Here is a 230,686-nt window from a genome sequence, read left to right as displayed (position 1 = left end):
CATTACAAAAGTTTTTGGGCAGCTTATGATGTGCCAAGACATCTTTGGCATTTTTCAAAAACGGCAATTGAAAAACTTTTTGCAAAGCAAAAAATGAAGTTGATCAAATGTAAACCGATGTGGTTTGATAGTTTTTATGTGGCACTTTTATCGGAAAAATATAAAAATGGAAAAATGAACTTCATTAAAGGATTTGTAATTGGTTTTATTTCCAATTTGTACGGAATTTTCAAAAAAGAGTTTTCATCACACATTTACATTCTTAAAAACAACTAAAACTTATTTTAAGGCCGTTTTAGACGGTTTAAGCCGTTTAAAGACCTAAATACCTGTGAAAAAAATAATATTTCGTTAAATCGTATTTATTTAATTCGTTTTTAATCGAGTTTTATTATCGATTTTTTAAGTTCTGATAAGTTTTGTTTATAGCTGAAAAAACACACAAATTTGGTACTTCGGATGGAATTATTATTTTTACCAAAAATTTAAAAAATATATTATACAAATATTCAAAATGAAAAAAGCTCTTTTAATTTTAGGTTTTGCAGTTGCAATGATTTCTTGTAACAAAGGCGAACAAAAAACAGATTCATTCAAGACAGGTTATATCGACACTGCAGTTTTAATGGAAAAATATGACAAGTTCAAAGATGAAGATGAAAAGTTTAAAGTGAAATCACAAGAGATGGGTCGTCCACTTGAAGCTAAGTTAAAAGATTTCCAATATGAAGCGCAAAATTTCCAACGTAATGCTCAAATTAAAGGAATGGATTGGGCACAACGTAAAGGTGCTGAATTACAACAAAGGGAGCAACAATTGCAAATGGAGCAAAATGCTTTATTGCAACAAATTCAAATTGAAAGCGATAGTATCCGTAGTGGAATTATCAAATCGATGAAAGACTTCATCAAAGACTACGGAAAAAAACAAGGTTTTGATTATATCTATGGAACGGGTGATGCTGCAACAGTTTTATATGCTAAAGATGCTTATGATGTAACAGAAGATGTTTTGAAATTATTAAACGAAGATTTTAACAAATCAAAAGATAAAGTAGTTGAAACTGAGGTTAAAGAAGAAGCTCCGGCTAAAGAAGAAGAAAAAAAGTAATTGATTTATACTTATGAAAAGCTCCGTTTATCGGGGCTTTTTTTATTGATTTTCATTTCGTTTATTTGTGTAAACTATTTGCCCAATGGAATTTATCGCTGCCGAAGCTCAATATACCCTACGATTTATCAATCAAACGCAAAAGTCAATTTTTTTGACAGGCAAGGCGGGAACGGGAAAGACTACTCTTTTAAAAGAAATTATTGCTACTACACATAAGAATACGGTGGTTGTTGCACCTACAGGTATTGCTGCTTTAAATGCTGGTGGCGTCACAATACATTCACTATTCCAACTCCCTTTTGCTGCTTTTTTACCTGATAATAAAGATGTTGCTAGTTTTTTTGGCAGTGTTAAATATGAAAGTAGAGCTTCGTTAACACGTCATTTTAAAATGAATGCCACCAAGCAATCGATTATTCGCAATATGGAGCTTCTTGTAATAGATGAAGTTTCGATGTTACGTGCAGATGTGCTTGACGCTATGGATTTTATGTTGCGAAAAGTACGTAGACTAGAGCGACCATTTGGAGGTGTTCAAGTTTTATTTATAGGAGATTTACTACAATTACCACCTGTAGTTAAAAATGAAGAATGGCAGGTTTTGCGTAAATATTACCAAGGAATGTTTTTTTTTCATTCTCATGTTATTCAGCAAAATCCCCCACTCTACATTGAATTAGAAAAAATATTTCGTCAAAGTGACACTGAATTTATTGGTTTGTTGAATAATCTGCGTCAAAATAAAATTACGGCTGAAGATGTTTCCATTCTCAATGAATACGTTCAACCTGAATTTGACTTGAAAAAGAACAAAGGTTTTATTACACTTACCACGCATAATGCCAAGGCAAACGCCATTAATGAACAATCGCTTAAAGATTTAAAGGGAAAATCATATTCTTACTATCCGGAAATCGTTGGCGATTTTCCAGAAAAAATTTATCCTTTGGACGAACAACTAGAGCTCAAAGTTGGAGCTCAAATTATGTTTGTAAAAAACGATTTGAATTTTGAAAAGCAGTATTTTAATGGTAAAATGGGGATTATCAAATCGTTATCTGATAATGAAATTTTAGTTTCCTTTCCTGAAGAAAACAAAACCATTGAAGTAGAAAAATATGAATGGCAAAATATCAAGTATACGGTTAACCCTAATACAAAAGAAATTGAAGAAGAAGTAATCGGAACATTTGTGCACTACCCCATCAAATTAGCTTGGGCTATCACGGTGCATAAAAGCCAAGGACTAACCTTTGACAAAGCAGCGCTTGATGTGTCGCAAGTTTTTGCGCCCGGGCAGGCCTATGTAGCACTTTCACGTTTGCGTTCTTTAAAAGGGCTTATTTTGCTTTCAAAGCTCAATATGAATGGTATTTCGAGCGATGAAGATGTTTTGCAATATGCAAATCATAAAGCCACTGAACATACTTTAAAAGAATCATTGGCTTTAGAAACTAAAAATTTCTTATTGTTATCGTTGTTTAAAGCATTCGATTTCAAAGAATTAATTCAAGAATGGCGCAATTTATTTTATAGTTTTAAAGCGGAAGCGCCAAAATCTCCAAAATCGAAACATCAAGGTTGGGCGCAGTTGCAATATGAGAAAATGGAAGTTTTAAATATTCCTGGGCAAAAATTTCAGTCTCAATTGTACAAACTATTCAATGTGGAAAATTTCAATATTGATTTTATTGCGCAACGTTGCGATGCCGCTTATGATTATTTCTTTAAGATTTTAGATCAAGTTGTGGAGGATTTATTGCTGAAAATTGAAGAGATAAAACGTACCAAAAAAGTAAAAGCATTTTATGATGAATTAATGCTATTGGAAGAAATGCAGATAATGGCGGTTTTACAGCTTAAAAAAGTAAAGCAACTGCTTAGAATTGTTGCAGAAGGAAACGAAATTTCCAAAAAGAATTTAATCACACAAGACGCTAGTGTATACAAAATTAACAAATTGGTTGTGGTAGCTGAACGTTTCAGGACTGAATTTGCTGCACTAATTGCAGATGAAACGGACTCTTCGTACTATGAGAATACTAAAGATAAAAAGGAGAAGAAGGAAAAGAAATCAACTATTGAAGAGACTTTGATACTTTGGAAACAAGACCTAACGATTTACGAAATTGCCCAAAAACGGAAACTTACACCACAAACAATTTTTAATCACTTTGCAAGATTGATCCAAGCTGAAGAAGTACGCTTGTCGGATCTTTTATCAGAAGAAAAAGTTTGGGCTTTAACGAAAGCTTTTGAAAATTATAAAGACGAAAGTTTGGGAGAATTAAAAGAAAAGCACGGCGATGCCTTTTCGTGGGATGAGTTACGATTGTATAAGGCTAGTTTGAAATAAAAATAGATAAGATTTCATAAATTGATTTTATAAAAAAAGGGAGTAACATCTACTCCCCATTTTTCTTTTTTTATCTTATGTTTAGCTCAAAAGGTAAACCGCCATTACAGCAGGAATAAAATAAATGACAATAGTACGTGCACCATCATAATCTTTTGCAATGCGCTGACCGAATAATAAGAATATCAGAGTAATAGAAGATAAAACTGCTCCGTATAATCCTACTTCACTTGAAGGACTACCGAAAAGTTCAATAATACCCGATACACATAAAACACCAGAAAAAATTTCTAAAATTAAAATAGTGAATAATGCTAGTGGTACTTGGTTGGCTAGAATAGATTGCGAAAAGTGACTTTTAAGCCATTCAACATTTCCTTTCCAATCTTTAATTTTATCATATCCAGATTGTAAAAAAGTTACTGCCAAAAGCGCTAAGATTAAAATTGGGGTTGCTTGTGCCATCATAATTATTGATTTTTATGTATTAATCGTGTTAGTTTTATAGATAAATCGGTTAAAATTATTTTACTGTTTCCATTACGTTCGATGTGATAAATTGCACTTTCAAGTTCAGCATATATATCGGCAATATTACCACCATCAACATAGGGCGCAAATTTATGCAATTCAAATTTAGCTTCTTTTGTTTCTAAAAAGACCAAGCTATCCGCTTGATAGTTGGCTAATAAAGCTTGTCGGAAAAATTGAATGCAGTAATGTAAAAATTGCTTTTGTACTTCTCTTCCCAATGATGCAATTGTTTCACTCCAAGTAATTAAATCCTGAATAGCTGCTGCATTACCTTTTGCACGGAATGCACTTCTCACCCATTGGACAAACCAAGCTTCGAAAGGATATTCATCAGCATCATTATGCAAAAGGTGAAGTGCTTTATTGTAATTCCCTTCACTTTGATGCGCAATTTTTTTCGCTGTATTGGGTTCGCAGTTTTCACGTGAAACCAAACCGTCAGCAATTACAGCTTCACTTAATCCAATGAAATTAATATTTTGGCAACGCGATGAAATGGTTTGAAGAATATCATCGGGTTGTTCTGTTATTAGGATAAATATTGTCTTTTCTGGTGGTTCTTCTAAAAGTTTTAATAATTTGTTGGCTGCTGCAGTATTCATTTTATCGGCCATCCAAATAATCATTATTTTGTAACCTCCTTCATAGGCTTTAAGGGATAAAGCTTTATTTATTTCAGTAGCTTCATCCACTCCTATTTGACCTTGCTTTTTTTCAACACCAATTTTTCGGTACCAATCAAATAAACTCCCATAAGGTGTTTCGTGAAGAAATTCACGCCAAGAAGGTAAAAAATTTGCACTAACTGGATGTGATTTTACACTGTCATTTGTAGCTACAGGAAAAACAAAATGCAAATCGGGATGCGAGAAATTTTCAAACTTTAAATTACAAGCAGCATTACCCGAATTATTTTCAATCGAATTTTTACATAGTAGGTATTGCGCATAAGCAATTGCTAATGCTAACATACCGCTCCCTTCTGGGCCTGTAAAAAGTTGTGCATGTGGAATGCGCTGAGCATCAGCACTCTTAATCAAGTGATTTTTAATATGTTCCTGACCTAAAATTTCTTTGAAAAGCATAAAACAAAGATATAATACTTATTTTAAAAAAACTGTGCTTTTTTATTTGTTAAAATTTATTTGTTTTTTTCTATGGTCAAGCGATAAATTATTATAATTTAGCCGACAATTTGACAAAAAGGTACGGGTTTTAGTATTAAACCAATCAGGTTAGATTTTTCTTAAAATTTAACATTTAATTATTAACAATATCTTTATATTAATTTGATAAATAGAAGTTAAAGAAGTAAGAACTTTGCGCAACATTCCGCAAGGCCTGAAAACAGTGAGTTTTGTAAAAAACAAATTAAAACCGATGAAATGCAAATTTATTTGTTTAAATTTACATTCAAAATATTTTGTTAAAAACAAAAAATATTGTAGTTTGGTTTTTAAAATAGATATACTAATACAATAGATTATGAGAAAACTTTACATTTTTGCTTTTATTTTAACGCTATCATTTTGTGGGTCTAGCGATGCTGTAGCCCAGAAAGGAGACAAACCTCAGGTTGTGATCAACATCAGAGGGATTAGTAAATACCACGATTTGAAAGAATTAAAAGGTATGACTAAAGGTCAGTTGATACCGTTATATGTTGAACGCGTTAAAATTTTGTTTAGTGTGATTCAATATTTTGGTGTTTCTAATAAATCAGGGGTAACTTTCACTGATTTAGGAATCCCTACTTCAAAAGAAAATATAAAAGCACTCGACTCAGAAATCGAAAACCGAACACTTTTTTTGAATAATAATGAAGATTTTTTAAAGGCTATTTTACCATATTCTGATACAGATAATATAATAAAATCGATCCTTTTTTATGAGGAAGTACTGAAGCTTGTTCATACTATTGGGGTTGAGTAAACCTTAAATTAATACATTATGAAAAAAAACCTTTTATTAGTAGCGGTTTTTCTTGTTGGCTTTGCGAGTCAGGCTCAACAAGAATTAGGTATTGTTGGAAGTAGTAATTGGTTGAATGGATGGTCTACCTTTAATCCAGTCCACAAGGACTATCCTAAGACTACCAAAATTTTGAGCGGTAAAATTTCTTCGGATCTTACATTGTCGAATCTAGAAACTTACAATTTAATTGGTGAGGTACATGTTACCAATAATGCAACATTAACAATTCAGCCTGGTACAATTATTAGAGCAAGTTCTGATGAGTACAGTAGTTTAATAATTACTAAGGGTTCAAAAATCATTGCTCAAGGTGATGTTGTTAATCCAATTGTATTTACATCGGATAAACCAGTTAATGAGCGTAAGCCTGGTGATTGGGGAGGAATCTATATTTTAGGAGGAGCGCCATTGAATACTTATGGTAATATTGCTAAAATAGAAAGTGAAATACCTGCCAATTTTAAAAATTGTGGTGGAGATCTTGTAGAGGATAATTCAGGTGTTTTAAAAAATGTACGCATTGAATTTGCAGGAAAAGGAAAAACGCGTTATGAAACCAATAGTGCATTATCGTTAGTTGCAGTAGGAAGTCAAACGGTTTTAGAATCGATTCAGATTAGTGTTTCAAACGGAAATTCATTCAAAGTTATAGGAGGAAATGTTAAAGCAACTAAGTTGGTTTCATATCGTTCTAAAAACAGTGATTACGAATTTTCTCAAGGAGCTAATGCGAATGTTGAAAATGGTTTAGCTATTCGCTACCCTTTCTTCTCTGCTAATTCTGATTTTAGAGCTGTTACCGTAAGGCCTTATGAGAATTTTGATTTGACAGATTTTTCTAAGCCTTCTACAAATGTGAACTTAGTATACTTTACAATCTTAAATGAAAGTGAGTCAAACCAAAGTGCTAATGGATTGATTAAAGAAGCCGTATTTGTTCATAACAAGTGCAATATGTTGCTGAAAAACAGTGTGATATCTGGTTTTGATTCGGCTTTATTGTTGGATGATGAAATTGATATTACAGATGCTAATTTGAATAAAATCAAATTACAACGTGTATTCATCAATAACTGTAAGAAAAATATAATAACCGAAAAAGGTGGTGTTTTGAATGACGATTTAGAATTTTACTATGCATCAAAAGCTTTTGGAAATGTATATTCAAAAACAAATAGCGAAGAGTTGTTTGTAGATGCTGTAAGTTTAAAATCACCAGATTTCAGAATCAAAATTGGAAGTATAAATTAAAAAATTACTGCTATTAACCACTATATTATTTTTAAATTAACCAAACCCAAATCAAAAAATAATAATGTTGGTAAAGCAATTATTAACCTATTTTACAGTACTATTATTTTGCTCGATAAACACTGTTTTCGGGCAGAGCATAGCTATCTCTAAACCGACACTAGGATTTTCATTCTTATGTCAGAGTGTTAATGTTAATACCAACCATTCAATATCTTTTACGGTTTCACCTATTGCTAATTTACAAGCTAGCAATCAGTTTTCCTTAGAAATGTCTGATGATGACTTTTCTACAAACATTATTCCAATTAGCCCTGTTACAGTTACGCAAGGAGGTACTGCTTCTCAATTCTTCATGAATTTCACTTTGCCTACTACTACTTATGGGGCAAATTATAAATTACGAGTAAAAAGTTCAGCTCCAGCTGCTACAAGCATCAAAACTGATCCTTTTGATGCTTATTATATGTTACACAACCAAGAAATTAATTTGAATATTCCTAATGGTGTAGATAATGTAACCTACTGTACAGGTTCTAGTTATACACTTTTTATCTACGATTCTGGTAATTCAAATTCCCCTCTTTTTTATCCATCGTTAAATTACACTTGGCGCAAAATTCAAGGTACGGGCGATGTTGTTGTAGGGTCTGGTCCTACCCTAACTGTTAATCAACCTGGACAATATTTTGTAGAAACGAATTATGGGGTGTGTACGCCTTCGTCCCAATCTAAATCACGTTTAGTAACAGTATCTCAAGCTTCAGCAGGAGCAGTTACAATCTCAGCGACACCTCAAACTACTACTATTTGTGAGGGTACGCCTGTTACACTTTCTTTAGACATATCCAATCCTACGGGATATACTATACAATGGTTTTTAAACCAAAATCCTATTAATGGTGCTACTGCAGCTACATTACAAGCTGTTTCAGCTGGTTCTTATAAAGCGACAGTTGACAATGGATCTTGCGTAATCGAAACTAACCCATTTGTACTTAATGCGGAATCTTTTAATGTAAATTTAAACATAACTTCACCTTACGAGTTGACTTATGGAGAAACAATAGCAGTTGAAGTAACTACAGATGCTAATTCACCTACCTATGAATGGTTTTTGGGAGCATCGCTTTTATCGGAATCAACAAACACCATTTCAATCTCAGAATCTGGACAATACATGGTAAGGGTAACACAAAATTCGGGTTGCATAACCTCTGTTGAAGTACCTTTTATTATACAAGAACCTAGTGTGGATAAAATTACAAATGTTATCAGTCCTAACGGAGATGGAATTAACGATAAATTTAAATTACCAAATGAACTTATTAATAGTAATAACGTAAAATTGGAGATTTTAAATGCATCAGGAAAATCAGTTTTATCAACAGATAATTATCAGAATAATTGGCCAGAAAGTGCGGATGATATATTAAAGTCAAGTGCCTTCTTTTTTTATGTGGTAACAAAAGATGATAAAGTGGTCAAACAAGGTGTTTTAACGATTATTAGATAAATTTTTCATTATATTGAAAGCAAAACTTTACATTTTATTTTTTACGATTTTATGTTTTAATAGTATTTTTTCCCAAGAAAATGCTCATACGGGTATTGATGTATCGTTGCGTAATTCAATAAAATTAAATCGCTTTCTTATTAACCCTGCTTTTAGTTATGCACGCGAAAAAGCACCCAGTATTACAGTATCGAATAAACATCAGTCTGTAGAATTTGAAAATGCTCCTGTTTTATATTTTGCGAATTACCAAGGTAAGATTGCTAATGAAACACGTTTTGCTATTGGAATCTACAACCAGTCCATAGGTGTTCTGACTAACACTGGTGGAATTATAAATTTTTCACACAACTTACCATTCGATGATTACTCCAATTTAACTTTTGGTTTAAATACTTACATTTATTCTAGTAAGTTTGATTTATCACGTTCTATAACTGAATCACCAGAACCCCTACTTTTTAATCAAGATAAATCCAATATAATTTCATTTCGTCCTGGATTGAATTATAATTTTGGAGGTTTTGATGTGGGTGTAGTTGCCACAAATTATATAGCTTATAATTTAACAACAAGTCAATCTGCAAAAGATATTGTTGGTAGAGGATTCCTAGGATATGCTATGTATACTAAGGAATTGTATAGTTATTATAATATTCTTGATGGTGCTAATTTTTCTTCAATGGTTCAAGTTGAAAACACTAGTGAAACAACTGGTTTTTCAGGTATGTTATTACTTGATCAGCCCGATTTAGGTTGGGTACAAGGGGGGTATAATAGTTTATATGGTATTAATGCCGGTGTTGGTTTTAATATTACCGAAAAATTTGAAATAGGTTATTCTTATAATATGGGGATAGCCAATACTGCTTTATTTGGATCAAGTCATGAATTTTCATTGAGTTATTCATTTACTGATTATGAAGAAACTTATAATCATTGGAAACAAGCTAAAAAAGTAAACAAGAAAAAACCTGTAAGTACAAAACCTAAGACAGCACCAGCAAAAGCAAAACCTGTTGTTAAAAAAGTAGAGCCTGTTAAAGATGATTTAGCCCAAGAAGAAGCGGATAGATTGGCTAAAGCGAAAGCGGATGCAGATCGTTTAGCAAGAGAACAAGCAGAGGCAGACAGATTAGCGAGAGAAAAAGCAGAAGCGGATAGATTGGCTAAAGCGAAAGCGGATGCAGATCGTTTAGCAAGAGAACAAGCAGAGGCAGACAGATTAGCAAAAGAAAAGGCAGAAGCGGATAGATTGGCTAAAGCGAAAGCGGATGCAGATCGTTTAGTAAGAGAACAAGCAGAGGCAGACAGATTAGTGAGAGAACAAGCAGAGGCAGACAGATTAGCGAGAGAAAAAGCAGAAGCGGATAGATTGGCTAAAGCGAAAGCGGATGCAGATCGTTTAGCAAGAGAACAAGCAGAGGCAGACAGATTAGCGAGAGAAAAGGCAGAAGCGGAAAGATTGGCTAAAGCGAAAGCGGATGCAGATCGTTTAGCAAGAGAACAAGCAGAGGCAGACAGATTAGCGAGAGAAAAGGCAGAAGCGGATAGATTGGCTAAAGAGAAAGCAGATGCAGATCGTTTAGCAAAAGAGAGCGCAAGTATGAAGGTTGAAGATAAAATTGCTAAAATGGAAGCAGATCTTAATGTTTCAAATAGTTTATTGGATACTTATAAAAACGAAATCGCTAAGAAAACGAAGAATTCAGATGCTCAAATTCAGAAGCTAGAGGACATTGTTAAAGAGCAAGATTTAGATTTAAAAGCGTATTTATCAGAAGGCGATCCAAACGCAGAAACACAAACAAGAAAATTCGTTAGTACCACTCAAGTAAATGCTCAGATTGCAGAGGTTAAAGCTGAAATTAGTGAGAATAAAAAAGTGTTTAATGACTTAATTATCGAAATTGAGGCGTCGAACAAAGACAGAATCAATGAACTTAAAGCGCAAGGAATTGATGCTGAGAGTTTGAAAATGTTGAATAAATATTATCAAGACGTAATTGATAATTTGAAAGTAAAACGTCAAGAGTATATCAATTTAGAACGTATTGCTGATGAGAAAATGATTCAGATTAAAGAAGAGAAAGAGGCAGAACGTTTACGAAGAATTAAGAAAGCAGAATACGATAGTGAACAACAACGTATCTTAAATGACCAAATGTCATTAGAAAATATTAAAAATAGCAGTAACAAGGCTCAAAACCAAGGTGCTGTGTTAAATCAAACAGATAATAATACTGAGGATGTTTCAGGTGATACAAACAATATACCGATTATCAGCAAATTGAACGGTGTTGCTTCAGGATATTACTTAGTATTAGACACATTCAAGGATACAAAAGAAAGAGATGCATATATCGCACAAGTTGTAGTTTCAGGTGGTTCAAATGTTAAGTTATTTTATAACATTCATAATGCAACATATTATGTTTACATCAACCATTTTGATAGTCTATCTTCTGCTATGAATGCCTTAGGGGCAAAAGGTTCTACATCGTATAACAAGAATATGTTTATTGTAAAAGTAGAGTAATAACAAAAAATTAAAACTATTGCTATAGTAAAAATAATACCCAAACCTAAACAATTATGAAACAAAAAGCTACCTTAAAAAGACTTCTCATGCTAGTCATGTTGATGACAGTCTGGTTCAGCGGTCAGTCGCAGAACTATGTTCCTTTTGGTGTGCAATATAACACTACCGTAAAAGGGGATATGTTGCAAATTGGGAATAATGTCATGAATCGTGATAGCGGTTCGAATGGACCAAATGTTCCCTACAATGGAACAGATGTGAATGACAACTTGAACATGCAATACATCGATATTGATAGTGATGCAACAACGTTTAATTCATCCAGTGCGGATTTGACAATTCCATCAACTAATGTTGGATGTTATAAGATACAATATGCTATGTTGTATTGGGCAGGTGTTTATAATGGTGATGATGTAGATGATGAAGTCAATCGAAATAAGTTGAATGAAGTTAAATTTAAAGTTCCTGGTGGCGCTTATGTAACTTTAACAGGTACACTTATATATGATTCATTTCCAACTAGTGTTTCGGGAAGTAATAGACCGGGATATGCCGCTTATTATGATGTTACAACAATATTAAATGGTTTAACTGATGCAAATGGAACCTACACCGTTGCAAATGTTCAATCAGGATTAGGCAATAGAACATCCGGAGGATGGTCATTATTTATAGTATATGAGGACCCTGCAGCAAGTGCAAAAAATATAACTCTTTTTGACGGTTTTAGTGGAATTCAAGGTACAAATACAATGGATATACCAATGTCAGGTTTTACCACTATACCCGTAGGTCCTGTAAGAGCTAAGTTGGCTTTTGCGGCACTAGAGGGAGATTATGGGATATCTGGAGATCGTTTGCGTATTAATGGAACAGATATAACGATTCCTACGAGACCGGCGGATAACTTTTTTAATAGTACAATTAATGATATTAATGGTGCTTTTACAACAAGAGTACCGAATTCTGGAAATACTTTAGGGTATGATTCTGGCGTTTTAAATATATTGAACCCTGGTAACACAGTTATTGGAAACAACCAAACTTCTGCAACGGTTCAATTGCAAACGTCTGGTGATGCATATGTATACTTCATGAATGCTTTTGCGATTGAGGTTATTCAACCACAAATTAATTTGATTAAAAATGTTAAGGATTTAGCAGACGCCGATATTGGAAACAGTACTGTTAATTTAGGTCAAGAAATTTATTATGAGTTAGACTTCCAAAACATCGGAAATGACGATGCAATTAATTTTACGATTACTGATGTTTTACCTACAAACGTTACTTTTTTACCAGCTGATTTAGTTTTACCACCTGGTGTTACTTATACTTTTGATGCGGCGACTAATACCTTGGTATTTACAATTCCAAACAGTTTAGTAACTGAAGGTGGGGCTTTATACCAAATTCGTATAAAGGTAAAAGTTGTAGAATCTTGTGAAGATATTAAAGATGCTTGTTCAAATGAGATTCAAAATTTGGCTTATAAAACGTATAGTAGTTTAAACTCAGGAAATGTCGTAGAGAGCCAAGCGCCTAGTGCTTCCTCTATTGATACTTGTATGTTTTTGGAGCCAGGGACAACGAATTTTATAGTTGATATTGATGACTGTGTTTTTGAGGAAGATATTGTTTTATGTGGTAGTAATGTTACATTGACAGGTTCAAACGGGTATACTTCATATCAATGGCATAATGGTTCGCCACCAACTGCTGCAAATGCTATCCCAGGCGCAACCAGTCAAACATTCACAGCTGCAGTAACTGGAACTTTTGTTCTTGTTGAAACTGCACCAGCTCCTTGTTTATCAATTGTAGAAACATTCAATGTTGTAAATTTCAATTCTGTAACCATTCCAAATCCATTGATTCCACATGCGGATACTGTAGTTACATGTCCAAATGATGGTCAGGACTTATGTAAATTCTATTTATGTGGTGGTGAAAAACGTTTAATAAAAACAACAAGTGTAAATGCTTCAATAATCATTTGGGAAAAATTAGACGAGTCTAGTTGTGCCGCTGTAACAGATACCGACTGTCCAAATACTAATACATCATGTACATGGAATCAAGTAGGTAGTGGTGTAAACTATAACGCAGGAAATTCAGGACAATATCGTATGAGAGTTGTCTATCAAAACGGATGTTTTAGAACATTTTATTTTAATGTTTATAAAAATGAGTTCACCCCTACTTTCACTTCAACGGATATCATTTGTACAACAAATGGAACTATAACAATTAATGGTGTTCCAGCTGGATATGAATTTAGTATTGTAAGTGATGCGGGACCATGGCAGCCAAGTAATGTTTTCAATGTTAGTACAGCAGGAGTATATACAGTTTACGTTAAACCTATTGGTGATAGTGTTGGGGCATGTATTTACGAATTGGAAAACATTCAAGTTTTAGAGCGTCAATTTGATGTTGATACAACGGTTACTCAACCATTGTGTTATGACGATAAGGGTAGTATTCGTATCCAAGTAAATAATGTTGAGCCACAATATACTTATGAATTATATCAAGGTTCAACATTAGTAAACGCTGTAGGACCAATTAATGGAAATGATTATACATTCCCAAATTTAAATCCAGGTACTTACACTGTAAATGTTTCTACATCTGATGGATGTGCTTATACCGAAACGATAACAATTGTTAATCCTCCGTTGTTAACACTTACTGGAGCCGTAACAATTCCTTTAATGTGTACGGATGGCGAAATTACAGCTTACCCTTCTGGAGGAACGCCTCCCTATACATATACGATTTCTGGAACAGCAGGTTTCCAAGCGGTACCTGAATTTACAATAACAACACCAGGGACTTATACTTTGACTGTAACGGATAATAACAACTGTACAGCTACAACGGATGTTGTTATCGATCAATTAACACCTCCTACTTATACAGTAGACGTAACAAACATTTTATGTTTTGGTGACGCTTCTGGACAGATAGTAGTAAATGTGTCCAATACAAACGGATTCATATTACAATATAGTATTGATAATGGAACAACATATGGTAGTAATCCTGTTTTCTCAAACTTGACGGCTGGCACTTATAATGTTTTAGTTCAATATTCACTTAATGGAGTTGTTTGTACAGATACTGTTCAACCAGTAACTATAACAGAGCCAGCACAAGCTTTATCTGCAACAGCCGAAGTCACTGAACTTGCAGGGTGTGGTCCTAATGGAGAAGGTAAAGTACATATTATAAACCCTCAAGGAGGAACTGCACCTTACCAATATAGCTTTGATAATGGTGTAACATATTCTTCAACAAATGAAGCATATTTACAGCCAGGTTCTTATACGCTTTATGTACAAGATGCTAATGGATGTGTTTATCCAATGCCAATTACAATTGACCCTGCACCATTAGATCCAACAATTACTATTGCAGCTCCATCTTATAATTGTGATGGAACAGCAACTGTTTCGGTAGCAGTAGATAGCAACGGTAGCTCATTTACATACACATATTTAATGGATGGTGTAGCCAATACAAATGTTCCGACAAATGAATTTGTAAATGTTGCTTGTGGTAATCATACTATTACTATTCAATATCAAAGTACAGGCTCATTCCCATTAGCATGTACGACTCAAGTAGAATACCCAATATATGTAGACTGTAATCAAGAGTTTACTGCTCAAATTACAAGTTCAAGTAATGTAACATGTAATGGTATTGCAGACGGTCAAATTACTATTGCAACACAAAATTTTGATGCTACAAATGGTTTCTATTATTCAATTGATAATGGAGTAACTTGGGTTAACGCATTAACTTCTCCAGTAATCATTACGGGATTAGTGGCTAATACATACAATGTGTTAGTGCAATACGATTTATCTGCTACTCCATGTGCATTTACTTTCACTCAAGTTATAACTGAGCCGACACCTTTAGTTGGAAATGCTACATTAACAAGCCCTGCTACTTGTATTACAGGCGGTACTATAACAGCTACAGCATCTGGAGGGACACCAAATTATCAATTCCAATTGGAAGATAATTTAGGAAACGTATTAGTAGCGTATCAATCGAATGGGGTATTCTCAAATTTAACAGCTGGAGATTATATTGTAGTTGTTAGAGATGCTTTAGGATGTACGGATCCTATTGATGCGGCCATTACTATTGCAACTCCTACTCCACCTACAGCTACGGTTGATGCATCATCAGATTTATGTTATGATGGAAATAATGCAGCAACAATTGTTATCTCTGCTTCATCAGGAGTAGCGCCATATCAATATAGTATCAATGGAGGAGCTTATCAATCAAGTAATATTTTCTCCGGCTTAACACCTGGAAATTATAATATAACGGTAGTTGATGCTTACGGTTGTAGCGTTGCTGTGCCAACAGTAACTATTGCGCCACAATTGTTAGCGACTATTAGTTTAGCAAGTAATTTGAACTGTACTACTTCACCAGATGCTGTTATCAATGGTACAGTTACTGGAGGTACAGCGCCATACACTTATCAGGTGGCTATTGATGGCGGAGCTTTATCGGCACCAGTTTCAATTACAGGAACTACTTTTACATATACGACTCCTAACCCAGGATCTTTCCAATTTACAATTACAGACGCTATAGGATGTACGTATACAAATTCAGCAATAACGGTTAATCCATTACCAGTTTTAAATGCTCCTGTTTTAGCAATTACAAACCAAATTTTATGCAATGGTGATGAAAATGGAGCCATTTCGGTTTCAAATTCTGGGGGATTGCCACCATACACAACAAATGTTTACAATACTACTACCGGTACAGACTATGGAACACAAACCTCTGGTCTTGCTGCAGGAGATTATATTGTAACGATTACAGATGCAAATGCATGTACTGCAACAGCAAATATTACACTTACACAACCAGATCCAGTAACGTTTGATATTACGAAAACAGATATTCAGTGTGGGGCTGCAGGTACTGAGCCAGGCGCTATTGATGTAATTAACGTTTCGGGTGGTACACAACCATATGTTTATACACTTTCAAATAGTGAAGGTTATATTGCGTCATATGCTACAACAACAAATGAAGACCATTCGTTTACAATTTTAAACTTTGGAGTATATATTATCACAGTAGTAGATGCTAATGGCTGTACTTTAGTAAATGATAATATCTTTATTGCTTCTCCACCAAATAGTTTGAATATTGATTTGACTATTGCGACAACAGATTGTACGGCAGGTGGTACAGCAGTAGTGTCATTAAATCCATCTGTTGCTGGAGGACCTTACTATTTTGCAATTTACCAAGGAGCTCCTTACCCAACTTATCCGAGTGCAGCTTATCAACCAGCTGATACAGCAGGAGGTTTGTCATCTACTTTTACTGGATTAACACCAGGGGTTGTATATAGTTTTATCGTTTACGATGCTACAACCAATTGTTATTTCTTTGAAATGGCAAGTGGACCTATCCCTACTTTATCTACAATCATTTCTACAATTACACCTAACAATGTAACATGTACAGGATCGGATGATGGAAGTGTTTCGTTTACAATTTCTGGATATTCAGGAACAAGTGTTACTTATCAAATTTACTCTGGTCTAAGTAATACACCAGTTGGTTCAGCTGCTACTTTAACAGGTTTAACTGGAGCACCAGCAACAGTTTCAAATTTCGGAGCACTACCTCCAGGAATTTACTATGTATTGTTTACTGAGAATGATGGACCATACGCTATGTGTACACAAACTTCAGATACATTTACAATTTTAGAATCACCAGTACTATTGTCTTTAACGGCTAACGTGACTAAGAACGACAACTGTAATGTTAATGCAGGTCAAATTTCTGTAATTGGTGCAAACGGAACGGCTCCGTACCAATATCAATTAGTGCCTGCTGGAGGAACGGCTCCAACTCAAGCTACTTGGGCTGGTCAAACATCAAGTGTGTTTAATGTTGAAGGAGGAGATTACGATGTTTATATATTGGATGCTTATGGATGTATCCAAACAGTACCAGTTACTTTACCAACAGATACTACACCAGCCATCACTTTAGCTATTGATGGTACAACAACTTGTAATAATAACGAAGGTAACTTCGCAATGGTAATTACAAGAGATAATACAGTAGGAGTAGCTCCATTTACTTACAGTATAGATGGTGCAGCATTTAATACCTATGCTGAAGACGCGTCTTATTCGTTTGTGATTTCAGGATTGAATTCTGGTACCCATACGGTAACAGTTCAAGATGCAAATGGATGTACCGATACACAAACAATAACGATTGATCCACCATTAAATGGAACTGCAACGGTTACTTTTGCAGCAGCTCAAAATTGTGGGGTAAGTGATGGAATCATTACTATAAATGCAGCAGGTGGAACAGGTAATTATTCTTACAGCATTACGCCGAATACAGCGCCTATTACTTTAGCAGGTAATGTGTTCTCTAATGTTCCTGCGGGATCATATGTTGTAACAATCACTGATACTACAACAAACTGTACTTTCGATGTAAATGTTACAATAACAGCTCCTCAACCGCCAGTTTTCAATAGCGTTGTAAATGACGTTACTTGTAATTTGGGTACTGATGGAGTGATTACAATTAACTTGACAGCTTCAAATATTGATCCTATTTATACTTATGAGATTACAGCACCTATAGTTGTAGCACCACAAACATCAAATGTGTTTACGGGTCTAGCAGCTGGTACATACACTGTAATGGTTACTTCTGGTAGAGGATGTACAACAACAGCCGATGTTGTGGTTAACGAAGCTCCAGCAATTGTTGTCCCAGCTCCTACAGTAACAGAATTTGCTTGTACATCTGGAAACGCAATGAATAATGCTATAATTGTTGTTAATGGTGTTACAGGAGGTTCAGGTACTTATATCAATTATGAATTCATTCAAGGAGGTGTAGTATTACAATCGGGTAATAATAATACTTATGTAGAATCTAATACTCAAGGTGGTACTTACACAATCAATGTATACGATAACAATGGATGTTTAGGATCAACAACTGCAGTAATCAATCCGTTTATTGCAATTTCACTTCCAAGTGCAGCCGTAACAGTTACAACACCTATAACGTGTACAAATGATGAAGCTATTACTATTAATGTTACTACAACAGGCGGTACACCAGCTTCATTAAATTATACCGTTACTGGATTAAATGGCAACCCATACAATGTTACACAAACAAGTCCTGACTTTACAGGATTAACGGTTGGCAATTACAGTGTCATAGTTGAAAACCCTACGACGGGATGTATTGCACAAACGGTTCACTATGTGTTGAATCCAAATACATTTACTATTAGTGCTACTGTGGTGAATAATGTAACATGTTTTGGTGGAACAGACGGAACAGTAGAATTTACATTTATTGATTTAGACTTAACACCTACAGATGATGCAGGACCTTTCACGTATGATATTGTTGATGCAACAGGAGCAATAGTTGCTTCGGGTACTAGTCCATCAGCAGGACCGTTTAGTGTGGGTAACTTACCAAGTGGAATCTATGAGATTCAAGCAACTTTGACGGCTAGTCCTTTCTGTCCTGCAACAATTGTATTCAGTATAGCACAACCAAGTGCAGCTCTAGCAATTAGTACTTCAAGCACGCCAATTACGTGTGTTGCGACAAGTGATGATGGCTCTATTTCAGCTGTGGGAACTAACGGTTGGGGAGCTCCATATGAATATCAATTAGAATTAGGCGGAAGTGTTGTTTCAGCTTGGTCTTCTACATCTACGTTTACAGGATTAACGGCAGGAACATATACTGTAAGTGTTCGTGATAATGTTGGATGTGTGGTTAGTGAAGATGTTACATTAACTATCCCAGCACCTATTTCGGCTACTTTAAGTGCTTCTACAACAAGTTTACCATGTTTAGGAGATACTAGTGCCACAATTACAGTAACAAATGTTTCTGGAGGTCAAGGAAGTGGTTATTTATTTGTATTAACTAATACAGTAACAGGTTTAAGTACTGCTCCACAACAAAGTAATGTTTTTGCAAATTTAGGCGCAGGTACTTACGAAGTAACGATTACAGATTCTTTCACCTGTACATTTACAACAACTTCTGTTACTATTACAGAACCCGCTACAAATGCAACAGGTGACTTAACAATGACATCAACACCAACATGTTTAGTTGATGCTGTTATTACATTAACTGCTACAGGTGGTACAGCTCCATATCAATATAGTACTTCTCCATCAGGACCATTTGCTCCACTTTCTGGAGGTTCAATGTCATTTAATGTTACAGCAGGTACTTATCAATATTACATTACAGACGCAAATAACTGTGTGGTTGCTGCTTCAAATCAAATCATTGTTGAACCAGTTAATCCAGTTGTAGTGACTGTTGATACAGCTAATGCATTTATTAGTTGTAATGGAGGTACTGCTACAGTGTATGCAAGTGCTGAATATGGATTAGGAAATTATGCGTATCAATTACTTCCAGTAACTGCCGGTGTTGTACAAACATCTCCAGGTATTTTTGAAAATGTACCGGCAGGAACATATACGGTTGAAGTAACAAGTGGTGATTGTGAGGGTACTTCCGTATCATTTACAATTACAGAGCCTACACCGATTACCTATACTGCAACGTCAACAGATTTAACATGTTATGACTCGGTTAACGGTTCCATTACAGTAGTAGCGACAGGAGGAACAGGATTAATCCAATATTCTATATCATCTGCACCAAATGAATCAGTAAATTCTGGAACATTTATCAACTTATTACCAGGTGACTATACCGTTTATGTTCAAGATCAGGCGGGATGTACAATTCCTCCTATTGAGTTTACAATTCTTCAGCCAGATCCGATTGAATTGGATGGATTGAATATTCAAAGTGAGGTATGTTTTGGTGATGGTGGTACGATTTCATTCTCTGTCATCGGTGGAACTACAACAACAACTGACAGTAATGGGAACCCAATGAATATAGGTTATACAGCAACAGACGGAACTACAACTTTATCATCTTTAACAGGAGATTTCACATTTACAGGTTTACCAAGTGGTGATAATGTATTCATGATTTCTGATGCAAATGGATGTACACTTGATTTCTTACAAACACTTGATCCAGGTGTTGACGTTCAAGAAGATTTTGATATTAATTACAACTGTATTGATAATGCACCAGGAAATGAAGTGATTATTTCAGTTAATAATTCAGTTCCATTATCAGAATTTACATTTAGCTTAGATGGAAACACTTCTCAAGTTTCTAATATCTTTACTAATGTTAGCCCAGGAGCGCATACGGTTACAGTAGAACACCAAAATGGCTGTGTGAAAGAATTAACTTTCAATATCGTGAGCTATACTTCTCCAGTTTTAAGTTTAGCAGAGACAGGTCTTAACCAATTCACTGCAACAACTGTTGGAGGTGCTGGAGGGTATCAATATTATGTAGATAATGTTGCTATGGGATCAACGAATGTATTCTTAATTAACCATACAGGTACTTATGTTGTGATGGTAGAAGATGCAAACGGTTGTCAGGATGTACAAACAATCTTTATGACATTCTACGATGTAGAAATTCCAAATTACTTTACACCAGATGGTGATGGTAATAATGATGGATGGAGTCCAAGATATACCGACAATTATCCAAACATGGTGTCTTATATCTTTGATCGTTACGGCCGTAAAATTATGACGTTAAAACCAGGACAAAGTTGGGATGGTACATACAACAATAACTTACTACCTACAGGTGATTATTGGTACGTTGTTAAATTGAACGGTGAGGATGATACTAGAGAGTTTGTGGGTAACTTCACACTTTACAGATAACCCAAGAATAAGTGAATAATACACACCCCCAAGTAATTAAGAGCTTGGGGGATATTTAAAAAATGCATACAATGAAAAAATATACATTTCTTTTTTTACTCCTTAACGTTATTGCTTTAAAAGTACATGCCCAAGAGTTGATGATTCCAGCGCAAACTCAGTATTTAGCGGACAACCCTTTTCTTATATCACCTTCATTTGCAGGTATTGGCGATAATGCTAGAGTGCGTTTAAATGGACTGGCACAATGGGTAGGTATCAAAGACGCTCCTTTAAATCAATCGCTAGCTGGTGACTTTAGAATTGCCGATCGAAGTGGTGTTGGGGTTTATTTTTACAACGATAAAAATGGTAATACACGTCAGTATGGAGCAAAATTCTCTTTTGCGCAGCACTTAATTTTAGATTATAATACAGAACAATACCTTTCGCTGGGGCTTTCGTTTAACATGAACCACTTCAGAATTCAAACGGAAAACTTTACTAGTCAGAACGACCCTTCTGTAGACGATAATCGCGCAACAGATAACTACAATTTTGATATTGGTTTTTTATACCGTTACAAAGATTTCTATTTCAGTGCGAGTGCTGTTAACTTCTTGAAAAAGGATTTGGATAAATTTAATGCTATTGAGCCAGACTTATTATTGAACTATCAGTTTTATTTGGGAACAATTTTACGAACAGGGAATAAAGATTATGAATTGGAACCTTCTGCTTTAGTGCAGTATTTCAGTAGTGACGGTCGTTCTACAACTGATTTAAACTTAAAATTCAGATATCTTAGTTTTGAAGATTATTATTGGATGGGTGTAACCGCACGTTTTTTAAACGAGCAATCGTTTAATCCAGTAACGGTAGGACCAATGGTGGGGCTTAAAAAAAGCAATTTTTACGTAGCGTATTCGTATCAAGTTACTACTAATGAGATAATTGGTTACAATTCAGGTACACATATGATTACAATTGGATTAGATTTCTTACAAAACTTAAGTAATTGTCCTTGTACTCAGAACCGTATAGTTTACTAAATGAATAATTATAACATTTTTTTGTATTCGATTTAAAACACAAAATTTTATATTTGCCGAACATAAAATTTTAACAAACGAATGAAAACACTTCAAAATTTTAATTTCGAAAATAAAAAAGCGTTAATTAGAGTAGATTTTAACGTACCATTAGATGATAATTTTAAAGTTACGGATGCAACCCGTATAGAAGCGGCAAAACCTACAATAGACGCTATTTTAGCGCAAGGAGGAAGTGTTATTTTAATGAGTCACTTGGGACGTCCAAAAGGAGTCGAACCTAAATACTCTTTAGGTCATATCGTTTATAAAATTGAAGAGGTACTAGGAGTAAAAGTTCAGTTTGTAGAAAATTGTGTTGGTGAAGCTGCTGAAGCTGCTGCTGCAAATTTAAAAGCTGGAGAAGTACTATTATTGGAAAATTTACGTTTTCATGCTGAAGAAGAAAAAGGTGATGTTGCTTTTGCTGAACAATTGGCAAAATTAGGTGACATTTATGTTAACGATGCTTTCGGAACGGCTCATAGAGCACATGCATCGACTGCTATTATTGCTCAATTTTTTGCAGATAGTAAATGTTTTGGAACTTTATTAGCAAAAGAAATTGTAAGCATCAATAAAGTGCTTAGTGATTCTGAAAAGCCTGTTACAGCAATTTTAGGTGGCAGTAAAGTTTCTTCAAAGATTACTATTATTGAGAATATTTTAGATAAAGTAAACCACATGATTATTGGTGGAGGTATGACGTTTACTTTTATCAAGGCATTAGGTGGTGCTATTGGAAATTCAATTTGTGAAGATGACAAATTAGAATTAGCTATTGAAATATTGAAAAAAGCTAAAGAAAAAGGTGTTCAAATTCACTTGCCTGTTGATGTAGTTGCTGCAGATGCATTTGCTGCAGATGCAAACACTCAAATTGTTGATGTGAAACAAATTCCTGACGGATGGCAAGGTTTGGATGTAGGACCGAAAACTTTAGATATTGTAGAACGTATTATCCTTGATTCAAAAACAATTTTATGGAACGGACCATTAGGTGTTTTTGAAATGGAAGCTTTTGCAAATGGAACAGTAAAACTAGGTGATTATATTGCAGAGTCTACTAAAAATGGCGCGTTCTCTCTTGTAGGAGGTGGTGATAGTGTAGCGGCTGTAAAACAGTTTGGTTTTGAAGATAAAATGAGCTATGTTTCAACTGGTGGTGGCGCTATGTTGGAAATGCTTGAAGGTAGAACGTTACCTGGTATTGCGGCAATTTTGGATTAATCCAAAATTGCTTTCGCTTTCCCCCCCAAATCCCTTTTTTTAAATTAAATGTTGAATGAATATGAAAAGATGTAAACTGATTATTGCTTTATTGTTGACTGCCTCTGTTGGTTTTGCACAAGAAGCAGAATTAAATGAACCTCAATTAGTACTTCCAAAAGTTTCGTACTTAGACTCTTTGAAAACCACTTTTGTGAATCACAATACTAGTACTTGTATTGACGAGCGTTGGTTAGCTGAACTTACCAATGATGAGCTGTTTGAAACTATGGTTACCGATGTTTCTGAAACCAATATTGATTCGACTGTAACATTTGATTTATCTACTGATTTGCTTAAGGAGCGCTTGGTAGCTTTAGACGCAAAGACTCCTTTTCATGTGGAGTATACGCCAGCATTAGAAAATGTAATCAAAGCATTTTTGAAAAAACGTAAAACTTCGCTTGAGCGTTTAATGGCTATTTCAGAATATTATTTCCCAATGTTTGAAGAACATTTGGCTAAATACGATGTTCCGTTGGAAATTAAATATTTGGCCATAGTAGAATCGGCGTTGAATCCTAAGGCGCGTTCAAGAGTTGGAGCTACAGGTTTATGGCAGTTTATGTATCCTACAGGTAAGCAATTTAACCTTGAAGTGAATTCGTATGTAGACGAACGTTACGATCCAATAAAAGCGACAGAAGCAGCTTGTCAATATTTATCAAGTTTATACGATATTTTTGGCGATTGGAGTTTGGTTTTAGCATCGTATAATGCAGGTCCTGGTAATGTATCGAAAGCAATTCGCCGTTCTGGTGGTAGTCAAAACTATTGGAACATACGTCATAATTTGCCACGTGAAACCGCTAACTATGTTCCTGCATTTTTAGCAACGATGTATATTTTCGAATACAAAAACGATCATAACTTCCAACCCAATAAAACGAATATTACCTATTTTGAGACGGATACAATTGCAGTTAAAAAGGAAATCACTTTCCAGCAAATTTCTGATTTAATGGATATTCCAGTAGAGCAAATTGAATTTTTAAATCCTATTTACAAGTTAAATCGTATTCCTTATATTGCAGATAAACCACATTTTTTACGTTTACCTAAAAATAAATTAGGAATGTTTCTTTCAAATGAGGACAAAGTTTATGCTTATGTAGATCATTTGAATGCTAAGAAAGAAAACATACAAACTACAGCTATAGCAAGTGCACCAACATCTAATCTGATTTATCATAAAATCAGACGTGGAGAAAGCATTGGTGTGATTGCTGATAAGTACCATACTTCTGTTGCTAATCTAAAACGTTGGAATGGTTTACGTAGTAATACTATCCAAGCAGGAAAAACTTTAAAAATTTATGCAAGTGGTTATTCAGGAGGTTCCTCTTCGCGCAACACTAGTAATAGCGGGGTTTATACAGTACGTTCGGGTGATTCGTTGTATACTATCGCAAAGAAATTTCCTGGGGTTTCAGCGGATGATTTAAAAAAATGGAACGGTATTAGTGGTAACTCAATTAGACCCGGAATGAAATTAAAAACAAACGGATAAAAATTGTTACCATGAAAAAAATATTGCTGTTATTATGTAGTGCGTTAATTATGTTTTCTTGTCAGGAAACAGCGTCAGATAAACAAGCGATTCTTACAGAGTCTAATGGAAAAATTAATAATGTTTCCATAATCATTGATGAATCGTTATGGGCAGGTGAAATTGGCGATACGCTTCGCAAAAAATTTGCAGCACCAGTTGACGGTCTTCCGCAAGAAGAACCGTTATTTAGCCTTAATCAATATCCAACCAAAATATTTGAAGGATTTGTTCGTAACAGCCGTAATGTAATTATTGTTGAGAAATCAAACAAGACAGGTTTTAGCTCAAGAGCAAATCTGTATGCAAAACCACAGTTGGTATTTTCAATAGTGGGGCGTAACAATGAAGAAATCCTTAGTTTAATAGAGGCTAAAGCAACTGAAATTACCAACGCGATTAAGCAAGGTGAAATTAAAGAAAACCAATTACGCATCAAAAAAGCTTTGACAAGTGATGCAAAAGTACGTGATGCATTTGGTGTGAGTTTAAAAATTGGCTTTGGTTACAAGTACGATATGGTAAAAGACGGTTTCCTATGGATTCGTAAGGAATTTACATCAGGCTACAACAGCATTTTAGTGTATGAAGTTCCGATTAACAAAATTGAAAATGACAGTTCGGTTATCGGGAATATTATTGCCATGCGCGATTCTATTGGTAAGGCTAATATTCACGGAACTTTACCCAATACTTGGATGATTACCGAAGAAGCCTATGCGCCTTACCTATTTGATACTACAATTGAAGGCCGTAAGACCTATTTGACAAAAGGAACTTGGGAATTGAAAAATGATTTTATGGCGGGTCCTTTTGTAAACTACGCTATCAAGGATACTAAAAACAATCGTTTCTTGGTATTGGAAGGATTCACTTATAATCCATCAAAGTCAAAACGTGATTTGGTTTTTGAATTGGAAGCGATTATTCAATCGGTAAAATTTTTAAAATAATTAATATAAGTTCTCTGCAAAGGGAACTTTCTTTTTTATATGGCATTAGAATTTAAAATAAAGCGTTTTAACGAGCTTTCTACTTTCGAACTATATTCGTTGTTGCAATTGCGTTCTGAAGTGTTTGTGGTGGAGCAAAATTGCGTTTATCAAGATGTTGATGGTAAAGATGAGAAAGCTTTACACGTTTTGGGTTATTTTAACGGTGATTTGGCCGCTTATGCTCGTGTTTTTGACAAAGGTTACTATTTTGATGAAGCTTCAATTGGCAGGGTAGTGGTAAGTCCAAAATACCGTGATAAAAAGTTTGGACATGACTTAATGCACGTTTCCATTCAGGCGGTCAGTGAATTTTATAAGCAAACGGAGATTACAATTTCGGCCCAACAGTATTTGAAAAAGTTTTACGAATCGCATGGTTTTGATCAAACCTCTGACATGTATTTGGAAGATGACATCCCACACATTCAAATGAAAAGGCGTTAAATAGTTCCATTCAACGCCTATCAAACAAAACAAATTAACACAAATAATTTAAAGTTTATAGCTGATTCCAAACAATATCATCCTTGGTAAAATGTAGGTGGTGTTATTGGATATCATAAAGTCTGAGAAGCTATTGTTTACTTTTACGCCATTGTTTAGATAGTTTTGAGCCGTTAGTTCAAAACGAAACGGGTTATTCTTTTTGTTGTAGCTTACTGATGCATTTGCTATGCGATAATCGGTTTTTTGATTGTTGCTATTTTCATTAAACGTTACTTCATAATCGGTTTTAAAAGTGAAATTTTTCAAGAAATTTACATCCAAATCAAATGAAATGCGGTCATTGGTAAAACTTGATTTTGTAAGCCCAGAAAACTGACTAAAATCTTTATTGTATCCTATACTTGCACTTGGCCATTTTTTGGAAGCCGTGCGCAAGGTTAAACCAAAAGACTGATTGTTGCGGTCGTTTGCCGTAGTAACTCCGTTTAAAGTTTGGATGTAATGAAACCAACTGACACTGGTATTAAATCGTAAACGGAAACGGTATATTTTTTTACTAATGCTTCCACTAGCACGCCAGTTTGTTTCTGGGTTATCTGTAATTATTGGGGTAGAAAATTGATTGATGTCTTCGAGCGCGATAACATTTCTGATGGTTCGCACTTTTTAATTAAAACTAAGATTACCAAAAATCATCAAACCACGATACATACTATTTTTCATGTAGTGTAGAGTTGCTACATGAAAGCGCTCGTTTTGTAACAGTGCATTTCCTTTGTAAACCGAATTATAGCTCTGCAAGGTATAACGCTCCATTAATTTTGTGACATCTGGAAAATCATTGCTGATTTTATAGTTGAATTTTATGTTTTCCGATTGGTTGAATTCATACTCACTATTCCATCTTGGCTCAAAATAGGTTCTGTTTAAAGTGTAATCGGAACTTATTTGTTGGGTTTTCATATGATAGAAATGCGTGTATAAAGCGGGTTTATTGACCCATTTCCCTATTTTAAACTTGTATTCCAATCCTACATAAAAATCGTTTAAAATGTATTGTAAATCATTTCCAAATCCATTTTCTGCAAAGTCATTTACTGTACCATCAGTTAAAAACTGTTTTTCCGCGATGGTCAAATCTGTGGTGCCCAAGTTGTTCCCTACATTGGTATACAAATGGTTGAAATTGTTCAATATCCAATAATGCTTAAAGAGCGCGTCAACACTATTGTTTTTGATTTTTTTCAATTGTTGGATATTGTAAAAAGTATCGTTTTCCAGCGGAACCAATCCAGCTAAAAATTCAGTGTCCGTAAGCCAAGTATTTTGCGGTTTGTTGTTGTCGTAACTTTGGTTCACCACAAAAGTAGTAGTGTGATTTTGGTTTTTATATTGTTTGTGCCATTCTAGGTATTGCTTGATTTGCGCATTATCGGCATTGTTAAAGGTTTCAAACGTACTGCTTTGTCCGTCGCGCACTGAAAGCAGTTGATTCATGCGGTCATTGGTGCTGGCTTGGTATTGAGCATTGTAGAACCAGCGGGATTGTGAACTAGGAGAATAGTTCAATTTGATGTTTCCAATGCCCAAAAGCGATTTGTTTGCTCCCTTATTGGTTTTGTCTTCAAAGGTAAAGGCGCTGTTTTGCAGGTATTCGTTTTTACTTTCGGTTAAGGTTGCGGAAAATAGTTTTGATACAATTCCATAGCCTTCTAGGTCCATTTTTGAATTGATTTCTTGGCGAAAATTAAAAGCGCCTAATTGCGATTTATTTTCTACAACATCGTTTGTATTGTTGCTAAAATTGTACAAATTGGTTAGTGATTTTCTGCCCGAAATAAAACTACTCACACCCCCTTGAAAGCGCATCATGTCTTGAAACGAAAAGGTGCGTTTACCGATGTTGTTACAATCACCGATTACACTAATATTGGTTTTTGGTGTGTAATAAAATAGCGCGCTATGGGCCAGATAGAAACCATTATCATTGGCCACTTCTGCACCCGCTTCAATATCACCAAAGAGGAACTTCTTTTTATCTTCTTTTAGTTTGATATTCATGGCGAGGTCCTCACTATCCGATACTTTTTTCATAAAACCCACTTCGTTGAAGTTATCAATAACTTCTACTTTGTCTACCGCATCGGCAGGTATGTTTTCGACGCCTAGTTTTGTACCACCTCCAAAAAAAGATTTATTTTCTACTAAAAATTTGGTCACTTTTTTTCCTTGTACCGTAACGCCACCATCTTTATCCACTTCAACACCTGGGAGTTTTTCAAGTTGTTCTTTAAGCTTGCGTTCGTTACCATTGGTAAAGGCTTTTACATCGTAAATAAGCGTGTCTTTTTTTACAACTACGGGTTGGTATTCATAATTGATTACAATTTCTTTGAGTTCTTGCCCGGTTTCTTTGAGCTTGAAAATATGTTCGCGAATTGCAAAATTAGCTTCCAAGTTGAACACGGCTTCTTGATAGCCCAAATAGGAAACTTTTACCTCGTAAGGGGTATCTTTTTCCAGTTCCAGTTTGTACCGACCCAAGTGATCGGCTATGGAAAATTTTAAGCCTGCATTTTCAACCAATGGTTTGGCAATTACATTGGCATTTTGCAAAGGTTTGCCAATGCTATCTTGCACCACGCCGGTAAGGGTTTGGGAGAATGAGATAATTGAGATAAATGATGTGATTAAAAGAAAGATCTTCTTCAAAATGTATTATCAGTTTTGATTAATTAAATCATTCATTGTTTTATTAAAAATCTTTGTCATTTCTTCCTCTGAAATTTTTTCTTCTTTTGGAAAGTCAATTTTATTTACTTCATCTAGTTGTTTAATTTTTTTTAGATAAAATTTTACAGCTGTATTTTTTTTATAAGCTTCAAAAACAAGACCTGGTAAACCAAAATATATATCTGGACCAAATGGATATGGGAATTGTGGACAAAACCAGGCTACTAATTCAATGACTCCTTTACCTCTAAAATCATCAAAAGGGAAATCGGCTTCTGCTTTGTAACATATGAATCCGTTTATTTCTTTTGATTCATTAGTAATATTCCATTTATAAGAGTCTATTTTCTTTTCAACGAAATAAGTATCTCCTAATAACTCTGTTTTGTGAATAGTTAAATTTTTATTTAAATCAAAGAAATGGATACCACTTCCACCTCCGGCGCTAATTGCTCTAGGGTTAATATTTGGGGAATCTAGTTTTTCGATGTAATTAAATCTTGCACAACTATAGTTAATAATTAATTCATATTCTAGAAATTTAAATGAATTCATAGTATTGATAACATTATTTTTAATGTTTACATCTGTTATTTTGTTTAAATCGTCATTTGAAAATGAGTTCATTTTACCGTAAATGATACTATAGTTTTGAGATTGAACCAAAAAACTTATTGATAGAAGTAATAGTGCTAAGAGTCTTTTTTGCATTTAATAGGGTGAATTTTCTAGTAATTTTTCATTATATTTTTCTTCATCAACTGTTCTCATTTTTGGAAATGAAATATTTAAATTGTGCTTAAATAATTCAATTTTTTTGGCCACTAATTTATTGCCGTTTTGTTCTATTTCTAAAATTAATCCTGGCAAATTTTGAAAGCCGTTTGGCCCATACGAAAAAGGGATTTGTGGTGTATACCAAGCAATTGCAGAACGAATTCCAGAATTTCCTGATCGTGTTTGATACTCCCATTCGCAAGTTGCTTTATAGCAAGTATATCCATTTATATTTTTGGTCTCTTTAGCAAGTTGCCAGCTTTGTTTATTAGTAATCTCAATTTTTAAATTTTCTTTTAATTTATATAGTTTTTGAGAAGATCCATCATAATAAAAGTCATTAATTAAAACGGTTGCCTTTTGCAAAACTCTTATTTTTTGTTCAAAATCAGATAGGGTTTTTTCATCATCATTAAAAATATATCCCTTAGAGTTAGCTTTTAAAATAAAATTTTGTTTATGGTTGTTGATTATATTAACTACTTGCCTTGCTTTTTCATTCATTTCCCCAGTAGTTTGAATTTGTTTTGGCAATAGTTCATAGTGAACAATAATTGATTGACTTTGTAAAAAATTATATACAAACAAAACTGTAATTAGTAATAATCTCATAATTTTTTATATTAAAAAGGGCTTTTCAGCCCTTAAATTTTAATAACTTTCAGCTGGTAATCCCGAATAATAAATATTGTAGTTTGCATATATATACAGACTGCATAAAAACCATTAATAATTTCTTGTTGCTCTGTAAAAGTGTATTCACAATTTCATTGTTCTACTGCAGCAGCTAAAAAAGACAAAACTGCATCCATATAAATATCCATTTTTTCAACTGTTTCCTTTTTGCAAGTAACAAATAAAAGTAAGTTTTGTATTACATGTTTTCTGTATTATTTGTTAAAGTTTGAGTTTGTATATGGTGCTTGAAATCAATATTTTGAATCTTAATTTGTTAAATTAATGTTGTTTTTTTATAAATGAAATATTTTTTATGCAAGTCTATAAACGTTGTTTTTGCAATTAAAAAAAATTTCTCAATAAGACTCTTTAACTTTTCTATCTCGATTTTTAATTTCATCATCCGTTAAATTTTCTCCTTCTTTTGGCTCCTTAATTTTAATTTCTTTTGCATGGAAGTCAATTTTTTCTACTACATATCCTGTTTCTTTTTCATGCAATTCTAAAATTAAACCTGGTAAGCCAGAGTATCGTATTGGCCCCAGTGGGATCGGAATTTCTGGACAATACCAAGCGACTACCGGCCATTCAAATTCTCTACCATTCCATTTTTGAATGTAGGTATAGGTGGCTTTATAACAGGTATAACCTTCTATTGTTTTGGTTTCATTTGTTAAGTTCCAGTTGGCAAAACTAGCTTTCCTTTTTTTTAAAAGCGTTGCAAAGGAATATTGTAATTGTTCAACCAAAGTATCTTTTGTTCGGTTGATATAAAAGTAATCCAATCCATAAAATAAACCTGTAACATACTTTTTAGTATTTTTATTTTCATTATCTGATATCATATTATCGGCTAAGTAAAACATTGATTCGTCTTGATTGAAATCGAGTTTAAAACGAAGCATTTGTGCCATCATTTCTCGGTCAAGCTCTAGTTGATACCACATTCTGTCTTTTACTTTTAATTCTTCAGTTGCTTGTTTCTCCGAAAAAAAGGATTTGTAAGTGATACTACCCGAGGTTTGACTGTATGCTGTAAGACAGCAAAAAAAGATGAGAGTTATTAGGGGTTTCATTTTTTGAGACTTGGTTTAATAAGGTAACGTTTGCTAGATTATAAGACTATTTACTGTAGCGTTGCTGTATCATTTTGTGGTAGAATGCTTCGTCTATTTTTTTACCTTCTTTTGGAATTTTTATCGTTGGAGCATGGTTTGTAAAATCCATTTGGTATACCCCATATACTACATTGCGTTCTTGAAATTCTAGTATCATTCCAGGTAAGCCACCATAACCAAAGGGCCCAAATGAAGCTGGAATTTGCGGACAGTACCACGCAATTAATGGGATAGGAATTGTTTTGTTGCCACTTTTCATTTCATATTCCGATTCGGCTTTATAGCACTCAAAACCCGCTATTATCTTAGTTTCAGCACCCAATTTCCAGTTTACCAATCGGTTTTTTAGAATAATGAGTTTACCAAATTGAGCATCGTTTCTGTAATTCTGTGTTACTGAATCTCCGGCTTTAGTGTAGTAATAGGAATCGAAATTGTAATTCATATCGGTTATGCGTTGAAAATTAGCTGCTTCTAGTGTGAAGTTTAACTGGTGTTTTTGGGCTTCAATATCCTTTTTGTAATTGTCTTGCATTTCCTTTGGTAACGATTTGAACCAATCGTCGTAACCTACAGTTGCTTTGTAGTATAAGGTACCCGTATTGTTATTTTGCGCAAAAACATTTACAACAAAAAGTGTTGCCAAAAGAAACAATTGTTTTTTCATGCTAGGAGGTATGTGTTTATCTAAAACGCAAACAAAATTACTTTTAGTATTACTTTTCTTATTTTTTATTTAAAGAAAGTGTTGTGTACAAAGCACTAAATTTTGGTAATTACTAGTTCCACTCTACGGTCAAATTGTGATCCTTTTCCAAGAGGTTGACTGTTACCAAAACCTTTGTACGTCATTCGAGTTTTATTAATTTTTTTGAAACTTAGGTATTTGTAAACAGCCATTGCTCTGTTTTTAGAGAGTTCGCGTTTTTTGGTTTTATTGTCTATTGCCTCTTTGTGAAAGGTTGGCGTGCAGCATACATGTCCTTGAATTTCAAATTCAATATTTTTGTATCGCATGAGCAATTTTGCCATTCGGTCAAGTTCTTTTTTAGCGGCATAAGTAAGTTGGCTGCTACCGCGATCAAAAAGCAATTTTTCCAAATAAATACGGTCGCCTACAACTGGATTTTTGGGAATAGTATTGTATACTCCAGGAATTTTTAAATCGGCTACCGTAACGGGTTTATAATTGACTACTACGTCCACACGGCGGTTTTTGGAACGTACCTCCGGAATATTATCCAGTAAATCGTCATCGATCAATACTCGGCCCTTACCCTCAATGGTAATTATAATTTTGTTTTTGATGCCCTTTTCAATCAGTTTGTTTTTAACGGTATTCGCTCTGTTATTGGACAGTTTGAAATTATAAGCATCTTTACCACGATCATCGCAATACCCAAAGATCTCTATAGATTCTACTTTCGTGGTGTCTAATTTTTGGACAAAGGCAATCACATCCGTTGCTTGGTCTTCTCTTAAATTGTATTTGTCAAACTCAAAATATATGGAATGCACTTCCTCTTCTTGAGCGTTGGCAAAAAAGGACATAAGTAAGATTAAACAAGCTAATAGTAACCGCATGTAGTTTTATTTTAACAGTGCTTTGTAGGCTGTTGCATCGTTTAAAATAGTTTTGGCACGTTTGATTTCGGTATTGTTTTGTGTATAAAAAGTATACAAGCCTTCGCGGTATTGATTGCGGATAATCAACTCTTCTTGTAAAAGCTTTACTATTTCATTTTTGTATTTTGAAACCTCTGCTTCTTCACTTTTTACTAAGGCCGCATGCAATTGTTCGTAAGCCGTGTTGATGTCGTCTTGAATTTGTTCCTTTTTAGCTTTTTCTAAGACATTTTTAAGCGCCAATTCAGTCTCGGTATCCAAACTGTACTTGTCTTGCTTGATGAAGGTTTTAAAGTTGTTGAAATCGCTTTCAGAAACAGTAGTTGTATTTGGGTTTTTATAATACAATTGAGTTGCAAAGTCGAAAATGGCATCATTTTTAATCAATGCATCGGTTATTGTACTGGTTTTAGTTTCTTCAATTGCGATGTCAGGTGAAATTCCACCACCATCATAAACCGTTCTGCCGCCTTTGGTTTGGAAAGCAGTAAATTCGTTTTTATCTTTTTTAATAGCTTTTCCGTTCTTGTCCTTACGGGAATAATCTAATGCTTGAATACAACGACCAGAAGGGGTGTAGTATCTGGAAATGGTTACTTTTACTTGCGTTCCGTATGATAAATTAAGAGGACGTTGTACCAAACCTTTTCCGAAACTGCGACTTCCTAAAATCACTGCACGGTCCAAATCTTGTAAAGCTCCTGAAACAATTTCTGAAGCCGATGCACTTTTTCCGTTCACAATAACCGCTAATGGAATTTCCAAATCCAAAGGTTCAAATCGGGTTCTGTAGGTATTGTTGTGTTTTTCGTTTTTCGATTTTGTGGTAACGATTACTTCTCCTTTTGGCACAAATAAATTACAGATATTAACAGCTTCGTGTAATAGACCTCCAGGATTATTGCGTAAGTCTAAAACAATTTTTGTAGCCCCTTGATTTTTTAAGTCTAAAAGTGCTGCTTTAGTTTCCGAACTTGCTTTTTCTGTGAATTTTGTTAGTACTATGTAGCCAACTTGATTGTCTAATAAGGCGTAGTAGGGAACTGCTTTTATTTCTACTTCATTTAAAACGATTGCAGTAGAAGCCGTTTTACCTTGACGCATGTATTTGATATTTACCGAAGTATTTTTCGTTCCTTTTAACAATTGTGAAGCATCTTCTTTGTATTCTTTTAAATTGATATCATCAATTTGAATAATTTCGTCTCCAGCTTTTAAACCCGCTTTGTCGGCAGGAAAACCTTTGTAAATCTCACGCAAGTATACTCGACCTTCACGGCGTTGCACTAAAGCTCCAATACCCGTGTATTCACCAGTATTATTGATTTTAAATTTTAAAACATCTTGTTCGTTAAAGAATACAGTATAGGGATCAAGTTCGGCCAACATGTTTTTTATGGCAACATCCATTAACTCACCAGGGTTGGTTTCGTCTACATAGTTTTGATTCACCGTTTTGAACATGGCGGTAAAGATTTCAATCTGTTTGGCAATTTCAAAGAAATCGTTACGAAAACTTACACCAACAAATAAAAAGCCTGCAGCCAATGCAGTTAGGATGTATTTTTTTTGGAAAAGATGATTCATTTTTAGCACAATTTTTTCTTATTCAGCAAGAGTCTAAAGGTAGACCATGGCTAAATTAAGGATAAATGCTTAAATATTTCATTTAACAGGTATAAAAAAGGTTCTGAAAATGTTTTAATGTGATGATAAGAACAGTGAAAAAGAAACGAATTTAATTAAAACCCTTGGAATCGGTAGTTAAGATTCAACATGAATTGGCTTCGTTTTCCAAAAACACCCAATTCCGTTCTTACAATCCAATTTTTATTGAATTGGTATTGTGCACCAAATATTAAGTTAAAAGGAGCCGCAACTTCTTTGTCTAATTTATAGTCAATAGTTGCTTCTCCAGGATCGATACCGTTTGAAATATCTTCCAATTTATTAATGATTTGATTGGCAACAACTCTCTGGGCTAGAGGCAAACCATCAGCCCATTCCCTAAGATCGGCAATTTTACTTCCATCGCCAAAATTTGGGAAAACATCTTGTATTGCAATACTTCCCTCAGTGTCGTTTTGAATGGATTGATAAAACGTGCCTACCCATACCGAAAGCGTTCGTGTTGGTTTTATGGGGTCCATGAAAGTATGTCCTACACGTAAACTACTGTTAAAAGCGGGTATAGGTTCTACAACCACATCAACATCTGCAAAATTATAATTGTTATCCCAAGCAATCCAAACTGGACCAATGGCCCCGGCTAAAGTTGCACCAACACCAAATGAACTAGCGTCAAATCTCTGAGTGGTTTCAATGCTGATTGGATTGAGTAATGTTACTTCGGTTTGCGTTGTACCACCTCCCATAATGGCATAAACATTTAAAAAAGGTAAGATCCATAAATCAGGTCTTACGGTATAAGCGTTTGTAGTTGCAATGGTAGGTCCAAAATTGATGTAATTGCTAAGGTCAACTTTGTCTCCTCCATTGAAACCAATTGAGGTTCTTTTGATGTTGATTTCTTGTTTTTGTGTAAAAAACACTGCACTAATGCCCCATGGATAAGGCACATCATATCCTCTTTTATACGCTTTTTTGCCTAAAATGGGAAAAGTATGATTGTAATCCATGGTTTTAATACTGTCATAGTAGGCTTGATAGGCTGGATTGTTTGACTTCCCGTAACCTTGTGCATTTGAAAAATTTGTAAAAATTAACGAAACGGATACGATTAAAATTATTCTTTTCAGCATAGTCTTAATTTTTTGATTTACTTTTTCCTGCTCCTATTGGAATTCCGGCATATACGTAAAATACATTGTTACGTTGTTTTGGGTATCCGTCTTTTGCAATATTAAGTAACCCTGCGTAATATCTTACCCCAAGATTGATACCTGTGCCTTTCATTAATTTATAGCCAAGTCCGCCAGTTACTCCCAAATCAAAGAGATGGTATTGGTCTTTTACATCGCTTTCTAAAGTGATTTCTTTGCCACTTTCATTAGTTGTTTTAAACAAATCTTTTGCTTTATATCGTAATCCTATTTGAGGACCTGCCTCAAAGTATATTTGTTTGTAAAATTTGTACTTCGCATAGATAGGAATGTTGAAATAGTTTATTTTTCGGGTTGCAGTAGCTTCTGAAAAAAGAGGGTTGACATCTTGTTCGTTCAAATTGTAGGCTATTCCTTTTGCACCGAGATTTGATTTTACAATAACGCCTGTATGAAGAAATAAATTTTCTTTCATTTTGATGTCAAAATAGAAACCCAAATGCATGGAAGAATAATTTTTAGAATCGGGCATTCCGGCTAATTCGGAAACGGCTAAACCTCCATCTAATCCAAATTCCACTTTTCCTGAATTTAGTTTGTCACCGAGTAGTAAAGAAATTAAAATCTGTCCATGACAAAGTTGTAATCCAAATATAAAAACCACAACACTTACGAGTAGATTTTTTCGCATAGGAATATAGATTAGTGGATAAATGTAAGTTAATCCTTAAGCATCTATCCTAACAAAAATATAAAAATAAAGTATTAAAACCGAATCTTAGGCGTTGATTGTCATATTTATACGACAGGATGAGGTATGTGATAGCTTTTTTTGTTAAAAAGTCTGTAAATTTTAAATGATTGGCAATAAGGAGTTTTGTCTTTCTAAGTTATTTTTGAATTTCGGTAATAAATTTCTTAAACAGCTGTATGGTTTTCTCGTTAATTTCTGTGTAGGATAGTCGTTCTTTGGTTTGATAAAAAAACATTATGGCATAGTTCTTTTCGGTTCCCTCCAAGAGAACGTCTTTGTTCAAACGATAGCATTCGCGTAGTACACGTTTAAAGCGATTACGGTCTACTGCTTTTTTAAAGTATTTTTTAGAAACGGAAACCCCAAACTTAATTTTTTCGCTTTCATCTGGATTTTCAACATAAACCAAACGCAACGGATATTTGGAAACCGATTTGCCTTCGGAAAATAGCAATTCAATAGTAGTTTTGCTTTTTAATTTTTCGTGTTTGGGATACGTGAATTTCATTGGAGCAAAGGTATAAAAAAAGGCGAACCATTAAGATTCGCCTCTTTAAAATTTATTGTGAAACGCTTATGGTTTCTCGTAAACGTTATTGTCAAGGTTAACATCGGCCATTAAACCACTTGGATCAATCACAACCGCTTTAGCGCCTTTTTTAGCAATTTCAAAGGTGAAAGTAGGGTATGCCCAATCCCAACCTTTTAAAACGGTTCTTTCTAAAGCGTATGGATTTGGTTTTTCCCAACGCATTAACGTATTTGGTATATAAAAGGTTTCTTGAGAACCATCTTCATAAACTACCAAAAGGTCAATAGGCATTGGCATTCTACCAATACGCTCCAAAGTAATTTGTGTTTTATCGTTTGTTTCTGTTACCGTTTTAACGGCATAGTCGATAGTGTTTGTCGTTTGTGTCCAATCTACCAAGTACCAATCTAAATTTGCTCCAGAAACTTTTTCAGCAGAACGTTTGATGTCGTTTGGTGTTGGATGCGTTAATTTATAGTCAGCATAGTAGCGTTTTAAGGTTTTCATCAAATTATCAGCTCCAATGATGTAGCCCAATTGTGCTAAGAAAACTTCTCCTTTACTGTAGGCATTGATACCATATGACATGTTGTAATCATAACGATCAGCATGTGTTGAAAGGGGCTGTTCTTTTCCGCTGTTTGCTAAATATCGGTAGTTAGCATAAGCGCTCTCAAAAGGATTTTCGTCTTTGCTATTTTTAGATGGTAATACTTCTTGCATTGCCAAATCTGAAATGAAAGAAGTAAACCCTTCATCCATCCATTCGTGTTTTGATTCGTTTGATGCTAATACAAACTGAAACCAAGAATGTGCAAACTCATGTGCAGTTACACCTACAAGGCTAGCAAAACTTCGATTACCTGTAATTAAGGTACACATGCCGTATTCCATTCCGCCGTCACCACCTTGAATTACAGAATATTGTTTGTAAGGATATGGTCCTACGTGCGTATTGAAATAGTTTAAAAGTTCAGCCGTTTTTGGTTGTAGGTTCTTCCAGTTTTCCAAGTTCTCCTTTTTGTTTTTATACAAGAAGTGTAATTCCACATCATTTGGACCTAGAATCATGTCGTGGATGTATTCATTGTCTGCTGCCCAAGTAAAATCGTGAACATTTGGCGCAACGAAATGCCAAGTAAGTGTTTTAGTTTTTTTTGGATATTTTACTTCAACTCCTGTGTCTTGGTAACCGTGTCCAATTTCATTTTTGTTCTGTAAGTATCCTGTTCCTCCAACAGTATAATCTTTGTCAATCGTGATTTTTACATCAAAATTTCCCCATACTCCGTGGAATTCTCTTCCAATGTAAGGGTCAGCGTGCCATCCTTCGAAATCGTATTCGGCCATTTTTGGGTACCATTGCGTCATTGATAACGCTACACCTTCTTCTGAATTTCTTCCAGATCGACGTACTTGTAAAGGTACTTGACCATCGAAATCAAGCGTGAAATTAACCGTTTGTTTTGGTAAAATAGGTTGGTTTAAAGTAACTTCTAAAACCGTTCCCACCACTTTTGTTTGTGCATTAATACCATTTTGTTTGAAATTGGTAATTTTTAAATAACCGATTTCATCTGGTTTAAGTGTGCTAATGCGACTTTCTTTAACTTCTTTGTCCGCTTTTTTGAAGGTTTTTACCATCCTTTTGTCTGGATCGGCTATGGCTTGCAAACGGGCATCCATTTCACTACCCGGTTGGAAAGCATTTGGATACAAGTGGTAGAATACTTTGCGTAAAGTATCAGAAGAGTTGTTAGTATAGGCTAGTTCCTGTTTCCCTTTGTATTGGAAATCTTTAACATTCATGTCAACTTCCATTTTATAGTCAACATGCTGTTGCCAGTATCCTGGATTTGGATTGTTTTGACTGAATCCTAAAACTGAAAAAAAGGAAAATAAAAGTATTTTTTTCATCGTTTGTTAAAATTAAAAAAACCACAAAGGCACTATAAAGTGTTCTTTGTGGTTTGGAATATTTATTTGTTTAAGACACAATTATTTTGACATTTTATCTGCCATGATAATTGCATTGTAAGCATTTACAATTTTACCTGTTTTAGAAACATCTGTAAAGTTAGCAGTGTGTTGATCTTCACCAACTTTTACATTGTTTTTAACTAATAAACCACTTTCCATGATGATTTGCTTAACTTGAGAAGCAGAAAGTTTTGGATAGTATGAACGGATTAAAGCCGCTACACCAGCAACGTTTGGCGATGCCATTGAAGTACCTTGTAAGTACTCGTAAGTTTGGTTTGGAGTAGTAGCGTAAATTTTCATACCTGGAGCAAATACGTCAACATTCTTTTTACCGTAGTTTGAGAATGGAGCTACCATATCGCTACCATATTTTACGTTTAATGCACCTACAATTAATACATTGTTTGAAATTTCTGGAGCACCATCATATGAATCTGATGGGTATTTGTTTTCTACATCTAAATCTTTAGAATCATTACCAGCAGCAAAAATCACTAATACATCTTTAGAAGCAGCATATTTTAATGCATCTTGAACCCATTCTTTGTGTGGAGAATAATATTTACCAAAAGAACCGTTGATTACTTTTGCTCCGTTGTCAACTGCATAACGAATACCTAATGCGATATCTTTATCATACTCGTCTCCGTTTGGTACCGCTCTCACCGCCATGATTTTAACATCTTTAGCAACACCGTCTCCACCTTTACCGTTACCTCTCACCTGAGCTACGATACCTGCAACGTGAGTACCATGTTTAGCATCTTCTGGGTTTGGTCCAATTACGTTGTTGTTTCCGTATTTAGTGTCTGTTAAATCGTCAACATTGTCACCTACTACTTTTCTAGCATCAAAATTAACATTCAAGTTGTAGTTTAATTGATCGTACACGTAGTCTGCTCCTTTTTTAATTCTAGCGTCAAATGCTTCTTTTGATTGACCAGCTAAAATTTGCGAAAACATTGCTTTATATTGTGAAAGCGAAGCGTCAGTAGTTTCAATTCCTTTAACATCTTCTAAAGTAAAGTTGTCTTTTTTCAAGTAATCTTTAATCGCTTTGTCAGCAGCAACAATCATATCGATTTGTTGTTTAGTTTGCATTACCCCAGCAATTTCTTCATCTAATTGTGCTTTTGCTTTTGCATAATCTGGAGCACTTGGTCCTTGTGCAACGATACGCGTCATTTCTAATCTTTCATTGTTACTGTCTCCAAGAAAGTTCCACCCATGCATATCATCGATATAACCGTTGTTGTCATCATCGATACCATTTCCTGCAATTTCTTTTGGATTGTTCCAAACCATTCCTTGTAAGTCTTCATGACGGATATCAACTCCAGAATCAACAATTCCAACAATTACAGTTGTACTTTTTTTACCTTTCAATAGCTCAGCATATGCCTTATCAACGCTCATTCCCGGTACTGTGTCTTTTGCTAAGTCTAAATGACTCCATCTTTCTAAATCTTTTTCAGCTAAAGGCGTTACTTTTAGTGGTTGATTGTCAATGTTTTCAATTGGTGTAGAAACCATTTGTTTGGCCCCACCACAACTCGCTAAAGCTAATGCTAAAGTAGCAGATAAGTAAAAAGGTTTTAAAGTTCTCATTTATTTGTGTTTATGTTTTTTAATAATTTTTCATTTGACAAAAATCCGTTTAAAATGTTACAACATTATATAGTCTTAACACTATTTTAAGATTTCGTCACAAGTGAATACGTCTTTTAGGCGTACTCCTTTTTCCGTATGTTCTACAGTTATAATTTGATTGTGTGCATCGTGTTCCAACCATAAATAGTAGTTGTTGTCTGCTGCAGCATTTAGGAATTTTTCTTTTTCCCCCATTGTTAAAAGCGGACGCGTATCATATCCCATAACATATGGTAAAGGAATATGTCCTGCTGTTGCTAATAAATCGGCACAGAAAACAATTGTTTTTCCGTTATAATTGATGTGTGGTAACATTTGCTTTTCGGTATGACCATCCGCAAAAAAGATGTCAAATCCCATTTCTTTGGAAAAACCAAAGTCTCCTTCTGGACGATTTATAAAATGCAATTGTCCACTTTCTTGCATTGGAATGATGTTTTCATGCAGGAAAGAAGCTTTTTCTCTAGGGTTTGGTTTTGTTGCCCATTCCCAATGGTTCTCATTAGTCCAAAATTTCGCATTTTTAAAAGCTACTTCATATGCTGTCCTATTTTTATTCCAATTGACACTTCCGCCACAATGGTCAAAATGTAAGTGTGTCATAAAAACATCGGTGATATCATCTCGATGAAATCCTACATTTGCTAAAGATTTGTCTAATGAATGATCACCCCATAGTGAATAATAACCAAAAAACTTTTCCGATTGTTTATTACCCATACCAGTGTCAATAAGCGTTAATCGGTTTCCATCTTCAATAAGTAAGCAACGTGCAGCAATATCAATCAAGTTATTGTTGTCTGCTGGATTGGTTTTGTTCCAAATGGTTTTCGGAACTACGCCAAACATAGCACCACCATCGAGCTTAAAATTTCCGGCTTCTATAGGATGTAATTTCATTTGAAAAAATTTGTTTGCCAAATTACAAAAAAAGTAGCATTTAGAAATTGTGTGCAACAATAAATTCTAATTATTGTATGATAAGTTATAAAAATGTTAGCGGGTATGGAAAAAAGAGTTAAAAGGCTTATCTTTGCAGTTAATTTAGACAAAATCAAAATAGTAAATGATAAAAGTATCGGATACAGCAAGTAAAAAGATCGTCGAAATGATGCAGGAAGACGGTTTTAATGCTGCAAATGACTATGTGCGTGTTGGTGTCAAAAGTGGTGGTTGCTCTGGCTTGTCTTATGAATTAAAATTTGACAAAGAGGTTGGAGAAAACGACAAAATTTTTGAAGACAACAATGTGAGAATTGCAGTGGAAAAGAAAAGTTTTCTTTATCTAGCTGGAACTGTTTTAGAGTTCTCAGGAGGATTAAATGGAAAAGGTTTTGTATTTAACAACCCAAATGCAAATAGAACTTGTGGTTGCGGAGAGTCATTTTCGCTATAACTAAAAAAATATTATGTCAAAGTACACAGAAGACGATTTAAAAGTCGAATTAGAAAATAAAGAATACGAATACGGATTTTACACCGAACTGGACTCGGAAACGTTTCCTGTGGGGTTAAACGAAGAAATTGTTCGCGCTATTTCATTAAAGAAAGGCGAGCCAGAATGGATGACGGAATGGCGTTTAGAAGCTTTCCGTGCATGGCAGGAAATGGTTGAGCCTGAGTGGGCAAATGTACACTATACAAAGCCAGATTTTCAGGCGATATCATATTATTCTGCGCCAAAGAAGGCAGATCCAAATAAAACGTTAGATGATGTTGATCCAGAATTATTAGCTATGTATGAAAAGCTTGGTATTTCTGTAGACGAGCAGAAAAAAATAAACAATGTTGCTATTGATATTGTTGTTGATTCTGTTTCGGTAGCAACTACTTTTAAAAAGACATTGGCTGAGAAAGGTATCATTTTTATGAGTATTTCGGAAGCTATTAAGGAACATCCAGAATTGGTACGTAAGTACATAGGAACAGTGGTTCCACAGAAAGATAACTTTTACGCGGCTTTAAATTCGGCTGTTTTTTCTGATGGGAGTTTCTGTTATATTCCAAAAGGTGTAAAATGTCCGATGGAACTTTCAACTTATTTCCGTATCAATCAAGGTGGAACAGGTCAGTTTGAAAGAACATTGGTAATTGCTGATGAAGGAAGTTATGTGTCGTATTTAGAAGGGTGTACAGCACCAAGTCGCGATGAAAATCAATTACACGCTGCTGTTGTAGAATTAATCGCTTTAGATGATGCAGAGATTAAATATTCTACTGTACAAAACTGGTATCCAGGAAATAAAGAAGGTAAAGGAGGAGTGTACAACTTTGTAACCAAAAGAGGTTTGTGTGAGAAAAATGCAAAGATATCTTGGACGCAAGTTGAAACAGGTTCCGCAGTTACTTGGAAATACCCTTCATGTATATTGAAAGGTGATAACTCAATTGGTGAATTTTATTCGATTGCCGTTACTAATAATTTCCAACAAGCCGATACTGGAACAAAGATGATTCACTTGGGTAAAAATACCAAGTCAACGATTATTTCTAAAGGTATTTCTGCTGGAAAATCACAAAACAGTTATAGAGGTTTAGTGCAAATTTCTTCAAGAGCTGAAAATGCACGTAACTTTTCACAATGTGATTCTTTATTAATGGGTAATGAGTGTGGTGCTCATACTTTCCCTTATATTGAAAGTAAAAATACTTCGGCTAAAATTGAGCACGAAGCAACAACCTCTAAAATTGGTGAAGACCAGGTATTCTACTGTAATCAAAGAGGTATTCCAACAGAGAAAGCTATTGCTTTAATTGTTAACGGTTTCAGTAAAGAAGTTTTGAACAAGTTACCAATGGAGTTTGCTGTGGAAGCTCAAAAATTATTGGAAATCTCTTTAGAAGGTTCCGTAGGATAATCAATCATAATTCAGAATATAAAATACATTCATACAATGTTATCAATAAAAAATTTACACGCTTCAGTAGAAGATAAAGACATATTAAAAGGAATCAACCTTGAAATTAAAGCAGGTGAAGTACATGCGATTATGGGGCCTAACGGTGCTGGTAAATCGACTTTGTCTTCAATTATTGCAGGAAACGAAAATTATGAAGTTTCTGAGGGTGAAATCTTTTTAGACGGAGAAGATTTATCAGAATTAGCGCCTGAAGAAAGAGCACACAAAGGAGTTTTCTTATCATTCCAATATCCAGTAGAAATTCCTGGAGTTTCGGTTACAAACTTCATTAAAACGGCAATTAATGAGAAACGTAAAGCTAATAATGAGCCTGAAATGCCAGCTAATGAAATGTTGAAAATGATTCGTGAGAAATCAGAATTATTAGAAATGGATCGTAAGTTTTTATCACGTTCTTTAAACGAAGGGTTTTCGGGAGGTGAAAAGAAACGTAATGAAATTTTCCAAATGGCAATGTTGGAACCAAAAATTGCCATCTTAGATGAGACAGATTCTGGTTTGGATATCGATGCTTTACGTATCGTTGCAAACGGAGTTAACAAGTTGAAAAATGAAAATAATGCGGTTTTAGTGATTACACACTATCAACGTTTATTAGATTACATCGTTCCAGATTTTGTTCACGTATTAATGGATGGAAAGATTGTGAAATCAGGAACAGCTGCTTTAGCATTAGAGCTTGAAGAAAGAGGATACGACTGGATTAAACAAGAACAAGAAGCATAATATGGAGTTGAAAGAAAAAATGTTGGCTTCCTTCATGGCTTTTGAAGAAAAGTTTCAAGGAAATGAAGATTTGCATGAAGTTCGAAGTCAAGCCATAAAAAATTTCGAAGATAAAGGGTTTCCTACGAAGAAAGAAGAAGCATGGAAATACACGTCTTTAAACGCAGTTTTAAAGAATGATTTTTCAGTTTTCCCAAAGCAAGAGAACGCTATTGAGTTTAAAGAAGTAAAAAAATATTTCTTACACGAGATAGATACTTTTAAAGTGGTATTTATTGATGGTGTTTTCAGTTCGTTTTTGTCATCTACAACTCATGACGGACTGGATGTTTGTTTGATGTCATCGGCATTAACAAAGCCAAAATACAAAATGGTGATTGATACTTATTTCAATCAAATTGCGAGTAAGGAAGAGACTTTAACATCGTTAAATACGGCTTTTTCACACGAAGGGGCTTATATCAATATTCCAAAGAGTAAAGTGGTGGATAAACCTATAGAGATTATTTATTTCTCTACAGGAAATGAAGCGGCTTTAATGGTTCAACCAAGAAATTTGGTTATTGTAGGTGAAAATGCACATGTGCAAATTGTTGAGCGTCACCAAAGTTTGAATTCAAATCCTGTATTGACAAATTCAGTAACTGAGATTTTTGCTCAAAAGCGTGCTATTGTAGATTATTACAAAGTACAAAATGATGTGCAGACCGCAAACATGATTGATAATACTTACATTGCGCAAAAGCAAGAGAGTAGAGTTTCAGTACATACGTTCTCATTCGGAGGAAATATAACACGTAACAACTTGAATTTCTACCACCAAGGGGAGCGCATTGATTCAACATTAAAAGGTATTACTATTATTGGAGACAAACAACATGTTGATCATTATACCTTGGTGAATCACGCTACTCCAAATTGTGAGAGCCATCAGAATTACAAAACCATTCTTGATGGTAATGCAACTGGAGTTTTCAATGGTAAAATATTTGTTGAAAAAGAGGCACAAAAAACAGATGCGTTCCAACAAAACAACAATATTTTATTGAGTGATAAAGCTACTATTAATGCGAAACCACAATTGGAAATTTTTGCTGATGATGTAAAATGTTCACACGGTTGTACAATAGGTCAATTAGATGAAAATGCAATGTTCTACATGCAACAACGTGGAATTCCTAAGAAAGAAGCAAAAGCGTTGTTAATGTATGCTTTTACAAGTGAAGTTACTGCAAGTATTAAAATACCAGAATTAAAAGTTAAAATAGCCAGACTTATTGCTAATAAGTTGGGGGTAAATATGGGCTTTGATTTGTAGTCATAAAAAAGAGGAGGACTTTAAAATCCTCCTTTTTATTTTTATAATAATGTCGATTAGGTATGAATTATTGGATCAGCGCTGCCATCTGGGTCACCGTTCACGGTACCATCAGTACTTGGATTTCCTAAAAGCAAAACTCCTGCTGCATGAGGTGCCGCCATTGATGTACCACTTATAGTATTATATCCTCCGTCTTTCCATGTTGATTGAATGGAAACACCAGGAGCACAATAGTCAACTGGAGTACCATAATTTGAAAAGCCAGCAAAATTATCGTTAACATCCATTGCCGAAATTGTATAAATGTTGTTTCCATTTGCACGTGCTGGCGAATGATTATTAGCATCATCAGACTCGTTTCCGGCTGCTAATACAAATTTCACTCCTCCTGATGTTGCATTTATTACAGCATTGTCAAGAGTTTGCGAAATACCTCCGCCTAAACTCATATTAGCAACATCGTTTGCTGCTCCATTGTTTCTTACGTATTCTACACCAGCAATAACACCAGAGATGCTTCCGCTGCCTCTTCTGTCCAATACTCTAACGGCAACAACAGTGCTTCCTGGAGCAACTCCAACGGTTCCTATATTGTTGTCAATTGCAGCAATAGTTCCTGCAACATGTGTCCCATGTCCGTTTTGGTCATCTGGGCTAGTATTGGATGGCGAACCTGTTAAGAACGATACACTTCTTGTAACATCAACATTTAAATCTGGGTGATCTAAATCAATTCCAGAATCGATAACCCATGCAGTACGTGTTGAGGTTGTGTTTCCACCTCCAACTCTTGTGGTTCCATAAGGTATTACTTGTCCAGAAGTACTGCCTCCACCACCTCCAGGTTTACCCGAAGGAGGAGCATAAGTTATCATTTGATCTTGTTCGATGTAGGCTACATTTGGATCTAACTTTAATTCAGCAAGTTGTTGTTCGTTTAATTTTACAGCAAATCCTTTAACTGTTTTGCTGTAATAATGACTTACATTCTGATTGCCCACTTTGTATCTACCCAATACATTTGAGGTTTTGTTAATAACGTCACTTTTTTCTGTAGCTCTATTTAGAATGTTGGAAAAAACATTGTCTTTATAAACCACTATATAGGAACCTTCAATAGGAACAGTCCTAAACGTCTCCCTGTTTAGTGTGTTTTGATTAACTACTGCATTGGTGTCATTTTGTAAAACATTTTCAGTTGTGTCATCTGAGCAACTACAAGCTAAAATTAATGTAGAAAAGGCAATTGCAAGGTTAGATTTTTTCATATTCTTCATGTTTATTTATATAAAAATATAAATTTTTATTAACTATTTTTAACAATTGAATTGTTTATTTGTTATTATAGTAACTAAAATATTAAAATGTTAAGAAAAATATTATAAGTATTCCTTTTCTAAAGGAATGTATAAGTGTGTTTTTTAACCTTTATTTATTCTTATTATAAACAATCAAATTGTAAATTTGCAACATGATTGACATTCAAAAAGTAAGAGCCGATTTTCCTATACTTTCACAAAAAGTGAATGGGAAACCTTTAGTATATTTTGACAATGGTGCTACTGCACAAAAACCGCAAGTAGTAATTGATGCTATTTCAAAATATTATAATGAAATAAACGCTAATATTCATCGTGGTGTACACACTTTAAGTCAACTAGCTACAGATGCTTATGAAGCTTCAAGAAATACAATTCAGCAGCATTTAAATGCTAAACATAACCATGAAATTATTTTTACATCTGGAACTACTTTCGGAATTAATTTAGTGGCTAATGGTTTTGCAAGTTTGTTAAATGCTAATGATGAAGTTATGGTTTCTGCATTGGAACACCATAGTAACATAGTGCCTTGGCAGTTTTTATGTGAAAAAACAGGTGCGAAGTTGGTTGTAATACCAATGAACGAAAAAGGGGAATTAGAAATGTCTGCTTTTGATAGTTTACTTTCAGAAAAAACGAAAGTTGTTACAGTAAACCATATTTCAAATGCATTAGGAACGGTAAATCCTATTGAATATATTATTGAAAAAGCGCATCAAGTAGGAGCTGCTGTTTTAATTGATGGGGCGCAAGCTACACCGCATTTACGTCCAGATGTTCAAGCTTTAGATTGTGATTTTTATGTGTTTTCAGGACATAAGGTTTGTGGACCAACGGGTGTTGGGGTTTTATATGGTAAAGAAGAGTGGTTGCGAAAATTGCCACCCTATCAAGGCGGAGGTGAAATGATTGCTGAGGTTACTTTTGAAAAAACAACATATGCAGATTTGCCGCATAAATTCGAAGCGGGAACACCAAACATTGCTGGCGGAATCGTCCTTGGTACAGCGTTGGATTATATGAACGGAATAGGTTTCGACAATATAGCGGCATATGAACAAGAATTATTAGAATACGGAACCAAACGATTATTAGAATTAGATGGCGTAACTATTTATGGAACTGGAGATAAGAAAGCATCTGTAATTTCATTCAATTTGGAAGGAATTCACCCATATGATATTGGCACGATTATCGATAAGTTAGGTATAGCAGTACGAACAGGACATCACTGTGCACAACCAATTATGAATTTCTTTGGAATTCCTGGAACAATACGAGCAAGTTTTGCTTTTTATAATACTATGGAAGAGATTGATATATTTGTAGAAGCGGTTAAAAAAGCGCAAATGATGTTATCTTAAAATTTAAAATTTATGAAAACAATTACCTACTTAGCCATACTGTTGTTTACCATCACGGGCTGTAAATGTCACAAGACAACAATTGAAAATGCTGGTACAACAGCTGAAACTATGAAATTACAACAAAATCTACCAGAGCTGGTATATGAGTCTTTAACTAGAGGTTTTTACCAAAAGATAACGATTGAACAAGGTAAATTTTTGGTGCAAGATGCTAGTGATGCAAAACCAAAAGAAGTTGCTTTAACTGATACCGATATTGAAGCACTTTACAAAGCTTACGCAGCTATTGATGTAAAACAGTTGAGTGCTTTAAAGGCACCAACGGAAAAGCGTTTTTACGATGGAGCACCAATCACTTATCTAGCAATCACTTCAGGTGGTGAAGAATATAAAACACCTGATTTTGATGGTGGATATCCTCCAGCTTACATAGAAAACTTAGTGAATACAATATTAAAAATCGAAGCAAAAAAGCAATAAAAAATGACGATACAAGCCATACAAGATGAAATAGTAGATGAGTTTTCAATGTTTGATGATTGGATGCAACGTTATGAGTACATCATTGAACTTGGAAAATCGTTACCTTTAATAGCGGAAGAATATAAAACAGAAGACAATATTATCAAAGGTTGTCAATCAAAAGTATGGGTTCATGGTGAGAATCAAGAGGGCAACATTGTTTTCACTGCGGATAGTGATGCCATTTTAACAAAAGGAATCATTGCGATTTTGATACGCGTATTTTCCAATCAATCACCACAAGCTATTTTGGATGCCAATACTGATTTTATTGATGAAATTGGTTTAAAAGAGCATTTGTCTCCAACACGTGCAAACGGTTTGGTGTCAATGATAAAACAAATAAAAATGTACGCTTTAGCTTTTCAAGCAAAGCAATAATTAAATAAAAGATATGGAAGAATTTAACGATACAATAAACCTAGGCGAAAGCGTAGTGAAAGTTTTAAAAGGAATTTATGACCCTGAAATTCCTGTGGATATCTATGAGTTAGGATTAATCTACGATGTTATGATTAATGAGGATAACGATGTTAAAGTCTTAATGACTTTGACTTCGCCGAATTGTCCTGTAGCTGAAACATTGCCAATGGAAGTAGAAGAGAAAATCAAATCTATTGATGCTGTTAAATCTTGTGAAGTAGAAATCACATTCGATCCGCCATGGAGTAAAGATTTAATGAGTGAAGAGGCAAAATTAGAACTTGGAATGCTTTAATAAAAAAGCAATTGCTTTGATATGGACGAGATTGTAAATAAAGTTGCGAACAGCAAACTTGAAGTTTTCGATTTAGAGGATTACTTTCCAAAAGCACCCATTGTAGAATTGGATATTTCGCAATGGTTGTTAGAAGGTTTTATTTTAAAAGAGAAAGATTTTAGAGAAACATTAAAGAACTACGAATGGCAGCAATTTTCAGGACAAAATGTAGCGCTTTTCTGCGTTACAGATGCTATTTTGCCTGCATGGACGTATAGTTTAGTGGCAACTTATTTAGCGCCTTTTGCAAATGCAATTGTTCAAGGTGATAAAAAAGCAATGTTGTTATCGCTCTATCAAAAGGAACTTTCTAAAATTGATTTTCAATTTTACGCAGATAAACCTGTAATTTTAAAAGGATGTTCCAATAAACCCGTTCCAAATGAGGTTTATGTTTTAGCTATCCAAGAATTACAAAAAGTAGGCAGAAGTGTTATGTTTGGTGAGGCATGTTCGGCTGTTCCTTTGTACAAAAAGGGTAAATAATCGATAAAAAGTACATTTTAAAGAATCGCGTTTTGTGTTCTTAGCAGATTCTACTATTTTTAGGAATTAGATATTTTAAATATAGAGGTATGAAGAAAGTATTATGGATTTCATTGTTTGTTAGTTCAATTGGTTTTGCACAAGAGACTGTTGTTGATTCTACAAAACATTGGACAAAAAAGGGTGTTTTTACATTATTAGCCAATCAATCATCGTTTAGCAATTGGCAAGCGGGTGGAGACAATAACTTTGCTGGTAACGTCAACATTAATTATGACTTTAATTATAAAAATGGTGACTGGAACTGGGATAACAAATTAATTGTTGCTTACGGTTTAACCAAAATTAAAGGAGAGGATGCTCAAAAGACAGATGATAGAATAGAGTTTAACTCATTACTGGGTAAAAAGGCTTCAGGGTACTGGTTTTATTCTGCTTTCTTCAATTTTAAAACGCAAATGGACTCTGGTTTTGATCCAGATGATAGAACCATGAAAATCTCGCATTTCTTTTCGCCAGCTTATTTTCAAGCAGGTCCTGGTATGTTGTGGAAAAAGAGTGATAACTTGAAAGTTAATATCGCTCCAGCAACTTCAAAAATCATTGTTGTTGATGATCATTTTACAGCCTTTGATTCTTCATTTGGTGTTGAGCAAGGTGAGACATTACGTTATGAGCTTGGAGCTGCTATAAATGGGTATTACAAGTTTAATATCATGCAAAATGTTTCTGTTGAAAATATTTTAAATTTGTATTCTAATTACCTTGAAGATCCACAAAACGTAGATTTGGATTATCAATTGAATATTGTGATGAAAATCAACAAGTATTTGTCAACGAATTTTGCTTTCCAAACGATTTATGACGATAACGCCTTTAGAGGTTTTCAGACGCGTCAAGTTATTGGTTTAGGATTTAATGCTAATTTTTAATTCGGTTTTATATAGAACTAAAAAAAGACCTCTTTCAAAGAGGTCTTTTTTTATTCATTATCAACAGCATCTTTATAATCCGGATATAAAAACTTGTTATATGGGAATCGTGTGACGTGAATTTCACGTACTGCTTCGTATACTTTTTCACGAAATTCTTCAAAATTCAATTTATCAGTTGCGGAGATAAACAATGCATTATTTTCACCCATTTTACTCATCCATGTGCTTTTCCATTCGTCAAGTGTATAATGTTTGGATTCTTTTTCTATTTCCAAATTGTCTTCATCAAAATAAACGGGCTTATACGCATCTATTTTGTTGAAAACCATAATAGTTGGCTTGTCATCACTTTTGATTTCTTTTAAAATGTCATTTACAGAAGCAATGTGATCTTCAAAATCAGGATGCGAAATGTCGACTACATGCAATAATAAATCGGCCTCTCTTACTTCATCTAAGGTGCTTTTAAATGATTCAACTAGCTGAGTTGGAAGTTTTCTTATAAAACCCACCGTGTCGCTTAAAAGAAACGGTAAATTTTTAATTACGGTTTTACGAACAGTGGTGTCTAATGTTGCGAATAGTTTATTTTCGACAAAAACATCACTCTTTCCAATAGCGTTCATTAGTGTTGATTTCCCCACATTGGTATAACCTACTAAAGCAACACGAACCATAGCGCCACGGTTGCCTCTTTGAATGGCCATTTGTTTGTCAATGGTTTTTATTTTGTCTTTTAGCAAGGCAATTCTATCGCGAACAATACGTCTATCCGTTTCAATTTCCGTTTCCCCCGGACCACGCATACCAATACCTCCTCGTTGACGTTCTAAGTGGGTCCACATACCAGTTAATCGTGGTAATAAATATTGATATTGGGCAAGTTCAACCTGAGTTCGTGCGTAAGAAGTTTGAGCACGTTGGGCAAAAATATCCAAGATTAGATTGGTACGGTCTAATACTTTACAATCATCACCAAACTCACGGTTGATGTTTTTTTGTTGTGAAGGCGATAATTCATCGTCAAAAATAACCGTTGAAATTTCGTTTTCTTTCACAAAACATTTAATTTCTTCCAGCTTTCCTGAGCCTACAAACGTTTTAGGATTGGGCTTGTCCATTTTTTGCCAAAAGCGTTTGATTACTTCTCCTCCAGCTGTAAAGGTCAAAAATTCCAATTCGTCAAGATATTCTCTTAGCTTTTCTTCGTCTTGATTTTGGGTTACAATACCTACAACAACTGTTTTTTCAAAAATATGATTGTCTTTTTCTAACATAGTCTTTCTTTATCATTACAAAAGTACAATTATTTGCTATAAAAAAACGCCCTAGTTATAGGGCGTTTTTGGGTTTGTTAAAGTTACGGATTAATTACTCTTTTATTAGTATAGTAAAATCAGTTTCTCCAGTAGTTTCATTAGGTTGTGCAACTTCCATCATATTAGATGTCAATTGAATAATTGTAAGCGGTTGTTCCACAACTATAGTTTCATTGTTCACTACTTGTTCGTATTGTAAAGAAATGTTGTTGACACCATAACTGTAACTTCCATTTATTTGATCACTAGTACAGTTGTCGTTTTCTGTGTAGAAGGTGTTTAATTCAAAACTTTCAGCAGTAAACAAAATATTGTCATTGCCACATTCGTTTACATAATCTTCGTATATAACAAAGTTTTCTTCACCAATATTTTCAATATGACCAACTTGAGAGATGTTCCACTTTCCAATTAGTGGATTTTGAATTTGATCTATTTGTGTAGTGTCATTGTCTTCACAACTTACCAAAGTAAAGATGCATAAAACGTATACAGTCTTAAAAATTATCTTTTTCATTTGCTACTGATTTTATTGTGCAAAAACTTTTACATCATCAACTTGAAATGCACCGTCTAAAGTTGTATTTGTACCTGAACCTCTAAATTTGAACGCAACATATACCGTTCCGTTGTAAGCTGAAATATCCACTGATGAACTTAAAAATTCATACCAAGAAGTAGCCATTGTTGGTAAGTTTGGTGTTGACAAGGTTGTCCAAGTAGCCCCTAAAACATTTGTTCCATCATAATCAGTAGAAATTAAAACTTCTAAACTATTGTCTGGAGAGTCCACATCAAGGTGATGTTGTGCTACTTTAAATTGTAATTGTTTGTTGCTGAATGTCGCTAAATCAATAGCTGGAGTAACTAACCAAACCACATTTAAGGCTTGAGCGTTAAATGCGCTAAACTCTGCATAACCATTTCCGCTGAATGTTTTTTCTCTCCATACCCAAGAGCCGCTTTCCGCAAAATTTGTCCAACCCGGAATATCTAAATTTGTATTGTTAGTAGCCGATTGAAAGTCTTCGCTAAATACAGCTTCGATTCTGTTACCATCAAGTATAACATCGCTTTCATAACGTGCCATAAATTGATAATCACTGTTGTATTTTGTTAATACACCTCTCACTTTACCATTTCCTGAGGCAACTGCGTGGTGTGCAAATGAAGCAAAACTACTTGTTCTAAAGATTACTGTATTTCCAGCAGCATCTTCTAGATAATGATTGGTTGCTCCTCCAATATCATTTGTAGGGTCATAATAATTTTTACCCAATGCTGCAGATGTAAATTGTACCCCATCTAATTCTACCAATTTGTTTAAATTGTTGTCATTTAATAACTCAGCTATTGTAAGACTTTGGATTAATTCTTCTTCGTTTAGAATTGTACAAGAAGGGAATAATATGCTTCTAACATCAGTTGCTGGAATTCTACCAACCTCAACAGAACCATCTGTGTCAAGGTAGATACCACCGATACGCATACCGCCATATTTAACATCTGTGTATAAGTTTTTCATTTTAATTAAAACTTTTCTTCCTGGTTCAAAGTTGACAAATGTTGAGGTTGCATCAACTGGTATGCTAAAAGCATCTGAACCATCTAAAGTTTGCATCGAAATTGATTTGTAAAAATTTCCATCGCGATCGCTTGAAGTAACATACGCTTCTATAACTTCATCTTCCGTGTATTGTGTTACTGTTGCGCTAGCAGGGATGTCTGAAACTTCTTTCGTTTTTATTAGAGAAGTTTCGATACAGTCTAAATTTGGTGTAGAATAACTATCGTCGTTCACGCAAGAGATAAATGCTAAGGCACTTAAAACTGTTAAAAAAGCTGGTTTTAAAATTGAGTTTTTCATATCGTTGTGAGCTGTTTTTTAAAAATTAAAATAAAAGTTTACAAAGTAGTTTCTTCCGTAAGCGTAGAAATATTTAGCACCAAAACTTGGTGTTCCATTTGCTGCATCCTGATTGTACTCACGGTAATTTGCATTTCTAGCTTGTTCGTATCCGCCTGTTTTATAGCGTAAATCAAAAACGTTATTGATAGAAGCGAAGAAGCCAAAGGTGTTACGGTTTTTACTACTTACTCTCCAAGATTTTCCTCCTTGTAGATTCAATAAGTAGATATCATCAAATTGCTCTTGTTTTAATAGCTCTCGAGTTCTTTCTTCTGTAATTTCAGGGAAAGGTGAACCGTTTGCACTCGCTGGGTTTCTCAAGAAACTGTTTGTTCTTAGAATTGGTGAAATATCCAAATACGAACCGCCTAGGTAGTTATAGTTGGCTCCAATCCACCAAAAATGAGGATCACGGTATTCGATTCCAATTGAAGCTGCTTGTTGCGGCATTCCTGGTTGTTTGTAATCTTTTAAATGTGTTTGACCATAGTCGATTGCTGGGTAAACATTATTGGCATTAGCCAAACGATCACTAACTAGGTTTACATTCGGATTGTTGGTATAGATATACTGACCATACGAACCGGAAGCCATAACTTTAATGGTTGAAGTTAATTGGTATTCCATACCCAACTCAAGTCCAGCATTTTGTTTATCAAGACCAGTAACTACTTCATTAACGAAACCATTTGTGTCTTGCGAACCATTTCCTAGGTCTTCAAAAGTACCTTCTGCAAAGAAAAAGCCAACTTCCGTTGCATTTTTTATTTTAGAATAAAATGCCGTTAACCTTGATTTGAATTTTGGTGCACGAATGATATAACTAAGGTCTCCACCTGCAACAATTTGACTCTCTAAATTAGGGATGGAAAAATTGTTCAATCTTGCATTTGGAAATGCGTTACGTAAAGTAGGAGCTACAGACATGTAAACTGCATTTACATCCAACATGTGTCTACCGGTGAACTTATAAGTTGCGCCTCCTTTGAATCCGAAATTATCAAAAGCAACTTTTTCACTTTTTCCAAAAGAGCTTGTTGGGTAATAACCATTTCGGTATAAACCTTCTCTTTGATATTCTGATCTTGTGAATGATTGTGATAAATAGAAATCTATTTTATTATAATTGAACTTAAACTGCGTAAATGCATCAATTACATTAGCATACAGTTTATAATTGTAACCGTATTTGTCACCTACACCAACTGTTCTGTATGGATTGTTTAAATCGGTTTGTTGTTGACTACTGTTGTTTCCGAAATTATCAATATCAACAAAATAAGCTCCACCCAAAAGATCTCTTAAGTATTGATAATTATGTGATCTTAGATTTTTGTAGTTTACTGCAGCATTCATGTTAATATGATCCGATAGTGTCGCTTTTAAAATGGAGTTGGCTGTCCATTGTGTGTCACTTGTGCGGTCTTCGTACCACACATATTTACTTTGACTTGGTGCTCTACCAATTTCGACATTGTTTTCATCAATAATAGGAGTTGTATTGGCACGGTACATGTTATTCCAATCCAATTGTTGATTTTGGTAAAATGGTGCGTTAGCAGCTAAAGCATAATTTGGCATAAATACACCTCCTAAACCTCCCGGTAGATATTGTTCAGGTGCATTTTGACTTACATAAGCGGGGTCGTTTTCATAATAATTTATGAAATAACTAGGTAAGTTTCTGTAATATGTTGGATCTGGATTTGAAACCCCTTGAAAATCAATTCTAGTGTTTCCTATATAACCTGTTTGTACTGCGACATTTGTATTTAATGATACTTTCTCATTGATTTTCCAATAATGGGATAGCATATTTATAGGTTCTTCTACATTTTTATCACGTGAATTTCTTTTCTTTCCATCTTGCCAACCCCAATAGGAATTGTAGTTTTCGCCCATAAGGTCAATAACTTCTTGTGTGTTTGGAGAGTTTTTACCCCTACTGTTTTGGGCATATATAGAAGTAAAATTTAAGCTGTGTTTTTCGTTAATTTTTTTCTCAACAGATGCAAACAGCGAGTTTGCACTATAATCGGTTCCGTCAAAATAACCTTCTTCTGCCCATCGTCTCGAACCTGACACTACAAAAGCCCATCCTTTTTTGTTAAATCCAGAAGCATGAGTAACCATAGCTCGCCAACTGTAATTTGTATTAGCTCCTGAAAAAGTTAAACGTGTACCAGTGCGGTAGTGAGAAGCTCTTGTGTTGATTTCTTGAGTTCCCAATATCCCACCAAAAGTATAGTCTGAAGGCGCTGTACCCATGGTGAACTCTTGGTTTCTAGTGGCATCGTTTAATCCACCCCAATTGCTCCATTGTGGTCGACCATCGTAAATTTTATTCATGGCCACACCATTAATCATAGTAGTTCCATATTCATTGTCTAATCCGCGAACTCTAAAGCGTGCTTGACCCCAGTTGAATGCTGCCGCTTGTTGATAAGTATCGCGGGAAGCCTGTAATAATCCAGAAGTACTTTCGGAGCCAGTGTTTTCATCACCTAAATCTCCTTCAGTGATGGTTACTAGACTTAATTGTAGTTCTGAGGTAATATCTTCTTCTAGAAAAATAGTTCCCAAATCTATTGTTTCTCCTTGAGAGGGTTCCAAGGTAAAATTTTGGGTTTTGTAGCCAGAATAGCTAATGATTAAGGTTGATTCAATTGTAGGTAAGCTTTTAAATTCAAAATTACCTTGAGCATTTGTCACTACGGATATACTTGAGCTTTTTATTGTCGCTTCAACATTCTGGAGTGGTTTTTGACTTTTAGAATCAACTACTTTTCCTTTTAACGCGGGATTTTGTTGTGCATGCATAACAAATACAAATACGCAAAAAAGGGCATGAAGTAATAGTTTTTTCATAAACAAGATTGAAATTAATATTAATTTAAAAGTTAAGAAATTAAAACTTAACAGTATACAAAGGTATAATTTTTGTTATAATTATATAACTTTGCTATCTTGTTTGTGATAAATTTGATACTAACATAACATTGATTTTATGAAAATGAAACAAACGCTACTATTTATTGTGGTTTTTTTGACTTTAAATCTAGCCATTGGTCAGAATAAAAAATTCAAACTGCATACGGTAGCTTTTTATAACCTTGAAAACTTATTTGATACAATTAAGGATCCTATTAATTACGATGAGGAATACACTCCAGTCAAAGGATGGACATCTAAAAATTACAAAAAAAAGTTAGAAAATTTAAGTAAAGTGATAGCCGAACTAGGTATTAGTGATGTTCAGAAAAATACTCCTGTACTTATAGGTGTTTGTGAAGTTGAAAACAGAGGAGTATTAGAAGATTTAATAAAAGAATCTAAAATGGTTGATTTAGGCTATAATATTATCCATTTTGATTCTCCGGATAGAAGAGGTATTGATGTTGCCCTATTATACCAAGGGAAATATTTTACCCCAACAAGCTACACGAACATACCTTTGTATATTTACAAAGATATGTTGGATACCAAAAAAGGTAAACCGGAATCAAACGAGGACGATGATGAAGATAAATCTTTTGCAAATGATGGTTCAAAAAGAGTCTACACGCGTGATCAATTGTTGGTTACTGGTCTTTTAGATGGTGAAGAAATCAGTGTCATTGTAAATCACTGGCCATCGCGTTCAGGTGGAGAGAAGAGGAGTAGTCCCTATCGTGAAGCAGCAGGTAAATTGAACCGAAAAATCATTGATTCTCTCTATAAGATTAATCCTAATGCAAAAATTATTACCATGGGTGATTTAAATGATGACCCTGTTAATAAAAGTGTAAAAAAAGAGATTGGTACAGTTGAAAAAAGAGAAGACATTCAAGCTTATGGCATGTATAATCCTATGGAAAAAATGTACAAAAATGGAGAAGGAACTCTAGGATATAGAGATGCTTGGAATCTGTTTGATCAAATAATAGTGTCCGAACCGTTTGTCCGTAAAGAGTATAGTACTTGGACTTATTTCAAAACGGGACGATTTATAAAACCCTATTTAATCGAAAGTGAAGGTAGGTGGAAAGGTTATCCGAAACGAAATTCAAATGGAGTTCCGGGTTATAGTGATCATCTCCCGGTTTATATTTATTTGGTTAAAGAAGCGCAGTAGCGCATTAAGTTATAAAAAGGCTAGTTTTGATTTTATTCAAACTAGCCTTTTTCTTTTTTAGTAACTTTACAATTAAAATATATAAAAATGAGTATTGCAAAACCATTCAATTTGTCAAAGTGGATAGAGGATAATCGCAGTTTGTTGAAACCTCCAGTTGGCAATAAAAATTTATATGTAGATTCTGGTGATTATATCGTTATGATTGTTGCTGGACCAAATGCTCGAAAAGATTACCACTTTAATGAAACCGAAGAATTGTTTTACCAATTAGAAGGTGAAATTGTAGTTTATATTCAAGAAGATGGCCAGAAAAAAGCGATGGAACTAAAAGCGGGTGACATGTATTTGCATCCTGCAAAAATTCCACATTCTCCAGTGCGTAAGGAAAATTCTATTGGTTTAGTTATTGAGCGAAAGCGTGCAGGAAAAGGTTTTACAGATGGCTTGTTATGGTATTGTGATACCTGTAATGAGAAATTACACGAAGTTTATTTTGAATTACATAATATTGAAAAAGATTTCTTACCCCATTTCAAAGATTTTTATACTTCACATGACAAAAGAACATGTAAAAAGTGCGGTACTGTAATGGAATCCGACAAACGTTTTTTAGCTGATAGTGATAAATAACTAATTCATAATCTTGTGTTTTCAAGATTCGGTTTAAATTGATACATTTGTGTTTTTAACAAAAATAAGTAAAAAAGTTATAATGTCAACAATAGCGGAACAGTTCAAAATGCAAGAAGCATTAGAGATTTTAGGTATAAAACCTATTAACGATGGGTCATCAACAGGAAGTGAGTGGTTTTCTAATGGTGAACTTATTGAAAGTTATTCACCTGTAGACGGACAATTAATTGGTAAAGTCCGTACTACTACTAAAGAAGATTACGAGCGTGTAATGGAAAAGGCTACAACTGCTTTTAAAACTTTTAGAGCAATGCCTGCTCCACAACGTGGAGAAATTGTACGTCAATTTGGAAATAAATTAAGGGAGTTAAAAGAGCCACTAGGAAAATTGGTTTCTTATGAAATGGGGAAATCACTTCAAGAAGGTTATGGTGAGGTTCAAGAAATGATTGACATCTGTGACTTTGCCGTTGGCTTGTCACGTCAGTTGAACGGTCAAGTGATTCCTTCGGAGCGTCCTGGACACGTTATGCGTGAGCAATGGCATCCAATTGGGGTAGTAGGAATTATTTCTGCATTTAATTTTCCCGTTGCTGTTTGGTCGTGGAATACAGCTTTAGCATGGATTTGTGGAGATGTTTGCGTTTGGAAGGCTTCAGAAAAAGCACCTTTGTGTTCGGTAGCTTGTCAAAATATAATTGCTGATATTTTAAAAGCTAATGGTTTGCCAGAAGGTATTTCATGTATCGTTAATGGTGATTATAGAGTAGGTGAAATGATTACTTCAGATACTCGTATACCGCTTGTTTCGGCTACAGGATCGACTCGAATGGGTAGAATTGTTGGGGCTAAAGTTGCAGAACGATTTGGTAAATCGTTATTGGAATTAGGCGGAAATAACGCTATCATCATTACACCTACAGCCGATTTAAAAGTGGTGGTTCCGGGTGCGGTATTTGGTGCTGTAGGAACTTGTGGTCAACGTTGTACGTCTACACGTCGTTTAATTATCCATGAATCGGTTTATGATAAAGTACGCGATGCTATTGTAGGAGCGTATGGTCAAATTAAATTAGGTAATCCATTAGATGAGAAAAATCATGTTGGACCACTTATCGATACCGATGCAGTTAATACTTATTTAGCGGCTATTGAAAAAGCGAAAGCTGAGGGGGGAAAAGTATTGGTTGAAGGTGGTGTTTTAACTGGAGAAGGTTACGAAAGCGGATGTTATGTGAAACCAGCCATTATTGAGGCTGAAAATCATTTTGAAATTGTACAACACGAAACATTTGCTCCGATTTTATATTTGATGAAGTATAATGGTGAAGTTGAAAATGCAATTGATATTCAAAATGGAGTTGCGCAAGGATTATCCTCTTCAATTATGACCAATAGCATGAAAGAAGCGGAGAAGTTCTTGTCTTTTGCAGGTTCTGATTGTGGCATTGCCAATGTTAATATTGGAACTTCAGGAGCAGAAATTGGGGGTGCTTTTGGGGGTGAAAAAGAAACAGGTGGCGGACGTGAGTCGGGATCAGATGCTTGGAAAGTGTATATGAGACGACAAACCAATACCGTTAATTATTCGGATCAATTGCCTTTAGCACAAGGAATCAAATTTGATTTGTAATATTATTTAGATATAAAAAATCCCGCGTATAGCGGGATTTTTTATTCTATCAGCAACTTGAAATTATTGTTTGATAATTTTAGTGCTAACTTTTTTATCATTAGAAGTAATTTCAACAATGTAAGCTCCTTGAGCTAAGTTTGAAATATCAACTTGAGTAGAATTGTTATGCGCTACTTGTGAAAATAAAACTTGTTGTCCTAATGCGTTGTATATCGCTACACTGTCAATGTTTTCAATGAAATCAATGTTTAAAACTGCGTTAGCTGGGTTTGGATAAACCCTAATGTTTTCTTCATTGAAAAGGTCAGAAGACAAGTTTGAAGTTTGCACAACTTGTATATCATCTATGTAAATACCTCTGCTGCTTCCACCTAAACCGTGTTTGAATGCAATGTGTGAATCAGTTCCAGTAGGAATATTTACTGTATAAAGTGCCATGGCATTTGTTAAAGTAATTGGAGATATTACTGTAAAAGTTGTAACATCCAAGGGATCGCTCATCGTACCAACTTCTACTACATAGTTGTTAAACGTTCCTCTAGCGTAGAAGCTAACACTATTTAAACCATTTGATAAGTTTTGAGTGTTTGGCGAAGCTAAAATATAAGAACCTGTTAAGTCACTTGCGTTCATTAATAAATATGAGTTCGGCGCAGAATTCATATAGCTGCTATTTGAAGAACTATATACATATCCTGATCCCGGACCATTTGCTTCAATATAATACCAACATGAAGGACTGTTTGGGTTTAACTGATTTCCAACTGTAGTATTGTCAAAATTTTCAGAATATGGGATGCTAAATGCATCACAAGGTGTTGTGAAATTTACTGCGAGGCTCCAATTACTGAAGTTTGTGATAGAACATTCAGATTTAACATAAACTTCATATGCTGTATTTGATGTTAAGTTTGATAAGTACAATGGGTTGTCTGTTGTTTGGATTCCTGTTGTTGTTGGTGTTCCTGTACCTTGTGGTTGAACAACATATTGGAAATCATATACAGATGGAATATCGTCCCATTCTACAGTCGCTGTATTTGCTGTAATGTTAGAAACTACTATGTTTGTAGGAGGAAAACACGTAGGGGTTTCGTCGAAACGAATATCATCAATAGCAATATCACCTGTATAGCTAGATCCTCTTAAAGCTCTGAAACGTATTTTAATAACGCCATTATAATTACTTAAATCTACAATTTTTAATGCCCAAGGATCTGTTTCAGCAATTTGTTGTTGACCAATAATTGTATCGATATCATTTATCCAATTCGTACCGTTAAATATGTCAATGTGTAATTCACCTATAGTAGCACCATACATATGGTAGTAAAACTGTAAAGTTGGTGAAGTAAGTGAGTTAATATTTACTTCTGGTGTTATTAATTCTGCAATTGCTCCGTTTGTTCCACTTGTAGCTTCAGTATAAAAATAATTAGTTCCACTGTAAGCAGCGATAGGTCCTGTGCTTCCTGTTGTAGATTGGTTTGTTGTGTAAACATTCCAACGATATTGTGTGGTAGATCCATAAGGTAATGTTTCCCAACAGTCACCAATAAACGAGTAGGTTGTTGGCATAGTTGAATCAACATTATAAATATACGGTGCATTATTCACAGCGCAATTAGTAGCAAATTGAATTGGTCCTAACGCGGTACTGGATTCTGTTCCACAATTACTTTTTAAGTATACATCGTATATCGTATTTGATGTTAAAACTGAAGATAAAGTAGTAATAGGATTTGTATTTACTTGCACTGTAGTTCCGGAGCCAATTGTAAAACCTTTTGGGCCATATTCAATTGTCCAATCGTTTGAAGAACCTAGTTCATTCCACGCAAGGGTTGCTGAATCTGTAGTAATATTGGTAAACACTAATGTTTCAGGTTCTACGCAACTTGGTGTGACTTCTAGTTTAAATTCGTCAAATGATAGGTGTTTCGGTGCTGATGAACTTTGGTTTACTCTAACACCAAAATAATATGTCCCTGTTGTTGTTGGTGTGAATGTAGCTTTATATCGCGTGTAGCCTTGTACTGAATAATCTAAACTATTTCCATATGGACTATAAGTAGTGCCTATTTGGGTTGCTCCAGTCGAACTTTGTGATGTATTAACAAAATAATCAACAAACCAATTGTTACCATTATCACCTTGAACCATTGTTGAAAAGTCATATGATGTGCCTGCTGTTAGATCAAATCCAACAGTCCATAGGAATGCATTTGTTGTATTGCTTCCGATACGTAAATATTTTGATCCTGACGATTGTGAACTTGTAACTGTTGTTGAGCTCTGAGTTTGCCAACTGCCTGTTTCTTTTAACCAACACGATGGGAAGTATGTTGATCCTGTTGAGTTTAGATTCTCAAAACCTTCAGTCCATGGTAAAGTTGAAATTGAAGCGCATGGAGTTGTAAAAGTATATGGTCCGCTCCAAAAACTTTTATCTGTAGCGTTACATATTGCTCTTATGTATAATTGATAATCAGTCTCTGCGGTTAATCCTGAAGCACTAGTAGGATTGCTTGTTGCAGCTGTTCCTGAAGTACTCGGACTTGGGATTCCATTTCCCGGAGCTTGAATGATATATTCCCAATTAGAAGCTGATCCGTTTTCTGTCCAAGAAAAAGTAACATTATTTGCTGCTAGTGTTGTGAATATTGCATCAGAAGGGGCTGGGCAATTTTCCGGAAATGTGAAGCCAATAAGGGGTCTTTTGTTTGTACTATTAACTAATGTTGGGTTAAGTGTAGTATTGAGAGCATTTGAATATTTTACTGTGTTCATATTTGAAACACTTACGCATGGAGAATTAAATTCATATGCCCAATTGATATTAGAACTCGCAGTTGTATTTGAATATTCAAAAATAATTGCAAGGTTTTGTGTACCGCTGTAAGTATATGGAGAGATTAATTGGAACTCTTTCCAACCAGCGGTATTACCAACAGCAGTTGCAGGATTGTTATCATAAACCAAAGTTGCATTGTCTATTACACTTTGCCAAGCTATATATCCACTGCCCCAATCGTCTGCAGATACTTCTTTCAAATATATTTTAAAGTTTGGTGTGCCTTGTAAGCTACCCGATGCAGTTCTTCTTAAGAAGTGTAAACTACTAATAGTTTTACCTCCTACAGGACTTATAATTGAACTAGGTAATATAACGGCAGTTCTATTATTAGTGTTTTCATAAGATGTAGAATTCATAGGGCCATAGCTATTTGATCCTGTTGTATTAGTATTACAGGACGGTGTTGTCCATGTTTGAGCATCTACCCGTAGGAAGATTAATGATAGAAATAATAAATAAATAAATTTTTTCATGAATTGTGGCTTTTTAGATTTATGCAAAATTATCATAAAATATCACAATATGTTAGTTAAATTTATTTTTAGATTTTTAAATAAAAATTTTAAAAAAAAATATAAAATATAATGTAAAATGTTTTTTTTTAATGTTAAAAAATAAGTAATGTTGAAATATTAAAAAATAAAAAACTCTGCTTATTGGCAGAGTTTTTTATTGTGTTTGTTTTAGTATGTAGAAAATTTATTTGGTTTTTTTGACATATTGCGTTAAAATTACAATGTGCTGGTTTTCTACACGACCTTCAATTTGATCAGCGTTATCCCAAACTAATTTGATATTGTGAACCGCAGCACCTCTTTTAGCAGTAAAATTGGCTCCTTTGACATCCAAATCTTTAATTAACACAACAGAATCTCCGTCTTGTAAGATGTTCCCATTAGAATCTTTATGGATTATTTTTCCTTCATCTTCTTCCCCTTCACCAGTTGCTTTAGCCCATTCCAATGCTTCTTCATCGAAATACATCATTTCAAGCATGTCAATGTTTTTCAAACGAGCATGCATTCTCCACGAAACAATTTGTACAGGAAGATGTTCGTTCCACATGCTGTCATTTAAACAATGCCAATGTGCTTTGTCCATTTGTTCTGGATTTTCAATTTGGTTTATGCAGGTTTTGCAAGCTAAAATTGATTGCTCCAAACTTTCGGTTGTATTAGGTGCTACATTAAAGACTTGTAAGTCATGTTCATTTCCACACAATTCACATTTTGAACCACTTCGGTCTTTAAGTTTTTTTTCTATTACACTCATTTTTTATAAATTAAAACTTACTCCAACAGAGACGTTAAACTGATTGTTGTATTTTTCAAAAATGCCCTCTACATGATTATCATAGTGTGCAATAGGTAATTGAATTTCACTATACAAGCCGAAACCTTCAGTAAAGAAATAACGCGCTCCTAAGTGTGCTCCAAAGTTTTTTAATCCTAAATCTAAACCTGGATAGAAATCAAAATGTTCCTCTATGCCAAACACATCAGCAATATTTGCATTAAATCTTGCTTTTGCATCGATACGATCCGCAAAGTTTGGTTTCTCACCTAATACTTCTTTAACGCCTAAAAGGTAATTGGCTACAAATCCGATAGAAAAATTAGTACCTAAACCTTGATCAAATGTTGCTGTAATACCTGTTCCATGGTCTTGAAAATTTGCACCTACTTGAAATTTTTTATCTCCTTTTCCTGTGAAGACTTGTGCATTTAATAAGCTTGTAAACAATAAAGTAATTAAGACTAGTTTTTTCATAATAATTAAAATTTTGTCAAATATAAAAATTTGAGGTTTAATTGCGTCCATTTTCATTTGGATATAGTTGCGGTAACGGGTCACTTTGCCAAAATTCTTTCGTATCGATGTTCATAATGGTTAATGGCCCACTAAATGCTGCGCCAGTATCTAAATTCCAAATACAGGCTTTGTTGACTGGAATGGTTTTGTTGATTCTTGTTACAGGTGTATGGCCAATATAGATTTCGTTATATAGTTTTAAACGATTCGGATAATTGTTATCGCTTACTTTTAAATTATTATCAAACGCCAAAGCTAATTCCCATAAGGTTCTGTCCCAATAGAATAATGGTTTGAAATATTCAAATTCAATTCCTTTTATATTGGTAAAACCTGCATGGATGAAAAGCCTATTGAAATTGTCGAGATGGTAATCTTTTAGGTTTTCTAGAAATTGAATATGTTGAGTTATTGTTACTGAGTCTAAAGTTTTATAAGCATCAAGAGTAGATTTACCGCCATGTATAAACCATTCTTCAGTATAGTTTCCATTTTTGAGATAATCACATAGCAAAGCATCATGATTTCCTCTCAAAAAAATACAATTGTATTTTTTGTTTAAGTCAATTAAAAAATCAATTACCTGTGGTGATTCGCTCCAACCGTCTACATAATCACCTAAAAAAATAAGTTGGTCTTCATTTTCTATTGCTACTTTTTTTAAAACTTGGAGTAATGCTTTAAATCCTCCATGGATATCTCCAATGACATATTTTGACATAATTGTGTGTAATGTGTTGATTTTGATTAAAACTTTAACATTTTCGGCAGAGAATCTGTAAAATTTATTTAAAAACCCGATGTATTTTTGACAAAAGTATTAATATAATTTTTTAAATAATATTTAACAAACAATTTATTAAAGTAATTTAAACGTAACATTTTAATTTTTTTATTATGAAAAAAGCAATTTTATTTTCGGTTTTTGCATTAGCTATTTCTTCAACTTTTGTTTCTTGTTCAACAGACGATTTTGAATCAGAGGTAGCGGCAATGAATAATGAAGAAGTTCAGCTTGTTGACGGTGATACTGAAATTGATCCTGATCCAATTGTTATCATTATTAAAAAAGACTAAATAAAATTATTTCTTTTAACCATTACATAAATACAATTTTATGAAAAATTCGACTATATCATTCGGACTTATTTTATTGACCTTATTTTTTTCTACTATATTGATAGTAAATGACACCATAAAAAGTAAAGAAGAGAAGAAAACAAAGCGTGTTTCAACCTATAAGAAAAATTATTCAAATGTTTACGGAGAACAACTTCCAATAATAGTAATAAAAAAAGATTAATTAAGATTTCTTAGATTTGCTATAAAAGAAGATATTGAAATATTTAGCAGCATTTTTTTGTATTGTTTTTTTTGCTTTTTCATGCAGTAAAAGCGAAAAAACATCTGTAAAACAGAGTAAACTTAATTATCATTTTGATGAAGTTTACAATAATGATTTGGATAAGAATCAAAAACTTGAACATTTAGATTCAGCTTTGGTTTTAGTGAATACCTTTTCTGATACCGATTCATTGAAAATTGTAAATTATTTCAAAATAGCAAATAGATATGATGCTTTATTAGAGTATGAAAACTATTTTAGTGTCGTAAAGGAAGCACTTAAATTAAGTAAAATTCAGAGGGATTCGTTGAGTATTGCAAAAGCACAATACTATATTGGCGACTACTTTTTTTATACCTCAAGAAATGATAGCGCCTATTATTATTATTTAGAAGCAAAAAAAAAATATGATCGATTAGACGATAAGTTTAATTTAGCCAAAACAATGCTTCATATTGCGTACGTTTATTTATATGAAAAAGATTTTTTAGGTAGTGAAGCACAAACTATAAAGGTTTTAAATATAGCTAATGAAATTCAAGATCAAGGTCTTATTTATGAATGTTACGTAAATTTAGCTAGTTCTTTATCAGGAATGAAGAACTATGAAAAGGCATTAGAATACCATTTTAAGGCACTTGAAAAAGTACAGAAATTAGAATTAGAAGCAGAATTGTACGTTCCAATTTATGAAGCACAAGTGTTAAATAATATTGGATATGTTTACATTAATCTAAATGAATATTCAAAAGCTTTAGAAAATTATTCAAAAGCTTTGCAAGTAGAAAACTTTAAAAATCTCCACCCAATTTTATATTCATCAATTTTAGATTATTCCTCTTATGCTAAATTTAAATTAAAGAATAAGGATGCTTTAAGAGGTTTTGAAGAATCATTATATATTAGAGATAGTATTAATGATACTGCAGGTAAGATAAAAAGCAGAATTCATCTTACGGAATTTTACTTATCACAAAAAGATACAATTAAAGCCTTAGCGCTAAATAATGAGGCTTATAAATTAGCCAAAGAATCTAACTACAACAAAGAAGTGCTTTCTGCACTTGAGTTTTTAACAGTAACAGACCCTCTTCATGGGTTAAAATATGCTCAAGAATATATTGTTTTAAGTGATAGTTTGAACGATTTGGAACGTGCCACTCGTAACAAATTAGCACGAATTGAATACGAAACCGACGAAATTATTCAAGAAAAGCAAGAAGTTATCAATCAAAATCAGTTATTAATTATAATTTCATTGGCAGTATTATTGCTAGGTGTTTTGTTTTATGTGTTTTTAAATCAACGGAATAAGCAACGTGAATTGATTTTAAAACAAGATCAACAAAAAGCAAATGAAGAAATTTATAATTTAATGCTTGACCAGCAAACAAAAATTAGCGAAGTTCGTAATGCTGAAAAAGATAGAATTGCAAAAGAATTACATGATGGGGTAATGAATAAATTAGCAAGTACACGTTTAAATTTGTTCATCTTACAAAAAAGAAGAGATGATGCAACTATTGAAAAGTGTATAGGGCATATTAATGATATTCAAAATATAGAAAAGGAAGTACGTTCAATTGCGCACGAGTTAAATAATGAAATTTTCAGTGATAAAAATAATTTTGACTCAATATTAGAGGAATTGATTGCAGAACAAAATAGAGTGCATTCATCATCATGTAGCTTGTTTATTGCTGAAAATATTAATTGGGAAAATATAGAGGCAAAAGTGAAAATGAACCTTTACAGAGTCATTCAAGAAGCCTTGAATAATATTAATAAGCATGCCTCAGCAGAGAATGTGTTTATTGAAATTAGTTTAGAAAAAGGTGATTTGAAGATGGTGGTAAAAGATGATGGTAAAGGATTTAATGTTAGTAGGTCAAGAAAAGGAATTGGTGTTAAAAACATGATTGAAAGAGCAAAAGCAATAAATGGTGCGCTGTCAATCGATTCAAAAATAGGTAAGGGAACTGCTTTAACCCTAAAAATAGAAGTATAAAGTAACAGCATATGGAACAAAAAACAATTCAGATTTTAATGATTGATGATCATCCATCAATGATTGAAGGTTATAAAAGTATATTGGCATATAATGAATTGGGTTTTCAAATTGAAGTTACACCTGCTTATGATAGTAAGACGGCTTTTGAAATTTTAACTTCAAATTTGAATGCTAATAAGTTTGATTTTATTTTTATTGATTTGAGTTTGCCGGTTTATGAAGAGCAAAATATTAAATCGGGTGAAGACTTGGCTGTAATAGCAAAAAAGCAATTTCCGGAAGCTAAGATTGCAATAATTACTTCACATGCTGAAGCATTTATACTCTTTAATATTCAAAAACATATTAATCCAGATGGATTATTGGTAAAAAGTGATTTTACTGCTGAGGACTTCTTAAATGCTTTTGAAGATATGGTAAATGGTGAGAAGTATTTGAGCAAAACGGTTAAGGAAGCGATTAAGGATTTGATATCTAATAAGAAATTTATCGATGAAATTAATCGTGAAATAATAATGTTGCTGGGTCAGGGGGTTAAATCTAAAAGTTTGCCTAATTATATTAATCTGTCAATGAGTGCGATAGATAAAAGAAAAACCCAAATTCGTGACATTCTTCAAATAAAAAATGGAAATGATGAAGATATTGTGCGAGAGGCTAAAAAACTAGGTTTTATCTAGAAATTTTAACAATTTCGGCAGAAAATCTGTAACCGAATTCTTTAAATATCATGTAATTTTATAATGTTAAAAAGCAACAAATTTTTCATTATGAAATCCTACACTAAAATATTAATTATTTTGCTGGTTTTAAGCTTGTTTTGGATTTATACCACATTAGATTTGACGTATCATTCTTTTGTGCTTGATGAAACCTCAAGTTTATTAATGAGAAACTACTCTATTCAATTGAAGTTTGTTTATTTCTTCGGTTTTCTAATAAATATCAGTTATTTTGCTTTGATTTTTTTGAAAAAGAGCAATGAACTTGAAGAATAATTTACTCAAAACCTTTTGAGTTGTATTTCATTTTTCTTAAGACGCGCATAACTTCCTTAAAGGAAGTGTAAACATTTTTGTTTTCGTATTCCTTTAAATAATTTTTACACTCTATCAATTTTTCTTTTGCGTCGTTAAATCCATTTAAATAACAAATCATCAGAGTGGAAGGTAATCTTTCCAAGTCCTTTTTTTCCAAATCTGTAAGGATGTTGTTCCATTTCATTTTTTTTATCAAGCTCATGTTTGAGTTGTAAATGTGGTGCAACATTCTTCTGTTGTATTGTGGTGGTTCAAATAGAAATTCGGTATCAAGCTTGTAATAGCCATTGTCGAAAAAAGTGATACTAACCTTTTCCAGGGGGTAGTAACTTGTTTTGTCGTTTATTCCTAGTGGAATATATTCTATTATTTCAAATGTACTATCAGTATAGGAGATTGTTACGTCATCTTGATCCGAATAGAAAAGTTTTATTTGCTCGTTAATAAGTTCAATATCAACTCTTGAATATAAAGTTTTATCTCTAACTTTCTTTTTAATTCCAGCCCAGCAAACAACAAATAATTCTTTAAAAACATGATAATTGGATTCCAAATCTTTATGTCTGTGATTAATGAAATCTAAAACGCCATCAAGTGTATGAGCAATGCTGTTTCTAGAGTTGTTTTCGATGCTAATTACCGTTTCTGCATTGGCTTTCGAAAACGGGATCTTCTCTTCAGTAGGTGTTGAATTACTTCCTGTTCTTACAAAAGTACTATTGGCGACAATCGTATGGATGCCTTTCTTGAAAGAAGAGACAGAGTTTTTAGGTTTTATGGTAACCAATCCTATAACTTTGTCTTTAGGTAAATTAGGAAAAGGAATGTTCTCATATTGTATTTTAGGTGGGTTTTCTAAAAAAGCATTCACTAAATTTTGAATTCTACTATCGTCGTAGAAATCAACACCTTTTATAGTATTATCCTCGTCTTCTACACCTACAACAATGTAAGAGTTGTTTACAGGATTAGAATTGGAAAGCGCGCAAATGTGTTTTAAGAATTTGGCCTTGCCTTCTCTGGAATGTAAATTCAGTTGTCTTTTCTTGTCATAAAAACTGCTTTCGTCATTATGCGCTAATAGGTTTTTTATAAGTAAACGTTTATTTATCACAACAAAAGCTTTTTTTCTTAAAAGTATAAAAAGAAATTCATAAAATACTGCCAAAAGCTTAGTTTTAAAAGTATTTTTAACGCTATCTTAACACCCTAGTTATAATTTAATTTTCAATTTTGAATTGTTAATTTTTTTTTGAAAATTTGGCCTTAAATAAATATGATAATGGAAGAAAACACCGCTACTTTAGACATTCGCGCAATAAATGAGAAAATAGAAAGAGAAAGCGCTTTTGTTGACCTGCTGACTATGGAAATGAACAAAGTAATTGTGGGTCAGAAACATATGATTGAAAGATTGTTAATCGGTTTACTTGGTCAAGGGCATATTTTATTGGAAGGAGTTCCAGGCTTGGCTAAAACTTTAGCAATTAATACATTATCACAAGCGGTTCATGGAAGTTTTAGCCGTGTGCAGTTTACACCAGATTTGTTGCCAGCTGACGTTGTTGGAACCATGATTTACAACATTAAAGAGAATGACTTTTCGATAAAAAAAGGACCAATTTTTGCAAACTTTGTGCTTGCCGATGAGATTAATCGTGCTCCCGCAAAAGTGCAATCGGCTTTATTAGAAGCCATGCAGGAAAAACAAGTAACAATAGGCGATTCTACTTTTAAATTAGATCGACCATTTTTAGTTATGGCAACACAAAACCCTGTTGAGCAAGAGGGTACCTATCCACTTCCAGAGGCGCAAGTTGACCGTTTTATGTTAAAAGTGGTTATTGATTATCCAAAAATGGAAGACGAGCGTTTTGTTATTCGTCAGAATTTAGCAGGATCATTTGAAAAAGTAAACCAAGTGGTTTCTTTAGAGCAAATTTTAAGAGCGCAACAAGCGGTTCGTGAAGTGTATATGGATGAGAAAATCGAAAAGTACATTTTAGATATTATTTTTGCTACACGTTATCCAGAAAAATATAAACTAGAAAACCTTAAAGGTCTCATCAGTTTTGGTGCTTCTCCTCGTGGAAGTATTAACTTAGCAACAGCTGCTAAATGTTATGCTTTTATTAAGCGAAGAGGATATGTGATTCCAGAAGACGTTCGCGCAGTTGTACATGATGTGTTACGTCACAGAATTGGTATTACTTACGAGGCCGAAGCTGAAAACATTACTTCTGTTGATATCATCAACAAAATTGTAAACGAAGTAGAAGTGCCTTAACATTTAGTAGTCAGTTTTTAGGTGTTAGTAGTCAGTCATGACTCTAACTGCTAATTACTAATCACTAATTACTAAAAGAAAATGGATACTAAGGAAATACTCAAAAAAGTTCGAAAAATAGAAATTAAAACCCGAAGATTGAGCGATCATATCTTTTCGGGAGAATACCATACATCTTTTAAAGGGCGTGGAATGACCTTCTCCGAAGTGCGTCAATACCAATACGGCGACGATATTCGTGCTATCGACTGGAATGTTACCGCACGTTATAACGAACCTTATGTGAAAGTTTTTGAGGAGGAGCGCGAACTAACCATGATGTTAATGGTAGATTGCAGTGGTTCGGAGAGTTTTGGTACAACCAACCAATTTAAAAGTGAAATTATCACAGAGATTGCAGCAACCTTAGCGTTCTCTTCTACTCAAAATAACGATAAAGTTGGGTTGATTTTGTTTTCAGACGAAATCGAGTTGTTTATTCCGCCTAAGAAAGGAAAATCACACGTGTTGCGAATTATTCGCGAACTAATTGAGTTCAAGCCAAAAAGCAAAAAAACCGACTTGGCACAGGCCTTAAAGTTTTTGTCAAGTGTTATGAAAAAGAAAGCCATTGTGTTTTTGATTTCCGACTTTATGGCAAATGATTACGAACATACTTTAAAGATAGCTTCCAAAAAACACGACTTAACAGGTATACGGGTGTTTGATAAAAGAGAAGAAACTATTCCAAATATTGGTATGGTAAATATGCTTGACGCAGAAACTGGAGAGTCTTTCTTGGTTGACACCAATTCAAAAAGCGTGCAATTGAACTATCAAAAATATTACAAAGAAAACGTAAAGTACTTTACAGAAACTTTTTCAAAATGCGGTGCTGGTACTGTGAGTACGCGAGTTGATGAAAGTTATGTAACAAAACTTTTAGGTTATTTTAAAGCAAGAAATTAAGATGTTGAAAAAAATAAAAATACTGTTTTGCTTTTTCATTACTTCGATTGCTTTTTCACAATCGGTTAGTTCTACTATCGATTCTACCCAAATAAAAATTGGTTCACAATTTAATTTAACCGTAAAAGCAAAGGTTAATAAAACAGATAAAGTTGTTTTTCCTGAAAGTCCATACTTCGGAGCTTTAGAAGTTTTAGAATCGTATCCTACGGACTCGATCAAAACAGATGATAAACTAGAATTAATAAAAAAATACGGTTTAACGCAGTTTGATTCGGGACGTTATGTTGTGCCAAGGTTACAAATAATTATAAACAATAAGACGGTTTTAACCGATTCGTTTGGTGTTGTAGTCAATAATGTTGTGGTAGATACTTTAAAGCAGCAGATGTACGATATTAAACCAATTATCGCAGTTGAAGAACCAGCCGATTATTTTTGGCTGTATATGATTTTGGCATTTTTGCTAATTATAGGAATAGGCTATGCATTGTATCATTTTCTTAAAAAATATCAAGTTAAGAAAAATGAAGAAGAGGCATTGTTGTTTGCTTCACCTATAGAGAAAGCTATTGCATTGCTTCAAAATTTAGAAAAAAAAGAGTTATGGCAACATGGAGAAACCAAAGCGTATTACTCTGAACTTACCGATATTACACGTAATTATATCGAAGAAGCAGTTGAGGTTCCAGCAATGGAAAGTACCTCAAACGAATTGTATGAGGCTTTAAAAGTTGCGGTTAAAAAGAAAAAAATAAAACTTTCAAACGATGTTTTAGACAAGTTCAAAAAGGTTATGGCTAATGCCGATTTGGTAAAGTTTGCCAAGTCAAAACCTTTGGATTTTGAAATTGAGAACGACAAAAAAATGGTTGATTTGTTTTTGGTTTCGTTGGATAAAGCAATTCCTAGAAGTGAGGAAGAAACGGAAAATTTATTTGCTGAAGAATTAAAACGGAAAAGGGCCCGCAAACAAAAATTACAACGTCTGGGAATCCCAATTTCTGTTGTATTGTTTTTAATACTTATGGTAGGGGTTTTTGTAGTTGTTTCAAAAGGAACAGATTATGTTCGGGATAATTTTCTTGGGCATAATGCAAAATCATTATTGAATGAAGATTGGGTTACTTCGGATTATGGAGATCCTGCAATTATTGTTTCTACGCCGAAGGTTTTAAAGCGTATGAATGATGAACGCATTCAAAACAATTTACCATCACATGTAAAATCGATAAGTAAGTTTACCTATGGAAGTGTATTGGATAACTTTTCAATTGTATTAAATACTACAGCTTACAAAGATTCTACATCTTTGGATTTAGATCAAGCTTTGGAACAAGATTTAAAAATTTTAGAAAGTTACGGAGCGCAGAATATTGTGGTTAAAACGGACGATTATGAAGATCCTAAGGGATTAAAAGGGAAACGTGCTTATGGTACTTTCACGGCTTTAAATCCATTAGAAAAAGAAGATCAGCAAATGGGTTATGAAATTTTAGTTTTTGCTCAAGCTTCAGGCGCTCAGGAATTGTTTTTAATATACCGTGAGGACGATAAATATGCTAGAGAAATAATGGACAGAGTAATTGAGTCAATCGAACTTAAAAAAGCAACACCATGATGACGAATGTGAGTTTTTTACATCCCGAGTTCTTTTGGTTGTTTTTAGCGCTACCATTAGCCATCGGATGGTATTTATACAAACGAAAGGAACAAAGTGCTATTTTGAAGATGAGTTCTTTGGCTCCTTTTAAAGGCAGCAGAACTTTGTTGTCACGTTTAAAACCTATGCTTTTCGTTTTGCGCTTACTAGCTATGAGTGCCATTATTGTTGCATTGGCTCGACCACGAAGTGTAGATGTAACAGCAAAATCTAAAACGACGAAAGGGATTGATATTGTAATGGCAATTGACGTTTCAGGAAGTATGTTGGCTAAAGATTTAAAACCAAACCGTTTAGAAGCTTTAAAAAGAGTAGCTTCTAAGTTTATTGAAGATCGCTATAATGATAGAATTGGTTTAGTAGTTTATGCTGGGGAAAGTTACACACGTACACCTGTTACTTCAGATAAAACGGTTGTTTTACAATCTTTGAAAACAGTTGAATATGACGATACCATTATTGCCGACGGTACAGGTATTGGAGTAGGTTTGGCAACTGCAATCAATAGGTTGAAGGAAAGTAAGGCAAAAAGTAGAATTATTATTCTGTTGACAGATGGAGTTAATAATGCAGGGACTATTGATCCACGAATGGCTGCCGATATAGCAAAAGAATACGGAATTAAAGTATATACAATCGGAATCGGAACAAATGGTACAGCACCATTTCCATATGCAAAAACACCTTCAGGGGAATTCTTATTCAAAAACATGCAAGTGGAATTGGATGAGAATTTAATGAAAGAGATTGCCAAAACTACCGATGGTAAATACTTTAGAGCGACAAGCAATAAGAAGCTAGAAGAGATCTATGCTGAGATTAATAAGCTTGAAACAACTGAAGTAGAAGAGAAGAAATATTTCAATTACGATGAAAAGTTTAAACCATTAGTTGGTTTGGCATTAATATTATTAGCTCTTGAGATGTTGTTTAAAAACACCATTTTTAGAGGTTTTATATAAAGAATTAACGATGTACGAATTAGAAAATCCAAAATATCTATACTTATTACTGCTGATTCCATTTTTAGTAGTGGTTTTTCTATTGCAATTGTATTGGAAGCGTAAAAAGCAACGTGAATTTGGAGACTTGGAATTGGTTAAACAATTGACACCAACTAAATCAATTTTGAAACCTATATTAAAGTTTGTAGTTGTAAGTTTGGCTTTAATTGCGTTAATCATTGCATTGGTGAATCCAAAAATTGGAACCAAAATGGAAACGGTAAAACGCCAAGGTATCGATATTGTTTTTGCTTTGGATATTTCCAAAAGTATGTTAGCAGAAGATATTGCGCCAAGTCGTTTGGACAAGTCAAAGCAATTGATTTCTCAAATTATAAATAGTTTGGGTAACGATAGAATCGGGATTGTGGGTTATGCTGGAAGTGCTTATCCTGTTTTACCAATGACAACAGATTATAGTATTGCCAAAATGTACTTGAATAATATGAATACCAATATGGTTTCTTCTCAAGGTACCGCATTGAATGACGCCATTCGATTGGCAACAACCTATTTTGATGCTGTTGATACGAGTAAGCTTATTGTATTGGTTTCGGATGGTGAAGATCATGGAGATGGTGCAATAGAAGCAATTCAAACCGCAAAGGATAAAGGAATTAAAATTATCACAATCGGTGTTGGAACAGAAAATGGTGGGCCAATACCTATGAAAGACGACTATGGTAGAGTATCGGAATATAAAAAGGACAGCAATGGAGAAGTTGTAATTACAAAGTTGAATCCAAGTATACTTGAAAATATCGCCGATGATACAAATGGTGGATATATATCAGGAACCACAACAAAAGAAGTAGTGGAACAAATTAAAAATGCATTGGATAATATAGAAAAAACAGAGTTTGAAACCCAACAAATTGCAGAATATCAAACCCAATACCAATGGTTTATTGGTATAGCATTTTTCTTGTTGTTTGTTGATATTTTCTTCTTAGAAAGAAAAACAGCATGGTTGAAAAAGTTGAATTTATTTAATGAACGATAGTATGGATAAGATAATAGTAGCAATAGCCTTGTTTATTACCTCTCTCATCTTCGCTCAGAATAAAGATGAGAATTTGTTTGAAGGAACACAGTCATTCGATAAGAAAAATTATATTGCGGCAGAAGCTGATTTTAGAGTTTCCGAATCGCATAATGAAAAGCAAAAGGCAGTTGCCAATTACAATTTGGGAAATAGTATTTACCGTCAAAATCAACCAGGTGAGGCGAAGTATAAGTTCCTAAATGCTATAGAAAAGGCAACAACAAAAGAAGAAAAACATAAAGCGTATCATAACTTGGGTAATGCTTTTATGAAAGAAGAAAATTATCAAGGTGCAGTTGAAGCGTATAAAAATGCATTGCGTAATAATCCACAAGATGAGGAAACGCGTTATAATTATGCTTTGGCCAAAGAAAAATTAAAAAACGAACCACCTAAGCAAAATAAGAAAGATAAAGATCAGGATAAAGACAAGGATAAGAAAGATCAGGACGATAAGAATAAAGATAAAAACGATAAAGGCGACCAGAAAGATAAAAAGGATTCAGATAAAGGAGATCAAGACGATCAAAACAAAAAAAATCAAGATAAAGAAGACAAAAAGGATGGTAATCAGAAAGAAGATGACAAAGCCAATCCAAAACCTTCTGGCGCAAACAAACAGCAAATAGAGAACTTGCTTGACGCTGTTAACAATGCAGAAAAGAAAATACAGGATAAGTTAAACGCTAAAAAAGTAAAAGCACAACCTGCAACAAATGGTAAAGATTGGTAAGATGAAACAAATCGTTGCAATAGTAGCCCTTTTAATTCAAACACTTTGTTTTGCGCAAGAGATGAAATTTGAAGCAAAACTGAGTAAGAATTCACTTGGAGTTAATGAAAAACTTCAGGTAAGTTTTACAATGAATCAAGATGGGGATAATTTTGAAGCACCCGGTTTTGAAGGATTTAGGGTTATTGGAGGTCCTTTTCAATCCACAAATTACTCTTGGATTAATGGAGTAAAATCTTTTAATAAAAGTTATACCTATGTTTTACAGCCTACCCGACAAGGGACAGTAGCCATTGGTTCGGCTTCTATAGAGTTTAATGATGAAGTGCACAAAACAGCGCCTGTAAAAGTTACGATTACCAAAGCTGTAGAATTACCAAAAGATCCCAATAGTCCCGATTATAAAGCTGGAGAAGGTGTACATTTAGTTGCTGAAGTTTCAAAATCAAGCCCATATTTGAACGAACCGGTAACAATTGTGTACAAATTGTATTTTGATCCGCGTTTTGTAATTCGAAATGTACAAGAGGTTGATAACCCGAAATACAATGGTTTTTGGAGCCAACACATAGATATCGCAAAATTAGAGGCAGTACCGGGTACCTATAATGGCCAAGATTATGCTATGGTAATGTGGCGTAAGGTAATTTTGTATCCTCAGGAAACAGGTGTAAAACCAATTGAACCACTTTCCATCAATTTGGATATTGATGTACCTACAAAGAAACGAATGGGCTTCTTTGAGCAAACAGTTTACGCTTCTACAACTAAAACAGTTTCTGCAGGTGCAAAATCTATAACTGTTAAATCTTTGCCAGAAAATGGTAAGCCACCTAGTTTTACAGGTGCTGTTGGGAAATTTGACTTTAAAGTAACACCATCGAAAACGGCATTGAAAAATGGAGAATCTTTAGATTTGGATATTAGTGTTTCTGGAACCGGTAATCTAAAATTGTTTACGTTGCCAAAACCTGAATTTCCTTCTGCTTTTGAAGTGTTTGAGCCAGAACATCAAGAAAAGGTAGATACGCCATTAACGGGAATGAATGGAAAAATATCAGACAAGTACACACTTATACCACAATATAAAGGGAAATATACATTGAAGCCTTTGGAGTTTTCGTATTTTGATTTGGCTACTAGTACTTATAAAACAATTACATCTGAAGCGATTACAATTGATGTTTTAGATGGACCAGGGTTGGCTTCTAATCAGGGGGGGCAGTCGAAAAATGTAGAGAAACAAGCAATCCAAAAAAGTAATTCTTTTCAATTCATTAAGCTGAATACGCAATTTGCAACTTTAGCTAAAGAAGACTTCTTCGGTTCTACATTGTTTTATTCATTGTTTTTTGGACCATTTTTGATCATTCCAATTATTATTTTGGCAAGGAAAAAGAAAGAAGCAATTGATGCAGACGAATTTGGAAATAGAATTCGTAAAAACTCAAAATTAGCTAAGAAATACTTGTCTGAAGCTAAGAAACAGATGGGCGCAAAAGTGCCATTTTATATGGCTATGGAAAAGGCCTTGCATAATTTCTTAAAGGCTAAATTACATATTGAAACTACCGAGATGAGTAAGGAAAATATTCAAGAGTTGTTGGAAAATAAAAATGCAGCTGCTGTAACTATTAGTAGTTTTATCGAATTAATGAGCACTTGTGAATTTGCACGATATGCTCCTTCTACAGATGTGGCAATGCAAAATGATTATGACAAAGCGGTTACTTTAATTTCGGAACTGGAAAAGCAATTATAATGAGAAAGATATTTTACATACTTGTTTTACTTTCAAATTTCATTTTTGCACAGCAAGAGGCAAGCGATAAGTTTAATCAAGCAAATGAATTGTATCGAAAAGATCAATTTGATGCAGCAGCGAAAGTTTATGAAGGTATTCTAGCGGAGAATAAAGTGGCTTCTGCCGATTTGTATTTTAATTTAGGAAACTGCTATTATAAGCTTGGTAAAGTAGCACCATCTATTTATAATTTTGAGAAGGCATTGTTGTTGAATCCTGAAGATGAAGCAATACAAACCAATCTGACTTTTGCTCAGAAAATGGCAATCGACGATATTAAAGTTGTTCCTGAAGTTGGTTTTTCTAAAGTAGTTTACAACATTACTTCATGGTTTTCTTATGATGAGTGGTCTTGGATAGCGGTCTCACTTTCCGTTTTGTTTTTAATGTTTTTTATAGGCTATTATTTTGCTTCTTTGACCCATTTAAAAAGAGGTTTTTTTCTTGGAATGTTTGTATTACTAGGATTAATGATAGCATCAATATTTGCAGCTTTTTTACAAAAGAGGTTTGACACAAAAATTAGACCTGCCATTGTGTTTGCTGAAAGTACTTTTGTGAAATCGGAACCTAAGAATGGAGCAGAAAATGCTTTTGAATTGCATGAAGGCACAAAAGTATTTGTTAAGCAGACTTTGGACAATTGGAAACGTATTCAACTTACCGATAAATCGGAAGGTTGGATTCATGCGGATGCCATTGTGGAGTTAAAAGAGTAATTCATTTACTCTTTTAGCAGCGTTTTTTTATCCAGTTTAAAGTTTAAAATGGTATCATTTCGCCTCACAGCGATGTTTATTTCCTTTAGGTTTTTCTCAATTCTGTTGATGTAATAGTCACAAGCTTCTTCTTTTGTTAAGTTTTCTAAATTTATAGCGTTAATGCTTATGATTTCATCGCCTAACTTTATTGGGTTTAGACTGTCTTGAACGACTATAGAAATTATAGGTTTGTTTTCTAAAAATCGATAACTAAATCCGAAGGTATTGAAAGATTCTTTTTCGGTGTTTATCGCTTTTAAATAGATCTTACTCTTCGTCCAATCCATTACAAACTCATAGTTTTTCAAGAATGTATTTCCAAGTAAACTCGATGTGTTTGTTTCCATAAGAACATTTTCAAAAACAGTATTGGCAATAGTGATACTATCGGTTACAAAGCGATAATTGACTTCCTTATTGCCACCCCCATAAATACCAACGGTGCTTACGCCTTCTACAGCTACGTTTTTTATTTTTTTTACTGTATCCATTATCGTTTCCGAAAAATTTGAAATTTCAATTTTACCCGTGTAGCCTGTATCAAATGTTAGCATTGCATTTTCACCGAATAGTTTGCTTTTTAAAAGCGGAGTTTGCTGCGGTTTTGTAAGGAATGGAAATTCAATATCAAAATTAGATAAGTTGAACTGTGTACTATCTTTTGTGAAACTTATTTTTTCTTCACTGTAATTAACTTTCCAAATAGCCTTAGCCATTTGATTTGCTCCAATTATTCCTTGTATGTTATAGCAGCTCAATTCAGGTACAGAAAAATCAATAACTACACAGCCAATATCATGGAAAGTGGCTTCGCCTAATTTAATTTGAGGGACGCGTGTTAATATTTGTGTATTGCGATTGTTTTTTGAATCTGATACCGTTCCTTTTTTTATCGGTTTTAATTCCAGTTCGTTATAAATAGCAGTCGATATAACGGTCGGGGCTCCAGTATCGAAAATAAAAACATAATCTTTCTCATTAATGGTGACATTGATAAGCGGAAGGCTGTTGATGAATTGAACGGGTATTGTTTCTACTCCTGTATTCGACATTTTTACACTTCCACTTGTAAAAATTTTAGTCGATTTACAACTTAGTAATAAAGCGAGGAAAAATAAGCAGACAATTTTTTTCATAATAATCAGTTGGAAGTGTTATTTTCTGTTGGATTTTCTAAACTAGAATTTTGATCTTTACTCAAATCAGCATACCATACTTCAATTTGTGGATAAACAAAAGCCGCGGTTTCTTTCGTAGGATTGTAAAAAATCGATTCATCTAAAGTTTCCTGAGCGGCTAGAATATTGTTTAAATTTATTTTTTCAAAAAACAAAATTACTATACTCAGCGCTAAAATTGTTTTCAAACAGCCAAAGGCTGCTCCTGCCAATTTGTTAATCCATCCCATATAGGCGAAATCAGCTATTTTAGTTAACAATTTTGCAGAAAGATGAATGAGTAATACCACTCCAATAAATGTTAATGCAAAAGCTGTTATCTCAATGTATTTTGTATCCCAACTAACTTTGGTTTCTAAAAAGTTTTTGACCAAATATGAAAATTTGATTGCTATAAAAATACCAGCTATTAAAGCAATAAGCGAAGCCAATTCAACAAAAAGCCCATTTTTAATGCCTTTATATAAAGCGTAACATAACAAAATAGCAAAAACGATATCGATAAAATTCATAATTTCTAGAAAGGATAAGTTAAGACAAAGATAAAAGAATTGTTGAAACTCAGTTTTCAACCTTATCTTTGCAACTAATCTCAGAAATCGAGAGAACTAAAATGGTTTTCTTTTTTTTCTAATTTCTACTATAAAATGTCAAGAGACGAACAATTAAAAGAACGCTGGGAAAGCGTAGTAAAAATATTATCCGATAAGTTTACCGATGGAGACGAATTGGATTTGGACGGAATTATTTATTTAATTGGTATCCAAGAATTGGGTAAATTCAAGCAAACTTTTAAAAAAGACGAAAAGGTTAATTTAATGCATATTGCCATATGTCGTTTACTTGAGCCTTATGGTTATTATGAGTTTGATTACTTTGATAATGATGGATGGCCACATTATTCTGTAAAAGAAGAATTACCAACTTTAAAAGCTGGAGAACAAACCATTTTAATGAAAGATGCTATTGTAAATTATTTCCTAGAAAAAGGATTAATTGCTTAGCATTGAAAGTGAAACTAATTGAAAATCACTTTTCATCAATCATTAAAAAAACTTAAATTTGCACCTTTAGAAAAAATACGATGATAGATAAGATTAAAAGTCATATTGAAGAAGCCCAAGCTTTTCATACCGATAACAAAGAGAAGTTAGAAGAATTCCGTATTAAATATTTGGGTAGTAAAGGTTTGCTAAAAGAGTTGTTTGCTGATTTTAAAAATGTTCCAAACGAAACTAAAAAAGAGTTTGGACAAATTATCAATCAGTTAAAAAATACTGCTGAAGATAAAGTAGCCACTATTCAAGCTGAATTAGAAAGTAAGGAAGAAGTAAAAGGGATTTACGGTGATTTAACACGTCCAGGTGAGCCGATGAATATAGGTTCGCGTCACCCTATCTCAATTGTGAAAAATCAAATTATTGATATTTTTTCAAATGTTGGGTTTAATGTGTCAGAAGGTCCAGAAATCGAAGATGATTGGCATAACTTCACAGCTTTAAACTTACCAGAATATCACCCTGCGCGTGATATGCAGGATACATTTTTTATTCAAACAAACCCAGATATTTTATTGCGTACGCATACATCTTCTGTACAAGTACGATACATGGAAGAGAACAAACCACCTATTCGAACAATTTCGCCAGGTCGTGTTTTCCGTAATGAAGATATTTCTGCGCGTTCGCATTGTATTTTTCACCAAGTCGAAGGTTTGTATATTGACAAGGATGTGTCTTTTGCCGATTTAAAGCAGACTTTATTGTATTTTACAAAAGAAATGTTTGGGAAATCTAAGATTCGTTTACGCCCTTCTTATTTTCCATTTACGGAGCCTAGTGCCGAAATCGATATCTATTGGGGATTAAAAACCGAAACGGATTACCGTATCACAAAAGGAACAGGTTGGTTAGAAATTGGAGGTTGTGGAATGGTAGATCCAAATGTTTTGAAAAACTGTGGCATTAATCCTGAAGAATATACAGGATATGCTTTTGGTATGGGAGTTGAGCGTATTGCTATGTTGTTGTATCAAATTGGAGATATTCGTATGTTTTATGAAAATGATGTACGTTTCTTAGAACAATTTAAATCAATTATTTAAGTGATGAAAAAGGATATTATTATACCTAAAGTTGAAAACGTTTATCTAGTTGCCATTCAAGAATGGAATGATGATTTTCAAGAAAACTCTTGGTATGCTTATTTGGTTAACGGAAACGATAAACCACTAGAAATGGCTATGGTAGTATCGCGTGCATACGGCTTAATTAATGGCGAAGAACGCAAAACGGCTACATTTAGACATGCTTTTGCAACCGTTGAACCGCAATCGGGTGTTCGTGTTGAATTACTTGAAAACAATGTGTTGCAATTGAACAATGAATTTGCTGTTTCCTATTTTTTAGGCGGTCAGTTATACGATAAGAAATTTACATTTACAACCAATTCTATCAACGAGCGTGCACAAACAGATTTGCCTGTTGTAAACAAACGTGGTGTTTTAGGAAATTAAAATACCCCTCAGAATTGTTTAACTCATAATAATTCCTCAATTTTATAGTATATAATACACTATAGAATGAGGAATTTTATTTTATATCTACTTTTTACTACTTCTGTAGCTTTTGCACAAGATTTTGCAAAACATGTGAATCCGTTTATCGGAACAGGAGGGCATGGTCACACTTTTCCTGGAGTAACCACTCCATATGGTATGGTGCAGTTGTCACCTGATACGCGTATTGATGGAAGTTGGGACGGATGTTCGGGATATCATTATTCGGATAATGTCATTTATGGCTTTTCTCATACGCATTTGAATGGAACAGGAGTTTCAGATTTTGGTGATATTTTGTTGATGCCAACAATGGGAAAACCTTCTTTTAAAACCAAGGACTATACTTCAAAATTTTCTCATGATAATGAGCAAGCTTCAGCTGGTTTTTATGCTGTTAAATTGGATAAGTATGATATTGATGTACGGTTAACAGCTTCAACTCGGGTGGGTTTTCACGAATATACCTTTAATAAATCAGGTCAGGCAAATGTTATTTTAGATTTAAATCATCGAGATAAACTTTTAGAGGGTACTGTTCGTGTAATAAATGATAGAACAGTTGAAGTTTTACGTAGAAGTGATGCTTGGGCTAACAATCAATATGTTTATGCTCGTATTGAGTTTAATATGCCAATGAAAATATCCAAGACACGTGGTAATAATTTTGATAAGAAGTTTTTCTCAGATAGAAAGTTGGCTTTGAGTTTTTCTAAACATGTTGAAAAGGGAGAAAAAATTTTAATCAAAGTGGCGTTGTCTCCTACGAGTTATGAAGGCGCTAAATTGAATAGTTCTGAAATACCAGATTGGGATTTTGGAAAAGTACATCAAGATGCAGTGGCTTTATGGAATAAAGAATTGTCTAAAATTGAAGTAAGTTCAACCGATTCAGACAAACTGGCTATTTTTTATACGGCTTTGTATCATACGATGATGCAACCTAATATTGCTCAAGATTTAGATGGAAAATACAGAGGACGTGATAACAAAATCCACACTGCTGTAGGTTTTGATTATTATACTGTTTTTTCGCTTTGGGATACTTTTAGAGCAGCACATCCTTTGTATACCTTGATTGATAAAAAACGTACTGTTGATTATATCAATACCTTTCTTATGCAGTATGAACAAGGAGGTAGATTACCGGTTTGGGAATTAGCGTCTAATGAAACTGACTGTATGATTGGCTACCATTCGGTTTCTGTAATTGCTGATGCTATGAGTAAAGGCATTAAAGGTTTTGATTATGAAAAGGCTTTTGAAGCAAGTAAAGCATCAGCGATGCGAGACGTTTTAGGGTTAAAAGAATATAAGAAAAATGGTTTTATAGCGATTGATGACGAACATGAGAGTGTTTCTAAGACATTGGAGTATGCTTATGATGATTGGTGTATTGCGCAAATGGCCCAAATTTTAGACAAAAAAGAGGATTATGAGTATTTCATGAAGCGTTCTCAAAGTTGGAAGAATTTGTTTGATTGGAAAATCGGATTTATTCGGCCAAGAAAGAACGGTGGTTGGGAAAAAAATTTCGATCCGCGTGAGGTAAACAATAGCTATACGGAAGGCAATGGGTGGCAATATACTTTTTTTGTGCCACAAGATATTGACGGTATGATTGCAGCTTATGGAGGGCCAAAAAAATTTGAAGCAAAACTTGACGAAATGTTCAATAGTGAAAGTAAAACCACAGGTCGAGAACAAGTTGATGTTACTGGATTAATTGGACAATACGCCCATGGTAACGAACCGAGTCATCATATGGCGTATTTGTATAATTATATCAGTAAACCCGAAAAGACAACCGAGAAAGTGCATTATATTTTGGATGAATTTTATAAAAATGCCCCTGATGGTTTGATAGGAAATGAAGATTGCGGACAAATGAGTGCGTGGTATATTTTAAGTAGTATGGGGATATATGCTGTGACTCCAGGAAACGGAGGGGTTTGGGCAACAACAAAACCTTATTTTGATAGTGTTACATTACACCTTGAAAATGAAAGTTCTCGTGTAATCAACAAACCTTTTGAAAGTGAATTTACGGATTTTGGTTTTGAAGATGCATTGGAATTAACCGATAATGAAGACTTTAAAGTTATTGTTCCTGCTCCAGTTATTAATGCTAAAAGCAAATCGTTTAAAGATAAGTTGATTGTAACTTTCGATTCTTTCGATTCTGAACTCACTTATTTCTACAGTATAAACGGATTACAATTGGAAAAGTTTCAAAAAGAGTTGGTTTTAGATGAATCGGCTACTATTGAGTTTTATTCTGATAATGGTTCTGGACGCGTAAGTGATACTATCTCGGCTCAATTTTTTAAAAAACCGAATGATTATACCGTTGCTATTAAGTCGAAATACAATCCACTATATACAGCAGGTGGTAAAGAAGGGTTGATTGATGGAATTTATGGTAGTGAAAATTGGAGAAAAGGTGATTGGCAAGGATACCAAGATCAAGATTTTGAGGCGGTAATTGATTTGCAAGAAGAAAAAGATATTTCCAAGTTGTCGGCCAGTTTTTTACAAGATACGCGTGCTTGGATTTTAATGCCTACAAAAGTTGATTTTTACGTTTCAAATGATAACAAATCGTTTAAAAAAATAACTAGCGTAACCAATAAAATAGATCCAAAAGAATACAATATAGTTTTGCAAAAGTTAGGAACAACAGTCAATGCAAAAGGGCGTTATGTAAAAGTAATTGCGAAAAATTTTGGTAAACTGCCAGAGTGGCATCAAGCTTACCCTTACAAAGGATATGCCTTTATTTTTATAGACGAAATTGAAATTGAATAATGAATGAATAAAAAGGACAGCTTTAGCTGTGTTTTTTAATTTAATCTTTGATTGGAAATAGCAATGACCATAATACAGAAACGACCAATATACATCCTACTACAGCTAAAGAAACAACAGATGAGATGTGGACAAATGGCGCGATAATCATTTTAGTGCCAATAAAAGCTAAAATAAGCGCCAATCCATAATGCAAACGGCTAAACATATACATGAAGTTGGCTAAAAGAAAATAAAGCGACCTAAGGCCTAAAATGGCAAATATGTTTGAGGTGTATAAAATGAATGGATCATCTGGTGCAATAGCAAAAATAGCGGGTATGCTATCAACAGCAAATAATAAATCGGTAAATTCAATGATAGCAACAACGACTAACAGAGGTGTTGCCATTTTTATACCATTTTGAATTGTAAAGAATTTATCTCCGTCAAAATTTTTACTGACTTTAAAAAAACGATGGATAATTTTTGCTCCTGGACTTTTGGAGAAATCTTTTTCTCCTTCATCTTCTCCATGACTGAACCAAGATTTTATTCCAGCACCAATTAGAATGATACCAAAAATAGTAAGTAGGAAATTGATTTGAACCGTTTTTCCAAATACTTCCATTTCCGGCAGGTAAGTGTAGTTTAGAATCCAAACCCCAGTAAAAATAAAAATGGCTCTAAATACTAAGGCACCAATTACTCCCCAGAATAGGACTTTGTGTTGTGCTTCTTTTGCAACATTAAAATAACCAAAAACTAAAATAAAAACAAACAAATTATCTACGGAAAGTGCTTTTTCAATCCAATAGGCTCCCTGAAATTGTAGAAATTGTTCTGGACCAAGAAAGCGATAAATGATTCCACTAAATCCCATTGCTAATGAAATCCAAACCGCTGACCAAATAGCAGCTTCTCTACTTGAAATAGCATGTCCTTTTTTGTTTAAGATGCCTAAATCTAAAAGTAACATGATGATAATAGTAATCGAGAAAACACCAATTATGACAGGATGGTTGATTAAGTGGTCCATATATTTGTTTTTTGCAAAGTTATAATAAGCATTTTAAATCAAGGGAAACTATCGTAATGTCTTGATAATGAGTAGTTTATGATTGTGTTTTTAAAATAAAAAACCGAAGTAACAAATTGAATATCAGATTGTTAACTTCGATTTTGGTATTGACGGGATAAAAAATATTTTTTAATCCAATTTTTCTATTAATTTCTTAAATATTTTTTTAGGGTCTTTATTTTCGTAAAGTATGCTGTAAACAGCATCAATTATTGGAGTTTTAGCACCAAGTTTCTGATTAATCTCATAAGCACTTTTTGAAGCATAATACCCTTCGGCAATCATACTCATTTCCATTTGTGCTGATTTTACAGTATATCCTTTACCAATCATGTTTCCAAACATTCTGTTTCTAGAAAATACAGAATAACCAGTAACTAGCAAGTCGCCTAAATATGCCGAATTGTTAATGTTTCGTTTCATTTGGTGTACTTCTTTGATGAATTTTTTCATTTCACGAATGGCATTACTCATCAATACCGCCTGAAAATTATCACCATAGCCTAAACCATGAGCGATACCAGCAGCAATAGCATAAATGTTTTTAAGAACTGCAGCATATTCAGTACCTACAATATCATCTGATATTTTAGTTTTGATGTAATCTGAACTTAAATTTTTTGCAACCATTTTCGCTTTTAAACGATCGCCACATGCAATAGTCAAATATGATAAACGTTCAAGTGCTACTTCTTCTGCGTGACAAGGCCCCGTAATGACCCCAATATTTTCATAGGAAATATTGTAAGTTTTATGAAAATGTTCACCAACAATTAAACTAGTTTCCGGAACAATACCTTTTATAGCAGAAAATATAATTTTATCCGATAAATCTACAGTAAGCTTTTTCAATTCAGTGTTTAAAAAAGCTGAAGGAATGGCAAAAATGACACAGTCTGCAAAATTAACTGCTTCATTAATATCATTTGTAAGTACTAATTGTTCTGTATGAAACTCAACAGAACTTAAATAATTTGGATTGTGATTTTGTTCTTTAATATGTTCAACAGCAGCTTCATTTCGCATGTACCATGCAATTTTACTTTGGTTTTCACAAAGCATCTTTGCTATAGCTGTCGCCCAACTTCCCCCACCAATAACAGCAAACCTGGGTTGATTTTCCATTTTTTTCTAAAATTTAGGAACCTCAAAGGTAAATAAAATACTCGCAAAATAAAACACAGTGTAATTTTAGCTTAGATTTTAAAGAATTAAATTTAACATAATTTTATATCCTGATGAAGCAATTTAGCGAATAGTATGGCGTTATCTTGTTGTAATTAAGAACAAATAGAAGTTAGTTACAATCAAATCTGCCATAAGATTGTTTGGGTTAATCTGTTTTTAGTTTTGGTTGGTAAAAAAAAGCGTTCAAGAAATTTTTTGAACGCTTTTTTGTTTTGGAAGAACAAACTAATGGTTAATAGCTTAATTCTACTATTTTTCTTACTTTTTCAGGCGTGATATTTTGTTTTTCGCCCAAAGCTTTCCAACCTCTTTCTTCAAATCGATTTATAATGAAATCTGCTGTTTTTGTAAAATCAGTAGTGTTTTCTGAAAGTTTGGTTTTCATACCCAAAGTGTGGAAAAAGGAAACCGTTTTTTCTATAGCATTTGCTGCGATCTCATCTTCAGTACCACTTAAATTCCAAACACGTTTACCATATTGTGCTAATTTTTCTTTTTTGGTTTCAAACATTACTTTGTATAAATTCGGACCAATAATTGCCAATGTTCTGGCATGATCGATATTGTATAAAGCGGTCAATTCGTGACCAATCATGTGTGTTGCCCAATCGGTTGGTACTCCCTTTTGAATCAGTCCATTTAGGGCCATAGTAGCACACCAGACAAAATTAGAAGCCAATTTGTAATCGTTTGGATTTTCAACTACATCAGGGCCAATCTCAATTAAAGTTTGTAAAATACTTTCAGCAAGACGGTCTTGTAAAATAGCATCATGTGTATAGGTCAGATATTGTTCCATCACATGGGTAAATGCATCAACAACACCATTTTGCAATTGCCTTTTTGGTAAGGATGTAATCACTGTTGGGTCAACAATCGAGAATTTTGGAAACAATGCACTTCCTCCTAAAGTTAATTTTTCTTGTGTAGCTGCAATGGTAACTACAGCGCCAGAATTCATTTCGGAACCTGTTGCTGGTAGTGTTAAGACGGTTCCAAAAGGCACAACTTTTGTAACATCTTTGAATAAAATGCGTTTGCGAAGTATGTCAGCTGCATCTCCATCATAATTCACAGCTGCCGAGATAAATTTCGTTCCATCAATTACACTTCCACCACCTACAGCTAGTATGAAATCAATTTTCTGTTCGCGAATGATTGCTACAGCTTTCATTAAAGTCTCAAAATGTGGGTTTGGCTCGATGCCACCAAATTCAATTACTTCAAAGTCTTTTAAAGCTTTTTTTACCTGATCGTGAACGCCATTTTTGAAAATGCTACCACCTCCATAGGTTATCAGGATTTTACTTTTTTGCGGTACTAAATCTTTTATTTTGGCTATTTGTCCTTTTCCGAAGACATAATTAACAGGATTGTATAATTCGAAATTAAGCATATTATAAATTTTAAGGTTACCCAAATTTACAAAAAGCAAAAGGGAACGTTTGGTAAAGTAATGTTAAGATTGATAACAATCAATCCATAGCTACGGTTACTTTTATTGAAATATTACTATTGGCCTGTGTTTTAAAAGCTTCTGGTAGTTCTGATAATGGATAAGTATGTGTTACTATTGTAGAAACATCAATTTTTCCTGTTGCAACCAAATCAATTGCTTCTGAAAAATCTTCAAACGTATAGAACAAAGTACCTTGCACATTTAAACGTTTGTATACTATTCTGTTAGGATCAAAAGTGATTGGCTTACTATAAATGGCTAATACAGTGAGTTTGCCATCCGGAGCTAAACAATCTATTACTTCACTCAATAATGCACTCACACCAGAACACTCAAAGGCAACATTTAAATTGGGTAAATTTCCACTATAATCCAGTGCTTGTCGAACACCAAAAATATCGATTATGAATGATTTTAAATCACCTTGTTTGGTAGGGTTGAATGTATGAGTAGCACCTAAACTTTTGGCTTTTTCCAAGCGCACTTCACTAATGTCACTAGCGATTATATTTTTAACACCTTTAGCCTTAAGTGCCGCAATAGTTACTAATCCTATAGTACCGCATCCTGTTACGAGTGTTATGTCATCTTTTGAAAAATCGGTTTTATTTACAGCGGCTAGTCCTACCGCAAGTGGCTCTATTAGAGCGCCTTGTGTTGTAGTGATGTTTTGGGGTAAACTGTATAGGTTTATGTTTTTTTGTACGTTATCAATTTTGATATATTGAGCAAAACCGCCTGGTGAAACACCTAGACCAACACCTTGCGTCATTGGGTTTACCACAACGCGTTCGCCCACTTTAAAGTCGGTTACATTCTTTCCTGTCTCAGTAATAGTTCCACAAAATTCATGTCCTAAAACAGAGCCTGGAGGAACTAAAGCCTCATGATAAATGTGTAAATCGGTTCCGCAGATTCCAGCTTTTTCAACTTTTATTAGTACACTGTCATCGGTAGTTTTTGGCATTTCTAGTTTTTCTGCACGGATATCGTGAATTCCGTAAAAGACACCTGATAAGTTTGATTTTTCCATAATAAGTACTATTTTGACCTTAAAATTACTTTAAAATCGTTTATGGTACGGTATGAAAAATCATAAAAAAAACACAAAATGTATTTTTAATTATTTGGTTTGAAGTATGATAAGTTTTATTTTTTATAAAATAAATTGTGGTCCATGTATTCCCAAACTTTATTAGGTAGCATTGGAATTACATTTTTTCCATCTTTGATGGAATTGCGAATAAAAGTTGAAGAGAGTTCAATAACGGGAGCTCCTAGACGATGAATTTTAGGATGGTTTATAAAATGTTCTTCAATTTCTCCAGAGTTTAATCTTGGGTACACATAAATGTCATGGTTTTGGAGAATTACTTCGTAGTTCTTCCACTTGTGTAAGGAATTCAAATTGTCTTCTCCCATGATTAATGAAAACTCATATTTTGGGTGCTTCTCTTGTAGGTGCGCCAGAGTATGAACGGTATAATTGGGTTGCGGTAATTTGAATTCGATATCTGAAGCTTGAATTTTGGGATAGCTTTCGGTAGCTAAATTTACCATGTGCAAACGATGATGGTCGTCTAGCAAAGTCTTCTTTTTTTTATGAGGATTGTGCGGGGTTACCACCATCCAAATTTGATCCAAATCGGAATGTTCTGCCATGTGATTGGCAATAATTAAATGCCCAATATGTATGGGATTAAAAGTTCCGAAATAGAGTCCAATTTTCATTATTTCAATATTTACTATTTTAAAACGAAACCTTTAACCAATTGGTAAGCTTCTTCTTTTGCTGTATCTAAGTCGTAATTTTTGATAATCGTATCAAATTGTGGAGCTGTCGCCAACTCAACGTGCGCTTTTGCAATACGCATGTTGATTTTGTCTTCACTCTCCGTTGAGCGTTCCTTTAAACGACGTTTTAATTCATCAACACTTGGTGGTTTGACAAAAATAGCTAATGTTTCTTCGGGGAATTTATTTTTGATTCGTAATCCACCTGCTACGTCAATATCAAAAATAACATTTTTACCTTGTGCCCAAATGCGCTCCACTTCCGTTTTTAAAGTTCCGTAAAAATTATCTCTATAAACTTCTTCCCACTCCACGAAATCTTCATTCTTGATATGTTGTTTGAATTCATCAGGAGTTAAAAAGTAATAATCTTTTCCATTTTCTTCTTCTCCTCTTGGCGCTCGGGTAGTGCATGAAATTGAAAATTCCAGATTTAATTCTGGATAATTCATCAAATGTCTAAGTATAGTAGTTTTTCCTGAACCCGAAGGTGCAGAAAGTACGATTAATTTTCCTTTGTTCATAGTTTTATGCTTTTATGGGTAACGCACCAAATGTCATGCGTAATCCTCCTTCATGTTTTCTAAATTTAAGCGGGAGTTCTCCTCCTTCTTCAAGTCCCCATTCTTCTAATAAATCAGTGTTGATTAATATAATTTCGATTTTATTAGAGGTATTTTGGTTTAATTCGTAAAGCCAATCTATATCTTCTTTAATCATTTTAGAACGACCAGCATATTTATTCCAGCAGTTAAAGAAGTAATAATCAGCATCCGGCAAATCACTTTTTAGAATTGGGTTGCCATTTTTGTCCTGCAAGCGCGATAAAAACGAATCAAGTGAAACGGTTTTTGTAGTATCGATGCATGGTTTATAATTAGATTCAAAGTTTTCAAATGCGGAACGTAATTGCACACCCGAGCATTCTTCGTTGCCATTGTAGCAGTATTTTGTTCCGTTTTTATCAAAAATTAAAATCTCAGAATTGAAGCCAAAAATCAAGTTTCTATAAATTTCAATAGAGTCTTTTTCTTTTTTAACGGTTCTAAAATAGGTATCATGCTCTATTTTATTGTCGTCTAAATATTCTAAAACAGTTGCTTTTGTTTCAACTTTTGGGTTTTTAAAACCAACAAGTGTTTTAATTGTTGTACCACATGATACTACTATCCCAAGTGATACAAAACAAAAAAGGAAAATTATTTTTGAAACTAAACGGCGCATGAATTATAAAACGTTTAAAACTTGTTCTTTAATTTTTTCCAACTCGTCTTTCATTTGTACCACTAACTTCTGCATTTCAGCGTGGTTTGATTTTGAACCCATAGTGTTAATTTCACGACCCATTTCTTGCGTGATAAACCCAAGCTTTCTACCGTTTGCTTCATTGCCATTTAGGGTTTCTAAGAAATAGTCCAAATGGTTGGTTAAACGAACTTTCTCTTCAGTGATATCAAGTTTTTCTAGATAATAGATCAATTCTTGTTCGAAACGATTTTCATCAACATTGACTTTTAATTCCTCTATAGCCGTTTGTAAACGTTCTTTTATATTTTTAACTCTTTCCGGATCAAGTAATAAAGCTTGTTCCATGAAGTTTCTAATGTTGGTAATGCGTAATTGGAATTCTTTTTCTAAAGAAGCGCCTTCGTCTTTTCTGAAAATAACAATGTTTTCCAATGAATCATTGATGACTTCCTGAATTTGTTTCCATTCATTTTCATCAATTTCGTCACGTTCTGTTTTTAAAGCATCAGGCATGCGGACAGCCATTTTCATCAATTCCGTAGCGTCTGCATCAGGAATAATAGCTTTCATTTGGTTAATATAACCTTTTACAATAGGAGCATTTACTTTTGAAGAGGTTTCTTCACCGGTTACTTCTATGTAAAGCGAAAAATCTACTTTTCCACGTTCTAGTTTTTGAGAGATTAAGTTTCGTAAGCCCAGCTCCATTTCTCTGTATATAGAAGGCATTCTAACGTTTAAGTCTAGACCTTTGCTGTTTAACGATTTAATTTCTACTGTAATTTTTTTTGTTGGCAGTTGCTTTGAAGCTTTACCAAAACCGGTCATGGATAGTATCATAATTTACTTTAAAAAAGAGTTCAAATATATGAAAAGTATCTTAGTTAATTTCTGAGTGTTGTCTAATCTGTTAATTCTTAGAAGTTAATTCCTTCTTTTGGGTAACCAAGTAAACTCCCACAAAAATCAATCCTGCAGCAATTATTTTGATAAGATTCAAACTGTCTCTGCCCATGCTAATGGCAAAAATAGTAGCAAAAAATGGTTGCAGATAAATGAAAACGGAAAGTGTTGTAGGTTTCAAATGGCGCATCGCCATAAGATTAATCAGGTAAGCTAGAAAGGTAGTAAACAAAACTAAGTAGCCTATTTTATAATAAATTTCAGTAGGCATAATGTTCCAGTTTATTGCTGAAAATTCATTGTATCCAAAAGGAATAACATACAATAGTCCAAACGTATAAATCCACTTGATAAACGATAGTGCATTGTATTTGGTTATCAGTTGTTTGATCAAAATAAGGTAAATTCCATAGGAAAAGGCATTGACAAAGACTAGAAAATTGCCCCAATTGGCATTTGTAGCACTGCCTACAGATTTTCCATATAAAATTAAAATGGCAGTCCCTGTAAGACCGATGATTATTCCCAGTACTTTTTTAAGCTCAATACGCTCTTTTATCAAAATGGCCGATAAAATTAAAACAATTATAGGAGCTGTAACCATTATTACGGATGCACTTATGGGCGAGGTATAGCTTAAGCCTTTAAAAAAAGTAAGTTGGTTAAAAGCAACCCCAAAAAAAGAAGCAGCCATTATCCGAGGAAAATCTTTTAAAGCAATTTTTTCCTGAGGCACAAAAAATGAGACGAGCCAAAATAATATGGTAGCTCCTAAAACTCGAATTAAAATCAATCCAAAAGGCTGAACATGTTCTGGCATAACATCTTTGGCTATGGTAAAAGTGAGTCCATAGATTATTGCAACGAAAGTTGCGCCCAATAACGCCCAATTTCTTTTTGACATTAGCTTAAAACAGAAATAACTTCGTTAATTACTTTTTGACTGTTTCCAATGTAGATTTTACCATCAATTATGAACACCGGACGACTTAAGAAAGTATAATGTTCAAGAAGTAATGTTTTTATGTCTTCTTCGGTTAAAACCTGATTTTTTAACCCGCGTTCTTTGTACAATTGTGCTCTTCGGCTGAATAAAGCTTCATAACTTCCGGCAAGTGAAACCATAGTATTAAGGTCTTCTTCAGTAAGTGGGTTTTGTCTGATATCGTGGTATTCTAGATTAGCATCTTTTGGTAATGATTTGATTATTTTTCGGCAAGTATCACAAGAAGCTAAGTAATAGATAGTATTTTTCATTTTATTTTTTTACAAAAATACAAATTCGGATTAAGTATTAGAAAATTTAAATGGATTGGATTTCTGTATTCAACTTTCTTAAGTTTTTAAAGAATCAAATGATTATCTTCGTGAAAATCAATTTTTATGGATGAAACATTTAAAATTAATCACGCAAACCGAAAAGTTCTGTTTCACTATCTGGAAACGCTTTCTATACCACAGTTAAACACAATTCCTTCGGGTTTTTCAAATAATATTATTTGGAACATAGGCCATATTGTGGTCGTTCAGCAACTTTTGGTGTATAATTTATCGGGATTACCGATGCTGGTTTCTTCAGAAATGATAAGTCAATACAAAAGAGGAACTACACCAAATGGTGAAGTTACTACAGAAGATGTTGAGGAGTTAAAAAAGTTGCTTTTTTTAACTTTGGAACAGACACAAAAGGATTTTGAAATTGGAACTTTTGAAAAATATATGGAATATACTACGATGACGGGTTATAGAATTCCCGATGCAAAAGCAGCGATGGAATTTAATAACTTTCATGAAGGAGTCCATTTGGGAATTATCATGCAATTGAAGAAATTCGTTTAAACTTAATACCTTTGCATTATTAAAATTTAAGAGATGAAATTCAACACAAAAACCATACATGGTGGTCAACACCATGAAAAAGTAACAGGTTCGGTTATGCCTCCTGTTTTTCAAACGTCAACATTTGCTCAGGTTTCTCCCGGTAAACCGGTAGGTGATTACGAATACAGTAGAGCGGCAAACCCTACACGTACAGCACTAGAAGATGCTTTAGCAAGTATCGAAAACGGAACGAAAGGGTTGGCTTTTTCATCAGGATTAGCAGCGACAGATTCTGTAATGAAATTGTTAAAACCAAATGATGAGGTAATTGCAATGGACGATTTATACGGTGGAACGTATAGAATGTTTGCGCGTATTTATCAAGATTTTGGAATTAAGTTTCATTTTGTGGATATGACGGATTTGGAAAAATTAGAGTCATTAATCAATGAAAATACTAAATTGATTTGGGTTGAAACACCTACAAATCCTTTAATGAAATTAGCTGATATAGCTGAAATTGCTAAGATTACTAAAAAGCATAATTTGTTGTTTGCTGTTGACAATACTTTTGCTACTCCATATTTACAAAAGCCACTAGATTTAGGAGCTGATATTGTTATGCACTCAGCTACAAAATATCTTGGTGGACACTCAGATGTTATTGCAGGCGCCTTAATTGTTAAAGATGCAGCATTGGGGGAGAAATTACATTTTGCTCAGTTTGCAACTGGAGGAACACTAGGACCAATGGATAGCTATTTGGTTTTGAGAGGAATTAAAACTTTGCATTTGCGTGTACAACGTCACTCGGAGAATGGTGCGAAAGTAGCGGAGTTTTTAGCAGCTCATCCAACGGTCAAACAAGTATATTATCCTGGTTTAGAAAATCATCCGCATCATGAAATTGCTAAAAAGCAAATGATAGGTGGTTTTGGAGGTATGGTTACTTTTACATTCAAATCGGGTAAAATGGAAGATGCTGTGAAGTTCTTGGAGAAAGTAAAAGTGTTTACTTTGGCGGAATCTTTGGGAGGTGTTGAATCGTTAGCGAATCATCCTACGTCTATGACACATGCTTCTGTTCCTGCAGAAAAGCGAGCTGAAATTGGTATAACAGATGACTTAGTACGTTTGAGTGTAGGTGTAGAGGATATTGATGATTTATTAGCCGATATCGAACAAGCGTTGATGTAAAATCAGTTTTGAATATGATATAAAAAAAGCCTCAATCAAATTGAGGCTTTTTTTATTGAAAATTTTTAATCTAAATAGTAAATGTATCCGAAGTGAAACCAAAGATTCCAATCGTTTGCTTTGTTCTCTTTCCATAAATCGGGATCTTTTCGTAAGCCATCTACCCAATCTGAGAAATAATATTGCCATCTCAACTCTACAAATAAGTCGGATAATTCTGTAAGTTTATATCGTGTACCAACACTTGATACTACCGACCACGTATTTCCTCCTTCACTCGACCATCCATCAGGTAAATATCTAGGATAAGTTGTTTCTAATGTTCCTAAAGGACCAAGCTCTGAATAAGTGTCATTTTGAAAAAAAGCATAATGTGCTCCTAATCCGATAAATGGTGCCCAAGCTCCCTCTCTAGCGCTAAACTCACGAATACTCCACGGGAAGTATTCTAGCTGCATACCAAGATCGGTTACTTTAGCAGAGCCCTTCATGGCTCTTAATTTGTATCCTTCAGGAGAGTCTTTTTCTGCCCATTCGCCAAAGTGTTCAAGTTTAGTGCTGTTGTATGATAATTCAGAACGTAATTTAAAATGGTCGTTAAAATAAGTGTCCGTAGTGTAACAATTACAATCGGCACGATAAGAAAAATTTAAATAGTGTACCAAACCTATTGCAAAACCAGTATTCCCGGCATTGGTTTCAAAGTTATGTCTTACGCCAAAATCAGATTGAAAAGCAACACCTCCTACGAAAGCTCCAATTTCATGTGAGAAACCAAATTGGGCCTGAGTAGTAATGGAATATAAAGGTAATAGTAATAACAGTAATTGTATTTTTTTAATCATTACCGAAAGTTTTTGATTATCTGACAAATATATAAAAACATCAAGCACTTGAAAAAAAATATTAAATTTCTTATTTATGAAATCTTAAAAAAATTTAATTTATCCATCAAAGGTGTAGTTGCTAAAATTTTTATAAAAAAAATATCTTGTGATTTAATTAAGCGTATATTTGTTGCCCAAAACTAAAATTGTTTATTTACAATAAATTAAACCACAATTAATCATGAAAGAAAGTGTAGCGTCTTTTATTGAAGCAGTAGCTAAAAGAAATTCAAATGAGCCTGAATTCATGCAGGCAGTTCAAGAGGTAGCTGAAACAGTTATCCCTTTCATTGAAGAAAATAAAAAATACCAAGGCAAAATGCTTTTGGAGCGTATGGTTGAGCCAGAGCGCGTAGTTATGTTTAGAGTTGCTTGGGTTGATGATGCAGGAAATACTCAAGTTAATAGAGGTTTCCGTATTCAAATGAATTCAGCTATTGGACCTTATAAAGGTGGTCTTCGTTTTCACCCTTCAGTAAACTTAAGTATTTTGAAATTCTTAGCTTTTGAGCAAGTATTCAAAAACAGCTTAACGACATTACCTATGGGTGGTGGTAAAGGAGGTTCTGATTTTGATCCTAAAGGAAAATCAGATGTTGAAATCATGCGTTTTTGTCAAGCTTTCATGACAGAATTAGCGAAACATATCGGTGCTGATACTGACGTTCCTGCTGGAGATATCGGTGTAGGAGGAAGAGAAGTAGGTTATATGTTTGGTCAATATAAAAGATTAAGAAATGAATTTACAGGAGTTTTAACTGGAAAAGGTATCACTTTTGGAGGTTCATTAATCCGTCCTGAGGCAACTGGTTATGGAGATGTGTATTTTGCACAAAACATGTTGGCTACTAGAGGAGATAGTTTTCAAGGAAAAACTGTTGTGGTTTCAGGTTCTGGTAACGTTGCGCAATATGCTATTGAAAAAGCAACTGAATTAGGAGCTAAAGTTGTAACTGCTTCAGATTCTTCAGGATATATTTATGATGCAGATGGTATCGATGCAGATAAATTAGCTTTCATCATGGAATTGAAAAATGAAAGAAGAGGAAGAATTGCTGAGTATGTTCAACAATATCCAAACGCTAAATTCTTTGAAGGAAAACGCCCTTGGGAAGTAAAATGTGATATCGCATTACCATGTGCTACTCAAAATGAGTTAAACGGAGAAGAGGCTAAAATGTTAGTGGATAACGGATGTTTCTGTATTGCTGAAGGAGCTAATATGCCTTCAACTCCAGAAGCTATTGAAGTGTTCCATGCTGCTAAAGTTTTATTCGCACCAGGAAAAGCGTCTAATGCAGGTGGAGTTGCAACTTCAGGTTTAGAAATGTCACAAAACTCTTTACGTCTGAATTGGACAAGAGAAGAAGTGGATGAAAGATTAAAAAGAATTATGGCTGACATTCACGAATCATGTGTGAAGTATGGTACAGATGCTACTGGATATGTTGATTATGTAAAAGGAGCTAATATCGCTGGTTTCGTTAAGGTTGCAGATGCAATGTTAGCACAAGGAGTGGTGTAATATCACTTTGTAATAAATATTTTAAAAGGCTTCATTTATGAAGCCTTTTTTATTTAGTGTATACCTAAAATTAGTTTTAATCGTTTATATTATATTTGTATAAAATTGAAATTCATGAAATTTAAAATATTCTATTTGCTTCTTTTAATTGGAAACTTTCTTTTTGGTCAGGAAAACCAACTTTGGAAAGGATATTTTTCCTACAATCAAATAGTAGATTTAGATGAAAGTGTTGATGCTATTTATGCTGGAACCGATAATAGTGTTTTTTATAAAAAACTAAACGATCAGGATGTAAGTATTTATAATTCTGTTAATGGGTTAAAGCCAGAATCAATTACATGTGTTTTACATTCTGATTTTCTGGATAAAGTATTGGTTGGAAATGATAATGGTTTGCTATTGGTGGTGAATAGTGATGGTAGTATTGCGCAAAAAGTTGATATTATTGAGGAAGTCCCTGTGCCAGCATCAAAAAAGAAAATAAATGATTTGTATGAATATGATGGGAAGGTGTATGTTGCAACAAATTATGGTATTTCAGTTTTCGATTTGTCAAGTTTAGAATTTACCATCACATATTTTATAAGTCCTACTGGAAGTGAAACAGAAGTTTTGCAAACTACGGTTTTAAACAATGATATTTATGCTGTAACTCGAGAACATGGTATTCGTAAAGCAAGTCTTTCTAATCCTTTTTTATACGATTATAATCAGTGGCAAACTTTTGATGCAGGTTATTGGAATGGTATTGTGACTTTCAATGACGAGCTCGTTGCAATGAACGTTGATGGCTATACCTATCGCTATAATATAAGTGGATTTGTGCAAATTTTGAATCAAAATCAATTGGGATTACGTTTGAAAACTAATGGTAATCAAGTTGTTATAACAACATCAAACCATGTTTATGTATTGAATCAACAATATATACAAGAGGCTCACATAACCGCTATTCCAGATTATAATGTAGTGTTTAGTGCTGCTACAGTTGTAGGTTCAATACTCTATATTGGCACAGAGAAAAATGGATTGTTTTCAACTTCATTATTAAATCCCACTGTATTTGAAAATATGTCGCCGAACGGACCGATTCAAAATTATACATTTAGAGTAAAAAAGGCACCTAATACGCTTTGGGTTGTACATGGCGATTATTCTAGGCTTTATAATCCTTATCCATTGGATGAAATTGGGGTTAGTAAGTATTATAACGATAAGGGATGGGTTAATATTCCTTATGAAGATTTGTTGGAAGCTAAATCATTGTCAGATATTGCTATTAATCCGAATAATGCTGATGAGGTTTATATTACATCGTATTTTTCAGGTTTATTGAAGTTTCAAGGAGATAATATTACCCTCTTTAATAGCCAAAATACTGGGCCAAACGGATTGGAAACGCTAGTGTTGTCTCCACCAGATCCTAATTATATTGATGTCAGAATCAATAGTCCTTCTTTTGATAAACAAGGGAATTTATGGGTGACTAATTCTAGGGTGAATAGGGCCTTGAAGGTTTTGCGAACAGATGGACAATGGCAATCCTATAATTTCCAAGGTATTGCTCCTAGTGTAGCTAGTGGTCGTTATGCACCAATGGCAATTGATAAGAATAATACCAAATGGATACCTGCAATAAATGATGGATTAATTGCTTTTAACGACGTAATGAATAATAAGTTTATCGTAATCAACTCAGAAAACGGAAATTTGCCTGATCCTGATGTGCGCTGTGTGGCTATTGACAGCCGTAATCAATTGTGGATTGGTACTTTCAAAGGGCTTAGAGTCCTGCCAAGTGTGGATCGGTTCTTGACCGATAATCAATTGTCAACAAACGCTATAATTATTCAAGAAGGGGATTTGGCGCAAGAGTTATTCTATCAACAAACGATTTTGGATATAGCGGTTGATGGTGCAAATAGGAAATGGATTTCAATTGCAGATGGAGGTGTTTTCTTAGTGTCGCAAAATGGACAGCAAACAATTTATCGTTTTGATAAAACGAATTCACCTTTACCAAGCAATAATGTAGTAGATATTGAAATTGATGGTGCTACGGGTGAAGTGTTCTTTGCGACAGATAAGGGATTAGTTTCCTTTTTAGGTATTGCAACAAAACCAAGTGATAATTTAGCTAATGTGTTTGTGTATCCCAATCCTGTTCGCCCAGAGTTTATAGGAACAGTGAAGATTGCAGGGTTAACAGATCAAGCTAATGTTAAAATTACGGATATTGAAGGGAATTTGGTGTATGAAACTACTTCTGCAGGTGGAACAATTGAATGGGATACCACTGCTTTTGGTAAACATAAAGTAGCATCAGGTGTTTATATGGTTTTTGTGGCTACAGATGATGGTTCTGATACTACAGTTAAAAAAGTAATGATTATACGCTAATGCTTGTCAAAACAAAAGCTATTGTTTTATCGAGTCTGAAATACCAAGAAAAAAGTTTAATCGTTAAGTGTTTGACTTTTTCAGATGGTATCAAAAGTTATTTTGTAAACAATGCTTTTACGGGTAAAAATAATAAACAGAGGGTTGCTTTCTTTCAGCCAATGACACAGTTGGAAATTGAGGCGAATCACAAAAACAAAGGTGTTTTAGAACGTTTCAAAGAAGTTAAGATAAGTCACTCTTACCGAACGATTCACGCTGATATTGTTAAAACTACCATAGTGCTGTTTCTGTCGGAAATGTTGCATCATGCTATAAAGGAAGAAGGGAAAAATGAGGATCTATTCGAATTTTTAGAAACAGCTTTTTTGTGGCTGGATCATCATGATGAAATAGCGAATTTTCATATTATTATTTTGTTGCAAATCACTAAGTATTTAGGGTTTTATCCGCAAAATGATTCAGAAGAATTCTCTTTTTTTGATATTTCAGAAGGCGTGTTTGTGGAATCCCAAGCATTAAGTTGTCTGTCTTCAGATGAAACAATGCTTTTTAAGAAGTTGATGTGTTTAAAGTTTGATGATGATCAGCGCATTTTTTCAGGGAATCAACGTCAATTATTACTTAAAATCCTCATCGATTATTATTCTTTCAATATTGAAGGTTTTCGTAAACCGAAATCGCTTGATGTTTTGAGAGAAGTATTTGCTTAGTCAATCCTCTAATTATCAATAAAACTTTTGCTGTTTTCCTGTTGCCTATTGCTTTATAAATCATTACTTTCGCAAATTGATTAAAGAATACGACAAAATGAGCGCAAAATTTACTGAATACAAAGGACTTAACTTGCCTACAGTAGCATCTGAAGTACTTGATTTTTGGAAAAAAGAAAACATCTTTGAAAAAAGTGTAACAACACGTGAAGGGAACCAACCGTATGTGTTTTTTGAAGGGCCGCCTTCTGCAAACGGATTGCCTGGAATTCACCACGTTATGGCACGTGCTATTAAAGATATTTTTTGTCGTTATAAAACTCAAAAGGGTTACCAAGTTAAACGTAAAGCAGGTTGGGATACTCATGGTCTACCAGTTGAACTTGGAACCGAAAAAGAATTGGGTATTACCAAAGAAGACATCGGAACTAAGATCTCTGTTGCAGAATATAACGAAGCGTGTAAACGTACGGTTATGCGTTATACTGATGTTTGGAACGATTTAACTGAAAAAATGGGTTATTGGGTAGATATGGAAGACCCATATGTGACCTACAAATCAAAATACATGGAATCGGTTTGGTGGTTGCTAAAGCAAATCTACTCGAAAGATTTGATGTACAAAGGCTATACAATCCAACCGTATTCTCCAAAAGCCGGAACGGGATTATCTTCTCACGAGGTCAACCAACCGGGTTCGTATCGCGATGTAACCGATACAACAATTGTAACGCAGTTTAAAGCAATTGAATCTACTTTGCCTAGTTTTTTACAGGGTTTTGGAACGGTTCACTTTTTAGCATGGACAACTACTCCTTGGACATTACCATCGAACACAGCTTTAACAGTTGGACCTAAAATTGATTATGTATTAGTTAAAACATTCAATCAATATACTTTCGAACCAATCAATGTTGTTTTAGCTAAAAATTTAGTTGGAAAACAATTTGGTGGAAAATATTTTGTTGCGGAATCTGAAGAAGATTTCACAAATTACAAAGCAGAAGATAAAAAAATACCGTACCAAATTTTAACTGAAGCAAAAGGTGCTGATTTAGTAGGGATTAAATACGAGCAATTATTACCATTCACTTTGCCATATCAAACACCTGAAAACGCATTCCGTGTAATTTCTGGTGATTTCGTAACGACAGAAGATGGTACGGGTATCGTGCATACTGCGCCTACATTTGGAGCAGATGATGCCAAAGTGGCTAAAGAAGCTACTCCTGAAGTGCCTCCAATGTTAGTTTTGGATGAAAATGGAAATCCTGTTCCATTAGTAGATTTACAAGGGAAGTTTGTAAGTCAAATGGGAGATTTTGCAGGGAAATATGTGAAAAATGAGTATTACAACGAAGGGGAAGCACCGGAGAAATCGGTGGATGTTGAAATTGCGATTCGTTTAAAAGAAGAGAATAAAGCCTTTAAGGTTGAGAAATATGTGCACAGTTATCCACATTGCTGGAGAACGGATAAGCCAATTTTATATTACCCATTGGATTCATGGTTCATCAAAATTACGGATGTAAAAGATCGTATGTTTGATTTAAATGAAACGATTAACTGGAAACCAAAAGCTACAGGAGAAGGCCGTTTTGGAAATTGGTTAAAAAATGCAAACGATTGGAATTTATCACGTTCGCGTTATTGGGGTATCCCATTGCCAATTTGGAGAACTGAAGATGGTACAGAAGAGGTAATAATGGGTTCAGTTGAAGAATTGTACAATGCTATTGAAAAGGCAATTGCTGCTGGTTTTATGAATGAGAATCCTTATAAAGGATTTGAAATTGGGAATATGGATGAAGCCAACTACGAATTGGTTGATTTGCATAAAAATGTTGTCGATAATATAATTTTAGTTTCCAATTCGGGTAAACCAATGAAACGCGAAACAGACTTAATTGACGTTTGGTTTGATTCTGGTTCTATGCCGTATGCACAATGGCATTATCCATTTGAAAATAAAGAAAAGATTGAAGGTAATCAAGATTTTCCTGCAGACTTTATTGCGGAAGGTGTTGATCAGACCCGTGGGTGGTTTTATACGCTTCACGCAATAGGAACATTGGTTTTTGATAAAGTTGCCTATAAAAACGTAGTGTCAAACGGATTAGTATTGGATAAAAATGGACAAAAAATGTCAAAGCGTTTGGGTAATGCTGTTGATCCATTTGAAACATTGAAAGAGTACGGTCCAGATGCGACGCGTTGGTACATGATTGCAAATGCAAATCCATGGGACAACTTGAAATTTGATATTGAAGGAGTTGCTGAGGTACGTAGAAAATTCTTTGGTACGTTGTATAACACGTATTCTTTTTTCGCGTTATACGCTAATATAGATGGTTTTAAATATGCTGAGGCTGAAATTCCATTAGAAGAACGACCAGAAATTGATCGTTGGATTTTGTCAGAATTAAACACTTTGATAAAAGATGTAGATGCATTTTACGCAGAATATGAACCAACAAAAGCAGCACGTGCTATTTCGGATTTCGTTCAAGAGAACTTGAGTAACTGGTATGTGCGTTTGTGTAGAAGACGTTTCTGGAAAGGGGATTATGCACAGGATAAGATTGCAGCTTATCAGACTTTATATACGTGTTTGGTAACTGTAGCGAAGCTTGGAGCGCCGATTGCACCGTTTTTCATGGAGAAACTTTACAAAGATTTAACGCAAGCTACACATACGGAAAGTTTTGAGAGTGTACATTTGGCCGAGTTTCCAAAATACGTTGAAAACTTTGTTAATAAATCGTTAGAAAGTAAAATGTTAAAGGCGCAAACGGTTTCTTCTTTAGTGTTGTCACTACGTAAGAAAGAAATGATAAAAGTGCGTCAACCTTTGCAAAGGGTAATGATTCCAGTACTTGACAAAGATTTTAAAGCTGAAATTGAGGCTATTTCTGACCTAATTAAAGCAGAAGTTAATGTAAAAGAGATTGAATTATTAGAGGATGCATCAGGTGTGTTAGTGAAGCAAATTAAACCTAATTTTAAGGCACTTGGACCACGTTTTGGAAAAGATATGGGTCTGATTTCTAAGGAGATACAATGTTTTTCGCAAGAACAAATCAATGCTTTAGAGAAACAAGGAGAGTTAACACTTGACATTTCAGGAAAAAGTATTAATTTAACAATCGCAGATGTAGAGATTTCGTCACAGGATATTCCAGGGTGGTTGGTAGCTAATGCTAATGGAATTACAGTAGCATTAGACATTACAATAACAGACGAATTGCGTAATGAAGGTATCGCCAGGGAGTTGGTGAATAGAATTCAAAACATCCGTAAAGATTCAGGATTTGAAGTAACCGATAAGATTAGAGTTCAATTGCAAAAAGAAGCAATAATTGAACAAGCTGTACAAGCAAATGAGGATTACATCAAGTCGGAAACTTTAACTAACGAACTTATTTTTGTAGACAATATTGAGAATGGTACAGAAATTGAGTTTGATGAGTTGCAAACAAAAGTATTAATTTCTAAATAGAGTTGCCCCAACGGTCTTCTCTAGCAAATTAAAAGTAATAACCTTAATATTGTAAATTATGGTAGAGGAAAAGACAAGATATTCAGACGCAGATTTGGCTGAATTCAGAGAGCTTATCAAAGGGAAAATTGAGAAAGCGCAACATGACTTGGACTTGATTAAAAGTGCCTACATGAATGATTTGAATAACGGAACGGATGATACGTCACCTACGTTTAAAGCATTTGAAGAGGGTAGCGAAACCATGTCTAAAGAAGCAAATTCTCAGTTGGCTATTCGTCAAGAAAAGTTTTTAAGAGATTTAAAAAACGCCTTGATTCGAATTGAGAATAAAACCTATGGTATTTGTAAGGTAACAGGAAAATTAATTAGTAAAGAACGTTTAAAAATAGTTCCACATGCTACAATGAGTATCGAAGCAAAGAACTTACAACGTTAAACTTAAAATAAAAAGAGAGAAACGCTCCAGTTGGAGCGTTTTTTATTTGTGAAAATCCGTATTTTTGCTCAAATTTTTAACAGAATGTCATTAAAGAAAGCCTATTTATTAGTAATTATTATTTTACTAGTTGACCAAATTTCAAAAATATATGTAAAAACCAATTTCTTTATAAACGAGGAAGTATATGTGTTTGAATGGTTTCGTATTCATTTTATTGAAAATGAAGGAATGGCATGGGGTGCAGTAATACCGGGTGATTATGGAAAGTTGATTTTAACATTATTTAGAATTGTTGCTGTTTTTGGTATTGCTTGGTGGCTTTGGGATTCAGTTAAAAAGAAACATTCCAATTTTTTAATTATAGCTGTTGCTTTAATTTTGGCGGGTGCAGTAGGTAATATTATCGATTCTGTGTTTTACGGTGTAATGTTTAATGATAGTTACCATCAAGTAGCAACTATGTTTGCAGATGAGCCTTACGGAAAGTGGTTTTATGGTGAAGTAGTAGATATGTTTTACTTTCCTATTTGGGAAGGAAATTTACCAACATGGCTGCCAATATGGGGTGGGAAGCATTTTACCTTTTTTAACGCCATCTTTAACGTTGCTGATGTAGCAATTTCTACAGGTGTTGGGATCTTAATTGTATTCAATAAGAAAGCCTTTGGCTCAAAATAATTTGAAAGCATATAAATAAAAACAAAACCCCAATTTTAAAATTGGGGTTTTGTTTTTAACGTTTTTTACGATGACCTGGAGTGTAGTGTTTGGCACTTTTAGAGCCGTTATACTTTTTTAAATGACCAGGAGGCACAGGTTTTCTTTTTACCACGGTCTTATGATGATGGTGGCTGTGGTGAACGTGGCAACTGCTAAATCCTATAGCAAGCACCAATGTTGAAAGACCTAATAAGGCTTTTCTTAAAAAGTTGTTTTTCATAAAAATGGGGCATAATTGATACGAAAATACTGTTAAATTTTGAATTTCAAAATACTTTTTGGTGTAATGCAATAATCTAATTTTACGTCAGTTTCAAAAACATCATCGATTATTTCTTCTGGTTCAAAATAGGAAAGCCCAATTTTAATCACATCGTTTTTGCATTCGCTTAAAAACTTATCATAAAAGCCTTTTCCATAACCAATACGATTTCCACTCCTATCATAGGCTAAAAGCGGCACAAATACCACGTCAATCATTTCTACAGGTACTGGTAAGCCACTTACAGGTTCTGGGATACCATATTCATTTTTCTTGATTTTGGTATTGTCAGTAAGTAAGTAATGCGACATTGAAGTGGTTTCAAAATCACTTTTAGAAATTACAATTTCTTTGTCTTTACCAGCCAATATTTGCAAAAGATATTCAGTGTCTATTTCTTTTTGTGTTTCTATTGGTAAGAACAGGTGGTAATAGGTTTTATCCCAAATATCCATTTTTGCCAAACGATTAGCGATAGCCAAACTCAATTCGTCAATTTGGTTATCACTTAATTGGCTTCTAAGTGTTTTGTATTTTTTTCGTAATGCTTTTTTATCCATTTATCGACGCTTTCAATTCGTCTATAAAAGTAGTTAAATGTTCAATTTCCACATGGTCCATCAGTACAATTTTGTACCATTTGTTGTTTTCATTGTGTTGTTGTGGTACTAAATCATATTTCTCAGCGATATCGTGCGGTATGTTTTCAGCATGGATGGTAACAATATTCATATTAGACTCTCGGAAATAGGAAATGTTTAGTTTGTCAAGTTCGCTACATAAAAACTGTGTACGCATTTGGAGTATACTGATTTTTTCAAACCATCCATAAGGACCATATGTGAATAGAATCATCCAAACAGCAACTGCATTTGCTCCAGAGCGGCTTCCACAAAGCGTTAAGTCCATTCCTTCTACATATTCGGCTTCTTTGGTTAATACATTTTGGATTAATCCTTTTCGGCAAATAAAAATCCCTGTTCCATAAGGTGCTTGAAGCATTTTGTGCGCATCAATTGTAATAGAGCTTATTTTAGGATTGCTAAAGTTAATAACCGATTTTTTATTGCTGAATGGGTAAACAAAACCACCATAAGCACCATCTATGTGTAATTTGTAGGTTAGGTTGTGTTTTTCAAGAACTGAAGTATAATCATCTGGATTGTCAACCGAACCGAACATGGTAGTTCCCATATTGGAAACAGCGATAAAATATTTTTTACCGTTTTCTTTTGCTTTTACAATGATATCTTCGAGAGCTTTTTTATCTATAGCTCTAGTTTCAAATCCTACAGGAATGCTTAACCAATCAATTTGAAGTAAATTGGAAGCTTTTGGAATAGAATAATGGGTGTCTTCCGATGCTAAAATGGCAATCTGGTCAAGTTTTGCTTGGTATTCATTCATGAAAAAGTTTCGGAATACCCAAATGGCTTGTATGTTTGCTTCTGTTCCACCAGGTGCAATATAACCGTCAAAGTCTTTTTCTTGTAATTTAAAAACATCTGTGGCTAATACATTTAAAACTTCACGTTCAATTTCTTGGGTGCCACTAAAAGCTGTTTCAGATGTTCCAAAAGTATGGCAGCCAATATTATTAGGGTTTGCAACATAAGTTTGTAAGGTGGGCGCATCTTTTAAAAAAGGAGCATCATCGTAAAAAACTTTTCCGTCAAGTTTTGATGCGGGATAACCTAAAGAGGCATCTTTAGAAAAATTAACATTTTCCAATAAAGCCTGTTGAATTCTATGTTTTAATTGTTCGTGTTTGAGTTTCTTCCAAAATTGCATAATCTATCAAGTTTCTTGCAAAACTAAAGATAGGTAAAAAATAAAAACATGATAAATGTTAGGTTATGTGTTTATTTGAGTTGCAATATGGAAAATAGCATCTCCTTGGTAGACAATTGCGGCATCATTAACATTTATAATGTAGCCATTTGCTGTAGCTCTTACGGGATGTTCTACTTTTCCAAATGGATCGGATATTGTTGCCAAAACCGTTCCTTTTTTTACAAAACTACCAATTTTAACTAATCCAATAAACATTCCAGAATAATGCGCTCGAATCCAATTTGATTTTTCGATAAACAAAGTATCGTTATTAGATTTTGTGGTTTCATGCTTTAAAGAAAGCATATCCAGGTGTGAAAGAAATCGTTTTGTACCTTCTATGCCTTCTTGCGTGATTGCATTATTCAAGTCAAGCGACTTACCGCCTTCAAAAAGTAACATTTTTACATTGAGTTTTGTACAAGTATTTCGAAACGAACCTTGAATGTTTTTGGAATATAAGGTAAACGGCGCATTGAAAACTTTTGCTAACTCCTTAAGTTCTGAATTGTTTGGGATAATCCTTATTTGTGGGGCATTAAATCTGCTAGCGCCACCCGCGTGAAAATCTACCGCATAATCCAATACCGGAATGATTTCTTTTACTAAGAAATGAGCAAACCGACTCGCTAATGAGCCCGTTTTGCTGCCCGGAAAAACCCTATTTAAATCACGGCCATCTGGAAATTCTCTTTTTTGGTTAATGAAACCGAAAATGTTAATAATAGGTATACAAATAATGGTGCCTTTTTTAGGTTTGTTTATTTTTTGAATAATGAGTTGACGGACTATTTCAGTACCATTGATTTCGTCACCATGTAAACCGGCACTGAATAAAACTATTGGGCCTTCAATTTTAGAACGTTCAACAATTACGGGTATTTTCAGTTTTGCCATCGTGTGTAATTTTGCAATCTCCACATCAATAGTTTTACTCTCTCCAGGTAGAATGCTTTCGCCTAAAAGTTGTAGCGCTTTGTTTTTCATTTTATTAGCCTTAATCCACGTTAAAAGTAGAAATTTAATTCGTATTACATAAGCCCTATTTCGTAAATTTGTTTCATGCAAACGCCTTTAGAACTTCAAATTCAAACTTTACCAGATAATCCTGGAGTATATCAATATTTTGATAAAGACGGGAAGATATTATACGTTGGAAAAGCTAAAAACTTAAAAAAACGCGTACAGTCGTATTTTACTAAAAATCATGATAGTTACAAAACTGCTGTGCTGGTTAAAAAGATAGTTTCTATTAAACATATTGTGGTGCCAACTGAAACGGATGCGTTGTTGTTGGAAAACAATTTAATCAAGAAACTTCAGCCACGTTATAATGTTTTGTTGAAGGATGATAAAAGTTATCCGTGGATTTGTATAAAGAATGAACGTTTTGCCCGAATATTTCCTACGCGTAAAATGGTAAAAGATGGTTCAGAGTATTTTGGACCTTATACGAGTTTTAAGACGGTAAATACTTTATTGGAGCTTATTAAAGAGTTGTATCCTTTGCGTACTTGTAATTTTGATTTATCAAAGGCAAATATTGATTCGGGTAAATATAAAGTTTGTTTGGAGTATCATATCGGTAATTGTAAAGGGCCGTGTGAAGGCTATCAAAGTCTACAACAATACCAAAATCAAGTAGATGCTATACGTGAAATTTTAAAAGGGAATTTTAAAGATAGTTTAAAAGATTTTAAAAAATTAATGTTGGAATTGGCTTCAGAAATGAAATTTGAAGAAGCGCAAAAAATAAAAGACAAAATAGATGTGCTTGAAAATTACCAAGCAAAATCTACCATTTTAAATCCAAGAATTACCAATATTGATGTCTTTTCGATTGTTTCCGATGAAACAATGGCTTATGTAAATTTTTTACAAATTTCGCATGGAGCTATTGTGCGTTCGCATACACTAGAACTTAAGAAAAAATTGGAAGAGACAGATGAGGAGTTACTAACTTTAGCAATCATAGAACTTAGCGAACGCTTTAAGTTGTTGTCACGTGAAATTGTGGTGCCATTTGAAGTTGAAATAGGGGATAATGTCAAGGTAACGGTTCCAAAATTAGGGGATAAAAAACAAATCCTTGACTTGTCACTTCGCAATGCTAAGTTTTACCGTATGGATCAACTGAAGCAAATAAAAATTGTAGATCCAGACCGACATGTAAAACGTATCATGGCACAAATGCAGAAAGATTTAAGACTCTCGGTTGAACCAAGACACATTGAATGTTTTGATAATTCCAATATTCAAGGAACAAATCCAGTTGCGGCATGTGTGGTATTTAAAGATGGTAAGCCGAGTAAAAAAGATTATCGTCATTTCAATATTAAAACAGTTGAGGGTCCAAATGATTTTGCTTCTATGGAAGAAGTGGTGTACAGAAGGTATAAGCGTTTGCTTGAAGAAAATGAACCACTTCCTCAATTGATTATCATTGATGGGGGTAAAGGACAACTGTCTTCTGCTTTAAAGAGTTTAGATGATTTAGGCTTGCGCGGCAAAATAGCCATAATTGGTATTGCAAAGCGTTTGGAAGAATTGTTTTATCCTGAAGATCCAGTTCCACTATATTTAGATAAGAAGTCAGAAACTTTAAAAATTATTCAACAACTTCGAAATGAAGCACATCGATTTGGTATAACGCATCATAGAGATAAACGAAGTAAATCGGCTTTGCAAAATTCTTTGGAAACCATACCAGGAATTGGTGAAAAAACGATGATTGCATTGCTGAAACATTTTAAAAGTGTTAAAAGATTGCAAAAAGCAACAGAAGTTGAAATTTCGGAGGTTGTTGGTGCCTCAAAAGCCAAAAAAATTTCCGATTTTTACAATACAATTCAACCCAAATAGTCTGATGAAAAAAATCTTCTTGTTTTTAAGCCTCTTGTTTTGTTTTCAACTTAGCTTATCACAAGAAAGGAGTAATGATGTGTTGCGTCCCAAGATAGGTTTGGTGCTTAGTGGAGGTGGTGCAAAAGGATTAGCACATATTGGTGTTTTGAAGGTAATCGATTCACTAGGAATAAAAATCGATTATATTGGCGGAACCAGTATGGGAGCAATTGTTGGTGGATTGTATGCTTCAGGCTATACGGGTAAACAGTTAGATTCTATTTTTTCAACTGTTGATGCCGATGCTTTAATTCAAGATTTTACCCCAAGAGATTCCAAGAACTTTTATCAAAAGCGTAACGATGAAATTTATGCTTTAACATTGCCTTTCGATAACTTTAAAATTGGTTTTCCTTCCGCACTTTCCAAGGGTTTGTATAATTATAATATGCTGTCTCGTTTGACCATGCATGTGTCAGATGTGAAAGATTTTGATGAGTTGCCCATTCCTTTTTTCTGTATAGCTACCAATATAGAGAATGGTGAAGAAGTGGTGTTGGATAAAGGTATTTTGCCACAAGCTATGATAGCAAGTGGTGCAGTGCCTTCCTTGTATAATCCTATGGAGATTGACGGTAAAATTTTAATTGATGGTGGAGTGATAAACAATTACCCTGTAGAGTTAGTGAGGGGTAAAGGTGCGGATATTATTATAGGGGTGGATGTTCAAGATGGATTTAAAAATCGTGAAAATTTAAAAGGGGCAACAGAGTTGTTGTCACAGGTGGCTAATTTTGCGATGATTGAGAAAATGAAAGAGAAACGAAAACTGACTGATATTTATATTAAGCCAAACATTAAGGGGTATAATATGGTTTCATTTGAAAAAGGAGAAGAAATTATACCCAAAGGAGTTGAGGCTGCAGATAAGCATCTATTAGAGCTGAGTGCTTTATCTGTTCCGGATTATTCGCGTGAACCAGTGAACAAATTTCCAGATTCTTTATATGTAAAAGAGATTAAGGTTAACCCTTTGAAAAATTACACACGGTCTTATGTGATTGGTAAATTAAGAATAAAACCAGGTAATGTAATAAGTTTAAAAAAGTTTGAGAAAGGGATAAATAATTTAAATGCCACTCAAAACTTCAGTTCTATTGCATATTCTTTTCAAAAAGACGAAGCAGGAAGTAATACTGTCTTTTTGGATATGAAAGAAAAGGAATCCAATATGTTTTTTAAATTGGGGTTGCATTACGACGATTTATTTAAAAGTGGGTTATTGTTAAACTTAACCAAGAAGAAACTTTTCAGACAAAATGATGTTTTTTCTTTCGATGTGGTATTGGGGGATAACTTTCGCTATAATTTAAATTATTATATTGATAATGGATTTTATTGGAGTTTTGGTTTTAACTCTCGACTCGTTAGTTTCAATAAAAATATTAGAAATGATTTTAAAAAAGGACTTTCATTAACTAATTTAGGTGTTAGTTCTATAAATGTTGATTTTCTGGATTTGAGTAATCAAATTTATTTGCAAACTATTTTTGCGCAAAAGTTCTCCATTGGTGCTGGTTTTGAACACAAGTATCTAAAGTTAAATTCCGGAACCATTCAGAATACAACTCCCGTTTTTGAAAGGAGTAATTATTTGTCAACATACGGTTATATGAAGTTTGATTCTTTTGATAAAAAGTACTTTCCTTCCAAAGGGGTTTATTTTAGTGGAGAAATCAAATCGTTTTTGTATTCTACAGATTATACAAATGAGTTTAATAAATTTTCAATTGCCAAGGCAGATATGGGAATTGTTCATACTTTCTTCAAGCGATTGGCTTTAAAACTTCAAACGGAAGGAGGTTTTGCGGTGGGAGAGAATAGTGTTAACTTTTTTGATTTTGCATTAGGAGGTTACGGTTATACTCAGGTTAATAATTTTAGACCTTTTTATGGCTATGATTTTGTAAGTATTGCAGGGAATAGTTATGTAAAAGGGTTAATTGAATTGGATTGGGAGTTTTATAAAAAGAACCATTTTAATATATCGGGAAATTTTTCCAATATCGATGATGATATTTTTGATACTGCTGAAGGCTGGTTGTCAAAACCAACGTACACCGGATACGCTTTAGGGTACGGTTTGGAAACAATTATTGGGCCTATTGAAGTTAAATATTCTTGGTCGCCAGAGACCCACAATCAATACACTTGGGTGGCACTTGGATTTTGGTTTTAGGAATTCAATTTTTTTTACGATATTTGTGGGGTATGAAACCGTATTGGAAAGGTCTTTTGTCACATTTAAAATTCCTCATCAAGAGAAATCCTGAATGAGCTAGTTTAGTATGCTGATTATACAGTGTAACAGGGAGTTGTTGCATTCACATTGTTTAATTAAATCATATAAATTATGCCATTTTATCATAAATTAGGAACTATTCCTCATAAAAGACATATAATATTTCGTAAGCCAAATGGTGATTTGTATTACGAACAACTTTTTGGGACGATTGGTTTTGATGGTATGTCAACCAATTCGTATCACGAACACCGTCCTACTCAAGTAAAGGAAATTAGAGCACAATATAGTGTTAAGCCAAAAATTGCTAAAGAAAATAACATCCAATCGTATCGATTGAGAGGTTTTCAAGTAGCGCCTCAAGATGATTTTTTAGAAAGTAGAAAAATTGTTTTAACAAACAGTGACTGTCATATCGCTTTGGCGGCACCAAGAAAATCAACAACAGAATATTTTTATAAGAATACTGATTCTGATGAAATGATTTTTATTCACAAGGGCACAGGTAAATTAAGAACCATGCTTGGTAATCTTGATTTCAAATATGGTGATTATTTAATTATTCCACGTGGAATAATCTATAAAATCGATTTCGATACAGAGGACAATCGTTTGTTTATTGTAGAGTCTCACCGTCCAATTTATACACCAAAACGTTACCGTAACTGGTTTGGTCAGTTATTAGAGCATTCTCCATTTTGTGAGCGTGACATCCGTCAGCCTCATGAATTAGAAACTTATGATGAAAAAGGAGAATTTGTTATTAAAGTAAAAAAGAAAGACGAAATTTTTGATATGGTGTATGCTACGCATCCATTTGATGTGGTAGGATACGATGGTTTTAATTATCCGTATGCATTGTCTATTCATGATTTTGAACCGATAACAGGGAGAATTCACCAACCGCCTCCAGTGCACCAAACTTTTGAAACAGATGCTTTTGTAGTTTGTTCGTTTGTGCCAAGGTTATACGATTATCACCCTGAATCAATTCCTGCACCTTATAATCATAGTAATATTGATTCTGATGAGGTGTTGTACTATGTTGATGGCGACTTTATGAGTAGAAATGATATTGAAGCAGGTCATATTTCATTGCATCCTGCAGGTATTCCGCATGGGCCGCACCCTGGAGCTGCAGAGCGTAGTATTGGTAAGAAGGATACACAAGAATTAGCGGTAATGGTGGATACTTTTAAACCTTTAATGGTTACAGAAGAAGCTATGAAAATTGCTGATGAAAAATATTATCAATCTTGGTTGGATTAATACTATAGATGAATTATAAATCAAAACTTTCTGCTGACCCACTAGCGTTGATTCTTGGTGTAATTGCTTTGACAATGCTTTTGATGATGTTTTGTTGCGGTTTTTTTTATTTGGTTTCTTTGATATTGTCGATTGTAGGTTTAGTTGCTGCAATTAAAAGTTTAAAAGAGTATGATAGTAATAGAGAAGCATATGAAGCAAAATCAAGAGAAAACGTTTATATCGGGAAGATTCTTTGTTTAGTGAGCTTGGTTTTAAATGCAATTATAGGACTTGTGTTTTTGGTAGTTGCATTTTTTGTAACCAAGGAGGTGTGGAGTAATGATTTTAAACAAATTTTTAAAGAATTAGAAAAAAATAATAAAATAAATACTATCGACACGATTAGTTTTGATGATTATGATGATGTTTATTATGAAGAGTTTGATACATCAGAGAATGATTCAATAGAAATGTCGAATTAAAAACTGAATAAGATGAGTCAAGAAATTAAATCAGTAAACTACGGTTTAGAGAAAATATTCGAAGGAGCACAAGATTTCCTTCCGTTATTAGGAACAGATTATGTAGAGTTTTATGTTGGTAACGCTAAACAAGCGGCACACTTTTATAAAACAGCATTTGGTTTTCAATCGCTAGCATATGCAGGATTAGAAACTGGGGTTAAAGACAGAGCTTCTTATGTATTAAAGCAAGATAAAATCCGTATTGTATTAACAACTGCATTAAACAGTAATTCACCTATTGGAGAACATGTGAAGAAGCATGGTGATGGTGTTAAAGTTATTGCGCTTTGGGTAGAGGATGCTCGTAAATCATATGAAGAAACTACTAGTCGTGGTGCAAAGTCTTATTTTGAGCCTGTTGTTGAAAAAGATGAAAATGGAGAAGTAGTTCGTGCAGGAATTTATGGAGCTTACGGTGAAACGGTATTTATATTTGTTGAGCGTAAAAATTACAACGGAATCTTTTTACCTGGATATAGTGAGTGGAAGTCTGATTACAACCCAGAGCCAGTTGGTTTAAAATTCATTGACCATATGGTTGGGAATACGGGATGGAACAGAATGAATGAGGCTGTAAAATGGTTTGAGGATGTGATGGGATTTGTGAATTTCCTTTCTTTTGATGATAAACAGATTACTACGGAGTATTCTGCTTTAATGTCAAAAGTTATGTCTAATGGTAATGGTAGAATTAAATTCCCTATCAATGAACCTGCAAATGGTAAGAAACGTTCTCAAATTGAAGAATATTTGGATTTCTACGAAGGCGAAGGAGTGCAGCACATTGCTGTAGCAACTGATGATATTATAACAACAGTTGCAAAAATGAGAGCAAAAGGAATTGAGTTTTTAAGTACACCTCCACAAGCTTATTATGATGCTATTCCTGAACGATTAAAAGATCATATGTCAAAATTCAAAGAGGATATCAATGAATTACAAAAATTAGGTATTATGATTGATGCGGATGAAGAAGGGTATTTATTACAAATTTTTACGAAGCCAGTAGAGGATCGTCCGACACTTTTCTTTGAGATTATACAAAGAATGGGGGCAAAAGGGTTTGGAGCAGGTAACTTTAAAGCCTTGTTTGAGTCAATCGAACGTGAGCAAGAGTTAAGAGGTACATTGTAAAAAACGTGTTTTTTTAATGAATCTTTAAAAAATAACCGATAAAAAAAGCTTTCATTGTGTTAAAAATGTTAAAGTTGATTTTTTGATAAGAAATATTCAAAAACAGTAATACATTTGCACTCGCAAAAAAGGAGCTAGTTGTAGCAATAGTTTTGTAAAGTAAATTTTTCATAATTTATAGTTTTGGTTGGTTAATAGCATAAAAACTCAGTCATTATTTTGACTGGGTTTTTTTGTTTTAGTATTTTTGGAACAGAAATTGCATTTTCCTCCCAAAAGAGCTATTTATGAGAAAAATTATATTGCTATTATTAGTATTTGTTTCTACAAATTCTTTTGTAAAACAGGAAGATGCTTTTCAAACTGGGGAATGGTTCCGTCTCAAAATTCATTACGGAATGGTTAATGCAGGTTATGCAACTTTAGAAGTTAATGAAGCCGTTCGCGATAATAAAAAAGTACACCATGTGGTAGGGAAAGGTTGGACTACTGGTGTTGCTAAATTCTTTTTCAAAGTAGAAGACAACTACCAAAGTTTTTTTGATAAAACAACTGGGAAACCCTATCAGTTCCTTCGAAAAATTGATGAAGGTGGCTATACCAAATATCAAGAGGGATTTTTTAATCAAGCTAATAATACAGTACTGGTAAAAGATTACAAACACAGTACTGAAAAAACGTTTTCCGTACCAGAAAATGTACAGGATATTGTTTCCTCTTTTTATTATTTGCGTAATCATCCTGATGTTGATAAGCTCCAAATAGGAGAAACTATTGCTATTGATATGTTTTTTGATGATGAGACGACAAAATTTAAGTTAAAATATATTGGCAAAGAAGATATTAAAACTAAATTTGGGAAAATTTCGTGTAAGGTGTTTCGTCCTTATGTTCAAGCAGGTCGTGTTTTTAAAGAAGAAGAGAGTTTAACTGTTTGGATATCAGATGATGAGAATAGGATTCCAGTTAGCGTAAAAGCTAGTTTGGCGGTAGGTTCTTTAAAGGCCGATTTGGATGGGTTTAAAGGCTTGAAACATCCTTTTAAAATTAAAGTTAAATAATGGAAATTACAGCGCAATTACAAGCACAATTAAATGAACTTGACAACAAGTATAAAAGTTTAAATCAAAATACTGAAACGCATTTGGAAGGTCTTTTGTGGTCAAAACCAATTACGTATTGGGACTACATTCAAACAGATGCTCTTTTAAATTTACAAATTCAGCGTACTACGTTGCCAGATGAGATGGTTTTTATCATGTACCATCAGGTTAATGAGTTGCTTTTTAAAATGATACTTTGGGAAATTGATCAATTGTCGCATACTGAAAAACCTTCTACAGCCTATTTTACAGAAAAGTTAGGGCGTATTAGTCGTTATTTTGATATGCTTACTACATCTTTCACGATAATGATGGATGGTATGGAGCCAGAACAATATCTAAAGTTTAGAAACACATTAACACCTGCTAGTGGTTTTCAAAGTGCACAATACCGTTTGATTGAATTTGCTTCTACTGATTTAATCAATCTGATTGATTTTAGATACAGAGCAACTATTGATCGTAATACACCATACGAGCATGCTTTGGATCATTTGTATTGGCAAGCTGCAGGAAAAGATTATAAAACGGGTGAGAAGTCGTATTTACTGTTACAATTTGAAAAAAAATACAAGAGCCTATTCTTAGGCTTTATGGAAGAGTACAATACAATTAATCTTTGGCGTAAATTTAAAGAGTTGCCAGAAGCAGATCAAAAAAATGCTGAATTAGTAAAAGCGATGCGTCATTATGACAAAACTGTAAATATTACATGGGTAATGGGACACTTTAATGCAGCCAAAAAATACATTGAAAGCGTGCCAGGTAATCATGAAGCTACAGGTGGTAGTGATTGGAAAAAGTACATGTTGCCAAAATATCAAAAACGTATATTTTTCCCTGAATTATGGAGCCAAGAGGAACTTGACACTTGGGGAGAAGACGTATAAAAAAATGAAAGGGAAATTGAAGTATTTAGCATTAGCCTTTTTGTCTTTAGTATTACTTGTTTCGTGTAATTCAAATGACAAAAAACAAACGAAGAAAGCGGCAGTTCAAGTTGAAAAGAAAGAACCAATTGTTAAAGAATTCGGTTTGATATTTAACGATTTCATAGTACATAAAGATACTATAAAATCGGGAGATACCTTTGGTACTATGATGCAAAATTATATTCTGCCTGATAGTATTAATGTACATCAGCTTACAGAAAAAGTAAGGGATTCTTTTAATTTGAGAGGAATTAAAATAGGGAAACCTTATTTGCTTTTCTTTGATAAAAAGCAAAAAGATCATTTAAAAGCTTTTGTTTATGTTAAAGACCAGATCAATTATACCTTAATCGATTTACGCGATACGATTGCAGTTTACAATAAACAAAAGCCTACATCAATTCGTAAAAGAACTATTGCGGCTGAAATTGAAGGTTCGTTATCAGCTACTTTAGACAGAGAAGGTGTGAGTGCTTCATTGGCACCAAGATTAGCAGGTGTATATGCTTATTCAATTGATTTTTTTAAAATTCAAAAGGGAGATCGTTTTGCAGTAACCTTGTATGAGAAATTCATTGAGGACACTATTTATGCAGGAATTGAAAGAGTAGAATCGACTTATTTTCGTCATAGAGGAAATGATTATTTTGCTTTTCCTTATAAACTAAAATCAGAACAAAAGGAATATAGTTATTACGATGAATTAGGAAAGGGTTTGAAGAGTATGTTTTTAAAAGCACCTTTAGATTATTATCGTATTTCTTCTGCTTTTTCAGGTAAACGTTTTCATCCGGTTCAAAAAAGATGGAAAGCTCATAATGGAACCGACTATGCTGCGCCACATGGTACACCAATCAAAGCAACAGCTACGGGAGTAGTTGAAAAAGCTGGATATACTTCAGGAAATGGTAATTATGTAAAAATTAGACATAATGGGACTTATTCAACGCAATACCTGCACATGTCTAAAATTTTGGTAAAAAGAGGACAACACGTTGCGCAAGGTCAAATAATTGGGAAAGTAGGTAGTACAGGTTTGGCTACTGGTCCGCATGTTTGTTACCGTTTTTGGAAAAATGGAATACAAGTTGATCCAAGAAGACAAAAGCTACCGAATACTGAACCTATGGGTAATGCAGATAAAGAGAAATATTTAGAATATATCAAGCCGTATAAAAGAGAATTAGATAGTATATTAGCGGTCAAGTTTAAAAATAATGACAGTAACATCAATTAATCCTACTTTAACGAAAACTTGGGAGAAACTTTCAAATCATTTTGCGTCAATTAAAGATGTTAAAATGCAAGATTTGTTTACAGAAGACCCTAAAAGAGTTCAAGATTTCCATATTAAATGGAATGAATTTCTGTTGGATTTTTCTAAAAACAGAATCACAAAAGAGACCATGTCTTTGTTAGTTGAATTAGCCGATGAATTAAAGTTAAAGGATGCTATATCGGATTATTTTTCCGGTACAAATATAAATCGAACGGAAGATAGGGCTGTTTTGCATACCGCTTTACGTTCAAAAGACAGTGTCATATTAGTTGATAATATTAACATAATTCCTGAAGTTGAAGCGGCAAAGGAAAAGCTTAAGGTTTTTTCAGAAAGTGTTATTTCGGGATCAAGAAAAGGTGTTACTGGTAAAGCTTTTACCGATATTGTAAATATCGGTATTGGTGGTTCTGATTTAGGACCCGATATGGTTACAGAGGCCTTAAAATTTTATAAAAATCATCTAGATGTTCATTTTATTTCGAATATTGATGGTGACGATGTTGCAGCTAAACTTTCAAAATTAAACCCAGAAACTACTTTGTTTGTAGTTGTTTCTAAAACTTTTACAACTCAAGAAACGATTGTAAATGCTACAACTGTTAAAAAATGGTTGGAAAGTTATTTAGGCGAATCAGCAGTTGCAAGTCATTTTGTAGCGGTTTCGACTAACCCTGAAAAAGTTGTAGAGTTTGGAATTGCAACTGATGATATGTTTCCAATGTGGGATTGGGTAGGAGGCCGTTTCTCTTTGTGGAGCCCTGTGGGATTGTCAATAGTTTTAGCAATTGGGTATTCTAATTTTGAGCAATTATTAGACGGAGCAAATGACATGGATCAGCATTTCAGAACGGCTGATTTTAATGTTAATATTCCTGTAATTTTAGCTTTATTGAGTGTTTGGTACAATAATTTCTTTGGTGCAGAAACTGAAGCAGTAATACCTTATTCGCAATACCTTCAAAAGTTAGTGCCTTATTTACAACAAGGGGTAATGGAAAGTAATGGTAAGGGAACTTCTCGTACGGGTGAAAAAGTAACTTATCAAACAGGGACTATTGTTTGGGGACAAACAGGTTCAAATTGCCAACACGCTTTTTTTCAATTGTTTCATCAAGGTACTAAATTGATACCAACTGATTTTATTGGATTTAAGAATTCGTTGTCAGGAAATAAACAACATCATGATATTTTGATGGCAAATTTCTTTGCGCAAACTGAAGCTTTGTTATGGGGAAAATCAATTGAAGTATTAAATGATGAGAATGAATTTTTGAAAGCCTTTAAGGTTTTTGAAGGCAATAAACCTACAAATACATTGCTTATAGATAAGTTAAAGCCAAAAAGTATTGGTAGTTTAATTGCAATGTATGAACATAAAATTTTTGTGCAAGGTATTATTTGGAATATATTTTCATACGATCAATGGGGTGTAGAATTAGGAAAACAATTAGCCAAGAATATTTTAAGTGAAATAGAGGGTGATTCTAATCATAAGCATGATAGTTCGACAAGTTTTTTGTTGAAGGAATATCTAAAATGATTTCTCTAAATAACCCATTCAATTTTTCATTCCCTTTTTATTACCTTTGTTTAAAACCAATAAACTAATTATATATGTACACAGCTCTCCAATCAGCACATTCAATTTTTGCCTATGTCGTTTTGGCTATTTTATTCATGGCTTCGTTAAATGCTATTACAGGTTTAACAGGGAAACGATTATTTAAAGATAAAGATTTGCGCCTGTCTTTGTTTGCTCTAATAGTTTCACACTTACAATTATTAGTAGGTTTCATCATTTACTTTGTGTCACCTCTAGGGCTTAAGTCTTTCGGACAAATGGGAGATTCGGCATTAAGATTAACTTCATTAGAACACCCGCTAATTAATATTATAGCTATTGTTTTAATTACAATAGGATGGTCAAAACACAAGAAAGAAGAAAGTAATAATGGTAAGTTTAAGAAAATTGCAATTTTCTATACTTTAGGTCTTGTTTTGATTTTATCAAGAATTCCTTGGACAAATTGGATGAGTTAAGAAATTAAAATTATATCCATGAAACAACTAATAAGCATATTTAATCTATCTGTACTGTTTTGTGGTATAAGTTGTTTTGTGGTTATGTCTCCTCGCCAAAATATTTATGTAAAAGATGCTTTTTTTTCAAGTATCCAGGAAGCGGAATGGAAAACTTTTAAGGAAGATGTTCATGTTTCCTACTACAGTGATAAATTAAATGGTAGAAAAACTGCAAGTGGTGAAATTTTTGACAATACTCTATATACTGCTGCTCATAAAACTTTAAAATTTGGAACTCAACTTAAAGTTACGAATAAATCGAATGGCAAAAGTGTCATTGTTGTGGTCAATGATAGAGGACCATTTGTAAAAGGAAGGGAACTAGATTTGACAAAAAAAGCTTTTCTCGAACTCACAAATTCAACTAGTAGAGGTTCGTTAAAAGTAACAATTGAAATAGAACAAAATTAAATCGGCTTTATGCCGATTTTTTTTATGCCAAAAAATTAACAAAATATTAAGTTCGCTTAGTTCGGTAAAAAACGAACTAAGTTGTAATTTTGCTCAAAATTTATTTTAAATGATAAATCAAGAAGAGAAAAAGGAGTTGATTGAGATGTTTGGGGTACACTTTGAAAAGCATTATAACATGTCGCCTTTAAGTTCCAGGATTTTAGGATTGTTAATTGTTGATGGGTGTAAAGCAGGAATGACTTTTGAAGAGTTGGTTACAAAGTTAGAAGCTAGTAAAAGTTCAGTATCTACAAATTTAAATTTATTGTTGAAGATTGGTAGGATTGAATATTATACTCTGCCCGGAGATCGGAAAAAATATTTTAAAGCAGCCCCTTTAAGTCAGCGATTTAACAATTACCTGAGTTTATTAGAAGACGAAAAGTTAATTACCGACCGCTTAATGGCGTATAGAAAAAATCATATTTCTTGTACAGCTGAAGCTAGAAATTTAAAACATAGCATTGCGTATAAAGAACATATTTTAAAAGTAGAAGCCTTGCTGATGGATACCATTGAAAAATTTAAAGAAATAGAAAATAATAATTAGCCAAATGAATAGAATGAAGATTAAATATTTTGCAGTTATTTTGATTGCGTCTATGAGTCTGCTTTCATGTAATAACAAGGAAGCAGCTAAACAAGCTCCAACAGCTATGCCATATAAAGTAATGGAACTGAATAAGTCCAATACAACTTTGTTAGCAGAATATCCTACTTCACTAGAAGGTGTTGTTGATGTTGACATTCGAGCAAAAGTAGATGGTTATATAGAGAAAATTTTTGTAGATGAAGGACAACACGTTAAAAAAGGACAAATACTGTTCAAGCTAGAAACGCAAACTGCCACTCAAGATGCAGCTGCTGCAAAAGCTAGAGTAGATGTTGCGCAAGTTGAAGTTAATCGTTTAGCGCCATTGGTAGAACGTAACATTATCAGTAAAGTGCAATTGGAAACAGCTAAAGCTAATTTAGCAACTGCAAAAAGTAATTACCAAAGTGTTTTAGCCGAAATTAGCTATGCTGCTATTAAAAGTCCAGTTGACGGTGTTATAGGGACAATTCCATTCCGTTTAGGAAGTTATGTGAGCAATTCTACATCAGAGCCTTTAACTAGAGTTTCTGATATCAGTAAAATGTATGCTTATTTTTCTGTAAATGAAAAACAACAATTGGATATCATGATGCATGCTGAAGGTAAAACATTTCAAGATAAAATTGAGAAAATGCCTGAAGTAAATCTTATCCTAAGTAATGGTATGGAGTACGAGCATAAAGGTAAAATAGAGACATTTAGTGGGCAAGCAAACAGCTTAACAGGTTCATTTAATGTGCGTGCAAGTTTTTCAAACGCAGAAGGAATTTTACGTTCAGGAAATAGTGGAACAATTCAAATACCAACTTTTTTGGAAAATGTTATTTTAATTCCACAAAAGTCAACTATTGAGTTACAAGATAAATTATTAGCCTTAATTGTAGATAAAGAAAGTAAGGTCAAAATGGTACCTATTGAAGTTCGTGCAGTACCTGGTGGAAAATACTTTGTAGTGGATAGCGGTTTAAATGTTAATGACAAAGTATTACTCGAAGGTGTTGGGTTATTACCAGAAGGAACTCCTATTAAACCAGTTGTAGTAAAGTACGATGAAGTAATTCAACCCGTAATTAAAGAATAGTCTTAAAATAACAAATTATGTTTAGTAAATTCATTGACAGGCCCGTATTGTCAACGGTGATTTCTATTATCATCGTTATTTTGGGAGTATTAGGATTGATAGCGCTTCCGGTGTCGCAATACCCAGAAATCGCGCCTCCTACAGTTACTGTTTCAGCTAATTATCAAGGCGCAAGTGCTGAAGTTGTAATGAACTCAGTAGTTATTCCATTGGAAGAGCAAATTAATGGGGTAGAAGATATGATGTACATGACTTCCACAGCCAATAATGATGGTTCAGCATCTATTAATATCTATTTCAAATTAGGAACTAATCCTGATATGGCCGCAGTAAACGTTCAAAATCGTGTGTCACGTGCCACTTCATTATTACCACAAGAGGTAACGCGCGCTGGGGTGACTACAGCAAAACGCCAAAGTGATAATATTTTAATTTTCTCTTTATACAGTGAAAATGAAAATTATGACAATACGTTCCTTCAGAACTATGCCAATATTAATATTTTACCCAAAATTAAACGTGTTTCGGGAGTAGGTGAAGCGATGATTTTTGGACAACAAGATTATGCGATGCGAATTTGGTTGAAACCCGATGTTATGGCATCATATAAATTGGTCCCATCAGATGTTATGGCATTGTTGTCGGAACAAAATATCGAAGCGGCTCCAGGTCAACTAGGTGAAAGAGGAGATCAATCATTTCAGTATACATTAAAGTACAAAGGACGTTTTCAAAGTGTAAAAGAATTTGAAGAAATTGTAATCCGTTCAACGGAGAATGGAGAAGTATTGCGTTTGGTTGATGTTGCAAGAGTGGAATTAGGGGCAGTAAATTATGCTAGTTCAGCGCGTACAAATGGTAATGCGTCAGTTGCAGTAGCAATTGCACAAACTGCGGGTTCCAATGCTCAGGAAGTAATTGAAGGTTCCTTAAAAGTAATTGATCAAGCTTCGATAAATTTTCCAAAAGGAATTAAGTATACCACTTTAATTAATGCAAATGATTTCCTTGACGAATCGATTTCAAAAGTAATACATACATTAATAGAAGCCTTTATATTGGTATTTATTGTAGTGTTTATCTTTTTGCAAGATTGGCGCTCAACTTTAATTCCAGCTATTTCGGTTCCAGTTGCTATTATCGGAACATTTTTCTTCTTGAATTTATTTGGATTTACCATCAACTTGTTAACACTTTTCGCATTAGTACTCGCCGTGGGTATTGTTGTGGATGATGCCATTGTTGTAGTGGAAGCGGTCCATGCTAAAATGGAACAAGGTGAACACAATCCGCGTAAAGCGGCACACAGTGCTATGAACGAAATTAGTGGGGCAATCATTTCCATTACTTTGGTGATGTCGGCGGTATTTATTCCTGTTTCGTTTATTAGTGGTTCTGCAGGAGTTTTCTACAAACAGTTTGGATTAACATTAGCGGTAGCTATTGCCCTTTCGGCGGTTAATGCCTTAACACTGTCACCTGCTTTATGTGCTATATTTTTGAAGGAACATGATAAATCAGAAGCTAAAAAAGGTTTTCTACAACGTTTTTATTCGGCTTTCAATGTAGCTTTTGATAGTACAACCGCTAAATATAAAAAATCAGTAGAGTTTTTTGTAAAACGCAAATGGTTGGCTTTTATTGGTATTGCCTTATTTGCTATTGGCTTTTATTTCTTGTCGAACACTATGCCAAAAGCTTTTGTGCCTGGTGAAGATACTGGAGCAATACTTTCTGATGTTTCATTGGCACCAGGAACGTCATTGCAACGTACGGAGGAAGTATTGCTTCAAATTGAAAATCAAGTTAAAGATATTCCAGAAATTGCCGAGGTTTTACGTATCTCAGGACGAAGTGTAATTAGTGGTTCGGGTAGTAACTATGGTATGGTTATCGTTAAATTAAAACCATGGGCAGATCGTAAAGATGAAAATCAAGAGATAACAGCAATTGTAAAACAATTATTCATGCGTGCTAGTGTTGTTAAAGATGCTAAAGTATTGTTTTTTGCTCGACCTACCTTAACGGGTTTTGGATTTAGTACTGGTTTTGAGTTTCAATTGCAAGATCAAAAAGGAGGAACTATTCAAGAATTGAATACTGTTAAAGATAAATTCTTAGCAGATTTAAATAGTAGACCCGAAATTCAATATGCGGCGACTTCTTTTTCACCAAACTATCCACAATATCAGATTGACTTGAATGTGCCTTCTATTAAGAAAGCAGGTTTAACAGTTACCGATGTATTGAGTACACTTCAAGGGTATTATGGAGGAGTTTATGCATCGAACTTTAACAAGTTTGGAAAACAATATCGTGTAATGTATCAATCGGAACCGGAGTATCGTAAAGATCCGGAATCGTTGAATAAAGTTATGGTTCGTAACAGTAATGGGGTTATGGCGCCAATTTCACAATTCGTGAATTTTGAAAAAGTTTTAGGACCGCAAACTATTGACCGCTTTAATTTATTTACATCAGTTAAAGTAACTGGAGCTCCGGCTGCAGGTTACAGTACAGGTGATGCTATTAGTGTGATTGAAGAAGTAGCGAAACAAAGTCTACCGCTGGGATATGGGTATGAGTATTCTGGTATGACGCGAGAAGAGATCAGTGCTGGTGGTCAAACAGGGTTTATTTTCTTGTTATGTTTAGTATTCGTTTACTTCTTATTGGCAGCACAATACGAAAGTTACATTCTACCATTCGCAGTATTACTTTCGTTGCCTATTGGTTTAGCAGGCGCGTTCATCTTTGCTTATATTTTTAATGTAACGAATAATATTTACCTGCAAATTACATTAATCATGTTAATTGGTTTATTGGCGAAGAATGCCATTTTGATAGTGGAGTTTGCTGCTGAATCCCGTAGGCAAGGGCGTAGTATTGCTCAGGCCGCTATTCACGGTGCAGTAGCACGTTTGCGCCCAATTTTGATGACTTCATTTGCATTTATTTTAGGATTAATGCCATTAATGCTTGCACAAGGTGCGGGAGCAACAGGTAATAAATCAATTGGAACAGGAGCCATTGGAGGAATGTTAATTGGTACTGTTTTAGGCGTATTTATAATTCCTGTATTGTTTGTGGTTTTCCAAAAATTACAAGAAAAAGTAAGTACAAAACCTGCCATAAAGGAAATTGAAACGGAATAAGTAAGATGAAAATGAGAAAACAACATATAGTAAGAAGTATCGCTTTTGTAGGGTTGATGGTTTTAACACAGTCCTGTTTTGTTGCTAAAAACTACGAATCACCTGAAGTTGAAACGAATGATTTATACCGTACAGAACAAGTAATTGATAGCACATCAATTGGAATGATGAACTGGGACAAATTATTTACCGATTCGCACTTACAAGGATATATTTCAGAAGCTTTACAGAATAATTTGGACATGCAGATTGCCTTGCAAAATATGTCTTCTGCAGAAGCAATGATGAAACAAGGTAAAGCAGGATATTTCCCAACATTAGGTGTAAATACCACTTGGACGCATCAAGAGACATCCGAAAATAGTCAGTTTGGCCGACTGTTCAGTAGTATTGACCAATATGAATTATCAGGAAGATTAAGCTGGGAAGCAGATATTTGGGGTAAAATAAGAAGTAATAAACGTGCTTATGCAGCCCAATATTTACAAAGTGAAGCAGCTCGTCAAGCGATACAAACGGAACTGGTTGCAACGGTTTCCTCGTTGTACTATCAAATGTTGGCTACAGATGCGCAAATTAATGTGGTAACGCAAACAATTGAGAACCGTGTAAAAAGTGTAGAAGTTATTAAAGCTTTGAAAGCATCAGGAAGTGTTAATGAAGTAGCAGTGCAACAAACAGAGGCACAACAATATGCAACTGAAATTATTTTAAAAGATTTGCAGTATAATCTTAAAATCTTAGAAAATTCATTCCAACAATTATTAGGGAAAGCACCAGGTACTGTTGAACGTTCTACTTTCGCGCAACAATCTATAGATGCTGATGTGAAAGTTGGGTTGCCTGCTTATTTGTTAAGTAAGAGGCCTGATGTTGTAGCTGCAGAGTTAAATTTTAGAAATACTTTTGAGATGACCAATGTAGCGAGAAGCTATTTTTATCCTTCTTTAACATTAACAGCATCAGGTGGTTTTCAAAGTTTAGAATTAAAAGATTGGTTTAGTACTAAATCTATTTTTGCCAATATTATTACAGGTTTGGCGCAACCAATTTTCAACCAACGTCAGAATAAAACCCGTTTGGAAGTTGCAAAAGCAAATCAGCAAAAAGCTTTTTTACAATATGAAAAGGCCTTGCTAGTTGCGGGTAAAGAAGTTTCAGATGCTTTGGCTTCGTATGAGAATGAAACGGATAAATTGACTATTCGAAAGAAGCAGTTAGAGGCGTTAAACAAAGCCGCTGATTATTCAGACGAGTTGTTACAATACGGTTTGGTGAATTATTTAGAAGTTTTGACTGCAAAGGATAATGCTTTAAATACTGAAATTAATTACATCAATAACAAATACAACCAAATGAATGCTGTTATTACTTTATATAAGGCATTAGGAGGAGGAAATTAAAATTATAAGCCCTGTTTACAGGGCTTTTTTATTACTATGGAAAGTACAAAAAAGGAAGTTTTAATAGAAAAGACTTTAGATTATTTTCTAAAATACGGCACGAGAAACATCACGATGGATGATCTTGCAGTTCAGTTTGGAGTGTCTAAAAAGACGCTTTATTCGCTTTTTCGAAACAAAGAAGAGTTGTTGAAAGAGAGCATTGCTTTATTGTGGAGTAATTATCTGAAAGAAGTTAACAGTATCTTGGTTTCTGCTAAGAATCCATTGATTCAATTAATTGAAACGTATTCGTTAGCAATAGAATATGTGAGGGCTTTTGACCCTATTTTTCTTTATACATTGAAAAAGTACCACCAACCTGTTTTAGCAGAATATGATTGTTATAAAGTGCACATGCGCAATAACATCATACTGCCACTTTTGGAAGAAGCGCAAGAAAAAGGATATATTGAGCAGTCAATTAATCTGGATTTTTTTGCAACAATCAATTTTGATGATTTAGAAGAAAAACTCTTAGCTAAGGATATTTTTGAAAAGTACGCCAATGAGGAGATTATGCAATACTATATCGTTTTGAAACTAAAAGGAATTGTAAAAATAGAATTCCATACTCTATTTTAGTTTACTTCCTTTTGCAGCCCACCAAGGTAAAATTTCAACTACCAATCGCCCAGCTTTAACTGCTGGATCTAGCTTGGCAAGGCTATCGGCTTCTTTAATTGTCTCGGTGTTGAATAATACAAAACCCGCAATAGTATCATGTCCTTCACTTGGTCCTACAATGCTTACTTTTCCTAATTTATCCAACCATGCTAAATGTTCCAAATGCCTTTTTTGAATCTCAGTAGCTTCTTCCTGACTCTGGTTGCGATTAGGGCCTTTTTTTAATAGAACTAAAAAGTATTTCTGCATAACATATGTGGTGTCTCCTTCTTGATATTCAAAAACTTCATGATTACTCTTAGGAGTCTGCGCTACCGTTTTCGAAGATTCTATTTTTTTAGAAACACACGATATGCTGATAATTGCAATGATAATAGAAAGATAGTACTTCATTTTACCAAGTTTTAAAAGGATTTTTACTTAAATAGGAATTATAGTAACGATTGTCTTTTGTTACTTCTTCACCTAACCATTCTGGTTTTTCAAAGGACTCTTCTTCAGAGTTTAATTCTACTTCTGCCAAAATCAAACCATCGTTTTCACCTGTAAAAACATCAACTTCATACACGTGTGTACCCACAATAACTTCATAGCGTGTTTTGTCAATTACACCTTTTTCGCAAAGTTGTAACAATTGTTCGGCTTCAGTTATTGGAATTTCTTTTTCCCACTCATAACGACTAAGTCCACTTTCGTTACTTTTTCCTTTTATAGTTAAATATCCATTTTCTCCTTTTATACGAACTCTAACGGTTCTTTCGGGAGAAGAAGATAAGTAACCTTGAACTATTCGATTACAACGCGTATAATCGTCTAAAAACGTTTTGGATTTTACTAAAAACTTTCGTTCGATTTCAATCATCATCATTTAATTTATTCAAATATAAAGTAAATTTGTGCTATGGACAACTTGCCTATATATCGCAAAATTATTCATATTGATATGGATGCATTTTACGCGTCTGTAGAACAAATGGATAATCCTGAACTTAGAGGGCAACCACTTGCTGTTGGTGGCAATGAAGTGCGTGGTGTGGTAAGTGCAGCAAGTTATGAAGCACGTAAATTTGGGGTACGTTCCGCTATGAGTGGTATTCAGGCAAAACGTTTGTGTCCCGATCTTATTTTTGTGCGTCCGCGTTTTGAACGTTATAAGGAGATATCACGTACAATTCGAAAAATTTTCTTGGAATATACCGATTTGGTAGAGCCACTTTCATTAGATGAAGCTTACTTAGATGTTACTGAAAACAAAAAGAATAATCCAAGTGCTTCCTTGATAGCGCAAGAGATTAGAAAACGTATTTATGATGAAGTTGGTTTAACAGCCTCAGCGGGTATTTCAGTGAATAAGTTTGTAGCCAAAATAGCATCGGATTATAATAAACCTAACGGACAAAAAACGGTCAATCCAGATCAAGTGGAGTCTTTTCTTGAAGCTTTGGATGTAAAGAAATTTTATGGTGTAGGTAAGGTTACAGCGGAAAAAATGTATCAGTTAGGGATTTTTACGGGTTACGATTTAAAACAAAAGTCAGTAGAATTTTTAGAAAAGCATTTTAGTAACAGTGGAACATATTATTATCAGATTTCTAGGGGTATTCATAACAGTCAAGTAAAACCCAATAGAACCATTAAATCAGTTGGGGCAGAACGAACTTTTTTTGAAAATTTATCTTCGGAAGTTTTTTTGGAGGACAAGATTATCAGTATTGCCAATGAATTAGAAAAGCGTTTGCAAAAAAGTAAAATTGCCGGAAAGACGATTACATTAAAGCTTAAGTATTCTGATTTTTCGTTGCAAACAAGGAGTAAAACGCTTCCATATTTTGTAGCAGATAAAGATTTAATAATTGACGTCGCCAAAGAATTGTTGTATCAAGAACGGTTGAAAAATTCGGTACGTTTACTTGGTTTATCGCTGCATAATTTGAACAATCAAAGCGAAAAGAAAACAGAAGAGCCCATTAAAAAGAGCATTTCAGTACAGTTACAATTTGACTTTAAATACTGAAAACTTTAACAAAAACGGCAGAAAATCTGTAACCAACTTGTTTTTATCGTTCGTATCTTTATATCGGTTAATAGCAGTAAATTACTCACTTATCAAAAAGTGCATGAATCCCGATTTATTCGGGATTTTTTGTTTGAGGAAGTTAGATAACAAAAAACACGCTTTAAAGCGTGTTTTTTGTTTATATATAAAGTACATTTTTAATCTCTACTTGAAAGTTTTGAAAGTAAATGTAAAAATTCAACGTATAACCATACCAATGTTATCATTAATCCCATCGCACCAAACCATTCCATGTATTTTGGGTGTTGTCTTTCAGCACCTGTTTCAATACTGTCAAAATCTAAAAATAAGTTTAATGCGGCTATTATTATTACAAACACACTAATACCAATACTCATTAGAGAATTACCATGATGTATAGGAGTAAAGTTGATAAAGAATGATAAAATCCAACTTAATAGATAAAATGAAGCTATTGCTAAAGTAGCTGCTATTACAACAGATTTAAAGGTTTCGGTAACTTTTACTATACGGTATTTGTATAAAGCAAAACAAACTACGAATGTGACAAAAGTACAGCCTACAGCTTGTATAACTAATCCTGGATATGCTGCTTCAAAGAAAGCGGAAATACCACCAATAAATAATCCTTGAAATAGTGCATAACCAGGAGCGGCCCAAGTAGACCTTGAAGGTTTAAATATTGCTATTAAAACTAATATAAAACCAATAATTCCTCCACCAGCTGTTAAAATTAGCGGATTAAAACCATTGGCTGTAAACCACCAACTAATAGTTGCTGCAGCTATTAATAATAGTAATAAGGCAAAACTTTTATTTATAGTGCCACTTACAGTCATGGAGTCATTATAAGCAACTATTACCTCTTCATTTGCACGACTTGTATTGGTAAAATACGTTGTCCTAAGAAAGGATTTTTAGATTTTAGATTCATCTGAATTTAGTTTTTGTCTATCAAATATATTGAAACTACTCAATTTCCGAAACACGTAAGGTGTTCACCATTCCCTTGGCTATAATAGGCATAGCGGCTAAGTTGATGACCATGTCTCCTTTAGTTAAATACCCTTTTTCTTGGCATATTTTATTCAAATCGTCTATAGTGTCATCGGTACTTACAAAACGATCGTAAAAATACGCTCTTACACCCCAAAGTAAGTTTAATTGGGTTAAGATTCTTTTATTTGATGTGAAAACTAAAATATGCGATTTTGGTCGCCATGCCGAAATTTGGAAAGCTGTATAACCAGAATTGGTTAATGTAGTAATGGCTTTAGCATTAATATCGTCGGCCATTATTGCAGCGTGGTAACAAATTGATTTGGTAACAAAACGTTTTGTGCGGATATGCGGTGCATTCAAAGGTACTTTGATAAGTGGCGAGTCTTCAACACTTTCCAAAATACGCGTCATCGTTTCAATTACTTGTACAGGATAATTACCTACAGATGTTTCGCCTGATAGCATTACAGCATCGGCACCATCCATTACCGAATTGGCTACGTCGTTTACCTCGGCGCGTGTTGGGGTTAAACTGGTTATCATAGTTTCCATCATTTGTGTAGCTACAATTACCGGTATTCTTGCTGTTTTGGCTCTATGGATTAATTTCTTTTGAATTAATGGTACTTCTTCAGCTGGAATTTCTACTCCCAAATCACCTCTCGCTACCATTAAACCATCGCAAAATGCAACAATTTTATCAATATTTTCTACTGCTTCTGGTTTTTCAATTTTAGCAATAATTGGAATTTTATGATCGGAGTGTTTTGTAATTAAATCTTGTAAATCTTCTAAGTCTTGTGCGGTTCTAACAAATGAAAGAGCAATCCAATCGACATGATTTTCAATAGCAAAAATAGCATCGCGAATATCTTTCTCTGTTAAAGCGGGCAATGAAACTTTTGTATTGGGTAAGTTTACCCCTTTTTTCGATTTTAATGGACCGCCTTGAACTACGATAGCTTCAACCTCAGTATTTTTATCGGTTTTGGTAACTTCGAAAATTAATTTCCCATCGTCAAGTAAGATGCGTTCCCCTGGATTTACGTCTTTTGGAAACTCTTTGTAATTCATGTAAACACGTTCTGCAGTACCCAAAATGTCTTCGGCTGTAGTGAAAGTTATAATATCGCCTTTGTTTACAATGACGTCTTCCTTCATTACACCTACACGTAACTTTGGGCCTTGTAAGTCGGCAAGTATAGATGTGGTATAACCGTACTCTTCGTTAATTTCTCGAATGGCTTTAATGCGTTCCAAAACATCAGTGTAATCGGCATGTGAAAAATTGATTCTGAAAACGTTAACTCCTGCTTCAATCATGTCTTTCATTACACTTTTATCTCCACTGGCAGGACCTAATGTTGCTACAATTTTTGTTTTCTTAGTTGTTGGCATTTTAATTAAAAAATTAAATTATTTTTTGATTTTAGTTTGTTTTGGTCAATAGAATAAACAAGAGAAACTTGTTTGATTTTTGAAATAGTATCGATGGTATTTTGTATTTGAAAGTCTGATTCTGTATTCTCTATTTTTAGAATAAAATCAGCTTTTTTAAATTCAGGCAACACAAATGAAGTCATGGCAATGGATTCAAAAAAGCCATTTCCGCTTGATGGAAAACTTATAATGGAAGTTTTGTTTTCAATTAAGTTCCATACAATATCCAGTTTTACATCTTCATAGCAAAAATGGGTGAAACTACTTTTTCCTTCTTTGCTTTTAATTTCCAAGTTAACATTGTTTTTGGTTAACTGAATGGCTAGAAGTTGATTTAAGAAATAAGCGAGTCTATTGTCTTCCAAGGAAGTATGTATTGCAATAAGTTCATAATCTATTGAAATAAAATCATTTATTTGAATTTTATGAATTGCCATTCGATACTTGAATTTAAGCAAAGATACTCTAAATGTAGATACTAATTAAAGAATATGCTACTCTTAACGTAATTTTAATAGCCTTACTTTTTTTTGTTATCCATTTGGTCTTGTAAGGCAAAATAGGCTCTTTTAGCGGCTTTTTCTTCCGCCTTTTTCTTTGATGTTTCTCTTCCTTTTCCGATTGTTTTTTTGTCGATGATAAGTCTTACTGCAAAAAATTTTTGTTCTTCCTTTCCGGTATCGTCAAAAACTTCAAAAGCAAACTGTTTTTTCTCTTTTTGACACCATTCAATAATTAAACTTTTGTAACTAATTACTTTACCTTCTAAACGCGGAATGTCAACATAAGGTTCAATTACTTTATTTTGGATGAATTTTTCACAAAAAACGAATCCTTTATCGAGGTAAATGGCCCCTATGAAAGCTTCAAAAATGTTTCCGTGTACATTTTCACCAAAATGTTGAGGGTTTACCTTACTTTCTATAAATTGAATAAGATTCAAATCCCTGCCCAATTCATTAAGATGTTCTCTACTTACAATTTTTGATCGCATTTTGGTTAAATAGCCTTCGTCTCCTGTTGGTACTTCGTTGTATAAATGAGCAGCAATCACACTTCCGAGCATGGCATCGCCCAAGAACTCGAGACGTTCATAGTTAAAAGGGTTGCCATTTTCGTCAACTTTATTGGTCGATCGGTGGGTAAAGGCTTTTTTGTAAAAATGTAAATCGTTGGGTTTGAAGCCAAGAATTTTCGAAATTTTATCAAAAAAAATCCCGTCTTCTGGAGTACGGGAATTTCTTGATATTTTTTGTAAAAATCGACGCATTTAAATTAGTCTTCTAATTTTTTAAACAATACACATGCATTGTGTCCGCCGAAACCAAAAGTGTTACTCATAGCTACTTTGATGTCTCTTTTTTGAGCTTTATTTAGCGTTAAGTTTAATTCTGGATTTATATTTTCGTCTACATTTTCATGGTTAATTGTAGGAGGAATAATTCCGTTTTGCATAGCTAAAATCGAAGCAATAGCTTCAATAGCACCTGCAGCACCTAACAAATGACCTGTCATTGATTTTGTAGAGTTGATATTGATGTTTTTAGCATGCTCACCAAAAACTGCGCTTATGGCTTTTAATTCGGCAACGTCTCCAAGTGGAGTTGATGTTCCATGCGTATTAATATGGTCTACTTCTTCTGGGTTTATTCCAGCATCACGTAAACAATTTTCCATTACTGCAATTACACCAATTCCTTCTGGATGTGGAGCGGTTAAGTGATAAGCGTCTGATGATAAACCACCTCCACCAACTTCACAGTATATTTTAGCACCACGCGCTTTTGCATGTTCATATTCTTCTAATACTAATGCTCCAGCACCTTCGCCCAATACAAATCCATCACGAGTAGCATCAAATGGTCTTGAAGCAGTTTCCGGGCTGTCATTACGTGTAGATAAAGCTTGCATTGAATTAAAACCACCCATACCAGCAATTGTTACAGCTGCTTCTGATCCACCTGAAACAATAACATCGCACATACCTAAACGGATATAGTTAAAGGCATCTACTAATGCATTTGCAGAAGAAGCACAAGCAGAAACAGTTGTATAGTTTGGTCCCATATATCCATTACGCATCGAAATATGTCCTGGTGCGATATCGGCAATCATTTTAGGAATAAAGAATGGGTTAAAACGTGGTGTTCCATCACCAGCAGCGTAACTCATTACTTCATCTTGGAAAGTTTGTAATCCTCCAATACCAGCTCCCCAAATTACACCAACTCTATATTTGTTAACATTGTCTAGGGTAATGCCAGCGTCTTTAATTGCTTCATCACTAGCTACAATAGCATATTGTGCGAACTTATCTAAACGACGAACTTCTTTCTTATCAATAAAATCATCTGCTTTGAAGTTTTTTACCTCACAAGCAAATTTTGTTTTATGTTTTTCAGTATCGTAATAGGTTATAGGTGCAGCGCCGCTTTTGCCGCTTATTAAACCTTCCCAATATTCTTGGATGTTATTTCCGATTGGAGTTAAAGCTCCAAGTCCAGTTACAACGACACGCTTTAATTGCATATAAGTTAATTTTTGGTTTATATAAAAAAACCCAAAGTGCTTTTAATGAAAACTAAAAGAAACAATGGGTATTACATAGTTTTATTTGATGATTGTAATACAATCAATGTTTTCCATCTAATAATTCTTCTCGTCATAAATATACTAATTTATTTGAAAAGAATCTGTCTTTAACTCCACTTGATTCAGAGTAGCTAAACTTGACACAATCAGAAGAAAGAAAATAACAACACCCATACTAAATATGGTATGGGTGTTTTATTATTATTTCTTAGCTTCTTCGATGTAAGAAATAGCTTGACCTACAGTAGCAATGTTTTCAGCTTGGTCATCTGGAATTTGAATATCAAATTCTTTCTCGAATTCCATAATTAGCTCAACAGTGTCTAATGAATCAGCACCTAAATCGTTTGTGAAGCTTGCTTCAGTTACAACTTCGTTTTCGTCAACACCTAATTTGTCTACGATAATCGCTTTTACTCTTGATGCAATGTCTGACATAATCTTTAATTTTTAATTTAATTTGTTGGCAAAAATAAAAAACTTTATTTTAAAACAACATTTTTGTTACTAAATGTGACTACGAAATTAAAAAAAATAATTCACAAAGGCTTCCATTTTCTATTTTTTACCAATAATTATCCTTTTTTTTGCATAATTAAAATAACAGTATAATGCAAAGAATAGTAGTGTTCGCTTCCGGCAATGGCTCTAATGCTGAAAAGATTATATTACATTTCCAAAATTCTAAAAAAAGTAATGTTGTTGCTGTGTTTTCAAATAATGTTCAGGCAAAAGTTTTGAATATGGCCCAAAGTCATGGAGTAGCAACTTTTGTTTTTACGAAAGAAGAGCTGAATGAAGGCGTGGTTTTGGATCAATTAAATGCGATACAGCCAGAATTAATTGTGTTAGCTGGATTTTTATGGAAATTCCCGGAATCTATTATAAAGGATTATCCTAATAAAGTAATTAATGTGCATCCTGCATTATTGCCTAAATATGGTGGCAAAGGGATGTATGGTAGATTTGTACATGAAGCAGTTTTGAAAAATAAAGAGTTAGAGACGGGTATTACAATACACTATGTAAACGAGCACTATGATGAAGGAGAGTTTATTTTTCAAAAAGGAGTTTCTATAGAAGACTGTGCTACTGCAGATGAAGTTGCGGCTAAAGTTCATGCATTAGAACATGAATATTTTCCACAGGTTATTGAGCAACTTTTAAATTCAAAAGAATAATATGTCATACGATGTCCATATTTATACCGATGGTGCAGCCAAGGGGAATCCTGGTCCTGCGGGATATGGTGTAGTTATGGAAATGGTGGGCACTCCTTATAAGAAAGAGTTTTTCGAAGGTTTTCGTTTGTCTACTAACAATAGGATGGAACTTCTGGCTGTAATTGTTGGTTTGGAAAAGTTGAGAAAACCAAACACTCGCGTTTTGGTAGTTTCAGATTCAAAATATGTTGTAGATGCTGTTGAAAAACGCTGGGTATTTCAATGGGAGAAAATCAATTTCAAAGCGAAGAAAAACCCCGATTTGTGGATGCGTTTCTTGAAAGCTTATCGCATGCATAAAGTTGATTTTAAATGGGTGAAAGGACATAATAATCACCCGCAAAATGAGCGCTGTGATCAATTGGCGGTTATGGCTTCACAACAGGAAAAATTGTCTGTTGATGTTTTTTATGAAAAGGAAGAGGCTTAAAACTTAACTTTTTATTATAAAAATAGCTGGCATTTCCTGCTTGCAACTCTGCAACTAAAAGATTATCTTTGCAGCTTATTTCAAATCGTTTTAAATGAATAAATTATTGATTGTAGGGACAGTAGCTTTTGATGCTATTGAAACGCCTTTCGGAAAAACGGATAAAATTTTAGGAGGAGCTGCTACTTATATAGGGCTTTCTTCTTCTTTTTTTAATGTTGATGCAGCAATCGTTTCGGTTGTGGGTGAAGATTTTCCGGAGACGTATTTGGACCTATTAATAGATAAAGGGATTAATATCGAAGGTATTGAAGTGGTAAAAGGAGGAAAAACTTTCTTTTGGAGTGGAAAATATCATAACGATTTGAATTCACGCGATACTTTGATAACAGAGTTGAATGTTTTGGCTGATTTTAATCCGGTTGTGCCAGAAGCTTATAAAACTTCAGACATTGTTTTATTAGGGAATTTACACCCATTAGTACAAGCAGGTGTTTTGGATCAAATGACACAAAAGCCAAAGTTAATTGTATTGGATACGATGAATTTTTGGATGGATTGTGCGCTTCCGGAATTGATGAGTGTAATTGCACGTGTTGACGTAATTACTATTAATGATGAAGAAGCACGTCAGTTATCTGGAGAGTATTCTTTGGTTAAAGCAGCTGAAAAGATTCATGCTATGGGACCTAAGTATGTAGTTATAAAAAAAGGAGAACACGGAGCCTTATTGTTTCATAACAAGGAGGTGTTTTTTGCACCAGCATTACCACTAGAAGAAGTTTTTGACCCAACAGGGGCAGGAGATACTTTTGCAGGAGGTTTTGCAGGGTATATTGCACAAAGCGAAAATGTTTCATTTGATAACATGAAGAACGCAGTAATTTATGGTTCGAACTTAGCTTCTTTTTGTGTAGAGAAGTTTGGGACTGAAAGAATGGAACAATTAGAAAAGAAAGAAGTTTATGCTCGATTACAACAATTCAAAGCATTAACTCAATTCGAAATAGAATTAGAACACTAAAAATGTGCCTCGAAATATCGAGGCATTTTTACTTTAATATTTTCATTGGTAAGCATTACATAACACACAACAAAGAAAACAATGAGTGACGCTATTAAACACGAATGTGGAATTGCACTTTTACGATTATTAAAGCCGCTAGAGTATTATAAAGAGAAATACGGTACAGCTTTTTATGGGGTACAAAAAATGTATCTACTTATGGAAAAGCAACACAACCGCGGGCAAGATGGGGCAGGATTAGCAAGTATTAAGTTAGATGTAGAGCCGGGGCAACGTTATATTAGTCGTATCCGTTCAAATGATCCTCAACCTATTAAGGATATTTTTGCGCAAATTAATGAGCGTATTAGTAATGAATTGGAACAAAACCCAGAGTATCAAAATAATGTAGCTTTACAAAAAGAGAATATTCCGTACATAGGAGAATTGTTTTTAGGGCATGTTCGTTATGGTACTTTTGGAAAAAATAGTATCGAAAGTGTACATCCATTTTTGAGACAAAACAATTGGATGCACCGTAATTTGATTGTTGCGGGTAACTTCAATATGACAAATGTTAAGGAGTTGTTTCAAGATTTAGTAAATCTTGGCCAACATCCAAAGCAAATGGCCGATACTGTAACAGTAATGGAAAAAATTGGTCATTTCCTTGATGATGAAGTTACAGCTTTGTATCAAGAATGTAAAAATGAAGGATTGTCAAAGCAAGAAGCTTCACCTATTATTGCAGAACGTTTAAATGTTCCAAGGATTTTGGAGCGTGCATCACGTAATTGGGATGGTGGATATGCAATGTCTGGTTTATTTGGACATGGTGATTCTTTTGTAATGCGTGATCCAGCAGGTATTCGTCCAGCGTATTATTATCAAGATGATGAAATTGTTGTTGTAGCTTCAGAGCGTCCTGTAATTCAAACAGTATTCAATGTCCCTATTGAAAAAGTACAAGAATTAGATCCAGGAAATGCTATTATCATTAAAAAGAATGGTAGTGTTTCTATCAACGAAATAAGAACGCCATTGGTGAAAAAGGCATGTTCATTTGAACGTATCTATTTCTCAAGAGGTAGTGATGCTGAAATTTATCAAGAACGTAAAGAGTTAGGAAAATTAGTTTTTCCTTCAGTATTAAAAGCTATCGATAACGATACGGATAATACAGTTTTCTCTTTCATTCCAAATACTGCAGAAACGTCTTTTTACGGTATGGTTGAAGCGGCTAATGATTTCTTAAACCAACGTAAGATTCAATCTATTTTAGCGAATAAAGATGCATTGTCAGAGGATAAACTACAAGAGATACTTTCTGTGAAACTACGTTCTGAAAAAGTTGCAATTAAAGATGCAAAATTAAGAACATTTATTACAGAGGATAGCAGTAGAGATGATTTAGTAGCTCATGTTTATGATGTTACTTATGGAGTGGTTAAACCAACGGATAATTTGGTAATTATTGATGATAGTATTGTGAGAGGTACAACTTTAAAACAAAGTATTATCAAGATGATGGATAGGTTACAACCTAAAAAAATTGTGGTAGTTTCTTCTGCGCCTCAAATCCGTTTCCCTGATTGTTACGGAATTGATATGGCAAAATTAGAGGGGCTAGTTGCTTTTAGAGCGGCATTAGCCTTGTTGAAAGAGCGTAACATGTATCATATCGTTGATGAAGTATATCAAAAATCAAAGGCACAAGAAAACTTTAAAGATGCTGATGTAGTAAACTATGTTAACGAGATTTATGCTCCATTTACAGATCAAGAAATTTCAGATAAAATTGCTGAAATGTTAACTCCTGATAATACAAATGCGGAGGTTAAGATCATTTATCAAACAGTCGAAGATTTACATAAAGCTTGTCCTAAGAATTTAGGAGATTGGTATTTTACGGGTGATTATCCTACAGATGGAGGTAATAGAGTTGTAAATAGAGCTTTTATGAATTTCTACGAAGGTAAAGATGCTAGAGCGTATTAATCGAAAATGAGTTACTCAAACTTAGTCTTAATATAAAAGAAAGGTGGAAAGCAATTTCCACCTTTTTTATGTCTAAAATTTAAGAATTATGGGTTCGAAAAACATAATAACTGCATTTTATCGTTTTTTTAGGTTAATGAACAATTTTTCTATGAGTAGCATGGTAAATGATGCTACTTTAGTACTACCAGAAAATTAGTAGGTTAAGTTTTATGGTAGATTTGGGGCAAAAGGGTGAAAGCAATTTCACCTTTTTTTATGCTTAAATTTTGGATTTTATGTCTGAAATAATGCAAAAACTGCATTTCATCGTTTTTTTTAGTTGATTAACAACTTTTTTACGTGTTGAGTGATAAATGATACTACTTTAGTACTACCAGAAAATTAGTAGGTTAAGTTTTATGGTAGATTTGGGGCAAAAGGGTGAAAGCAATTTCACCTTTTTTTTTTGACTATAATTTAAGTTAAATACGATGAAATAATGCAAAAACTGCATTTTGTCGTTTTTTTAGGTTAATAAACAATTTTTTTACGAGAAGGTTTATAAAAGATACTACATTAGTACTACCAGAAAATTAGTAGGTTAAGTTTTATGGTAGATTTGGGGCAAAAGGGTGAAAGCAATTTCACCTTTTTTTTATGGTAAAAAGTTTAATATCCTCAATCTTGACTTCAATTTGAGTTAAAAATATTCCCTTTTATATTGTTTTTTAACATGAAGAGTATTTAAAAATGCTTTTTATCGATTTTTTTTACCTTTAAACTGTTTTTTTGTCATTCAGAACTTTTTGCAATTACATTAGTATTACCAGAAAATTAGTAGGTTAAGTTTTATGGTAGATTTGGGGCAAAAGGAGAGATTAGCGTTTCTCCTTTCTTTGGGTTAAAATAAAAAAAGGAGCGTTTATCGCTCCTTTTTTAGTGTCTAATTTTGTTGTTTGTTATTTTTCAACAGCAAATCTTCTAGCAACTTCAGTCCAGTTGATTACATTGAAGAAAGCCTCAATATAATCAGGTCTTCTGTTTTGATAGTTTAAGTAATATGCGTGTTCCCAAACATCAAGGCCTAAGATTGGAGTACCTGTGCAACCGATTCCTGGCATTAATGGGTTGTCCTGATTAGCCGAAGAACAAACTTCTAACTTTCCACCTTTGTGAACACATAACCAAGCCCATCCAGATCCAAAACGTGTAGCTGCAGCTTTAGCAAACTGTGCTTTAAATTCTTCAAATGAACCGAAATCTTTCTCAATAGCAGTAGCTAACTCTCCATTAGGTTTTCCACCTCCGTTTGGAGACATTACAGTCCAAAATAAGTTGTGGTTGTAAAAACCACCACCGTTATTTCTAACAGCAGCATTATTCATATCAAGGTTAATCAAGATGTTTTCAATAGTTTTTCCCTCAAGATCAGTTCCTGCGATAGCTGCATTTAAATTTGTAGTATAAGCATTGTGATGTTTTGAATGGTGTATTTCCATTGTTCTAGCATCAATATTTGGTTCTAATGCATCATATGCATAAGGTAATTGTGGTAATTCGAATGCCATAATATTTATTTTTAGATTATTTTATTAACCCAAAAATATAAATTTAACTTTGTAATAAAAAATAGATACTTCTTATACGGGTATAATTATGATAAATATAACACTTTGAAAACAACTTCCTTCAGAATTTTCGATGCGTCCGCTGGTTCCGGTAAAACCTATACCCTTACAAAAGAATATCTTAAGATTCTTTTTTTGAATGCCGCTGATGATGCCTATAAAAAGATTTTAGCCATAACTTTTACCAATAAAGCGGTTGAAGAAATGAAATCGCGTATTGTAGATAGTTTGTATCAGTTTTCTTTAGATCAAACCGCAGAAAAGTTTGAAGGGATGTTGGGTGATATAGCTGCTGAAACAGGGCTTACAAAGGCAACTATAAAGGATAAATCAAAAGCAATTATCAAAAACATTATACACAATTATACGGCCTTTGGTATTTCTACAATTGATAAATTTACCCATAAGGTTATCCGGTCATTCGCACAAGATTTAGACTTACCACCAAATTTCGAAGTGTCACTCGATACCGATACTATTTTACAAGAAGCTGTTGATTCGGTCATCTCCAAAGTTGGAGAAGATGAAGGGCTTACGAAATTATTGGTAGATTTTACAAAGAATAAAACCGACGAGGATAAAAGTTGGGATATATCGCGTGAGCTGGTAGAAGTGGCTCGTTTGCTTACCAATGAAAATAATGTAAATGAGATTGCGCAATTTGAAGAAATGTCGTTAGATGATTTCGGAATGATCAAGCATGTTTTGAAATCTAAAATAAAAGATTTTTTCGAGGAAAATATAGCGTTGACCAAACAGTGTTTTCATATTTTATCTGAAAATGCAATTGATCTGAAATCTTTTTCTCGAGGAACTTTTCCAAATCACATTCAGAAGATTCAAGAGCGAAGTTTAAAGGCTGCTGATTTGTATAAATTTAATTTTCCTGAAGATATAGCAGTGAACAAAACAGCAAAAGATCGTTCAGTGATAGAATCAGTATCTGGGGATTTGATTCAGTTGTTGCAAAAATGTTATTACAACTATTCAAAAGTGTTTTTTTATGAAGCTTTTTTGCAAAATATAAATCCACTTTCATTATTAAATACAATCCATTTAGAATTTAAAAAAATACAGGAAGAGCAAAATATTTTATCAATCTCAGATTTCAATAAAATTATTTTCGATCAAATACAAAATCAGCCAGCACCCTTTATATATGAACAGCTCGGTGAAAAGTATAAGCATTTTTTTATTGACGAATTTCAGGATACTTCCGAAATGCAATGGAAGAATTTAATTCCTTTAATTGATAATGCGCTTTCAAGTGAGGAAAATAATGTTAATGGCACTTTGATGATAGTAGGAGATCCCAAGCAGTCAATTTATCGTTGGCGTGGAGGGAAAGCAGAACAATTTATTCAGTTAAGTAAGAAGGATGACTTAAAGAATTTTGAACAATATCCATTTTCAAATAAAGATAAAAAAATTGTTCATCTTGAACGTAATTATAGGAGTTATAGTGAAGTAATAGAATTTAATAATTCTTTCTTTAAACACTTGTCAAGTAAGTTTGGGAATCCAGATTATGCCGATTTGTATTTGAATCACAGTTCTCAAAAAGTAAATGAAAAGAAAGGTGGTTATGTGAATTTATCTTTCATAGAAGTTCCCAAAAATGAGGATGCCGATTTTTCAATTGATTTTAATGAAGATGCTGGTTATTCTGCAAAAGTAAAACTGTATTTAAGTCGAACACTAGAAGTAATTGAAGAAGTTAAAGCAAAAGGTTTTAAGTATAAAGACATGGTTTTGCTTACTAGAAAAAAGGCGGATGGTGTTGCTTTGGCAAATTTTTTAACAGAAAATAATATACCAATACTTTCATCGGAAACTTTATTGATACAAAATGCAACGGAAGTAAAGTTATTAATAGATGTTTTACGTTACCTAAAATCAAATCGTGATGATGAGTCGAAGGTTCGGTTTTTGTATTTCGTTGCAAACAACAAGCAAAACGAGATTCCAGTTCATGATTTTATTTATGCTGCAAAATCACTATCAGAAGCCGATTTAGAAACGTATTTGAATCAGTTTGGAGTACAGATTTCTTTCAAAGATTGTCGTAAAAAATCACTTTACGAAGTAGTTGAAATTATTATAGCAACTTTTATACGGGATAAAGCCAATACATCCTATGTGCAGTATTTCTTAGATTTAGTATTAGAAAGGGATAGTAAAACGCAGTCAAGTGTTGCTGATTTCTTAGATTATTGGGACAAAACAGGGTTTCAAAAAAGTATTCCTTCTCCTGAAGGGAACGATGCTATTCGCATAATGACCATACACAAGTCAAAAGGATTGGAATTTCCAGTGGTTATTTATCCCTTTGCAGAAGAAAATTTTTCAGCTCCAAAACGCAATAAACTTTGGGTTGATTTTGATGAGGATGAAACCGTAGATTTTCCAAAAGCACTTGTAAGCGCTAAAAAGGAAGTGGCTTCTTATGGTGATAAGGCAAAAGAAGTTTATGAAGTCAAGTCGCAAGAAGAAATATTGGATAATGTGAATGTCCTATATGTTGCATTGACACGAGCAGAAGAGCAATTGTATGTAATTTCCAATCATTTGGTAAATAAATCAGGTTTGCCTGATAATTTATCGTCCTATTTTATTGAGTATTTGCAATATGTTGGGGTGTATGAGGATTCTAAATTGGTATACGAGTTTGGTGACTCTAAAAAGAAATCGAAGCAGAGTCCTGAGCTTGGGGAACAAAACACAATTGGTTTAGTAGGAGAGAAATTAAACGCTAAAAAAATTAAGATTGCGCAACGCGAAGCGCTCATGTGGAATACAGTACAGCAGGAAGCTATTGAATATGGTAATCTTATTCATGAAATAATGGCTTTTGTGGCAACTGTAAATGATGTTGATATAGCGCTTGATAGAGCTGTGGAAACTGGGTTGATAGTGTTTGATCAGCGAGAAGAAATTAATGAAACGATTCAGAAAATATGTTTAAACAATGATTTGTTACCATTTTTTGATGGGGAAGGAATTGTGCATAGTGAGGTTACGATTCTTAAAAATGGTTTCGGAAATATAAAACCCGATAGGGTTGTAGTTAAAGGCAGTCAAGCATATTTGTTAGATTATAAAACAGGAGCTTTTGATGAAAAGCATAAAAAACAGTTAACGGAGTATGCAAAGGCTTTGGAAGAAATGCAACTTAAGGTGATAAAAAAAGCCTTGGTTTATATAGGAGAAAAAATAGAAATTGTACTTTTGTAAGCAACATTATAAAATAGAAATAGCATATATGTACGGGAAAATACAACAACATTTACAAAGTGAATTAGACTCTATTCAAGAGAATGGATTGTTTAAAAAAGAGCGAATTATTACTTCGCCTCAAGGTGCTGAAATTACAATTTCAACCGGTGAAACAGTTTTGAATTTTTGTGCGAATAATTATCTAGGATTATCGTCTCATCCAGAAGTGGTTCAAGCAGCAAAAGATGCTCTTGATTCTCATGGGTTTGGAATGTCATCTGTGCGTTTTATTTGCGGGACTCAAGATATCCACAAAGAATTAGAACAAAAGATCGCAAATTTCTACGGGACTGAAGACACAATATTGTATGCTGCAGCTTTTGATGCTAATGGAGGGGTTTTTGAGCCGTTATTAGGAGAAGAAGATTGTATTATTTCGGACAGTTTAAATCATGCATCTATTATTGATGGAGTTCGTTTGTGTAAAGCAGCACGTTACCGTTACCAAAACAATGATATGGCAGATTTGGAAGCACAATTAATTGCTGCTACTGAAAATGGTCATCGTTTTAAATTAATTGTTACTGATGGAGTTTTTTCAATGGATGGTTTAGTAGCGCCATTGGATAAAATCTGTGATTTGGCAGATAAGTATGATGCTTTAGTAATGGTTGACGAATGTCATGCTGCTGGTTTTATTGGTGCAACAGGTAAAGGTACATTAGAAGCGAAGAATGTAATGGGACGTGTGGATATTATCACAGGAACATTAGGGAAAGCATTAGGTGGAGCAATGGGTGGATATACTACGGCTAAAAAAGAAATTATTGAAATCTTACGTCAACGTTCGCGTCCATATTTGTTTTCAAATTCACTTGCGCCTTCAATTGTTGGGGCTTCTTTGAAAGTTTTTGAACTATTAGAAAAAGATACTTCTTTACGTGATAAATTGGAATGGAATACTAATTATTTCAAAGAAGGTATGAAAAAAGCTGGCTTAGATATAATTGATGGTGATTCTGCTATTGTACCAGTAATGTTATATGATGCTAAGCTTTCTCAAATTATGGCGGAAGAATTGTTGAAAAAAGGGATTTATGTAATAGGCTTCTTCTTTCCTGTAGTGCCAAGGGATAAGGCAAGAATTCGTGTGCAATTATCAGCAGCTCACACAAAGGAGCATTTGGATAAAGCAATTCAAGCTTTTGAAGAGGTTGGAAGAATGTTAAACGTGATTAAATAAGGGAATTTAAGTAGTATTTTTTTTAACAAAACTTTTTGTAATTAAAAAAAAAGACTAAATTTGTTCTGATTATAACGCATTGTAATTAAATAAATCAAAGTATGAAACATTTAAACAAATTTTTTGCTGCTGCCTTCATGTTTGTAGGTTTAGCTTCTCAAGCTCAAGACAGCAACAACCCATGGGCAATATCGTTTGGTGTGAACGGTGTTGACACTCAGGTATCTGCACGTCAAAGTCCTTTGAACCAAAGACCAAGATTCATCGAATTAGCAAACGTAAGCGACAACTGGAATATTTTACCTTCAGTTTCTTACTTAAGCGTTTCTAGACACATTGGTGACGGTTTCTCTGTAGGATTAGCTGGTTCTGTTAATAAAATTGATAAATGGTCAAGAAGACCACTTCCAACTGACTTCAATAGCTATACTACTGAAGTTATCAATCCTGGAGATTTATCTTACTATGCAATTGATGCAAATATTAGATATAGCTTTATGGAGATGATTGGAACTAAATGGTTCGATCCATCTTTAACTGTTGGTGGAGGTTATAATTTCTTTGGAGATGCTTCTGCAGGTACAGTTAATGGAGGTTTAGGTTTAACTTTCTGGTTTACTGAACAAGTAGGTTTACAATTACAATCTATGTACAAGCATTCATTTGATGAGTATAGAACTATCAACGAAGATGTTCCTGTACATTTCCAACATATGGCTGGTATTACTTTCAAATTTGGAGGTAAAGATACTGACGGTGACGGAATCTATGATAAAGATGATCAATGTCCAGATGTTGCAGGTTTAAAAGAATTCAACGGATGTCCTGATACAGATAAAGATGGTATTCAAGATAGCGCTGATAACTGTCCAGATGTATTCGGTTTAGCTGAATTCAACGGATGTCCTGATACAGACGGTGACGGAATAATCGATAACGAAGATGCTTGTCCAGATGTAAAAGGTACTAAAATGATGAAAGGTTGTCCAGATGCTGACGGAGACGGTGTAGCTGATAAAGATGACAACTGTCCAGATGTTAAAGGACCAAAAGAAAATGGTGGATGTCCATGGCCTGATACTGACGGAGATGGTGTAAACGATAAAGATGACCAATGTCCAGATGTTCCAGGTACAATTAACAACAACGGATGTCCAGAAGTTTCTGCTGCTGTTCAAAAAGCATTGAATGACTATGCAAAAACTATCTTATTCGATACTGGAAAATCTTCAATTAAAGCTCAGTCTGAAAAAGTATTAGCTGATATCGTAGGTATCTTGAAAGAGTATCCTAATGCTAAATTTACTGTAGAAGGACACACTGATAGCGTAGGTAGCGATAAATTAAACATGGATTTATCAGATTCTAGAGCTGCTTCAGTTAAAAACTACTTAGTTGAAAACGGAATTGATGCTTCAAGATTAACTTCTAAAGGTTACGGAGAGTCTAAACCAATCGACACTAATAAAACAAGTGCTGGTAGAGCAAACAACAGAAGAGTAGAAATTAACTTAGTAAAATAAGTTTCTAAAGTCTTCTAAATAATATTGAAAACGTCCCGATTAATCGGGACGTTTTTTTATTTTTAACCTATGATACAGCTAACTTTTTTAGAGCAATTTGCAAACGAGATTAATGCAATCTTTGGGAATCAATTGAACAATCATACGATTGTTCTTCCGAATAAAAGGGCTAAAGTTTTCTTACTTGAAGCTATAAAAAAAACAACGCAAGAAACAATTTTTGCTCCCAAAATAATAAGTATTGAAGATCTAATTCAAGATATTGCAAATGTGCGTTCTGTTGATGCTATAGAATTACTTTTTGAATTTTATGAGGTTTATTTGTCAGTAACTAAAACGGATAAGCAACAAAATTTCGAAGTTTTCTCAAAATGGGGGAAAACTTTACTTCAAGATTTTAATGAAATAGACCGTTATTTAATAGATCCTAAGCATGTTTTTTCTTATTTAAAGGATGTTGAAGCGCTTAAAAGGTGGGATTTAGAGCCTCAAGAAACAACTTCATTAATCGATTCGCACCTTGAATTTTGGAACCGAATTCCTTTGTATTATGATGCATTCAAAAAACATTTGTTGGATAAAAAAATAGGCTATCAAGGGCTGATTTATCGTGAAGCCGTCGAAAATTTAATTCCATTTTCAAATACGCTTTCAGGTACCATTATTTTTGCAGGTTTTAATGCCTTGAATCAAGCTGAAGAGCGTATCATGTTGCACTTGTTATCTAATGGCCAAGCTAAGGTTTATTGGGATATTGATTACGCTTTTTTAAATGATCCGTATCATGACGCAGGTTTGTTTATTAGGAGGTTTAAAAAGGAATGGAAACCTTATTTAACACAGTCATTTGAATGGATTACGAATGCATTCCAAGATAGTAAAAATATTTCTATTATAGGGACGCCTAAGACTATAGGACAAGCTAAAATAGCGGGTAATATAGTTGAAGGATTATTAGCTAAAGGTGCTGATATTAATAAAACTGCAGTTGTTTTAGGAGATGAAAATCTTTTAATTCCTGTTTTGTATGGGTTGCCAAATGGAATCAATGGTTTGAATATTACTATGGGGTATACTACCAAAAATAATCCAGCCCAATTATTGATCAATAAAATTTTTAAACTCCATACAAATGCACTTTCGAGAAGCGCTACGGCTTACACACTTTATTATAAAGAAGTTCTAGAAATACTTAACCATCCTTTGGTTGAGCCATATATTGGGATGCCAGAAGTTGTTCAGGTTATTAATAATAACAACTTTACCTTTTTCGGGCATGAAACATTAGTTAAAGTAAAACAGGAAAAGTATCCTGAAGAAAATCCTTTTTTTAATTTGCTTTTCCAAAAGTGGGATAATCCTATTGATGCAATTTTAGATAAGTTGCTTCAGGTTTTATTAACAATAAAGGATAAATTGTCGAATGAAAGGGATGAAGAGAAAATCACGAAAGCTTTTGTTTATGCTGTCTATAAGGTTATCAATAAACTTAAAACCTATCATCTGAAGTATCAAAAGATTGATTCTCCAGAGGCATTATATACTATTTACAAGCAAATAAATGACTTGGTCGAAGTGTCCTTTGAAGGAGAGCCATTAACAGGCTTGCAGATTATGGGTGTTTTAGAGAGTCGTGTATTAGATTTCGAAAATGTTATTATTACTTCTGTAAACGAAGGGAAGTTTCCTGCAGGAAAGTCACAACAATCATTTATTCCATACGACATAAAACGTGAATTGGGATTGCCAACCTACAAAGAAAAAGATGCTATTTATAGCTATCATTTCTACCATTTGTTAATGAGAGCTAAAAATGTATACTTGCTCTATAATTCGGATGGTGAAGGGATAGATGCTGGGGAAAAGAGTCGCTTTATTACGCAATTAGAAATTGAGAAGCAGCCCAAACATACTATTACACATGAAATTTACAATGCGGTTTTACCTGATAAAGCATATCAGCCTATTATAGTACCGAAATCGGAACAGGCATTGTTGCGTTTAAAAGAAATAGCTACTGGAAAGGGATTTTCACCTTCGTCATTGACAAGTTATATTCGAAATCCTATGCAATTTTATTTTCAGCGCGTTCTACGTATCAATGAAGTTGATGAAGTAGAGGAAAGCATTGCGCTTAATACTTTAGGTACTATTATTCATGAGACTTTAGAGACACTTTACAAACCTTTTTTAAATGAATTTCTTGGGGTTCATCATTTGGATCAAATGATAGCAAAAATTGATGAAGTTACGGCAGAGCAATTTAAGTTGGTTTATAAAGAGGGGGAAATTCGTAAAGGAAAAAACTTGTTGGCTTTCGAAGTAGCAAAAAGAAATGTGTATAATTTTTTGCGTGAGGAACGTAATGCAATTGAAAATGGCGATGCGGTAAAAGTACTTTTTTTGGAAGAGAAATTAGAGGTTGTTATCGAAGATGGAATTTTACCATATAACGTTAAAATTGCTGGAAATGTTGACCGAATTGAGCTGCGTAATAATACCATTCGAATTGTAGATTACAAAACAGGTAGGGTTGAAGCAAATTCGCTTAAAATTAATGATTTCGAGAATTTGACTACTGATATTAAAAATGAGAAGATAATCCAGTTGTTGTGTTACGCTTTAATGTTTCAGGAGAAAACAGAATTCCAACATTTGCCAGTTGAAGCTGGAATTATTTCGTTCAAGAATATGAAATCAGGTTTTATGTCATTTGGTGTTGGTAAAGGACGTGGAGTAGTTTCAGAAACGTTAATCAATACTAATCTGTTAAATGATTTTAAGTCGGAAATAGTGAAATTAATTAACGAAATATTAAGCCAAGATGTTGTCTTTAAGGAACTAAACTGATAAATTAGTAGTTTAATTGAAAGTTTTATGAATAAATTGAAAGTCTTTTTAAATGATATTTGGTTGAGTTTGCAAGACAATTTCCCATCTATAGTAGTGGCAATTCTGGTATTATTAATAGGTTATTTAACAGCAAGCAAAATAAAATCTTTGATTGTACGAAAGGCTATTGTTAATTCTGATAATGCTCTTACCAGAACATTTGTATCGCAAATTGTTAGTGTTTTTATAAAGCTGATAAGTATAGTGATAGCTTTACGAGTTTTTGGTTTTAGCGATTTAACGTCTAATATTTTAGCGGGTGCAGGAATTTTAACCTTCATTGTTGGTTTTGCTTTCAAAGACATTGGTGAAAATTTCTTAGCAGGAATTCTTATGGCTTTCAAAAGCCCTTTTAAAATTAATGATTTAATTGAAACAGAGGGGGTGATAGGGTATGTTGTGGATTTAACGATTAGAGATACACGCATTAAAACGCTTGATGGAAAAGATGTTTTTATCCCTAATGGACAGATTATTAATAATCCTTTGTTTAATTATACTATTGATGGATTTTTACGCTACGAGTTTAATATTGGTTTGGGGTACGATAATAACGTTCATGATGCGATACTTTTGATTTTAAACACTGTAAAAAGAGTTGAAGGAGTAATTAATGACGATAAAAAACCAACAGTGACTATAGATCAATTTGCTGCAAGTACAATTAATTTAAAAGTTATGTTTTGGATTGATACCTTTAAGTCTACGTCAAAATCATACCATTCTGGAATCAAAACGGAAGTTATGGAACGCGTTTTACAATGTTTAACAGATGCAGGGTATAGTTTGCCATCTGATATAATAGAGGTTAAGCAAGTTAAAGACTAAATTTCTTTAAAAAATATAAAATAACTTTTTCTAGTTCATTTTGGTTTTCAAAATGACTCATGTGGCCGTCTTCAAATGTTACCAATTCCACATCGGTATTTTCAACTTGAGTCTTCGTTTCTTCATAATCTAAAACAGGGTCCTTTTTGCCTAAAATTAGCATTTTTGGAAAGGATGTAGTATGCAAAAGAATTTCGTTGTCGTCTCTTATTTTCATACCTTCTTGTGCTGCAATTATACCTTGAAGTGGAGTTAGTAAAGCTTCCTTCCTGGCCTTTTCAATTTCAGTGGCTAATCTTGTACGATTTGCTTCGTTGAATAAATTGGATATGGACATTCCAATAGCAGCTTGGTAATTTCTTTTTACAGCGATAATAGCTCTGTCTCTGTTGTTTTTACGTTCAATGCTATCTTCTCTTGCTGTAGAGTTCATTAAAACGAGTCCTTCTACCATTTCCGGATACAATTTAGCAAAGGAAAGTGCTACATATCCTCCCATTGAATGGCCGATGAAAACTGCTTTTTCTAATTGCAATTCTTGTAAAATATGGTGCACGCTATCTGCCATGTCTTCCATGGTGTGAATATATCCCATACATTCTGTTTTGCCATGACCCAATAAGTCAATTGCAATAACGCGGTGTTCTTTGGTTAAACTTGGTGACAAATAGTGCCACATAGTTTTGTTTTCTAAAAAGCCGTGTAACAATACAACTGCTGATCCTTCTCCTTGGTCAGAAAATGAAAGTGAAGTGTTTTTGTAAATTGTATGTTTCAAATTTTTATTCTTGGGTTAAAGCGTAAATAGCAAATGATGCAAGCCAATGCCCACCACCGTAGCCACTATCAAATAAAGTAGGCAATGCTTTTGCAATAAATTCATTCGCTTTTGTATTGAATTTTTTTTGAAGAGGATGGTTCTCGGGTAATCTGCTGGCAATACTTTTCATATTCCATGCACGACTAAATGATAAGCCGTCCAAGTGTACAATTTGATAGTCATTTCGATCGCTGATAGTTGGTAAATCGCAAATGCGTTCAAGACCTTCTTTGGTGTAATATTTTTTTAGCCAATGTTTAAATTCTTTTTCCGGTAAAACGCGTCCCATTAAATCGGCGGCTTGTAAACTTGGTGAAAAAAAGTCAGTCCCATCTGGTTCGAGATAGGCAGGGATTTTAGTATTTGATGAGTAGAATTCAATTGCTTTTTGTTTGATTTGAGTAGCAAAGACTTGGTTTTTTGTAGTTGTTGCCCAGTCGTATGCAAAACACAATCCGAATGCGGTATTTGGGTGTACACCTGTTCGGTTAGGATAAGTTTGTTTGGGTAAGTAAGCTTTCCATAATGTTACAATCTTTTGTGTAAGCGGTTGTAAAGCGGTATGCCATTTTTTACCTATTGGATCGTTCCAAGTATATAATTCTTCATCTAGTTTTAAAAGCCAAGCCCATCCATAGGTGCGTTCGAATGCTTGAGAAGAGGTATATTTCCCGAAATATTCTGCCTCCATTTGCATTTTATCAACTTGAAAGCTGTCATTTAATAAAGCAATAATTTCAACTTTGTTTTTTAAATCTGGGAATTCTTTTAAAAGTTTTATAAGCATCCAATGCCCATGAACACTACTATGCCAATCTAAGCAACCAAAAAAAACCGGATGTAATTCATGAGGAAGTAAACGTGCATCTACACTACTATCGGATAAATGCGAGGTTTTATTCGGGAATTCATTCGCTATACAATGAAGTGGAAGTTCACTTAATGTATAAGCGATATCTTCTGTAAGTATTGGTTGCGCATTTGCCGAAAGACTAAAGCACAGGAATAAGAATAGGTTTTTCATAATAGGAACATTGAAATGCAAATTTAAAAGAATAATATAAAAAAAGACGACCCAAATATTCAAGTCGTCTTTTTTATGTTTTGACAGTAATATTAACTGTTCATAATTGATTCAATCTCGTCGGCTTCTATAGGAATATTACGCATCAAGTTGAAAGGTGCTCCAGAATTTTGAATTACCACATCATCTTCTAGTCGAATACCGAAACCTTCTTTTGGTATGTATATTCCAGGTTCAACTGTGAAAACCATGTTAGCTTGCATTGGTTCGTAAAGTAATCCATAATCATGTGTGTCAAGTCCCATGTGGTGAGAAGTCCCATGCATGAAATATTTTTTATAAGCTGGCCAATCTGGATTTTCATTTTGAACATCTGCTTTGTCCAACAAGCCTAAGCCTAATAGTTCTGATGTCATAATTTTACCTACTTCTACATGGTATTGTTTCCAAAGTGTCCCTGGAGTAAGCATTTTTGTAGCTTCATTTTTAACGTTTAAAACGGCGTTATACACGGTGCGTTGACGCTCTGTAAAACGTCCAGAAACAGGAATAGTTCTACTCATATCACTTGCATAGTTTGCATATTCGGCTCCAACATCAAACAGAATCAAATCGCCCTCTTTACATTGTTGGTTGTTCTCTATATAGTGTAAAACATTGGCATTGTTACCAGATGCTATAATTGGAGTATAGGCAAATCCTTTTGAACGGTTGCGAATGAATTCATGGGCAAACTCCGCTTCAATTTCGTACTCCATTACGTTGGGTTTTACAAAATTCAATACTCTGCGAAACCCTTTTTCAGTGATGTCACATGCTTTTTGGATTAAATCCAATTCTTCACTTTCTTTTACCGAACGCAAACGTTGTAGAATCGGGTTTGATTTTTCTACTTTGTGCGCTGGGTATTCCGTTTTCCACCATTTTACAAATCGAGCTTCACGTGTTTCAGTTTCTATATTGGCACGGTAATGCTCGTTGGTGTTGATGTATATTGTATCGGCATAAGTCATTACTTCTTTTAAGGTCTTATGAAAATCTTGTAACCAAATTACTGATTTTATACCGGCTACTTCAAAAGCTCTTTCTTTCGTTAGTTTTTCACCTTCCCATACAGCAATGTGTTCATTGGTTTCTTTTAAAAATAGAATTTCTTTTAGGTGTTCATACGGCGCATCTGGGAAAAGTAACAAGATGCTTTCTTCTTGGTCTACACCACTTAAATAAAAGATGTCTCTGTGTTGTGCAAAAGGCAATGTGCTATCGGCACTTACAGGGTAAATATCATTTGAATTAAAAATGGCAACACTATTGGGTTTCATTTGCGCCGTGAATTTTTTTCTGTTTTTTATAAACAAATCACGGTCTATTTGATGGTATTTCATGTTCTTAAATTTTGAATCCCAAAGTTAAAAAGATAAAAGGGAAAAGCTGTTAAAGGAAGTTAAAAAAATGATTTGTTAAATAATTGCCTATTGCATTCAGGTTTAGTTGGAGGTTTTTTATTTTTGGTTTGATTTTTGTGTCAAGGTTGATACTATTAATCTTAAATTACCGTTTACCAGAATAATACGATTATTACAAATCAATGAGAAATTTAAAAGTTTTTTTTGTTTTAGTACTTGCGTCAGTACTGTTTTCATGTTCTGATGACGATACTATCTTAAATAGTGAACCAAATTTAATCGTTAGGTTTAAGTTTGACCCAAATCAAGTTCGATTGAATAATATTGGGCAACCTTCTTCAATACCTGCAGAAAACGCAGCTCAAACCCCCATTTTTAATGGTATCAGTGCGCATTATTTTGAATTGGCGCCAACAGCCTATACGCAATTAGGAAACGGGACAGTTTTATATCATGCTCCTGAAACGGATGCCGGAGGTAATATTGCAATTGATTTTGATCAGGCTATAGTGGTAGATGAAGGAGAGGCTTTTTTAAAGATACCACTAAGTCAGGTGGCTCAAGGTAGTTATGAGTATGTTCGAGTATCCCTGTCGTATCAAAATTTTGGTGTATCTATATTGAATAATGGCATTAATTATGATGCTACGGTTGTGAGTTTTGTTGGGTTTAATACTTATTTGACAACACATTATATTGGTAATAATTCTTTTCCCGTGAATGGGAATCGATTGCAAGGGTATTGGGCTTTTGCATTAAACGATTATCCGTATGCTGCTTCTGGTCAATCTTCAGGGACCACAACAGTTCCAAATCCAATAGCAAATACATCCCCTATACCAGCTGGGTCATGTGTTGTGACTGGTAAATTTGTAAATAATTTAGTAATAAACGGGACCGAAAAACAGGATGTTGAAATTGAACTTTCATTGTCAATTAATAATAGTTTTGAGTGGAATGAAGTTAATTTTGATGGTAAATATGAGCCTGCTGCAGGTGAAAATGTTGTCGATATGGGTTTGAGAGGATTGATTCCTTCATTTCGTAAAAATTAAATGTACTGTAAAGAGTTGATAATTAATGGGCAATCGAGTCATTTTAAATTCATTATAAATTACGAGTTAAAGGTTGTGGTTAATTGTAAATAACCTTATTTTTGTTTGATTTTTTATAAAACTATTACAATCAAATAAAATTATGGCAAAATCAGCGCTTTTAAAGTCATCATTAGCAAAAAAATATTGGATGGCTCTTACAGGTTTATTTTTATGCTTGTTTTTGGCGGGTCACTTAGCTGGAAATTTACAGTTAATTTTTGGAACAAAGCAACAATTTAATGAGTACGCATTGTTCATGACTACCAATCCTGCAGTTAAACTTCTTTCTTACTTAACGTACATTTCAATTTTATTCCATGCTGTTGATGGGATTTTATTGACAATCCAAAACAAAAAAGCTAGACCAATAGGTTATGCTAAGAATGCCCCTTCAGCAAATAGTGGTTTTGCTTCGCGAAACATGGCAGTTTTAGGTACATTAATTTTAGTTTTCATCGTAACACACATGGTGAATTTTTGGGCTAAAATGCATTTTGATAAAAACATGCCTTTGATGACCAAAACAATTGCTATGCCTGATGGTACATCTAAAGATTTGTATGTAGGTACAGTTTCAGGTCAATTCTTTGCTGTGGATCAAGTGCAAACTGCAAACGATACAGTTACTTCTCCATTCCCAAAGCAATTGGTGCTTAAAAATGGTACAGAATTGTATAACGCACAGGTTGATATCAAAGTGGCAAATTTGTACAAGGATTTACATACTGTTACATTCAACTTCTTTAAGGATGCTAAATTTGGATTAATCTATACGTTAGCTTATGTGTTAGCTATGTTTGTGTTAGCTTTTCACTTATGGCATGGTTTTTCAAGTGCATTTCAATCATTGGGTGTGAATAATAAATTTACTCCGACTATTAAATTCATCGGGAAGGCATTTGCGATAATCGTTCCAGTATTGTTTGCAATCATTCCACTATTTATTCACTTTAGTAAATAATCAACATCAGATATAATATGAAGTTAGATTCTAAAATACCAGAAGGACCATTAGCAAAAAAATGGACCGATTATAAAGATCATTTAAAATTAGTTGCTCCAAATAACCGCCCAAAAATTGATGTTATCGTTGTGGGTACAGGTTTGGCAGGTGCTTCTGCAGCTGCTTCTCTTGGAGAAATGGGATATAATGTAAAAGCTTTTTGTTTTCAAGATTCTCCCCGTCGTGCACACTCAATCGCGGCACAAGGAGGTATCAATGCAGCAAAAAATTATCAAAATGACGGAGATTCGATCTACCGTTTATTCTACGATACTATTAAAGGGGGTGACTACCGTGCGCGTGAAGCAAACGTTCACCGTTTAGCAGAGGTTTCAGGTAACATTATTGACCAATGTGTAGCGCAAGGAGTTCCTTTTGCTCGTGAATATGGAGGTATGTTGGACAACCGTTCGTTTGGTGGGGTACAAGTACAACGTACTTTTTACGCTGCTGGACAAACAGGACAACAATTATTATTAGGAGCATATTCAGCTTTATCAAGACAAATCGGATTAGGTCGTGTTAAAATGTACAACCGTCACGAAATGTTAGAATTGGTAAAAGTGGATGGAAAAGCTCGTGGAATCATCGCTCGTAACTTAGTTACTGGTGAAATTGAAAGACATTCGGCTCATGCTGTTGTAATTGCTTCTGGAGGTTATGGTAACGTTTATTTCCTGTCTACTAATGCAATGGGAAGTAATGTAACAGCTTCTTGGAAAATCCACAAACAAGGTGCCGCTTTTGCGAATCCATGTTATGTACAAATTCACCCAACATGTATTCCGGTACACGGAACGAATCAATCTAAGTTAACGTTAATGTCTGAGTCATTACGTAACTCTGGTCGTATTTGGGTACCAAAGAAAAAAGAAGATGCTGAAGCAATCCGTGCTGGAAAATTGAAACCAGTTCAAATTGCAGAAGAAGATAGAGATTATTTCTTAGAAAGAAGATATCCAGCTTTCGGTAATTTAGTACCACGTGACGTTGCGTCTCGTGCGGCAAAAGAGCGTTGTGATGCTGGTTTCGGAATTGAAGCAAATGATACTAATGAAGGTGTTTATTTAGATTTCTCTTCTGAAGTGAAGAGTAAAGGTAAGGAGGTAGCGTATGCTCAGGGTAACCACAATCCTTCTGAAGAAGAAATTATTACTTTAGGTAAAAAATGGTTGGAAGAGAAATATGGTAACTTATTCGAAATGTATGAAAAAATTACTGACGAAAACCCATATGAGACACCAATGAAGATTTATCCAGCAGTTCACTATACAATGGGGGGTGTATGGGTTGATTATAACTTACAATCATCTATTCCTGGTTGTTTCGTAGCGGGAGAGGCTAACTTCTCGGATCACGGAGCGAACCGTTTAGGAGCATCTGCTTTAATGCAAGGTTTAGCGGATGGATATTTCGTATTACCATACACAGTTTCTAACTATTTAGCGGATGAGATTCGTACAGGTAAAATCTCAACTGATTCTCCTGAATTCGTTGAAGCGGAGAAAAATGTTAGAGATTCTATTGATATGTTCTTGAACAATAACGGTACGAAATCAGTAGATCATTTCCACAAAAGATTAGGTCATGTTATGTGGAATAAAGTGGGTATGGCCCGTAACGAGCAAGGATTAAAAGAGGCTATTGAAGAAATCGGAAAAATCCGTGAAGAATTCTATAAAGAGGTTTACGTTCCTGGTAGTGCAGATGAAATGAACCCAGAATTAGAAAAAGCACTTCGTGTTGCAGATTTCCTTGAATTAGGACAATTAATGGCTATGGATGCTTTACAACGTAAAGAGTCTTGTGGTGGTCACTTTAGAGAAGAATATCAAGATGCTGAAGGAGAAACACTTCGTGATGATGTTAACATGGCATTCGTAGGTGCTTGGGAATATAAAGGTCAAGATACTACTAAAGCAGTGCTTCACAAAGAAGAGTTAAAATACGAGTTCATTAAAATTGCAGCTAGAAACTATAAATAAGAGATTATGAGTACAGCAAAAAATATCAATATAACCTTAAAAATTTGGCGTCAAAAAAATGCTAAAACTAAAGGTGGTATAGAAACGTATAAGTTAGATAATGTTTCTACAGCAAGTTCGTTTTTGGAAATGTTGGACCAATTAAACGAGCAATTAATCACGGAAAGAAAAGAGCCTGTAGCTTTTGACCACGATTGCCGTGAAGGTATTTGTGGTATGTGTTCTCTATATATTAACGGTAGAGCGCATGGACCAGAAACTGGGACTACTACTTGTCAATTGCATATGCGTAAGTTCAACGATGGTGATACTATTTATATTGAGCCATGGAGAAGTAAAGCTTTTCCGGTAATCAAAGATTTAGTGGTAGATCGTTCTTCTTTTGACAGAATTCAGCAAGCAGGAGGTTTCGTTTCGGTAAATACTTCTGGTAATACAATTGATGCGAATTCAATTCCTGTGCCTAAAGCGGATGCTGATAAAGCATTTGAAGCAGCTGCTTGTATTGGATGTGGTGCTTGTGTGGCAACTTGTAAAAACGGTTCGGCAATGTTATTCGTTGGTGCTAAAGTATCACAATATGCATTATTACCACAAGGTAAAGTAGAAGCTACGCAACGTGTATTGAATATGGTGCGTCAGATGGATGAAGAAGGATTCGGTAACTGTACAAATACAGGTGCTTGTGAAATCGAATGTCCAAAAGGTATTTCACTAGAAAATATCGCACGTATGAATCGTGAATATTTGGCAGCAAGTTTAAAATAATACAATAGGAAAAGAGCAGCTTTTAGCTGCTCTTTCTTTTTTAGTTGAATGGTAGTATGACGGCATCGATAACATGTATTATACCATTTGACGCAGAAATGTCTGCTGTAGTTATCATGGCGGTATTTCCGGACGCGATAATCATTCCGCTTGAGTCAACTTGAAAAGTTCCACCTTGTAATGTTTCTATTGTTCTATTATTATTTTTAGGTACTACGGAGTTTGAGGCGCGTCTTCCATCGGTGACATGGTATAATAGAACATCAAGCACTACGTTTGCAGGTAATTCATTAATGCTGGTAATCCCTAGGGCTTGATATAAATCAAAGAACGCTTGGTCAGTTGGGGCAAATACGGTGAATTGGTCTTTTCCATTTAAAAATAAATCAACTAAACCTGCGTTTAAATCGGTGTCGACATATGTCAATGCACTTACAAGCTCATTAAACCCTGCTGATATAGCGATTTCTGCTATTGAGTTCTCTCCAGGAGCAGGTGCTCCATTTTTCATCATCAAATTATTTTGACTTGTTTCCAATGCACTATTTTGGGTGTCATTCATTTCATCCATAGTGGAGTCGCTTTCACATGAGATTACTGCAATTGATGATATAGTAATCATAATAATATAAAGTAATTTTTTCATAAGTATTAATTTTAGTTATTTTGTTTAATTAAATGTTATTCAAAGTTAAACAAAAATCAATATAACTTACTGTAGGTCAGTTGTTTTAAAAATAGATTAACTATTTTTAAGAATTGTTTGAGATTTTAGCTAAAAAATAAGAACTTGGTCGATTAAGAATATTGTAATTTTATGAAACTAGCCATTCTTCAAACCGATTTAACTTGGGAAAACCCAATTTATAATCGTTTAACTATTGAAAGTAAAGTTTTATCCTGTGCAAAGAAGTTTGATCTTTTAGTATTGCCAGAGATGTTTACATCGGGGTTTACGATGCATCCAGAGCGTGTTGCAGAAACGATGGAAGGGGAAACAATACAATGGTTAAAAGGTTTGGCAAAAGCTAAAAAAATAGCTATTACGGGTAGTTTGGTTATCCAAGAAGAAGGTGTGTTTTACAATCGTTTGGTTTTTGTCACACCTAAAGGTGAAATCACAACTTATGATAAGCGCCATTTGTTTACTCTTGCTGGTGAAGAACAAGTTTATGCCGGCGGAAATGAAAAAGTGATAATCACATATAAAGATTGGAAAATCTGTCCCCAGATTTGCTACGATTTGCGATTTCCTGTATTTGCACGTAATGTTGAAGGATACGATTTGTTAGTTTATGTTGCCAACTGGCCAAAAGTACGTGTTAAGGCGTGGGATGCTTTAATAAAAGCAAGAGCTATTGAAAACATGTGTTATACGGTTGGAGTGAATCGAATTGGCAAAGATGCAAACGGGCATGAATACATTGGGCATTCACAAGTCATAGATGAATTAGGAAATGAAATGATTGCACCTTTTGAAGAAGATGATATTCAGGTAATCACTTTGAATAAAAAGAAAATGCAAGAATCGCGTAATAAATTTAACTTTTTAAATGACCGCGATTCTTTTAATCTTGTAATAGATTAGCTTAATCAAAATCTTGATTGACATCCCAATTTGCCCTTACATCAACTTGTTTTGGATAATATTGAATCTCTTCTGCTTGACGTTTTTCAAGATAGTTCCCAGTGTCCCAAATTCCATTATTGTTATCATCGTAAATGATGCGAAGGGTGTAAGTGTTGGGTTCTATGGTTTCAAATTTTAGAAGTGTGTCTCCATTTGATACCGCATTCGCGACAACTTCCCCTTTTGGATTTAGAACTTCTAGAATTAATGGGAATCTCTTTGCGGCCTTCAGAGTAACGTTCAGATTGCCATAATCTGCTAATTCTTTTGTTTTGAAATTGAAAGTCAAAGTATCATTAGTGTTTTGGTACATATCCTCAATAGCACCAGGTAGTAGTGTTATTTTGTAACTTTCGTTTTCCTTTTTCTTAAAATCAAAAAGTATTTCTTGTTCAAATTCATTGTATTTAGTTTCGAAAGAAACGGTAGTAGAATCTTTTGTGAAAAGTGTAATGAATTTATTGTTTATTTTGTCAAGCGGTAAACTGGTTTTTACAGTAAATAGTTCTCTAAAAGCCAGTACACCTTTTTGTTTAGCATCTAGTGTAAGACTATCTGTTTCTTTGAGCTCTTTAATTTTTGATTTAAAAGTTTTGGTGTAATCACCGTTTTCAACAGTTAGTGCAATTGAATCGTTACTAATTTTTGGAATAAACAATTGTATAGAGTCTTTTCCTGTAATAGGGAATTTTGTTATTCTAATGGGATACTCTTGATTGTTTTGTTGTGCTGTAATCTTGGTCTTTTTTACATCACCTTGATAGGCCATAAAAAATTTGTTGTTCGATTCCTGTGTTGGTTTTTCAACCTTGAAAGGAGGTATTTCTTTGAACAATTCTAATTCGTAAACCGTATCGGTAGGGATAGTGATTTTATCCTTTAAAAAACCTATTTTATCCGATTTTGGGTCAAATTTATAATTGCTGTTTTTGTCTTTTAGTGCAACGATGTAATAACTTCCTTGCTTTAAGTTTTCCAAAGCAAAAGCTTTTATACTATCCAATGTATTGGTTACATAAAGCGGTGTTTCTTTGTATACTGTAGAGTCGTTAAATGTTGCAGCGTCGTATAATTGAACTGAAACAAAATTATCCGGTTTTTGTTCGTAAGCATCTTTTAGGGTTCCTACTACTGTAAGGGAATCAATATAACTTCCGGTTGAAAAGACATATTTGTATTGAGAATAAGGGTTGCCCTCATTGTTGTCTGTAATACTTTGTCCGAAGTTGAAACTATAGGTAGTATTTTCTTGAAGGGTGTCTAATATTTTAATCGAAATAAATCTACTCGCACTTCCTTGAGGAATAATAATAGGTTGTTTTTTTAAAGGAGGTGAAATAATAAGTTGTTTGTTGATGTTTTTAACTTTTATTAATTCGTTGAAAGAAATTTTAATTTCCTTTCCATCAAAATTGGTACTATAGTTTTTTGGAAAACTACTTGTAATTGAAGGGGGAATAGTGTCTTTTGGTCCTCCTGAAATAGAACCTCTTTTGGCACATCCAGTCGTTAAAAAAATAAAGCTAAATATGATTCCTAAAACAAGTAAATATATTTTTTTCATGCGAATTTTAATAGTCTCTACAAAATAACAACTATATTTAGTATCCGCATAATTTTTTTATTTTTTTTAAGTTTCAGTAAAGGCCATAGTTACAATGCTCACTTTTGCATTTGGAATTCGTAAAAGTGCTTTTGCGCAAGCTTCAAGAGTTGCTCCAGTAGTTATAATATCGTCAACAAGAATATAATGTTTATTACTTTCTGATGTTGTTTCGACAATGTCAAATAAAGCATCGTTAATTTTCTGACGTGCAATTTTATTTTTCTGGGTTTGGGTTTTGGTATAATGATTTCGGATTAAAAGCGTTTCATTTAGGGTAATGTCTAATCCTTTGGATAGGGCTTTACAAAATGTTGTTACTTGATTATACCCTCTTTCTTTCTGTCTTTTTTTATGAAGTGGAACCGGAATGATTTCAAATGTGGTTTTAGAATCTTCATGTTTGAATTTGTCTTCAAGTTCAGGGTAATACATATTGCCCAAAAGTGTTCCAATTTCTTGCTTTCCTTTGTATTTCAGTTGATGCATTAATCGCTTTGCAATACCTTCATTATGAAAATAGAGCATAGCGAAACAATTTTCTATAGGTACTATGCCGTAAAATTTTAATAATGCTTCGTTGTTTGGATTTTTGTGATGTTGTGTATAAGGTAAATCGTGACGACAGTGTATGCAAAGTACTGATTCGTTCTTGATTAACAGACCGTTACAGCCGATACATAAGTCTGGAAAAATAGTTTTAAACAGATTTTTTAGCATTTTGTCGGTTTAATGTGGTTTTTATTTTAAAAAGAAGTTAATTCATAAAAAAAATATCACAAGTGTCCTTAAATCAAAACAATCTAGTCAAAACTGGCTTATTTGCTTCTTTAGCATTGAGCGTGGTCTTGCTGTTTAGTTTTTTTCGCATTTATGATAAATATACTACTTTATTTAAGAAGTCTAAAGTTGAGAATGAGATTTTGCAAAATCAGTTCGACGAGATACTCTTAAAATACGATTCCATCCAAGATTTTAAATTTTCTGATTCTGCTTTTCTTATGGAGCATCAAAAGAAAGTTACAGTTACCCCTGCTCAAATTGAACTTCGTAAACGCAAAAACTTAAGTATTGAGGAAAAAATAGAAATGTTAAAAGAGGCAATACAACTTGATCAGGTTGCTATTTATGAACTGCAAGAAAAAATTGAATTGAACTCAAAATCTTTATATCAACTGGAATCGGATTTAGTGGAATCAAAATACGAAGAAGACAAACTTACGGTAATGAATATTAAAGCAAGGGGGGTAAAAATTTTATCGGATTTGTATTCCAATGCTAGAGATAAAAAAATCCAACAAATAAGGGTTTGTTTTACAATTGAGGGTAATGAGTTCATCAAAGCCGGGAAAAAAAATATATTGGTTCAAGTTGTGAATCCAAATAAGCAAGTGATATCTGTGGATCAAACTCATTTCGAAGAAAAGGGACAAAAGACTTTTTATACTGGAGCTGTTAAAGCGATGTATAATAAAAAAGATACCGATGTTTGTACCTACGTTGATCTTGAGGATGAAAAAACAATTAAAGGGAAATATCACGTAAATATTTACTACAATTCTATTAAAATTGGCAGCACAATTTTTCAATACAATTAAACTGTATTAATTGTAAAATTCTCTTCCTAATTACATTCCTAATTTTTACTTTTGCAGTATGGCAAAACAAGAAGATTTATTCAAAAACGTAGTTTCGCACGCAAAAGAGTACGGTTATATATTTCCGTCAAGCGAAATTTATGATGGTTTGAGTGCAGTTTATGATTATGCTCAAAACGGTGTAGAATTAAAGAAAAATATCCGCGAATATTGGTGGAAATCAATGGTGCAGATGCACGAAAATATTGTAGGTATTGATGCGTCAATTTTTATGCATCCTACTACTTGGAAAGCTTCAGGGCACGTTGATGCTTTTAGTGATCCACTTATAGATAATAAAGATTCTAAAAAGAGATACCGTGCAGATGTATTGATTGAAGACTATGCTGAAAAAATCAACATCAAAGCACAAAAAGAAATTGATAAAGCAAAAGCGCGTTTTGGAGATGCTTTTAACGAACAAGAGTTTGTGACAACAAACGAGCGTGTAAAAGGTTATTTAGCACAAAAGAACGAAATTTTACAACGTATGGCACGCTCTTTAGAGAACGATGATTTAGCCGATGTAAAAGCGTTAATCGAAGAATTAGGAATCGCTTGTCCAGAGTCTGGTTCAAAAAACTGGACTGAAGTGCGCCAATTCAATTTGATGTTTGCTACGAAATTGGGAGCTTCTGCTGATACGGCTATGGATTTGTATTTGCGTCCAGAGACAGCACAAGGTATTTTCGTGAATTTCTTAAACGTTCAAAAAACGGGACGTATGAAGATTCCTTTCGGTATTGCGCAAACAGGGAAAGCGTTCCGTAATGAAATCGTGGCGCGCCAGTTTATTTTCCGTATGCGTGAGTTTGAACAAATGGAAATGCAGTTTTTCGTGAAACCAGGAGAAGAAATGAAATGGTACGAATACTGGAAAACGACACGTTTAGCTTGGCATAAATCGTTAGGATTAGGGGAAGAGAATTACCGTTTCCACGATCACGAAAAATTAGCTCACTATGCAAATGCTGCGGCTGATATTGAATTTAACTTCCCATTCGGATTTAAAGAACTTGAAGGGATCCATTCTCGTACGGATTTTGATTTAAAAGCGCATGAACAGTTTTCAGGTAAAAAATTACAGTTCTTCGATAATGAATCCAATTCAAGTTACGTACCATATGTGGTGGAGACTTCTGTTGGTTTGGACAGAATGTTCTTGGCAGTATTCTCAAAAGCACTACAAGAAGAAACGTTAGAAGACGGATCGACACGTACGGTTTTACGTTTACCTTCAGTTTTAGCCCCTACAAAAGCGGCTATTTTACCATTGGTTAAGAAAGATGGATTACCTGATGTAGCGAGAGAAATCATAGAAGATTTGAAATGGGATTTCAATGTGGCTTATGATGAGAAAGATGCTGTAGGGCGTCGTTACAGAAGACAAGACGCTTTGGGAACACCTTTCTGTATTACGGTTGACCACCAAACATTAGAAGATAAAACAGTTACAATACGTCATAGAGATTCTATGCAACAAGATAGAGTTGCCATTTCAGAATTGAGAAACATTATCAACAATGAAGTTGCGATGCGCAATTGGTTAATGAAAATGAAATAATCGATTTAAAGTATCAATAAAAATCCCGAACCTTAGGTTCGGGATTTTTTTATGCTTCATTTTGTAAGGCGTTCCAACCTCTTGCTTTTAAAGGAATTTTAGTAGTAGCACGAGTAATCAAGTGCATGCCTTCTTTTTCTTCGGTCATATGTCCAATTACCGTTAGGTTTGGATTGGCTTTGATTTTGTCGAAATCTTCCATTTTAATGGTAAATAGTAATTCGTAATCTTCACCACCGCTTAAAGCAATCGTAGTAATGTCGATATTGAATTCTTCGCAGACATCAATCAATTGCGGATCAACAGGAATTTTTTCCTCGTATAAATTACAACCTACACCACTTTGTTTGCACAAGTGTAATATCTCAGAAGATAAACCATCAGAAATGTCAATCATTGACGTAGGTTTTACTTCTAATTTTTCTAATAATTCTTTGATGTCTTTACGAGCTTCAGGTTTTAACTGGCGTTCTATCAAATAAGTGTAGTTCTCCAAATCAGGCTGATTGTTTGGGTTCACTTGGAAAACTTGCTTTTCACGCTCCAAAACTTGAAGTCCCATATAGGCTGCGCCTACATCTCCAGTAACGACTAATAAATCATTCGCATTAGCACCATTACGATAAGTAATGTCTTCTAAGTTGGCTTCTCCAATTGCTGTAATACTGATAATTAATCCTTTTTGTGAAGAAGTAGTGTCACCACCAATAACATCTACATTATATAGTTTCGATGCCAAAGTGATTCCTTCAAATAACTCTTCTAATGCTTCCAAAGGGAAACGATTGGAAACTGCAATAGAAACGGTAATTTGAGTAGGAGTAGCATTCATTGCACAAATGTCAGAAACATTAGCAACTACTGCTTTATAGCCCAAATGTTTTAAAGGCATGTAGCTCAAGTCAAAATGAACCCCTTCAATAAGTAAATCAGTAGAAACAACTGCTTTTTTATTGCCAAAATCTAAAACCGCTGCATCATCACCTATACTTTTTAGTGTTGAAGACTGATTCACAGCAAAATGTTTGGTTAAGTGCTCTATTAAACCAAATTCACCCAAATCAGATAAACTTGTTCGTTTTTGATTTTTATCTTCTAACATGTTCTTTTTTTTTGCAAAGATAAGTTTTTAATAATTGTTAAGGCAATGTACTAACTTACTCTGAATGCAATTAACGATTGAAACTTATTTTTGACTGTTCAATTCGTTCAATTTGTCATAAATAAACTGCGATTCATATCCTTTTCGGATTAGAAAATCAACAAATTTTTTATTCCTTTTTTGGCCTTTTGGCTCCTTTAAGTTTTCCCATTGTTTGTCGGCCAATTGGTTAAAATGATTGAAGTATAAATCGGAATCTATTTCTTTCAAAGCTGTCTCTATCAACCTTGAGGAAATGTTTCTGAATTTTAATTCGTTTACAATTCTCACTTTTCCCCAGTTTTTGTAGTGGTGTTTCCCTCTCACAAAACTTTTTGCAAAACGCTCTTCATTAATAAAGTTGTTTTCAATAAGTGAGATTAAGATAGTTTCTTTTTCTTCTTGATTAAGATTGAAAGAGAAAAGTTTGTCTTCAACTTCTTTATAACACCTTTCCTGATAGGCACAATAGTGCTCCAACTTATTTTTAATGTCGTTTAATGTTAAGGTGTTGTTCTTTTTCAATTATTGGGAAATTAAGTGTGGCTCAATAAGATTCAAAATTATAGATTATGTTTTTTTAAAGCAATTTTATTACTGTTTTAGTTCTAAGATATATCTGTTTGGGATTATTATCTTTAATTCTAAATTTTGTTTATTGTAGCTCTCACATTTTTTGTATTTTTGGGAATCTTCAAAAAAATACAATGGAAAATATTAGACATTACGTTCGTGAGAATAAAGAACGATTTATTAATGAATTAATAGAGTTATTACGCATACCATCAGTAAGTGCTGATAGTGCTTATGCACATGATGTGATCATGACTGCCGAAGCTGTTAAAGTGAGCTTAGAAAAAGCAGGATGTGACTTTGTAGAATTGTGTGAAACTCCAGGTTACCCTATTGTTTATGGGGAGAAAATTATTGACCCAACATTACCTACGGTATTAGTTTACGGTCACTATGATGTGCAACCTGCAGATCCAATTGAATTGTGGACTTCACCACCTTTTGAGCCAGTTATCAAAACAACTGAAATTCATCCTGAAGGTGCTATTTTCGCTCGTGGTGCGTGTGATGACAAAGGGCAAATGTATATGCATGTGAAAGCTTTCGAATACATGATTGCAAATAACTGTTTGCCATGTAACGTGAAGTTCATGATAGAAGGAGAAGAAGAAGTTGGTTCGAAAAGCTTAGGTTGGTTTGTGGAACGTAATCAAGAGAAGTTAGCCAACGATGTAATTTTGATTTCAGACACTGGAATGATTTCAAATACTCAACCGTCTATAACAACAGGATTAAGAGGGTTAAGTTATGTTGAAGTTGAAGTTACGGGGCCTAACCGTGATTTACACTCAGGTTTATACGGTGGAGCTGTTGCGAATCCTATCAATGTATTGACCAAAATGATAGCTTCGTTACACGACGAAAACAATCATATCACCATACCAGGGTTTTACGATAAAGTAGAAGAATTATCTGCAGCTGAACGTGCTGAAATGGCCAAAGCTCCTTTTTCATTAGAAAACTATAAAAGAGCTTTAAATATTGATGATGTCTATGGTGAAGCAGGTTATGTAACAAACGAGAGAAATTCTATACGTCCTACTTTAGATGTAAACGGAATTTGGGGTGGATATACAGGAGAAGGAGCTAAGACCGTAATTGCAAGTAAGGCTTATGCTAAAATTTCGATGCGTTTGGTTCCTAATCAAGATTGGGAAGAGATAACAGAATTGTTCAAGAAACATTTTGAGAGCATTGCTCCTGCAGCTGTAAAAGTAAAAGTTACGCCGCATCACGGGGGGCAAGGATATGTAACGCCTATTGATAGTATCGGTTATAGAGCTGCAAATCAGGCGTACACGGAGACTTTTGGTGTTCCGGCTATCCCAGTTCGTTCTGGAGGAAGTATTCCAATTGTAGCTTTATTTGAAAAAGAACTTAAGAGTAAAACAATATTAATGGGATTCGGTTTGGATAGTGATGCTATTCATTCACCAGATGAGCATTTTGGGGTGTTCAATTATTTAAAAGGAATTGAAACAATTCCATTGTTCTATAAGTACTTCGCAGAAATGAGTAAATAATAAAAAAGAGCCTTTAAAGGCTCTTTTTTTATTTTCGTAATCCTTTTACAGAACGGTAGATATAATCGGAATGATGGCGACTGAAATATTTATTCATTTTCTTGTCAAAATCTTCTCTTTCTTTTTCGGTTTTCCAATGTTTTTCAAATAGTTCGCCCTCTTTTTTGAAAAATTCGTCAATATCGCCTAATTTTTCAACCACAAAAACTTCTAAAAAATCGGTTTTATCTGAGCCCCAGGCATGTGCGAGGGTGTAATATCCTTTGATAAGGTCGTTTTTCATGGTTACATTTTCAAAGAATTCTTTCATCAGGGAATCAAACTCATCGCTTGAGCCTTCATCAGAGGAACTAAAATGACTGTTACGAACATAATAGATGAAGGATTCATCACTCTTTGCATTAAGTGGTTTAGTATAAGGCATGCTAGCATATATTTCATCAGAATGGGTATCGGCATAGTAACTGCGGAGTTTCTTAAAAAATGCTTTGCGTTCGTTTTCATTTGGCCACGCATTTTTAACCAAGTCAGCCGTTTTGTTTCCTGCTTTATCAATGTCTTCCCAGCTTTTGTAAACGTTTACATTCAATACTTCCGTATTATCATCAGTAAAATAATGGGTCAAACAGTTGTGTCTTATCACAAGATCATTTTTGCTAGTTACTTTATCAAAGTATTCCTTTTCTAATTTTTGCCAATCTTCAAATTTCAAATCGGGATTGTTCAAGTTAAAATGCATTTTGGTAACGGTTATGTAATCAAATTTGTCCTCTTGCGAAAACACCGTTGTGAACATAAATAAACCTAAAATTAAGAGCCAATTTTTGTAATGTACTGCTTTCATAATTAATGAATTAAATTATTAAATGAGTGAAAAAGTACGGTGATTAAAGGCAAGAAAATAAATAGATTGACTATTTGTAGTTAATAGTTAAACAAAATTAAACCAAAATTTAATAAACAGTGTTAGAGCTACTGTTAATAAAAATGGAACTCTTTCTGGATTTAAAGATGAAGCGAGTTAATCGAACGATTAATGATAAAAGGAAATGTTAAATTAGATGAAGTGACAACTGTAGCAGTTGAAAGGAGAGGTTGATACTAATGTAAAATTTCACAGTTGTGGAACGATTTTATTCAATCAGTTAACTGATTGAATAAAAAAAGCGCTAAATATTTAGCGCTTTTTTTATTTGACTTATTTTGAATGGGGTGAACTATTTTTCTTTTTGAGAAGCTTCTAAGTTACGTTCAATAACATGACCAGGGCGTGTCCATTTTGGTTTTTCACCTAAAGACTGATATTCTGAATTTTCTGCCTCTACAGTTTGTGGCTGCATTTTCTTAATGAATGGCTTTTGAGGTTTTAATCCTAACAATTCAAACATTTTCATGTCTTCATTTACGTCTGGATTTGGGGTGGTAAGTAACTTGTCTCCAGCAAAAATAGAGTTGGCTCCAGCAAAAAAGCAAAAGGCTTGTCCTTCGCGATTCATTTCTGTTCTTCCTGCCGACAGTCTTACTTGAGTTTCGGGCATTACAATACGAGTGGTGGCTACCATACGTACCATATCCCAAATTTCAACAGGTTTTTGATCCTCAAGCGGAGTGCCTTCTACTGCAACTAAAGCATTAATGGGTACGGATTCGGGTTGCGGATTTAAAGATGATAATGCAACAAGCATGCCTGCTCTGTCTTCAATGCTTTCTCCCATTCCTATGATTCCACCGCTACAAACGGTAACATTTGTTTTTCTTACATTGTCAATAGTTTGCAAACGGTCTTCAAAACCACGTGTTGATATGACTTCTTTATAATATTCTTCTGAAGAGTCTAGATTGTGGTTATAGGCATATAAACCAGCTTCTGCTAAACGTTTTGCTTGATTTTCGGTTATCATGCCCAATGTACAGCAAACCTCCATATCAAGCTTGTTAATTGTTCGAACCATTTCTAGAACTTGGTCAAATTCTGGACCATCTTTAACATTACGCCATGCGGCCCCCATACAAACTCTTGACGACCCAGAAGATTTCGCACGTAATGCTTGTGCTTTTACTTGCGAAACACTCATAAGGTCATTGCCTTCAATATCGGTATGATAGCGAGCTGCTTGGGGACAGTATCCGCAGTCTTCTGGACATCCTCCTGTTTTAATAGAAAGTAATGTAGAAACTTGTACCACATTAGGATCGTGATATTCTCTATGAACTGTCGCTGCTTCGTACAACAAGTCCATAATTGGTTTGTTGTAAATGGCTATAATTTCTTCTTTCGTCCAGTTATGTCTAGTTGTATTCATGCTTTTCTGTTTATGCTTCAAAAGTAGCAAAATACTTGAGAAGACAAAAAAAAGCCTAAAAATTAATATTTTGGATGTATGACTACATCTTTCCAATATTGCATTAATGTAAAAGAACCAATCAGACTCGAAGCTATTCCTTCAAATAATAAAACACTACAATATTTGATAATATTTGTTTTGCCTAAAAAGAAAAAAGTATCCGAAAGTGTTGTTAAATAGGAATCACCACCTTTTGCATATATAAATGCGATAAGTCCTATTATGCCTAAAACAACGCCTATTATACCCGTTTTTAAACCTGAAATTAAATTTTCAAGATATTCGGTATGGCCGTGATTGTAGTTGTGTTTTAAGGTTCTGTTGATGCCATAAAGCACTATAAAGGCATTCAAAAGACGGAGATAATTTTTACCTGCTAATCCAAATAAATCCATTAGTAGGAAGAACAGACCAATGCCTAAAAAAATGATAAATCCATTTTTTAATTCGATGTTGTTTTTCATAATGTTCTGATTTTAAGTATTATAAAAATACAAAAAAATCAATTGCGAAAACAAGCTTATAACGATTAATTAACGCACGTCTAATGGAGTATAATCCATTTGTTGTGTTTGAAGTAGTCCCATTGGGCTTTCATGAAGTCAGTCTCAGGGTCTATTAATCGTTGTGTTTCTTTGCGGTTTATCGAATTTTTGCAGTCAATGAATATTGAGATGTCTTGGCCAGCATATTCTTCTTTTATTCTTTGACAGTATTGCCATATAAAATCGGGTTTTACAGCGAGTTGGTTGGCTTGTTTGTTGGATAAGTTTTTTCGGTAGTCGTAAAAATGTATTTTTCCAGTGGTATTATCTTTTATTTTAATTAGGATATAGCCACTTCGTTCACGAAGCATCATGCGCCAACTGAGGCGATGGCCTTCTTCTGTCCAAAGAACGTCCCCTTCAATTACGTGATGTCTTAGTGGAAGTGCAATTTGGATAACGAGAAATGGTAGTATCAGAAGATAGAGTAGTTTTTTTTGAGAAAAATCAGAATTAGTATTTTGGTCTGGTGTCGATTTTTCTCTGAGAAAAATTCTTCTCATTTTTTCTGGTTCATAAAAGAATAGTGCGAAGCTGAGCGCAAAAAACGGAAAAATTCCAATCTGTAACACGATGGCATTAAAAAGATGAAAGCAAAGCGATGCAATAAGCGCTAAGGTCCTGGTTTTTTTTAAAAGTAGTAATGGAACGATTAAAAAATCATAGATAATTCCAGTATAGGCTATGAAGAGATAAAACCACTTTTGACGAAATAGCTCCAGTACCGATGATGGTAATTTTGTGCCCGAAAGTAGATTTTTGGTGAAGGTGCCATCAAGCCAGTCAGGGTAGATCTTGGCAACAGCTGCATAAAAGTAGACAATGCTAATTTGGATAATAAAAATCAAACTAATCCAATAAGGCATGGTTTTCTTTTCATGTACTAATCCTAGTTTTATATCTAGTGCTTTATCTTGATTTGCGGGCAAAAAAATCATGATAAACGAAATAAGTAGCAACAAATAATAATGGTTGTTGTAGGATGTCTTTTGCATAAAATATACCCCAGCCCAAAGAATAGTATAGCCTATTATGGCAAATCGGTATCGTAGCCCTAGCATAATCATTAGCCCTAATATTCCCATTGCGATAAAATAGAAATACATTCCACTTCCAGGCAGTGGTTGAAGCCAATTAAAACCGATGAATGAGAACGTGAATTGTGTGTCTATAAAAACAGCTTTTACCCAACCAGTGGCAATAGCGCCAAAACTTTCACAGGCTAATAAAAATCCGAAAAAAATCCGAAAAATAATTAAAGGGGCATTGTCAATGGGTTTGAAAATTTTTTCAAGCATTTTTTTCAAAATAGTTTAATGCATACAATTTGTCATGCTTCAGCTGCTCTTTAAGATGTTCTAGCGTGTCGAATTTTTGTTCGTTTCGGATACGTTCGAGAAAGTTTACTTTAATAGTTTTTTGATAGAGATTACCGTCAAAGTTGAAAAAATGAGCTTCTATTGAAATGTTATCGTTTGAAAGGGTTGGGTTATAACCTATGTTCAGCATTCCATTTACAATTTGGTTATCAATATCCGCCGTTATAATATAGGCGCCTATTTTCGGTATTAGTTTGTAGTTCTCGGTTGGCTGTAAGTTTGCTGTTGGAAACTGAATGGTTCGTCCTATTCTTTTTCCTTCAATAACTTGGCCTGTTATAAAATATGGATTTCCCAAATAACTCTTAGCTAAAGCCACATCTCCTTCTTCTAATGCTTTCCTGATTTTGGTTGAACTAATAGCAATCTCATCGATTTCTTTTGCAGAGATTTGCGATACTGTAAAATTATATTTTTCTCCAAATGCAATTAAATCATCTATGGTTGCAGTTCTGTTTCTGCCAAAGCGATGATCATAACCAATTATAATTTTACCAATATTGAGTTTTTCAACTAGCACTTGGGTTACAAATTCTTCTGCGCTAAGCCTCGAGAATTCTAAATCAAAAGGATGTATAATTAAGTTGTCAACTCCCAATTGACGTAATAAAAATGTTTTTTCTTCAATCGTATTTAAAAGCTTAATATCGCAGTCTTGTTGTAAAACCATTCGTGGATGAGGAAAAAACGTTAAAACAGTGCTTTCAGAGTTGTTAGCTCTAGCCTGATCGATTACTTTTTTTAATATGGATTGATGTCCCAAATGGACGCCGTCGAAAGTACCAATCGTAATTATTGTTTTTTTCTCAGCTTTAAAAGAATTGATTGAATGAAAGACTTTCAAAATTATTTTTTTTACAAAAATACATAACAAAAGTAGATATCCTAAAATTTTCATTTTCAAAAAAATGAACTAAATATTATTTTAATGTAATTATATTGTTATATTCGCGCATTAACCAAATTTATAAAACTTTAAAAATGAAAAAAGTACTACTAATTGCTTCATTTTCAATGCTTTTTTTGAATACAGTTTGTTCGCAAACAAAAAAAGCATGGTCTGGAGTTAAAAGTGAAAATTTTGAGTTAGCTAAGACTGTTCAAAGAGAATCTTTTCCAATTGATTACAAATTAATGGAGTTAGATTTGAATGTTCTTAAAAGCGCATTAAGTAATGCTCCTGATAGAGCATTTACGAATAGGAGTTCTGTAATTATTAGTTTGCCAAATGCAAATGGTGAATTAGAACAATTTCAAATGTATGAAGCATCAAATTTTGATTCGGAATTACAAGCTCAATTTCCTGATATTAGATCTTATGTAGGTGTAGGTTTAGATGATAAATATGCTCGCGTAAGATTAAGTATCGATGCTAAGACGATCAATACCATGATTACCAGAGCAGATAAACCCACTGAATTCATGGAGCCTTATTCATCAGATTTAAAAAAGTATGCTGTTTATACTTCTTTAAGGGTTAAAGGGAAACTTCCATTTACATGTTCTACAATTGAACAAGTTGTAACGGAAGATTTAACTTACCAAGCAGATAATTTTTCTAAATCAAATACTGGAAGTTTAAAGACATTCAGGTTAGCAATGTCGGTTACTCCAGAGTATACAGCCTATCATCATGCTGCTTTAGGTCTTGCTACTCCAAAGACAAGTGCATTGTCAGCAATTAATACTACCATGACGAGAGTGAATGGAGTATTTGAGAACGACTTTGCAGTCCATATGAATTTAATTAATAATACAACTATTATTTATGATGGTTCTGTCCCTGATCCTTACGGCTCTACTTCAACAAATTATAATTCACAATTACAGTCTACGCTTAACTCAGTGGTAGGTAGTGCAAATTATGATGTAGGACATTTAATGGGTAATGTTGGAAATAATGGAAATGCGGGTTGTATTGGCTGTGTTTGTGGAACCAATAAAGGAAGTGGATTCACAACAAGCGTAACACCTGTTGGAGATACTTTTGATATTGATTATGTGGCGCATGAAATGGGACATCAATTTGGAGCTAATCATACATTTTCACATGGTAATGAGGGTTCCGGTGTTAATGTAGAAGTAGGTTCGGGTGTTACTATTATGGGCTACGCTGGTATTACGCCTTATGATACTCATTCAAACTCGATTGATGTGTTTCACTCGGCTAGTATTGCTCAGGTTCAATCTAATTTAGTGACAAAATTTTGTCCAACATCTACTCCAATAACACATGGTGCACCTGTGGTGGATGCTGGTCAAAATTATATCATTCCGAAAAGTACTCCTTTTGTTTTAACTGGTTCGGCTACTGATGCTGGGGGGTCTAATACTTTAACATATACTTGGGAACAATTTGACAATGCTAGTTCTGCTCAAGGAGGGGCGGCTAGTGCAGCTAGTGCAACTAAGCAATCTGGTCCAAATTGGGTTAATTATGTTGATTCTTCGTCTCCAACGCGTTATTTTCCTCTATTGTCTTCTGTTTTAAATAACCTTACCACTACAAATGGATTAGAAGTAACCGCAGAGGCTTTAAGTTCTGTTTCAAGAATTTTGAATTTCAGATTGACGGCTCGTGATAATGTTATTGGTCAAGGGCAAACAGGTTTTGATAATATGACAGTAACTGTAGATGCTACAAAAGGGCCATTGACAGTAACTTCTCAAAACACAGATAACATTTCTTATGATGTTAATTCAACACAAACTGTTACTTGGAATGTGCTTAATACAAATTCAATCGCAGGGGGTAACAATGTGGATATTTTAATTACAACTGATGGTGGTCAAACATGGACAACTTTGTTGGCCAATACCCCAAATGACGGAAGTGAATCAATTGTTATGCCTTCAAGTCCAGCGCCAGTATGTAGATTAATGGTTAAAGCTTCAAATAATATTTTCTTTAATGTAAACTCTAAGAATTTTGCAATCGGTTACACGTCAAGTTGTAATACATATAGTAATAATACTGTATTGTCAGTGCCGGATGGTGCTGGTGCAAATGTTTCTGGGGCTGTAGCTTCTAAAACTATATCGGTTTCTGGTGCTACTGGGACAATTTCAGATGTTAACGTTACATTGGGTATCTCGCATACTTATATCGAGGATTTGGTGGTTGCTTTAAATCATCCTGATGGAACTCAAGTAATTTTGTGGAATAGAAATTGTGATAATAATCCAACATCATTAACTTATACTTTTGATGCTGGGAATCCAACTGTTCCATCTTCAAACTGTTCTGCTACAACGGGTACTTTCGGACCTTTTGGTGATTTGAATTCATTTAATGGTAAAGCTGCTGATGGTACTTGGACTTTATTAGCGGTGGATTATTATTCTGGGGATACGGGTGTTATTAACGATTGGACACTTTCTATTTGTACTCAAACTTCATTGAAATCAAATGGTTATGAAATTTCTGATCTTAATTTATATCCAAATCCTAATAATGGTAACTTTACTCTAGAGTTTAATGCAGAATCGAGCAATGTTGTTGTTAATGTTCATGATGTAAGAGGTAGACAAATTATGTCTAAATCATTTAACTCTAACGGTATATTTAATGAAAATATTCAATTAGATAATGTAGAGTCAGGTGTTTATTTAGTTACAATTTTAGATGGTTCTAGACAATCAGTTAAGAAAATAATAATCGAATAATCACTACTTTAAAAACAAAAAAGAGCACTTTCAAGTGCTCTTTTTTGTTTTTAAAGACATATCTTTTTCTTAAAAATCAGTATATTTGTTTGATAATCAAAATCTTATTCAATGAAACTTAAAATACTTTTTTGTTTGGGTATTTTTTTCTCAACATTGGGAGTAAATGCTCAAAATTATGCAGTTTGGTCAAAACCAACTGAGGGTTTAAAATTTGAGAAAATAAAAAGTGCGAATAGAGCAAGTTTTCCCGAGAACTATGAGTTAATGCAGTTAGACTTAACTATAATGCAAAAGGATTTGAAGAATGCTCCAAATCGATTTTTATCTTCCTCAAGTGAGACAATCATTACATTGCCTAATGTTGATGGCAAGTTAGAACGTTATAGAGTTTTTGAAGCGTCAAACTTTGATGCAAGGTTACAAGCGCAATTTCCTGAAATTAAATCCTTTATTGGGACGGGTATTGATGATGCTTCAGCTGTTTTGAGAATGAGTTCGGATCCTAATGGTATTCAAGCAATGATTTTCCGAACGGATAAAAAAAATGAATTTATAGAAAAGTATTCCAATGATGGTTTAATTTATGCGGTATTCAATTCATCTCGACAAAAAGGTAAATTGCCTTTTACTTGTTCAACTCCAGAGCAAACAGTCTCTCAGGATTTAATGGCGAAAGTGACTTCCGAAAATTTAATGCAAAAGTCCTCTACCGCTGAACTCTTGACTTTTAAGTTAGCATTATCTTGTAATGGTGAATATGCCAATTATTTTGGAGCAACGTCTTCAGCTCAGGTCGCAAACGTTTTAGCAGCATTTAATGCAACTATGACCAGAGTTAATGGAGTATTTGAAAGAGATTTTGGGATACATATGAATATTGTTGCAGAAACGACCAACGTAATCTATTATAACCCATCTACTGACCCATACACTACACTTTCTTCGTGGAATGTTCAACTTCAAAATACTTTAAGTAATAATTTAACGGGTTTATTTACTTCGCTTGCAGCTAACAATGCAGCATATGATATTGGTCATATGTTCGGTGCTTCAGGTGGTGGTGGTAATGCGGGTTGTATTGGCTGTGTTTGTGTTAATGATACTTCTAGCACTAGTGATAAAAATAAGGGTTCAGGAATTACTTCTCCGTCTGATGGAGTGCCACAAGGTGATAATTTCGATATTGACTACGTAGCACACGAAATGGGACACCAATTTGGAGCTAATCATACTTTTTCTATGAGTAATGAAAATTCGGGCGTTAATGTAGAAGTTGGTTCGGGCTCTACAATTATGGGATATGCAGGTATTACTGCACAAGATGTTCAACCGCATTCTGATGATTATTTTCACTATGCAAGTATTTTTCAGGTTCAAAATAATATGGAAGATAAAACCTGTCCTGTGCGAACTACAATGGCCAATAATACGCCTGTAGCTGATGCTGGAAGTAATTATACTATTCCAAAGAGTACGCCTTTTGTTTTAACAGGTTCTGGAAGCGATTTAGATGGTGATGCGTTAACCTATTGTTGGGAGCAGATTGATAATGCGAGTACTTCTCAAACCGGAAGTGCATCAGCGGCATCAGTTACGAAGGCAAGTGGTCCTAATTGGAGGTCTTATCCTCCGACAACTTCTCCTTCTCGATATATGCCTCCTTTAAATAGAGTAGTTGCTAATCAATCAACAACACAAGGTAGTGAAATTACTGTAGAAGCTTTGAGTTTGGTTGCAAGAACATTGACATTTGCTTTAACCGTTAGGGATAATGCTACTCTAGAAGGGCAAACTCATACTGATGGTATGGTTGTTACGGTTAATGGTACAGCGGGTCCTTTTTTAGTGAGTGCTCCAAATACCGCAGTAAATTGGCAAGCGGGTTCCAATCAAACAGTAACTTGGGATGTTGCTGGAACAACGACTAATGGTGTTAATGCAAATTTTGTAGATATTTTTCTATCTAATGATGGTGGATTCACTTATCCGATTCAATTAGCAAGTAAAGTACCTAATGACGGTTCTGAGACGATTACTGTCCCAAATACTATAGGGAATCAGAATAGAATTATGGTCAAAGGATGGAATCATATTTTTTATGATATTTCAAATACTAATTTTACCATATCTGCACCAGCTGCTACATTTTCTGTTGCTTTTTCTGGTGTTGAGGGAGGACAAAACAAAGAGGCTTGTCAAGGTAGTTTGGTGTCATTTGATATACCTTACCTTGCTTTAGGAGGATTTGCAGGTACTACAAGTTTCATTTTGACAGGAGGGCCTGCTGGTGCAACTACGGTTTTTACGCCATCAACAATTAGTAGCGATGGAAATGTGGTTTTGGAAATTAGCAACACGGGGAGTAGTGCAGTACAGTTTTATGCCATGACAGTAACAGCAACTTCTGGAACGACGAGTAAATCAGTGCCGCTTTATTTAAATTTAATTGATGCAAATTTCGGTACTCAATCATTAATTGCTCCAGTTGATTTAGCGGTTGGTCAAAGTACTTCACCCGTTTTATCATGGGTATTGAGCCCTGCTGCTACAATGTATGATGTTGAAGTAGCAACTGATGTTGCTTTTTCAAATATAGTCGCAACAGCTACATCGACTTCAAATTCATTTGGCATAAGTGGTTTGAATGAGGCAACAGACTACTACTGGAGGGTTGTGCCAAAAAATGATCTTTGTAGTGGTGCTAGTAGTGCTATATTTAAGTTTACTACAGGAGAGTCCAATTGTTCATATACTTATTCCAATAACACATCACTAAGTGTTCCTGATGGTGTTGCTCAAAATACTCCTGGGGCTGAAGTTACTAAAACTATTGTAGTGCCAACATCAGTTACTGGAGATATCAATGATTTAACAATTGATTTATCATTCGCCCATTCCTATATTGATGATTTAGTAATTTGGGTTACACATCCTGACGGGACGTTAATTCAGATTTGGGACCGTAATTGTGATGATGAGTTTAATGCGGTAAGTTATACTTTTGCAGATGGAAATCCAACGCTGCCAGATACAGGATGTACGCAATCTTCTGGTACTTTTGGTCCAATGACTGCTATTTCTCTGGTTTATGGAAAGCCAGCTGCAGGAACATGGGTTTTGCACGCACAGGATTATTGGAATGGTGATACAGGGTCTATTAATAACTGGGCATTAAACTTCTGTGTAGCGGAACCAGCATTATCTTCTGAAAGTTTCGATTTAACGGGAGTGTCATTGTACCCTAACCCTAATAAAGGCAGTTTTAATGTGAAATTTGACGCCTTATCGGATGAGGTTCAAATTAATGTTCATGATATTAGAGGGCGACAAATTCTATCTAACAATTATAAAGCCGGTGGAGTGTTTAATGAAGCTATTACTCTATCGAATGCAGAAGCGGGTATATATTTGGTTACAATTATAAATGGTAATCGTAAGGTGACCAAAAAGATTGTGGTAGAATAATTTTAAGATAGATAAAAAATAAAGAGCGCATTTAAAGCGCTCTTTTTTATTTTCCGTTATAAGTGTTCATGGTAGTATTTAAACCGGCTAATGCAAAGGATTTTATGGCTTCAGCGCTTACTTCCAAACGTTCTTTTAGTTTTTCATTTTCTTCGGGGCTCCATTCTCCCAAAACATAGTCAACTTGTTTTCCTTTTTTGAACTGGTCGCTAATTCCAAAACGAAATCTAGGATATTCGGTAGAGTTTAATAAAAGTTGGATGTTTTTTAATCCGTTATGGCCTCCATCGCTTCCTTTTGGTTTTATTCGAATCGTGCCAAATTCTAAGTTTAAGTCATCGGTGATAACCAAAATGTTATCCTTCTCAATTTTTTCTTTTTCCATCCAATACTTAACAGCCTTGCCGCTTAAATTCATATAGGTATTAGGCTTTAATAAAATCAGCGTTCTGCCTTTAATTTTAATTTCAGCAATATCGCCAAGTTTTGCCGTAGTGAAACTAGTATCTTGCTGTTTTGCTAAAAAATCTACTACTTTGAAGCCTATGTTGTGACGTGTGTTGACATATTCGGAACCGATATTTCCAAGTCCAACAATTAAAAACTTTTTCATGGGTGTTATCTCTGCTGTATTGTTATTGAATAAATTAAGGAGCCATTTCATGACTGCAAAAATAGAGGATTTATTTTGTTTGTAAAAGCGATAGTACAACTGGTAATGGAGTAGTTTATAAACAAAAAAAATCCCGCAATTGCGGGATTTTTAGGTATTTGAAAAAAATTATTTTTTCTTCTTTCCTGTTTCTTTTGCAGCTTTTGCAGCTTCTTGAGCAGCTTTCATCGCAGCACGAGAAATTCTTACTTGACACACTACTGTGTTTTCTGGGTGCATTAACTTGAAGTTGTTTGTAGGTAAAGCCGTTACATACAATTTGTTACCCATTTCTAATGGAGTAATATCAGCTTCAACGAAATCTGGTAAGTCTTTTGGTAAAGCTTTTACTTTTAAACGACGTTGGTTTAAACGTAAAACACCTCCGGCCATAACACCTTTAGATTTACCTACGACTTTTACTGGTACTTCCATAACGATTTCTTTTTCATCGTGTAATTGGAAGAAGTCAATGTGTAAAATTTTGTCAGAAATTGGGTGGAATTGGATATCTTGTAAGATAGCATCAATTTTTTTGCCATTTTCTAATTCAATTACAACAGTGTGAGCGTTTGGAGTGTAAACCAAGTTTTTGAATGCTCTTTCGTCTGCTGCAAAATGTACTGGTTGATCTCCTCCGTATATAACGCAAGGAACCATTCCAGCATCGCGTACGGCTTTAGTTGCCTTTTTACCTACGCTTTCTCTTTCTGATCCTTTAATCGTAATTGATTTCATTGTAAAATATATAATAATTAATAAAAATTCTTTTTAGAAGCGGATTACATAATGAATTTTCCGCTAATTGAGTTGTTGTTTTGTACCATGTGCATTACTTCTGCAAATAAACCGGCACAGCTTACAACTCTAATTTTGTCTGATTGTTGCTTTAATGGAATAGAATCGGTTACGATTAATTCTACTAATTGAGAATTCTCAATTTTTTCATATGCTCCACCTGAAAGGATAGCATGTGTGCAAATGGCACGTACACTTAACGCACCTCTTTCCATCATTACATCGGCCGCTTTTGCTAATGTTCCTCCAGTGTCAATCATGTCGTCAACTAGAATTACATTTCTACCTTTTACTTCACCAATAAGCTCCATAGTGTCGATTACATTAGCTTTTTTACGTTGCTTGTAACAAACCACTACATCTGATTCTAAAAATTTAGAATACGCGTAAGCTCTTTTTGAACCTCCCATATCTGGAGAGGCAATGGTTAAGTTCTCTAAATTTAAACTCTTAACATACGGTAAGAATATCGTAGAAGCAAATAAGTGATCAACAGGCTTTTCAAAGAATCCTTGGATTTGATCAGCATGTAAATCCATAGTCATGATTCTTGTTGCTCCAGCAGTTTCCAATAATTTAGCTACTAGTTTCGCTCCTATCGGAACTCTTGGTTTGTCTTTTCTGTCTTGTCTAGCCCAACCGAAATATGGGATTACTGCTGTAATATGTCTAGCCGATGCTCGCTTTGCGGCATCAATCATTAACAACAATTCCATTAAATTGTCTGAACTTGGAAAAGTAGAGCAGATCAAAAATACTCTTAAACCTCTTATTGATTCTTCAAAAGAAGGTTGAAATTCTCCATCACTATAAGTTGAGAAGGTAACTTTACCTAGAGAGACACCATACTTTTCAGCAATTTGCTCTGCTAGATACATACTTTGCGAACATGCAAAAATTTTTGCTTCTGGCTCGATGTATGACATTTTAATTTGTTGTTTAGTAATTAGTTATGTTGTGTTGCTGTAAACAGGGTGCAAATTTAGGAATAAATTTTAACTCTGAAAGTAATTTTTTAAGTATTTTCTATTTTGTATTTCAAAAAATATATTACATTTGCACTCACAATTACGAAAGGCCTTGGTGGCGGAATTGGTAGACGCGCACGACTCAAACTCGTGTTCTTCGGAGTGTGGGTTCGATTCCCACCCAAGGTACAAGATAAACCCTAATCATAATGATTAGGGTTTTTTTATGTCATTTTATTTTACGTTGTTAAAATGATGTAATGTTTTTTATGATTTGAAGTTATACTAATTAATATTTATGAAAAAAGTTTATTTATTGTTTTTGATAGCAGTTTCTTGTACTCAAATTGTATCGAAGCAAAATGATGGGAATGATATAAAAGTTGCCAATAAATATGTGAATGAGTTTTATAATCAGATAATAGAAAATGATTCTATAGCTCTTTATAATAGCCTAGACAAGAGTATTAGTGTAGATGAGTTTCGAGATTTTTTGGAATCAAAAAAAGATTCGTTTGGTAATATAGTCAAAGTTGAAATTTTGAACACGAAGACATTTCGTGTTACTAAAAATAATGAAACTAATCTTAATTTTAGTGTTGAGCTTGAAGTAATGTATGAAGGTGTTACTTGTAATGAGTTAGTAGTTTTTACAGGTGAGAATGATGAGAGTTTATTTTTAGATAAATATTTAGTGAATGAAATTAAATAATATGAGTTAATGAATCTGCTTGAATTATAGTATATATTGTAAGTGTTAACTTTGTATAAAGTTAACACTTTTGTTTTTAGATTTTATGCCAATTTGTTCGAGTTAGGAATGTTTATTTTTAATTTTATCTGATATTTTTTCAGAAGATTTTTTTTCTAATTTAATATATAGATAATAAAGCAATATTTGTATTCGCCTTTGTTAGTTGTAGTTTTGTTTTCTCATATTCTATGAATAATCAAGAATATCTGAAAATAAAAGAGTTAGTTGATTATGTGTTAGATAGTCAAAAAGAAATTTTTGAGTTTTAAAAAGGAATCTATATGGATAGTTTTGTGTTAAAGATTTAAATGCATTGTCAACTTTATATTTATCAAATTTACAGTTAGCTGGTTTGTTTCAATTCTTACATGTTAAGAATGCGATATTTGAAGAAATAAGAATTTTTAAAGTTTATGAAAATTCTGATTATTTCAAATTTGATAAGATTAACTTGATTAAATTGTATAATTTGTTAGAACATTCATTTGAAAATCCATCTATGAAGTTTAAAATTATCAAATAGAGATAATTCCATACTACAAAGTTTATTTTTCGGATATCTATTACATGCAAAAGAGTGCAAGTATTCTAGTAACGAAGTTTTCCAAATTATGAACTTAAATAAACAGACTGAAAAAGTAAGGAGTAAAAATTTCCAATAACAATTTTTGGTTTTATTCTAAAAACTTTTTGCTGATGCTTCTGCTTGCCAACCAAGAAGCTAAATAACCCAAAACAGAAATGGTAAGAATTACTAGTGCTACATTGGTAAATTCGAAAGAAACAGGGTAGGCTAGTGTAGGCGTAATCATTATAAGGTCTAATTCTTGTTGCAGAATTATAAGGATAATACCTAATAGTAATCCGAAAATACCACCAGTAATAGTAAGCAAGCAGCCTTGAAAAAGAAATATTCTTTGTAATGATTTAAAAGGGGTGCCTAAGCTGTATAATGTTTTTAAGTTGCTTTTTTTGTCAATAATCATCATAATTAATGCACCTATAATATTGAAAAGTGCAATGATAATAACCAACGTAAAAATTAAGTATACGGCTATATTTTCGGTATTGAGCATTTTATATAGTGCATCATTCAACTGTGCCTTTGTTTTTATGGTAACACTATCTCCAAAAATAGATTGGATTTCATTGATAGCGTCTTCTTCGCTACTATTGGCACGTAACTTGATTTCTATGTTGGTAACTTGATTGTCTTTTAAGCGGAATAATTCTTTGGTTAAATCAAAATCACAGAAAACATATTTAGCATCAACGTCTTCATTAATATTGTAAATGCCTACAGGGTGTAAGGTTGAAATGGTAAAAGCGTCATCAATGTTTTCGATTAAGCCTTTTCCGGGTTTTGGAGTATAAACTTCAAGGGGATTGTTGAAGTCAAAAAGACCAAGACCTAGTTTTCTACTGATTTCAGCACCAACCACTACTTCATTGGTTTCAGGTTCTAGCCAGTTTCCAACGTACAAGTGTTGGCTGATGGTATTTGTTTTTTGAAAAAGGCTATCGACACCCTTTATATAAGCAACTTGCTCTTTGTTGTTGTAGTAAAATAAAACGCGGTCTTCAATTATTTTACTAGCCGATAAAATAAATGGACTTTTTTTTAACTTTTGCTCATGTGCTTCGGTAAGGGTAAAAAACTTCCCCGAAGCAGTTTCCAGTCGCAAATCAGGATCGGTAGCATTAGTAAAACTTAAGCTGAAATCGCGAAGTCCGCTAAAAACCGACAACACGACAAACAAAGCCATAGCACTTGCGATTGTACCCAATGACGCAATAGCTGTAATGATGTTAATAGCTGAATTTTTGCTAAAACTTACAGCGTATCGCTTGGCTATGTAAAAAGGGAAATTCAAGTTATGATTTCTTTCTTTTGTCTAGAAGTTCTGGATTGGTTACAGGATTTTCTTTACCGCTTAATGCATTGTCAATTTTCTCGATATAGTCCAAACTGTCGTCGATGTAGAAAATTAAATTTGGAACCTTGCGTAATTGGTTTTTTACACGTTGCGCTAAGTTGTGTTTGATTAAAGTAGAATTGCTTTTTATAGCTTCTAATATTTCAGGTCCTTTTTCCGATGGAAAAATGCTTAAGAAAACTTTTGCAATGGATAAATCACTTGTCACATTTACTTTTGAAACGGAAATTAAAAGATTTGAAATTCCATTTTTGCGCACTTCTCCTTGTAGAATGTCTACTAAATCATTCTGTAATAAGGTTCCTATTTTTTTCTGTCTGTTCGTTTCCATAGTGCAAAAATACGTAAAAGTGTTTTAAAGTTGTGCTTTTTGTTTCTTCTGTATCAAAAGTTTCTTTTATTTTGTGTCTTAAATTAATTGGAGTAGTCTTTTTTGATTGAGGACTATAGTAATAGATGAAAAATTAGATATGAATAAAATTGAACACATTGGTATTGCAGTTAAAAGCTTAGAAGTTTCTAATGAAATTTTCGCTAAACTTTTTGGGGCACCACATTATAAAGAGGAAGAAGTAGCATCTGAGGGAGTAAAAACTTCTTTTTTTATGAACGGGCCAAATAAAATTGAATTGTTAGAAGCTACGAATCCAGAAAGCCCTATTGCTAAATTTATTGAGAAAAAGGGAGAGGGGATTCATCACATCGCATTTGATGTTACGGACATAGTGTCTGAAATTGAGCGACTTAAAAAGGAAGGTTTTGTAGTTTTAAATGAGCAGCCCAAAAAAGGAGCCGATAATAAGTTGGTGGCTTTCTTGCATCCGAAGTCAACGAATGGTGTTTTAATTGAACTTTGCCAAGAAATAAAGTAAAAAAATGTTGCATTGGAATAAAAATAATAGTAATATTGCAACCTCAAAACTGGTCCTATAGCTCAGTTGGTTAGAGCACCTGACTCATAATCAGGTGGTCCCTGGTTCGAGCCCAGGTGGGACCACAGGAAAAGCTTCACTATTTTTAGTGAAGCTTTTTTCTTTTTAAATCGAAATGTTGTTTGTTGAATAGTACTAAAGCTTTAATGGTTTGTTTTTTTAATATTTTTTTAAGAAAATATTGTTAAGTATAAAATTATTTTTATTTTCGCTACGTGTTAAAAAAGAACATTAAAGCCTTAATTTTGTTATATATAAATAAAGGTGTTAATTTATTTGATATGAAATCAAGATTGCTACAAATAGTACTATTAGTATTGCCTTTTTTGAATCCTAGTTTTGGTTTTGCGGCAGATACACCTCCTGAGCCTGTTCCTTTTGCAGCACCTCCTCCAGTTGGAATTCCTATTGATGGAGGTTTGTTAGGGTTGTTTTTGGTGGCAGTTGTTTTTGGTGGATTTGTAGTTATGAAAAATATAAGAGATAAAAAAAGGAGTACTATATAGTACTCCTTTTTGTTTATTGTAGTTCTTGTATGCGTTTAACGTATTTTCCTATTACGTCAAATTCTAGATTAACAACAGTGTCTTTTTCAAATGTTTTGAAATTAGTGTGTTCGTAAGTGTAGGGAATTATTGCAACACTAAATTCGTTTAATTTTGAGTTCACTACCGTTAAACTTGTTCCGTTTATGGTTATTGATCCTTTTTCAATAGTGATGTTGTGTAAAGAGGAGTCGTAGGTAAAAGTGAAGTACCAACTTCCATTTGCTTCTTTAATTTCTTTGCAAATTCCAGTTTGGTCTACGTGGCCTTGTACAATATGTCCGTCAAGGCGATCGCCTAATTTCATAGCGCGTTCCAAATTAATGACGTCGTTTTCTTTCCAGTCACCGATATTGGTTTTTTCAATGGTTTCCTTTATTGCGGTTACGGTATAGTGGTCTTCGTTGATACTAACTACTGTCAGGCATATACCATTGTGGGCTACACTTTGGTCAATTTTTAATTCAGGTGTAATAGAAGTACTTATGGTGATGTGTAAATTATCGCCTTCTTTTGTTATTTGTTTTACAGTTCCGAGGGTTTCAATGATTCCGGTAAACATAACTGATTTTATTTTACTAAATTTGCACATCAAAAGTAAGCAATAAATAGCAACTAATCATGATTAATAAATCGGAAAATATAAAAGTAGGAATTTCAATTGGTGACTTAAACGGGATTGGTGCCGAAGTTGTTTTGAAAACGTTTGACGATAATCGAATGTTAGAAATGTGTACTCCAGTCATTTTTGCCAATGTAAAGGTTTTGTCTTTTTTAAGAAAGAATTTACAGTTGACAGCTAATTTGCATGGTATTGATAAAATGGATCAAATTGTTGAAGGGAAAATTAATGTGTTAAACATTTGGCGAGAAGGGGTCAATTTGGAATTTGGTAAAAATGATGAAGTTGTAGGGAAGTATGCTGTAAAATCTTTTATTGCAGCAACAAATGCTTTAAAGGAAGGTTTGGTAGATATTTTGGTTACGGCTCCTATAAATAAATATAATATTCAATCTGAAGAATTTACTTTTCCAGGACATACCGATTATTTAAATCAAGAGCTTGAAGGTAATGCTTTAATGTTGATGGTGCATGATAAGTTGCGCGTAGGTTTGCTTACCGACCATGTTCCAGTAAATGAAGTGGTGAATTTGTTGACGCCTGAGTTGTTAACGCAGAAAATAGAAACGATAAAAAAAACGTTGATTCAGGATTTTGGTATTTCTAAACCAAAAATTGCTGTTTTAGGGTTAAATCCTCATTGTGGAGATAATGGAGTGATTGGTAAAGAAGATGATGTAATTATTCGTCCTACATTGAAGAAAATATTTGACGAAGGAACGTTAGCATTTGGACCATATGCTTCAGATAGCTTTTTTGGTTCATCGCAATATGAAAAATATGATGCTATTTTAGCAATGTATCACGACCAAGGATTAATTCCATTTAAAACGCTTTCTTTTGGTAATGGTGTGAATTATACGGCTGGTTTGGATAAAATACGTACTTCTCCTGATCATGGAACAGCTTATGAGATTGCAGGAAAAGGTTTGGCGAATCCAAATTCTTTTAGAGAGGCTTTGTATTTGGCAGTTGATGTTTTTTACAAACGAAATGAATATCAAAAGCTTACTGAGAAAGCTTTGAAAGTAAGGCAGGCTTAGTTGTAAACAAAAAAATGTTTATAACTGGTTTGATTTTATAATTATTTTATATCTTTGCATCCCCTAAAGAAGGGTAGACTGTTGTTATGAAGAATTTAAAAGAATATTTAATTCCGTTTGCGGGATTGAAATTAGGAAAGCACCAGTTTGATTATCAAGTGGATAATTCGTTCTTTGAGCACTTTGGTTTTAGCGATTTTAATAGCGCAAACGTAAAAGTGGATATTGTTTTGGAAAAGAAAAGTACAATGCTTGAGCTTGCTTTTAAATACAAAGGAACAGTAAATGTCTTTTGTGATTTGACAAGTGAACCATTTGATTTGCCTATAAAAGGGAAACTAAAGCTTATTGTTAAGTTTGGCGAAGTTTTTAATGATGAAAATGAAGAGTTGCTCATTTTGCCACACGGTGAATTTCAAGTAGATGTTTCGCAATACATATATGAGGGTATTGTGTTATCGGTTCCAGCGAAAAAGATTCATCCAGGTGTGAAAGATGGAACTTTAGAGTCGGAAGCATTAAAAACATTGGAAAAATTAGCTCCAAAAGAAGAGAAAGAAGAACAAGAAAATATTGACCCACGTTGGGCAGAATTAAAAAAACTATTAACGGATAAATAATATAGTAAAATGGCACATCCTAAGAGAAAAATCTCGAAAACTAGAAGAGACAAGAGAAGAACGCATTATAAAGCTGTAGTTCCTCAAATCGCTACATGTCCAGTAACTGGAGAAGCACATTTATACCACAGAGCTTACTGGCACGAAGGTAAAATGTACTACAGAGGTCAAGTAGTTGTTGATAAAACAGAGGCGGTTGCATAATTGCTTTTGAAAAAAATAGAGAAAACTCTCACACTGTGAGGGTTTTTTTGTTAATAGCGAGAGGGTTAATTAACAGACTCTATTTAGTGGGTTTGGATTTTTTTTTGTAATTTTCCCAACTTTTCGAAGTAAATATTTTCGACAAGAAATTATATTTTTATGGATAAAATAACAGCCGCAATAACAGCAATTGGTTCATACGTACCAGATTATGTATTGTCAAATCAAGTGTTGGAATCACTGGTAGATACGAACGATGAGTGGATAACTACCCGAACAGGAATTAAGGAAAGAAGAATTCTAAAAGAAGAAGGTCAAGGAACATCTTATTTGGCAATTAAAGCAGCTCAAAACTTAATTGAGAAAGCAAATTTAGATCCAAAAGAGATTGATTTGGTAATTATGGCAACAGCAACTCCAGATATGCCAGTTGCTTCTACAGGCGTTTATGTAGCTTCTCAAATAGGCGCAACAAATGCATTTGCTTACGACTTACAAGCAGCATGTTCAAGTTTTCTTTACGGTATGTCTACCGCTTCAGCTTACATTCAATCAGGAAAATATAAAAAAGTATTATTAATAGGTGCCGATAAAATGTCGTCAATTATTGATTATACTGATAGAGCTACATGTATCATTTTTGGTGATGGTGCAGGAGCTGTTTTATTTGAACCGAATAACGAAGGTTTAGGTTTACAAGATGAATTTTTAAGAAGTGACGGAATAGGAAGAGAATTCTTGAAAATAGATGCAGGTGGGTCTATTTTACCAGCTTCAGAAGAAACGGTAAAAAACAAGCAGCATTTTGTTTTTCAAGATGGGAAAACTGTTTTCAAATATGCAGTTTCGGGTATGGCAGACGTAAGTGAAAAAATTATGCAACGCAATAATTTATCACATGATGATGTTAACTGGTTGGTAGCACACCAAGCAAACAAACGTATCATTGATGCTACTGCAAACAGAATGGGGGTTGATGAGTCAAAAGTATTGGTAAACATTCAGCGTTATGGAAATACTACTTCAGCAACTTTACCGTTATTGTTGTCAGATTTTGAATCGCAACTTAAAAAAGGAGATAATATTATTTTTGCAGCATTCGGTGGCGGCTTCACATGGGGAGCAGTCTACTTAAAATGGGCTTATAACAAACAATAAACTAACAAACCAAATGTCAAATAGTATGGATATTAGAGAAATTCAAAACCTAATTAAATTTGTAGCGAAATCGGGTGCTACGGAGGTAAAATTAGAAATGGACGATTTTAAAATCACCATCAAAACTACAAGTGAAGGTGCAGAAGGAACAACAACTTATGTACAACATATGCCAGTTTCTGCAGCATTACCTCAAGCTCCAGCAGCACAACCAGTTGCGCCAACAGCTCCTGTTGCAGTAGCAACTCCTGAAGCAGATGACAATTCTAAATATATCACAATAAAATCGCCTATTATCGGAACTTTCTATAGAAAGCCTGCTCCAGACAAACCTATGTTTGTAGAAGTTGGTAGTTCAATTGGAAAAGGAGATGTAGTTTGTGTGATTGAAGCAATGAAATTATTCAACGAAATTGAATCAGAAGTATCTGGTAAAATTGTGAAAATTTTAGTAGATGATGCTTCTCCAGTTGAATTCGACCAACCTTTATTTTTGGTTGATCCATCTTAATAAATTAGAAGTTAGGAATTTAATTCCAAATTAAAAGTATTGTCTAATTATCTAGTTTTAAAAAAGATGTTTAAAAAAATATTAATTGCAAATAGAGGGGAGATTGCACTACGTGTAATCAGAACTTGTAGAGAAATGGGAATCAAAACGGTTGCTGTTTATTCTACTGCTGATGCGGATAGTTTGCATGTGCGTTTTGCAGATGAGGCTGTTTGTATTGGACCTCCACCAAGTAACTTGTCTTACTTGAAAATGTCAAACATTATTGCTGCTGCAGAAATTACAAATGCAGATGCAATTCACCCAGGATACGGTTTCCTTTCTGAAAATGCTAAATTTTCAAAAATTTGTGAAGAGCACGGAATTAAATTTATCGGTGCTTCTGCAGAAATGATTGAAAAGATGGGAGATAAAGCGACTGCAAAAGCGACTATGGAAGCGGCAGGAGTTCCTTGTGTTCCAGGTTCAAAAGGAATTTTAGAGAATTTTGAACAAGCACAGAAGGTAGCAAAAGAAATTGGTTACCCAGTGATGATGAAAGCTACCGCTGGTGGTGGTGGAAAAGGAATGCGTGCTATCTGGAAAGAAGAAGAGCTTTTAAAAGCTTGGGAAAGTGCACGTCAAGAAGCTGCTGCAGCCTTTGGAAACGACGGGATGTACATGGAAAAATTAATTGAAGAACCACGCCATATTGAAATTCAGGTGGTAGGAGATTCGTTTGGTAAAGCGTGTCACTTGTCAGAGCGTGATTGTTCGGTTCAACGTCGTCACCAAAAATTAACAGAAGAAACACCTTCTCCATTCATGACAGATGAATTGCGTAATGCAATGGGAGATGCAGCAGTAAAAGCAGCTGAGTTTATTCAATACGAAGGTGCTGGTACTGTTGAGTTCTTGGTAGACAAGCATAGAAATTTCTACTTCATGGAAATGAATACGCGTATTCAGGTAGAGCACCCAATTACAGAGCAAGTTATTGATTACGATTTAATTCGTGAGCAAATTTTAGTTGCTGCAGGTGTGCCTATTTCAGGTAAAAACTATTTCCCGCAATTGCATTCTATCGAGTGTCGTATCAATGCTGAAGATCCATATAACGATTTCCGTCCTTCGCCAGGTAAAATTACGGTTTTACATGCGCCAGGAGGTCATGGTGTACGTTTGGATACTCACGTTTATGCGGGGTATACTATCCCACCAAATTACGATTCTATGATTGCAAAGTTGATTACTACTGCGCAAACACGTGAAGAGGCTATCAATAAAATGAAACGTGCTCTTGATGAATTCGTAATTGAAGGTATCAAAACTACCATTCCGTTCCACAGACAGTTAATGGATGAGCCGGATTATGTAGCTGGAAATTATACTACAAAATTTATGGAATCTTTTAAAATGAAAGATCCTCAAGAATAAAAGAAATCCCGAGTTTTGCTCGGGATTTTTTTATTTACCTATTTGTTTTGTGGGCCTATTTTTTAAACTATTTTGTTAGTTAATAAGGGTTTTAAACAAGGTCCGATGAAACAATTAGCATAACATCGGGACTAGATTTTAAAAATTAAAGTGTTTCCTTTAACCATTTAAAAAATTCACGTTGCCATACAATTCCATTTTGCGGTTGTAAAACCCAATGATTTTCTTCTGGAAACAGCATAAAGCGACTTTTGATTCCTTTTAGTTGTGCAGCCTGGAAGGCTTCTTGTCCTTGACCTATTGGCACACGATAATCTTTGCCTCCTTGAATGATGAAAATTGGTGTATTCCAATTGTTGACTAAATGAATTGGATTAAATTCGTTATACGTTTTTTGCGCCGCTTTGTTCTCTTTTTCCCAATATGCGCCACCCATGTCCCAATTGGTAAAGAAAAGCTCTTCCGTAGTACCATACATGCTTTCTAAATTGAAAATACCACAGTGCGAGATAAAAGTTTTAAAGCGATTGTTGTGCATTCCGGCTAAATAAAATACCGAATACCCTCCGTAACTTGCACCAATAGCGCCTAATCTAGCTTTGTCAACATACGATTCTTTCGCTATATCATCAATTGCGCTTAAATAATCATTGATTGCTTGACCTCCCCAGTCTTTACTAATGTCTTCGTTCCATTTTACCCCATGACCAGGCATTCCTCTTCTGTTTGGCGCAACTACAATATAGCCTTGAGAAGCCATAACTTGGAAATTCCAACGGAATGAGTAAAATTGAGATAAAGCTCCTTGTGGCCCACCTTGGCAGTATAAAAGTGTTGGATATTTTTTTGTTTTGTCAAAGTTAGGAGGGAGGATAACCCATACCAACATGTCTTTTCCGTCGGTAGTTTTTACCATTCTTTTTTCAACAGTTGGTAAGCTTAGTTTAGCATAGGTTTCAGTATTGATGTTTGTCAATTGCTTCCATCCTTTTTTCTTAAAATCATAGCTAAAAATTTCATTGGCATGATTCATGTCACTTCTCGTGACTAAAATGGTGTTTTCGTAAAAACCAATGATTTGGTTTACATCAAATTGTCCTGCCGTTATTTGACGAACTCTAGCTGCAATTCTTGATTTACCAGGGAAGTTAACTTCGAAAAGTTGTTTTGTTCCATCTATTGGAGCTAAGAAATATACTTTTTGTCCGTCTTTACTCCAAGTAAAACTATCTACTGTACCGTCCCAGTTTGCTGTTAAATTTTGGTCAATTCCATTGTAACGAACAATAATATCATTTTTATCCGCTTCAAAACCATCGCGTTTCATTTGTAACCAAGACAAGTTACCATTTGGAGAAAACTGTGGTGCAACATCGTAACCTAAATTACTTTCGGTTAAACTCTTTGTAGTTTTTGATGTGACATCGTATTCGTATAAATTAGTATTGGTACTTGTAGCATATGCTGTTCCAAATTTTTTCTTAGAAACATAAATTACTTTTGAACCGTCTGGCGACCAAATGTAATCTTCATCACCTCCGAATGGTTTTTGTGGACAATCGTAGGGTTCATTAGCCAATATGTCGGTTTCATTACCTTTTGTATCTGTAATGAAAACATGGTTATGGTTGCCCTCATTCCAGGTATCCCAATGGCGGTAATCCAAACTGTTGTATACTTGCGCTTGACTTTTGTCCAATTCAGGATAAAAATCTTTACCCAATACTTTTTCTGTTTTAACTTCTTTATTTGAAAGTTTTAATCCTGTTTCGGTAACGTTTTTATCCTGGACAAGTGTAGTTGCTTTATCTTTTTCGATTTCAATACTATTTCCGCTTTTTAAATCGAGTGTGTAATACTTTGAATTTGATTTGTTTTCTTCTACTGATGGTGTGCTAACTTTATAAACAACACTTTTGCCATCTTTTGAAATTCCTATTGGAGAAACGCGCCCCAATTTCCAGAGTAATTCGGGAGTCATTGTATTTTGTGCCACAGTGCTTAATCCTATCATTGTGATAACTATTAAAAAATATTTTTTCATTTGGTGAAATTTTAAAGAGCTATAAAATTAAGCATTTTATTAGAATACCTTAAAAAGAAAAAGCCTTCAAAAGGAGAAGGCTCTATTCAAATTAACTAACTTAATAATTGATGAAAAAGAAATTTTTTTAATCGAAAGGGGTCATTTATATTTTGTAATATTTTGAATTTGAATTTTTTACATTTTAAATTATGGTTTAAAAGTAACTACATTTTTAAAGTTGTAGTTACAGGTTTTCTGTAGAAAATGTTAAAGTTTAAGGTTTTACGTGTACTTTGAGTGATTTTGTAAGATAAAACCATGTTTTTAAATCGTTGAGAAGGACTGCTTTTTTTAAAAAAATATCCGTATTTTCACGTTTTAAAAATAAGAGGATTCAGAATGAAGAAATTAGCACTGCATTGGCAAATTTTACTCGGAATGGTTTTAGGAGTTTTATTTGCTTTTTTATTAATACAATTCAGTTGGGGTAAGGATATAATTGTCGATTGGATAAAACCTTTTGGAAATATTTTTATCAATTTATTGAAATTAATAGCAGTGCCTTTAATCCTTGCTTCTTTGATTAAAGGAGTTTCGGATTTGAAAGATATTTCAAAACTTTCTAAAATGGGAGGAAGGACCATTGGTCTCTATATCCTTACGACTGTTTTTGCCGTTTCTATTGGATTAGTCGTGGTGAACCTAATCAAGCCAGGAAGTTATATTACGGAGTCTACTCGTACCGAGTTAGTTGGGAATTATGCGAGTGATGCCAATTCAAAAATTGCAGCAGCTGAAAATCAGAAAGAAGCAGGCCCTTTACAAGCGTTGGAAGATATTGTACCTAGTAATATCGTTAAAGCAGCTAGCGATAATGGCAATATGTTGCAAGTTATCTTTTTTGCTGTGTTTTTTGGAATTGCCCTTATACTGATTCCACAAGAGCAGGCAACACCGGTAAAAGCTTTCTTTGATGGTTTTAATGAAGTTATTTTAAAGATGATTGATATCATCATGTTAGCAGCACCATTTGGAGTTTTTGCTTTATTGGCTTCTTTAGTGGCAGAATCGCCAAGTTTGGATTTGTTTAAAGCTCTAGGAATGTATGGTTTAACGGTTATTATTGGTTTGGCTTTAATGATTGGTGTTTACATTTTGATTGTTAAAGTTTTGGGAAAGAAAAGTCCAAGTTTTTTTTTAAAGGGTATTTCGCCTGCACAATTATTAGCTTTTTCAACGAGTTCAAGTGCTGCAACTTTACCGGTAACTATGGAACGTGTTGTAGACAATTTAGGTGTTGATGATGAAGTGGCAAGTTTTGTATTGCCGATAGGCGCAACTATTAATATGGATGGAACAAGTTTGTATCAAGCAGTAGCGGCGGTATTTATTGCTCAAGCATTTGGTATGGATTTGAGTTTAGGGGTTCAGCTGGGTATAATAGCGACAGCAACCTTAGCATCTATTGGTAGTGCCGCGGTGCCTGGTGCAGGAATGGTAATGCTTGTAATTGTATTGGCGCAAGCTGGAATTCCTGAGGCTGGATTGGCATTAATTTTTGCAATCGATAGACCTTTGGATATGTGTAGAACAACAGTAAATGTTACAGGTGATGCCGCTGTATCTATGGTAGTGGCAAAATCAGTTGATAAATTAGCATAGTATGGAAGACTTTCACTGGACAAAATTATTTAATCCGGAGTTTTATATAACCATGGAAATTGGAGGTATTCCAGTGGGAATTTATATGGTTTTGTTCATCGTATTTGCCGAAACAGGTTTGTTCGCAGGGTTCTTTCTACCAGGTGATAGTTTACTTTTTCTCTCAGGTATTTACAGTAGAGAATTGGTTCAAACTTTTTTTTATATCCCAAGTGATTTTTCAAATGTAACAGTACTTTCATTATTAATTGCTACTGCGGCAACTTTAGGTAATATTTTTGGTTACTGGTTTGGTTCACGTAGCGGTCAGTTTTTATATCAAAAGGAAGATAGTTTCTTTTTTAAGAAAAAATACTTAATTGAATCACAAGTTTTTTTTGAAAAGCACGGTGGAAAAGCTATTATTTTTGCTCGTTTTCTTCCCATAATAAGAACCTTTGTACCGATTATTGCAGGTATAGTTCATATGAAAAAAACGAAGTTTATGTTTTATAATGTACTGAGTTCGTTATTGTGGTCTTTTACTCTAGTTTTTGCAGGCCATTATTTATATGGGATGTTTCTAGAAGAATTTGATATTGACTTAAAAAAACATATAGAAAAAATTATTCTTATTTTAATAGGTGTTACTACTTTCCCTTTAGTTATGAAAGCTATAAAAGCGAGAAAAACCAATAAAACCTCAGAGTAATGAATTGGAGCTATTGGGAATTAAAGAATTGGTTTACCAATGTAGATTACACAATAGTAGGTAGCGGTATAGTAGGCTTGCATTGTGCATTGCAATTGCGTAATCGATTTCCCAAAGCTAAAATTTTAGTATTAGAAAAAGGTGTCTTACCTCAAGGCGCGAGTACCAAAAATGCAGGTTTTGCGTGTTTTGGTAGTTTGTCTGAAATACTAGATGATTTGCAATCGCATACAGAAGAAGAAGTTTTTCAATTGGTAGAAAAACGTATTAAGGGGTTAACTTTACTTCGTGAACATTTAGGCGATGCAGCTATTGACTATAAGGCGTATGGTGGGTATGAATTGTTTTTGAAGAAGGATAAATCTTTTTTTGATGTATGTATTCAAGATTTGTCAAAAGTGAACACGCTTTTAAAGCCTCTTTTTAGTAAAGATGTTTTTGTATCTCAACCCAATTCGTTTCAATTTAATGGTGTTGTAGAGAATTTGATTTTCAATCCGTTTGAAGCACAAATCGATACTGGGAACATGATGCAAGCTTTACTTAAAAAAGCTGCGCATAATGATATTTTAATCTTGAATCAGCAAAATGTTACAGCATATCAAGAGTTGAACGATGGAGTTGAAGTGGTTGCCAACGATATAACTTTTAAAACCAATAAATTGTTATTTGCTACCAATGGTTTTGCTGCCGATTTAACTTTGGGCGAAGTACAACCCGCCCGAGCCCAAGTTTTAATTACTAAGCCAATAGCAAATCTTCATATTAAAGGTACTTTTCATTTGGATAAAGGGTATTATTATTTCCGAAATATTGGAAATCGAATCCTTTTTGGAGGAGGTAGAAACCTTGATTTTAAAGGAGAAAATACCTCAGAATTTGGTAAAACAAAAATTATTCAAGACGCGTTAGAGCGATTACTAAAAAGTGTAATTTTGCCGCATAATGATTTTGAAATTGAACACCGTTGGAGCGGTATCATGGGGGTTGGAAATCATAAAAAACCAATAGTAAAACAACTTTCTGATAACACCTATTGTGGTGTGCGTTTGGGAGGAATGGGTGTTGCAATTGGGAGTTTAATCGGTAAGGAATTAGCAGATTTAGTATAATTTATGGCAAAGAAAAAAGCGCCTAAAAAGAAGCCTACAAACAATACAAAAAAGCGTACGGCGGGTCAAAAAATTTTCCGTTTTTTTTGGAAATTTATTTTGTGGTTCAATATTGTAAGTGTTTTTCTTGTGTTACTTTACAAGTTTGTCCCAGTTCCTTATACTCCTTTAATGGCTATTAGAGCTATAGAAATGAAAGCTGCTGGTAAGCCAATGGTTTGTTCTCATGATTGGGTTGATATCGAGTATATTTCGCCTAACCTACAAAAGGCTGTAATAGCTTCTGAAGACGGAAAGTTTTTGGAGCATTACGGATTTGATTTTGCTTCGATGAAACAAGCGTTTGATAAAAATCAGAATGGAAAAAAAATACGTGGTGGTAGTACCATTTCACAGCAGACTGCTAAAAACGTATTTCTGTGGCCCGGAAGGAGTTATATTCGAAAAGGTTTTGAAGCATATTATACGGGTTTAATCGAATTGTTTTGGAGCAAGCAACGTATTATGGAGGTCTATTTGAATAGTATTGAAATGGGAGATGGTGTTTATGGTGCAGAAGCCGCTTCAAGACATTGGTATCATAAAGAAGCAAGAAGTTTAAATAGAATGGAAGCTGCTGGAATTGCAGTTATTTTACCTAATCCTAGGAAATATAAACCCGTGAATTCAACGGCTTATATTAATCGCAGAAAGGCTACCATTTCAAAATACATTGGTTACGTTAAATTGGATTATTAGTCTGCAATATTACTTTATACAAGCCTCACGATTGTGGGGCTTTTTATTTTTAGGTCGTAACATTTGAACTAGTTACTCGACTAATAGTACAAAAAGAAATTATGACAGCACATGAAATTGATTACCATATTTATGGTGAAGAAATGCAATATGTAGAAATAGAATTAGATCCTCAAGAAGTAGTAGTTGCTGAAGCGGGTAGTTTTATGATGATGGAAAATGGTATCAAAATGGAAACTATTTTCGGTGACGGTAGTAAGCAAGAAGGCGGGATTTTCGGAAAGTTATTATCGGCAGGTAAACGTGTTTTAACTGGTGAAAGTTTGTTTATGACGGCTTATCAAAATATCGATTACGGTAAGAGAAAAGTTTCATTCGCATCTCCTTATCCGGGTAAGATTGTGCCAATCAATTTGCAGCAATACGGAGGTAAGTTCGTGTGTCAAAAGGATGCCTTTTTGTGTGCCGCTAAAGGAGTTGCAGTTGGTATAGATTTTTCGCGTAAATTAGGACGTGGATTTTTCGGAGGTGAAGGTTTTATCATGCAGAAATTAGAAGGTGATGGAATGGCTTTTGTACATGCTGGAGGTACTTTAGCTCGTAAGGAATTACAAACTGGCGAAATGTTAAAAGTAGATACCGGATGTATTGTAGGTTTCACGAAAGATGTGGACTATGATATCGAATTTGTAGGAGGGATTAAAAATACCATTTTTGGAGGGGAAGGTGTTTTCTTTGCGACACTTAGAGGACCAGGAGTTGTTTATATACAATCATTACCATTTAGCCGATTGGCCGATAGAGTGTTGATGGCGGCTCCACAAATGGGCGGTAGAGATAAAGGAGAAGGTAGTTTATTGGGTGGTTTAGGCAGAATGCTAGACGGAGACAATAGTTTTTAAAAAATAACTTTGAATAAAAAAGGATCTAATATTTAGATCCTTTTTGTATTATAAACTATAATTCAAATTAATGCTCCATCGGTATTGGGCTTGCACATTTCCGCCAGTCAAGTTTTGGTTAACTGGTAGCATTGTATTGGCTCCAAAAGAAAATCGATTTTTACCAATTTCGATGCCGATTTTTCCGAAAAGTATATCTCCAGCGGTATTGCGAACGCGTTGACCATGTTGGTAATTGCTTTCATATACTTCTCCAGCAATACCTATTTGAGGCACAAAGGAAATTTGTTCATTGTTTAAAGTATAAAACAGCGTGCTTCCGTAGTTGAGTTGGTTACCAAATTGGTAATTTTTCTCATTCTCTGTTTTAAAAGTGTAGTTTAACATAGTGTTCAAACCGATGTTATTTCTTTTGATTGTGTATTCTGTTGCAATTAAATAATCCCAACTTCCTGTTCCCTGTTGATAACTAGGATTAATACTGCCATTGTTTGATTCGTTGTAGCTACCGGATGGCATTTTTACACCACTACCAAGCATTAAGTGCTGTTTTATTGCAGTGGAATCCTTTTTAGTTTTGATTAGCGTATAAAAGCCTAAAGCGGTAATGTCACCAATACCCGAAATAGATTGGTTTCCAGTTTTACTGTCACGATTATGAAAATGATACGGCACTAAAAGCGACACTTGAATTTTTTCCGATATAGGAATTCTACCCCATGCTTGAATGGTATTAAAATTCTCATCATACCATGGAGAATTACTGTAAAGTCCATCATTGCTTTTGTATGATTGGTAGAAGTAACGTACTCCAATAAAATTCGGATTAATCATAGAAGAAAAACCCATGCTTCCGCCACTCGCAGAACAGCCACAAGCATCACAGTCTTCTAAAAGTGTGTGGAAGTTTTTAAAAGGGTTTGTAAGTGCTAAAGTATCGTTTTCTTTAGCAAATACTGTTGAACAACAAATTAAAAAGTATATAAAATATTTCATAGGATTAAAATTCTGAAAAACGGCTATCGTTTAAAAAGTCGTTATCGGTTAATGTTTTTAAGAAAGCAATAATTTTGGTCTTTTCTTCGGTGGTCAATGGAATACCTAGCGTTCCATTGTTGTCTAAGCTTGGATCCAAGTTCTGAGTATGGGTCACACCGCTTGAATAATGATTTAAAACCGCTTCTAAGGTAAAAAATCGGCCATCGTGCATATAGGGAGCGGTTTTTTCAATATTTCGCAAACTAGGCACTTTGAATTTGTATTTATCCTGATCTAATTCGGTTACTCTAAATCTTCCAACATCGTTAAGTTGTGGGTTTATCGCAAGACCATTGTTTCTAAAACTATTGTCGGTAAAAATATCGGTTGCATGGCAGGAAGCACATTTTTGATTGAAAATAGCATATCCGTCCAATTCTTCAGTAGTTAATGTACCTCCAGATTCATTTCTGCGGTATTTGTCAAAACGAGAATTTGATGATGTCAACATCGTCATGAATTGTGCCAAAGCTTTGAGCATATTTTCACTGTTGATCTCACCATTTTTAAAGGCTTGTTTGTACAATTTTTGATATTCCGAATCGCTTTGCATCATTGCAATAATCGAAATGATATTACCGTTCATTTCCAATTGGTTTGATATGGGAGCCATTGATAGCAGTTCCAAATGGTTGGTAGCACCATCCCAGAAAAATTGCGCTTGATAGGCCATGTTTTGGATAGGTGGCGCATTTCGTGTTCCTATTCCTTCACCTACTCCATGACTAAAAGTATGACCATGATGTGTAAAGGCATCTTTTTGAATATGACAAAAACCACATGAAACGACACCATCAGAAGCTAGACGTCCGTCATAGAATATCTTTTTACCCAGTTCAAATCCTTTTTCTGTAAGCGGATTGTTTTCCATACTGTAAGCCAATGGTGGAAAGTTGGAAGGGACTCGATAGTTTATCGGTTTGTTTTGGTAATTTTGACTATCGTCTGAAGTACAGCTTAAAAGCAGACTGATAATACCAAAAAGGATTAATTTTTTCATGAACTACAATTTTACTAATTTCCGATATAGTCTTTCAGTTATAAAAAACTGTTCGGAATAAATTATATGAAAAGATTAGTCGTTATGTACGTGGTGAACTTCAAAAGCCTCAGGTACATTATCGGTCATAATGTTTTGCACTTTCGTACCTCCCATTACCATTCCACCTTCTTCAAATTTGATAACCGTTGTTCCATCAATGAATGCTTTTGCATTAGCCATAATATGAATTTGTGGGGTAATAGTTGTTTGAACTAAAGCGTTGTCTGGTAAATTTAATGATACAGCTGCATAATTGTAAATATCACCTGTTTTACCAGTGTGTACCATAAAACTAGCATCGGTGTAACTAGCAGAAGTGTAAGTTCCTTCAAATTTGATGAACTTGTATCCGGCAGCCCAAGACCATGTCATATCTAATGATTCTGCTGCTTCCCATAAATTACCTTGTCCTTCAGCTCCTTGTGTAAATTGTGCTTCATCAACGCCTATTCCGAATGAAATTTTGTTGTAAACAGCAACCGGAACATTTGACAATGTAATTACCGTGCTTGCTTCATCAGCTTCGTTGATGAAAAAATAGCTTTCTGATTTTGGAACTTTATATGTAGTTCCGTCTGTTTTGGTTAAAACAATATTGCTAACGATGTATTTCAGTTCGCTTATTTTGATTACTTCATTATTACTGTTTATATAAGGCGTGTCAAAAGCCAAATCAGCTTCTCCATAAATATTATCAAATTCTAATTTTAATGTGCCTACAGCTGAACTGTTTTCGGTTGTATTGTCGTCATCTGAACAAGCAGTGAAAGTTAATGCGATTGCTACTATAGCAATTATGTTTTTTAATTGAAATTTCATGTGTATTTAATTCTTAATTTTTTTTAATAGGATTTTATAGCTAATACTTTTAAGCATAGCAAGAGGAGTGTCTTGTAATAAATAAAACACTTCGAATTGAAAAATAAGAATTAAATGAGGGGAGGGTGGAACGTAAGATTTGAAAAATTACCTTGGTATAAATTCAAGTAACTTGATTTGTTTTCTTTATCTGTGTAGTTCTCAGTTATGTTAAATTGAAATTCGGTTACAGTGTTGTAAAATAGAATCTCAATTTCTGTATTCGAATTTTTTTTGTTTTGTGAAAGCGGTTTTTCATTTTCGGAAGCTTTAGCAAGTTCTTTTACTAAGTGACATTTTCCGTTACATTTTAACTCAGGTTTGCTTTTGTTTTCACAAAGTTGCATTGCAATATATTCATAATTAACAACGTATTCCACAAACGGAAGTACAGGCTTCAATAAAAAAAGCAGGGTAATTATGAATAGTAGTTTTTTCACGCCGCAAAATTAATTAACATTTTTGAAATCTGAATTGCAGATTGTTATTTTAACGTATAAAAAAAGCTCCTGAATTCTCAGGAGCTTTTAATTAGGAAAGCTATTATTTTAATTCACGAATTCCCATATTGTAAAGGGTAAATGCTTGAATGTCTACTTGCTCGTTAATGATAGCTTCAGTAGATTTTCCAGCTCCGTGTCCAGCGTTAACATCTATTCGAATTAACGTTGGGTTTGGACCTGTTTGTTTGGCTTGAAGTTCAGCTGCAAATTTGAAACTATGTGCCGGAACAACTCTATCGTCATGATCTCCTGTTGTTATAATAGTTGCAGGATATTGTGTGCCTTGTTTTACATTGTGTACTGGAGAATACCCTTTCAAGTAGTGGAACATTTCCTCCGTTTGTTCACTAGTACCATAATCGTATGCCCAACCAGCACCAGCAGTAAATGTATGGTAACGTAGCATGTCAAGAACACCTACTTGTGGTATCGCTACCTTCATTAAGTCGGGACGTTGTGTCATAGTAGCACCTACTAATAAACCTCCGTTTGAACCTCCTTTGACAGCTAAGAAATCACTCGAAGTATATTTCTCGTTAATTAAATATTCAGCTGCAGCTATGAAATCATCAAAGACATTTTGCTTTTGCATTTGCGTTCCATTTTTATGCCAATCTTTACCGTATTCACCACCACCACGTAAATTGGCAACGGCATAAATGCCACCATTTTCGAGCCATACAGCGTTTGCAATGCTAAAACTTGGCGTTAAACTCACATTGAAACCTCCATATCCGTAAACGATAGTTGGGTTTTTACCATTCATTTCCATACCTTTTTTGTAGGTGATAATCATCGGTACTTTTGTACCGTCTTTAGAAGTGTAGAAAACTTGTTTTGACTCGTAGTTTTCCGATTGGAAATCAATATTTGGCTTGTTGTATACTTTTGAAGCTCCAGTTTTTGAATCAAATTCATAGATGGTATTCGGAGTTGTATAATTGGTAAACGAATAATACAATGTAGTATCTTCTTTTTTACCACTGAAACCACTAGCCGAACCAATACCTGGTAATTCGATATCACGAACTAATTTTCCTTCGTAATCGTATTGTTTGATTAGCGAAACTGCATCTTTCATATATTCTGCAAAAATGTATCCAGATCCCGTTGTAGGAGTTAATACATTTTCTGTTTCAGGAATTACATCAACCCAATTTACTTGAGCAGTATTAGAAAGGTCAAAAGTTACAATACGCTTGTTCGGAGCATTGAAATCTGTAAGTACATAGAATTTTGTACCCACATTGTCAATTATATTATTACTAGTGTCAAAATTGTTAACGATGTTTACGACAGCTCCTTTTTTATTCAAGTCCTTAATATACAATTCATTTCCGTAAGTTGTGTTAGCTGCTGTAATAATCAAATAATTTTGATCCTCTGTAACGTATCCACTTACATAACGTCGCTTTTCATTTAAACCAAAAATTACAGAATCCTCTTTTTGAGCAGTTCCCAATTTATGGTAATACAATTTATGTTGGTCGGTTTTTGCTGAAAGCTCACTGCCTGTTGGTTTGTCATAACTTGAATAGTAAAAACCTTCATTGTTGTACCACGACATTCCACTGAATTTTACATCAACAATAGTATCGCCTATAACTTCCTTTGTTGCTGTATTTAAAACTACTACTTTTCTCCAATCGCTTCCACCTTCTGAAATGGCGTACGCTACAAGTGATCCATCTTTGCTAAAATTGATTCCCCCTAAAGAAGAAGTCCCGTCTTTTGAAAACGTATTTGGATCTAGGAAAATTTCTTCTTTTCCGCTTTCATCTTTTCGGTACAATACCGATTGATTCTGAAGTCCATTATTTTTATAATAGTAGGTGAAGTTACCTTCTACAAATGGTGCTGATACTTTTTCGTAGTTCCAAAGTTTTTCCATTCTTTCTTTCAAATGACCACGGAATGGAATTTTTTCTAAATATCCAAAAGTTACTTCATTTTGTGCTTTTACCCATGCTTTGGTTTCTTCACTATGGTCGTCTTCTAACCAGCGGTATGGATCTGCAATCTGATGACCAAAATAGGTGTCTGTAGAATCTACTTTTTTTGTTTCCGGATAGGTGACACTCATGTCGATTTCTTCATTTTTAGTTTCTTCTTTTTTGCAGGCCACGATAGTAGTCAGTGCAATAAGAAGGGTTATTGGTTTTTTCATTTAAATAGAATTATTGGTGATTAACAAAAATAAACATTTGGTTTTAAAACGATTGCTTATTAAAAATTAAAATTGATGCCTAGCAAAATGTTACGCCCCATGTTTGGAATATTGTCTGCTTTCAAGCGTGATAAGTGTGCGATATAATTTTTATCCAACAAATTATTAGCGTTGAGGTTTACATTAAATTGTCTTTTATTCCATTTAATAGTACCTCCTATACCTATGTTAACCAAGGTGTAGTCTGGAGTACTTGTTTCAAATGTACTAGTGTTGTCCTGGGCAAAAGTGTGGTTTACTTGCAATAGGGCATAACCTTTATCCAGCCAATTTTTAATATTAAACTCCGTTTTGATATTGTTTTTCCATTGATTTGCCGGAATTAAAGGCAGATAATTGTCGTTTTCTTGTTTTCCAGTTACTGTCTCAAAGCTACTGGTAAAATGTAACCAGTCAAAAGGATGTGGATGAATGTGAATTCCAAATTCACCACCATACAATGCTGCATTGTTTTGTTGATATTCAAAAACAAAATTATCTTCAATTTGCATTCCCGTAGGTGAAAGGTAGATATAGTTGTCTACTTTGTTGTAAAAACCATTAGCATAAAGTTCAAAATGTTCTGTTTGGTATTCTACGTTTAAATCTATTTGAATGTTCTTTTCATTTTCGAGATTTTGGTTTCCAATTTCATATCTGTTGCTTCCTTCGTGAACACCATTTGAAGTAAGTTCGGATAAATTAGGAGCTCTAAAACCAGAAGCAAGGTTAAGACGTGTTGTAACGTTTTTCAATACGACAGTTTTATAGCCTAAAGCAAAATTAATACTGTTGAAATTTTTATCAATAGCACTAAAGTATCCTTCTTCATTTAAGATTCCGTGTTCTGATGTCGTGATTGCTCTGTTATCAAATCGGAAACCAGCTTGAAGTGCATTGTTTTTCCATTCCAATTGAGAGGTAATGAAAGCACCAAAATCTACAGTTGTAGCATCCGGAATTAATAATTCTTCTCCGAAGTTGGTATTCACTTGATGCATTCCTTGTGTACCCACTATAGTTTTGATTCCTTTAGTCTGTGGTAAATAATACTTGACGTTGTAATTCAGTGTTTGTAGCTTCATATGCAAAGCAATCTCTTCTGGTGCTTCCAACTCTTGTCGGTTGTTTTGTTGGTAGCCAAAATCAGCATCAATTTTAGAATTTTTAAAGAAGATTTTTTGATTCCAACTTACAATGTGATTGTCTATTTTCTGATTTGGATACAATGGTGTTCGGAATCCTAAATTAGTGATTTCTTCTTCAGGAAGCCCTAAGTTTAAGTTGTTGTAATTGTATCGAATATCAGTTGAAAACGTTGAACTCGAATAGCCAATTCCGGTTTTGATATCTTTTTCGATACTTCTTGTATTGATAATGCGATCTCCATCAGGAATCTTATAATCGGCTTGTGAGTTGTAGTTGGCACGGATTAAAAATTTCCAATTATTGGGGCTAAATTTATAACCTAAAGATGTATTAGTTCCCTGTGTGTTGCTTGAAAATTGTTGAGTGAAACTTCCGGCTGTTTTGTCTGCTTGTGCATATTTTTCTGGGTTCAGATACAAAACGCCTCCAAGAGCATCTGAACCGTATAGTAAAGCAGCAGGTCCTTTTATGATTTCAACACTTTCGATACCTGAAGCACTTAAACCTAAGCCGTGTTCGTCGCCAAATTGTTGATTTTCCAATCGTACACCTTGCGTATAGGTCAAAACTCTATTTGAACTTAAACCTCGAATTACCGGTTTTCCAATAGAAGTTCCGGTTGAGATTTGATTAACACCAGGAATAGTAGCTAATCCCTCAATCAATGAAGTAGCTCCATTCTTTCGTAATTCTTCAACATTTCGATGTTCTACTTTCATGACATTTTGTGATTGTACTTTGTTGAAATTTGTAGAAACAATTACTTCGTCAAGATGTTGTTCTTTTTCTACCAAAATGATGTTGAGTTCATTTTGTGCTGTAGTGTTTAAAGTAATATTTTGTTGTTCGTACCCGAATAAATAGGTAACTATGGTAATATTACCTTTTGGTGCTTCTTTGAACTCAAATTCGCCATTTTCGTTGGTTTCTGTTGAAGCGTTATTTTCTAGTAAATGTAGGGCTACGTTTTGTAAAGGAAGGTTGTTTTCTGAAGTGATCTTTCCTTTGATTTGATATTGAGAATAGGTTGATATAGCCATCAAAATAAAGGCTATTTGTATAATATAATGTTTCATTTTATTTAATTTAAGTATAACAGAATTAGCACATGAATTAGAGGGCTAACATGTGTGCATTTTTAGTTTAATTAAATAAAATTCGGGGGTCCCCTATGGGAAAATAAGCTTCCACAAAAGAATGATGTCGCTTCTTTTATGCTAAAAGAGTATGGACTTACTTTAAATGGACTGTAAAGGGTATAATGAATTATAGTTGGCGATAAGAAGGTGGTAAATTTAAAGTCACAAATGGGACATTCTTCTTTCTCGCTTATTTTTATTTCTTGCGTTGTCTTTGAAGTGGTTTCTTTTTTAAATGAAACTCCTGTTTGTGTGTGCTTATGATGTGTAAAAGTATGTAAAGATTGATAGCCTAATGCTAACACAAACGATAACATCAGGATTAGATTAACTATGACTAACTTTTTCTTCATCAGGCACAAAGTTAAGTTTTTATATTCTAAAAATTGTGTTAAAAAAAGCGACTCCTAGGAGTCGCTTTTTTTATACTAAACTATTTGCAATTAAATATTCTGCAATTTGAATGGTGTTTGTTGCTGCTCCTTTTCTTAAGTTGTCGGCCACAATCCACATATTTAATGAATTTGGTTGGCTTTCATCTCTACGAATTCTTCCTACGAATACATCATCTTTACCGTGTGCGTATAAGGGCATTGGAAAAGTGAAAGTGTCAATGTTATCTTGAACAGTAACACCTGAAGTTTGCTCTAAAATGTTACGGATTTCAGCAACGTCAAAATCATTTTCAAATTGAATGTTAACCGCTTCACTGTGCCCTCCAACAACGGGAATACGGATAGCAGTAGCTGTTACTGCAATAGTATTGTCGTTTAGGATTTTTTGAGTTTCACGAACTAATTTCATTTCTTCCTTAGTGTATCCGTTGTCTTCAAAAACATCACATTGTGGAATTGCATTACGGTGAATTTGATATTTATAAGCCATTTCGCCTGTTTCACCTGCGTATTCGTTTTCCAATTGTTTAACGGCTTTTACACCAGTTCCTGTTATTGACTGATAAGTAGAAACTACAATTCTTTTAATTTTATATTTTGCATGCAATGGAGCCAATGCCATAACCATTTGAATGGTTGAACAGTTTGGATTTGCAATAATTTTATCTTCTTTAGTTAAAACTGCAGCGTTGATTTCTGGAACAACTAATTTCTTAGAAGTGTCCATTCTCCATGCTGAAGAATTATCAATTACAGTAGTGCCTACTTCTGCAAATTTTGGAGCCCAAGCCAATGAAGTATCTCCTCCAGCTGAAAAAAGCGCAATTTCTGGACGCATTTCTACAGCCGTTTGCAAACCAACTACCACATATTTTTTTCCATTCCACTCAATTTCCTTACCAACTGATTTTTCAGATGCAACAGGTATTAATTCTGTTATAGGGAAATTTCTTTCTTTTAATATTTGAAGCATTACTTCGCCTACCATACCGGTAGCGCCCACTACAGCTACTTTCATTGTTTATGAATTTTAATGTTGCAAAAGTAGATATTTTTCTCATTACAAAGCTAAAAAAACTAAAAAAATAACATTTTTTTAAAAAACTTTATTTTTGTTAAAAAAAATACCCCGAAAAAATCGGGGTTTAGTTAGAATATATAGTGTAGCGTTTACGGTTACTTTTTCAATAAATCGCGTATTTCTGCTAACAAATCCTCTTGTGTTGGACCTGCTGGTGGAGCTGGTGCAGCTTCCTCTTTTTTCTTCAATGCGTTTACACCTTTTACAATCATGAACATAACAAAAGCGATGATGATAAAATCAATAACATTAGTTAAAAATTCACCCCAATGTACCGCAACTTCTCCTTCTAATACACCATCAGCATTTTTGGTACCTTCTTGAATTACGTATTTCAAATCTTTAAAATCAGATTTAAAAATCAAACCAATTAATGGTGAAACTATACCGCCTGTAAAAGACGAAACCAATTTGTTAAATGAAGCTCCCATGACAAAACCGACGGCAATGTCAACTAGGTTTCCTTTCATTGCAAAATCTCTAAATTCTTTTAGCATACAAAAAGTTTTAATGGTTAGTTAACACGAAAATACTAAAAAATATTTAAAAAATTAATTTTTGAAAAATACACGCTTTACTCTTTGAGAAATACCCGTAAGAATTTCATAAGGTATTGTATTCATAGTTTTGGCAATTTCGATAACGTTTGGAGAATCGCCAAATATGATTACTTCGTCACTTGGTTGGCATTCAATAGAAGTAACATCTACCATTAACATGTCCATGCAAATGTTTCCTAATATTGCTGCCTTTTGGTTGTGAATTAAAACGTATCCTTTTTCATTTCCCCACCCTCTGCGAATACCATCGGCATAGCCTACAGGAATGGTGGCTACTTTAAGTTGTTTTTTCAAAAGATATTTTCGGCTATAACCAATACTTTCTCCGGGTTCTACAATTCTAATTTGCGAGATAACACTTTTTAAAGTGCTTACATTCTGCAGTTTTTGATTTTCAATTTCAGAATTTCCTATTCCGTATAAGCCTATGCCTAATCGTGCCATTTCCAATTGGTATTCTGGGTAATTGAATATTCCAGAAGTGTTTAAAATATGACGAATAGGTTTGTTTTTTAAAACTTCAATAATGCGATTTGAATTTTCTGTAAAACGTTCAAACTGTAATTTTGTAAAATTATCAAAACTAGTGTCATCTGAAGCTGCCAAATGTGAAAAAATACTTTTTACTTCTATGAAATTGTTATGGTGTAGTAGTTCGCATAGTTCGTCTAGGTGTTTTGCTTCAAATCCCAATCGGTGCATTCCGGTATCGAGTTTGATATGAATTGGGTACGACGAAACGTTTTTTTGTTGTGCAAGTTGTAGAAATGCTCTAAGCCCTGTTATGGAATAGATTTCGGGTTCTAAATCATAAGCCATCATGGCATTAAAACTACTGTTTTCAGGATTCAAAACAATTATGGGTAATGTAATTCCAGCTTTGCGTAATTCAACTCCTTCGTCTGCAAAGGCTACGCCCAAATAATCGACTTTGTTGTGCTCTAACAATTTTGCAATTTCGTATCCTCCGTTGCCATATCCAAAAGCTTTAACCATAACCATTACTTTAGTGGCAGGGTTTAATTTTGATTTGTAAAAATTAAGATTGTACGAAATAGCATCAAGGTTAATTTCCAAAACTGTTTCATGCTTTTTCTCTTCTAATAATACCACAATTTCATCAAAATTAAAGCTTCTAGCGCCTTTGATTAAGATGGTTTCATTTTGAAATGATTGCGTGTTGAATTGTTGTAAAAATTCAGAAGTAGATTGAAAAGCAATTAAGTTGGGTACATCTGTAAGATGTTTCGAAATGGTTTCGCCAATAACGATAACACGGTCAATTTTATTGTTTTGAATAGCCGTAGCTACTTTAGTATATAGTTTTTCCAATGGAAATCCACCTTGGAAAACATCGGAAAGAATTATGGTTTTCTTTTGATGTAATTTTTGTTGTTCTAAAAAGTCCAAAGCCATTTTTAACGACTGATAATCGGAAGAATACGAGTCGTCAATCAGTACGCAATTGTTAATCCCTTTTTTGGCCTGAAGGCGTATTTCTACAGGATATAATCTGGTTACTCTTTCAGCAATAACATCGGGTTGAATTTTTAAAAACAACAATGTTGCAATACAGGTCATCGCGTTGCTTAGTGCAATATTATCTGTAAATGGAACGGTAACTTGAAATGTGTTCTTTTGGAAATGAATCGCTAAAGTTGAACTTCCGTTATTCTGATTTACTATCTTAACAAATATGTTAGCATTTTCATTGTCAAAACTCCAATTGAAAACAGCGTTTTTTAAATGTTTTTCAACGTCGCTGTTTTGTTCTAAAATTACAATTTCACAGTTTTTAAAAAATGATGTTTTTTCAATTATTTTTTCTTCTCTGGATCCAAAACCATCGTCATGTGCATTTCCTAAAGCAGTAAAAATCCCAATTTTAGGTAGGATAATTTTTTCCAGTTTTTTCATTTCTCCTTTTTGAGAAATACCGGCTTCAAAAATGCCTAAATTATGATGTTCATTAATTCCAAATATAGATAAAGGAACACCTACTTGCGAGTTGTAACTTTTAGGACTTCTTACAATGTTGTAGTCTGGACTTAATAAAAAGTTAAGCCATTCTTTTACAATAGTTTTTCCATTACTACCTGTAATGCCTATGAAAGGGAAATCAAATAAACTTCTATAATAGGCAGCAATTTGTTGTAAGGCCTGTGTGGTGTTTTCAACTATTAAGAAATTTGCCTTTGATGCTAAATGTTCAGGAATGTATTCCACTACAAAATGAAAGACGCCTTTTTTAATAAGTGATGCAATGTAATTGTGTGCATCGTGGTTTTGACCTTTTAACGCAAAAAATAAAGTGCCCGAATTGTTATGTAAAGACCTGCTGTCAATCGAAATGTTGTCAACAATATAGTTGTCAAAGGAGCCTACAATTTGGGCGTTAATTTCTTTTACAATATTGGCTATATCAAAGGTCACTTATTCAGTATCTTTATTTTCTTGTAGTGCTTTGAAAAATGCAGCCCTACTTAGTGGTTCGTATTCTTCAGTTTCTCCAAGTAAAACTAGTTTTTCATCTTTTGATTTTCTAAAACTATAGTTAGCTAAGTTGCCAGTACGGGTACATACGGCATGTACTTTAGTTACGTATTCGGCAGTTGCCATTAAATTAGGCATCGGACCAAAAGGATTTCCTTTAAAATCCATGTCTAAACCAGCAACTATTACTCGGATTCCAGAGTTTGCTAAATCATTACATACCGAAACAATTTCGTCATCAAAAAATTGGGCTTCATCAATACCCACCACATCGCAGCCTTGAGCAAGGATTCTAATGTTTCCTGCTACTGGTACTGGTGTGGAACGAATTTCATTTGCATCGTGCGAAACTACCATTTCATCGTGATAGCGCTGGTCAACAGCAGGCTTGAAAATTTCAACCTTTTGTTTGGCAAATTGTGCTCTTTTTAATCTACGTATTAACTCTTCTGTTTTACCAGAAAACATTGAGCCGCAAATCACTTCGATCCACCCAAATTGTTCTGATTGGTTTACTGTATTTTCGAGAAACATTTTGTATCTTTCGGACGATTAATATTTTGTTCTGTTAGGCACTTGTATGCTTAACAAAAGTATTAAAAAAGCATCCATATTTCAATTTCTATTGTATAAAGTTATGAAGAAAAAGTTAGAAGCCGAATTAATCAGTATTGCACACCGTGTTTTAAAATTAAAAAATCGTTCTGAAACGAAGCAGTTACATGAAGAGGTAAAAAAGTTGTACGAACAATTGACCGTTTTGCGTTTTTATGAAGAAAACTTTGAAGCAGTTAAAGATGAAATTGCTCAAGCAGATCTTGAAGCAAAATTAGAAGCTCCTGCAGTTGTAGAGGAACCAATAGTGGAAAGTGTACAAGAGCAAGTTGTACCACAAGTTGTCGAAACTGTTTCGGAAATTCAAGAAGTGGTAGAGGAAGTTGTTGAAGAAGTTATCACAACTCCAGAAACTACAGAAGAAGTGGTGGAAGAACCGGTTAAAATTGTGGCTGAAGTGCAACAAGAAATTGTAGTAGAAGAACCAGTTCAAGTAGAAGAAGAAATAAAAATGCAACAGGAGGAGATGAGTGCTCCTCAAACGGCTTTATTTGATGAAGTTTTTGCTCAAGATTACCAAGATCTTGATTTTGTAAAAGTAGAAGATATACCTCAAGTTGTTGAGCAGGTATCTGAGATGACTTTTGAACCTGTAGCACCAGCTCCAGTAGAAAAACCTATTGAAGAGCCAGTAAAGGTAAAAGCTGAGGTTGAAGAAAAGGTTGTTCCGGTTGCTCAAGAACCAATATTTGAACCACAGAAAGTTGTAGTGGAAGAACCACGAACAATGTCGTTGAACGATCGTTTGACTAGAGGTATTAATATCGGATTGAATGATCGTATCGCTTTTGAAAAGAAATTATTTGCCGGAAGTTCAGATGACTTCAATCGCGTATTGTCGCAATTGAATACATTTGATTCGTATGAGGAAGCAAAAGGATTTATTGAAGATTTTGTGAAACCAGATTACGATAACTGGAATGGTAAAGAAGAATATGAAAACCGTTTCTTAGAAATGGTTGAAAGAAAGTTTGTGTAATACATGGGTAAATTATATTTAGTTCCAACGCCAATTGGCAATCTTGATGATATGACTTTCAGAGCGATCAAAGTTTTGAAAGAAGTAGATTTGATATTGGCTGAAGATACACGAACTAGTGGCAAGTTGTTGAAGCATTTTGAAATTGCAACGCACATGCATAGTCATCACATGCACAATGAGCATAAGACAGTTGAAAGTTTGGTGAAGCGAATGCAAGCTGGAGAAACAATTGCCTTGATTAGTGATGCGGGTACACCTGCTATTTCTGATCCTGGTTTTTTACTAACGCGTGCTTGTGTTGAAAATGATGTCGCTGTAGAATGTTTACCTGGTGCTACGGCTTTTGTGCCAGCACTTGTGAATAGTGGTTTGCCAAATGATAAGTTTGTTTTTGAAGGTTTTTTACCAGATAAAAAAGGAAGACAAACGCGTTTTTTAGCATTGGCGGAAGAATATAGAACCATGATTTTTTATGTATCGCCTCACAAATTGAATAAGACTTTGTCTGAGTTTGTACAATATTTTGGTGCAGATCGCCCAGTGTCTGTTTCTCGTGAATTGTCAAAATTGCATGAAGAAACTGTCCGTGGATCGGCAGAAGAAGTATTGCAACACTTTGAAGCAAAACCTGCAAAAGGCGAAATTGTGGTTTGTGTAGGAGGGAAGAAATAATAGTAAGATTACAAATTAAGTTTAATTAAGATTTTTATGGCTACACATAATGTAACCACAACTTGGAAAGTAAAAATGCAGTTTGAGTCCACAAATCCAAGTGGTGAAACTTTTCTAATTAATGCGGCTGCAGAACACGGAGGAGAAGGAACAGGTTTGCGACCAAAGGCGATGATGCTTTCTTCTTTAGCAGGGTGTTCAGGTTTGGATGTTGCTTCACTAATTGAAAAAATGAAATTAGAAGTTGACGATTTTAAAATTGAAACTATTGCAAATTTGACAGAAGAACATCCAAAAGTTTATGATGCGGTAGTGCTTGAATACCATTTTTATGGTAATAACTTGAATGAGTCAAAACTGCAACGTGCAGTGGATTTGTCGGTTGAAAAATATTGTGGTGTGATGGAAATGTTCCGTCAATTCGCAAGTATTGAAATTAAATTGTTCTTTCATAAAAACTAAAATTATATGATGAGTGTTGACCAATTGGTTCGCAAAGTAAACAACCATGAAGTGATTCCTTTTGCTGATGTAATTGCTACTATAGATGCTACTTATACTTTTATTCCTTCGGCTTTTAAAAATGGGAATTTAATGAATGATGAAGGAATGAATAATGGTTCATGCAAAGTGTTTTCATTTGCTAAAATGCAAGAGTTGAATGAAGCGGATACGCTTTTCCTTTTTGGTGAGCATTACCAAAAAGTGTTAGAAACACCGTCAGAAGAAGATCATCAAAATATTCGTAACTTTATGCAGTTCGGATGGGATGGTATCCATTTTGAAAAAATAGCTTTGGTGTAATTTATTACGCCAAAGCAACATTTATATATACGCCAAAATAGTTCATTGTTAAATTTTAATCGTTACCATTATGCGTTGGAATTTAAAGTCTAAGCCAAAAAAGGAAAAAGTACTTGCCTTACAAGAAGCGCTTCAGGTTGATCCTATAATTGCAACCTTGCTTGTTCAACGGGGAGTTGAAACTTATGAACAAGCTAAATCTTTTTTTCGTCCCTCTTTGGATGATTTGCATGATCCGTATTTAATGAAGGATATGGATAAGGCTGTTACTCGTATTGAAACCGCTATTGCAAATAATGAAAACATTATGGTTTTTGGAGACTATGATGTTGATGGTACTACAGCAGTTTCTTTAATGTCTAGTTTTCTGAGGAGTTACTATCCCAATGTAGCAACTTATATTCCTGATCGCTATAATGAAGGCTATGGGGTTTCGGTAAAAGGGATTGAATTTGCAGCAGACAATGATTTAACGTTGATTATTGCTTTAGATTGTGGAATTAAATCTGTTGATCATGTAGCATTTGCAAAAGAGAGAGGAATTGACTTTATAATATGTGATCACCACCGTCCTGGAGATATTTTGCCAGATGCTGTTGCGGTTTTGGATCCGAAACGTTCCGATTGTTCGTATCCTTATGATGAGTTGTGTGGTTGTGGAGTGGGTTTTAAGTTGATTCAAGCTCTAGGAGAAAGACGCGGTCAATCCATAACTGATTTGGTTCCTTATTTGGATTTAGTAGCAACTGCTATTGCAGCTGATATTGTTCCGATTACAGGCGAAAACAGGGTATTGGCAAAGTTTGGTATGGAGGTAATTAACTCAAATCCTCGTCCCGGAATTCAAGCGCTCATCCAAAATGTAAAAAGAAAGCAACTGAGTATTACCGATGTGGTATTTACGATTGCACCTCGTATTAATGCTGCGGGTCGTATCAAGCATGGTGATTATGCAGTACAGTTGTTGACAGAATTTAACTTGGAACAAGCATTGGGTTTTGCGGAAGAATTAGAAGTGCATAATGCTACTCGTAAAGATTTGGATAAACAAATTACGCAAGAAGCTTTACAACAGATTACCTTAAATAATGAGCAAGAGCGATTTTCGACAGTGGTGTATCAAGAAGATTGGCACAAAGGTGTTATTGGTATTGTGGCTTCACGATTGGTTGAAAAATATTACCGCCCTACTATTGTGTTTACGAAAAGTGGTGATAAACTAGCAGCTTCAGCTCGATCGGTAAAGGATTTTGATGTTTACAATGCGCTTGAATCTTGTTCGGAATATTTGGAACAATTCGGAGGGCATATGTATGCAGCAGGAATGACATTGCTGGAAGAGAATTATGAGAAATTCAAATTTGCGTTTGAAAATCATGTGCGTCAAACAATTCATCCCGATTTATTGATTCCAGAGATTGAGTATGATGCTGAGATTAACTTGAAAGAAATAACACCAAAATTGGTTCGTATTCTGAAACAGTTTGAACCCTTTGGACCTCAAAATATGACACCCTTATTTTTGGTAAAGGAATTGGAAGATTCGGGTTATGCTAGAACATTGGGGGCAGATGATGAACATCTTAAAGTTTATGTAAAGCAAAAAAATTCAATGTCATATGCAGGAATCGGATTTGGTTTAGGGGATAAACTTTCAAATGTTAAAAATCACCTAAAGTTTGATGCTATCGTTTCAATTGAAGAGAATGAGTGGCAAGATGTTGTAACTTTGCAGCTTCAATTACGTGATATTCAATCTTCAGATGGCTAAAAAAGACCCCTACGCTGCCTTACGATTTAAAGAGTTTCGATTTTTTCTTGCTATGCGTTTTGCATTGGTTTTTGCATGGTCCATGCAGTTTGTGATTATAGAATGGGAGGTTTACAGTATAACCAAAAATCCACTTTCGCTTGGGATAATTGGGTTAATGGAAATTATACCTGCAGTTTCTATGGCTTTGTTTGCTGGGCATATTGTGGATCAAAGTGAGAAAAAGAGACTTTTAGTAAAGTGTCTGCTTGGTTTTTCAGTCGTAAGTTTAGGGTTGTTTTTGGTTACGGTTCCTAGTTTAGTGGAATCTCTTTCAAAATCAATGGTATTATGGATTATTTATGCCTTAGTGTTTTTAGGTGGTTTGGTTCGTGCATTTATTGGTCCAACAGTTTTTTCATTATTGGCATTAATTGTTCCAAAGAAAAATTATCCTAATGCTGCTACTTGGAGTAGTTCTACTTGGCAATTGGGTTCTATGTTTGGTCCTGCTTTGGCTGGTGTAGCAATTGGTTTTATGGGAGTACATTGGTCGATGTGTTTGGTTTTTATCTGTACACTTTTTGCTTTACTCTGGTTGAGTCAGATTTCAAGAAAACCAATTTTGAATCCAAAAATAGGAGAACCTGTTTTTCAAAGTTTGAAAGAAGGGGTGAGATTTGTATTTAACAACAAAACCATACTAGGTGCAATTTCTTTGGATATGTTTGCGGTTTTGTTTGGTGGGGCAGTGGCCTTGTTGCCCGTTTATGCACAAGATATTTTAAAGGTAGGTTCAGAAGGATTTGGCATCCTTAGAGCAGCACCCGCTGTTGGTTCTATTATTACCATGTTGGCAGCGGCGTATTTTTCACTCAATAAAAATGCGGGTGTTAAACTTTTAACAGCAATTTTTATTTTCGGATTAAGTATTATTGTATTTGGATTGTCGGAGTATTTTTGGTTATCCGTTGTAGCGCTTTTCTTGAGTGGTGTTGCTGATGGTGTTTCCGTTGTTATTCGTAATACTATTTTACAATTGCACACACCCGATAATATGCGTGGCCGTGTTTCTTCAGTGAATTCTATTTTTGTTGGGTCTTCCAATGAGCTTGGCGCTTTCGAAAGTGGGGTGACGGCAAAACTTATGGGAGTAGTAAGGGCTGTTGTTTTTGGTGGATGTATGACTATCGGTACGGTAGTGGTTACAGCATTAATTTCTCCTTCATTTCGAAAATTGGATTTAGAAAAGGAAGTAGCGGAACTGGAAAAGGAACACTAATTTTTGTATTCCTTTAGTTCAAAAGTTGTTCCGTCAAACACACCGTAAGTGAAATAGCCTATCCAATCGCCTAAGTTCACATATTTAGATTCTTGTGGTAAATCTACTATCATGGGTAAGTGGCGATGACCGAATATAAAATAGTCGTAATGTTTGGTTTCTAATTTGCGTTTAGCATATAAAATCAACCACTCGTTTTCTTCTCCTAAAAATTTAACATCTTCTTCTCCAGAAATCATTTTGTTTTTAACAGATAAATATTGGGCGAGTTTTACACCTATATCTGGGTGCAACCAACGAAACAACCATTTTGAAAAAGGATTGGTAAAAACTTTTTTCATGCGTTTGTATCCTTTATCGCCTGGACCTTTTCCATCACCATGACCGATAAGAAAAGTCTTGTTATTATATGTGAATATTTTGTTATCGTGGTAAACCGGAATGTTTAATTCTTTTTCAAAATAGTCGTGCATCCACAAGTCATGATTTCCTACAAAGAAATAAATTGGTATGCCTGAATCTCTAATTTCTGCTAATTTTCCTAAAACTCTTACAAAACCTTTGGGTACTACGGTTTTATATTCAAACCAAAAATCAAACAAATCACCAAGTAGAAATATTGCTGCAGCATCTTTTCTTACTTCTTCTAGCCAACGGACAAAACGTTGTTCACGTGGAAAACTCTCTTTGTTTGTGGGTGCTCCGAAGTGTTGGTCGGATGCAAAATAGATTTTAGTTCCTTCTTTCAAAATGACTTATAATATTTTCTTAGCAAAAGTAATCATTTTTTAGTATGTTAAATGTAACATTTCGTCGACGTTTTGTTACTTTTTATCATTATATGTTTTTAAAAAGTTTAATTTTACTATTTTTGAGAAATTAATCAAACCATAACATAATATTAACAGAATGAAAAAATTATTACTCGTTTTTCTTTCATTGTTCGCCTTTGCTTCCTACGGGCAAGCCTTGTTCGAGGATTTTGAAGGAACGGCTACGCCGGATTTAGCGACAGGTGATTGGGCGTTAGATTCCGGAACCTGGAAGTTTTTTGACAATGGTGTTGGGTCAAACAACACAGTCCAAATTACAACCTTTGGTTCTTTGGTATGTCAAGACACTAGAGCAGCCTACTTAAATCGTGAGACTGTTGCCGCAGGGCAGTTTTCTATCGACTGGTTGGTAACACCACAGGTAACTATACCTGCTAATGGTCAAATTCGTTTTTACGGAAGATCAACACAGTCTGGTGAACAAGGAAGTGTGTACAAAGTTTACATTTCAACAACTTCGCAAACGGATGTTACTTCGTTTACGTTATTAGCAACTTATAACGAGTTGGATTTTCCAAATGGTCCATGTCAGCAAGAATTTATCTTGTTGGATGCGTATCCAGCAGGAACACAAGCTTATTTTGCTTTCGTACACGAAAATAACAATGGTGACCGTTGGGTGCTAGATAATGTTAAAGTGGATCAACAATGTTTTCCGCCTACTAACTTACAAGCAGCTCCAGCAGCAACATCAGCTACTTTAACATGGAGTTATGCAGGTCCAGCAACGCAATTTGAAATTGAGTATGGTCCTATTGGTTTTACACCAGGTACAGGAACATTTATTTCTCCAGTTTCGAGTCCATATCCCTTAAATCCACCATTATTGCCTTTAACATCTTATACGTATTATGTTAGAGCATTGTGTGATGTTGATAATCCAAGTCCTTGGTCTGATCCAAGAACTTTTACTACTACGGAATTACCGCCAGGTTGTGGGGGTAACTTTAGTGATTCAGGAGGTGCTTCTGGAAACTATGGAAACAATCAAAACATAGTAACGGTATTGTGTCCTGATACAACTGGTGATGTTGTAACGGTTTCTTTTTCATCGTTTAATACTCAAGCAGGGGATATTCTATATGTTTACAATGGGGATAATACAGGCGCTACTTTACTTGGTTCCTATTCGGGAGCTAATACGCCACCTTCATTTACTTCGTCTGCAGCAAATGGATGTTTGACTTTTCATTTCGTGTCAAATGCAACAGGTGTTGCAGCAGGATGGACGTCCAATATTTCATGTGGGCCACCGCCAGCATGTCCTATGCCAATTGCCGTAACTGTAACTGGAGCAAACTCAAGTTCGGCTACCGTTTCATGGATAGATCCAACAGGTGGTACAGGTCCTTACGATATTTATTGGGTTCCAACTGGGTCACCAGCTCCAACTGCTAGTTCAGTTCCAAATGCTAGTTCAGTTCCTGGGTATTCTTATTTGATTCCAGGATTGAATTCAAATTCGCCTTATACAGTGTATGTAAGAACAACTTGTGATGCAACTAATGGTGTAATAAGTGATTGGACATTCCCAACTAATTTTACAACTACACCTAATTATTGTGCAGGAGATCATTTTTATGATACAGGTGGTGCAACAGGAAACTATGGAAATAATGAAAATATTTTTTGGACAATTTGTCCAGAAACAACTGGTGATGTAGTAACGGCTATTTTCAATTCATTTGCTACTGCTACAGGTGATATTTTAACAGTATATAATGGAAATAATACTTCAGCTCCAGTTTTAGGTACATATCAAGGGACAAATTTACCCCCTGTATTTACTAGTTCAACTGGATGTTTGACTTTCCAATTTACTTCTACTGCAAGTGCTAATCAAGCGGGATGGGATGCTAGTATTTTCTGTACGCCTCCTCCAACTTGTGCGCTTCCTACAGCTTTATCGGTTGTTTCAATTAGTGATGATTCTGTAGAAGTTACTTGGACAGATAATAACACTACACCTCCTGCAGGTGGTTGGTTAGTGGTTGTTCAGCCAGTTGGTACAGGTTATCCTGGAGCTGGTGCTGTAACAATTCCTGCAACATCAAATCCTTTTACAATTAACAACTTAAATCCAAATACACAGTATGAGTTTTGGGTAAGAGCAGATTGTGGAAATGGTGATAATAGTTTCTGGAATGGGCCAATTAATTTTACTACTTTATTTGCAGGTTGTGGTAGTTCAGAACCAGCAGGTAATGATGCGCCTAATGCTACGCCTGTTTGTACAGTGGATGGTTATTGTGGTAATACTTCTGGATCTTATACGGTGAACACATGGCCAGAATTATCGACTGCTTTTTGTGGATCTATTGAAAATAACTCGTTCTTGACCTTTCAGGCTTCTTGTACAACTGTAACATTAGACGTGTTAGTAGGAAACTGTACGAATGGTTCTGGTGTTCAGTTCTTCTTATTTAGTGCGAATACAATAGGTTCAGGTCCAGTTAGTAGTATAGCTTGTTATTCTCCAATGAATCCAGGGACAAACGCTTTGACATTTAACGGATTGGCTCCAGGACAAACCTATATTTTAATGATTGATGGTTTTGCAGGAGCAATTTGTGATTATTCAGTAACGGTTACTTCACCTGGTTGTACTTCTACAGGTGTACAAGTTACTGCTTCAAATCCAGTGGATCCAACAGAAGATTTTACAGAAGATGATGAAGCTGGTGCTACAACTATATGTTTAGGTGAGTCACTTAACTTAACTGCTTCAGGTAGTAATGGTGTTTATACTTGGACTGCTTCAGATCCAAACTCAATCGCTGTTACAGCTAATGATGTTGTTTTATTTACTCCAGGTGCTCCTGGTGTTTATACAGTAACGGCAAGTACAAATGATCCGGCTTCGATTTGTAATACTTCGGATACTTATACTATTACTGTATTGGATGTTATTCAACCGACTTTTGTGAACCCATCACCTATATGTGTTGGAGCAGCAAACATTCCTTTAGCTACTACCGATACTAATGGTGTTACGGGAACTTGGGAATTGGTTACTGACGCTACAACTACTCCTGTGACTACTGTTCCAGCTACGCAAATTGATGCTACTGTTGCAGGTACATATACTTATGTATTTAACCCAGATCCTGTTACATTTGCATGTTCACCTCAATTCACAATGGTAGTTGATATTTTAGGAACATGTGACTTTAACGTTTTAGGAACAGCTGTTAATATCGAAACATGTGAGACTGCTGTTAATGGAGACTATTTTAATGTTACTGGTGGTACTATTGCACCTCCTGCTAATGTTTATACAAATAATGATTTCGGTACTTATGTTCAAAACTCAGGGAACTTAGTATTAAATGGTGGTCAATTGGTTTCTTTTGAAAATACAGCTTCTACAGTTTGTAGTGCAAACATGTATTATAGAGTATATGCTGCAGGTTCAACTCCAGGAGCATTTACTACTTTACCGCTTACTTTTGTTGAAGCATGTTCGGGTGGAACATTTACAAATGGAAACTCTTGTAATGCTGGTGATCAAATTTGGGCTGATATCACATCTACAAACTTAGACTTAACTACATTCACACCTGGTGATTATGTTATTGAGGTTTACTATGATTTGGTGGGTGATGATGGTTCTGGTACTGCTTGTGGAACTACTATTTTAGTAAATAATAATAATAATAACTTCATCGCTACATTTGCAATCCAAGGTACACCAAGTTTCACTTGGCAAGACGAGCAGTGTGGTAGTTCAAATGCTGTTATTACAGTTTCAGGATTTAACCCTGGAGACGTTTACAGTGTAACTTTTGATGATAACGATGTGCCTACTGGGCCAATGAATATTCAAGCTAACTTCAATGGGGATATTAACATCAATGGATTAGATGCAGGTGTTTACGATAATTTTGTGTTCACTATTAATGGATGTGATATCTTAGCGCCAGCTCCAATAACTATTGTTGATTTTTCTCCTTCAGTGACGGGTATAACTTCAAATTCTCCAATTTGTTTTGAAGAAGATGCAGTGTTTACAATTCAAGCTTCTGCTGGTTTTGATATTGATTATACAATTAATGGGTCTACTGTAGTAGAAACAGTTACTGTTGACGCTTCAGGTATTGCTACTATTACTATTACAGCTCCTGCAGTTGGTACAGTTGATTTAGCATTATTGAATATTTATAATTCAGTTTGTAATATTACGGTGACTGATACACATTCAGTGATTGTAAATCCACTACCTACTGCTACCATTCTTGCTGCAAGTCCATTTGCATGTATTGGTTCAGACGCTGTGTTTACTATTAATGGTACTCCAGGTGCTTCTGTAACATATACTCAAAATGGTACTCCAGGTGCTGCACCTATAGTATTAGATGCTGCTGGTACAGCTACTTTAACCGTTCCAACAACTGTTAATATGCAAATTATTTTAGGTGATGTAACTGATGCAACTACAGGTTGTACTGATGCAGTATTTAGTCAAATTGCAAATGTTGCTATTGTAGATATTCCATTGCCAGAGACAACAAATACAGATCCTACATGTGCTACACCACAAGGTTCTATTGAAGTAACGTCTCCACTTATTGCACAATTGAATTACCCTGGTGATTTATTCATCTCTGAGGTAACAGATTCTCAACCGGGTTCTTTAACATATGTAGAGATCTACAACGGAACTGGTTCAAGTGTTGATTTATCAAACTATAAGGTTAAAGTTTATGTGAATGGTGGAGCAACAGCGCTTTGTGATTTACCTCTTACAGGAACTTTAGCTCATGATGATGTTGTAGTAGTTAAAATTGGAAGTTCTGCTAATGAAGGTGGAGTTGTTCCAGATTTAGAATTCACCGCTTGTTCTGGTGTTAACAATAATGACAAGATTGCATTAGCAACTAGTGCTGATGTGGAAATTGATGTTTGGGGAACTCCTGATGGAACTCCATTTACACCGCCATTTGGTCCTTATGGAATTGGTTATAACTATCAAAGGGTAACTATTGGTACAACTTTACCATCTATTAACTGGGAGCCTGCGGATTGGGTAGCTGTTGATTGGGGTAATCCAACTTCTGCTGAAGATTATTCTAGTGTAGGTGTTTATACTTTATTTGTTGCTAGTTATGAGTATATCTTAAATGATGGTACTGCTGATACAGTTCAAACAAATCCAATTTTTAGTGGTTTAGCAGCTGGAAACTATACGTTAGTTGCTCATGATACTATTACTAATTGTTACTCACAACCGTTAAGTATTACATTGTCTAACTCTAATACAGTTGATCCTGTTACTGCGTTTACTTATGTAACTCCAGTTTGTAATGATAATGCTAATTTATTACCTGATACTTCTGCACCAAACTTTGCAGTAGGTGGTGAGTTTACTTCAACAACTGGTTTAGTAATTGATATCGCAACAGGAGAGATTGATGTAGTAAATAGTACTCCTGGTACTTATACAGTTACTTATACAGTATTACCTGATGTGGCAAACTGTATTAACGGAGCAAGTTCTACATTTGTAGTTGTTATCACAGCTAGTACTCCTGCAACATTTAATGCTATTGCACTTTGTGAAGGTGATACAAATTCTGCGTTACCAGTTACTTCAATAGAAGGATTTACAGGTACTTGGGATGTGTCGTCTATCGATACTTCTGTAGCGGGTACTTATACTTATACTTTCACTCCAGATCAAGGTCAGTGTGCTAGTGTGGGAACTTTAGAAGTGACTATTATTGCAAAAGATATCGTTACTTTTGATGGTGTTGAAATTTGTGTTGGAGCTGAAGTTGAGTTCCCTATTGAGTCTGTTGAAGGACATCAGTTAACAGGAACTTGGTCGCCAAGCACAATTGATACATCGTTAAATGGAAGTACAACTTATACATTCACACCAGATGATATTTGTTATGCAACTTCAACATTTATTGTTACAACAAAAGGTTGTCAAATTCAAAAAGGTATTTCTCCGAACTATGATGGTTTAAATGATAACTTTGATTTATCAGCATTCAATGTTAGTAAATTAGAAATCTTTAACCGTTACGGTAGAATTGTTTATTCTAAAAACAATTATGTTAATGAGTGGAATGGTAAGGCTGATAATGGTAAAGAATTACCAGACGCAACGTATTACTATGTAATTCACTTTAATGACATGCCTTCTAAAACAGGTTGGATTTATATTAACAGAGAACATTAGAAAGGATATTAAGCTACTCCTCAAAGAGTAGGAGTAGCTTATTAAAAAATAATATAATAATGAAGAAATTACTATCAGTTGTACTATTCATGTTTGTCTTCTTTTCGGATGTACAAGCACAACAAGACCCTCATTATACACAATACATGTATAATATGAGTGTTATGAATCCCGCTTATGCTGGATCTAAAGAAAATTTATCTATGGGATTGCTTTACAGAAAGCAATGGGTAGAGATAGAAGATGCACCTACAACAGGGACTTTTTTCGGTCATAGTCCTGTAGGAAAAAATGTAGGTTTAGGCTTGTCTGTTATTTCAGATAAAATTGGACCTGTAGAAGAAAATAATATTTATGGAGATTTCTCTTATACTTTAAATTTAGGAGGTGAACATAAATTAGCTTTTGGTGTTAAAGCTGGATTAACGTTACATAAAGTTGGTTTGTATGATGATATTTATAATACACTACCACAAGCAAACGACCCTGCATTCTCTGAAAATGTTAGCAACACTTATTTTAACATCGGATCAGGTTTATTCTATTATACAAACAAGTATTATTTAGGTTTTTCTGTGCCAAATATGTTAAAATCGAAACATTTGGATTTACGTGTTAATGGCGATCAGTATGAATTTGGTTCAGAGACATCTCACTTCTTTGTGACGGGGGGATATGTATTTGATTTGAATGAGAACATTAAATTCAAGCCTTTCTTTATGGTGAAGTCTGTTTTCAATACTTTACCAGCTTCATTAGATTTATCAGCTAATTTCTTGTTTAATGAGAAATTTGAAATTGGAGGTACTTATCGTTTAGATGATAGCTTTGGTGCAATGGTAAATTATGCAGTATTGCCTAATTTAAGAATCGGTTATGCATATGATCATATTGTTTCAGACTTAAAGGTTACAACGCCATCATCACATGAAATAATTTTATTATTTGATGTTAATTTCAACAAGAAGGTGTCTAGTTCACCACGATATTTTTAACCTTAATGCGATAACGACATGAAGAAACTGTATATAACCTTAAGTTTTGTGATCGCTAGTGGTATGCTAAGCGCACAAAACAAAGACACAAAAATTGCGGATAACTTATTTGCTCGATACGAATATGTAGATGCTGTTAAAGAATATTTAAAATTAGTAGATAAAGGAAAAGGCGATGCTTATGTGAATAAGCAAATTGCAGATAGTTATTATAATGTTTTCAATACTAAAGAAGCAGTTACTTGGTATGCTAAAGTAGTTGAAGAAAAGCAAGATGCGGAAACGTATTATCGTTATGCACAAATGCTTAAGGCAGAAGGTAACTATGCTGAGGCTGATCGTCAGATGAACATGTTTGCATCATTGGCTCCAAATGACCAACGTGCAAAAGCGTTTAAAAACGATCCGAATTATGTTACTGAACTGAATTCACAACCAAAGTTGTTTAATGTATCGTCTTCTGATGTAAATAGTGATAAATCAGATTTTGGCGCTGTTTTAGCTCAAGATAATACTATTTATTTCGCTTCTGCTAGAAATACATCAAGACGTAATAATGGAATGAATGACGAGCCGTATTTAGATATCTATAAAGCAATTTATAATGCTGATGGAACTATTAGCGAAGCTACTGAAGTAGATAATTTAAACACAAGATGGCATGATGGACCTGCTGCAATTACAGCTGATGGAAACACCATGTATTTTGGAAGTGAAAGTTTTAATGAAAAAGAGTATGTAAAAGATAAAACTAAACACCTTAAGTTTGGAAAAATTTATCTTTATAAAGCTACTAAAGAAGGTGATTCTTGGTCAAACAAAACAGCTTTGCCTTTTAACAACGAAGCTTACTCTATGAGAAACCCAAGTATCAGTAAAGATGGCAAAACGTTATATTTCTCATCTGATATGCCAGGTGGTTTTGGAGGTGAAGACTTATGGAAAGTAAGTGTTGATGGAGATACTTATGGCGAGCCGGTTAACTTAGGTGACAAGATCAATACTGAAGGAAATGAAAGTTTCCCATTTATAGCAGAAGGTAATGTGTTGTATTTTGCATCTGATGCTAGAAAGGGCTTTGGAGGTTTTGATGTTTTCAGTATCGACTTAACTAAAGGTACAGATGCTAAAAACGTTGGAGTTCCTGTAAATACTTCAAAAGATGATTTTTCTTTTGCTTATGATGTAACTAAGAAGGTTGCTTTTTTCTCTAGTAACAGAGACGGTGTTGATAACATTTACGTAGCTATTCCAGTTTGTAATGTGTATGGTTTAGTAGTTGTTAAAAATGCTAAGACTGGTGCTGTAATTGAAGGTGCTACAGTTTCTGTAGTAAACGATAAAAATGATGTAGTTGGAACAAAACAATCAGCGTCAAATGGTACAGCTAATTTCGGTTTAGAGTGTTATAAAGCGTATAGTATTCAAGCTACACGTTCAGGATTTGAAAATGCTATTGTAGCTATGGACAAGTCTGAAGGTGGTGATGTTAACATTGAAGTGTTAATGGAGCCTATTATGCCTGTTATTACTCCAACTGAAGTTATACTAGAGTCTATTTTCTTTGAGTTTGATAAGAGTAACATTACAGCTCAAGGAGCAAGCGAGTTAGATCGTTTAGTAATGGTTATGAACGAGCACCCAGAGATGGTTATATTTGTAAAATCTCATACGGATAGTAGAGGTAACGATAAATACAACATGGATTTATCAGACCGTCGTGCAAAATCTACAGTTCAATATTTAATTTCTAAAGGGATTTCTAAAGATCGTATTTCGGGTCAAGGTTTTGGTGAGTCTGAGCCTAAAGTACAATGTAAAAAATGTACTGACGAAGAGTATGCTCAAAATAGACGTTCAGAATTCTTAATTGTTAAGAAATAAGAATTAG

Annotated in this window: 191 protein-coding genes, 2 tRNA genes and 1 pseudogene (1 of these 194 cut by a window edge); 111 read left to right on the top strand and 83 right to left on the bottom strand. The window is 34.3% G+C overall.

Going from position 1 to position 230,686, the window contains the following annotated elements; genetic code table 11:
* The 3 genes from ACFS5J_RS09315 to ACFS5J_RS09305 form a co-directional block, all read left to right on the top strand.
* On the top strand, window positions 1-276 hold the final stretch of the coding sequence (locus ACFS5J_RS09315) for a class I SAM-dependent methyltransferase (protein WP_379811849.1). 570 nt of this gene lie to the left of the window's left edge; only the last 276 of its 846 coding nucleotides appear in the window; its start codon lies beyond the left edge, outside the window; the stop codon is at window positions 274-276.
* A 238-nt stretch (window positions 277-514) separates the two neighbouring features.
* Window positions 515-1,111, top strand: a complete 597-nt coding sequence (locus ACFS5J_RS09310) for an OmpH family outer membrane protein (protein ID WP_379811848.1) — start codon at window positions 515-517, stop codon at window positions 1,109-1,111.
* Between the two features lie 85 nt (window positions 1,112-1,196).
* Entirely contained in the window at window positions 1,197-3,470 is a 2,274-nt protein-coding gene (locus ACFS5J_RS09305) for a helix-turn-helix domain-containing protein (protein ID WP_379811847.1), read from the top strand.
* Between the two features lie 81 nt (window positions 3,471-3,551).
* On the opposite strand, the gene ACFS5J_RS09300 is transcribed toward ACFS5J_RS09305, so the two are convergent.
* Together ACFS5J_RS09300 and ACFS5J_RS09295 are read right to left on the bottom strand one after the other, a co-directional pair.
* On the bottom strand, window positions 3,552-3,935 hold the full coding sequence (locus ACFS5J_RS09300; protein ID WP_379812260.1) for a DoxX family protein: 384 nt from the start codon (window positions 3,933-3,935) through the stop codon (window positions 3,552-3,554).
* A gap of 5 nt (window positions 3,936-3,940) precedes the next feature.
* Window positions 3,941-5,089 (bottom strand): DNA polymerase III subunit, encoded by a 1,149-nt coding sequence (locus ACFS5J_RS09295; RefSeq protein ID WP_379811846.1) that lies wholly within the window; start codon window positions 5,087-5,089, stop codon window positions 3,941-3,943.
* Window positions 5,090-5,489: 400 nt separating this feature from the next.
* On the opposite strand from ACFS5J_RS09295, the gene ACFS5J_RS09290 reads away from it, so the two are divergent.
* The 10 genes from ACFS5J_RS09290 (at window position 5,490) to ACFS5J_RS09245 (ending at window position 26,477) form a co-directional block, all read left to right on the top strand.
* Window positions 5,490-5,936: a hypothetical protein gene (locus tag ACFS5J_RS09290; RefSeq protein ID WP_379811845.1), complete on the top strand. Its 447-nt coding sequence runs from the start codon at window positions 5,490-5,492 to the stop codon at window positions 5,934-5,936.
* A gap of 18 nt (window positions 5,937-5,954) precedes the next feature.
* Window positions 5,955-7,229, top strand: a complete 1,275-nt coding sequence (locus tag ACFS5J_RS09285; RefSeq protein WP_379811844.1) for a hypothetical protein — start codon at window positions 5,955-5,957, stop codon at window positions 7,227-7,229.
* A 64-nt stretch (window positions 7,230-7,293) separates the two neighbouring features.
* Window positions 7,294-8,745 (top strand): T9SS type B sorting domain-containing protein, encoded by a 1,452-nt coding sequence (locus ACFS5J_RS09280; RefSeq protein ID WP_379811843.1) that lies wholly within the window; start codon window positions 7,294-7,296, stop codon window positions 8,743-8,745.
* A gap of 13 nt (window positions 8,746-8,758) precedes the next feature.
* Entirely contained in the window at window positions 8,759-11,284 is a 2,526-nt protein-coding gene (locus tag ACFS5J_RS09275) for a PorP/SprF family type IX secretion system membrane protein (protein ID WP_379811842.1), read from the top strand.
* 56 nt (window positions 11,285-11,340) lie between these two features.
* Window positions 11,341-21,150 (top strand): T9SS type B sorting domain-containing protein, encoded by a 9,810-nt coding sequence (locus ACFS5J_RS09270; RefSeq protein WP_379811841.1) that lies wholly within the window; start codon window positions 11,341-11,343, stop codon window positions 21,148-21,150.
* Window positions 21,151-21,221: 71 nt separating this feature from the next.
* Window positions 21,222-22,181 (top strand): PorP/SprF family type IX secretion system membrane protein, encoded by a 960-nt coding sequence (locus ACFS5J_RS09265; protein ID WP_379811840.1) that lies wholly within the window; start codon window positions 21,222-21,224, stop codon window positions 22,179-22,181.
* Window positions 22,182-22,262: 81 nt separating this feature from the next.
* Complete coding sequence (locus ACFS5J_RS09260; protein ID WP_379811838.1) at window positions 22,263-23,450, top strand: phosphoglycerate kinase; 1,188 nt, start codon at window positions 22,263-22,265, stop codon at window positions 23,448-23,450.
* A gap of 55 nt (window positions 23,451-23,505) precedes the next feature.
* The gene (locus tag ACFS5J_RS09255; protein ID WP_379811837.1) at window positions 23,506-24,999 is read left to right on the top strand and encodes a lytic transglycosylase domain-containing protein; all 1,494 of its coding nucleotides are present in this window, start codon (window positions 23,506-23,508) and stop codon (window positions 24,997-24,999) included.
* Window positions 25,000-25,010: 11 nt separating this feature from the next.
* Window positions 25,011-25,991: a DUF4837 family protein gene (locus ACFS5J_RS09250; RefSeq protein WP_379811836.1), complete on the top strand. Its 981-nt coding sequence runs from the start codon at window positions 25,011-25,013 to the stop codon at window positions 25,989-25,991.
* A gap of 39 nt (window positions 25,992-26,030) precedes the next feature.
* The gene (locus ACFS5J_RS09245; protein ID WP_379811834.1) at window positions 26,031-26,477 is read left to right on the top strand and encodes a GNAT family N-acetyltransferase; all 447 of its coding nucleotides are present in this window, start codon (window positions 26,031-26,033) and stop codon (window positions 26,475-26,477) included.
* 48 nt (window positions 26,478-26,525) lie between these two features.
* Here ACFS5J_RS09245 and ACFS5J_RS09240 read toward each other — a convergent pair whose 3' ends face one another.
* The 14 genes from ACFS5J_RS09240 to ACFS5J_RS09175 form a co-directional block, all read right to left on the bottom strand.
* Entirely contained in the window at window positions 26,526-27,143 is a 618-nt protein-coding gene (locus ACFS5J_RS09240) for a hypothetical protein (RefSeq protein ID WP_379811833.1), read from the bottom strand.
* A 3-nt stretch (window positions 27,144-27,146) separates the two neighbouring features.
* Window positions 27,147-29,192: a carboxypeptidase-like regulatory domain-containing protein gene (locus tag ACFS5J_RS09235; RefSeq protein ID WP_379811832.1), complete on the bottom strand. Its 2,046-nt coding sequence runs from the start codon at window positions 29,190-29,192 to the stop codon at window positions 27,147-27,149.
* A gap of 9 nt (window positions 29,193-29,201) precedes the next feature.
* Entirely contained in the window at window positions 29,202-29,924 is a 723-nt protein-coding gene (locus ACFS5J_RS09230; RefSeq protein WP_379811831.1) for a GLPGLI family protein, read from the bottom strand.
* Window positions 29,925-30,602, bottom strand: a complete 678-nt coding sequence (locus ACFS5J_RS09225; RefSeq protein ID WP_379811830.1) for a GLPGLI family protein — start codon at window positions 30,600-30,602, stop codon at window positions 29,925-29,927. It lies immediately after the preceding gene.
* A gap of 422 nt (window positions 30,603-31,024) precedes the next feature.
* On the bottom strand, window positions 31,025-31,744 hold the full coding sequence (locus tag ACFS5J_RS09220) for a GLPGLI family protein (protein ID WP_379811829.1): 720 nt from the start codon (window positions 31,742-31,744) through the stop codon (window positions 31,025-31,027).
* A 46-nt stretch (window positions 31,745-31,790) separates the two neighbouring features.
* Window positions 31,791-32,453 carry a GLPGLI family protein gene (locus tag ACFS5J_RS09215; RefSeq protein ID WP_379811828.1) on the bottom strand — a complete coding sequence of 221 codons (663 nt, stop codon included), beginning with the start codon at window positions 32,451-32,453 and terminating at the stop codon, window positions 31,791-31,793.
* 95 nt (window positions 32,454-32,548) lie between these two features.
* Window positions 32,549-33,370: an OmpA family protein gene (locus tag ACFS5J_RS09210; RefSeq protein ID WP_379811827.1), complete on the bottom strand. Its 822-nt coding sequence runs from the start codon at window positions 33,368-33,370 to the stop codon at window positions 32,549-32,551.
* Between the two features lie 6 nt (window positions 33,371-33,376).
* Window positions 33,377-34,999: a S41 family peptidase gene (locus ACFS5J_RS09205; RefSeq protein WP_379811826.1), complete on the bottom strand. Its 1,623-nt coding sequence runs from the start codon at window positions 34,997-34,999 to the stop codon at window positions 33,377-33,379.
* Between the two features lie 155 nt (window positions 35,000-35,154).
* Window positions 35,155-36,174, bottom strand: a complete 1,020-nt coding sequence (locus tag ACFS5J_RS09200; RefSeq protein WP_379811825.1) for a hypothetical protein — start codon at window positions 36,172-36,174, stop codon at window positions 35,155-35,157.
* A 4-nt stretch (window positions 36,175-36,178) separates the two neighbouring features.
* Window positions 36,179-36,886 carry a porin family protein gene (locus ACFS5J_RS09195; protein ID WP_379811824.1) on the bottom strand — a complete coding sequence of 236 codons (708 nt, stop codon included), beginning with the start codon at window positions 36,884-36,886 and terminating at the stop codon, window positions 36,179-36,181.
* A gap of 199 nt (window positions 36,887-37,085) precedes the next feature.
* On the bottom strand, window positions 37,086-37,457 hold the full coding sequence (gene rnpA, locus ACFS5J_RS09190) for a ribonuclease P protein component (RefSeq protein WP_379811823.1): 372 nt from the start codon (window positions 37,455-37,457) through the stop codon (window positions 37,086-37,088).
* A gap of 66 nt (window positions 37,458-37,523) precedes the next feature.
* The gene (locus ACFS5J_RS09185; protein ID WP_379811822.1) at window positions 37,524-39,398 is read right to left on the bottom strand and encodes a M1 family metallopeptidase; all 1,875 of its coding nucleotides are present in this window, start codon (window positions 39,396-39,398) and stop codon (window positions 37,524-37,526) included.
* An 81-nt stretch (window positions 39,399-39,479) separates the two neighbouring features.
* The gene (locus tag ACFS5J_RS09180; RefSeq protein ID WP_379811821.1) at window positions 39,480-41,072 is read right to left on the bottom strand and encodes a S8 family peptidase; all 1,593 of its coding nucleotides are present in this window, start codon (window positions 41,070-41,072) and stop codon (window positions 39,480-39,482) included.
* Window positions 41,073-41,153: 81 nt separating this feature from the next.
* Complete coding sequence (locus ACFS5J_RS09175) at window positions 41,154-42,014, bottom strand: MBL fold metallo-hydrolase (RefSeq protein WP_379811820.1); 861 nt, start codon at window positions 42,012-42,014, stop codon at window positions 41,154-41,156.
* Window positions 42,015-42,180: 166 nt separating this feature from the next.
* Here ACFS5J_RS09175 and ACFS5J_RS09170 point away from each other — a divergent pair, with 166 nt between their 5' ends.
* Genes ACFS5J_RS09170 through sufD form a run of 4 tightly spaced genes read left to right on the top strand, consistent with a single transcriptional unit; the run spans window position 42,181 to window position 46,079 of the window.
* Entirely contained in the window at window positions 42,181-42,510 is a 330-nt protein-coding gene (locus ACFS5J_RS09170; protein WP_379811818.1) for a HesB/IscA family protein, read from the top strand.
* A gap of 13 nt (window positions 42,511-42,523) precedes the next feature.
* Entirely contained in the window at window positions 42,524-43,972 is a 1,449-nt protein-coding gene (gene sufB / locus ACFS5J_RS09165; protein ID WP_379811817.1) for a Fe-S cluster assembly protein SufB, read from the top strand.
* 36 nt (window positions 43,973-44,008) lie between these two features.
* Entirely contained in the window at window positions 44,009-44,761 is a 753-nt protein-coding gene (sufC, locus tag ACFS5J_RS09160; protein ID WP_379811815.1) for a Fe-S cluster assembly ATPase SufC, read from the top strand.
* Window position 44,762: 1 nt separating this feature from the next.
* Window positions 44,763-46,079 (top strand): Fe-S cluster assembly protein SufD, encoded by a 1,317-nt coding sequence (gene sufD / locus ACFS5J_RS09155; protein ID WP_379812259.1) that lies wholly within the window; start codon window positions 44,763-44,765, stop codon window positions 46,077-46,079.
* 56 nt (window positions 46,080-46,135) lie between these two features.
* On the opposite strand, the gene ACFS5J_RS09150 is transcribed toward sufD, so the two are convergent.
* Window positions 46,136-47,350, bottom strand: a complete 1,215-nt coding sequence (locus ACFS5J_RS09150; protein WP_379811813.1) for a S8 family peptidase — start codon at window positions 47,348-47,350, stop codon at window positions 46,136-46,138.
* A 203-nt stretch (window positions 47,351-47,553) separates the two neighbouring features.
* Between ACFS5J_RS09150 and ACFS5J_RS09145 the strand changes: the two genes are divergently transcribed.
* The 6 genes from ACFS5J_RS09145 (at window position 47,554) to ACFS5J_RS09120 (ending at window position 51,471) form a co-directional block, all read left to right on the top strand.
* Window positions 47,554-48,768 (top strand): aminotransferase class V-fold PLP-dependent enzyme, encoded by a 1,215-nt coding sequence (locus tag ACFS5J_RS09145; protein ID WP_379811812.1) that lies wholly within the window; start codon window positions 47,554-47,556, stop codon window positions 48,766-48,768.
* Window positions 48,769-48,780: 12 nt separating this feature from the next.
* The gene (locus ACFS5J_RS09140) at window positions 48,781-49,251 is read left to right on the top strand and encodes a hypothetical protein (protein ID WP_379811811.1); all 471 of its coding nucleotides are present in this window, start codon (window positions 48,781-48,783) and stop codon (window positions 49,249-49,251) included.
* 3 nt (window positions 49,252-49,254) lie between these two features.
* The gene (locus ACFS5J_RS09135) at window positions 49,255-49,674 is read left to right on the top strand and encodes a SufE family protein (protein WP_379811810.1); all 420 of its coding nucleotides are present in this window, start codon (window positions 49,255-49,257) and stop codon (window positions 49,672-49,674) included.
* 13 nt (window positions 49,675-49,687) lie between these two features.
* Entirely contained in the window at window positions 49,688-50,011 is a 324-nt protein-coding gene (locus tag ACFS5J_RS09130) for an SUF system Fe-S cluster assembly protein (protein ID WP_379811809.1), read from the top strand.
* 21 nt (window positions 50,012-50,032) lie between these two features.
* Window positions 50,033-50,539: a DUF2480 family protein gene (locus ACFS5J_RS09125; protein WP_379811808.1), complete on the top strand. Its 507-nt coding sequence runs from the start codon at window positions 50,033-50,035 to the stop codon at window positions 50,537-50,539.
* A gap of 89 nt (window positions 50,540-50,628) precedes the next feature.
* Window positions 50,629-51,471, top strand: coding sequence for a DUF3078 domain-containing protein (locus tag ACFS5J_RS09120; RefSeq protein ID WP_379811807.1), 843 nt, complete (start codon window positions 50,629-50,631; stop codon window positions 51,469-51,471).
* Window positions 51,472-51,521: 50 nt separating this feature from the next.
* On the opposite strand, the gene hflX is transcribed toward ACFS5J_RS09120, so the two are convergent.
* The 4 genes from hflX to ACFS5J_RS09100 all read right to left on the bottom strand — a co-directional run bounded on the left by hflX (window position 51,522) and on the right by ACFS5J_RS09100 (window position 57,570).
* A complete protein-coding gene (gene hflX, locus ACFS5J_RS09115) occupies window positions 51,522-52,751 on the bottom strand; it encodes a GTPase HflX (RefSeq protein WP_379811806.1) in 1,230 nt (409 codons plus the stop codon).
* 94 nt (window positions 52,752-52,845) lie between these two features.
* On the bottom strand, window positions 52,846-53,310 hold the full coding sequence (locus ACFS5J_RS09110; RefSeq protein WP_379811804.1) for a lipocalin family protein: 465 nt from the start codon (window positions 53,308-53,310) through the stop codon (window positions 52,846-52,848).
* 12 nt (window positions 53,311-53,322) lie between these two features.
* Complete coding sequence (locus ACFS5J_RS09105) at window positions 53,323-54,660, bottom strand: DUF5689 domain-containing protein (protein ID WP_379811802.1); 1,338 nt, start codon at window positions 54,658-54,660, stop codon at window positions 53,323-53,325.
* An 18-nt stretch (window positions 54,661-54,678) separates the two neighbouring features.
* Window positions 54,679-57,570, bottom strand: coding sequence for a carboxypeptidase-like regulatory domain-containing protein (locus ACFS5J_RS09100; RefSeq protein WP_379811801.1), 2,892 nt, complete (start codon window positions 57,568-57,570; stop codon window positions 54,679-54,681).
* A 139-nt stretch (window positions 57,571-57,709) separates the two neighbouring features.
* Between ACFS5J_RS09100 and ACFS5J_RS09095 the strand changes: the two genes are divergently transcribed.
* From ACFS5J_RS09095 to amaB, 3 genes are all read left to right on the top strand, one after another.
* On the top strand, window positions 57,710-58,816 hold the full coding sequence (locus ACFS5J_RS09095; protein ID WP_379811800.1) for an endonuclease/exonuclease/phosphatase family protein: 1,107 nt from the start codon (window positions 57,710-57,712) through the stop codon (window positions 58,814-58,816).
* An 87-nt stretch (window positions 58,817-58,903) separates the two neighbouring features.
* Window positions 58,904-59,449: a 3-hydroxyanthranilate 3,4-dioxygenase gene (locus ACFS5J_RS09090; RefSeq protein WP_379811799.1), complete on the top strand. Its 546-nt coding sequence runs from the start codon at window positions 58,904-58,906 to the stop codon at window positions 59,447-59,449.
* A gap of 82 nt (window positions 59,450-59,531) precedes the next feature.
* Window positions 59,532-61,085, top strand: a complete 1,554-nt coding sequence (gene amaB / locus ACFS5J_RS09085; protein ID WP_379811798.1) for an L-piperidine-6-carboxylate dehydrogenase — start codon at window positions 59,532-59,534, stop codon at window positions 61,083-61,085.
* A 63-nt stretch (window positions 61,086-61,148) separates the two neighbouring features.
* Here amaB and ACFS5J_RS09080 read toward each other — a convergent pair whose 3' ends face one another.
* The 4 genes from ACFS5J_RS09080 to ACFS5J_RS09065 all read right to left on the bottom strand — a co-directional run bounded on the left by ACFS5J_RS09080 (window position 61,149) and on the right by ACFS5J_RS09065 (window position 66,478).
* On the bottom strand, window positions 61,149-64,418 hold the full coding sequence (locus ACFS5J_RS09080; RefSeq protein WP_379811797.1) for a T9SS type A sorting domain-containing protein: 3,270 nt from the start codon (window positions 64,416-64,418) through the stop codon (window positions 61,149-61,151).
* 226 nt (window positions 64,419-64,644) lie between these two features.
* On the bottom strand, window positions 64,645-65,217 hold the full coding sequence (locus tag ACFS5J_RS09075) for a PhnA domain-containing protein (protein ID WP_379811796.1): 573 nt from the start codon (window positions 65,215-65,217) through the stop codon (window positions 64,645-64,647).
* A gap of 3 nt (window positions 65,218-65,220) precedes the next feature.
* Window positions 65,221-65,715, bottom strand: a complete 495-nt coding sequence (locus ACFS5J_RS09070) for a DUF6646 family protein (protein ID WP_379811795.1) — start codon at window positions 65,713-65,715, stop codon at window positions 65,221-65,223.
* Window positions 65,716-65,752: 37 nt separating this feature from the next.
* Complete coding sequence (locus ACFS5J_RS09065; protein ID WP_379811794.1) at window positions 65,753-66,478, bottom strand: metallophosphoesterase family protein; 726 nt, start codon at window positions 66,476-66,478, stop codon at window positions 65,753-65,755.
* 176 nt (window positions 66,479-66,654) lie between these two features.
* Here ACFS5J_RS09065 and ACFS5J_RS09060 point away from each other — a divergent pair, with 176 nt between their 5' ends.
* Genes ACFS5J_RS09060 through ACFS5J_RS09045 form a run of 4 tightly spaced genes read left to right on the top strand, consistent with a single transcriptional unit; the run spans window position 66,655 to window position 69,793 of the window.
* On the top strand, window positions 66,655-66,834 hold the full coding sequence (locus ACFS5J_RS09060) for a hypothetical protein (RefSeq protein WP_379811793.1): 180 nt from the start codon (window positions 66,655-66,657) through the stop codon (window positions 66,832-66,834).
* Between the two features lie 40 nt (window positions 66,835-66,874).
* Window positions 66,875-67,060 (top strand): hypothetical protein, encoded by a 186-nt coding sequence (locus ACFS5J_RS09055; RefSeq protein ID WP_379811792.1) that lies wholly within the window; start codon window positions 66,875-66,877, stop codon window positions 67,058-67,060.
* 34 nt (window positions 67,061-67,094) lie between these two features.
* A complete protein-coding gene (locus ACFS5J_RS09050; protein ID WP_379811791.1) occupies window positions 67,095-69,110 on the top strand; it encodes a tetratricopeptide repeat-containing sensor histidine kinase in 2,016 nt (671 codons plus the stop codon).
* Between the two features lie 11 nt (window positions 69,111-69,121).
* The gene (locus ACFS5J_RS09045) at window positions 69,122-69,793 is read left to right on the top strand and encodes a response regulator (RefSeq protein ID WP_379811790.1); all 672 of its coding nucleotides are present in this window, start codon (window positions 69,122-69,124) and stop codon (window positions 69,791-69,793) included.
* A 319-nt stretch (window positions 69,794-70,112) separates the two neighbouring features.
* Here the strand turns inward: ACFS5J_RS09045 and ACFS5J_RS09040 are convergent, their stop codons facing one another.
* On the bottom strand, window positions 70,113-71,267 hold the full coding sequence (locus ACFS5J_RS09040; protein ID WP_379811789.1) for an ATP-binding protein: 1,155 nt from the start codon (window positions 71,265-71,267) through the stop codon (window positions 70,113-70,115).
* Between the two features lie 168 nt (window positions 71,268-71,435).
* On the opposite strand from ACFS5J_RS09040, the gene ACFS5J_RS09035 reads away from it, so the two are divergent.
* The 8 genes from ACFS5J_RS09035 to ACFS5J_RS09000 all read left to right on the top strand — a co-directional run bounded on the left by ACFS5J_RS09035 (window position 71,436) and on the right by ACFS5J_RS09000 (window position 80,356).
* Window positions 71,436-72,440 (top strand): AAA family ATPase, encoded by a 1,005-nt coding sequence (locus tag ACFS5J_RS09035; protein ID WP_379811788.1) that lies wholly within the window; start codon window positions 71,436-71,438, stop codon window positions 72,438-72,440.
* An 81-nt stretch (window positions 72,441-72,521) separates the two neighbouring features.
* The gene (locus ACFS5J_RS09030; RefSeq protein WP_379811787.1) at window positions 72,522-73,388 is read left to right on the top strand and encodes a DUF58 domain-containing protein; all 867 of its coding nucleotides are present in this window, start codon (window positions 72,522-72,524) and stop codon (window positions 73,386-73,388) included.
* Window position 73,389: 1 nt separating this feature from the next.
* Window positions 73,390-75,009, top strand: a complete 1,620-nt coding sequence (locus ACFS5J_RS09025; RefSeq protein WP_379811786.1) for a hypothetical protein — start codon at window positions 73,390-73,392, stop codon at window positions 75,007-75,009.
* Entirely contained in the window at window positions 75,009-76,013 is a 1,005-nt protein-coding gene (locus ACFS5J_RS09020; RefSeq protein ID WP_379812258.1) for a vWA domain-containing protein, read from the top strand. The genes ACFS5J_RS09025 and ACFS5J_RS09020 overlap by 1 nt, the downstream gene beginning before the upstream one ends.
* Window positions 76,014-76,023: 10 nt before the next feature.
* Window positions 76,024-77,058 (top strand): VWA domain-containing protein, encoded by a 1,035-nt coding sequence (locus tag ACFS5J_RS09015; RefSeq protein WP_379811785.1) that lies wholly within the window; start codon window positions 76,024-76,026, stop codon window positions 77,056-77,058.
* A 1-nt stretch (window position 77,059) separates the two neighbouring features.
* The gene (locus tag ACFS5J_RS09010) at window positions 77,060-77,833 is read left to right on the top strand and encodes a tetratricopeptide repeat protein (RefSeq protein ID WP_379811784.1); all 774 of its coding nucleotides are present in this window, start codon (window positions 77,060-77,062) and stop codon (window positions 77,831-77,833) included.
* 1 nt (window position 77,834) lies between these two features.
* Window positions 77,835-79,595, top strand: coding sequence for a BatD family protein (locus ACFS5J_RS09005; protein WP_379811782.1), 1,761 nt, complete (start codon window positions 77,835-77,837; stop codon window positions 79,593-79,595).
* On the top strand, window positions 79,595-80,356 hold the full coding sequence (locus ACFS5J_RS09000) for a tetratricopeptide repeat protein (protein ID WP_379811781.1): 762 nt from the start codon (window positions 79,595-79,597) through the stop codon (window positions 80,354-80,356). Before ACFS5J_RS09005 ends, ACFS5J_RS09000 begins: the two co-directional genes overlap by 1 nt.
* A gap of 5 nt (window positions 80,357-80,361) precedes the next feature.
* On the opposite strand, the gene ACFS5J_RS08995 is transcribed toward ACFS5J_RS09000, so the two are convergent.
* Window positions 80,362-81,450 carry an aspartyl protease family protein gene (locus ACFS5J_RS08995; RefSeq protein ID WP_379811780.1) on the bottom strand — a complete coding sequence of 363 codons (1,089 nt, stop codon included), beginning with the start codon at window positions 81,448-81,450 and terminating at the stop codon, window positions 80,362-80,364.
* A gap of 89 nt (window positions 81,451-81,539) precedes the next feature.
* Complete coding sequence (locus ACFS5J_RS08990; protein ID WP_379811779.1) at window positions 81,540-82,088, bottom strand: CvpA family protein; 549 nt, start codon at window positions 82,086-82,088, stop codon at window positions 81,540-81,542.
* 135 nt (window positions 82,089-82,223) lie between these two features.
* On the opposite strand from ACFS5J_RS08990, the gene ACFS5J_RS08985 reads away from it, so the two are divergent.
* The 4 genes from ACFS5J_RS08985 (at window position 82,224) to ACFS5J_RS08970 (ending at window position 86,941) form a co-directional block, all read left to right on the top strand.
* Complete coding sequence (locus ACFS5J_RS08985; RefSeq protein ID WP_379811778.1) at window positions 82,224-82,580, top strand: hypothetical protein; 357 nt, start codon at window positions 82,224-82,226, stop codon at window positions 82,578-82,580.
* 80 nt (window positions 82,581-82,660) lie between these two features.
* Window positions 82,661-83,680, top strand: a complete 1,020-nt coding sequence (gene pheS / locus ACFS5J_RS08980; protein WP_379811777.1) for a phenylalanine--tRNA ligase subunit alpha — start codon at window positions 82,661-82,663, stop codon at window positions 83,678-83,680.
* A 3-nt stretch (window positions 83,681-83,683) separates the two neighbouring features.
* Window positions 83,684-84,091, top strand: a complete 408-nt coding sequence (locus tag ACFS5J_RS08975; RefSeq protein ID WP_379811776.1) for a hypothetical protein — start codon at window positions 83,684-83,686, stop codon at window positions 84,089-84,091.
* 66 nt (window positions 84,092-84,157) lie between these two features.
* Complete coding sequence (locus ACFS5J_RS08970; RefSeq protein ID WP_379811775.1) at window positions 84,158-86,941, top strand: GH92 family glycosyl hydrolase; 2,784 nt, start codon at window positions 84,158-84,160, stop codon at window positions 86,939-86,941.
* A 40-nt stretch (window positions 86,942-86,981) separates the two neighbouring features.
* On the opposite strand, the gene ACFS5J_RS08965 is transcribed toward ACFS5J_RS08970, so the two are convergent.
* The 10 genes from ACFS5J_RS08965 to ACFS5J_RS08920 all read right to left on the bottom strand — a co-directional run bounded on the left by ACFS5J_RS08965 (window position 86,982) and on the right by ACFS5J_RS08920 (window position 95,850).
* The gene (locus ACFS5J_RS08965; protein ID WP_379811774.1) at window positions 86,982-87,959 is read right to left on the bottom strand and encodes a TerC/Alx family metal homeostasis membrane protein; all 978 of its coding nucleotides are present in this window, start codon (window positions 87,957-87,959) and stop codon (window positions 86,982-86,984) included.
* 171 nt (window positions 87,960-88,130) lie between these two features.
* Window positions 88,131-89,126, bottom strand: coding sequence for an NAD(P)H-dependent glycerol-3-phosphate dehydrogenase (locus tag ACFS5J_RS08960; protein WP_379811773.1), 996 nt, complete (start codon window positions 89,124-89,126; stop codon window positions 88,131-88,133).
* Window positions 89,127-89,421: 295 nt separating this feature from the next.
* Window positions 89,422-90,585: an iron-containing alcohol dehydrogenase gene (locus ACFS5J_RS08955; protein WP_379811771.1), complete on the bottom strand. Its 1,164-nt coding sequence runs from the start codon at window positions 90,583-90,585 to the stop codon at window positions 89,422-89,424.
* A gap of 79 nt (window positions 90,586-90,664) precedes the next feature.
* Window positions 90,665-91,681 carry a zinc-dependent alcohol dehydrogenase gene (locus ACFS5J_RS08950; protein ID WP_379811770.1) on the bottom strand — a complete coding sequence of 339 codons (1,017 nt, stop codon included), beginning with the start codon at window positions 91,679-91,681 and terminating at the stop codon, window positions 90,665-90,667.
* A 116-nt stretch (window positions 91,682-91,797) separates the two neighbouring features.
* Entirely contained in the window at window positions 91,798-92,379 is a 582-nt protein-coding gene (nadD, locus tag ACFS5J_RS08945) for a nicotinate (nicotinamide) nucleotide adenylyltransferase (protein WP_379811769.1), read from the bottom strand.
* Window positions 92,380-92,393: 14 nt separating this feature from the next.
* Window positions 92,394-92,966, bottom strand: a complete 573-nt coding sequence (gene gmk / locus ACFS5J_RS08940) for a guanylate kinase (RefSeq protein WP_379811768.1) — start codon at window positions 92,964-92,966, stop codon at window positions 92,394-92,396.
* Window positions 92,967-92,970: 4 nt separating this feature from the next.
* A complete protein-coding gene (locus tag ACFS5J_RS08935; RefSeq protein WP_379811767.1) occupies window positions 92,971-93,666 on the bottom strand; it encodes a hypothetical protein in 696 nt (231 codons plus the stop codon).
* 3 nt (window positions 93,667-93,669) lie between these two features.
* Window positions 93,670-94,530 carry a YicC/YloC family endoribonuclease gene (locus ACFS5J_RS08930; protein ID WP_379811766.1) on the bottom strand — a complete coding sequence of 287 codons (861 nt, stop codon included), beginning with the start codon at window positions 94,528-94,530 and terminating at the stop codon, window positions 93,670-93,672.
* Window positions 94,531-94,600: 70 nt separating this feature from the next.
* Window positions 94,601-95,497, bottom strand: a complete 897-nt coding sequence (locus ACFS5J_RS08925) for a DMT family transporter (RefSeq protein ID WP_379811765.1) — start codon at window positions 95,495-95,497, stop codon at window positions 94,601-94,603.
* Window positions 95,497-95,850, bottom strand: coding sequence for an arsenate reductase family protein (locus ACFS5J_RS08920; RefSeq protein ID WP_379811764.1), 354 nt, complete (start codon window positions 95,848-95,850; stop codon window positions 95,497-95,499). Before ACFS5J_RS08920 ends, ACFS5J_RS08925 begins: the two co-directional genes overlap by 1 nt.
* A 126-nt stretch (window positions 95,851-95,976) precedes the next feature.
* Here ACFS5J_RS08920 and ACFS5J_RS08915 point away from each other — a divergent pair, with 126 nt between their 5' ends.
* Window positions 95,977-96,432 (top strand): DinB family protein, encoded by a 456-nt coding sequence (locus tag ACFS5J_RS08915; protein ID WP_379811763.1) that lies wholly within the window; start codon window positions 95,977-95,979, stop codon window positions 96,430-96,432.
* Between the two features lie 33 nt (window positions 96,433-96,465).
* Entirely contained in the window at window positions 96,466-97,611 is a 1,146-nt protein-coding gene (locus ACFS5J_RS08910; protein WP_379811762.1) for a cystathionine gamma-synthase, read from the top strand.
* A 65-nt stretch (window positions 97,612-97,676) separates the two neighbouring features.
* Here ACFS5J_RS08910 and ACFS5J_RS08905 read toward each other — a convergent pair whose 3' ends face one another.
* On the bottom strand, window positions 97,677-98,456 hold the full coding sequence (locus ACFS5J_RS08905; RefSeq protein WP_379811761.1) for a THC0290_0291 family protein: 780 nt from the start codon (window positions 98,454-98,456) through the stop codon (window positions 97,677-97,679).
* Between the two features lie 223 nt (window positions 98,457-98,679).
* On the opposite strand from ACFS5J_RS08905, the gene gdhA reads away from it, so the two are divergent.
* The 6 genes from gdhA (at window position 98,680) to ACFS5J_RS08875 (ending at window position 107,758) form a co-directional block, all read left to right on the top strand.
* A complete protein-coding gene (gene gdhA / locus ACFS5J_RS08900; RefSeq protein ID WP_379811760.1) occupies window positions 98,680-100,023 on the top strand; it encodes an NADP-specific glutamate dehydrogenase in 1,344 nt (447 codons plus the stop codon).
* 114 nt (window positions 100,024-100,137) lie between these two features.
* Window positions 100,138-102,426 carry a type IX secretion system anionic LPS delivery protein PorZ gene (porZ, locus tag ACFS5J_RS08895; protein WP_379811759.1) on the top strand — a complete coding sequence of 763 codons (2,289 nt, stop codon included), beginning with the start codon at window positions 100,138-100,140 and terminating at the stop codon, window positions 102,424-102,426.
* Entirely contained in the window at window positions 102,426-103,139 is a 714-nt protein-coding gene (recO, locus tag ACFS5J_RS08890) for a DNA repair protein RecO (protein ID WP_379811758.1), read from the top strand. Before porZ ends, recO begins: the two co-directional genes overlap by 1 nt.
* A gap of 97 nt (window positions 103,140-103,236) precedes the next feature.
* Entirely contained in the window at window positions 103,237-106,638 is a 3,402-nt protein-coding gene (gene ileS / locus ACFS5J_RS08885; protein ID WP_379811757.1) for an isoleucine--tRNA ligase, read from the top strand.
* A gap of 58 nt (window positions 106,639-106,696) precedes the next feature.
* Window positions 106,697-107,077: a TraR/DksA family transcriptional regulator gene (locus ACFS5J_RS08880; RefSeq protein WP_379811756.1), complete on the top strand. Its 381-nt coding sequence runs from the start codon at window positions 106,697-106,699 to the stop codon at window positions 107,075-107,077.
* A gap of 84 nt (window positions 107,078-107,161) precedes the next feature.
* The gene (locus ACFS5J_RS08875; protein ID WP_379811755.1) at window positions 107,162-107,758 is read left to right on the top strand and encodes a lipoprotein signal peptidase; all 597 of its coding nucleotides are present in this window, start codon (window positions 107,162-107,164) and stop codon (window positions 107,756-107,758) included.
* A 294-nt stretch (window positions 107,759-108,052) separates the two neighbouring features.
* Here ACFS5J_RS08875 and ACFS5J_RS08870 read toward each other — a convergent pair whose 3' ends face one another.
* The 3 genes from ACFS5J_RS08870 to ACFS5J_RS08860 all read right to left on the bottom strand — a co-directional run bounded on the left by ACFS5J_RS08870 (window position 108,053) and on the right by ACFS5J_RS08860 (window position 110,882).
* Window positions 108,053-108,622, bottom strand: a complete 570-nt coding sequence (locus ACFS5J_RS08870) for a 5-formyltetrahydrofolate cyclo-ligase (RefSeq protein WP_379811754.1) — start codon at window positions 108,620-108,622, stop codon at window positions 108,053-108,055.
* A complete protein-coding gene (locus ACFS5J_RS08865) occupies window positions 108,615-109,853 on the bottom strand; it encodes a pyridoxal-dependent decarboxylase (protein ID WP_379811753.1) in 1,239 nt (412 codons plus the stop codon). The genes ACFS5J_RS08870 and ACFS5J_RS08865 overlap by 8 nt, the downstream gene beginning before the upstream one ends.
* Before the next feature lie 63 nt (window positions 109,854-109,916).
* The gene (locus ACFS5J_RS08860) at window positions 109,917-110,882 is read right to left on the bottom strand and encodes a succinylglutamate desuccinylase/aspartoacylase family protein (protein WP_379811752.1); all 966 of its coding nucleotides are present in this window, start codon (window positions 110,880-110,882) and stop codon (window positions 109,917-109,919) included.
* Window positions 110,883-110,957: 75 nt separating this feature from the next.
* Here ACFS5J_RS08860 and uvrC point away from each other — a divergent pair, with 75 nt between their 5' ends.
* The 16 genes from uvrC (at window position 110,958) to ACFS5J_RS08780 (ending at window position 130,660) form a co-directional block, all read left to right on the top strand.
* Window positions 110,958-112,757, top strand: coding sequence for an excinuclease ABC subunit UvrC (gene uvrC / locus ACFS5J_RS08855; RefSeq protein ID WP_379811751.1), 1,800 nt, complete (start codon window positions 110,958-110,960; stop codon window positions 112,755-112,757).
* A 4-nt stretch (window positions 112,758-112,761) separates the two neighbouring features.
* Window positions 112,762-114,978: a patatin-like phospholipase family protein gene (locus ACFS5J_RS08850; protein ID WP_379811750.1), complete on the top strand. Its 2,217-nt coding sequence runs from the start codon at window positions 112,762-112,764 to the stop codon at window positions 114,976-114,978.
* A 174-nt stretch (window positions 114,979-115,152) separates the two neighbouring features.
* Window positions 115,153-116,310 (top strand): homogentisate 1,2-dioxygenase, encoded by a 1,158-nt coding sequence (locus ACFS5J_RS08845; protein WP_379811749.1) that lies wholly within the window; start codon window positions 115,153-115,155, stop codon window positions 116,308-116,310.
* An 8-nt stretch (window positions 116,311-116,318) separates the two neighbouring features.
* Entirely contained in the window at window positions 116,319-116,774 is a 456-nt protein-coding gene (locus ACFS5J_RS08840) for a CCC motif membrane protein (RefSeq protein WP_379811748.1), read from the top strand.
* A gap of 12 nt (window positions 116,775-116,786) precedes the next feature.
* Window positions 116,787-117,950, top strand: coding sequence for a 4-hydroxyphenylpyruvate dioxygenase (gene hppD / locus ACFS5J_RS08835; RefSeq protein WP_379811746.1), 1,164 nt, complete (start codon window positions 116,787-116,789; stop codon window positions 117,948-117,950).
* Between the two features lie 287 nt (window positions 117,951-118,237).
* Window positions 118,238-119,011 carry a DUF3108 domain-containing protein gene (locus ACFS5J_RS08830; protein WP_379811745.1) on the top strand — a complete coding sequence of 258 codons (774 nt, stop codon included), beginning with the start codon at window positions 118,238-118,240 and terminating at the stop codon, window positions 119,009-119,011.
* On the top strand, window positions 119,011-119,943 hold the full coding sequence (locus tag ACFS5J_RS08825) for a tryptophan 2,3-dioxygenase family protein (protein WP_379811743.1): 933 nt from the start codon (window positions 119,011-119,013) through the stop codon (window positions 119,941-119,943). The genes ACFS5J_RS08830 and ACFS5J_RS08825 overlap by 1 nt, the downstream gene beginning before the upstream one ends.
* 4 nt (window positions 119,944-119,947) lie before the next feature.
* Entirely contained in the window at window positions 119,948-121,222 is a 1,275-nt protein-coding gene (locus ACFS5J_RS08820) for a M23 family metallopeptidase (protein ID WP_379811742.1), read from the top strand.
* The gene (gene pgi, locus ACFS5J_RS08815) at window positions 121,203-122,807 is read left to right on the top strand and encodes a glucose-6-phosphate isomerase (protein ID WP_379811741.1); all 1,605 of its coding nucleotides are present in this window, start codon (window positions 121,203-121,205) and stop codon (window positions 122,805-122,807) included. Before ACFS5J_RS08820 ends, pgi begins: the two co-directional genes overlap by 20 nt.
* 74 nt (window positions 122,808-122,881) lie before the next feature.
* The gene (locus ACFS5J_RS08810; protein ID WP_379811740.1) at window positions 122,882-123,307 is read left to right on the top strand and encodes a hypothetical protein; all 426 of its coding nucleotides are present in this window, start codon (window positions 122,882-122,884) and stop codon (window positions 123,305-123,307) included.
* Window positions 123,308-123,325: 18 nt separating this feature from the next.
* Complete coding sequence (locus ACFS5J_RS08805; RefSeq protein ID WP_379811739.1) at window positions 123,326-123,760, top strand: septal ring lytic transglycosylase RlpA family protein; 435 nt, start codon at window positions 123,326-123,328, stop codon at window positions 123,758-123,760.
* A gap of 109 nt (window positions 123,761-123,869) precedes the next feature.
* Complete coding sequence (locus ACFS5J_RS08800; protein ID WP_379811738.1) at window positions 123,870-124,352, top strand: GbsR/MarR family transcriptional regulator; 483 nt, start codon at window positions 123,870-123,872, stop codon at window positions 124,350-124,352.
* 13 nt (window positions 124,353-124,365) lie between these two features.
* A complete protein-coding gene (locus tag ACFS5J_RS08795) occupies window positions 124,366-125,478 on the top strand; it encodes an efflux RND transporter periplasmic adaptor subunit (protein WP_379811737.1) in 1,113 nt (370 codons plus the stop codon).
* A 17-nt stretch (window positions 125,479-125,495) separates the two neighbouring features.
* Window positions 125,496-128,633 carry an efflux RND transporter permease subunit gene (locus tag ACFS5J_RS08790; RefSeq protein WP_379811736.1) on the top strand — a complete coding sequence of 1,046 codons (3,138 nt, stop codon included), beginning with the start codon at window positions 125,496-125,498 and terminating at the stop codon, window positions 128,631-128,633.
* A gap of 11 nt (window positions 128,634-128,644) precedes the next feature.
* Window positions 128,645-130,036 carry an efflux transporter outer membrane subunit gene (locus tag ACFS5J_RS08785; protein ID WP_379811734.1) on the top strand — a complete coding sequence of 464 codons (1,392 nt, stop codon included), beginning with the start codon at window positions 128,645-128,647 and terminating at the stop codon, window positions 130,034-130,036.
* 36 nt (window positions 130,037-130,072) lie between these two features.
* On the top strand, window positions 130,073-130,660 hold the full coding sequence (locus ACFS5J_RS08780) for a TetR/AcrR family transcriptional regulator (protein WP_379811733.1): 588 nt from the start codon (window positions 130,073-130,075) through the stop codon (window positions 130,658-130,660).
* Here the strand turns inward: ACFS5J_RS08780 and ACFS5J_RS08775 are convergent.
* On the bottom strand, window positions 130,652-131,095 hold the full coding sequence (locus ACFS5J_RS08775; RefSeq protein ID WP_379811732.1) for a YciI family protein: 444 nt from the start codon (window positions 131,093-131,095) through the stop codon (window positions 130,652-130,654). The two genes, ACFS5J_RS08780 and ACFS5J_RS08775, sit on opposite strands and share 9 nt — an antisense overlap.
* 1 nt (window position 131,096) lies before the next feature.
* Window positions 131,097-131,564, bottom strand: coding sequence for a CYTH domain-containing protein (locus tag ACFS5J_RS08770; RefSeq protein WP_379811731.1), 468 nt, complete (start codon window positions 131,562-131,564; stop codon window positions 131,097-131,099).
* A 39-nt stretch (window positions 131,565-131,603) separates the two neighbouring features.
* On the opposite strand from ACFS5J_RS08770, the gene dinB reads away from it, so the two are divergent.
* Window positions 131,604-132,716 (top strand): DNA polymerase IV, encoded by a 1,113-nt coding sequence (gene dinB / locus ACFS5J_RS08765; RefSeq protein WP_379811730.1) that lies wholly within the window; start codon window positions 131,604-131,606, stop codon window positions 132,714-132,716.
* 200 nt (window positions 132,717-132,916) lie between these two features.
* On the opposite strand, the pseudogene ACFS5J_RS08760 reads toward dinB, so the two are convergent.
* The 6 genes and pseudogenes from ACFS5J_RS08760 to ACFS5J_RS08735 form a co-directional block, all read right to left on the bottom strand.
* A pseudogene (locus ACFS5J_RS08760) lies at window positions 132,917-133,674 on the bottom strand (Bax inhibitor-1/YccA family protein).
* 35 nt (window positions 133,675-133,709) lie between these two features.
* Window positions 133,710-135,140, bottom strand: a complete 1,431-nt coding sequence (pyk, locus tag ACFS5J_RS08755) for a pyruvate kinase (protein ID WP_379811728.1) — start codon at window positions 135,138-135,140, stop codon at window positions 133,710-133,712.
* Between the two features lie 5 nt (window positions 135,141-135,145).
* Window positions 135,146-135,619, bottom strand: a complete 474-nt coding sequence (locus tag ACFS5J_RS08750) for an IPExxxVDY family protein (protein WP_379811727.1) — start codon at window positions 135,617-135,619, stop codon at window positions 135,146-135,148.
* 83 nt (window positions 135,620-135,702) lie between these two features.
* A complete protein-coding gene (rnc, locus tag ACFS5J_RS08745) occupies window positions 135,703-136,452 on the bottom strand; it encodes a ribonuclease III (RefSeq protein WP_379811726.1) in 750 nt (249 codons plus the stop codon).
* Between the two features lie 5 nt (window positions 136,453-136,457).
* Window positions 136,458-137,711 (bottom strand): beta-ketoacyl-ACP synthase II, encoded by a 1,254-nt coding sequence (gene fabF, locus ACFS5J_RS08740; RefSeq protein ID WP_379811725.1) that lies wholly within the window; start codon window positions 137,709-137,711, stop codon window positions 136,458-136,460.
* Window positions 137,712-137,975: 264 nt separating this feature from the next.
* Complete coding sequence (locus ACFS5J_RS08735; RefSeq protein ID WP_007137004.1) at window positions 137,976-138,212, bottom strand: acyl carrier protein; 237 nt, start codon at window positions 138,210-138,212, stop codon at window positions 137,976-137,978.
* Window positions 138,213-138,385: 173 nt separating this feature from the next.
* Between ACFS5J_RS08735 and purN the strand changes: the two genes are divergently transcribed.
* The 4 genes from purN to ACFS5J_RS08715 all read left to right on the top strand — a co-directional run bounded on the left by purN (window position 138,386) and on the right by ACFS5J_RS08715 (window position 142,431).
* Window positions 138,386-138,955 (top strand): phosphoribosylglycinamide formyltransferase, encoded by a 570-nt coding sequence (gene purN, locus ACFS5J_RS08730; protein WP_379811724.1) that lies wholly within the window; start codon window positions 138,386-138,388, stop codon window positions 138,953-138,955.
* Between the two features lies 1 nt (window position 138,956).
* Window positions 138,957-139,427, top strand: coding sequence for a ribonuclease HI (gene rnhA / locus ACFS5J_RS08725; protein WP_379811723.1), 471 nt, complete (start codon window positions 138,957-138,959; stop codon window positions 139,425-139,427).
* Window positions 139,428-139,521: 94 nt separating this feature from the next.
* Complete coding sequence (locus ACFS5J_RS08720) at window positions 139,522-140,451, top strand: PfkB family carbohydrate kinase (protein WP_379811722.1); 930 nt, start codon at window positions 139,522-139,524, stop codon at window positions 140,449-140,451.
* 81 nt (window positions 140,452-140,532) lie between these two features.
* Complete coding sequence (locus ACFS5J_RS08715; RefSeq protein ID WP_379811721.1) at window positions 140,533-142,431, top strand: amidophosphoribosyltransferase; 1,899 nt, start codon at window positions 140,533-140,535, stop codon at window positions 142,429-142,431.
* Window positions 142,432-143,372: 941 nt separating this feature from the next.
* Here ACFS5J_RS08715 and ACFS5J_RS08710 read toward each other — a convergent pair.
* Complete coding sequence (locus ACFS5J_RS08710) at window positions 143,373-143,981, bottom strand: superoxide dismutase (RefSeq protein ID WP_379811719.1); 609 nt, start codon at window positions 143,979-143,981, stop codon at window positions 143,373-143,375.
* Between the two features lie 105 nt (window positions 143,982-144,086).
* On the opposite strand from ACFS5J_RS08710, the gene ACFS5J_RS08705 reads away from it, so the two are divergent.
* The 5 genes from ACFS5J_RS08705 to ACFS5J_RS08685 all read left to right on the top strand — a co-directional run bounded on the left by ACFS5J_RS08705 (window position 144,087) and on the right by ACFS5J_RS08685 (window position 153,743).
* A complete protein-coding gene (locus ACFS5J_RS08705) occupies window positions 144,087-147,275 on the top strand; it encodes a UvrD-helicase domain-containing protein (protein ID WP_379811718.1) in 3,189 nt (1,062 codons plus the stop codon).
* Window positions 147,276-147,303: 28 nt separating this feature from the next.
* Window positions 147,304-148,500 (top strand): glycine C-acetyltransferase, encoded by a 1,197-nt coding sequence (gene kbl / locus ACFS5J_RS08700; RefSeq protein ID WP_379811717.1) that lies wholly within the window; start codon window positions 147,304-147,306, stop codon window positions 148,498-148,500.
* A gap of 101 nt (window positions 148,501-148,601) precedes the next feature.
* Complete coding sequence (locus ACFS5J_RS08695) at window positions 148,602-150,023, top strand: OmpA family protein (RefSeq protein WP_379811716.1); 1,422 nt, start codon at window positions 148,602-148,604, stop codon at window positions 150,021-150,023.
* 69 nt (window positions 150,024-150,092) lie between these two features.
* Window positions 150,093-152,873 (top strand): PD-(D/E)XK nuclease family protein, encoded by a 2,781-nt coding sequence (locus ACFS5J_RS08690; RefSeq protein ID WP_379811715.1) that lies wholly within the window; start codon window positions 150,093-150,095, stop codon window positions 152,871-152,873.
* A gap of 27 nt (window positions 152,874-152,900) precedes the next feature.
* Complete coding sequence (locus ACFS5J_RS08685) at window positions 152,901-153,743, top strand: mechanosensitive ion channel family protein (protein ID WP_379811713.1); 843 nt, start codon at window positions 152,901-152,903, stop codon at window positions 153,741-153,743.
* Here ACFS5J_RS08685 and ACFS5J_RS08680 read toward each other — a convergent pair.
* The 3 genes from ACFS5J_RS08680 to ACFS5J_RS08670 all read right to left on the bottom strand — a co-directional run bounded on the left by ACFS5J_RS08680 (window position 153,733) and on the right by ACFS5J_RS08670 (window position 156,972).
* The gene (locus ACFS5J_RS08680; protein ID WP_379811712.1) at window positions 153,733-154,521 is read right to left on the bottom strand and encodes an alpha/beta fold hydrolase; all 789 of its coding nucleotides are present in this window, start codon (window positions 154,519-154,521) and stop codon (window positions 153,733-153,735) included. The two genes, ACFS5J_RS08685 and ACFS5J_RS08680, sit on opposite strands and share 11 nt — an antisense overlap.
* 4 nt (window positions 154,522-154,525) lie before the next feature.
* Complete coding sequence (locus tag ACFS5J_RS08675; protein ID WP_379811710.1) at window positions 154,526-155,587, bottom strand: DUF2891 domain-containing protein; 1,062 nt, start codon at window positions 155,585-155,587, stop codon at window positions 154,526-154,528.
* Between the two features lie 92 nt (window positions 155,588-155,679).
* Window positions 155,680-156,972, bottom strand: coding sequence for an aminopeptidase P family protein (locus ACFS5J_RS08670; RefSeq protein ID WP_379811709.1), 1,293 nt, complete (start codon window positions 156,970-156,972; stop codon window positions 155,680-155,682).
* Between the two features lie 203 nt (window positions 156,973-157,175).
* Between ACFS5J_RS08670 and ACFS5J_RS08665 the strand changes: the two genes are divergently transcribed.
* The 4 genes from ACFS5J_RS08665 to ACFS5J_RS08650 all read left to right on the top strand — a co-directional run bounded on the left by ACFS5J_RS08665 (window position 157,176) and on the right by ACFS5J_RS08650 (window position 161,846).
* Window positions 157,176-158,048, top strand: coding sequence for a hypothetical protein (locus ACFS5J_RS08665; protein ID WP_379811708.1), 873 nt, complete (start codon window positions 157,176-157,178; stop codon window positions 158,046-158,048).
* Between the two features lie 142 nt (window positions 158,049-158,190).
* The gene (locus ACFS5J_RS08660) at window positions 158,191-159,051 is read left to right on the top strand and encodes a succinate dehydrogenase cytochrome b subunit (RefSeq protein ID WP_379811707.1); all 861 of its coding nucleotides are present in this window, start codon (window positions 158,191-158,193) and stop codon (window positions 159,049-159,051) included.
* A 17-nt stretch (window positions 159,052-159,068) separates the two neighbouring features.
* On the top strand, window positions 159,069-161,078 hold the full coding sequence (locus tag ACFS5J_RS08655; protein ID WP_379811705.1) for a fumarate reductase/succinate dehydrogenase flavoprotein subunit: 2,010 nt from the start codon (window positions 159,069-159,071) through the stop codon (window positions 161,076-161,078).
* A gap of 6 nt (window positions 161,079-161,084) precedes the next feature.
* On the top strand, window positions 161,085-161,846 hold the full coding sequence (locus tag ACFS5J_RS08650) for a succinate dehydrogenase/fumarate reductase iron-sulfur subunit (protein ID WP_379811704.1): 762 nt from the start codon (window positions 161,085-161,087) through the stop codon (window positions 161,844-161,846).
* Between the two features lie 40 nt (window positions 161,847-161,886).
* Here the strand turns inward: ACFS5J_RS08650 and ACFS5J_RS08645 are convergent, their stop codons facing one another.
* Window positions 161,887-162,468: a fasciclin domain-containing protein gene (locus ACFS5J_RS08645; protein ID WP_379811703.1), complete on the bottom strand. Its 582-nt coding sequence runs from the start codon at window positions 162,466-162,468 to the stop codon at window positions 161,887-161,889.
* Between the two features lie 195 nt (window positions 162,469-162,663).
* On the opposite strand from ACFS5J_RS08645, the gene ACFS5J_RS08640 reads away from it, so the two are divergent.
* Complete coding sequence (locus ACFS5J_RS08640) at window positions 162,664-163,434, top strand: nitrilase family protein (protein WP_379811702.1); 771 nt, start codon at window positions 162,664-162,666, stop codon at window positions 163,432-163,434.
* A gap of 1 nt (window position 163,435) precedes the next feature.
* Here the strand turns inward: ACFS5J_RS08640 and ACFS5J_RS08635 are convergent, their stop codons facing one another.
* Complete coding sequence (locus ACFS5J_RS08635; protein WP_379811701.1) at window positions 163,436-165,040, bottom strand: Ig-like domain-containing protein; 1,605 nt, start codon at window positions 165,038-165,040, stop codon at window positions 163,436-163,438.
* A gap of 66 nt (window positions 165,041-165,106) precedes the next feature.
* Window positions 165,107-165,799: a ComF family protein gene (locus tag ACFS5J_RS08630; protein WP_379811700.1), complete on the bottom strand. Its 693-nt coding sequence runs from the start codon at window positions 165,797-165,799 to the stop codon at window positions 165,107-165,109.
* 203 nt (window positions 165,800-166,002) lie between these two features.
* Between ACFS5J_RS08630 and ACFS5J_RS08625 the strand changes: the two genes are divergently transcribed.
* Together ACFS5J_RS08625 and ACFS5J_RS08620 are read left to right on the top strand one after the other, a co-directional pair.
* On the top strand, window positions 166,003-166,677 hold the full coding sequence (locus ACFS5J_RS08625; RefSeq protein ID WP_379811699.1) for a hypothetical protein: 675 nt from the start codon (window positions 166,003-166,005) through the stop codon (window positions 166,675-166,677).
* Window positions 166,678-166,735: 58 nt separating this feature from the next.
* On the top strand, window positions 166,736-168,280 hold the full coding sequence (locus ACFS5J_RS08620; protein ID WP_379811698.1) for a glycine--tRNA ligase: 1,545 nt from the start codon (window positions 166,736-166,738) through the stop codon (window positions 168,278-168,280).
* Window positions 168,281-168,329: 49 nt separating this feature from the next.
* On the opposite strand, the gene thiL is transcribed toward ACFS5J_RS08620, so the two are convergent.
* Both thiL and ACFS5J_RS08610 read right to left on the bottom strand, forming a co-directional pair.
* Window positions 168,330-169,382 carry a thiamine-phosphate kinase gene (gene thiL / locus ACFS5J_RS08615; protein WP_379811697.1) on the bottom strand — a complete coding sequence of 351 codons (1,053 nt, stop codon included), beginning with the start codon at window positions 169,380-169,382 and terminating at the stop codon, window positions 168,330-168,332.
* A gap of 84 nt (window positions 169,383-169,466) precedes the next feature.
* On the bottom strand, window positions 169,467-169,946 hold the full coding sequence (locus ACFS5J_RS08610; RefSeq protein ID WP_379811695.1) for a regulatory protein RecX: 480 nt from the start codon (window positions 169,944-169,946) through the stop codon (window positions 169,467-169,469).
* A gap of 182 nt (window positions 169,947-170,128) precedes the next feature.
* Between ACFS5J_RS08610 and ACFS5J_RS08605 the strand changes: the two genes are divergently transcribed.
* Complete coding sequence (locus ACFS5J_RS08605) at window positions 170,129-171,517, top strand: dipeptidase (RefSeq protein ID WP_379811694.1); 1,389 nt, start codon at window positions 170,129-170,131, stop codon at window positions 171,515-171,517.
* Between the two features lie 28 nt (window positions 171,518-171,545).
* On the opposite strand, the gene ACFS5J_RS08600 is transcribed toward ACFS5J_RS08605, so the two are convergent.
* The 5 genes from ACFS5J_RS08600 to ACFS5J_RS08580 form a co-directional block, all read right to left on the bottom strand.
* Window positions 171,546-172,361 carry a hypothetical protein gene (locus tag ACFS5J_RS08600; protein ID WP_379811693.1) on the bottom strand — a complete coding sequence of 272 codons (816 nt, stop codon included), beginning with the start codon at window positions 172,359-172,361 and terminating at the stop codon, window positions 171,546-171,548.
* Window positions 172,362-172,734: 373 nt separating this feature from the next.
* Window positions 172,735-173,820: a biotin synthase BioB gene (bioB, locus tag ACFS5J_RS08595; RefSeq protein WP_379811692.1), complete on the bottom strand. Its 1,086-nt coding sequence runs from the start codon at window positions 173,818-173,820 to the stop codon at window positions 172,735-172,737.
* 62 nt (window positions 173,821-173,882) lie between these two features.
* A complete protein-coding gene (locus tag ACFS5J_RS08590) occupies window positions 173,883-174,326 on the bottom strand; it encodes a hypothetical protein (RefSeq protein WP_379811691.1) in 444 nt (147 codons plus the stop codon).
* An 80-nt stretch (window positions 174,327-174,406) separates the two neighbouring features.
* On the bottom strand, window positions 174,407-175,705 hold the full coding sequence (locus ACFS5J_RS08585) for an HTTM domain-containing protein (RefSeq protein ID WP_379811690.1): 1,299 nt from the start codon (window positions 175,703-175,705) through the stop codon (window positions 174,407-174,409).
* Entirely contained in the window at window positions 175,698-176,630 is a 933-nt protein-coding gene (locus ACFS5J_RS08580; protein WP_379811689.1) for a bifunctional riboflavin kinase/FAD synthetase, read from the bottom strand. Before ACFS5J_RS08580 ends, ACFS5J_RS08585 begins: the two co-directional genes overlap by 8 nt.
* A 137-nt stretch (window positions 176,631-176,767) precedes the next feature.
* Here ACFS5J_RS08580 and ACFS5J_RS08575 point away from each other — a divergent pair, with 137 nt between their 5' ends.
* Window positions 176,768-179,452 (top strand): zinc-dependent metalloprotease, encoded by a 2,685-nt coding sequence (locus tag ACFS5J_RS08575; RefSeq protein ID WP_379811688.1) that lies wholly within the window; start codon window positions 176,768-176,770, stop codon window positions 179,450-179,452.
* A 111-nt stretch (window positions 179,453-179,563) separates the two neighbouring features.
* Window positions 179,564-182,920: a zinc-dependent metalloprotease gene (locus ACFS5J_RS08570; RefSeq protein ID WP_379811687.1), complete on the top strand. Its 3,357-nt coding sequence runs from the start codon at window positions 179,564-179,566 to the stop codon at window positions 182,918-182,920.
* Between the two features lie 46 nt (window positions 182,921-182,966).
* On the opposite strand, the gene pth is transcribed toward ACFS5J_RS08570, so the two are convergent.
* The 3 genes from pth to ACFS5J_RS08555 form a co-directional block, all read right to left on the bottom strand.
* Window positions 182,967-183,584, bottom strand: a complete 618-nt coding sequence (pth, locus tag ACFS5J_RS08565) for an aminoacyl-tRNA hydrolase (RefSeq protein WP_379811686.1) — start codon at window positions 183,582-183,584, stop codon at window positions 182,967-182,969.
* Between the two features lie 117 nt (window positions 183,585-183,701).
* Entirely contained in the window at window positions 183,702-184,310 is a 609-nt protein-coding gene (locus tag ACFS5J_RS08560) for a 50S ribosomal protein L25/general stress protein Ctc (RefSeq protein ID WP_379811685.1), read from the bottom strand.
* Window positions 184,311-184,354: 44 nt separating this feature from the next.
* Window positions 184,355-185,296 (bottom strand): ribose-phosphate pyrophosphokinase, encoded by a 942-nt coding sequence (locus ACFS5J_RS08555; protein ID WP_379811684.1) that lies wholly within the window; start codon window positions 185,294-185,296, stop codon window positions 184,355-184,357.
* 151 nt (window positions 185,297-185,447) lie between these two features.
* On the opposite strand from ACFS5J_RS08555, the gene ACFS5J_RS08550 reads away from it, so the two are divergent.
* Both ACFS5J_RS08550 and ACFS5J_RS08545 read left to right on the top strand, forming a co-directional pair.
* Window positions 185,448-185,527, top strand: a tRNA-Leu gene (locus ACFS5J_RS08550).
* Window positions 185,528-185,636: 109 nt separating this feature from the next.
* Complete coding sequence (locus ACFS5J_RS08545) at window positions 185,637-186,050, top strand: hypothetical protein (RefSeq protein WP_379811683.1); 414 nt, start codon at window positions 185,637-185,639, stop codon at window positions 186,048-186,050.
* A gap of 716 nt (window positions 186,051-186,766) precedes the next feature.
* Here ACFS5J_RS08545 and ACFS5J_RS08540 read toward each other — a convergent pair.
* Window positions 186,767-187,966 (bottom strand): ABC transporter permease, encoded by a 1,200-nt coding sequence (locus ACFS5J_RS08540; protein ID WP_379811681.1) that lies wholly within the window; start codon window positions 187,964-187,966, stop codon window positions 186,767-186,769.
* 1 nt (window position 187,967) lies between these two features.
* Window positions 187,968-188,360 carry a 30S ribosome-binding factor RbfA gene (gene rbfA, locus ACFS5J_RS08535; protein WP_379811680.1) on the bottom strand — a complete coding sequence of 131 codons (393 nt, stop codon included), beginning with the start codon at window positions 188,358-188,360 and terminating at the stop codon, window positions 187,968-187,970.
* A 139-nt stretch (window positions 188,361-188,499) separates the two neighbouring features.
* Between rbfA and mce the strand changes: the two genes are divergently transcribed.
* From mce to ACFS5J_RS08520, 3 genes are all read left to right on the top strand, one after another.
* Window positions 188,500-188,901 carry a methylmalonyl-CoA epimerase gene (mce, locus tag ACFS5J_RS08530; protein ID WP_379811679.1) on the top strand — a complete coding sequence of 134 codons (402 nt, stop codon included), beginning with the start codon at window positions 188,500-188,502 and terminating at the stop codon, window positions 188,899-188,901.
* A gap of 51 nt (window positions 188,902-188,952) precedes the next feature.
* Window positions 188,953-189,026 (top strand) — tRNA-Ile (locus tag ACFS5J_RS08525).
* A gap of 216 nt (window positions 189,027-189,242) precedes the next feature.
* On the top strand, window positions 189,243-189,467 hold the full coding sequence (locus ACFS5J_RS08520; RefSeq protein ID WP_379811678.1) for a hypothetical protein: 225 nt from the start codon (window positions 189,243-189,245) through the stop codon (window positions 189,465-189,467).
* Window positions 189,468-189,480: 13 nt separating this feature from the next.
* Here the strand turns inward: ACFS5J_RS08520 and ACFS5J_RS08515 are convergent, their stop codons facing one another.
* Window positions 189,481-190,068 (bottom strand): riboflavin synthase, encoded by a 588-nt coding sequence (locus ACFS5J_RS08515; protein ID WP_379811677.1) that lies wholly within the window; start codon window positions 190,066-190,068, stop codon window positions 189,481-189,483.
* A 59-nt stretch (window positions 190,069-190,127) separates the two neighbouring features.
* Between ACFS5J_RS08515 and pdxA the strand changes: the two genes are divergently transcribed.
* From pdxA to accC, 6 genes are all read left to right on the top strand, one after another.
* Window positions 190,128-191,171 (top strand): 4-hydroxythreonine-4-phosphate dehydrogenase PdxA, encoded by a 1,044-nt coding sequence (pdxA, locus tag ACFS5J_RS08510; RefSeq protein WP_379811676.1) that lies wholly within the window; start codon window positions 190,128-190,130, stop codon window positions 191,169-191,171.
* An 86-nt stretch (window positions 191,172-191,257) separates the two neighbouring features.
* Window positions 191,258-191,791, top strand: a complete 534-nt coding sequence (locus ACFS5J_RS08505; protein WP_379811674.1) for a YceD family protein — start codon at window positions 191,258-191,260, stop codon at window positions 191,789-191,791.
* 9 nt (window positions 191,792-191,800) lie between these two features.
* The gene (gene rpmF, locus ACFS5J_RS08500) at window positions 191,801-191,995 is read left to right on the top strand and encodes a 50S ribosomal protein L32 (RefSeq protein ID WP_379811673.1); all 195 of its coding nucleotides are present in this window, start codon (window positions 191,801-191,803) and stop codon (window positions 191,993-191,995) included.
* A gap of 159 nt (window positions 191,996-192,154) precedes the next feature.
* Window positions 192,155-193,153 (top strand): beta-ketoacyl-ACP synthase III, encoded by a 999-nt coding sequence (locus ACFS5J_RS08495; protein WP_379811672.1) that lies wholly within the window; start codon window positions 192,155-192,157, stop codon window positions 193,151-193,153.
* A 25-nt stretch (window positions 193,154-193,178) separates the two neighbouring features.
* A complete protein-coding gene (accB, locus tag ACFS5J_RS08490; RefSeq protein WP_379812257.1) occupies window positions 193,179-193,664 on the top strand; it encodes an acetyl-CoA carboxylase biotin carboxyl carrier protein in 486 nt (161 codons plus the stop codon).
* A gap of 66 nt (window positions 193,665-193,730) precedes the next feature.
* The gene (gene accC, locus ACFS5J_RS08485; protein WP_379811671.1) at window positions 193,731-195,080 is read left to right on the top strand and encodes an acetyl-CoA carboxylase biotin carboxylase subunit; all 1,350 of its coding nucleotides are present in this window, start codon (window positions 193,731-193,733) and stop codon (window positions 195,078-195,080) included.
* 145 nt (window positions 195,081-195,225) lie between these two features.
* Here accC and ACFS5J_RS08480 read toward each other — a convergent pair whose 3' ends face one another.
* On the bottom strand, window positions 195,226-197,124 hold the full coding sequence (locus ACFS5J_RS08480) for a S9 family peptidase (protein ID WP_379811670.1): 1,899 nt from the start codon (window positions 197,122-197,124) through the stop codon (window positions 195,226-195,228).
* Window positions 197,125-197,505: 381 nt separating this feature from the next.
* Here ACFS5J_RS08480 and ACFS5J_RS08475 point away from each other — a divergent pair, with 381 nt between their 5' ends.
* The 5 genes from ACFS5J_RS08475 (at window position 197,506) to ACFS5J_RS08455 (ending at window position 202,211) form a co-directional block, all read left to right on the top strand.
* On the top strand, window positions 197,506-198,768 hold the full coding sequence (locus tag ACFS5J_RS08475; protein ID WP_379811669.1) for a dicarboxylate/amino acid:cation symporter: 1,263 nt from the start codon (window positions 197,506-197,508) through the stop codon (window positions 198,766-198,768).
* Between the two features lies 1 nt (window position 198,769).
* Complete coding sequence (locus ACFS5J_RS08470; RefSeq protein WP_379811668.1) at window positions 198,770-199,459, top strand: DedA family protein; 690 nt, start codon at window positions 198,770-198,772, stop codon at window positions 199,457-199,459.
* Window positions 199,459-200,571, top strand: coding sequence for an NAD(P)/FAD-dependent oxidoreductase (locus ACFS5J_RS08465; protein ID WP_379811667.1), 1,113 nt, complete (start codon window positions 199,459-199,461; stop codon window positions 200,569-200,571). Before ACFS5J_RS08470 ends, ACFS5J_RS08465 begins: the two co-directional genes overlap by 1 nt.
* Window positions 200,572-200,574: 3 nt before the next feature.
* Window positions 200,575-201,309 (top strand): monofunctional biosynthetic peptidoglycan transglycosylase, encoded by a 735-nt coding sequence (gene mtgA / locus ACFS5J_RS08460; protein WP_379811666.1) that lies wholly within the window; start codon window positions 200,575-200,577, stop codon window positions 201,307-201,309.
* A gap of 101 nt (window positions 201,310-201,410) precedes the next feature.
* On the top strand, window positions 201,411-202,211 hold the full coding sequence (locus tag ACFS5J_RS08455) for a TIGR00266 family protein (protein WP_379811665.1): 801 nt from the start codon (window positions 201,411-201,413) through the stop codon (window positions 202,209-202,211).
* A gap of 48 nt (window positions 202,212-202,259) precedes the next feature.
* Here the strand turns inward: ACFS5J_RS08455 and ACFS5J_RS08450 are convergent, their stop codons facing one another.
* The 11 genes from ACFS5J_RS08450 to ACFS5J_RS08400 form a co-directional block, all read right to left on the bottom strand.
* Window positions 202,260-203,207, bottom strand: coding sequence for a transporter (locus tag ACFS5J_RS08450; RefSeq protein WP_379811664.1), 948 nt, complete (start codon window positions 203,205-203,207; stop codon window positions 202,260-202,262).
* A 4-nt stretch (window positions 203,208-203,211) separates the two neighbouring features.
* Window positions 203,212-204,249 (bottom strand): cytochrome-c peroxidase, encoded by a 1,038-nt coding sequence (locus tag ACFS5J_RS08445; protein WP_379811662.1) that lies wholly within the window; start codon window positions 204,247-204,249, stop codon window positions 203,212-203,214.
* Window positions 204,250-204,324: 75 nt separating this feature from the next.
* Window positions 204,325-205,110 (bottom strand): MbnP family protein, encoded by a 786-nt coding sequence (locus ACFS5J_RS08440; protein ID WP_379811661.1) that lies wholly within the window; start codon window positions 205,108-205,110, stop codon window positions 204,325-204,327.
* 110 nt (window positions 205,111-205,220) lie between these two features.
* Window positions 205,221-205,589 (bottom strand): hypothetical protein, encoded by a 369-nt coding sequence (locus tag ACFS5J_RS08435; RefSeq protein WP_379811660.1) that lies wholly within the window; start codon window positions 205,587-205,589, stop codon window positions 205,221-205,223.
* Window positions 205,590-205,692: 103 nt separating this feature from the next.
* Window positions 205,693-207,819 (bottom strand): prolyl oligopeptidase family serine peptidase, encoded by a 2,127-nt coding sequence (locus ACFS5J_RS08430; RefSeq protein WP_379811659.1) that lies wholly within the window; start codon window positions 207,817-207,819, stop codon window positions 205,693-205,695.
* Between the two features lie 59 nt (window positions 207,820-207,878).
* Window positions 207,879-210,083: a TonB-dependent receptor gene (locus ACFS5J_RS08425; RefSeq protein WP_379811658.1), complete on the bottom strand. Its 2,205-nt coding sequence runs from the start codon at window positions 210,081-210,083 to the stop codon at window positions 207,879-207,881.
* 71 nt (window positions 210,084-210,154) lie between these two features.
* The gene (locus tag ACFS5J_RS08420; RefSeq protein ID WP_379811656.1) at window positions 210,155-210,499 is read right to left on the bottom strand and encodes a hypothetical protein; all 345 of its coding nucleotides are present in this window, start codon (window positions 210,497-210,499) and stop codon (window positions 210,155-210,157) included.
* Window positions 210,500-210,569: 70 nt separating this feature from the next.
* Window positions 210,570-211,559, bottom strand: a complete 990-nt coding sequence (locus ACFS5J_RS08415) for an aspartate-semialdehyde dehydrogenase (protein WP_379811655.1) — start codon at window positions 211,557-211,559, stop codon at window positions 210,570-210,572.
* A 158-nt stretch (window positions 211,560-211,717) separates the two neighbouring features.
* Complete coding sequence (mscL, locus tag ACFS5J_RS08410; RefSeq protein ID WP_379811654.1) at window positions 211,718-212,119, bottom strand: large-conductance mechanosensitive channel protein MscL; 402 nt, start codon at window positions 212,117-212,119, stop codon at window positions 211,718-211,720.
* A 54-nt stretch (window positions 212,120-212,173) separates the two neighbouring features.
* Window positions 212,174-214,615, bottom strand: coding sequence for a bifunctional UDP-N-acetylmuramoyl-tripeptide:D-alanyl-D-alanine ligase/alanine racemase (locus ACFS5J_RS08405; protein ID WP_379811653.1), 2,442 nt, complete (start codon window positions 214,613-214,615; stop codon window positions 212,174-212,176).
* Window positions 214,616-215,209, bottom strand: coding sequence for a thymidine kinase (locus ACFS5J_RS08400; RefSeq protein WP_379811652.1), 594 nt, complete (start codon window positions 215,207-215,209; stop codon window positions 214,616-214,618).
* A 103-nt stretch (window positions 215,210-215,312) separates the two neighbouring features.
* Between ACFS5J_RS08400 and ACFS5J_RS08395 the strand changes: the two genes are divergently transcribed.
* From ACFS5J_RS08395 to ACFS5J_RS08370, 6 genes are all read left to right on the top strand, one after another.
* The gene (locus tag ACFS5J_RS08395; RefSeq protein ID WP_379811651.1) at window positions 215,313-216,269 is read left to right on the top strand and encodes a hypothetical protein; all 957 of its coding nucleotides are present in this window, start codon (window positions 215,313-215,315) and stop codon (window positions 216,267-216,269) included.
* A gap of 3 nt (window positions 216,270-216,272) precedes the next feature.
* A complete protein-coding gene (rsmI, locus tag ACFS5J_RS08390) occupies window positions 216,273-216,944 on the top strand; it encodes a 16S rRNA (cytidine(1402)-2'-O)-methyltransferase (RefSeq protein WP_379811650.1) in 672 nt (223 codons plus the stop codon).
* Window positions 216,945-216,980: 36 nt separating this feature from the next.
* A complete protein-coding gene (locus tag ACFS5J_RS08385; RefSeq protein WP_379811649.1) occupies window positions 216,981-217,406 on the top strand; it encodes an OsmC family protein in 426 nt (141 codons plus the stop codon).
* A 6-nt stretch (window positions 217,407-217,412) separates the two neighbouring features.
* Window positions 217,413-217,748 (top strand): HopJ type III effector protein, encoded by a 336-nt coding sequence (locus ACFS5J_RS08380; RefSeq protein ID WP_379811648.1) that lies wholly within the window; start codon window positions 217,413-217,415, stop codon window positions 217,746-217,748.
* Between the two features lie 70 nt (window positions 217,749-217,818).
* A complete protein-coding gene (gene recJ, locus ACFS5J_RS08375; RefSeq protein WP_379811646.1) occupies window positions 217,819-219,519 on the top strand; it encodes a single-stranded-DNA-specific exonuclease RecJ in 1,701 nt (566 codons plus the stop codon).
* Window positions 219,512-220,780, top strand: a complete 1,269-nt coding sequence (locus ACFS5J_RS08370) for an MFS transporter (protein ID WP_379811645.1) — start codon at window positions 219,512-219,514, stop codon at window positions 220,778-220,780. The genes recJ and ACFS5J_RS08370 overlap by 8 nt, the downstream gene beginning before the upstream one ends.
* Here ACFS5J_RS08370 and ACFS5J_RS08365 read toward each other — a convergent pair.
* Window positions 220,777-221,529 (bottom strand): UDP-2,3-diacylglucosamine diphosphatase, encoded by a 753-nt coding sequence (locus ACFS5J_RS08365; RefSeq protein ID WP_379811644.1) that lies wholly within the window; start codon window positions 221,527-221,529, stop codon window positions 220,777-220,779. The two genes, ACFS5J_RS08370 and ACFS5J_RS08365, sit on opposite strands and share 4 nt — an antisense overlap.
* Window positions 221,530-221,689: 160 nt before the next feature.
* Between ACFS5J_RS08365 and ACFS5J_RS08360 the strand changes: the two genes are divergently transcribed.
* Genes ACFS5J_RS08360 through ACFS5J_RS08350 form a run of 3 tightly spaced genes read left to right on the top strand, consistent with a single transcriptional unit; the run spans window position 221,690 to window position 230,679 of the window.
* Window positions 221,690-227,800 (top strand): fibronectin type III domain-containing protein, encoded by a 6,111-nt coding sequence (locus tag ACFS5J_RS08360; protein WP_379811643.1) that lies wholly within the window; start codon window positions 221,690-221,692, stop codon window positions 227,798-227,800.
* A gap of 59 nt (window positions 227,801-227,859) precedes the next feature.
* Complete coding sequence (locus tag ACFS5J_RS08355; RefSeq protein WP_379811642.1) at window positions 227,860-228,795, top strand: PorP/SprF family type IX secretion system membrane protein; 936 nt, start codon at window positions 227,860-227,862, stop codon at window positions 228,793-228,795.
* An 18-nt stretch (window positions 228,796-228,813) separates the two neighbouring features.
* Window positions 228,814-230,679: an OmpA family protein gene (locus ACFS5J_RS08350; RefSeq protein WP_379811641.1), complete on the top strand. Its 1,866-nt coding sequence runs from the start codon at window positions 228,814-228,816 to the stop codon at window positions 230,677-230,679.
* Window positions 230,680-230,686 lie beyond the last annotated feature (7 nt).

This window comes from Flavobacterium chuncheonense, assembly GCF_042686145.1.
Lineage (GTDB): Bacteria > Bacteroidota > Bacteroidia > Flavobacteriales > Flavobacteriaceae > Flavobacterium > Flavobacterium chuncheonense.
This window is presented reverse-complemented; position numbering and strand designations above follow the sequence as displayed.

Bases quoted from the DNA above. Each gene is read 5' to 3' on its own strand.
- ACFS5J_RS09010 (WP_379811784.1), top strand. From the start codon at position 77,060: ATGGATAAGATAATAGTAGCAATAGCCTTGTTTATTACCTCTCTCATC.
- rpmF (WP_379811673.1), top strand. From the start codon at position 191,801: ATGGCACATCCTAAGAGAAAAATCTCGAAAACTAGAAGAGACAAGAGA.
- ACFS5J_RS09060 (WP_379811793.1), top strand. From the start codon at position 66,655: ATGAAAAAAGCAATTTTATTTTCGGTTTTTGCATTAGCTATTTCTTCA.
- ACFS5J_RS08350 (WP_379811641.1), top strand. From the start codon at position 228,814: ATGAAGAAACTGTATATAACCTTAAGTTTTGTGATCGCTAGTGGTATG.
- ACFS5J_RS09070 (WP_379811795.1), bottom strand. From the start codon at position 65,715: ATGAAAAAACTAGTCTTAATTACTTTATTGTTTACAAGCTTATTAAAT.
- ACFS5J_RS08915 (WP_379811763.1), top strand. From the start codon at position 95,977: ATGGATGAAACATTTAAAATTAATCACGCAAACCGAAAAGTTCTGTTT.
- rnc (WP_379811726.1), bottom strand. From the start codon at position 136,452: ATGCGTCGATTTTTACAAAAAATATCAAGAAATTCCCGTACTCCAGAA.
- pyk (WP_379811728.1), bottom strand. From the start codon at position 135,140: ATGCCAACAACTAAGAAAACAAAAATTGTAGCAACATTAGGTCCTGCC.
- ACFS5J_RS09205 (WP_379811826.1), bottom strand. From the start codon at position 34,999: ATGAATCATCTTTTCCAAAAAAAATACATCCTAACTGCATTGGCTGCA.
- ACFS5J_RS08605 (WP_379811694.1), top strand. From the start codon at position 170,129: ATGGAAAATATTAGACATTACGTTCGTGAGAATAAAGAACGATTTATT.
- ACFS5J_RS08495 (WP_379811672.1), top strand. From the start codon at position 192,155: ATGGATAAAATAACAGCCGCAATAACAGCAATTGGTTCATACGTACCA.
- ACFS5J_RS08645 (WP_379811703.1), bottom strand. From the start codon at position 162,468: ATGATTACTATATCATCAATTGCAGTAATCTCATGTGAAAGCGACTCC.
- ACFS5J_RS08975 (WP_379811776.1), top strand. From the start codon at position 83,684: ATGAAAAAGGATATTATTATACCTAAAGTTGAAAACGTTTATCTAGTT.
- ACFS5J_RS09220 (WP_379811829.1), bottom strand. From the start codon at position 31,744: ATGAAACCCCTAATAACTCTCATCTTTTTTTGCTGTCTTACAGCATAC.
- ACFS5J_RS08880 (WP_379811756.1), top strand. From the start codon at position 106,697: ATGGTAGAGGAAAAGACAAGATATTCAGACGCAGATTTGGCTGAATTC.
- ACFS5J_RS09020 (WP_379812258.1), top strand. From the start codon at position 75,009: ATGACGAATGTGAGTTTTTTACATCCCGAGTTCTTTTGGTTGTTTTTA.
- uvrC (WP_379811751.1), top strand. From the start codon at position 110,958: ATGCAAACGCCTTTAGAACTTCAAATTCAAACTTTACCAGATAATCCT.
- accC (WP_379811671.1), top strand. From the start codon at position 193,731: ATGTTTAAAAAAATATTAATTGCAAATAGAGGGGAGATTGCACTACGT.
- ACFS5J_RS09280 (WP_379811843.1), top strand. From the start codon at position 7,294: ATGTTGGTAAAGCAATTATTAACCTATTTTACAGTACTATTATTTTGC.
- ACFS5J_RS08590 (WP_379811691.1), bottom strand. From the start codon at position 174,326: ATGAAAAACAACATCGAATTAAAAAATGGATTTATCATTTTTTTAGGC.
- ACFS5J_RS09230 (WP_379811831.1), bottom strand. From the start codon at position 29,924: ATGCAAAAAAGACTCTTAGCACTATTACTTCTATCAATAAGTTTTTTG.
- ACFS5J_RS08685 (WP_379811713.1), top strand. From the start codon at position 152,901: ATGAATAAATTGAAAGTCTTTTTAAATGATATTTGGTTGAGTTTGCAA.
- ACFS5J_RS08875 (WP_379811755.1), top strand. From the start codon at position 107,162: ATGTCATTAAAGAAAGCCTATTTATTAGTAATTATTATTTTACTAGTT.
- ACFS5J_RS08455 (WP_379811665.1), top strand. From the start codon at position 201,411: ATGACAGCACATGAAATTGATTACCATATTTATGGTGAAGAAATGCAA.
- ACFS5J_RS09095 (WP_379811800.1), top strand. From the start codon at position 57,710: ATGAAAATGAAACAAACGCTACTATTTATTGTGGTTTTTTTGACTTTA.
- ACFS5J_RS09180 (WP_379811821.1), bottom strand. From the start codon at position 41,072: ATGAGAACTTTAAAACCTTTTTACTTATCTGCTACTTTAGCATTAGCT.
- ACFS5J_RS08905 (WP_379811761.1), bottom strand. From the start codon at position 98,456: ATGATTAAAAAAATACAATTACTGTTATTACTATTACCTTTATATTCC.
- ACFS5J_RS08465 (WP_379811667.1), top strand. From the start codon at position 199,459: ATGAATTGGAGCTATTGGGAATTAAAGAATTGGTTTACCAATGTAGAT.
- gdhA (WP_379811760.1), top strand. From the start codon at position 98,680: ATGAAAGAAAGTGTAGCGTCTTTTATTGAAGCAGTAGCTAAAAGAAAT.
- ACFS5J_RS08640 (WP_379811702.1), top strand. From the start codon at position 162,664: ATGAAACTAGCCATTCTTCAAACCGATTTAACTTGGGAAAACCCAATT.
- ACFS5J_RS09295 (WP_379811846.1), bottom strand. From the start codon at position 5,089: ATGCTTTTCAAAGAAATTTTAGGTCAGGAACATATTAAAAATCACTTG.
- mscL (WP_379811654.1), bottom strand. From the start codon at position 212,119: ATGCTAAAAGAATTTAGAGATTTTGCAATGAAAGGAAACCTAGTTGAC.
- ACFS5J_RS08935 (WP_379811767.1), bottom strand. From the start codon at position 93,666: ATGCGCCGTTTAGTTTCAAAAATAATTTTCCTTTTTTGTTTTGTATCA.
- thiL (WP_379811697.1), bottom strand. From the start codon at position 169,382: ATGTTAGAAGATAAAAATCAAAAACGAACAAGTTTATCTGATTTGGGT.
- ACFS5J_RS08785 (WP_379811734.1), top strand. From the start codon at position 128,645: ATGAGAAAACAACATATAGTAAGAAGTATCGCTTTTGTAGGGTTGATG.
- ACFS5J_RS09210 (WP_379811827.1), bottom strand. From the start codon at position 33,370: ATGCGGTTACTATTAGCTTGTTTAATCTTACTTATGTCCTTTTTTGCC.
- ACFS5J_RS08795 (WP_379811737.1), top strand. From the start codon at position 124,366: ATGAAGATTAAATATTTTGCAGTTATTTTGATTGCGTCTATGAGTCTG.
- ACFS5J_RS08650 (WP_379811704.1), top strand. From the start codon at position 161,085: ATGAGTACAGCAAAAAATATCAATATAACCTTAAAAATTTGGCGTCAA.
- ACFS5J_RS08450 (WP_379811664.1), bottom strand. From the start codon at position 203,207: ATGAAATATTTTATATACTTTTTAATTTGTTGTTCAACAGTATTTGCT.
- ACFS5J_RS08545 (WP_379811683.1), top strand. From the start codon at position 185,637: ATGAAAAAAGTTTATTTATTGTTTTTGATAGCAGTTTCTTGTACTCAA.
- ACFS5J_RS08860 (WP_379811752.1), bottom strand. From the start codon at position 110,882: ATGAAAAACAAAGCGCTACAACTTTTAGGCGAAAGCATTCTACCTGGA.
- ACFS5J_RS08735 (WP_007137004.1), bottom strand. From the start codon at position 138,212: ATGTCAGACATTGCATCAAGAGTAAAAGCGATTATCGTAGACAAATTA.
- ACFS5J_RS08670 (WP_379811709.1), bottom strand. From the start codon at position 156,972: ATGAAATACCATCAAATAGACCGTGATTTGTTTATAAAAAACAGAAAA.
- hppD (WP_379811746.1), top strand. From the start codon at position 116,787: ATGAGTCAAGAAATTAAATCAGTAAACTACGGTTTAGAGAAAATATTC.
- ACFS5J_RS09000 (WP_379811781.1), top strand. From the start codon at position 79,595: ATGAGAAAGATATTTTACATACTTGTTTTACTTTCAAATTTCATTTTT.
- ACFS5J_RS09300 (WP_379812260.1), bottom strand. From the start codon at position 3,935: ATGGCACAAGCAACCCCAATTTTAATCTTAGCGCTTTTGGCAGTAACT.
- ACFS5J_RS08425 (WP_379811658.1), bottom strand. From the start codon at position 210,083: ATGAAACATTATATTATACAAATAGCCTTTATTTTGATGGCTATATCA.
- ACFS5J_RS08420 (WP_379811656.1), bottom strand. From the start codon at position 210,499: ATGAAGAAAAAGTTAGTCATAGTTAATCTAATCCTGATGTTATCGTTT.
- mce (WP_379811679.1), top strand. From the start codon at position 188,500: ATGAATAAAATTGAACACATTGGTATTGCAGTTAAAAGCTTAGAAGTT.
- ACFS5J_RS09080 (WP_379811797.1), bottom strand. From the start codon at position 64,418: ATGAAAAAATTTATTTATTTATTATTTCTATCATTAATCTTCCTACGG.
- ACFS5J_RS09305 (WP_379811847.1), top strand. From the start codon at position 1,197: ATGGAATTTATCGCTGCCGAAGCTCAATATACCCTACGATTTATCAAT.
- ACFS5J_RS08770 (WP_379811731.1), bottom strand. From the start codon at position 131,564: ATGATTGAAATCGAACGAAAGTTTTTAGTAAAATCCAAAACGTTTTTA.
- ACFS5J_RS08950 (WP_379811770.1), bottom strand. From the start codon at position 91,681: ATGGAAAAATCAAACTTATCAGGTGTCTTTTACGGAATTCACGATATC.
- ACFS5J_RS09265 (WP_379811840.1), top strand. From the start codon at position 21,222: ATGAAAAAATATACATTTCTTTTTTTACTCCTTAACGTTATTGCTTTA.
- ACFS5J_RS09135 (WP_379811810.1), top strand. From the start codon at position 49,255: ATGACGATACAAGCCATACAAGATGAAATAGTAGATGAGTTTTCAATG.
- ACFS5J_RS08655 (WP_379811705.1), top strand. From the start codon at position 159,069: ATGAAGTTAGATTCTAAAATACCAGAAGGACCATTAGCAAAAAAATGG.
- ACFS5J_RS08400 (WP_379811652.1), bottom strand. From the start codon at position 215,209: ATGTTTCTCGAAAATACAGTAAACCAATCAGAACAATTTGGGTGGATC.
- ACFS5J_RS08395 (WP_379811651.1), top strand. From the start codon at position 215,313: ATGAAGAAAAAGTTAGAAGCCGAATTAATCAGTATTGCACACCGTGTT.
- kbl (WP_379811717.1), top strand. From the start codon at position 147,304: ATGTACGGGAAAATACAACAACATTTACAAAGTGAATTAGACTCTATT.
- ACFS5J_RS08840 (WP_379811748.1), top strand. From the start codon at position 116,319: ATGAATTATAAATCAAAACTTTCTGCTGACCCACTAGCGTTGATTCTT.
- ACFS5J_RS08780 (WP_379811733.1), top strand. From the start codon at position 130,073: ATGGAAAGTACAAAAAAGGAAGTTTTAATAGAAAAGACTTTAGATTAT.
- ACFS5J_RS09250 (WP_379811836.1), top strand. From the start codon at position 25,011: ATGAAAAAAATATTGCTGTTATTATGTAGTGCGTTAATTATGTTTTCT.
- ACFS5J_RS08810 (WP_379811740.1), top strand. From the start codon at position 122,882: ATGTACACAGCTCTCCAATCAGCACATTCAATTTTTGCCTATGTCGTT.
- sufC (WP_379811815.1), top strand. From the start codon at position 44,009: ATGTTATCAATAAAAAATTTACACGCTTCAGTAGAAGATAAAGACATA.
- ACFS5J_RS08985 (WP_379811778.1), top strand. From the start codon at position 82,224: ATGTCAAGAGACGAACAATTAAAAGAACGCTGGGAAAGCGTAGTAAAA.
- ACFS5J_RS08555 (WP_379811684.1), bottom strand. From the start codon at position 185,296: ATGTCATACATCGAGCCAGAAGCAAAAATTTTTGCATGTTCGCAAAGT.
- ACFS5J_RS08560 (WP_379811685.1), bottom strand. From the start codon at position 184,310: ATGAAATCAATTACGATTAAAGGATCAGAAAGAGAAAGCGTAGGTAAA.
- rbfA (WP_379811680.1), bottom strand. From the start codon at position 188,360: ATGGAAACGAACAGACAGAAAAAAATAGGAACCTTATTACAGAATGAT.
- ACFS5J_RS08480 (WP_379811670.1), bottom strand. From the start codon at position 197,124: ATGAAAAAATATTTTTTAATAGTTATCACAATGATAGGATTAAGCACT.
- nadD (WP_379811769.1), bottom strand. From the start codon at position 92,379: ATGAAAATTGGACTCTATTTCGGAACTTTTAATCCCATACATATTGGG.
- pgi (WP_379811741.1), top strand. From the start codon at position 121,203: ATGACAGTAACATCAATTAATCCTACTTTAACGAAAACTTGGGAGAAA.
- ACFS5J_RS08635 (WP_379811701.1), bottom strand. From the start codon at position 165,040: ATGAAAAAAATATATTTACTTGTTTTAGGAATCATATTTAGCTTTATT.
- ACFS5J_RS08930 (WP_379811766.1), bottom strand. From the start codon at position 94,530: ATGATACTATCCATGACCGGTTTTGGTAAAGCTTCAAAGCAACTGCCA.
- ACFS5J_RS09185 (WP_379811822.1), bottom strand. From the start codon at position 39,398: ATGAAAAAAATACTTTTATTTTCCTTTTTTTCAGTTTTAGGATTCAGT.
- ACFS5J_RS09045 (WP_379811790.1), top strand. From the start codon at position 69,122: ATGGAACAAAAAACAATTCAGATTTTAATGATTGATGATCATCCATCA.
- ACFS5J_RS09270 (WP_379811841.1), top strand. From the start codon at position 11,341: ATGAAACAAAAAGCTACCTTAAAAAGACTTCTCATGCTAGTCATGTTG.
- ACFS5J_RS08575 (WP_379811688.1), top strand. From the start codon at position 176,768: ATGAAAAAAGTACTACTAATTGCTTCATTTTCAATGCTTTTTTTGAAT.
- rsmI (WP_379811650.1), top strand. From the start codon at position 216,273: ATGGGTAAATTATATTTAGTTCCAACGCCAATTGGCAATCTTGATGAT.
- ACFS5J_RS09030 (WP_379811787.1), top strand. From the start codon at position 72,522: ATGGATACTAAGGAAATACTCAAAAAAGTTCGAAAAATAGAAATTAAA.
- gmk (WP_379811768.1), bottom strand. From the start codon at position 92,966: ATGAACAAAGGAAAATTAATCGTACTTTCTGCACCTTCGGGTTCAGGA.
- ACFS5J_RS09175 (WP_379811820.1), bottom strand. From the start codon at position 42,014: ATGAAATTACATCCTATAGAAGCCGGAAATTTTAAGCTCGATGGTGGT.
- ACFS5J_RS08920 (WP_379811764.1), bottom strand. From the start codon at position 95,850: ATGAAAAATACTATCTATTACTTAGCTTCTTGTGATACTTGCCGAAAA.
- ACFS5J_RS08515 (WP_379811677.1), bottom strand. From the start codon at position 190,068: ATGTTTACCGGAATCATTGAAACCCTCGGAACTGTAAAACAAATAACA.
- ACFS5J_RS08600 (WP_379811693.1), bottom strand. From the start codon at position 172,361: ATGAAAGCAGTACATTACAAAAATTGGCTCTTAATTTTAGGTTTATTT.
- ileS (WP_379811757.1), top strand. From the start codon at position 103,237: ATGAGCGCAAAATTTACTGAATACAAAGGACTTAACTTGCCTACAGTA.
- ACFS5J_RS08925 (WP_379811765.1), bottom strand. From the start codon at position 95,497: ATGTCAAAAAGAAATTGGGCGTTATTGGGCGCAACTTTCGTTGCAATA.
- ACFS5J_RS09200 (WP_379811825.1), bottom strand. From the start codon at position 36,174: ATGCTGAAAAGAATAATTTTAATCGTATCCGTTTCGTTAATTTTTACA.
- ACFS5J_RS09145 (WP_379811812.1), top strand. From the start codon at position 47,554: ATGATTGACATTCAAAAAGTAAGAGCCGATTTTCCTATACTTTCACAA.
- porZ (WP_379811759.1), top strand. From the start codon at position 100,138: ATGAAATTTAAAATATTCTATTTGCTTCTTTTAATTGGAAACTTTCTT.
- ACFS5J_RS08665 (WP_379811708.1), top strand. From the start codon at position 157,176: ATGAGAAATTTAAAAGTTTTTTTTGTTTTAGTACTTGCGTCAGTACTG.
- ACFS5J_RS09075 (WP_379811796.1), bottom strand. From the start codon at position 65,217: ATGAGTGTAATAGAAAAAAAACTTAAAGACCGAAGTGGTTCAAAATGT.
- ACFS5J_RS09015 (WP_379811785.1), top strand. From the start codon at position 76,024: ATGTACGAATTAGAAAATCCAAAATATCTATACTTATTACTGCTGATT.
- ACFS5J_RS09245 (WP_379811834.1), top strand. From the start codon at position 26,031: ATGGCATTAGAATTTAAAATAAAGCGTTTTAACGAGCTTTCTACTTTC.
- fabF (WP_379811725.1), bottom strand. From the start codon at position 137,711: ATGCAATTAAAGCGTGTCGTTGTAACTGGACTTGGAGCTTTAACTCCA.
- recJ (WP_379811646.1), top strand. From the start codon at position 217,819: ATGCGTTGGAATTTAAAGTCTAAGCCAAAAAAGGAAAAAGTACTTGCC.
- ACFS5J_RS09035 (WP_379811788.1), top strand. From the start codon at position 71,436: ATGGAAGAAAACACCGCTACTTTAGACATTCGCGCAATAAATGAGAAA.
- ACFS5J_RS08955 (WP_379811771.1), bottom strand. From the start codon at position 90,585: ATGCTTAATTTCGAATTATACAATCCTGTTAATTATGTCTTCGGAAAA.
- ACFS5J_RS08695 (WP_379811716.1), top strand. From the start codon at position 148,602: ATGAAACATTTAAACAAATTTTTTGCTGCTGCCTTCATGTTTGTAGGT.
- ACFS5J_RS08690 (WP_379811715.1), top strand. From the start codon at position 150,093: ATGATACAGCTAACTTTTTTAGAGCAATTTGCAAACGAGATTAATGCA.
- ACFS5J_RS09130 (WP_379811809.1), top strand. From the start codon at position 49,688: ATGGAAGAATTTAACGATACAATAAACCTAGGCGAAAGCGTAGTGAAA.
- pth (WP_379811686.1), bottom strand. From the start codon at position 183,584: ATGAAATGGCTCCTTAATTTATTCAATAACAATACAGCAGAGATAACA.
- pheS (WP_379811777.1), top strand. From the start codon at position 82,661: ATGATAGATAAGATTAAAAGTCATATTGAAGAAGCCCAAGCTTTTCAT.
- ACFS5J_RS08585 (WP_379811690.1), bottom strand. From the start codon at position 175,705: ATGCTTGAAAAAATTTTCAAACCCATTGACAATGCCCCTTTAATTATT.
- ACFS5J_RS09125 (WP_379811808.1), top strand. From the start codon at position 50,033: ATGGACGAGATTGTAAATAAAGTTGCGAACAGCAAACTTGAAGTTTTC.
- ACFS5J_RS09150 (WP_379811813.1), bottom strand. From the start codon at position 47,350: ATGAAAAAATCTAACCTTGCAATTGCCTTTTCTACATTAATTTTAGCT.
- ACFS5J_RS08845 (WP_379811749.1), top strand. From the start codon at position 115,153: ATGCCATTTTATCATAAATTAGGAACTATTCCTCATAAAAGACATATA.
- ACFS5J_RS09090 (WP_379811799.1), top strand. From the start codon at position 58,904: ATGAGTATTGCAAAACCATTCAATTTGTCAAAGTGGATAGAGGATAAT.
- amaB (WP_379811798.1), top strand. From the start codon at position 59,532: ATGTCAACAATAGCGGAACAGTTCAAAATGCAAGAAGCATTAGAGATT.
- ACFS5J_RS08415 (WP_379811655.1), bottom strand. From the start codon at position 211,559: ATGAAAGTAGCTGTAGTGGGCGCTACCGGTATGGTAGGCGAAGTAATG.
- bioB (WP_379811692.1), bottom strand. From the start codon at position 173,820: ATGAATACAACTAGACATAACTGGACGAAAGAAGAAATTATAGCCATT.
- ACFS5J_RS09100 (WP_379811801.1), bottom strand. From the start codon at position 57,570: ATGAAAAAACTATTACTTCATGCCCTTTTTTGCGTATTTGTATTTGTT.
- rnhA (WP_379811723.1), top strand. From the start codon at position 138,957: ATGTCATACGATGTCCATATTTATACCGATGGTGCAGCCAAGGGGAAT.
- ACFS5J_RS09285 (WP_379811844.1), top strand. From the start codon at position 5,955: ATGAAAAAAAACCTTTTATTAGTAGCGGTTTTTCTTGTTGGCTTTGCG.
- ACFS5J_RS08990 (WP_379811779.1), bottom strand. From the start codon at position 82,088: ATGAATTTTATCGATATCGTTTTTGCTATTTTGTTATGTTACGCTTTA.
- ACFS5J_RS08710 (WP_379811719.1), bottom strand. From the start codon at position 143,981: ATGGCATTCGAATTACCACAATTACCTTATGCATATGATGCATTAGAA.
- ACFS5J_RS08505 (WP_379811674.1), top strand. From the start codon at position 191,258: ATGAAGAATTTAAAAGAATATTTAATTCCGTTTGCGGGATTGAAATTA.
- ACFS5J_RS09140 (WP_379811811.1), top strand. From the start codon at position 48,781: ATGAAAACAATTACCTACTTAGCCATACTGTTGTTTACCATCACGGGC.
- ACFS5J_RS08910 (WP_379811762.1), top strand. From the start codon at position 96,466: ATGAAATTCAACACAAAAACCATACATGGTGGTCAACACCATGAAAAA.
- purN (WP_379811724.1), top strand. From the start codon at position 138,386: ATGCAAAGAATAGTAGTGTTCGCTTCCGGCAATGGCTCTAATGCTGAA.
- ACFS5J_RS09310 (WP_379811848.1), top strand. From the start codon at position 515: ATGAAAAAAGCTCTTTTAATTTTAGGTTTTGCAGTTGCAATGATTTCT.
- ACFS5J_RS08355 (WP_379811642.1), top strand. From the start codon at position 227,860: ATGAAGAAATTACTATCAGTTGTACTATTCATGTTTGTCTTCTTTTCG.
- ACFS5J_RS08825 (WP_379811743.1), top strand. From the start codon at position 119,011: ATGGAAATTACAGCGCAATTACAAGCACAATTAAATGAACTTGACAAC.
- ACFS5J_RS08995 (WP_379811780.1), bottom strand. From the start codon at position 81,450: ATGTCGAATACAGGAGTAGAAACAATACCCGTTCAATTCATCAACAGC.
- ACFS5J_RS08965 (WP_379811774.1), bottom strand. From the start codon at position 87,959: ATGGACCACTTAATCAACCATCCTGTCATAATTGGTGTTTTCTCGATT.
- ACFS5J_RS08660 (WP_379811707.1), top strand. From the start codon at position 158,191: ATGGCAAAATCAGCGCTTTTAAAGTCATCATTAGCAAAAAAATATTGG.
- ACFS5J_RS08970 (WP_379811775.1), top strand. From the start codon at position 84,158: ATGAGGAATTTTATTTTATATCTACTTTTTACTACTTCTGTAGCTTTT.
- ACFS5J_RS09215 (WP_379811828.1), bottom strand. From the start codon at position 32,453: ATGAAAAAACAATTGTTTCTTTTGGCAACACTTTTTGTTGTAAATGTT.
- ACFS5J_RS08870 (WP_379811754.1), bottom strand. From the start codon at position 108,622: ATGGATAAAAAAGCATTACGAAAAAAATACAAAACACTTAGAAGCCAA.
- ACFS5J_RS08380 (WP_379811648.1), top strand. From the start codon at position 217,413: ATGATGAGTGTTGACCAATTGGTTCGCAAAGTAAACAACCATGAAGTG.
- recO (WP_379811758.1), top strand. From the start codon at position 102,426: ATGCTTGTCAAAACAAAAGCTATTGTTTTATCGAGTCTGAAATACCAA.
- ACFS5J_RS09065 (WP_379811794.1), bottom strand. From the start codon at position 66,478: ATGTCAAAATATGTCATTGGAGATATCCATGGAGGATTTAAAGCATTA.
- ACFS5J_RS08470 (WP_379811668.1), top strand. From the start codon at position 198,770: ATGGAAGACTTTCACTGGACAAAATTATTTAATCCGGAGTTTTATATA.
- ACFS5J_RS09170 (WP_379811818.1), top strand. From the start codon at position 42,181: ATGATAAAAGTATCGGATACAGCAAGTAAAAAGATCGTCGAAATGATG.
- ACFS5J_RS08445 (WP_379811662.1), bottom strand. From the start codon at position 204,249: ATGAAAAAATTAATCCTTTTTGGTATTATCAGTCTGCTTTTAAGCTGT.
- ACFS5J_RS09005 (WP_379811782.1), top strand. From the start codon at position 77,835: ATGAAACAAATCGTTGCAATAGTAGCCCTTTTAATTCAAACACTTTGT.
- ACFS5J_RS08820 (WP_379811742.1), top strand. From the start codon at position 119,948: ATGAAAGGGAAATTGAAGTATTTAGCATTAGCCTTTTTGTCTTTAGTA.
- ACFS5J_RS08430 (WP_379811659.1), bottom strand. From the start codon at position 207,819: ATGAAAAAACCAATAACCCTTCTTATTGCACTGACTACTATCGTGGCC.
- accB (WP_379812257.1), top strand. From the start codon at position 193,179: ATGGATATTAGAGAAATTCAAAACCTAATTAAATTTGTAGCGAAATCG.
- sufD (WP_379812259.1), top strand. From the start codon at position 44,763: ATGGAGTTGAAAGAAAAAATGTTGGCTTCCTTCATGGCTTTTGAAGAA.
- ACFS5J_RS08440 (WP_379811661.1), bottom strand. From the start codon at position 205,110: ATGAAATTTCAATTAAAAAACATAATTGCTATAGTAGCAATCGCATTA.
- ACFS5J_RS08620 (WP_379811698.1), top strand. From the start codon at position 166,736: ATGGCAAAACAAGAAGATTTATTCAAAAACGTAGTTTCGCACGCAAAA.
- ACFS5J_RS08385 (WP_379811649.1), top strand. From the start codon at position 216,981: ATGGCTACACATAATGTAACCACAACTTGGAAAGTAAAAATGCAGTTT.
- ACFS5J_RS08715 (WP_379811721.1), top strand. From the start codon at position 140,533: ATGAGTGACGCTATTAAACACGAATGTGGAATTGCACTTTTACGATTA.
- ACFS5J_RS09255 (WP_379811837.1), top strand. From the start codon at position 23,506: ATGAATATGAAAAGATGTAAACTGATTATTGCTTTATTGTTGACTGCC.
- ACFS5J_RS08370 (WP_379811645.1), top strand. From the start codon at position 219,512: ATGGCTAAAAAAGACCCCTACGCTGCCTTACGATTTAAAGAGTTTCGA.
- ACFS5J_RS08805 (WP_379811739.1), top strand. From the start codon at position 123,326: ATGAAACAACTAATAAGCATATTTAATCTATCTGTACTGTTTTGTGGT.
- ACFS5J_RS08520 (WP_379811678.1), top strand. From the start codon at position 189,243: ATGAAATCAAGATTGCTACAAATAGTACTATTAGTATTGCCTTTTTTG.
- ACFS5J_RS09225 (WP_379811830.1), bottom strand. From the start codon at position 30,602: ATGAGATTATTACTAATTACAGTTTTGTTTGTATATAATTTTTTACAA.
- ACFS5J_RS08850 (WP_379811750.1), top strand. From the start codon at position 112,762: ATGAAAAAAATCTTCTTGTTTTTAAGCCTCTTGTTTTGTTTTCAACTT.
- ACFS5J_RS08830 (WP_379811745.1), top strand. From the start codon at position 118,238: ATGAGAAAAATTATATTGCTATTATTAGTATTTGTTTCTACAAATTCT.
- ACFS5J_RS09110 (WP_379811804.1), bottom strand. From the start codon at position 53,310: ATGAAAAAGATAATTTTTAAGACTGTATACGTTTTATGCATCTTTACT.
- ACFS5J_RS08865 (WP_379811753.1), bottom strand. From the start codon at position 109,853: ATGCAATTTTGGAAGAAACTCAAACACGAACAATTAAAACATAGAATT.
- dinB (WP_379811730.1), top strand. From the start codon at position 131,604: ATGGACAACTTGCCTATATATCGCAAAATTATTCATATTGATATGGAT.
- ACFS5J_RS08720 (WP_379811722.1), top strand. From the start codon at position 139,522: ATGAATAAATTATTGATTGTAGGGACAGTAGCTTTTGATGCTATTGAA.
- ACFS5J_RS08675 (WP_379811710.1), bottom strand. From the start codon at position 155,587: ATGAAAAACCTATTCTTATTCCTGTGCTTTAGTCTTTCGGCAAATGCG.
- ACFS5J_RS08360 (WP_379811643.1), top strand. From the start codon at position 221,690: ATGAAAAAATTATTACTCGTTTTTCTTTCATTGTTCGCCTTTGCTTCC.
- ACFS5J_RS09055 (WP_379811792.1), top strand. From the start codon at position 66,875: ATGAAAAATTCGACTATATCATTCGGACTTATTTTATTGACCTTATTT.
- ACFS5J_RS09260 (WP_379811838.1), top strand. From the start codon at position 22,263: ATGAAAACACTTCAAAATTTTAATTTCGAAAATAAAAAAGCGTTAATT.
- sufB (WP_379811817.1), top strand. From the start codon at position 42,524: ATGTCAAAGTACACAGAAGACGATTTAAAAGTCGAATTAGAAAATAAA.
- ACFS5J_RS08960 (WP_379811773.1), bottom strand. From the start codon at position 89,126: ATGGAAAATCAACCCAGGTTTGCTGTTATTGGTGGGGGAAGTTGGGCG.
- ACFS5J_RS09120 (WP_379811807.1), top strand. From the start codon at position 50,629: ATGAAGAAAGTATTATGGATTTCATTGTTTGTTAGTTCAATTGGTTTT.
- ACFS5J_RS09105 (WP_379811802.1), bottom strand. From the start codon at position 54,660: ATGAAAAACTCAATTTTAAAACCAGCTTTTTTAACAGTTTTAAGTGCC.
- rnpA (WP_379811823.1), bottom strand. From the start codon at position 37,457: ATGAAATTCACGTATCCCAAACACGAAAAATTAAAAAGCAAAACTACT.
- ACFS5J_RS08630 (WP_379811700.1), bottom strand. From the start codon at position 165,799: ATGCTAAAAAATCTGTTTAAAACTATTTTTCCAGACTTATGTATCGGC.
- ACFS5J_RS09025 (WP_379811786.1), top strand. From the start codon at position 73,390: ATGTTGAAAAAAATAAAAATACTGTTTTGCTTTTTCATTACTTCGATT.
- ACFS5J_RS08750 (WP_379811727.1), bottom strand. From the start codon at position 135,619: ATGGCAATTCATAAAATTCAAATAAATGATTTTATTTCAATAGATTAT.
- mtgA (WP_379811666.1), top strand. From the start codon at position 200,575: ATGGCAAAGAAAAAAGCGCCTAAAAAGAAGCCTACAAACAATACAAAA.
- ACFS5J_RS08775 (WP_379811732.1), bottom strand. From the start codon at position 131,095: ATGAAGTACTATCTTTCTATTATCATTGCAATTATCAGCATATCGTGT.
- ACFS5J_RS08475 (WP_379811669.1), top strand. From the start codon at position 197,506: ATGAAGAAATTAGCACTGCATTGGCAAATTTTACTCGGAATGGTTTTA.
- ACFS5J_RS08570 (WP_379811687.1), top strand. From the start codon at position 179,564: ATGAAACTTAAAATACTTTTTTGTTTGGGTATTTTTTTCTCAACATTG.
- hflX (WP_379811806.1), bottom strand. From the start codon at position 52,751: ATGTTAGAAAAAGACAATCATATTTTTGAAAAAACAGTTGTTGTAGGT.
- pdxA (WP_379811676.1), top strand. From the start codon at position 190,128: ATGATTAATAAATCGGAAAATATAAAAGTAGGAATTTCAATTGGTGAC.
- ACFS5J_RS08800 (WP_379811738.1), top strand. From the start codon at position 123,870: ATGATAAATCAAGAAGAGAAAAAGGAGTTGATTGAGATGTTTGGGGTA.
- ACFS5J_RS08790 (WP_379811736.1), top strand. From the start codon at position 125,496: ATGTTTAGTAAATTCATTGACAGGCCCGTATTGTCAACGGTGATTTCT.
- ACFS5J_RS09290 (WP_379811845.1), top strand. From the start codon at position 5,490: ATGAGAAAACTTTACATTTTTGCTTTTATTTTAACGCTATCATTTTGT.
- ACFS5J_RS09195 (WP_379811824.1), bottom strand. From the start codon at position 36,886: ATGCGAAAAAATCTACTCGTAAGTGTTGTGGTTTTTATATTTGGATTA.